Origin of the sequence: Kluyvera intermedia (assembly GCF_021440345.1) — a bacterium.
Lineage (GTDB): Bacteria > Pseudomonadota > Gammaproteobacteria > Enterobacterales > Enterobacteriaceae > Kluyvera > Kluyvera intermedia_A.
This window is the reverse complement of the sequence record NZ_JAKCNS010000011.1, coordinates 57,672-282,882: the sequence shown is the minus strand read 5'-3', so window position 1 is coordinate 282,882 and position 225,211 is coordinate 57,672. Positions and strand designations below refer to the sequence as shown.

214 protein-coding genes, 7 tRNA genes and 5 pseudogenes (1 of these 226 running past the window's edge) are annotated in these 225,211 nt (G+C 53.6%); 146 read left to right on the top strand and 80 right to left on the bottom strand.

The window, feature by feature from the left end; translation table 11 throughout:
* Positions 1–247: 247 nt before the first annotated feature.
* Positions 248–1,477 carry a tyrosine-type recombinase/integrase gene (locus tag LZ634_RS04185; RefSeq protein WP_234502528.1) on the top strand — a complete coding sequence of 410 codons (1,230 nt, stop codon included), beginning with the start codon at positions 248–250 and terminating at the stop codon, positions 1,475–1,477.
* Here LZ634_RS04185 and xis read toward each other — a convergent pair.
* From xis to LZ634_RS04150, 7 genes are all read right to left on the bottom strand, one after another.
* The gene (gene xis, locus LZ634_RS04180; protein WP_234502526.1) at positions 1,455–1,739 is read right to left on the bottom strand and encodes an excisionase Xis; all 285 of its coding nucleotides are present in this window, start codon (positions 1,737–1,739) and stop codon (positions 1,455–1,457) included. The two genes, LZ634_RS04185 and xis, sit on opposite strands and share 23 nt — an antisense overlap.
* A 48-nt stretch (positions 1,740–1,787) precedes the next feature.
* Positions 1,788–2,030: a DUF4060 family protein gene (locus LZ634_RS04175; protein WP_202209224.1), complete on the bottom strand. Its 243-nt coding sequence runs from the start codon at positions 2,028–2,030 to the stop codon at positions 1,788–1,790.
* A gap of 294 nt (positions 2,031–2,324) precedes the next feature.
* Complete coding sequence (locus LZ634_RS04170) at positions 2,325–3,407, bottom strand: RecT family recombinase (RefSeq protein WP_234502524.1); 1,083 nt, start codon at positions 3,405–3,407, stop codon at positions 2,325–2,327.
* An 11-nt stretch (positions 3,408–3,418) separates the two neighbouring features.
* Positions 3,419–6,517 carry a RecE family exodeoxyribonuclease gene (locus LZ634_RS04165; RefSeq protein ID WP_234502522.1) on the bottom strand — a complete coding sequence of 1,033 codons (3,099 nt, stop codon included), beginning with the start codon at positions 6,515–6,517 and terminating at the stop codon, positions 3,419–3,421.
* 141 nt (positions 6,518–6,658) lie between these two features.
* On the bottom strand, positions 6,659–6,826 hold the full coding sequence (locus LZ634_RS04160; RefSeq protein WP_234502520.1) for a YdaE family protein: 168 nt from the start codon (positions 6,824–6,826) through the stop codon (positions 6,659–6,661).
* Positions 6,827–6,834: 8 nt separating this feature from the next.
* Positions 6,835–7,026 (bottom strand): DUF1482 family protein, encoded by a 192-nt coding sequence (locus LZ634_RS04155; protein WP_065554610.1) that lies wholly within the window; start codon positions 7,024–7,026, stop codon positions 6,835–6,837.
* Entirely contained in the window at positions 7,026–7,226 is a 201-nt protein-coding gene (locus LZ634_RS04150; protein ID WP_065554611.1) for a hypothetical protein, read from the bottom strand. The genes LZ634_RS04155 and LZ634_RS04150 overlap by 1 nt, the downstream gene beginning before the upstream one ends.
* Positions 7,227–7,347: 121 nt before the next feature.
* Here LZ634_RS04150 and LZ634_RS22735 point away from each other — a divergent pair, with 121 nt between their 5' ends.
* On the top strand, positions 7,348–7,578 hold the full coding sequence (locus LZ634_RS22735) for an ECs_2282 family putative zinc-binding protein (protein ID WP_414467728.1): 231 nt from the start codon (positions 7,348–7,350) through the stop codon (positions 7,576–7,578).
* 300 nt (positions 7,579–7,878) lie between these two features.
* Positions 7,879–8,088, top strand: a complete 210-nt coding sequence (locus LZ634_RS04140; RefSeq protein WP_181545729.1) for a hypothetical protein — start codon at positions 7,879–7,881, stop codon at positions 8,086–8,088.
* Positions 8,089–8,130: 42 nt separating this feature from the next.
* Here the strand turns inward: LZ634_RS04140 and LZ634_RS04135 are convergent, their stop codons facing one another.
* The 3 genes from LZ634_RS04135 to LZ634_RS04125 form a co-directional block, all read right to left on the bottom strand.
* On the bottom strand, positions 8,131–8,958 hold the full coding sequence (locus LZ634_RS04135; protein ID WP_181545727.1) for a DUF3037 domain-containing protein: 828 nt from the start codon (positions 8,956–8,958) through the stop codon (positions 8,131–8,133).
* Positions 8,955–9,704: a HipA family kinase gene (locus LZ634_RS04130; protein WP_181545726.1), complete on the bottom strand. Its 750-nt coding sequence runs from the start codon at positions 9,702–9,704 to the stop codon at positions 8,955–8,957. The genes LZ634_RS04135 and LZ634_RS04130 overlap by 4 nt, the downstream gene beginning before the upstream one ends.
* Positions 9,705–9,955: 251 nt before the next feature.
* Entirely contained in the window at positions 9,956–10,654 is a 699-nt protein-coding gene (locus tag LZ634_RS04125) for an XRE family transcriptional regulator (protein WP_182320583.1), read from the bottom strand.
* Positions 10,655–10,763: 109 nt separating this feature from the next.
* Here LZ634_RS04125 and LZ634_RS04120 point away from each other — a divergent pair, with 109 nt between their 5' ends.
* The 17 genes and pseudogenes from LZ634_RS04120 to LZ634_RS04040 all read left to right on the top strand — a co-directional run bounded on the left by LZ634_RS04120 (position 10,764) and on the right by LZ634_RS04040 (position 19,352).
* Positions 10,764–10,985, top strand: coding sequence for a helix-turn-helix domain-containing protein (locus LZ634_RS04120; RefSeq protein WP_181545725.1), 222 nt, complete (start codon positions 10,764–10,766; stop codon positions 10,983–10,985).
* A gap of 25 nt (positions 10,986–11,010) precedes the next feature.
* The gene (locus LZ634_RS04115; RefSeq protein WP_181545724.1) at positions 11,011–11,550 is read left to right on the top strand and encodes a toxin YdaT domain-containing protein; all 540 of its coding nucleotides are present in this window, start codon (positions 11,011–11,013) and stop codon (positions 11,548–11,550) included.
* A gap of 167 nt (positions 11,551–11,717) precedes the next feature.
* Positions 11,718–12,665 (top strand): DnaT-like ssDNA-binding domain-containing protein, encoded by a 948-nt coding sequence (locus tag LZ634_RS04110; protein ID WP_234502517.1) that lies wholly within the window; start codon positions 11,718–11,720, stop codon positions 12,663–12,665.
* Between the two features lie 2 nt (positions 12,666–12,667).
* The gene (locus LZ634_RS04105) at positions 12,668–13,417 is read left to right on the top strand and encodes an ATP-binding protein (protein ID WP_234502515.1); all 750 of its coding nucleotides are present in this window, start codon (positions 12,668–12,670) and stop codon (positions 13,415–13,417) included.
* Complete coding sequence (locus LZ634_RS04100) at positions 13,414–13,962, top strand: hypothetical protein (protein ID WP_234502513.1); 549 nt, start codon at positions 13,414–13,416, stop codon at positions 13,960–13,962. Before LZ634_RS04105 ends, LZ634_RS04100 begins: the two co-directional genes overlap by 4 nt.
* Entirely contained in the window at positions 13,955–14,179 is a 225-nt protein-coding gene (locus LZ634_RS04095) for a hypothetical protein (RefSeq protein WP_234502511.1), read from the top strand. Before LZ634_RS04100 ends, LZ634_RS04095 begins: the two co-directional genes overlap by 8 nt.
* Positions 14,176–14,670, top strand: coding sequence for an ead/Ea22-like family protein (locus LZ634_RS04090; protein ID WP_112205439.1), 495 nt, complete (start codon positions 14,176–14,178; stop codon positions 14,668–14,670). Before LZ634_RS04095 ends, LZ634_RS04090 begins: the two co-directional genes overlap by 4 nt.
* A gap of 127 nt (positions 14,671–14,797) precedes the next feature.
* On the top strand, positions 14,798–15,073 hold the full coding sequence (locus tag LZ634_RS04085) for a hypothetical protein (protein WP_112205441.1): 276 nt from the start codon (positions 14,798–14,800) through the stop codon (positions 15,071–15,073).
* Between the two features lie 245 nt (positions 15,074–15,318).
* Positions 15,319–15,681: pseudogene (locus LZ634_RS04080) on the top strand (hypothetical protein); the annotation flags it as partial.
* A gap of 127 nt (positions 15,682–15,808) precedes the next feature.
* Positions 15,809–15,976: a hypothetical protein gene (locus LZ634_RS04075; protein WP_071524449.1), complete on the top strand. Its 168-nt coding sequence runs from the start codon at positions 15,809–15,811 to the stop codon at positions 15,974–15,976.
* A gap of 139 nt (positions 15,977–16,115) precedes the next feature.
* A complete protein-coding gene (locus LZ634_RS04070) occupies positions 16,116–16,715 on the top strand; it encodes a DUF1367 family protein (RefSeq protein ID WP_064545070.1) in 600 nt (199 codons plus the stop codon).
* On the top strand, positions 16,715–16,921 hold the full coding sequence (locus LZ634_RS04065; protein WP_234502510.1) for a hypothetical protein: 207 nt from the start codon (positions 16,715–16,717) through the stop codon (positions 16,919–16,921). Before LZ634_RS04070 ends, LZ634_RS04065 begins: the two co-directional genes overlap by 1 nt.
* A gap of 2 nt (positions 16,922–16,923) precedes the next feature.
* Positions 16,924–17,571, top strand: a complete 648-nt coding sequence (locus LZ634_RS04060; RefSeq protein WP_234502509.1) for a recombination protein NinG — start codon at positions 16,924–16,926, stop codon at positions 17,569–17,571.
* Positions 17,568–18,212 (top strand): HNH endonuclease signature motif containing protein, encoded by a 645-nt coding sequence (locus tag LZ634_RS04055; protein ID WP_234502507.1) that lies wholly within the window; start codon positions 17,568–17,570, stop codon positions 18,210–18,212. The genes LZ634_RS04060 and LZ634_RS04055 overlap by 4 nt, the downstream gene beginning before the upstream one ends.
* Positions 18,209–18,346 (top strand): YlcG family protein, encoded by a 138-nt coding sequence (locus LZ634_RS04050; RefSeq protein ID WP_234502504.1) that lies wholly within the window; start codon positions 18,209–18,211, stop codon positions 18,344–18,346. Before LZ634_RS04055 ends, LZ634_RS04050 begins: the two co-directional genes overlap by 4 nt.
* A complete protein-coding gene (locus LZ634_RS04045; protein WP_234502502.1) occupies positions 18,343–19,032 on the top strand; it encodes a bacteriophage antitermination protein Q in 690 nt (229 codons plus the stop codon). The genes LZ634_RS04050 and LZ634_RS04045 overlap by 4 nt, the downstream gene beginning before the upstream one ends.
* Before the next feature lie 125 nt (positions 19,033–19,157).
* Entirely contained in the window at positions 19,158–19,352 is a 195-nt protein-coding gene (locus LZ634_RS04040) for a hypothetical protein (protein ID WP_234502500.1), read from the top strand.
* Here LZ634_RS04040 and LZ634_RS04035 read toward each other — a convergent pair.
* Positions 19,349–19,633, bottom strand: a complete 285-nt coding sequence (locus LZ634_RS04035; protein ID WP_234502498.1) for a DUF2622 domain-containing protein — start codon at positions 19,631–19,633, stop codon at positions 19,349–19,351. The genes LZ634_RS04040 and LZ634_RS04035 overlap by 4 nt on opposite strands.
* Positions 19,634–19,893: 260 nt before the next feature.
* Between LZ634_RS04035 and LZ634_RS04030 the strand changes: the two genes are divergently transcribed.
* From LZ634_RS04030 to LZ634_RS22730, 29 genes are all read left to right on the top strand, one after another.
* A complete protein-coding gene (locus LZ634_RS04030; RefSeq protein ID WP_112203254.1) occupies positions 19,894–20,163 on the top strand; it encodes a phage holin in 270 nt (89 codons plus the stop codon).
* Positions 20,135–20,707, top strand: coding sequence for a lysozyme (locus LZ634_RS04025; protein ID WP_320673444.1), 573 nt, complete (start codon positions 20,135–20,137; stop codon positions 20,705–20,707). Before LZ634_RS04030 ends, LZ634_RS04025 begins: the two co-directional genes overlap by 29 nt.
* On the top strand, positions 20,707–21,243 hold the full coding sequence (locus LZ634_RS04020; protein WP_234502496.1) for a hypothetical protein: 537 nt from the start codon (positions 20,707–20,709) through the stop codon (positions 21,241–21,243). The genes LZ634_RS04025 and LZ634_RS04020 overlap by 1 nt, the downstream gene beginning before the upstream one ends.
* A 107-nt stretch (positions 21,244–21,350) precedes the next feature.
* The gene (locus LZ634_RS04015; protein WP_234502492.1) at positions 21,351–21,755 is read left to right on the top strand and encodes a DUF2513 domain-containing protein; all 405 of its coding nucleotides are present in this window, start codon (positions 21,351–21,353) and stop codon (positions 21,753–21,755) included.
* Positions 21,756–21,837: 82 nt separating this feature from the next.
* The gene (locus tag LZ634_RS04010; RefSeq protein ID WP_234502490.1) at positions 21,838–22,440 is read left to right on the top strand and encodes a hypothetical protein; all 603 of its coding nucleotides are present in this window, start codon (positions 21,838–21,840) and stop codon (positions 22,438–22,440) included.
* Complete coding sequence (locus LZ634_RS04005; protein WP_234502488.1) at positions 22,440–23,912, top strand: terminase; 1,473 nt, start codon at positions 22,440–22,442, stop codon at positions 23,910–23,912. The genes LZ634_RS04010 and LZ634_RS04005 overlap by 1 nt, the downstream gene beginning before the upstream one ends.
* Positions 23,913–23,924: 12 nt before the next feature.
* Positions 23,925–25,388 (top strand): DUF1073 domain-containing protein, encoded by a 1,464-nt coding sequence (locus LZ634_RS04000; RefSeq protein ID WP_234502486.1) that lies wholly within the window; start codon positions 23,925–23,927, stop codon positions 25,386–25,388.
* Complete coding sequence (locus tag LZ634_RS03995; protein ID WP_234502484.1) at positions 25,321–26,325, top strand: phage minor head protein; 1,005 nt, start codon at positions 25,321–25,323, stop codon at positions 26,323–26,325. Before LZ634_RS04000 ends, LZ634_RS03995 begins: the two co-directional genes overlap by 68 nt.
* A 39-nt stretch (positions 26,326–26,364) precedes the next feature.
* A complete protein-coding gene (locus LZ634_RS03990; protein ID WP_234502482.1) occupies positions 26,365–26,880 on the top strand; it encodes a hypothetical protein in 516 nt (171 codons plus the stop codon).
* A gap of 65 nt (positions 26,881–26,945) precedes the next feature.
* Complete coding sequence (locus LZ634_RS03985) at positions 26,946–28,130, top strand: DUF2213 domain-containing protein (protein WP_234502480.1); 1,185 nt, start codon at positions 26,946–26,948, stop codon at positions 28,128–28,130.
* Between the two features lie 3 nt (positions 28,131–28,133).
* Positions 28,134–28,565: a hypothetical protein gene (locus LZ634_RS03980; protein WP_234502477.1), complete on the top strand. Its 432-nt coding sequence runs from the start codon at positions 28,134–28,136 to the stop codon at positions 28,563–28,565.
* An 11-nt stretch (positions 28,566–28,576) separates the two neighbouring features.
* Complete coding sequence (locus tag LZ634_RS03975) at positions 28,577–29,659, top strand: major capsid protein (protein WP_234502475.1); 1,083 nt, start codon at positions 28,577–28,579, stop codon at positions 29,657–29,659.
* Positions 29,660–29,669: 10 nt separating this feature from the next.
* The gene (locus LZ634_RS03970) at positions 29,670–29,960 is read left to right on the top strand and encodes a hypothetical protein (protein ID WP_234502473.1); all 291 of its coding nucleotides are present in this window, start codon (positions 29,670–29,672) and stop codon (positions 29,958–29,960) included.
* Between the two features lie 2 nt (positions 29,961–29,962).
* Positions 29,963–30,340, top strand: coding sequence for a hypothetical protein (locus LZ634_RS03965; protein ID WP_234502471.1), 378 nt, complete (start codon positions 29,963–29,965; stop codon positions 30,338–30,340).
* Between the two features lie 176 nt (positions 30,341–30,516).
* The gene (locus tag LZ634_RS03960) at positions 30,517–30,885 is read left to right on the top strand and encodes a hypothetical protein (RefSeq protein ID WP_234502469.1); all 369 of its coding nucleotides are present in this window, start codon (positions 30,517–30,519) and stop codon (positions 30,883–30,885) included.
* Positions 30,875–31,243 (top strand): HK97 gp10 family phage protein, encoded by a 369-nt coding sequence (locus LZ634_RS03955; RefSeq protein WP_234502466.1) that lies wholly within the window; start codon positions 30,875–30,877, stop codon positions 31,241–31,243. The genes LZ634_RS03960 and LZ634_RS03955 overlap by 11 nt, the downstream gene beginning before the upstream one ends.
* Positions 31,240–31,623, top strand: a complete 384-nt coding sequence (locus LZ634_RS03950) for a hypothetical protein (RefSeq protein ID WP_234502464.1) — start codon at positions 31,240–31,242, stop codon at positions 31,621–31,623. Before LZ634_RS03955 ends, LZ634_RS03950 begins: the two co-directional genes overlap by 4 nt.
* Positions 31,624–31,710: 87 nt before the next feature.
* Complete coding sequence (locus tag LZ634_RS03945) at positions 31,711–32,274, top strand: HNH endonuclease (RefSeq protein WP_234502462.1); 564 nt, start codon at positions 31,711–31,713, stop codon at positions 32,272–32,274.
* 65 nt (positions 32,275–32,339) lie between these two features.
* The gene (locus tag LZ634_RS03940) at positions 32,340–33,116 is read left to right on the top strand and encodes a hypothetical protein (RefSeq protein ID WP_234502461.1); all 777 of its coding nucleotides are present in this window, start codon (positions 32,340–32,342) and stop codon (positions 33,114–33,116) included.
* 60 nt (positions 33,117–33,176) lie between these two features.
* Entirely contained in the window at positions 33,177–33,851 is a 675-nt protein-coding gene (locus LZ634_RS03935; RefSeq protein ID WP_234502458.1) for a DUF6246 family protein, read from the top strand.
* Positions 33,852–34,285: 434 nt separating this feature from the next.
* A complete protein-coding gene (locus LZ634_RS03930) occupies positions 34,286–34,465 on the top strand; it encodes a hypothetical protein (protein ID WP_234502456.1) in 180 nt (59 codons plus the stop codon).
* Between the two features lie 10 nt (positions 34,466–34,475).
* Entirely contained in the window at positions 34,476–34,970 is a 495-nt protein-coding gene (locus LZ634_RS03925) for a type II toxin-antitoxin system death-on-curing family toxin (RefSeq protein WP_234502455.1), read from the top strand.
* 122 nt (positions 34,971–35,092) lie between these two features.
* Complete coding sequence (locus LZ634_RS03920; protein WP_234502452.1) at positions 35,093–35,614, top strand: hypothetical protein; 522 nt, start codon at positions 35,093–35,095, stop codon at positions 35,612–35,614.
* Between the two features lie 48 nt (positions 35,615–35,662).
* Positions 35,663–39,061 (top strand): tape measure protein, encoded by a 3,399-nt coding sequence (locus LZ634_RS03915; protein WP_234502451.1) that lies wholly within the window; start codon positions 35,663–35,665, stop codon positions 39,059–39,061.
* The gene (locus tag LZ634_RS03910; protein ID WP_234502449.1) at positions 39,061–39,531 is read left to right on the top strand and encodes a hypothetical protein; all 471 of its coding nucleotides are present in this window, start codon (positions 39,061–39,063) and stop codon (positions 39,529–39,531) included. Before LZ634_RS03915 ends, LZ634_RS03910 begins: the two co-directional genes overlap by 1 nt.
* Positions 39,528–40,010, top strand: a complete 483-nt coding sequence (locus LZ634_RS03905; RefSeq protein WP_234502446.1) for a DUF1833 family protein — start codon at positions 39,528–39,530, stop codon at positions 40,008–40,010. The genes LZ634_RS03910 and LZ634_RS03905 overlap by 4 nt, the downstream gene beginning before the upstream one ends.
* Before the next feature lie 9 nt (positions 40,011–40,019).
* Complete coding sequence (locus LZ634_RS03900; protein ID WP_234502444.1) at positions 40,020–40,400, top strand: nitrite transporter; 381 nt, start codon at positions 40,020–40,022, stop codon at positions 40,398–40,400.
* A complete protein-coding gene (locus tag LZ634_RS03895; protein WP_234502442.1) occupies positions 40,397–43,474 on the top strand; it encodes a host specificity factor TipJ family phage tail protein in 3,078 nt (1,025 codons plus the stop codon). The genes LZ634_RS03900 and LZ634_RS03895 overlap by 4 nt, the downstream gene beginning before the upstream one ends.
* Before the next feature lie 56 nt (positions 43,475–43,530).
* Positions 43,531–46,269, top strand: a complete 2,739-nt coding sequence (locus tag LZ634_RS22730) for a phage tail protein (RefSeq protein ID WP_414467727.1) — start codon at positions 43,531–43,533, stop codon at positions 46,267–46,269.
* 164 nt (positions 46,270–46,433) lie between these two features.
* Here the strand turns inward: LZ634_RS22730 and LZ634_RS03880 are convergent.
* A pseudogene (locus tag LZ634_RS03880) lies at positions 46,434–46,586 on the bottom strand (DinI-like family protein); the annotation flags it as partial.
* A 233-nt stretch (positions 46,587–46,819) separates the two neighbouring features.
* Here LZ634_RS03880 and lepA point away from each other — a divergent pair.
* From lepA to acpS, 7 genes are all read left to right on the top strand, one after another.
* The gene (gene lepA / locus LZ634_RS03875; RefSeq protein WP_234502440.1) at positions 46,820–48,619 is read left to right on the top strand and encodes a translation elongation factor 4; all 1,800 of its coding nucleotides are present in this window, start codon (positions 46,820–46,822) and stop codon (positions 48,617–48,619) included.
* Between the two features lie 15 nt (positions 48,620–48,634).
* A complete protein-coding gene (gene lepB / locus LZ634_RS03870) occupies positions 48,635–49,609 on the top strand; it encodes a signal peptidase I (RefSeq protein WP_234502438.1) in 975 nt (324 codons plus the stop codon).
* A 220-nt stretch (positions 49,610–49,829) separates the two neighbouring features.
* Entirely contained in the window at positions 49,830–50,510 is a 681-nt protein-coding gene (gene rnc, locus LZ634_RS03865; RefSeq protein ID WP_052282246.1) for a ribonuclease III, read from the top strand.
* On the top strand, positions 50,507–51,412 hold the full coding sequence (gene era, locus LZ634_RS03860; protein ID WP_234502437.1) for a GTPase Era: 906 nt from the start codon (positions 50,507–50,509) through the stop codon (positions 51,410–51,412). The genes rnc and era overlap by 4 nt, the downstream gene beginning before the upstream one ends.
* Positions 51,413–51,543: 131 nt before the next feature.
* Positions 51,544–52,251 carry a DNA repair protein RecO gene (gene recO, locus LZ634_RS03855; protein ID WP_234502537.1) on the top strand — a complete coding sequence of 236 codons (708 nt, stop codon included), beginning with the start codon at positions 51,544–51,546 and terminating at the stop codon, positions 52,249–52,251.
* A 96-nt stretch (positions 52,252–52,347) separates the two neighbouring features.
* Complete coding sequence (gene pdxJ / locus LZ634_RS03850) at positions 52,348–53,079, top strand: pyridoxine 5'-phosphate synthase (protein WP_234502436.1); 732 nt, start codon at positions 52,348–52,350, stop codon at positions 53,077–53,079.
* A complete protein-coding gene (gene acpS / locus LZ634_RS03845) occupies positions 53,079–53,459 on the top strand; it encodes a holo-ACP synthase (RefSeq protein ID WP_234502435.1) in 381 nt (126 codons plus the stop codon). Before pdxJ ends, acpS begins: the two co-directional genes overlap by 1 nt.
* Here the strand turns inward: acpS and LZ634_RS03840 are convergent.
* A complete protein-coding gene (locus tag LZ634_RS03840) occupies positions 53,456–53,716 on the bottom strand; it encodes a YfhL family 4Fe-4S dicluster ferredoxin (protein ID WP_234502434.1) in 261 nt (86 codons plus the stop codon). The genes acpS and LZ634_RS03840 overlap by 4 nt on opposite strands.
* A 93-nt stretch (positions 53,717–53,809) precedes the next feature.
* Positions 53,810–54,658: a MurR/RpiR family transcriptional regulator gene (locus LZ634_RS03835; RefSeq protein ID WP_234502433.1), complete on the bottom strand. Its 849-nt coding sequence runs from the start codon at positions 54,656–54,658 to the stop codon at positions 53,810–53,812.
* A gap of 225 nt (positions 54,659–54,883) precedes the next feature.
* On the opposite strand from LZ634_RS03835, the gene yfhb reads away from it, so the two are divergent.
* Both yfhb and tadA read left to right on the top strand, forming a co-directional pair.
* Positions 54,884–55,519 (top strand): phosphatidylglycerophosphatase C, encoded by a 636-nt coding sequence (yfhb, locus tag LZ634_RS03830; RefSeq protein ID WP_234502432.1) that lies wholly within the window; start codon positions 54,884–54,886, stop codon positions 55,517–55,519.
* Positions 55,520–55,585: 66 nt separating this feature from the next.
* Complete coding sequence (gene tadA / locus LZ634_RS03825) at positions 55,586–56,101, top strand: tRNA adenosine(34) deaminase TadA (protein WP_234502431.1); 516 nt, start codon at positions 55,586–55,588, stop codon at positions 56,099–56,101.
* Position 56,102: 1 nt separating this feature from the next.
* Here tadA and mltF read toward each other — a convergent pair whose 3' ends face one another.
* Entirely contained in the window at positions 56,103–57,632 is a 1,530-nt protein-coding gene (gene mltF, locus LZ634_RS03820) for a membrane-bound lytic murein transglycosylase MltF (RefSeq protein ID WP_320673443.1), read from the bottom strand.
* 245 nt (positions 57,633–57,877) lie between these two features.
* On the opposite strand from mltF, the gene purL reads away from it, so the two are divergent.
* The 5 genes from purL to glnB all read left to right on the top strand — a co-directional run bounded on the left by purL (position 57,878) and on the right by glnB (position 66,228).
* A complete protein-coding gene (purL, locus tag LZ634_RS03815) occupies positions 57,878–61,765 on the top strand; it encodes a phosphoribosylformylglycinamidine synthase (RefSeq protein WP_234502430.1) in 3,888 nt (1,295 codons plus the stop codon).
* A gap of 579 nt (positions 61,766–62,344) precedes the next feature.
* Positions 62,345–63,781 carry a sensor histidine kinase gene (locus LZ634_RS03810; RefSeq protein ID WP_234502428.1) on the top strand — a complete coding sequence of 479 codons (1,437 nt, stop codon included), beginning with the start codon at positions 62,345–62,347 and terminating at the stop codon, positions 63,779–63,781.
* Between the two features lie 17 nt (positions 63,782–63,798).
* Positions 63,799–64,491 (top strand): two-component system QseEF-associated lipoprotein QseG, encoded by a 693-nt coding sequence (qseG, locus tag LZ634_RS03805; RefSeq protein WP_234502426.1) that lies wholly within the window; start codon positions 63,799–63,801, stop codon positions 64,489–64,491.
* A complete protein-coding gene (glrR, locus tag LZ634_RS03800) occupies positions 64,484–65,821 on the top strand; it encodes a two-component system response regulator GlrR (RefSeq protein ID WP_234502424.1) in 1,338 nt (445 codons plus the stop codon). Before qseG ends, glrR begins: the two co-directional genes overlap by 8 nt.
* A 68-nt stretch (positions 65,822–65,889) precedes the next feature.
* Complete coding sequence (gene glnB / locus LZ634_RS03795; RefSeq protein ID WP_002438074.1) at positions 65,890–66,228, top strand: nitrogen regulatory protein P-II; 339 nt, start codon at positions 65,890–65,892, stop codon at positions 66,226–66,228.
* A 44-nt stretch (positions 66,229–66,272) separates the two neighbouring features.
* On the opposite strand, the gene dtpD is transcribed toward glnB, so the two are convergent.
* The 5 genes and pseudogenes from dtpD to hmpA all read right to left on the bottom strand — a co-directional run bounded on the left by dtpD (position 66,273) and on the right by hmpA (position 74,574).
* Positions 66,273–67,730: a dipeptide permease DtpD gene (gene dtpD / locus LZ634_RS03790; protein WP_234502422.1), complete on the bottom strand. Its 1,458-nt coding sequence runs from the start codon at positions 67,728–67,730 to the stop codon at positions 66,273–66,275.
* Positions 67,731–67,802: 72 nt separating this feature from the next.
* Positions 67,803–69,947 (bottom strand): lysine decarboxylase CadA, encoded by a 2,145-nt coding sequence (cadA, locus tag LZ634_RS03785; RefSeq protein WP_234502420.1) that lies wholly within the window; start codon positions 69,945–69,947, stop codon positions 67,803–67,805.
* Between the two features lie 82 nt (positions 69,948–70,029).
* Positions 70,030–71,361 (bottom strand): cadaverine/lysine antiporter, encoded by a 1,332-nt coding sequence (gene cadB / locus LZ634_RS03780; protein ID WP_234502419.1) that lies wholly within the window; start codon positions 71,359–71,361, stop codon positions 70,030–70,032.
* A 348-nt stretch (positions 71,362–71,709) separates the two neighbouring features.
* A pseudogene (gene cadC / locus LZ634_RS03775) lies at positions 71,710–73,241 on the bottom strand (lysine decarboxylation/transport transcriptional activator CadC).
* A 142-nt stretch (positions 73,242–73,383) separates the two neighbouring features.
* Positions 73,384–74,574 carry an NO-inducible flavohemoprotein gene (gene hmpA, locus LZ634_RS03770; protein ID WP_234502416.1) on the bottom strand — a complete coding sequence of 397 codons (1,191 nt, stop codon included), beginning with the start codon at positions 74,572–74,574 and terminating at the stop codon, positions 73,384–73,386.
* Positions 74,575–74,901: 327 nt separating this feature from the next.
* Here hmpA and glyA point away from each other — a divergent pair, with 327 nt between their 5' ends.
* Positions 74,902–76,155, top strand: a complete 1,254-nt coding sequence (gene glyA / locus LZ634_RS03765; protein WP_234502414.1) for a serine hydroxymethyltransferase — start codon at positions 74,902–74,904, stop codon at positions 76,153–76,155.
* A 114-nt stretch (positions 76,156–76,269) separates the two neighbouring features.
* On the opposite strand, the gene LZ634_RS03760 is transcribed toward glyA, so the two are convergent.
* On the bottom strand, positions 76,270–76,692 hold the full coding sequence (locus tag LZ634_RS03760) for a DoxX family protein (RefSeq protein WP_234502413.1): 423 nt from the start codon (positions 76,690–76,692) through the stop codon (positions 76,270–76,272).
* A 467-nt stretch (positions 76,693–77,159) separates the two neighbouring features.
* Here LZ634_RS03760 and LZ634_RS03755 point away from each other — a divergent pair, with 467 nt between their 5' ends.
* A complete protein-coding gene (locus tag LZ634_RS03755) occupies positions 77,160–78,296 on the top strand; it encodes a 3-phenylpropionate MFS transporter (RefSeq protein ID WP_234502411.1) in 1,137 nt (378 codons plus the stop codon).
* Here the strand turns inward: LZ634_RS03755 and csiE are convergent.
* On the bottom strand, positions 78,293–79,570 hold the full coding sequence (gene csiE / locus LZ634_RS03750; protein ID WP_234502409.1) for a stationary phase inducible protein CsiE: 1,278 nt from the start codon (positions 79,568–79,570) through the stop codon (positions 78,293–78,295). The genes LZ634_RS03755 and csiE overlap by 4 nt on opposite strands.
* A gap of 116 nt (positions 79,571–79,686) precedes the next feature.
* On the opposite strand from csiE, the gene LZ634_RS03745 reads away from it, so the two are divergent.
* Complete coding sequence (locus LZ634_RS03745) at positions 79,687–80,325, top strand: DUF1007 family protein (protein ID WP_234502407.1); 639 nt, start codon at positions 79,687–79,689, stop codon at positions 80,323–80,325.
* A complete protein-coding gene (locus tag LZ634_RS03740) occupies positions 80,316–81,296 on the top strand; it encodes a nickel/cobalt transporter (protein ID WP_234502405.1) in 981 nt (326 codons plus the stop codon). Before LZ634_RS03745 ends, LZ634_RS03740 begins: the two co-directional genes overlap by 10 nt.
* Positions 81,297–81,379: 83 nt before the next feature.
* On the opposite strand, the gene suhB is transcribed toward LZ634_RS03740, so the two are convergent.
* Positions 81,380–82,183: an inositol-1-monophosphatase gene (gene suhB / locus LZ634_RS03735; RefSeq protein WP_061282899.1), complete on the bottom strand. Its 804-nt coding sequence runs from the start codon at positions 82,181–82,183 to the stop codon at positions 81,380–81,382.
* A 118-nt stretch (positions 82,184–82,301) separates the two neighbouring features.
* Between suhB and trmJ the strand changes: the two genes are divergently transcribed.
* The 11 genes from trmJ to sseB all read left to right on the top strand — a co-directional run bounded on the left by trmJ (position 82,302) and on the right by sseB (position 91,288).
* On the top strand, positions 82,302–83,036 hold the full coding sequence (trmJ, locus tag LZ634_RS03730) for a tRNA (cytosine(32)/uridine(32)-2'-O)-methyltransferase TrmJ (protein ID WP_234502404.1): 735 nt from the start codon (positions 82,302–82,304) through the stop codon (positions 83,034–83,036).
* A 241-nt stretch (positions 83,037–83,277) separates the two neighbouring features.
* Positions 83,278–83,769, top strand: a complete 492-nt coding sequence (gene iscR / locus LZ634_RS03725) for a Fe-S cluster assembly transcriptional regulator IscR (RefSeq protein WP_234502403.1) — start codon at positions 83,278–83,280, stop codon at positions 83,767–83,769.
* A 162-nt stretch (positions 83,770–83,931) separates the two neighbouring features.
* Positions 83,932–85,146, top strand: a complete 1,215-nt coding sequence (gene iscS / locus LZ634_RS03720; RefSeq protein ID WP_052282276.1) for a cysteine desulfurase — start codon at positions 83,932–83,934, stop codon at positions 85,144–85,146.
* Positions 85,147–85,169: 23 nt separating this feature from the next.
* Positions 85,170–85,556, top strand: coding sequence for a Fe-S cluster assembly scaffold IscU (gene iscU / locus LZ634_RS03715; RefSeq protein WP_004866383.1), 387 nt, complete (start codon positions 85,170–85,172; stop codon positions 85,554–85,556).
* A gap of 18 nt (positions 85,557–85,574) precedes the next feature.
* Entirely contained in the window at positions 85,575–85,898 is a 324-nt protein-coding gene (gene iscA, locus LZ634_RS03710; protein WP_234502402.1) for an iron-sulfur cluster assembly protein IscA, read from the top strand.
* 79 nt (positions 85,899–85,977) lie between these two features.
* On the top strand, positions 85,978–86,493 hold the full coding sequence (hscB, locus tag LZ634_RS03705) for a co-chaperone HscB (RefSeq protein ID WP_234502401.1): 516 nt from the start codon (positions 85,978–85,980) through the stop codon (positions 86,491–86,493).
* 15 nt (positions 86,494–86,508) lie between these two features.
* Positions 86,509–88,359 (top strand): Fe-S protein assembly chaperone HscA, encoded by a 1,851-nt coding sequence (gene hscA, locus LZ634_RS03700; RefSeq protein ID WP_234502400.1) that lies wholly within the window; start codon positions 86,509–86,511, stop codon positions 88,357–88,359.
* Position 88,360: 1 nt separating this feature from the next.
* Positions 88,361–88,696, top strand: coding sequence for an ISC system 2Fe-2S type ferredoxin (gene fdx, locus LZ634_RS03695; protein WP_052282280.1), 336 nt, complete (start codon positions 88,361–88,363; stop codon positions 88,694–88,696).
* An 11-nt stretch (positions 88,697–88,707) separates the two neighbouring features.
* Positions 88,708–88,908 (top strand): Fe-S cluster assembly protein IscX, encoded by a 201-nt coding sequence (gene iscX / locus LZ634_RS03690; RefSeq protein ID WP_052282281.1) that lies wholly within the window; start codon positions 88,708–88,710, stop codon positions 88,906–88,908.
* 123 nt (positions 88,909–89,031) lie between these two features.
* Positions 89,032–90,318: an aminopeptidase PepB gene (gene pepB, locus LZ634_RS03685; RefSeq protein WP_234502399.1), complete on the top strand. Its 1,287-nt coding sequence runs from the start codon at positions 89,032–89,034 to the stop codon at positions 90,316–90,318.
* A gap of 193 nt (positions 90,319–90,511) precedes the next feature.
* A complete protein-coding gene (gene sseB / locus LZ634_RS03680) occupies positions 90,512–91,288 on the top strand; it encodes an enhanced serine sensitivity protein SseB (RefSeq protein WP_234502398.1) in 777 nt (258 codons plus the stop codon).
* A gap of 51 nt (positions 91,289–91,339) precedes the next feature.
* On the opposite strand, the gene LZ634_RS03675 is transcribed toward sseB, so the two are convergent.
* The 4 genes from LZ634_RS03675 to LZ634_RS03660 form a co-directional block, all read right to left on the bottom strand.
* Positions 91,340–92,113 (bottom strand): MurR/RpiR family transcriptional regulator, encoded by a 774-nt coding sequence (locus LZ634_RS03675; protein WP_234502397.1) that lies wholly within the window; start codon positions 92,111–92,113, stop codon positions 91,340–91,342.
* Complete coding sequence (sseA, locus tag LZ634_RS03670; RefSeq protein WP_234502396.1) at positions 92,114–92,959, bottom strand: 3-mercaptopyruvate sulfurtransferase; 846 nt, start codon at positions 92,957–92,959, stop codon at positions 92,114–92,116.
* A 73-nt stretch (positions 92,960–93,032) separates the two neighbouring features.
* Positions 93,033–94,397, bottom strand: a complete 1,365-nt coding sequence (locus LZ634_RS03665; RefSeq protein WP_234502395.1) for a 6-phospho-alpha-glucosidase — start codon at positions 94,395–94,397, stop codon at positions 93,033–93,035.
* 13 nt (positions 94,398–94,410) lie between these two features.
* Entirely contained in the window at positions 94,411–95,955 is a 1,545-nt protein-coding gene (locus LZ634_RS03660) for a PTS transporter subunit EIIC (protein WP_234502394.1), read from the bottom strand.
* Between the two features lie 274 nt (positions 95,956–96,229).
* On the opposite strand from LZ634_RS03660, the gene LZ634_RS03655 reads away from it, so the two are divergent.
* The 16 genes from LZ634_RS03655 (at position 96,230) to LZ634_RS03580 (ending at position 117,338) form a co-directional block, all read left to right on the top strand.
* The gene (locus LZ634_RS03655; RefSeq protein WP_234502393.1) at positions 96,230–101,191 is read left to right on the top strand and encodes an alpha-2-macroglobulin family protein; all 4,962 of its coding nucleotides are present in this window, start codon (positions 96,230–96,232) and stop codon (positions 101,189–101,191) included.
* 1 nt (position 101,192) lies between these two features.
* Positions 101,193–103,511, top strand: coding sequence for a peptidoglycan glycosyltransferase PbpC (pbpC, locus tag LZ634_RS03650; RefSeq protein ID WP_234502392.1), 2,319 nt, complete (start codon positions 101,193–101,195; stop codon positions 103,509–103,511).
* Between the two features lie 247 nt (positions 103,512–103,758).
* Positions 103,759–104,190 carry a nucleoside-diphosphate kinase gene (gene ndk / locus LZ634_RS03645; RefSeq protein ID WP_052282290.1) on the top strand — a complete coding sequence of 144 codons (432 nt, stop codon included), beginning with the start codon at positions 103,759–103,761 and terminating at the stop codon, positions 104,188–104,190.
* A gap of 170 nt (positions 104,191–104,360) precedes the next feature.
* Positions 104,361–105,527 carry a bifunctional tRNA (adenosine(37)-C2)-methyltransferase TrmG/ribosomal RNA large subunit methyltransferase RlmN gene (locus tag LZ634_RS03640; protein ID WP_052282291.1) on the top strand — a complete coding sequence of 389 codons (1,167 nt, stop codon included), beginning with the start codon at positions 104,361–104,363 and terminating at the stop codon, positions 105,525–105,527.
* A 277-nt stretch (positions 105,528–105,804) separates the two neighbouring features.
* Entirely contained in the window at positions 105,805–106,824 is a 1,020-nt protein-coding gene (rodZ, locus tag LZ634_RS03635) for a cytoskeleton protein RodZ (RefSeq protein ID WP_234502391.1), read from the top strand.
* Positions 106,825–106,850: 26 nt separating this feature from the next.
* Positions 106,851–107,969: a flavodoxin-dependent (E)-4-hydroxy-3-methylbut-2-enyl-diphosphate synthase gene (gene ispG / locus LZ634_RS03630; RefSeq protein ID WP_061282912.1), complete on the top strand. Its 1,119-nt coding sequence runs from the start codon at positions 106,851–106,853 to the stop codon at positions 107,967–107,969.
* 91 nt (positions 107,970–108,060) lie between these two features.
* Positions 108,061–109,335 (top strand): histidine--tRNA ligase, encoded by a 1,275-nt coding sequence (hisS, locus tag LZ634_RS03625; protein ID WP_234502390.1) that lies wholly within the window; start codon positions 108,061–108,063, stop codon positions 109,333–109,335.
* Between the two features lie 33 nt (positions 109,336–109,368).
* Positions 109,369–109,989, top strand: coding sequence for a YfgM family protein (locus tag LZ634_RS03620; protein WP_234502389.1), 621 nt, complete (start codon positions 109,369–109,371; stop codon positions 109,987–109,989).
* A gap of 10 nt (positions 109,990–109,999) precedes the next feature.
* Positions 110,000–111,178, top strand: coding sequence for an outer membrane protein assembly factor BamB (bamB, locus tag LZ634_RS03615; RefSeq protein ID WP_234502388.1), 1,179 nt, complete (start codon positions 110,000–110,002; stop codon positions 111,176–111,178).
* A 188-nt stretch (positions 111,179–111,366) separates the two neighbouring features.
* Positions 111,367–112,845: a ribosome biogenesis GTPase Der gene (gene der, locus LZ634_RS03610; protein WP_052282297.1), complete on the top strand. Its 1,479-nt coding sequence runs from the start codon at positions 111,367–111,369 to the stop codon at positions 112,843–112,845.
* 146 nt (positions 112,846–112,991) lie between these two features.
* On the top strand, positions 112,992–113,396 hold the full coding sequence (locus LZ634_RS03605) for a VOC family protein (protein ID WP_234502387.1): 405 nt from the start codon (positions 112,992–112,994) through the stop codon (positions 113,394–113,396).
* 184 nt (positions 113,397–113,580) lie between these two features.
* Complete coding sequence (locus LZ634_RS03600; RefSeq protein WP_234502386.1) at positions 113,581–114,063, top strand: cold-shock protein; 483 nt, start codon at positions 113,581–113,583, stop codon at positions 114,061–114,063.
* A gap of 100 nt (positions 114,064–114,163) precedes the next feature.
* Positions 114,164–114,409, top strand: a complete 246-nt coding sequence (locus LZ634_RS03595; RefSeq protein WP_234502385.1) for a DUF2543 family protein — start codon at positions 114,164–114,166, stop codon at positions 114,407–114,409.
* Positions 114,410–114,701: 292 nt separating this feature from the next.
* A complete protein-coding gene (metC, locus tag LZ634_RS03590; RefSeq protein ID WP_234502384.1) occupies positions 114,702–115,883 on the top strand; it encodes a cystathionine beta-lyase in 1,182 nt (393 codons plus the stop codon).
* 89 nt (positions 115,884–115,972) lie between these two features.
* On the top strand, positions 115,973–117,064 hold the full coding sequence (locus LZ634_RS03585; protein ID WP_234502383.1) for a Gfo/Idh/MocA family oxidoreductase: 1,092 nt from the start codon (positions 115,973–115,975) through the stop codon (positions 117,062–117,064).
* A gap of 52 nt (positions 117,065–117,116) precedes the next feature.
* Positions 117,117–117,338, top strand: a complete 222-nt coding sequence (locus LZ634_RS03580; protein ID WP_234502382.1) for a zinc ribbon domain-containing protein — start codon at positions 117,117–117,119, stop codon at positions 117,336–117,338.
* Between the two features lie 44 nt (positions 117,339–117,382).
* Here the strand turns inward: LZ634_RS03580 and xseA are convergent, their stop codons facing one another.
* Positions 117,383–118,759, bottom strand: coding sequence for an exodeoxyribonuclease VII large subunit (xseA, locus tag LZ634_RS03575; RefSeq protein WP_234502381.1), 1,377 nt, complete (start codon positions 118,757–118,759; stop codon positions 117,383–117,385).
* A 160-nt stretch (positions 118,760–118,919) separates the two neighbouring features.
* Between xseA and guaB the strand changes: the two genes are divergently transcribed.
* Both guaB and guaA read left to right on the top strand, forming a co-directional pair.
* Positions 118,920–120,386 carry an IMP dehydrogenase gene (gene guaB / locus LZ634_RS03570; protein WP_234502380.1) on the top strand — a complete coding sequence of 489 codons (1,467 nt, stop codon included), beginning with the start codon at positions 118,920–118,922 and terminating at the stop codon, positions 120,384–120,386.
* A gap of 68 nt (positions 120,387–120,454) precedes the next feature.
* On the top strand, positions 120,455–122,032 hold the full coding sequence (guaA, locus tag LZ634_RS03565; protein ID WP_234502379.1) for a glutamine-hydrolyzing GMP synthase: 1,578 nt from the start codon (positions 120,455–120,457) through the stop codon (positions 122,030–122,032).
* Between the two features lie 75 nt (positions 122,033–122,107).
* Here the strand turns inward: guaA and mscS are convergent, their stop codons facing one another.
* Both mscS and LZ634_RS03555 read right to left on the bottom strand, forming a co-directional pair.
* On the bottom strand, positions 122,108–122,986 hold the full coding sequence (mscS, locus tag LZ634_RS03560) for a small-conductance mechanosensitive channel MscS (protein ID WP_234502378.1): 879 nt from the start codon (positions 122,984–122,986) through the stop codon (positions 122,108–122,110).
* A gap of 362 nt (positions 122,987–123,348) precedes the next feature.
* On the bottom strand, positions 123,349–123,552 hold the full coding sequence (locus LZ634_RS03555; protein ID WP_234502377.1) for a YfgG family protein: 204 nt from the start codon (positions 123,550–123,552) through the stop codon (positions 123,349–123,351).
* A 350-nt stretch (positions 123,553–123,902) separates the two neighbouring features.
* Here LZ634_RS03555 and LZ634_RS03550 point away from each other — a divergent pair, with 350 nt between their 5' ends.
* Positions 123,903–126,185 carry an EAL domain-containing protein gene (locus tag LZ634_RS03550; protein WP_234502376.1) on the top strand — a complete coding sequence of 761 codons (2,283 nt, stop codon included), beginning with the start codon at positions 123,903–123,905 and terminating at the stop codon, positions 126,183–126,185.
* Here LZ634_RS03550 and ppx read toward each other — a convergent pair.
* From ppx to purM, 4 genes are all read right to left on the bottom strand, one after another.
* Entirely contained in the window at positions 126,138–127,685 is a 1,548-nt protein-coding gene (gene ppx / locus LZ634_RS03545) for an exopolyphosphatase (protein ID WP_234502375.1), read from the bottom strand. The genes LZ634_RS03550 and ppx overlap by 48 nt on opposite strands.
* A 3-nt stretch (positions 127,686–127,688) precedes the next feature.
* The gene (ppk1, locus tag LZ634_RS03540; RefSeq protein ID WP_234502374.1) at positions 127,689–129,749 is read right to left on the bottom strand and encodes a polyphosphate kinase 1; all 2,061 of its coding nucleotides are present in this window, start codon (positions 129,747–129,749) and stop codon (positions 127,689–127,691) included.
* Between the two features lie 252 nt (positions 129,750–130,001).
* Complete coding sequence (purN, locus tag LZ634_RS03535; RefSeq protein ID WP_234502373.1) at positions 130,002–130,643, bottom strand: phosphoribosylglycinamide formyltransferase; 642 nt, start codon at positions 130,641–130,643, stop codon at positions 130,002–130,004.
* The gene (gene purM / locus LZ634_RS03530; protein ID WP_234502372.1) at positions 130,644–131,681 is read right to left on the bottom strand and encodes a phosphoribosylformylglycinamidine cyclo-ligase; all 1,038 of its coding nucleotides are present in this window, start codon (positions 131,679–131,681) and stop codon (positions 130,644–130,646) included.
* Positions 131,682–131,969: 288 nt separating this feature from the next.
* On the opposite strand from purM, the gene bglK reads away from it, so the two are divergent.
* The 5 genes from bglK (at position 131,970) to LZ634_RS03505 (ending at position 137,291) form a co-directional block, all read left to right on the top strand.
* On the top strand, positions 131,970–132,848 hold the full coding sequence (gene bglK, locus LZ634_RS03525) for a beta-glucoside kinase BglK (RefSeq protein ID WP_234502371.1): 879 nt from the start codon (positions 131,970–131,972) through the stop codon (positions 132,846–132,848).
* A 24-nt stretch (positions 132,849–132,872) separates the two neighbouring features.
* The gene (locus LZ634_RS03520; RefSeq protein WP_234502370.1) at positions 132,873–134,303 is read left to right on the top strand and encodes a 6-phospho-beta-glucosidase; all 1,431 of its coding nucleotides are present in this window, start codon (positions 132,873–132,875) and stop codon (positions 134,301–134,303) included.
* Between the two features lie 186 nt (positions 134,304–134,489).
* The gene (upp, locus tag LZ634_RS03515; protein WP_035891452.1) at positions 134,490–135,116 is read left to right on the top strand and encodes a uracil phosphoribosyltransferase; all 627 of its coding nucleotides are present in this window, start codon (positions 134,490–134,492) and stop codon (positions 135,114–135,116) included.
* 88 nt (positions 135,117–135,204) lie between these two features.
* On the top strand, positions 135,205–136,494 hold the full coding sequence (uraA, locus tag LZ634_RS03510) for a uracil permease (RefSeq protein WP_234502369.1): 1,290 nt from the start codon (positions 135,205–135,207) through the stop codon (positions 136,492–136,494).
* Between the two features lie 95 nt (positions 136,495–136,589).
* A complete protein-coding gene (locus LZ634_RS03505; protein ID WP_072129040.1) occupies positions 136,590–137,291 on the top strand; it encodes a DnaA inactivator Hda in 702 nt (233 codons plus the stop codon).
* A gap of 58 nt (positions 137,292–137,349) precedes the next feature.
* Here the strand turns inward: LZ634_RS03505 and LZ634_RS03500 are convergent, their stop codons facing one another.
* Genes LZ634_RS03500 through celB form a run of 3 tightly spaced genes read right to left on the bottom strand, consistent with a single transcriptional unit; the run spans position 137,350 to position 141,084 of the window.
* Positions 137,350–138,807: a leucyl aminopeptidase family protein gene (locus LZ634_RS03500; protein ID WP_234502535.1), complete on the bottom strand. Its 1,458-nt coding sequence runs from the start codon at positions 138,805–138,807 to the stop codon at positions 137,350–137,352.
* 3 nt (positions 138,808–138,810) lie between these two features.
* A complete protein-coding gene (locus LZ634_RS03495; protein WP_234502368.1) occupies positions 138,811–139,764 on the bottom strand; it encodes a N(4)-(beta-N-acetylglucosaminyl)-L-asparaginase in 954 nt (317 codons plus the stop codon).
* A 3-nt stretch (positions 139,765–139,767) separates the two neighbouring features.
* Positions 139,768–141,084 (bottom strand): PTS cellobiose transporter subunit IIC, encoded by a 1,317-nt coding sequence (gene celB, locus LZ634_RS03490; RefSeq protein ID WP_234502367.1) that lies wholly within the window; start codon positions 141,082–141,084, stop codon positions 139,768–139,770.
* A gap of 166 nt (positions 141,085–141,250) precedes the next feature.
* On the opposite strand from celB, the gene LZ634_RS03485 reads away from it, so the two are divergent.
* Positions 141,251–142,108 carry a helix-turn-helix domain-containing protein gene (locus LZ634_RS03485; RefSeq protein WP_234502366.1) on the top strand — a complete coding sequence of 286 codons (858 nt, stop codon included), beginning with the start codon at positions 141,251–141,253 and terminating at the stop codon, positions 142,106–142,108.
* Positions 142,109–142,114: 6 nt separating this feature from the next.
* On the opposite strand, the gene arsC is transcribed toward LZ634_RS03485, so the two are convergent.
* Together arsC and bepA are read right to left on the bottom strand one after the other, a co-directional pair.
* Positions 142,115–142,474, bottom strand: coding sequence for an arsenate reductase (glutaredoxin) (gene arsC / locus LZ634_RS03480; protein WP_234502365.1), 360 nt, complete (start codon positions 142,472–142,474; stop codon positions 142,115–142,117).
* 11 nt (positions 142,475–142,485) lie between these two features.
* Complete coding sequence (bepA, locus tag LZ634_RS03475) at positions 142,486–143,949, bottom strand: beta-barrel assembly-enhancing protease (protein ID WP_234502364.1); 1,464 nt, start codon at positions 143,947–143,949, stop codon at positions 142,486–142,488.
* A gap of 214 nt (positions 143,950–144,163) precedes the next feature.
* Between bepA and LZ634_RS03470 the strand changes: the two genes are divergently transcribed.
* Positions 144,164–145,228, top strand: a complete 1,065-nt coding sequence (locus LZ634_RS03470) for an AI-2E family transporter (protein ID WP_234502363.1) — start codon at positions 144,164–144,166, stop codon at positions 145,226–145,228.
* Positions 145,229–145,274: 46 nt separating this feature from the next.
* Here LZ634_RS03470 and bcp read toward each other — a convergent pair whose 3' ends face one another.
* Complete coding sequence (gene bcp, locus LZ634_RS03465; protein WP_234502362.1) at positions 145,275–145,745, bottom strand: thioredoxin-dependent thiol peroxidase; 471 nt, start codon at positions 145,743–145,745, stop codon at positions 145,275–145,277.
* Entirely contained in the window at positions 145,745–146,317 is a 573-nt protein-coding gene (locus tag LZ634_RS03460; RefSeq protein ID WP_234502361.1) for a glycine cleavage system transcriptional repressor, read from the bottom strand. The genes bcp and LZ634_RS03460 overlap by 1 nt, the downstream gene beginning before the upstream one ends.
* A gap of 154 nt (positions 146,318–146,471) precedes the next feature.
* Here LZ634_RS03460 and dapA point away from each other — a divergent pair, with 154 nt between their 5' ends.
* The 6 genes from dapA (at position 146,472) to ypfH (ending at position 153,096) form a co-directional block, all read left to right on the top strand.
* Entirely contained in the window at positions 146,472–147,350 is an 879-nt protein-coding gene (gene dapA / locus LZ634_RS03455) for a 4-hydroxy-tetrahydrodipicolinate synthase (protein ID WP_234502360.1), read from the top strand.
* A gap of 16 nt (positions 147,351–147,366) precedes the next feature.
* On the top strand, positions 147,367–148,401 hold the full coding sequence (bamC, locus tag LZ634_RS03450) for an outer membrane protein assembly factor BamC (protein WP_234502359.1): 1,035 nt from the start codon (positions 147,367–147,369) through the stop codon (positions 148,399–148,401).
* Between the two features lie 177 nt (positions 148,402–148,578).
* Positions 148,579–149,292: a phosphoribosylaminoimidazolesuccinocarboxamide synthase gene (gene purC / locus LZ634_RS03445; RefSeq protein WP_052282331.1), complete on the top strand. Its 714-nt coding sequence runs from the start codon at positions 148,579–148,581 to the stop codon at positions 149,290–149,292.
* A gap of 142 nt (positions 149,293–149,434) precedes the next feature.
* Positions 149,435–150,304 (top strand): neutral zinc metallopeptidase, encoded by an 870-nt coding sequence (locus LZ634_RS03440; RefSeq protein WP_234502358.1) that lies wholly within the window; start codon positions 149,435–149,437, stop codon positions 150,302–150,304.
* 16 nt (positions 150,305–150,320) lie between these two features.
* Positions 150,321–152,321 (top strand): tRNA(Met) cytidine acetyltransferase TmcA, encoded by a 2,001-nt coding sequence (locus LZ634_RS03435; protein ID WP_320673442.1) that lies wholly within the window; start codon positions 150,321–150,323, stop codon positions 152,319–152,321.
* 76 nt (positions 152,322–152,397) lie between these two features.
* Positions 152,398–153,096 (top strand): esterase, encoded by a 699-nt coding sequence (gene ypfH / locus LZ634_RS03430; protein ID WP_234502356.1) that lies wholly within the window; start codon positions 152,398–152,400, stop codon positions 153,094–153,096.
* An 81-nt stretch (positions 153,097–153,177) separates the two neighbouring features.
* Here the strand turns inward: ypfH and LZ634_RS03425 are convergent, their stop codons facing one another.
* Genes LZ634_RS03425 through LZ634_RS03415 form a run of 3 tightly spaced genes read right to left on the bottom strand, consistent with a single transcriptional unit; the run spans position 153,178 to position 154,952 of the window.
* Positions 153,178–153,378, bottom strand: coding sequence for a YpfN family protein (locus tag LZ634_RS03425; protein ID WP_234502355.1), 201 nt, complete (start codon positions 153,376–153,378; stop codon positions 153,178–153,180).
* 30 nt (positions 153,379–153,408) lie between these two features.
* Complete coding sequence (gene dapE, locus LZ634_RS03420; protein WP_234502354.1) at positions 153,409–154,536, bottom strand: succinyl-diaminopimelate desuccinylase; 1,128 nt, start codon at positions 154,534–154,536, stop codon at positions 153,409–153,411.
* A 56-nt stretch (positions 154,537–154,592) separates the two neighbouring features.
* The gene (locus LZ634_RS03415) at positions 154,593–154,952 is read right to left on the bottom strand and encodes an ArsC family reductase (RefSeq protein WP_234502353.1); all 360 of its coding nucleotides are present in this window, start codon (positions 154,950–154,952) and stop codon (positions 154,593–154,595) included.
* 377 nt (positions 154,953–155,329) lie between these two features.
* Here LZ634_RS03415 and ypfM point away from each other — a divergent pair.
* A pseudogene (ypfM, locus tag LZ634_RS22725) lies at positions 155,330–155,377 on the top strand (protein YpfM); the annotation flags it as partial.
* 123 nt (positions 155,378–155,500) lie between these two features.
* Here ypfM and acrD read toward each other — a convergent pair.
* Positions 155,501–158,614, bottom strand: a complete 3,114-nt coding sequence (acrD, locus tag LZ634_RS03410) for a multidrug efflux RND transporter permease AcrD (protein ID WP_234502352.1) — start codon at positions 158,612–158,614, stop codon at positions 155,501–155,503.
* A gap of 326 nt (positions 158,615–158,940) precedes the next feature.
* Between acrD and aegA the strand changes: the two genes are divergently transcribed.
* From aegA to LZ634_RS03395, 3 genes are all read left to right on the top strand, one after another.
* A complete protein-coding gene (aegA, locus tag LZ634_RS03405; protein ID WP_234502351.1) occupies positions 158,941–160,923 on the top strand; it encodes a formate-dependent uric acid utilization protein AegA in 1,983 nt (660 codons plus the stop codon).
* Positions 160,924–160,981: 58 nt separating this feature from the next.
* A complete protein-coding gene (nudK, locus tag LZ634_RS03400) occupies positions 160,982–161,557 on the top strand; it encodes a GDP-mannose pyrophosphatase NudK (RefSeq protein ID WP_234502350.1) in 576 nt (191 codons plus the stop codon).
* Positions 161,558–161,662: 105 nt separating this feature from the next.
* On the top strand, positions 161,663–162,712 hold the full coding sequence (locus LZ634_RS03395; protein WP_234502349.1) for a DUF1176 domain-containing protein: 1,050 nt from the start codon (positions 161,663–161,665) through the stop codon (positions 162,710–162,712).
* On the opposite strand, the gene LZ634_RS03390 is transcribed toward LZ634_RS03395, so the two are convergent.
* On the bottom strand, positions 162,709–163,035 hold the full coding sequence (locus LZ634_RS03390) for an EthD family reductase (protein WP_234502348.1): 327 nt from the start codon (positions 163,033–163,035) through the stop codon (positions 162,709–162,711). The genes LZ634_RS03395 and LZ634_RS03390 overlap by 4 nt on opposite strands.
* 227 nt (positions 163,036–163,262) lie before the next feature.
* On the opposite strand from LZ634_RS03390, the gene LZ634_RS03385 reads away from it, so the two are divergent.
* Together LZ634_RS03385 and maeB are read left to right on the top strand one after the other, a co-directional pair.
* On the top strand, positions 163,263–164,174 hold the full coding sequence (locus LZ634_RS03385) for a LysR family transcriptional regulator (RefSeq protein WP_234502347.1): 912 nt from the start codon (positions 163,263–163,265) through the stop codon (positions 164,172–164,174).
* A gap of 245 nt (positions 164,175–164,419) precedes the next feature.
* A complete protein-coding gene (gene maeB, locus LZ634_RS03380) occupies positions 164,420–166,699 on the top strand; it encodes an NADP-dependent oxaloacetate-decarboxylating malate dehydrogenase (protein WP_234502346.1) in 2,280 nt (759 codons plus the stop codon).
* 58 nt (positions 166,700–166,757) lie between these two features.
* On the opposite strand, the gene hemF is transcribed toward maeB, so the two are convergent.
* A complete protein-coding gene (gene hemF / locus LZ634_RS03375) occupies positions 166,758–167,657 on the bottom strand; it encodes an oxygen-dependent coproporphyrinogen oxidase (RefSeq protein ID WP_234502345.1) in 900 nt (299 codons plus the stop codon).
* Positions 167,657–168,526 carry an N-acetylmuramoyl-L-alanine amidase AmiA gene (amiA, locus tag LZ634_RS03370; protein ID WP_234502344.1) on the bottom strand — a complete coding sequence of 290 codons (870 nt, stop codon included), beginning with the start codon at positions 168,524–168,526 and terminating at the stop codon, positions 167,657–167,659. The genes hemF and amiA overlap by 1 nt, the downstream gene beginning before the upstream one ends.
* 213 nt (positions 168,527–168,739) lie before the next feature.
* On the opposite strand from amiA, the gene LZ634_RS03365 reads away from it, so the two are divergent.
* The 4 genes from LZ634_RS03365 (at position 168,740) to LZ634_RS03350 (ending at position 171,233) form a co-directional block, all read left to right on the top strand.
* The gene (locus LZ634_RS03365; RefSeq protein WP_234502343.1) at positions 168,740–169,165 is read left to right on the top strand and encodes a GNAT family acetyltransferase; all 426 of its coding nucleotides are present in this window, start codon (positions 168,740–168,742) and stop codon (positions 169,163–169,165) included.
* Complete coding sequence (locus LZ634_RS03360) at positions 169,152–169,601, top strand: DUF2919 domain-containing protein (RefSeq protein ID WP_234502342.1); 450 nt, start codon at positions 169,152–169,154, stop codon at positions 169,599–169,601. The genes LZ634_RS03365 and LZ634_RS03360 overlap by 14 nt, the downstream gene beginning before the upstream one ends.
* 61 nt (positions 169,602–169,662) lie before the next feature.
* Positions 169,663–170,238 carry an RpoE-regulated lipoprotein gene (locus tag LZ634_RS03355; RefSeq protein ID WP_234502341.1) on the top strand — a complete coding sequence of 192 codons (576 nt, stop codon included), beginning with the start codon at positions 169,663–169,665 and terminating at the stop codon, positions 170,236–170,238.
* Between the two features lie 95 nt (positions 170,239–170,333).
* Positions 170,334–171,233: a Dyp-type peroxidase gene (locus LZ634_RS03350; RefSeq protein ID WP_234502340.1), complete on the top strand. Its 900-nt coding sequence runs from the start codon at positions 170,334–170,336 to the stop codon at positions 171,231–171,233.
* 182 nt (positions 171,234–171,415) lie between these two features.
* Here the strand turns inward: LZ634_RS03350 and LZ634_RS03345 are convergent, their stop codons facing one another.
* Positions 171,416–171,778: an endonuclease domain-containing protein gene (locus LZ634_RS03345; RefSeq protein WP_234502339.1), complete on the bottom strand. Its 363-nt coding sequence runs from the start codon at positions 171,776–171,778 to the stop codon at positions 171,416–171,418.
* A gap of 197 nt (positions 171,779–171,975) precedes the next feature.
* Here LZ634_RS03345 and LZ634_RS03340 point away from each other — a divergent pair, with 197 nt between their 5' ends.
* From LZ634_RS03340 to cysM, 5 genes are all read left to right on the top strand, one after another.
* On the top strand, positions 171,976–172,992 hold the full coding sequence (locus LZ634_RS03340; RefSeq protein ID WP_234502338.1) for a sulfate ABC transporter substrate-binding protein: 1,017 nt from the start codon (positions 171,976–171,978) through the stop codon (positions 172,990–172,992).
* On the top strand, positions 172,992–173,825 hold the full coding sequence (gene cysT, locus LZ634_RS03335) for a sulfate/thiosulfate ABC transporter permease CysT (protein ID WP_234502337.1): 834 nt from the start codon (positions 172,992–172,994) through the stop codon (positions 173,823–173,825). Before LZ634_RS03340 ends, cysT begins: the two co-directional genes overlap by 1 nt.
* Complete coding sequence (cysW, locus tag LZ634_RS03330) at positions 173,825–174,700, top strand: sulfate/thiosulfate ABC transporter permease CysW (protein WP_234502336.1); 876 nt, start codon at positions 173,825–173,827, stop codon at positions 174,698–174,700. Before cysT ends, cysW begins: the two co-directional genes overlap by 1 nt.
* Entirely contained in the window at positions 174,690–175,784 is a 1,095-nt protein-coding gene (gene cysA / locus LZ634_RS03325; RefSeq protein ID WP_234502335.1) for a sulfate/thiosulfate ABC transporter ATP-binding protein CysA, read from the top strand. Before cysW ends, cysA begins: the two co-directional genes overlap by 11 nt.
* 67 nt (positions 175,785–175,851) lie before the next feature.
* Positions 175,852–176,763 (top strand): cysteine synthase CysM, encoded by a 912-nt coding sequence (gene cysM / locus LZ634_RS03320; RefSeq protein ID WP_234502334.1) that lies wholly within the window; start codon positions 175,852–175,854, stop codon positions 176,761–176,763.
* Here the strand turns inward: cysM and LZ634_RS03315 are convergent.
* The 3 genes from LZ634_RS03315 to ptsJ are packed head-to-tail and all read right to left on the bottom strand — an operon-like array spanning position 176,760 to position 179,202.
* Positions 176,760–177,161 carry a YybH family protein gene (locus LZ634_RS03315; protein WP_265178865.1) on the bottom strand — a complete coding sequence of 134 codons (402 nt, stop codon included), beginning with the start codon at positions 177,159–177,161 and terminating at the stop codon, positions 176,760–176,762. The genes cysM and LZ634_RS03315 overlap by 4 nt on opposite strands.
* 21 nt (positions 177,162–177,182) lie before the next feature.
* Positions 177,183–177,893 carry a type 1 glutamine amidotransferase gene (locus LZ634_RS03310; protein WP_234502332.1) on the bottom strand — a complete coding sequence of 237 codons (711 nt, stop codon included), beginning with the start codon at positions 177,891–177,893 and terminating at the stop codon, positions 177,183–177,185.
* Positions 177,894–177,906: 13 nt separating this feature from the next.
* Entirely contained in the window at positions 177,907–179,202 is a 1,296-nt protein-coding gene (gene ptsJ, locus LZ634_RS03305; protein ID WP_234502331.1) for a transcriptional regulator PtsJ, read from the bottom strand.
* 84 nt (positions 179,203–179,286) lie between these two features.
* Here ptsJ and pdxK point away from each other — a divergent pair, with 84 nt between their 5' ends.
* On the top strand, positions 179,287–180,153 hold the full coding sequence (pdxK, locus tag LZ634_RS03300) for a pyridoxine/pyridoxal/pyridoxamine kinase (protein ID WP_234502330.1): 867 nt from the start codon (positions 179,287–179,289) through the stop codon (positions 180,151–180,153).
* A complete protein-coding gene (locus tag LZ634_RS03295) occupies positions 180,150–180,389 on the top strand; it encodes a cytoplasmic protein (protein ID WP_234502329.1) in 240 nt (79 codons plus the stop codon). The genes pdxK and LZ634_RS03295 overlap by 4 nt, the downstream gene beginning before the upstream one ends.
* A 52-nt stretch (positions 180,390–180,441) precedes the next feature.
* Here the strand turns inward: LZ634_RS03295 and crr are convergent, their stop codons facing one another.
* The 5 genes from crr to cysZ form a co-directional block, all read right to left on the bottom strand.
* Positions 180,442–180,951 (bottom strand): PTS glucose transporter subunit IIA, encoded by a 510-nt coding sequence (gene crr, locus LZ634_RS03290; protein WP_052282364.1) that lies wholly within the window; start codon positions 180,949–180,951, stop codon positions 180,442–180,444.
* A 40-nt stretch (positions 180,952–180,991) separates the two neighbouring features.
* The gene (ptsI, locus tag LZ634_RS03285) at positions 180,992–182,719 is read right to left on the bottom strand and encodes a phosphoenolpyruvate-protein phosphotransferase PtsI (protein WP_234502328.1); all 1,728 of its coding nucleotides are present in this window, start codon (positions 182,717–182,719) and stop codon (positions 180,992–180,994) included.
* A 45-nt stretch (positions 182,720–182,764) separates the two neighbouring features.
* Positions 182,765–183,022 (bottom strand): phosphocarrier protein Hpr, encoded by a 258-nt coding sequence (gene ptsH / locus LZ634_RS03280; RefSeq protein ID WP_002913505.1) that lies wholly within the window; start codon positions 183,020–183,022, stop codon positions 182,765–182,767.
* 382 nt (positions 183,023–183,404) lie between these two features.
* On the bottom strand, positions 183,405–184,376 hold the full coding sequence (gene cysK / locus LZ634_RS03275) for a cysteine synthase A (RefSeq protein ID WP_234502327.1): 972 nt from the start codon (positions 184,374–184,376) through the stop codon (positions 183,405–183,407).
* 198 nt (positions 184,377–184,574) lie between these two features.
* Positions 184,575–185,336, bottom strand: a complete 762-nt coding sequence (gene cysZ, locus LZ634_RS03270; RefSeq protein ID WP_234502326.1) for a sulfate transporter CysZ — start codon at positions 185,334–185,336, stop codon at positions 184,575–184,577.
* Between the two features lie 229 nt (positions 185,337–185,565).
* Here cysZ and zipA point away from each other — a divergent pair, with 229 nt between their 5' ends.
* The 3 genes from zipA (at position 185,566) to LZ634_RS03255 (ending at position 188,855) form a co-directional block, all read left to right on the top strand.
* Complete coding sequence (gene zipA, locus LZ634_RS03265; RefSeq protein ID WP_234502325.1) at positions 185,566–186,555, top strand: cell division protein ZipA; 990 nt, start codon at positions 185,566–185,568, stop codon at positions 186,553–186,555.
* A gap of 70 nt (positions 186,556–186,625) precedes the next feature.
* Complete coding sequence (ligA, locus tag LZ634_RS03260) at positions 186,626–188,641, top strand: NAD-dependent DNA ligase LigA (RefSeq protein WP_234502324.1); 2,016 nt, start codon at positions 186,626–186,628, stop codon at positions 188,639–188,641.
* Position 188,642: 1 nt separating this feature from the next.
* Entirely contained in the window at positions 188,643–188,855 is a 213-nt protein-coding gene (locus LZ634_RS03255) for a DUF3820 family protein (protein ID WP_052282371.1), read from the top strand.
* Here LZ634_RS03255 and LZ634_RS03250 read toward each other — a convergent pair.
* Positions 188,852–189,847: a bile acid:sodium symporter family protein gene (locus LZ634_RS03250; protein WP_234502323.1), complete on the bottom strand. Its 996-nt coding sequence runs from the start codon at positions 189,845–189,847 to the stop codon at positions 188,852–188,854. The genes LZ634_RS03255 and LZ634_RS03250 overlap by 4 nt on opposite strands.
* A gap of 89 nt (positions 189,848–189,936) precedes the next feature.
* Between LZ634_RS03250 and LZ634_RS03245 the strand changes: the two genes are divergently transcribed.
* Positions 189,937–190,863 carry a LysR family transcriptional regulator gene (locus LZ634_RS03245; protein WP_234502322.1) on the top strand — a complete coding sequence of 309 codons (927 nt, stop codon included), beginning with the start codon at positions 189,937–189,939 and terminating at the stop codon, positions 190,861–190,863.
* Here the strand turns inward: LZ634_RS03245 and LZ634_RS03240 are convergent.
* From LZ634_RS03240 to LZ634_RS03220, 5 genes are all read right to left on the bottom strand, one after another.
* Complete coding sequence (locus LZ634_RS03240) at positions 190,854–191,195, bottom strand: FlxA-like family protein (RefSeq protein WP_234502321.1); 342 nt, start codon at positions 191,193–191,195, stop codon at positions 190,854–190,856. The two genes, LZ634_RS03245 and LZ634_RS03240, sit on opposite strands and share 10 nt — an antisense overlap.
* 120 nt (positions 191,196–191,315) lie before the next feature.
* Positions 191,316–191,391 (bottom strand) — tRNA-Lys (locus tag LZ634_RS03235).
* A 4-nt stretch (positions 191,392–191,395) separates the two neighbouring features.
* Positions 191,396–191,471: transfer RNA gene (locus tag LZ634_RS03230), tRNA-Val, on the bottom strand.
* 46 nt (positions 191,472–191,517) lie between these two features.
* Positions 191,518–191,593: transfer RNA gene (locus LZ634_RS03225), tRNA-Val, on the bottom strand.
* Between the two features lie 44 nt (positions 191,594–191,637).
* Positions 191,638–191,713: transfer RNA gene (locus tag LZ634_RS03220), tRNA-Val, on the bottom strand.
* 247 nt (positions 191,714–191,960) lie between these two features.
* On the opposite strand from LZ634_RS03220, the gene gltX reads away from it, so the two are divergent.
* On the top strand, positions 191,961–193,376 hold the full coding sequence (gene gltX / locus LZ634_RS03215) for a glutamate--tRNA ligase (protein ID WP_234502320.1): 1,416 nt from the start codon (positions 191,961–191,963) through the stop codon (positions 193,374–193,376).
* Positions 193,377–193,421: 45 nt separating this feature from the next.
* Here gltX and LZ634_RS03210 read toward each other — a convergent pair whose 3' ends face one another.
* Positions 193,422–193,820, bottom strand: a complete 399-nt coding sequence (locus LZ634_RS03210) for a YfeC-like transcriptional regulator (RefSeq protein ID WP_234502319.1) — start codon at positions 193,818–193,820, stop codon at positions 193,422–193,424.
* Between the two features lie 9 nt (positions 193,821–193,829).
* Entirely contained in the window at positions 193,830–194,186 is a 357-nt protein-coding gene (locus LZ634_RS03205) for a YfeC-like transcriptional regulator (protein WP_234502318.1), read from the bottom strand.
* Between the two features lie 216 nt (positions 194,187–194,402).
* Here LZ634_RS03205 and LZ634_RS03200 point away from each other — a divergent pair.
* From LZ634_RS03200 to LZ634_RS03190, 3 genes and pseudogenes are all read left to right on the top strand, one after another.
* Positions 194,403–194,478 (top strand) — tRNA-Ala (locus LZ634_RS03200).
* A gap of 39 nt (positions 194,479–194,517) precedes the next feature.
* A tRNA-Ala gene (locus tag LZ634_RS03195) sits at positions 194,518–194,593 on the top strand.
* A 186-nt stretch (positions 194,594–194,779) separates the two neighbouring features.
* A pseudogene (locus tag LZ634_RS03190) lies at positions 194,780–196,972 on the top strand (EAL domain-containing protein).
* 50 nt (positions 196,973–197,022) lie between these two features.
* Here the strand turns inward: LZ634_RS03190 and nupC are convergent.
* Entirely contained in the window at positions 197,023–198,225 is a 1,203-nt protein-coding gene (gene nupC, locus LZ634_RS03185) for a nucleoside permease NupC (protein WP_052285731.1), read from the bottom strand.
* A gap of 335 nt (positions 198,226–198,560) precedes the next feature.
* Here nupC and LZ634_RS03180 point away from each other — a divergent pair, with 335 nt between their 5' ends.
* Both LZ634_RS03180 and LZ634_RS03175 read left to right on the top strand, forming a co-directional pair.
* Positions 198,561–199,799, top strand: a complete 1,239-nt coding sequence (locus LZ634_RS03180) for an Nramp family divalent metal transporter (protein ID WP_234502317.1) — start codon at positions 198,561–198,563, stop codon at positions 199,797–199,799.
* Between the two features lie 87 nt (positions 199,800–199,886).
* Positions 199,887–201,434, top strand: a complete 1,548-nt coding sequence (locus LZ634_RS03175; protein WP_234502316.1) for a hypothetical protein — start codon at positions 199,887–199,889, stop codon at positions 201,432–201,434.
* Here the strand turns inward: LZ634_RS03175 and LZ634_RS03170 are convergent.
* From LZ634_RS03170 to mgrA, 5 genes are all read right to left on the bottom strand, one after another.
* Positions 201,427–202,638: an N-acetylglucosamine-6-phosphate deacetylase gene (locus LZ634_RS03170; protein WP_234502315.1), complete on the bottom strand. Its 1,212-nt coding sequence runs from the start codon at positions 202,636–202,638 to the stop codon at positions 201,427–201,429. The genes LZ634_RS03175 and LZ634_RS03170 overlap by 8 nt on opposite strands.
* Positions 202,631–203,983, bottom strand: coding sequence for an adenylosuccinate lyase family protein (locus tag LZ634_RS03165; RefSeq protein WP_234502314.1), 1,353 nt, complete (start codon positions 203,981–203,983; stop codon positions 202,631–202,633). Before LZ634_RS03165 ends, LZ634_RS03170 begins: the two co-directional genes overlap by 8 nt.
* Before the next feature lie 16 nt (positions 203,984–203,999).
* On the bottom strand, positions 204,000–205,559 hold the full coding sequence (locus LZ634_RS03160; RefSeq protein ID WP_234502313.1) for a PTS transporter subunit EIIC: 1,560 nt from the start codon (positions 205,557–205,559) through the stop codon (positions 204,000–204,002).
* 126 nt (positions 205,560–205,685) lie between these two features.
* A complete protein-coding gene (locus tag LZ634_RS03155) occupies positions 205,686–206,015 on the bottom strand; it encodes a DUF2502 domain-containing protein (RefSeq protein WP_234502312.1) in 330 nt (109 codons plus the stop codon).
* Positions 206,016–206,140: 125 nt separating this feature from the next.
* The gene (mgrA, locus tag LZ634_RS03150) at positions 206,141–207,139 is read right to left on the bottom strand and encodes an L-glyceraldehyde 3-phosphate reductase (protein WP_234502311.1); all 999 of its coding nucleotides are present in this window, start codon (positions 207,137–207,139) and stop codon (positions 206,141–206,143) included.
* A gap of 172 nt (positions 207,140–207,311) precedes the next feature.
* Between mgrA and LZ634_RS03145 the strand changes: the two genes are divergently transcribed.
* Complete coding sequence (locus tag LZ634_RS03145; RefSeq protein ID WP_234502532.1) at positions 207,312–208,973, top strand: alpha-keto acid decarboxylase family protein; 1,662 nt, start codon at positions 207,312–207,314, stop codon at positions 208,971–208,973.
* On the opposite strand, the gene LZ634_RS03140 is transcribed toward LZ634_RS03145, so the two are convergent.
* Positions 208,970–210,208, bottom strand: a complete 1,239-nt coding sequence (locus tag LZ634_RS03140) for an ion channel protein (RefSeq protein ID WP_234502310.1) — start codon at positions 210,206–210,208, stop codon at positions 208,970–208,972. The genes LZ634_RS03145 and LZ634_RS03140 overlap by 4 nt on opposite strands.
* A 245-nt stretch (positions 210,209–210,453) precedes the next feature.
* Here LZ634_RS03140 and glk point away from each other — a divergent pair, with 245 nt between their 5' ends.
* Positions 210,454–211,419 carry a glucokinase gene (gene glk, locus LZ634_RS03135; protein WP_234502309.1) on the top strand — a complete coding sequence of 322 codons (966 nt, stop codon included), beginning with the start codon at positions 210,454–210,456 and terminating at the stop codon, positions 211,417–211,419.
* Between the two features lie 40 nt (positions 211,420–211,459).
* Here glk and LZ634_RS03130 read toward each other — a convergent pair whose 3' ends face one another.
* Positions 211,460–212,197, bottom strand: a complete 738-nt coding sequence (locus tag LZ634_RS03130; protein WP_234502308.1) for a LytR/AlgR family response regulator transcription factor — start codon at positions 212,195–212,197, stop codon at positions 211,460–211,462.
* A gap of 12 nt (positions 212,198–212,209) precedes the next feature.
* Complete coding sequence (locus tag LZ634_RS03125; RefSeq protein WP_234502307.1) at positions 212,210–213,910, bottom strand: sensor histidine kinase; 1,701 nt, start codon at positions 213,908–213,910, stop codon at positions 212,210–212,212.
* 390 nt (positions 213,911–214,300) lie between these two features.
* Between LZ634_RS03125 and alaC the strand changes: the two genes are divergently transcribed.
* Complete coding sequence (gene alaC, locus LZ634_RS03120) at positions 214,301–215,527, top strand: alanine transaminase (RefSeq protein WP_234502306.1); 1,227 nt, start codon at positions 214,301–214,303, stop codon at positions 215,525–215,527.
* 64 nt (positions 215,528–215,591) lie between these two features.
* On the opposite strand, the gene ypdK is transcribed toward alaC, so the two are convergent.
* Positions 215,592–215,663: a membrane protein YpdK gene (ypdK, locus tag LZ634_RS03115; RefSeq protein WP_112204148.1), complete on the bottom strand. Its 72-nt coding sequence runs from the start codon at positions 215,661–215,663 to the stop codon at positions 215,592–215,594.
* Positions 215,664–216,040: 377 nt separating this feature from the next.
* Here ypdK and LZ634_RS03110 point away from each other — a divergent pair, with 377 nt between their 5' ends.
* Positions 216,041–216,916: an extended-spectrum class A beta-lactamase CTX-M-246 gene (locus tag LZ634_RS03110; RefSeq protein ID WP_213994582.1), complete on the top strand. Its 876-nt coding sequence runs from the start codon at positions 216,041–216,043 to the stop codon at positions 216,914–216,916.
* Positions 216,917–216,961: 45 nt separating this feature from the next.
* Here LZ634_RS03110 and LZ634_RS03105 read toward each other — a convergent pair whose 3' ends face one another.
* Entirely contained in the window at positions 216,962–217,438 is a 477-nt protein-coding gene (locus LZ634_RS03105) for a WbuC family cupin fold metalloprotein (protein WP_234502305.1), read from the bottom strand.
* Between the two features lie 286 nt (positions 217,439–217,724).
* Here LZ634_RS03105 and LZ634_RS03100 point away from each other — a divergent pair, with 286 nt between their 5' ends.
* Positions 217,725–218,357 carry a DNA-binding protein gene (locus LZ634_RS03100; RefSeq protein WP_234502304.1) on the top strand — a complete coding sequence of 211 codons (633 nt, stop codon included), beginning with the start codon at positions 217,725–217,727 and terminating at the stop codon, positions 218,355–218,357.
* A 77-nt stretch (positions 218,358–218,434) separates the two neighbouring features.
* Here the strand turns inward: LZ634_RS03100 and LZ634_RS03095 are convergent, their stop codons facing one another.
* From LZ634_RS03095 to LZ634_RS03085, 3 genes are all read right to left on the bottom strand, one after another.
* Positions 218,435–218,974 (bottom strand): DUF2058 domain-containing protein, encoded by a 540-nt coding sequence (locus tag LZ634_RS03095; RefSeq protein WP_234502303.1) that lies wholly within the window; start codon positions 218,972–218,974, stop codon positions 218,435–218,437.
* Positions 218,975–219,146: 172 nt separating this feature from the next.
* Positions 219,147–219,218 (bottom strand) — tRNA-Arg (locus LZ634_RS03090).
* A 75-nt stretch (positions 219,219–219,293) separates the two neighbouring features.
* Entirely contained in the window at positions 219,294–220,235 is a 942-nt protein-coding gene (locus tag LZ634_RS03085; protein ID WP_234502302.1) for a formate/nitrite transporter family protein, read from the bottom strand.
* 288 nt (positions 220,236–220,523) lie between these two features.
* On the opposite strand from LZ634_RS03085, the gene mlaA reads away from it, so the two are divergent.
* Positions 220,524–221,279, top strand: coding sequence for a phospholipid-binding lipoprotein MlaA (mlaA, locus tag LZ634_RS03080; protein ID WP_234502301.1), 756 nt, complete (start codon positions 220,524–220,526; stop codon positions 221,277–221,279).
* Positions 221,280–221,342: 63 nt separating this feature from the next.
* On the opposite strand, the gene fadL is transcribed toward mlaA, so the two are convergent.
* Positions 221,343–222,641, bottom strand: a complete 1,299-nt coding sequence (gene fadL, locus LZ634_RS03075) for a long-chain fatty acid transporter FadL (RefSeq protein ID WP_234502300.1) — start codon at positions 222,639–222,641, stop codon at positions 221,343–221,345.
* A 372-nt stretch (positions 222,642–223,013) separates the two neighbouring features.
* On the opposite strand from fadL, the gene LZ634_RS03070 reads away from it, so the two are divergent.
* The 3 genes from LZ634_RS03070 to fadJ all read left to right on the top strand — a co-directional run.
* Complete coding sequence (locus LZ634_RS03070) at positions 223,014–223,298, top strand: YfcZ/YiiS family protein (RefSeq protein ID WP_234502299.1); 285 nt, start codon at positions 223,014–223,016, stop codon at positions 223,296–223,298.
* Between the two features lie 184 nt (positions 223,299–223,482).
* Positions 223,483–224,793 (top strand): acetyl-CoA C-acyltransferase FadI, encoded by a 1,311-nt coding sequence (gene fadI / locus LZ634_RS03065; protein WP_234502298.1) that lies wholly within the window; start codon positions 223,483–223,485, stop codon positions 224,791–224,793.
* Positions 224,793–225,211 carry the start of a fatty acid oxidation complex subunit alpha FadJ gene (gene fadJ, locus LZ634_RS03060; RefSeq protein WP_234502297.1) on the top strand. The gene runs 1,732 nt beyond the window's last position, so the window shows 419 of its 2,151 coding nt (coding positions 1–419); the start codon lies at positions 224,793–224,795; the stop codon falls past the right edge of the window. Before fadI ends, fadJ begins: the two co-directional genes overlap by 1 nt.

Below are 225,211 nucleotides of genomic sequence, written 5' to 3'. Positions count from 1 at the left end.
TATGAAGAATATACGTAACTTCTCCATCATTGCACATATCGATAACTGACACTCCGACAGCCTCCGCAAACCTCCGACAAATTCCCCGTAAGATCCCCACCAAATCAGCTCTCACAAAAACAATACTGTTTGCATGTACAGTCAACCTACGACATCATAAGTCACGGTTTTTGTGTCCACCAGTGCGTCCATATCCTATGATGGACACAGAACCTCCCGTTCTGATGGACACACGCAGAGACAAACCATGGCTATTTCAGATAGTTATCTAAAGTCGTGCCTCGGGCGCGAACGCGAAAAAGTAGAAGAGAAGGCAGACCGTGATGGTCTGTGGGTTCGTATATCCAAGAAAGGGGCGGTTACCTTCTTCTATCGTTTCCGCTTCCTGGGTAAGCAGGACAAAATGACGATCGGCAGTTACCCGGAGTTCGGGCTGAAAGCTGCGCGCGACGAAGTTGCGAAGTGGTCGGCTATTCTTGCCCGCGGCGAAAACCCACGCATCCGGCAAAGTCTCGACAAAGCCAAAATTAACAGCCAGTACACGTTTGAGGAACTCTTCCGCGAATGGTACTCCATGGTGTGCATCCAGAAAGAAACGGCTGAACAGATCAAGCGCACATTTGAGCTTCACGTATTTCCTAAGCTCGGTAGATACCAGGCGCATCAGCTTACGTTGCACAACTGGCTAACCGTTCTCGACCGGTTAGCGGAAGGGTATTCCGAGATCACCCGGCGGGTAATAAGCAATGGTCGGCAATGCTATTCGTGGGCTGTGAAACGCCAGCTGCTGGAGGTTAACCCACTGGCAGAATTATCCGGGCGGGATTTTGGCATTCAGAAGAAAATGGGTGAACGAACGCTGGACCGTAAGGAGATGGCACTTGTCTGGAGAGCTATCGAAGATTCCCGACTGATTGAGCGGAACAAAATTCTCTTTAAATTATGCCTCGTGTGGGCATGCAGGGTTGGAGAACTCCGTAAGGCCGAAGTTTCGCACTTTGATTTTGAGGAAGGGGTCTGGACCGTACCGTGGGAAAACCACAAAACAGGCCGGAAAACTAAAAAGCCGATTGTTCGCCCGATCATTCCTGAAATGCTCCCGATGTTAAAACGGGTTATTGAGCTGGCTCCCGGTCGTTTTATCTTCTCGAGCCATGAAGATAAGCCGATGAGTGAATGCTTCCACATGAGCATCAGCAGTAACCTGGTGAAATTCATGCTCAAGGCATATGACGAACAGATCCCGCACTTCACTGTTCATGACCTACGCCGAACGGCGAGAACGAATTTTTCCGAACTGACAGAGCCGCATATCGCCGAGATAATGCTCGGCCATAAACTGCCTGGTGTGTGGTCGGTGTACGATAAGCACACCTACATCGAAGAAATGAGAGAAGCGTATGGCAGGTGGTGGGCCCGATTGATGAGCATCATCGAGCCCGATGTTCTGGAATTCACGCCGCGTCAGACCGGATAAGTCGCCCTTTAACGTCACGGGGTAGGTTCAGGTGTGTCATTGGGCGGCGAACAGGACGGGCCATTTCCCGGCACTGCCATTCTTCAACTTTGGTTTTTAGCCACTTGTTGGATCCGCCCATGTAGGAGCAGTCCGGCTCCGGGAATGGGTTTCCATTACCTGGGCGCTTCCGGTAGCGATCCAGTGTTCTCGACGAAATGCATAGCTGCTCGCAAATTTCTCGGGTGCTCATCAATTTGAAGTCTTCAGTATTTCTGCTCATCGTTTTCCCCAGTGGCCATACTCGGGCCATTTTTTTTCAAATTAGCTATCAAGATACCTGGCCTGGCAGCGCACGTAGCCGGCGCATACCCGTCATCGCCGTAGCGACATAGCTGCGACTGCGATTGACCACTTCCACCCAAACCTTCACGCCCGATACCCGGACTGTGTACGTCTCTTTCATCTTGCTGCGCCCATAGTCGCCGTAACGCTGGTGGTGTGTTGCCAGCGCGATCTCGCATGCCTGACGCGCAATAGGTGATTGCTTGTTGCCGCGGTTAATTAGCTTCATGCTGAACCCCTTGCTTGTTTGGGTGCCGGCTCGTTTGAGGATTTTTCCGCATACCATTGGCTCATTGCTAATCTGTTTGCACCGCCATCGATCCCCCTCTTTACGCGAGTTAGCATTCCTTGAGAGATCATTTCTCTAACGATGTAACGAGCGGCCCTGTCTGTTACACATAGCGCCTCGCTAATGTCTACGAGTCGGCACTGCTGGTGTTTGAGCAGATAATTAGCGACGGCTGTTTGTCTTTCTGCTTTATTGGTCATATTGGTATCCGGCCCCATACGGGGCCGACCTCCGTTAGCCAACGTATTCCGGTTTCATGTCGTCGAGGGTTACGCGGAACTGCTCAAACAGTTCGTCGCCCAGGTGACGGCGCGCAGCGTTGAGTGTTGCTTCTGCCTTCGTGAACAATTCGGCCGCATCCGGTTCGCCGGCGTTCGGCAGGGAGTTAATGGTCGCTTCTACTTTGTTGCGAGCGTTAACCCGGTGATAACGCTGCGTTGCCTTGTTCTTGAGTTCGGTGTACAGCGCTGAGCCCAGAGTCGCTTTAGCCTGGTTAATGTCTTCACCGACTGCTTTTGCCGCATCCACATCTTCGGCTGCATCAATCCGGGCGCGGAATTCATCAGCAATAGAGCCAGCACCCGAATCTGATTCCTGTGTGCTGCTGGTTTGGGTGCTGGCCTCGTGGGTAATTTCCTGCACACTCATTCGTTGTACTGGTTCAGGGTTAATAACGCGCTCTGAGCGATCATCCAGTTCATCCGGGGTATACACACCGAGAATCACGTCCGGACAAAATAGGCGAGCCCAACGCTTAACAGCGAGGTACGCCAGCTGCTGGCGTGGATCATCGGCCCAAAGTGTAGAGTTACGAACTCGAGCCTGAGCCAGAAGCAGGTCAAGTTCGCGCGGCGTTTCTTCACCTTTGAGGCGGGCCCGGATAATAATTCCGACGCCAATTTCATCAGCCATACCCCAACCCGGAACACGGTATTCGCCTTTGTCGCTTTTACGGATGTTGAATTTGCCGATGACGTTTTCCCATGGCCCGTACCATTCGTATTCAAAACGTGTTGCCAGAACGCCACTGCGCGAAATTACGGCGTTTACAAGTTGCGCCTCATAGCCCAGAACCCCATTAATCAGGTGCGTTTTCTGCGCTACTGCAAACGGGTTCATCTGCCACTGTGATGCTTGCATGGCGACGGCCATACAGTCAGCCTGGTTCCCCTGCAAATGACGCGGAACGGTTGCCGCTCCCTGTGCCATGATGCTGGCGAATGCGCTGATGGCGTTCAGATATTGGGAATCGAAAAGCGCGATATTTGAGTTAACGACAGTGTTTTGATCCGCTACGGTTACGTTGTTATTTTCCATCATCATTCCCCTTATGCCAGGCGCAGTGCTTCAAGGCGGCGCATGTCAAAATCGTTCAGTTCGTCGGTGTAGTCGGCGGTGATTGGCGCTGGCCACTCGCCAGTATCAAAGCCGGTTGCAATGGCGCGCATCGCCTTGCGGTACTCCAGCATGCCCAGTTCCAGCAGCTCGACAGATGCCTCGATAATGGCGATCCAGTGGTAGTTCTCGTCTTTGTTGACGAAAATCCAGAAGAACTGGTCAAGTGCTGCCGTCTCGCAGTACATCGCTGCGCTGAGGTGATAATCGCGGTCGATGATCTCCCGGTGTAACTTGGCGCGCAGGCCTTCCTGCTTGATGTTCCACATGCTGATGGTTTTCAGGTCGGCACCGATGCGCACACCATCCAGGTCGATTTCCAGATCCGGACGCACACGGACTTCCAGCCCAGTTTCGTCGTCGAACCCGAAATAACTCACCTCAACAGCGCGGCTCGGGTGCGTCAGTAGCTTGCCGGCAGTCGGGTGCTGGAGCAGGGCTTTCTGAATATTCAGTGCGGTGCTCAGCTGCTGGCGGGTTACCAGAACTTTGCCTTCCGGGTTTTCGCGCCAGGCATCCAGCAGTTCGTCGGCAAATACAGCGTCAGGATTGACAGCCTTCACGGCCTGAATCAGATCGGCTTTCGTGCCGGAGACTTTCAACGGCTGAGGCTTCTGCGCTTCCTGTGCAACCAGGTCAGGGTTAATCACCGCCAGCTGCTCGAGCAGAGCGTCACGACTGCCGCTGGTTTTCACCTGCTGCGGTAGGGTGGCGTTGTACTCTTTGATACAGGCTTTCATTTTGGCCGCGGTGGCTTTTTGCCCCTCTTCAACACGTTGGAACTCAGCAGGCAGCGCCATGTAGCTTTGCCCGGTTTCTTCCAGCGCTGCCCCCAGCGGTACCTGCGGCGGCAGGGTGGCGTTGTACTCTTCCAGCAGTGCTTTGATATCGTCGGCTGACAGCAGCGCTGGCAGACTGGCGTTATGCTCATCGATAAACGCGCGGATTGTTGCCGTTGTAGTGAATGCACCTTCTGGAATAACCGGTTCAACGCTGAATTCGGCATCCAGTTGTTCAGGTTGCAGCGCCAGCGCATGCACAAGATTGCCCATATCCAGAACCGGAGAGCGTTCTTTCGTGATGGTCTTCTCGACGTGGCGAGCGTTGAAGTACATCAGGGACACGCGGGCATCTTTAACCTGTGTTGAGCTGATACCGTTCGCCGCGTGGTAAACCTCGTTTGGCAGACCTTCATAACGACCTGGCTCGAAGAAAGCAGGGTATTCGGCAACCGGCTCTGGCTGATTACCTTCTGGTTCGTCCTGATTCACTTCTGGGCTGTTTTGATGCGCATTTTGGTCTTCCTGATGCACAGAACCGTCATTTTGATTCACGTTTTCCGGTTTTTGGTTAACATCTGCCGCTTCATGGTTCGCTAGGCTCGGTGCCGCGGCGGCCAGAATTTCCGCGTTGCTGCCTTCAGGTTCACGCGCATCAGCTTCTTCTTTCAAATCCGCTTCCATTGCTGCGTAGGTAGCATCGCCAACAACGGGCCCGCATTCCGAACAGTGGCCGCCACCGACAGCGCCGCAACCAGTACACACGATTTCCGCTACGGTATCTGTCTGCTGATCATCTTCCACAGCACCTTCGCCTGCTGATACCGCATGGTTAGTTTCGCCTTCGGCGCGCTCAGTCTCTTCCATCTGCTCATCGCTGGTGGTTTCCTCGGGTTGTTTTGCTGGGGCGTTCATCAGGCCATCGATGGAGAACATGCCGTTCCCCATGCTGGCGATTTGTGGCTGTTTGGTTTGTGTCAGGTCTTCGTGAACCCATTGGGGATCTGTTGGGTCGCTGATACCCGGCACAAACTCACCGCGACCGGCTGCTAGACGTTTGCTGACTTCATCGAAAGAAATCGCTTCATCATTAGCTACGGGGGCAATTTGCGCAGTAGCTACGGTTTCTGCTGTTGGCGCATCATGTTTAGACTCAGTCAAATTGGCATTGATGTAAGTCTGCAGGCTGACCGGGAAGTGGTGAACGTTCTCTGCGGCGCCGCGGATAAGTGCGAAGATAGCGGCGCGCGAATAGTCCAGGATGCCAGCACATTTGCGTAGGGCGGCGGACCACTCTTTGAATGGGCTTTCTTTCTTGCTGACGATCTCTTTAGCCCGGCGATGAATTGAACCCGGAATATTGTAGATGTCGAAATCCATTGGCAAAGTGGCCAGTGCGATCTCTTCGTCCAGCGTATTCAGGGTATGTTCGTAATCGGGGTTGCGGTCTGTCTTATTGCCGCCGCCAGCATTGGTTCCGGTATCGGTGCGCTGGATTTTCGCCACACGGTTTCCCTTTTGCCACTCTTTGACCAGCAGGCCGCGATCGATGTATTCGGTACTAACCCACGCTTTAACGAACTGAATAAAGTGGTTCAGTTCATGGCGCTGTATCTGCGGGAATACTTTTTTCACCGCGTCGGTCAGCTTCCAGAGTGTTGGCATATCGTAGGCTTTAACTTCCGGCGCGTTTTCTACAGCCATCAGCAGGTTCTGAACATAGGTGTTATCCATATCCATTTCTAACGCTGAAAGTTCTTTACGGCGTGGGATGCTGATGTGGTAAACATGGCCTGTTTCGGCGCACAGCTGCGCCAGCAACTGAATACGGAAAGGCATGGTGACCAGCTGGAATTCGGCGTTCTCGTCGTTGGAGAATTCAACCTTGCGGTCACCGTTCTCTTCGCCCATCAGCTCAGTGGTTAAATCGTTGTCTGCAACGTCTTCCTGGTGGAAAGTGTCCTGCGGCGCCGCGCCGGGTTTCAGCTGCCAGGTGCGCAGGTCTTCGGCCAGTTCGTAGCGTTCGCACCAGGTATAATCAACCACACCTTCTTCCGGCAGGTCGTTAAACACAGGGAAGTCAGTACGGATTGGCTTCTGGTAATCCTTGCCGCGACCGGTCTCAATTCCGGCATCTTCCAGATCAACATCGAGCTGAAGATTAGCGCGAGCTTCTGATTTCGCACTGCGCCAAATCACTGCATCTTTCTTGCCGGATTTCTGAGTGGCCTTAACCACATTAAAGAATTCCATGTGAGATCCTCTTTTTTGGGTGTTAGAATCCCCGGGCCATTGGTGGCGCCCATTGGGTGTTCATTGGTTTTTTGTAAAATTTCCGGTGTAACTTTGGTCGGTGGCACCGGACGTACTGGCCCGCTTCGGCGGGTTTTTACGTTATGACTCGTGGGCCATCTGGTCGTATGAAGAACACTGCACACAGCAGTAATCGCGTTCTTCGTGCTTCAGTTGCGCGCCGTGGATCAACGTCAGTGTGTTCTTTACTTCTTTTCCCTGCTCAATTGGCTTTCCGCAGTGGCGGTAAGCGCATTTCTTCTTTTGCATATCTCCCCCTAAAAAGACCTTGATGCTGGAATTTCATCAGCCGGGATAACCGCGTCTACCGGATAACATTCACCAGAAACATGTTGTTCAACTGCTGCGATTTCACATTGTTGCTGGTTGTCGTACACCCCGATAACCACATCCTGAAAGCTGCCATTCGTCATGCCGACGGTCAGCACTAAAGCAAACAGAGTCCCCATCAGTGCGTCCCCGCCGGTACAAGGGAAGGGTCAATGGTGCGTGAAGAATAAGTGCGGCGGATATTGCGCAGGTTTCCCTGCGGTTCGTGCCAGTACAGACCTTCGCGGTAATCAAAAGAAACCAGCCATGCTGCGCCGGTGCGCTGGCTGCGCATTGCCACTGCGCGACCGCTGTTTGGTATTACTGGATTAGCTTTCATCTCAACCCCCTTAAGTAGTGCCTGGTTTGATAACCCACTCAGGCTGCGTGGGTTCCTGCTATTCCCCAATAGAAAGGAATCGGTTAATGTTTAATCCCCCAATAGTGAAGAGGAATTAAACATGTGTGACTCAATCCAGATGAAACTCGCCTGCCCGGATTGCGGCTGCGAACTCATCAAGCGACCCGATGATTTTGATTTTGAGAACAACTTCGTCGGGGCATCCTGCGCCGATTGCGGCAGGGAAATCACAAAGGACGATGCAATTCAGCAGGGCAAGGATGTTGTTACAAAACAGCTCAATGCCATGCTGGGTAACGCATTCAAAGGAACGGGTTTCAAATTTAAATAGGTCAATAAGTTCACCCAATTGCCTTACTGCTTCGCTGGCGTCAATTCTGATGGGCGCCACTTTTACGTTGCTCATCTCACTCCCTCTCGTTTGCCCTTGTCGCCAGGCTGGCGGAACGTTGTTGAACCTTATGCGCTTAGTGTTTCGCGATGAGGTGATAATAGCAATGGCTATCAGTCATATCAATACGTATTGCTATTTAATGAATGCAATTGCTATTAAAATGTTGATAGCGAAAGGAATTTATTTTTAATGCGGTCGCATGTTATGCTCAAAAAAACATCAAGACGGGGTGGCTGAATGGAATTAAATGAAGAAAGAGTGAACATGATGGCTCATGCCGCAGGGCGGGCGGTAATGGAGTTAGCGCTGGCGGATTTACCTGTTACTCAGCAGACCATCATTGACAAGCTAGAGCAATATCGCAAAGAAACTGGGAATGTTATCGGAAAGGGCGTGAACAGGGATGCGGCAGAGATAGTGAGAAATGGCAGTAAGGCTGTTAAATAGGCAGTAAAAACCCGGCGTGATGGCCGGGTTAAAAGATAAGAGTTAAGACTCTAATAATATTTTCTTGGCAAACTCTATTGTATCTTTATGATTTGATGCAGGAATATGGTTTATCTTCTTAGCGTCCATTGTTTTCTTTATAGTATCTATAACCTTTTTTTGACCTGTAGTGGGAGATTCTGGTACTTCAATGGTAAAAAGAATATCTTCAATCTTCAGTAGATTTTCTTCGGCAGCTCTAGTGATCCTCATGACCCAAGTGTCGCTATGTTCCATCATTTTCCCAGGTTCAGTCTGAGTGAATGCTATAGGCTTAATCGCGCATTGAATCTCATTTTGCCTTTTTGCTACTAAAGGCATTGAGAATTTTGCATAAAACCCATCAATAGACTCCTGCTTAAAAATATTTCTTAAACCATCAATTCTATCAATACTTCGTTTGAGCTCTCTTGCAAGCACATCCTCACGACGTTCTTTGGTGTAATCGGAGTGATTAACATATTTATTGTAAATACGTGTCAAATCTTCCTTTGGATTTTCACTGAGAACAACCCTTGTCGTGCTGAACTGAAAAATAGATTCTTTTTTCGAAGTAAAATATCTAAAGAATTGAGCAAGTTGCTGATGTCCAGAAATCTGTGAAGCTTGGGCTTTTGCGAATTGCAACTCTCGTTGAATGGTGTCTTTTGCTACAGGGAAAATACAATCATCGTGGAAAAAGCTTTTTACACGAGAATCATTTCTCTTAGTTATCTGAAAATCAAAGTAATTTTCTTTTGGCGCGCAGATGACTACGCCTATGTTCGCAAACTCTTCAGTTTCCGCATAGGGCGCATACCTAACAATGCTGTAAAGGCATGGGGTTGTCATGCTATCTCGCTCCAAAATTCATCACGGTCGCCTTTATCTAAGGTGTCGCAAACAAAAGGTAAAAACTCATCATCAACGATCCACTCATCTGGAATTTCTTCAAGAATAGCAGGAAGCTTAACTAAGCTATCGACGACCTTCTGACGATACTCAAGGCGATCTACTAAGTCATACTCCCACTTGCGATTACCAGGGCCGTAGACATGAACTAAAAAATCATCAGGATCAGCATTTTCATCAAAGGATAGATTATGGTCAATTAGATAATACTTATCGTTGCCAACATCATAAAGAATATTGACGTTCCCACCTTTACTGGTAAGCGTTCTATCGGCATTGATTACCCATCTATCAAAGACATAGATTAACTTCTGTTGCTCTATAGGTACGATGGACTCATTCCTTGACTGAGAGAACGTCAGTGCTACCGCACCTTCGATGTAAAGTGACGCAAAGGCGTGGCCGGTACAAATGTCACGTTGAAGGTCAGGTGAGTACTCAACAAGATCTTCCGGCACGAATACGATTTTAAAGTCAGGCAAAGCAAGGCCTAAATCGTTAGCCAGGCAACCAGAAATGAACTCAGCCAAGAGATTTTTAGGTGGCATCGATGGCTTCGATTTCAAAACATACAATTGGCCATCATCACATTTGCAAAGATATGGTTGTGTAGAGCCTTCATTAATGCGACGAATTATTTCAACGACATTAGGGATTGCATCATTGTTGCCTGCTTCGCGCTCCATCACTAATCCTTGCCTATTCGTGGTTGCTTAACTGATGCATTTCAAATGCCGGGCCCGCTAGGACAGCGCCTGAAGCAAAGTCATGCCAAATCTCAACATCGATTTTTGTTAGATACCTCAATCGTTCCCGCTGCATCATCTCAATCCTCAGATGAACGAATTCGGCCCTTCATGTACTTCTCGTACATAGCATCCAGCTCTTTCAGGCGGATGGAGAAAAAACCATTTCCTGCGGTGATTCAGGCAACTTCTTACCCATGCTTCCTGTACGTCTGCGGCATGCTACCAATCACCTTCCCGAAGACGAAAATCTTGTTCATCTCTTCCTTCTCAATTGGCTCCCACGGGCGATAGGTCTGGTTGTCTGAGATTACCAGTAGTTTGTCTTTCATCTTCTGAAGTCGCTTAACATGAGCTGTTTCGTCGTACAGGAATGCGTAAATGCCATCTCCATCGAAATGCTGAATGCTAATGTCGACGAAAAGAAGATCACCTGGTTCAATTGTTCCGGACATGCTGTCACCGCGAACGTTGATAATACGGATCTGCTCTTGTTTACGCCCGTTGAACATCTGGCGCGCATCTTCAACTGAGTATTCCACGGAGCGTAACACCTCCACGAACTCACTATTAATGACTCCGGGGCCAGCGCTGACTGTAAGGTCGAGGACGTCAACACGGAAAATGTTTGGATCGGCTTTTATAGGAGCAATGGAAGCTGGTTGTTGACCGTCAGATCTCATTGGCCCAATACCTGTAGACAACCACTCAGTTCTCACACCGAGCGCATTCGCAATTTCTACAATCTTAGTCGAACCGCGAGCGTTACCGCTCGTTAGTCTCCAGATGGTTGGCTGAGCAACTCCTGACGCCTTCGCAAGAGCGCCCTGAGACATCCCGGACTGTTCCATTGCCTGATTCAGGCGTTCAGCAAGAGTTTCTTTTTTCATGGTTTTTAATTTATACGCTTGCGTATTGATGGTCAAAACACGTTTTGCTATTGCCTTGATTAATACGCATTGCTATCATTGTCTCGTTCAATACTTTTAGGAATTGAAAATGACCAACAAAATAATCCAACGCGCCATTGATATTGCCGGCAGTCAAAAAAAGCTTGCAGACCTCTGCGGTGTAGCTCAGCCAACTGTTTGGCGATGGCTCCATGGAGGCGGCATTGATGCGCGATACGTTATGAAAATCGTGTCAGCAACAAACGGGAAGGTTAAGCCAGCTGATATTCGTCCAGATCTCGCATTGTTGCTTGGTTCAAACAACCGCTAATTCTAACCACGAAAGGGAAAGCACTATGCAATCACTTACGTACCAACAAAATACCGGATTCCATTCGTCCGCGATGATAAATCGTGCTCAACAAGAGCATGGCGATAAACATGATGCCATTCGTGACGCGGTCCGCTCCTGGGCGGGCGCAGATGGTCAGGACGTAGTTACGGCTCTGATCATCGAAGAGTACCAGGCGCAGGGTGGTGATGACATCACTTTCCCTGATGATCTCTGCCGGAAACGCCAGAAGCTCTTTCGCTTCCTGGACAACCAATTCAACAGCGAGCGGTATCGCGAGAACGTCCGCCAGCTAACCCCGGCAATCCTCGCGGTTCTGCCGATTGAGTTTCGCAATCGCCTGCTGCCAGAGGACAACATCATGGCTCGCCTGGCGCGTATGGAGAAAGAAACCAGTGAAGCAAAGATTGCCGTCGCGCTGGATGCGCCACGGCATCAGAAGCTGAAAGAGTTGAGCGAGGGGATCGTGGAGATGTATCGCGTTGACCCTGGGTTAACTGGTCCGCTGATGGAGATGGTGCAGATGATGCTGGGGGCTATATGACCGGTTCAAAAATGGCGAAAGCCGCGGTGCGCGAACACCAACGGCTTTCTGGTGCAATTCATTGCGAAATCATTGCGGGGTAAGTATGCCTAACAACAAATTGTTTTGCCAGCGTGTCGGACCGCGACTGGATAAATCTTCCCTTAATTATTCTTCAGGAGGACTTAATGGCCGGAGACTGGATAAAGATGCGTACATCACTGGTCACCAGCCCGAAGGTGAACGGAATTGCGCGAATACTGGAGCGTTCACCGGAGGTGGGAAAAATGTTCACACTTTCGCATAACACCACGTTATCAGACGTTGTAACGCGTAACGTAACCCGTAACGTTACGGTGTCGTTACTAGTAACGTTTTGGTCTGCGGCAAATGAACACTCGCGTAACGGTGTATTTGAAAATGCAGACCTGTCTGATATCGATGATATTGTCGGAGTACCCGGTTTTGGGGCTGCATTATCAACCGTAGGCTGGGCCATTTATGATGCGGAGAATAACTGCGTCATTCTTCCAAACTTCAATGAATACAATACGTCAGGTGATATGCGCTCAGCTACGGCCAAGACAAATGCGCAGCGCCAGAAGGAGTTTCGTGAACGGAAAAAACTCCAGGAAAGTAACGTAACGAGTAACGTTACTAATAACGTAACGCGTAACCACAGAGAAGAGAAGAGAAGAGAAGATCTAAACCCAGAGAGAGAACGCGCGGGCGGAAGTCATTCTGGGGATGATATTTCTGGAAATCACCCACCTCTGCCAGTTATCCCTCCCAAACCTCAGAACGAGGATTTTGGGCCCGGTCTGGATTTTGGCCCATTGGGTAAATTTCCGATCACTGACTCATGGACCCCGTCTCCAGACTTCGTGCGTCAGGCTGCGCTCTGGGGTAAGAACGTCGGCACTGAGCCGGGTTACACCGCTGAAGAACTTCATCAATTCCGTGATTACTGGATACCTGACGGCAAGGTTAAACACCAGTTGGCTTGGGAGCAGACCTTTGCCAACAGTCTGTTGCAATCGCGTGGTCACGGCCAAAGGACCGTCCATGTTGGACAGCGAGATCCCAATCGCATTTCTGAGCCAGATAAAACCATCCCAACCGGATTCAGGGGGTAACGGTGAAAAACATTGTTAATTCCGGCAGTGCTCTTGAGCGCCTGAAAAAACTCATACCGCCAGGCGTTCAGCCTAAGTTCACCAGCGCAGCAGAGCTTCTGGCGTGGCAACGGGAAGAAGGCCTGAAACATTGCGAAGAGCTGGGCAAGCGGAATCAGAAAGCGCGCACAGAGAAAATCTTCGGTCGATCTGGTATCCAGAGCCTGCATCGCAGCTGCACGTTCGCCAACTACGAAGTATCCAGCGAGCAACAGCGCAAGGCCTACACCATGGCGAAAAGCTACGCGCAGAACTTCGGGACCGGCTTTGCAAGTTTCGTGTTCAGCGGCGGTCCGGGCACTGGCAAAAACCATCTTGCTGCGGCTATCGGAAACCATCTCCTGGCTGCTGGCCATTCAGTTCTGGTTGTCACCATTCCGGATCTGATGCTCCGGGTTCGCGAGTGCTACGACGGCGGCCAGTCGGAAGCCTCTCTGTTGGATGACCTCTGCAAAGTTGAGTTGCTGGTGCTGGATGAGGTCGGTATTCAACGCGGCAGCAGTGGCGAAAAGGTCATTCTGAATCAGGTTATCGATCGCCGGTTGTCGTCGATGAAGCCTGTTGGCGTACTGACGAACCTGAATCATGCAGGGCTTCATGATGCACTGGGGCTTCGAATTATCGACCGCTTAACCATGGATAACGGCATCTGGGTGAACTTTGACTGGGCCAGTTACCGCAAGAACGTATCGCATCTGAGGGCAGTGAAATGAGCATGACTAGCAGAGAACAATTTGAAGCGTGGCTGCAACCTTACTGGAGCCGTTCGACTTTTACCGATGATGATGGTGAAGAGCAGTATCGGGATGAATTGGTTCAGGGCGCATGGATGGGATGGAAAGCAGCATCCAAAGCATCAGAGCAGCAACCATCTGAATCCCGTCGCGAGTTCACAGCAGCAAACGCGACTATTCACAATCTGGAGCTGAAGGTGGTGCAGGCGGTCGCGGAGAATGCGGGGCTGAAAGAACTCATCGAACAGCATGCTGGCTCTATCGCTGTATGCCCCAACTGCTCTCACGAAGAGCCAAGCGAAACTGACGATATCGTTGCGCTATATCGCTCACTGGAAACCCCGGCAACAGACGCGTACCTGGCTGACGCAGAAGCGCGTGGCGTAGATAAATTTGCAACTGAACTCGGTCATGTTTATCAGCAACTTCGACCGGGTAGCAATCACACTCACGCAATTAAATCAGCTGTATTTCGTGCTGTTGAGTTCGCCGCCCAGTTACGCCAAGGAGCCGAGCATGACTAACCAGCCAATGACAAATCGCGAACTAGTCGATGCGGCCATTGAGCTTGCCGGTGAATTTTACGCGATGCAGGGCTACTCGCACCGCCCAGGATTTAAGTACTGGGAATCACCGCACCCGCAAGAGCAGCTCGTTTTTAAAATGGCCTGCCACGCATTTGAAATTATTCGCGGCTCTGACGTTATGGACGCTATTGCTGACTTGGAGGACGAGGAATGAACGATATCACCGCACTGGCGCTGCTCGTCAGCAAAGCAAAAGCGTCCGCATTCACAATGGAATATATCTCTCAATTTGAGGCCAGCGATATTGATTCTGATGATGTCGATTTGCGATTCGAAGTCGATGGAGTAGAAACCGGCACAAACGTTTCTATCGTTGATGAGTGTGGACAGGCCGCGCGGATGATTCGGACTCTGGTAGAGGCGCTGGAAGCTGAGCAGCATAAAAGCGCTAAGCAAGGCCGCCATGCCTGCGAACTTTTCGACGAGGTGAAACAGCTGCAGGAACAACTGAGAACTGTCGAGTTATCGAATAGCGTGCTGGAGTCCCGCACAGTCACCGTGAAGCTTCCTGAGTTACACGTGGGGGTTGTTCAAAGTGGGCATGCGGTAATGGTGCCATACCCAGCAGGACACTGGTTTAACAAAACGGCGATTTTTGAAATGCTCGACGCCGCTGGCATCCAGGTTATCGAAGGAGAAGGATGATGATTGCAACAATCGGAACAATTCTGGTCTGGGCGTTAATCGGCATTGCGGGAATAGGCGTTGCTGTGTGCACCGTTGTCGGCTTCATGTTTCTCACTGGATATAAGCGCTAAGGAGCGTAAACAGAATGACTAAATCATCAGATGTGCATGACCTGTTAACTGCCTACCAGAAACAGGCGCGGAAAGTACCTGCAAAGGGTGTTTACGCCTCAAAACAGCGACGTGATGAAGTACAGGCGGCGCACACACGAAAGGTGTTGCGTCAGCGCAAGCGGTCGGTTGGGAAGTCCAATAAATTAGGGTGTCGTCGTCGGGCTGAAGTGCTGACGGCGATGATTTGCGAAATGAACTTTTGGGCGCTTGTGTGCCGCTCTAACCGTAAGCAGAAGCGTGCAGCATGAATATCAACTTAACAGACCCAGCTAACCATCCTGCAAACAAACCGCTTACCGCTGAGCGGCTTATCCGCCTCATCGCAGAGCTGAAACGCTCCCTCCAGTACCAGAACGGCGGCGACATGGCATACGTCATCGCTGATGCGATTAAAGGGCTGGAAGAGCTGCTGGTGAGTCGCAAAGGTGACGAGCCAACTGATGACGAACGAATTATGGAGATTGAGGGCATTACACCTCCAGCGCCCTGCACGATACCAACACAGTCATCTAATGATGTTAACGATGCCGCATGGAAGTTACACGACATGCTGACAGAGCATGGTCCACTTAATGGATACCAGTTCAATAATTTGAAGGTGTGCTTCTACGAGGCATTGAAGGTGGCCATGCGCAACTCTCCGGTAACTCCGGATGGTTGGCAGTTGGTTCCAAAAGAGCCAACGGAGGCTATGAATAAAGCAGGATGGGCAGCAATGAACGAACATGATGCCATTAACCCGACATACAGGGCTATGCTCGCAGCAGCACCGCAGCAGGACGTGAGGTTAGCATTGGAAATCGGCATGTCCCGTTACGCAGGTGCTATGCAAAAGCTCGTAGACTCTGGTGATTGATATAACCTGCCATACAAGCGATATGTGAATTCCCATATCGACAATATAACCCGCTACGGCGGGTTTTCTTTTTCGCTTCATCGATCCCTGCTACGATTCACTTACTTTTACTGATGGGAATAGGGATATGAAGAAAGTTCTTGTTGTTTTATTGGTGTCACTTTTTTCACTGACAGCAACGGCAGCAAACAAGCCATGCTCAGGTAAGAAAGGCGGAATATCGCATTGTTCGGGTGAAAAATTTGTTTGTAATGATGGCTCTATCAGCAAGTCCAAGAAGGTTTGCCAGAAATAGTTATCAATAAATAGCACTCACCATCAAGATTAAACCCGCTACGGCGGGTTTTTTCTTGCATTGATTTTCCATTATCACCTGTACATAATGTCAGTGTCAGCCTGAACAACTGACAGCCTTATGCGCCACGGAGAGTACCATGGCGCACGAACTACAACTCATTAAGCAATCATCAGGAATCCTGATCCCCGCTACGCCGGAGACCAGCGATATTCTGCAATCAAAAATCAAACTCGGCGCCGTGCTGGTAGCCGAATTTCGTCAGGTGAGGAATCCCGCATTCCATCGCCGTTTCTTTGCGCTCCTGAATCTCGGGTTTGAATACTGGGAACCTACTGGCGGGGCGATCTCCTCCAACGAACGCAAGCTGGTAACCGGGTACGCTAAATTCCTTGCCTCATTCGCGGGAAGCGAAGCAGCACTCCTGGATGCTGCCGAGCAATATCTGGACCGCATCGCCGATAAGCGCGCCGGTAGCATCAGCATCTGCAAATCCTATGATGCTTATCGCGCCTGGGTGATCGTCGAGTCTGGTCACTATGACGCTATTCAGCTTCCTGACGGAACACTTCGCAAACATCCCCGCAGTATTGCCTTCGCTAACATGGACGAAACCGAGTTCCAGCAACTGTACAAAGCCGCGCTCGATGTTCTGTGGCGCTGGGTATTGTCCCGGGCATTCAAGACTCAGCGAGAAGCGGAAAACGCCGCATCGCAGCTCATGAGCTTTGCGGGGTGATGGCGATGAAATATTCCTGGTTCCACCATCACGAATGCACCACCGAACAGGCCGACGAACTGGTGGACAACTACCGACGCCGTGGCGTGAAGGTCGAGCGTAGCCTGAACTGTGACAACATCACCTGGACTATCAGCGCGCAGTTGCCGGAAGGCGATAAAGCGCCGCGCCCGAGCCGTGTGTGGCAAAGCAAGGCGTGGGGGTGAGCATGGCAAAGCTACCGCGCCGCAAGTGCGCCAACAAAGAATGCCGCCAGTGGTTCCACCCGACGCGGGACACACAGACCGTATGCGGTTACGAGTGCGCCAGAGCCGTCGGCAAAGAACAAACCAGAAAATCCCGGGAGGATGCGCAGCGCAAGGAGATTACCCGCCAGCGCGCTGCTGAGAAAAAAGAGCGCCAACGTCGGCAGAGGGCGCGCGAGTCATTAAAGACTAAATCCCAGTGGGATAAAGAGGCCCAGTCCGCTTTCAATCGGTACATCAGGATTCGTGATGAGGGGAAAGACTGTGTCAGCTGCGGCAATCCGCTCATTGGCAAAAGCAACTATCTGACTGGTAGCGCCATCGACGCCAGTCATTACCGTTCCCGCGGTGCTGCATCACATCTCAAATTCAACGTGTTTAACGTTCATTCAGCCTGCACACGGTGCAACCGCCAATTAAGCGGAAATGCCGTCGAGTACCGCATTCGCCTGATTGAACGCATAGGACTGGAACGTGTCGAGCGCCTTGAATCCGACAACGAGCCTCGCCGGTTCGACATCCACTACCTGAAGAGAATGAAGTCAATTTTTTCCCGCAGAGCGAATGCTCTGAGTAAGCGTCGTCAAAAAGTCCAGGAGAGTGCTGCATGAAATGCAAAGTTGAAGGTTGTGATCGTGAATGCAAGCACTACCCGGGAAAGGGGATCTGCCAAATGCATTACTTCAGGATGATGCGCTACGGAACCTACGAACTTACAAAAGTTGGAAAGGGAAAGACCAGGCAGAGGAATGGTAAGGGTTACCAGATGCTCAAGATGCCAGATCATCCGTTGGTAATGGCAAATGGGTTCGTTTATGAGCATCGGAAGGTTATCTATGACCGACATGGCGAGGCGCTACCTCCGTGTGAGAAATGCGGAAAGACTGTCACATGGAAGACGGTGCATATCGATCACATCGATGAGGTTGTGGACAACAATGACGAGTCAAATCTGAGAGTTCTTTGTCGTGCATGCAATGTCATGCGTTCTCGAGTGCATATTCCTGAGCACACGAAACAAGGACGGTCATCCATCACCTTTGAGGGGATTACTAAGACGGCCTATGAATGGTCCCGCGACCCTCGAGTTATGGTTTCTGCACCAACAATCATTCGGCGCATAAAAAACGGCATGAGCGTGGAGGAAGCACTTTTTTCTCCGAAGATAACCCATAGACATACTCGAGCAAAAACCGTAATTCCCGCCTATGGGGAATACCAAGGGCCAAGGAAGAGCAGGGAGGCCGCATGACATTCGAATCCTATTTTGCCGATCACCTCCGCGTTCGCTGGCAGCGGATGCGTTTATACCGTTTCGCAGGTTCAATCCTGACGGACTACCGGATACTGAAAAATTACGTGAAAACCATAGGCGGTGCAGTATGAACACTCAATACCTCGAATACGTGCGCCAGCAGCTGATGGTGGCCACGGCAGATTTCAGTGGTGCAACGAAGGGGCAGTTAATGGCCTGGCTGGGGAATGCACAGTTCGACACTGGCACGTTTAAACGGAAAAAGCCGCGAGTGTGGGACGAGGAGAATGAAAAATGGGAGACACTGGATAACCCGCCTATTCCCGGTAAGCAGTCGCATGCCAAGGGATCGCATATCCCTCTGGTTCAGCCGGTAGAGTTCGCAACCGCTTCATGGCGCCGCGCGCTGCTGTCTCTCGAAGAACACCAGAAGGCCTGGTTGCTATGGAGCTACAGCGAAAACACCGATTGGGATCACCAGGTGGCAATAACGCAATGGGCCTGGGATGATTTCCGTGAGCATCTCGGCACGAAGAAAGTGGCGGGAAAGACTATGGAGCGGCTGAAGAGGTTGATATGGCTGGCGGCGCAGGACGTCAAAGCGGAGCTGGCGGGCAAGGATGTATATCAGCAGCAGGACCTAGCGGCTCTGTGTGGCGTTAAGCCTGATAACTGGTGCCATAACTACGCCGACTATTGGCGGGCTATGTGCGCCATCTTTAAACGGCTAGATGGTGATTCTCTTCTCAGCGCGGTGAGAACACGATCGCAACAAAAATCGGCTTTTTCACAGCAAGGTATTGCAAAAGTCAATTAAATAGGCCATATTTGAGTCTGCTTTGATATGCTGCCTTAACTTTAAATGGCGGCAAAACGATAAGAAACAAACATTCAAACCCTGCGGTTAATCCCGTGGGGTTTTTGCGTTTCTGGAGAATACCCATGAAATTTTCTGAATTACCTGAAAGTGCAAAATGTATCGCTCGTGAGGCGCTATCAAAGATTGCCGCTTCTATGAGTAGCGATAGGGGCATTTTGGAATATGAAAAAGTAGGCGAGGCAATTGCTGCTGCGTTTGTCAAAATGGAACGCCATGATAGCGCTCCAGACAAATGTGAAGATGGTACGGGCTGTTAAACTACCTTCAAGCCACGTATTGATCGGCCTGCGGATTTTGTAACGAGAACTCGAGAACTTTTTCTGACAGAGTCTGCAATCGCTTTAACTTCATCAGCGACCGCTGATTCATCTTTTGTAGAACTGGTATGAGTATATTCTGCGTCTGGAAGTTGGTAAGTTGTACCTGAGGTGGCCTCGATTTCCCGATAGTATTTTTTGGCTGCCATCTTTTTATGAAGGTTCTCATAATCATCCCAGTCGGCATTTTGCATTTCAACTCGTACTGTAAAACTGGCCATAGAATATTCCTTGTTCAAGATATGGTTACTTTTGGCGATTTAACAATATCAGATGGCTGAATGCGCTTGTACATGAGTAGTTCAGGTATATGACAAAGAGCACGCATAACGACATCACCTTCATATTGCCAGCCTTCGTGCTGGTTTTTTTCTTTTTCAGGCTCCGGGAACCTTCACTTCGTGTTGCCGTTATATAGAACTGAGAGCCTGACCCTTTTCCAACACACACAGCACCATCCGAAATATCCGGAGGTGAGGCTATGACTCGAATGAGCACAATTTACAGCAGACTTTCATATGGTTCAGGGACCGGGCTGGTCGGCTTTGGTGTCTCTGCAAAGGCGTATGCCGAAACAGCTAAAGAGGTATCGTGGATGCTGGCCGACAAAGTGGCAGGACTCGGTTTAAGTGACTGGGCAATTATTGTCGGTATCGCATGCACCGTTATTACCTGTGGAGTGAACTGGTATTACCGACGCAAAGAGCGGGAGGATAGGCTTAATGGCTATGTCACTAAAGCTGAGGAATAGCGTTATCGCGGCGGTGCCGCTTGGCGCTATCGCTATCGCTTCTGCGTTAATCACTGGGCCGACAGGGAATGACGGCCTAGAAGGTGTAAGACACGATCCCTATCAGGATGTTGTAGGCGTCTGGACTGTCTGTTATGGGCATACAGGACGCGACATCATGCTCGGGAAAACTTACACCGAGGCAGAGTGTCGTGCGTTACTCAATAAAGACCTTGCCACCGTAGCGCGGCAGATTAACCCTTACATTAAGGTTCCCATCCCTGAAACAACGCGTGGTGCGCTTTACTCGTTCGCATACAACGTCGGTGCTGGTAACTTCAAAACCTCCACGCTGCTGAGAACAATCAACCAGGGTGATATTAAAGGCGCATGCGAGCAGTTGCGGCGCTGGACCTATGCTGGTGGCAAAAAGTGGAAGGGATTAATAACCCGGCGTGAGATTGAGCGCGAAGTTTGCCTGTGGGGTGAGAAACCGCAAAAGCTTGATGATGGATTTGGACCGCTTAACCCTGGCATTCCTGCAACTGTACCCGGGGTGTTCTGATGAAACCCAGCAAAATTACGATTGTTGCGGTTCTGCTGGTGGTCGTCATAACCATCATTGCGGTGCTTTGCGTGCTACTGGAGCACAGCAAAACGGCGCTGGCCACATCTGAGAGTGACAACCGGATACTGCGCAGCGACAACGCATTACAGGCTACGGTAATAACCACGCAGGCATTTAACTTCAACCGGTTTAACCAGGTGGCGGAGAACGCCAGCCGGTTGAACTCGCTGATAGATGCCGGTGCCGAGAAAACAGTCATCGAATACCGGGAGATTCTCCGACGTGAAAAGACCTGTGATCTGCCTGTTCCTGCTGATGTCGCTGGTGGGCTGCTCAGCTACGCGAACCGTTTACGTGCCAGCGCAATGCACACCGATACCGGGAACGCTGACGCAGCCGGTGATAGCACCGCTGCCGCCAGCTCAATAACGTATTGCCAGGCTGTTCTCTGGATTAACCCGCTGCTGTCAGCCATTGAGAAGGCAAACAACCAGTTGGCAGGGATACGGGAAATCGAACACGACCGGAAATAGCATTACAGAAGCTCTTCGCTGAGGGGCTTCAATAATGGCGTTACAAATTTCATTAATATTTTTCCCACTGTTATTCTCTTATTTCAACTTCAAGTAAGGGGGTAAGCGTGAAGATAGACCAAGAGTACCTAAAGGGATTGCTTGAGGCTTTTGAGGCATCAAACACACCTGATACGAATATCATTGAGCTAAATAAGCTTGGTTATAATTGTGAAACTGATGAGTTTGTATTCCACATGAGGTTGCTTGAAGATCGGCAATTGATGACCAGAAGCGACGGGCATGGAGGTTTTGGCGCGGTGGAATCTCTTGATGGGACCATTCATTGGGCTGTGATGCCTCTTCGACTTACGGCTATCGGACATGACTTTTTGGACGCGCTGAGGAACCAAGAAGTTTGGTCGACATTAAAGACGGGATTCAAAGATGCCAGCATGGGCACATTGATGACGGTCTCTAAGGAGTTGTTCAATAGAGCGCTAGCAAAACAGTTGGATAAAATCTTCGACTAATCGACCATTGTGGGTTTTATTGTCATCGCAAAGGCCACCTCAGGGTGGCTTTTTTAATGGCTATAACCATAGGAATATGACCATGGCAAAACCGGACTGGGAGGCTATCGAGACGGCTTACCGGGCCGGAGTGATGTCTCTACGTGAAATTGCATCGCAACACGGAATAAGCGAGGGCGCCATCCGTAAGCGCGCCAAGCGTGATGACTGGTCGCGTGACCTTAATGCGAAGGTGAAAGAACGCGCAGATGATCTGGTACGCAAAGCAGAGGTACGCAAGCAGGTACGCAGCGAAACGGTACTCTCCGAGCGCGTACTGATAGAGGCAACAGCTGAGGCCATAGCCACGGTACGCATGGAGCACCGCGGCGATATCCGCCGGGCGCGAACGCTAGCAAATGCGTTGTTTGATGAGTTGGAAGCCGAGTGCGCAGATGTAGACGCTCTGCGTAAGTTGGGCGCGTTAATGCTGGATCCTGATGAGAATGGGCGTGACCGTCTAAACGAGCTTTATCAGTCAATCATTAGCTTGCCTGAGCGAGTAAAATCGATGAAGGCGCTCAGCGAAACACTGAAGAATCTGATTGGCTTGGAACGACAGGCTTACAGCATGGATGAAGGCGAAAAAGACAAGGTTGTAGACGCACTGTCTGACCTGATGGATTCGCTCTCTCAGGGGGCGTAATGAAACCTGAGCACCTCAAACTGCTGGCTGATAAAGACTGGCGGTTGAACAATCTGTATTGGATCACCGACAAAGAGGGTAAGCCCACGCGCTTCAGGATGACGCCTGAACAGCGGGAATACTTCGAGGGGATCCACACCCGCAACATCATCCTGAAAGCTCGCCAGCTCGGTTTCACCACTGAGGTGTGCATCATCCAGCTCGACGCGGCCCTGTTTGAGTCGGCTAAGTGCGCGCTGATTGCTCACACGCTGAATGACGCAAAGCGCCTGTTCCGTGAAAAGGTGAAGTACGCATACGACAAGCTGCCAGCAGAGATAAAGGCGGCCAACCCGGCGAGCAATGACTCGTCTGGTGAGCTGGTCTTTAAGAAGGGCGGCTCGCTATACGTCAGTACGTCGTTTCGTGGTGGTACGCTGCGCTACCTTCACGTTTCCGAGTTTGGAAAGATATGCGCCAAGTATCCGGACAAAGCCCGTGAGATCGTCACTGGTGCGTTTGAGGCGGTATCGACGGGATGCTTCGCTACTATCGAGAGCACGGCAGAGGGACGGGCGGGTTACTTCTTTGATTACTGCCAGACGGCAGAGAAAGCGTTGCTACAGGGCAAACCCTTATCCGCGCTGGACTGGAAGTTTTTCTTCTTCTCCTGGTGGAAGAACCCACAGTACGCAATCGACCCGGTCGAACCTCTGCCGGTGCGCCTGCTGGAATACTTCGCAGAGATGGAAGCGAAGCACGGCGTAGTCGTCAATGAGCGCCAGAAAGCCTGGTACTACGCCAAAGAGAAAACTCTCGGCGATGACATGAAGCGCGAATACCCGACCATTCCGGCCGAGGCGTTCCAGCAGTCGGTCGAGGGCGCGTACTACGCCAAACAATTCCGCTGGCTCTATACCAACAAGCGGATCGGGCAAATCCCGGACAACTCGCACCTCCCGGTTCATACGTTCTGGGATATAGGTGTGGGCGACTCCACGGCCATCTGGTTCGTTCGTGAGGTCGGTGAAGAGTTCCATGTCATCGACTATTACGAAAACTCAGGTGAGGGCCTGCGGCACTACATGAAGGTGCTGAAAGACCGTGGCTACACCTACGGCGAACACTGGGGCCCGCACGATATCGAGAACCGCGAGTTTGCTGCTGATGCGAAGTCCCGCAAAGAGCTGGCGCGAGAGGGTTACGAAATCGACGGCCAGGTGTATTCGCTAAATTTCAAAGTCGTGCCAAAGACCGGCATTGATACCGGCATTGAGTCTGCGCGTGAAATCCTCCTGTGTTGCGTATTTGACGGCGAAAAATGCTCGGAAGGTATCTCTCACCTTGAGGGTTATCGCAAAGAGTGGGACGACAAGCGCGGCTGCTGGAAAGATAAACCTCTTCATGACGCCACATCGCACGGTGCTGACGGCTTCCGTTACTTCGCTGTGACGAAAAACAACCGCAAGCAGGTCGGCGCAGTATTCTTCTAAGGAGCATCGCCAGTGAGCGAACAAGATAACGGCCTTCAACTGGCTGTAAATAACCTCGCCACTGAGATGAGGCGAGCGAATTACCTGAATGCCATCGGGATTGGTGGCGGGAACACGAAGCGACCAACGCTTTACCAGGAGTTTGGCTACCCGCGCACGATTACCTTCTATGACTTCCACAACATGTACCGCCGCAACGCCGCAGGCTTCGCTGTAGTGCATCGCCTGCTGGATGGTTGCTGGCAGGATTACCCAATTATCGTTGATGGCGATGAGACGCAGGAGTCAGAACAGACCAACGACTGGGAAAAGAAAATCACCAAATTCATGAAGAAGTGGTGGGCTAAGGTGAAGGATGCAGACCGTCGCAACATGGTCGGGCGCTACTCCGCGCTGCTGCTGCAGGTGAAGGATAATCTGGCCTGGAGCGAGCCGGTCGACGTCAAACTGGTGAAATCGCTCGGCGAGTCTGCTCTGGTGAAGTTGATCCCAGTATGGGAGCCACAGTTAACCGTGGCTGAGTGGGATAACGACCGTCAGTCTGAAACGTTCGGCCAACCGAAGATGTTCAACTTCAACGAGCAACCCGTTGGTGATGAGCAATTCGTTGGCCCGATGCGCGGCGAACCGGTACACCCGAGCCGTGTAATTCTATTCTGTGAAGGTTCGGAGGACGATAACGTCTTATCCGGCATCCCGCTGCTTGAGGCTGGCTATAACAAAGGGCTGGATCTTGAAAAAGTCTCCGGTGGCGGCGCAGAAGGATTCCTGAAGAACGCCAGTCGCCAGATTGCGGTTGAGTTCAGCAAAGAAACAGACATGGCTACGCTTGCCGACCAGGCAAAGAAAGCGGGTTATGCAGACCTCGGCGAAGCGATGGGCGATAAGGTCAACAAGCTTAACCGTGGAACTGACGCGGCCGCGGTCATGCAGGCAGGGCAAATGCACGTTCTCAGTGTAACGCCTGGCGACCCCGGGCCGACATGGGAGGTCACTGCAAACGAACTAGCCGCCTCCGTGCAAATTCCGTTCACTATCCTGTTTGGTCAGCAGACCGGGCGACTGGCGAGTAATGAGGATAAGACGGACTGGGCTATTCGCCGTAACACTCGGCGTAATGGATTCCTGACAGACCGCATTACTGCGTTGCTTGAGCGCTTTTGGACCTTGGGCATCATCGACCCACCGACAAAGGGTGAAGTCACCATTTCATGGACAGACCTTCTGGCACCGGGTGAAAAAGAGAAAATCGAGAACGCTTCGAAACTGGCCGATATTGTGCAGAAAACGTCAGGCTACTATGGTGGCGAGCCGCCATTTACTGCCAATGAGTTGCGCGAGGTTGTGGGGCTTGACCCTCTGCCTGAGCCAAAAGAACCGCCTAACCCAGACGATAAGGTGACAACCGATGATCCACTGGCTGATGACACCCGAACAGGTGGCAAAGGTGGGCCTGCCGATAATTCCACGCAGTAAGGTTGACCCGACTCGCTCGGCGAAGCAGGTTTCCGCGATGTTTCGGGATATCGAAGACCGGTATCTCAGTATCAAGCGCGCGCTGAAAGCTCTGTTCGACCAGCTCCTGACTGGACGGGAGCGTGAGGTAAACAGCCACGACGGGCATTTCCTCTGCCACGTTAATGGTGATGAGCCCACGCTCTACCAGGTGAACGCCGGCAAGTACATTTACGATATGTCGTCGCAGGAACTGGCGCAGTTGCTTGAGGCAGTGCAAAACATCCTCGATGAGTACTTACTTGAAGGCGGCGAGCAGAGCCAGTGGGCAATGGATTACGTCATTGACGAGTTCCAGCGCGGTACTCTTGAGGCGTTTAACAACCTCTCACAGCAGTCGCAGGTGTACGCCAGCCAAACTACGCTACAGCAGCTCTTAAACAGCCCCGGTCATCTTAATCAGATTGCAGCGGCACGGCTGACTACGTTCAGCGACTGGAAAGCTATTAGCGATGCTGCACGCGGTGACCTGACCAACATCATCACCGATGCAGTGGCGCGCGGAGTTAACCCTGGCGAAACGGCCAGCGTAATCAGCAAACGTCTCGATGTGTCGATGTCAAAGGCAAAGACCATCGCTCAAACCGAGCAGGTCGGTGCGCTGCGGCAGGCACAATGGAACGAAACCGACTGGGCCGCTGACCGGTTAGGCCTTAATACCGGCCTGTTGTGGCTGTCAGCGCTCAAGCCAACGACTCGCTGGTGGCATGGAGGTCGTCACGGCAAGGTATACACCACCGAAGAAGTACGTGACTTTTACGCTGAGAACGGTAACCGATATAACTGCTATTGCAGCCAGATTCCCGTGCTGCTCAACGACGACGGCAGCATCTTTAACGATGGGCTGGCGGATAAGTTGGCAAAAGAGCGTAAGGCTTGGAATAAAGTAGAAAAATAATGATATAAATACCTATCAAAATAAGATGATAGGTAAATTATGAGCTCTATTACACCAACGGAAGTTGGTTCTTTCATTATTTCTCTTGTAGGCCCCATTTTCATTGGAGTGGCAGCGGCTGGCTTCACGGCTTATTTTGCATTACGCCGATTTTATAGGGAAAAATGGTGGGAAAAGAAGCATACAGCCTATGGGCAGTTAATTGATATCCTTATAGAAATGAAACTGATTTACGCTTCAGCTGTCATTCATTTTGAACGCATATATCAGGCTGAGAGAAGGTTGGAGGATGTTCCTGATTACTACTTTGAGTGGGGTAGGTTTAACGAACTTAAAAAGGAATTAAGAAGATCTTTCATCCTGGCTCCAATTTCCTTAAGTGCTAATACAAAAGAGCTTTTAGATGACTTTTTCTCCTTAGATGCTAGTGCAAATGAATCTATCTATGAGGAAGGTTATCCGGAGCAAGCGGCATACGGAGACATGGTGAAAGATGTTGAGGACATAATCAGTCTGATAGTTGAAGATGCAAAAAAAGAATTGAACTTTAATTAAAAGAAACTAATAGACCCGCTCCGGCGGGTTTTTTATTGCCTGAAATCCACCAACGAGGACCCAGCATGAAGCGCAACCGCGTTAACGTGCTGACCGTCGTCAACTCCGCTTCAAACATCACCACTGAAACCATCGACGGCAAGCCACATATCGTGGTTCGCGGCATCACGCCTGTCGTGGACGATATCGTGATGAACCGGAAGTTGTACCCGGCAGCAGAAATCGAAAAGGCCTACAACACGCTCGAGCGTAACCCGATGCCGCTGGGCCACCCGAAAGTGGACGGCAAGCATGTGTCGGCGCGTGACGTCCGGGCGGTAAACGAGTACCACGTCGGGGCATGGCTGCAGAACGTCAGCCACAAAGACGGGAAGGTGACGGGCGATATGTACGTTAATCGCCAGTACGCCGAATCCAGCGAGAAGGGCAAGCGCCTGATTAACCGCCTGGATGAAATGCTCGCTGGCACCAACGCCGACCCGATCCACATCTCAACCGGCCTGCTGTATTCCGGCATCGCTGCTAACGGCGAGTCGAAGGGCAAGAAGTACAACGAAATTGCTACCAACATGATGTTTGACCATGTGGCGGTGCTGCTCGATGAACCCGGTGCAGGGACGCCAGAGGAAGGCGTGGGCATCTTCGTTAATGCCGAAGGCGATGAAGTCGAAATCGAGGTCGTTAACCTCGCTGACTTTGACATGCCTGACCCGCAAGACCCTTCGTTCAAATCATTCTTCAACCAGCTAAAGGCGTTTTTCTGCGCCAACAGCGATTCAACTCAAAAGGAAACAGATCCGATGAAAGAACTCATCGTTAATGCGCTGAAGGCCAAAGGCAAACAGGTGGACGGTAAGACCGATGACGAGCTGATGGATGCATACAACCAGATGCTGGCGGAAAACGCCGAAAGTAAGGAAGAAACGCCTGAAGAGAAGGCGGATCGCGAAAAAACTGAGAAAGCAGAGCGTGAGCGCGCCAACAACCAGGCAGAAGCCCCGGCATGGTTTAAGCCATTTGCTGACGATCTCGCCGCGGTTAAATCTGGTCTGACCGTTAATGCCGATAAAGAGAAGTCAGAGCAACGCGCCGCTGTGAAAGCTAAGTTCGGCATGACCGATGTCGCGGTGAACGCGCTGGACGGCGAACCGCTGAAAGAGCTGTTTGCTCAGTGCCAGACCTCAACCGGCCTGAATGGTGCATTCCGCCAGGCTACCAATAATCAATCAGTCAGCGAAATGCCGGAGTAAAAAATGGCTAAAGATGGAAAACACGTAATTCACGCCGGCGGCGTATTCCCCGATCCGCTGTTAAACCGCGAAGGTGCGGCAGCGGCAGCAACCAAACCTGGCATCATTGGCTTCTTCTCTGCCGGGAAATTCACGGCATCTGTAGCTGGTGACGAAGAGGCGATCCTTTATGTCGCCGACTTCGATTATCTGCGCTGTCAGACGGTTGATGACGCAATCCCGGCTAATGAACTGGTGGTGGGCATTCATCCGATGCAGGGCATGTTCCTGAATGTACGCGCCGCTGCCGGTACGTACAAGAAAGGCCAGCCGTTATCTATCGACAATGGCCAGGTTAAAGCTTACGCCAGTGGCGAATCCATCCGCGCATTTGTCGAAGAAGACACGGCGTACACCGTTGCCGCAGGCGATCTGCTGCGCGTTGTTATCAAGTAAGGAGCAACTGAATGCTTGTATTTTCCCGTTCTATCGGTGAACGCACCGGTAACCTCGAAGTCAACCAGGCGCAGTTCCGCGAACTGGAGATGGCGCGCAATATGAGCGCGCAGGCCGTCGCTGATTTCATTGCGCGTGCTCGCTTTGGCGAAAATGGTCAACTGGATGCAGTGAACGCGGTGGACGACATCCGCCGCATGTACCGTACGTATGACCAGACCGTTCTGGCCCAGTTTGAGCCGAACACAGAGTTCACGCTGTTCAACGACCTGATGCCTCTGTCTCGCTCAGTACGACTGGAAGAGTCGGTGTACGAATACGCACGTACCGGCGGTCGCGGCTGGGCTCACACTTCAATGTCAGGCCAGATTGGCGCGGCTCTGGATGCTCGCGCGTACAGCTTCGATGGCACAATGGTGCCGGTGCATGACTCCGGCTTTAAGTTCCACTGGCGCGATCCGATCTTCAACAAAGGTTCTGCTCTGGCATCGCTGTCCGATGCTCAGCGCGGCTCGGTTGACGACGTTCGTCGCAAAATTGTGGACTACATGTTCAACGGCTTCCGTGACTCTGAGGGTAACTTCGTTACCTTCGACGGCAAGACGTGGAAAGGTCTGAAGAACGATGATCGCGTTGGACTGGTTGATCTCGGTGTTTCTGGTCTGAACATCAACTTCGCAACCAGTACCGACCCGGATGCTATCCGCAAAGGTGCTATCGCACTGCGTGATGCCCTGAAGCTTCAGAACCATCAGTACGGCCAGCAAACCTGGTACGTATCCAGTGAAATCATGTCGAACTGGGAGCAGTACTTCGATACCCAGAACAAGACCCGGACCGTGCTGGATGAAAACCTGAAACTGTCTGGTATTGCCGCCGTGAAAGAGGACGCTGAGCTGACTGGCAACCAGGTACTGATTGTGCCGCTGGCGGCCGGCGTTATTGCCCCTGTTGTTGGCCAGGCGGTTGGCACAGTTGCAGATCCCCGCCAGTTCTACAACAGCGACTATATCTGGCGCACATGGGGTGCTGCTGGCTTGATGGTTAAACAGGATATCAATCTGAAACATGGTGTGCTCTTCGCGAGCAGCTAAGGAGGTTTGAATGGCACTGGTAAAGGTAATTGGCAATAACCTGTTCACTGGCACCAACCTCCGCAAGTTGGAGGTTGGTTCAAAAGTGGAGGTTGACCGTAGCACCGCTCACCGCTGGGCGAAGGCCGGGTTGGTGGAAATCATCACTGATGAAGAGCGGGTGCTTGAAGTTGCCACGCCGGGCGATGATGCTGCGGAGCAGCCGGAGCAGCCGGAGCAGCCGGAGCAGCCGGAGCAGCCGGAGCAGCCGGAGCAGCCGGAGCCGGTAGAGGACAACTCCAGCAAGAAAAAGGGTAAATAACCATGGCCGACCCAATCACGGCGGTTGACGTGCAGGCGTTCCTCGGTGAGCTGGGTTATTCCATCCCCGTTGCACTGCTGGAGCCGATTCTCTGCATGGTGAACAAAATCATTCCGTGCCTCAATGGGGCCGGGTATGACGACTGCACCGCTAAGCTGATTCTGATGTATGCCGCTGCGCTGATGGCTACGTCATCTGGTGCTCGCCGTATCAAATCGCAGGGCGCGCCGTCTGGTGCGTCCCGCTCGTTTGAGTATGGCGACGATAGCATCACCTGGCTGCGCGACTCACTGGCGAAACTCGATACTAGCGGCTGTACTGGTGAGCTGCCCATCAGTGCCGGTAACAGCGTTGGCCTGTTCATGGTTGTTGGAGGCTGAGGATGGTGTGGAAATCGGTTAAGCATGGCCTGCCACGCTCATTCACCCGTGTTTGGGTGTTAACGGACACCGGGCGGGAGACGACCGGCTATGTTAAATCGGACGGCGAGTGGTTCATCAACTGCCCGCGAATCCGGGCGACAGGCGCGATTGTACTGCGATGGAGGGAATAGGACATGTCTTCGGTTGCTAACTGGTCTTATACCGCCACAGCGACAATCTGGCGCAAGCTGGTTGGTGCTAAAGACGAATACGGCGATCCGATTAATGGCTACGCCGCGCCGGAAGTCATCATGTGTGACTACGAAGGTGGGCTGTCAAAGCGCATCGGCAGCTTGGGCGCTGAAATCGTTGTGAAGAACACCGTCTGGACCGAGTTTGCGCTGGCAACGGCAGGTGATTACCTGCTGATTGGCGAGTCCACTGAGTCTGATCCGATTGTGGCCGGCGCTGATGAGGTTAGGCAGGTTATACAGTATGCCGATACGTTCGAGCGCCTGGCTGATGATTTCGCAATTTTGACGGGATTAGGATATGGGCGCTAAAGTTCGCGGTATCCGCGAGGCTAAGGCCAATCTGAACCGAATTATTCAGGATGTTCGAGGCCGTAAGGTGGTTAGGGCTCTGCAGTCGGCATTGATTATTGGCAGCTCCCAAGCTGCGCGATACACCCCCATAGATACGTCTATGCTGCTCAATAGTCAGTATCGTGAAATCAACGCCAGCGGTACGCGAGTAACCGGACGAGTTGGATATTCGGCAAACTACGCTGTTTATGTTCATGACCCTATCATTCCTCAGACATTCCGACGTTCGACAGCGCAGAAAGAATTCCTGACGAAAGGCTTTGAGGACACCCGAAGCCAGATTGATGCAGTGGTACGTAAGGAGCTTTCGCTATGACACCCATGATGCATGAACGGGTGCGTAAAATGTTCGGTGACGCTGGGCTAACGGTCGGTTTCACAGTGCAGCAACTGATGTACGACGACCCTGACGACCTGACGAAAGCAGTAATGGTGTTCAGGCCGAACGGCGGATCCAATATCCGATTCGACCTTGGCTCTGAGTATTACGTGCTCGTCGACGTCGTGGGCGCGAAGGATAAGCGCAAGGATGCGCTCAGTGCCGTGCAGCGCATTGTCGACTATGTCCAGGCCAACCCCATGACTGACGAGTGCGTCGGTTACATCCAGAACATGGGCGCAATCCCCGCGCCGGTGCTCACCGAAGAAGGGCGAATAGTCTTCCGACTTCAGTTCGCCTGCACATATGGAGAGTGATATAATTCCAATGCGCGGCTAGACCGGCCAGTCGAAAGCGGAGAACACAGACTCTGTTGCCGCGCACCTTCATCTGTGGAGCCTACTGTGAGGTTTATTGTGGAAATAGCTAAAGACAAAGAGTTACCTGTCGAGTATTTAAGGGAATGCTTTCAATACGATCCTGAAACTGGCGAACTAACCTGGAAAAAGAGGCCGTTAAGTCACTTCGAGCACTCAACCAAAGCTGATGGCGGGTTTAATAAAAGGTTCGCTGGCAAGATCGCTGGGTCTGTCATGGCGCGAGGTTATGTTTGGGTGACGTTAAATAAGCGTCCTCATTTTGCGCATCGTATAGCATGGGCCATTCACTATGGCGAATATCCAAATGATGTCATTGACCATGTAAATGGCATACGCACTGACAATAAAATTTCCAATCTTGTGCTATCGACGCCGAGCGCCAATTCCAGAAATCAAAAGAAGAGAGTCACGAATACATCTGGGCATATGGGAGTTTGTCGCCGAAGCGATAACGGAAAATACAGAAGCTTTATCCAGGAAGGTGGGAAGAGAGTCTGGCTTGGTTGTTTCGATACTATAGAAGAAGCAATTGCAGTTAGAAAGAAAGCTGAAAAACGCTTCGGATATCATGAAAATCATGGTCGATAAGACCAAATATCGTTAACCAAGGTCGCCATCTGGCGGCCTTTTTTTATGGCTAAAAGAGGTCAAAGATGGCTAATTGCAGTAACTCAAATGAACGGCTATTTGGCGCGGCCGTAGTGCTCGAAGTGGCTGATGGCTGCCCGGACGTCAAACCACTCGAAGCTGAGTGGATGGCACTGGCTGCTGGCACATCAAAGGGGTTTGATTTTAACCCGAACTCCGTAACTTCAGATGCTGATGATGGCGCTGGGTACGTTGAAACAATCATCACAAATAGTGACTTTACGATCAGCTTCGAAGGTGAGGTTCGCAAGAAAGACAAACTCGACCAGTATGGTATCGGTAAGTTCATTACCTACTTCGCTGCAGAATTAAAAGCGAAACGTCAGCCCGGGATGTGGGTAAGGATGGATTATGGCCCAGTTGAATTTGTTGGCTATATGAATATCACCGCACTCAGTTCGGATGGCGGTAGTAATGATATCGTGACGTTCTCTACCGAGTTCAAAGTCGGTGATGCCACCACTATCGAAGTGAATGAAACCGATGCGCCAGTTGTTACGCCGCTCGCGTTCTCCAGAGATCTGCCTGCAACTAAAACCGCTGGTGAAGATAACGATGCTGTTTGGGATGTGGAAGTTACTGGCGGGCGCTTGCCATATTCCTATAAGTGGTATTACGGCAGTGTGCTGATTGATCCGGCGGTGAACCCAACAGCGGCCACGGCGACGCTGGTTAATCGCGCGGTGACCTCAGCTTCCGCTGGTAGCTACCACTGCGAGGTTACTGATAAGACCGGCGCGAAAATTACGTCCGTTACATCGGTGCTTACTGTTTCAGTTTAGCGGCTATTCCAAAGGGTAGTCACGGCTGCCCTTGATAATATCCATTGCATGGAAGACCACATGACCCCACTGAAAGAAATTGGCGAATGCTTGATTGTTGATCGCGAAGCCGATTATTTCTTCCGACCATCTTTTGAAGCCATGGCTCGTATTGGTACGCCGCAGGAGATAGTTAACGCGTTTTACCATCTGCACAACGATAGTGTAACTCCCATGGTTAAAAGAGCTATCGAGGCATATGGATACATTCCATCCTGGTTAAGTGATCACATGTCCGGCATTCAATTCGCAAAATCAGCATTCGTAGCTGCTCATACAGTTCTCACAGCATGTTGTGATGAGGATGTCTCTCCACTCATTGGCTGGCTGGAACTCGGTAAATCCGGGCGGTGGGGATTTGTCTGGCATAAAGGCTCAATGCCGGCTTCGATCATGTTACTTGTTGCGCAGAGTTTAATTACTCACGGCGTTGTCGGCAAGGCCAAAGTCCGACAGCTACAGCGACATGAAACCGGAGGACGGACGACAGAATTTAAGGCCTTCGACTACATCAGCGCGGCACGTAGCCATTTCGGCCTCAACCGGTCCGAGGCGTCGCAGCTGACGATGACTGAGTTTCAGATGCTGTTGGCGGCGAAGTACCCAGACCAGAAAGGGTTCACGAGAGATGAATACGATGCAGTGGCTGACGATTACCTGAAGAAACAGGCTGCGCGTAGGGCTAGGGCGCGGTAAACGTTCTGGTGGAAAGAGGCGCAACAATCTGATTAAAAAGTAAGCGTATAATCGAAGGGGGCGCATCATACAGCAATCGACTCAAAAGTGCATAACCTAACACCGGTATTTTTTTGCAAAAAGTGCTATTTAAACGCATTGGAATGCATCGGAACAGAATGGAACAGATTGCATCTTTGTTCGTAAAGTTGCCAACTTTGCAATCACCTCAGGGGTAATTTCGGTGAAGTTGACGACATCGTCAAATGAGTGCTCTTGGATCGTCGTCGAACGTGTGCCTATCTTGCCCCTTAGACCCATTGCTCAAATATGAACAATGGTATTAAATTGCCCTTAATGGTCTTGAGTTGCTTTCAGTGACCATTGATTCTTTGGATGTTGATTACATCCTGTAATTTGAGAAAGCACTGCCAACTGTGCATGAGGGTGAAGTTATGGGTCACGCATTAAAAAAGGCAGATCGTTTGTACATTCCGCCTCGTGACAAGTCCACGGTGGCGAAACCTCGTGCAGCGATCAGCGAATCATGTTCTCACAACGATCAGGTCAAAAATGCCTTTGAGTTTGGGTTCTCACGCTACGAAAAAGCTATGGAAGAACTCTCTAAGGTTTGAGTGAGCACTGATGACAGAGCACGTTGAAGGGGTTAACTATCTTTCCCTTGAAGATATCGTTTTCATCAACAAAGCATTGATAGAAACGCAGACCCCAAACGAACCTGTTGCTGTCTTGAATCAAAACAATCTCAGCTCATCGCAGTCTCGACCAAGCACTATAAGATATTATGAGCAGACAGACGATATGTTTCGCCTGTCTGCTGTTCTAATCGAGAGCCTCATCCAAAACCACCCTTTTGCGAATGCAAACAAACGAACCGCTATGATGGCTGGTTACGTGTTCCTATTGCTAAATGGATACGAACTCACGGCGCCAAGTGATGAGGTTGTTACCATTGCTGAGGGGCTTGCTCGCAAAGTGTATTCGGTTGAGGACTTAGAAGACTGGCTTTACCATTGGTCACGTGAATATGACTCGCGCTCTCTGTGTATGTCGAGGGCAGAGCCGGTCCTGACGATGATGGCGGCCTCTCAACTTATTCGTATCATACCAAGTGACTAACCCGCCATTCGGTGGTTTTTTGCTATCTACAGCACAGCCATCTATCCCTATCTTAACCACAGGTTTTGTCGTTTCTCGATCCCTGCTACTCTTTTGGCACATTTATCAAAGGGGATAGGGATATGAAGAGGTTTGCTGCGTGCCTTTTTGCTGCATTACTAATTTCTGGATGTGAGCAAGATACAGCTACGAAGAAAGTTGAAAGCTTTATAAAAAACAAAGATATTTCCTTACTTTCAAAAAGCAAGACATCGCAATGTTCAGCTGATTTTGTTAAGAACTTCCATTATTTTGATGAAAATACACTGCCAACAACAAATAAATACTATGAGCTTAGTAAATATCTATACGGCAAAGTTAAATTTGAGCCGGTTAGTGAGGTAAAAAGTGGTGATGCCACAGAAGTAATGGTGAAGGTTCTCATGCCAAAGGCTATTGAAGATGCCAACTCTTTTATCTTTGCCAATGGATATGGTGGAACTACGAAAGATACTGAGGCGCTGGATAACCTGCTTGCGTTATATAACAGCGGAAAACTAAAGGATATGGAATACACCACTTTTGACATGAAATGGCGAGTGCTACCAGATGGGATAGACCCAAATTATTCAACTGAACAGATAAAAGCCTGTTCAAAAAAATAACATCCAGACCCTGCTCCGGCGGGGTTTTTTATTGCCCGGAGAAAGAGAATGCCAGCAAATGCAGGTGGGATTTACTACGACATCGAAATGGATGTGCAGGGCTTGATTACAGCGCAAGAGCGAGTAAATCAACGCCTCGATACGCTTGAGCGCGGCTTTGATGGCACGACCAAAGCTGTTGGTAACACCGAGCGCTCAATGCTTCGCCTTTCCGGTGTCGCAACTTCCCTCGCGGCGGCATTATCGGTGCAACAGGTATCGGAGTACGCTGATGCATGGGCGACCGTTAACAACAAACTCGCAAACTCCCTGCGCCCTAGCGAGCAATTAGTTGATGTCACGCAGCGTGTATTCGACATTACTCAACAGACTCGCGGCAGCCTGGATGCAACTGCATCGCTTTATGCTCGCCTTGAACGGGCTACCAGAGAATACGGCACAAGCGCACAGGATCTGACGAAACTTACGACGATAATCAACCAGGGTTTTGTTGTTTCTGGCGCCACAGCTCAGGAAGCAGAAAATGCCATTATTCAGCTCTCCCAAGGTCTGGCATCTGGAGCTCTTCGTGGTGAGGAATTCAACTCAGTAAACGAGCAGGGTAACCGTCTAATTGTCGCGTTAGCCGACTCTATGGGCGTAAGCATCGGGCAAATGCGCAGCATGGCTGCCGCAGGGAAGTTGACGACAGATGTCGTTGTTAATGGGCTCCTTTCTCAAGGCGCTACAATTGGCGCTGAGTTTGCTAATACTACGACCACAATCAGCCAGGCTTTGCAGGTTGCAGGCAATAACATAACCAAATTCTTTGGTGAAAACTCTACGGTAAAAACTGGCGTTGCAATTTTCAATGATGCCATTGTTAGTGTCAGTGAAAACATTGACGTGCTTAGTGGGATATTGACAGTCGCAGCTGCGGTAATGGGGAGCCGTTATGTTGGTGCATTAACAATGGCGACGGCAGAGAAAATTAAAACTGCCATTGCTGCAAAGAACCAAGCATCTGCAGAAATGCAGGCTGCGCAGGCGACCGCTAATAAAGCCACTGCCGATCTTCGTGCTGCCGCTGTTGCGAAAGAACGCGCGCTTGACGAGATTCGTCTCGCGGAAATGATGAAAGTAACTTCGGTTAGTGCAACAAATGCCATGGCGGCAGAGCAGCGTTTATCTGCCGCACGTGTAGCCGCCGCCGCCGCTGTTGCTAATTATAATAGAGCGTTAGTAGCAAACAACGCCGCTCAAATGGCAGCCTCATCAGGTGCTGGATTGGCAAGTCGAGCCCTAAAACTAATCGGCGGTGCTGGTGGCGCAGCCATGCTTGCAGCCAGCGCTATCATTTATTTCTCTCAGCGGGCCAAGGAAGCTAGAGACGATGCCAATAACCTAGCAGACAGCGTCAATGAACTGAGCGCTAAGTTCCAGACGATGTCTAACACGGAATTATCAGCGTCAATCGCTAAAATGAGCCAAACCCTTCCTGAATTAAGTGACGCCGTCGCAGACGCTAAAAAAGAATTTAATGACGCAACTTATGCTGTCCAGTTTCAGCAAAAAGAAATTAATAATTGGGGTACAAATACTACGCGCGGAAAGCAAGCTGCCGAGGCTTTGGGTGGAGCGCAAGATAAACTTGCTATTGCTGCATTGAATCTGGAAAGAGCCCAGAACCGGCTTAGCCAGACCCAAAACGCTATTAACATTGGCCGGGCAACGCTAAATGGAACAATGAAGCAAGGAATTGATTTGCTTCGCAGGGATGGTGATCAGGCTGGGGTTGCGGCAGGGATGATGAGCCAACTTGGAGACATGATTAATTTTGCTGCCAAAGCAAAAGATAATTTTAATTCCCGCAGCCTTGTGGTCGATCGCCCGAAAGATATTCAGGATTATTTAGATAAGCAGCAGGAACAGATAACCCTTCAAAGCGAGTTTAATGAGAGAAAAAGAGCCCAGTTAAAAGCCGAGCAGGACATCAGGAAATTAGCGGCAAAAGCTAATGCCTCGACAGAGGATACCGAAAACTATGTGCGGATGGCTCGCGAGCGAGCTGGTGCGGATTTTGATCTTGAAAAGGCTGAGGAGGCACGAAGAAAGGCGGAGGCGGAAGCTGAATCTCAGGGTAAAAAATCAGCAACCCAAGCCGAATCTATCGCTCAGAAACTGGCGAACTTGAAACAGCAATCAGAGCTGGCTGCCGGTTCGACGCAGGAACTTAGCCGCGAGCAGCAGATACTGGCAGCCGAACAGTCATTAGGTGCCCATGCGACTGATGAACAGAAGCAAAAGGCCAGAGAGTATAAAGCCGCAGCAATTGACGCTGCCGCCGCTGCTAAAGGGGTGGCTGAAGCACTTAAGGCAATGCCGGAGCAAGCGGAGAATAAATCTTACGCCGACTCCATGCAGAACCTGAAGGCGGCATTAACCGCGGGGAAAATTGACCTTAAAGAATACAACGCCTCCACTGAAAAGCTGACGCAGCAACACCAGATCAATCTCGCAAAAATCCGCGCGCAGCAGGTTGTTACTCCTCAGCAGGCGGCCCAAGGTGAGGTGGACCCAGTTCAGAAACTGGCAAACCAACATGCGCAGGAACTCGCTTTAATCCAGCAGTTTGAAAGCCAGAAGGGGCAGTTAACTCAGCGTGGAATTGAGTTGGCAAACGCCGCCAATACCCAATATGAGCAAGCCCGCATCGCCGCGCAGTGGGAGATTTACCGCAACCAGAGTACAGGCAATGAGCTTTTGGCGACCTCACTTGAAGGCTTGCAGAGCGGCGCGACTAACGCCCTCACTGGGCTAATCAATGGCACCCAGAGCCTGCAGGAGGCAATGGCTAACGTCGGCTCCACCATCATCAACAGTGTGATCGGCAGTCTCGTCGAGATGGGGATGCAGTGGGTTAAAAATCAGGTGATGGGGCAGGCAGCGGCAGCGGCCTCATTGGCGTCTACCATGGCACAGGCAACTGCTGCGGCATCCGCATGGGCTCCGGCCGCAATCAGTGCGTCGATCGCTACCTACGGCACTGCTGCAGCTGTTGGGCAATCTGCGTATGCAGGCTCACTCCTGTCCGCAAAGGGTATGGCTATTGCTGGCGCTCGCTATAACGGCGGCCCGGTATCTGCCAACTCCATGTATCAGGTTGGGGAGAATGGTAAGCCTGAAATCTTCAAAGCCTCTAACGGCAGCCAGTACATGATACCGGGTGACAACGGGCGGGTGATTAGCAACCAGGACATGCAGGGTGGTGGCGCTGCTTATCACTACAGCCCGACGATACAGATCAACGGCAATCCAGATGACAAAACCATCGCGCTGGTGGAAGCCGCTGTGGCTCGCGGCGGCAAGCAGGTATACCAGCAAATCAGTGGTGACCTGGCATCAGGTAAAGGAAACGTCTCTAAAGGCCTGCAAAACGGCTGGACCGCCAAAAGGAGAGCCGGTTAATGGGTATTCAAACCAATATCAACTATCCGCATCAGTACCTGCCAATGCCTCAGCGTTCAGGGTACGGATTTACGCCAGTTAGTCCACTTCAGCGCTCTACTATGACATCAGGCAGGACTCGCCAGCGCCGAAAGTACACGTCGGTTCCGACTGAGGCGGGCGTCTCGTGGGTGTTTAGTGATGCCCAGTCACAGCTATTTGAAGCCTGGTTTAGGGATGCAATTACTGATGGCTCTGCGTGGTTTAACATGCGCATGCGAACTCCGCTTGGAGTAGGTGATTATGTCTGTCGGTTTAAAGATATTTACGACGGGCCGATGCTGTATGCGCTGGGGTTCTGGAAATTCACGGCAACGCTAGAACTGTGGGAGCGACCGCTATTGCCGCCGGGATGGGGTAATTTCCCGGAGTTTATTGCCGGGCAAAGCATCATCGATTATGCGCTGAATAAGGAGTGGCCAGAAGCATGACTATACTGGACAGGCTTTATTCCAGTGGTGGAGATGAAGTTATTATCGACACGCTGCAGATTACCGTTGGTAGTCAGAATTACTGGCTGACGCGGGGCTGGGATGATATCCAGGTGATTCTGGAAACGGGGGATGCCGCAACGTTTAAAGGCTCTGCTATCGACGTGGCACTCCCGGCGCGTAATGCCGACGGAACGCAGGACCTGAAATTTGCGATCAGCAACATCGATGGTGAAGTCTCGACTGCTATTCGTAATGCTCTGGATAACCTCAGCGATGCATCTATAACTTTTCGCCGGTATGTTTCTTCTGACTTGTCAGCTCCGGCTACACCGCCATTCACTCTGTCTGTCAAAGAGGGGTACTGGACGGCGACGGAGGTACAAATTACCGCCGGGTATATGAATATTCTCGACACAGCCTGGCCTCGCTTCCGTTATACGCTCCCACTGTTTCCTGGGCTTCGCTACCTCCAGTAGGAAATCATCATGTTTAATCCTGATAAATACCGTTCAGTCACCTGGCTGAAGGGCGGCCGGTTGTACCCGCAACTTGACTGTTTTGGCATCGTTAACGAGGTACGTCGTGATCTCGGATTAGCGCCCTGGCCGGAGTTCGCCGGCGTGACAAAAGATGATGGCGGGCTCGAACGTGAGGCGCGGGGATTAATGGCAGGGCTCACCCGTTGTGAGCCGACGGCCGGCGCAGGTATCGCCTGTTATTCGGGTTCAATGGTGACACACGTCGCCATCGTAGTCTGTATTGGCGGGGTGCTGCATGCCGCTGAGTGCAATCCGCGCGCTAACGTCTCCTTTTTGCCGCTGTCGCGGTTCGAACGTCGATTTGTGAGAGTGGAGTATTATCAGTGACCATCCGTATTTTCCCCTCCAGATTACCCGGTGAACCGCTGGAAAGGCACGAGCACGGCATGCTGACGCTGCACGACTGGCTGCTGCAAAACGTGAAGAACTATCAACACGATCAGCAGCAACCCATTGCGGTCGAAATTGATGGACTTCCGGTATTACCAGAAGAATGGCCAAACGCCTCTATTCAGCCGGACAGTGACGTTCGCATTTTTCCCGTTCCGTACGGTACAGGGGCAGAAATAGCATTATGGGCAGCAGTAGCTGTTGCGGTGGCCAGCGCGGCGTACTCTATCTACATGATGAGTACCATGCAGACGGGCAGCAGCCAGCAGCCTTCCAATGGTGATCAACTGGAGCTTAATCCGGCGAAAGCCAACATGGCTAAACTGGGCGATCCCATCCGGGAAATTTTCGGTAAATATCGGGTGTGGCCGGATTATGCAGTGCAGCCTATCAGTCGCTTTGATTCCGCCGATCCAAAAAAGTACATCACCAGTATGTTTCTCTGTGTCGGCGTCGGGGATATGACTATTCCTGCGTCTTCTGTCCGTATTGGCTCTACACCAGTGTCTGCATTTGGTGATGATGTCAGTTATACGCTTTATCCACCAGGGGCGATGGTGTCATCAGACAGCCGTACGGAGAACTGGCACAATAGTGGGGAGGTTGGGAATACATCTTCTGGTACCGCCGGGCTTGACCTAACATCAACAGGCCCACAATCAGTCAGCGTAACTGCAGAATCAGTATTGTTCAGCGGGAATACGATCACACCACTGGAGGTTAGTTCTGGTAGTGAGGATGTAGAGATCCCACCGTCCTGGGTAACGGGAACCATCATCACGGTAGAAGCGCCTATGTCGTATCGCGTGGTAAATACCGGCGGATACAGCGTGATTTATGGTGATGTTGATGAACTTGCCCCTGTTGTTGGCATGCCGGTGCTGCTGGGGTTCAACGAATCCGATTACGCGCTGTTTATTTCTGGCTATACGCCGGGAGTACCGGCCGTTCCTGGCGTGGGTGGCTCCGCTGCCAGCGTCACAGGCAATGCAGCGCCAACGACCTATGATTTCAGTTCATCGCCGGTCACGTTCAGTATTGGCTGGCAGAGCGACACGTACGCCGTATCTCTGCTGACAAACTACGTCACAATGAGTGGCCTGGTTGATGCTATCAGCACCCAGTTAACCGGCTCCGGGCTGGTTGCTCGCGACGTGGCGGGAAAATTGCAGATTGTTGAGGCATCCAGTCCGTTTGCTGGCGGCAGTATCAGCCACAGCACACTGCCGATCTCTGCGTTCGGTAATGCCCCTGTTGATGTTGCTGGGACAGAATCCAGTGGCGGCACCGCTGCTGTTGAAGCACATATTACGCTGGCCTATGACAGCGCCAGCGGGCGGCGGTTTACCGGTATACCCGACGGCGTACAGCGAATCAGCCTGGGATATGCAGACGGGCAATTCCGCATTACGGATATTGATGATCAGACTATTACGGTTGAGCGTATTCGAGAATCAGGCGATGCCGTTATTGCCGACCCGTCATGGCCGGGGTTTACCGCACGCACTCTGCTGGACTCAAGAGTAACAGGCGTAAATGACGACTATTCGTGGCTGGGTCCATTTATGGCCTGTCCGGATGGTGAAGCGACGACCGTCATTGAGAACAATTTTATCTTCCCGAACGGACACATCCAGTACAAGAAAAATGGCGATGCCCAGTCACACAGCGTTCAGGTGCTTGTGCAGTACCGGAATGCGGCAACCGGCGGCACATGGCGTCAGGTGGCATACAGTTTCTCCGGTAAAACGGTTGACGGACACGGGTTCACACGACGAATCAGCGGACTTGCGGCGGCACAGTACGAGGTCAGGGTTCGCCGAACGACAAAAATTGGCGGCTCGCGTACGGTAAATAACGTGTACTGGCAGGCAATGCGGTCACGACTCAGTAAGCGGCCTGCACGTTATGCGGGAGTCACCACTATAGCTCTGTCTGTCAGAACGGGTAATCGCCTGGCAGCACAGTCCGACAGGCGAGTCAATGTCACGCCTACCCGGCTGTACGGTAATGGCCGGATATCGCGGAGCATCAGCGGGGCGCTGTATCACGTACTGGAGTCATTGGGCTTCACTGACCCTCAAATCGACCATGCAGCAATTGACGCGCTGGAGTCTGGCACCTGGTCTCCGCGCGGTGAAACCTTCGACTGGACTACTGGAGACAGCTCGTCGGCGCTGGAGGTACTGCAAAAAATCACTGCCGCCGGAATGGGATACTTCCTGCTCACTGACGGGCTGGTGTCGGCAGGCAGGGAAGGAATCAAATCGTGGACCGGGATGATCACACCGCAGGAAATGACAGAGGAGTTGCAAACGTCATTCAAAGCACCGAGTCAGGACGACTACGGTGGCGTGGACGTAACGTATCTCAATGGTACCACCTGGGCAGAAGAAACGGTGCAGTGCCGTCTGCCGGGCAATCCGACACCTGCAAAAGTAGAAAGTTATTCTCTCGACGGCGTGACCGATCAGGATCGTGCCTGGCGCATCGGCATGCGCCGGTTACTCGGCTACCGCCTGCAGCGCCTGCAACACACCACATCAACGGAAATGGATGCGCTCTGTTATCAGTTCATGGACAGGATTGTGCTGTCTGACGATATCCCAGGAAGCCAGACACTGAGCTGCCTGATAACGGATATGTCGTATACCGGCAGCACCATAACCCTGACACTCAGCGAACCACCAGATTGGTCGTTCGACAATCCGCGCGTGATTATCCGTCACCAGGACGGCAGCGCATCACCGATGCTGACGCCGACGCGTGTCGATGATTTTACGCTGACAGTGTCGAACACGGGCTCGCTTGAGCCAGAAAACTGGGACATGGGCAGCCCGTACATCGAGCCACCACGATTGCTGTTTTGTTCATCGACACGCGTTCCCTACGATGCGCTGATTGGCGAAATCACGCCCGGTAGCGACGGCACAAGTCAGGTCACGGCAGTGCAGTATCACCCCGGTAAATACCAGTACGACGATGCCAGTTACCCCGGCGACGTTGCATGACATAACGATTATCTCCACCCGGCCACCGCGCCGGGTTTTTAATGCCCGGAGCAAGCATGACTAAATACGCCACCAAAAATCCACTGGGTTCTACAAGCCCGTACGACCTGTTTGATAACGCCCAGAACTTTGATATCGCGGTTAACAGCATTACTGCGGCAATCTGGAATGATCGCTTTGGAAAGCGCCGGATGAGTTGGTATGGTATCGAATCTCTTGCAACGCAATCGATGCTTAATTATGGCTATATCACGGCGAAGTCTTTTGAACTTGGCGCTACCCTCAACACTCCTAACACTGTTCTCCAGTGGGAAAGCAACGGCGAATACTACCGATGGGATGGGGGCTGGTCTTCTCCCAAAGTAGTTCCACCTGGCTCCACTCCTGAATCAAGTGGTGGGATAGGGCCAGGTAAATGGGTGAGTGTCGGTGATGCTGCATTACGAAAATATGTGAAAAGAGGTTTGTTTCTTAACGACATTATTCCAGGTTCATTTGCTGATAATCTCGATGACGTAGCGGTTGGCACTTTGCTACCTGTCTCATCGTATATTCGCGTCAATGGCGCTGTGTATCGCTGCTCGCCAGCAGCAGGCGGCGTCGTGACTGAAGTGACCGCGCGGTATATTGTTGCCGACGGTGTTAAAAGTTACCTATCGCATATTTCCCGTCACGTAAGTGGCACTCACAAACCGCTGAACTGGAAACTCGAGTTCAGCGTTAACGACGATAATATTACTGCTGATCTCAAAGCTGAATTTGGCTACACCGTTATGGGGTTTCAGGGGTTGCACATCGATCGTTACGATAATCTGGTTTACATCGGCTGGCAGACACTGAACCCTGGATCAGTATGGGTAACCGTCCATGACTGGATTACCGGGGAACTGGTTACCCGGTTGCATTTTCCGAACAACGTTGGTGCGCCAGAAGGCATCCATGTATACCGCGTGTCAGGGCAACGCTACATTCTTCTGCCATACAGCCCCAACCGTACTATCCGTACTTATGCGATTGCCGATCCCCGCACACTCACTGATAAGACCCAGGTTACTGAGTTTAAAGAATCACCCGATTTGGGTGTTCGATACCAGCTAAGCGGCTGGGCCAATACTCTGCTCTATGAGAATGCCGATCTTGGCTGGCCGAAAATATTCAATGTAGAGACGGGTGTTTCCAATATATTTAACTCCGTTTCAATCACCGCGCTTATTAACGGTGCGTACTCACCCAGGGGGACAATAACCGTTGGTTCAGGGGTTGTGGGGCGTGGGGCCGGAAAACCGAAACGTCAGGGGATCGCCCTCGGTTCTCAGCGTATTTTTGCGGGTGCTGGCGCGTCTACGACCGCAGCGACAGGATGGTCATTTGCTGGCTTACAAGGCTACGCTGAATACGGCCTTGATGGTACGGAAGTAGGTCAATATCTGATCACCCCGGCTGACTTTAAATCTTACTGGGATCGCTACACAGGGCTGAATACTTACTCGACGGAAAATGAGGGGATTCAATCGTGTGATATTGCGGGTGCTGAAGAGCAGTACCTGCTGCAGTCGGTGCGTTATATTTCAGCCGATAACACCAACTATCGCACGCTGAACATTATTCGTGTGAACTGCCCTGTAAATGAACCTGGAACCATTGACCTAAGTCAGCGAGCCAGTTCTGCTGCTCAGATCTATAATCCGCGGGGGAGAAACTTGAATGCCGGTCGCTATCATGTCAACCCGGCTGATGGTGTCGCATTATTTTCAAGCGTCCAGGTAATCGCAGAGTATCTGCGAGCAACTGACGTTGGCGAATATACCTGTTATCTGGAAAGCGATCTCCCCTTCTTTGAAGGCGGTGCGTCGGCGCCGGGGCAGGTGACGGTGCCCGCCTACAATCACATACGAATTGAGTATGTCAACGGTGATACATGGAACGTTACCGTCACCGGCACAAACAGGGAGCAGAATTACACCGCCAGAATCACGAAAAATGGCGGCTATAACACCGTTGCTAAAATTGGTGGCCGCAGTATTTCGATCCGTGGTTCTGCGGGCCTTGTTGATGTATCTGTGAGATCGCCAACCGCGTTAACCCTGCCCACCTTCGTCGGCGACTGGTCTACGGGAATTAGCACGGGAGCAATGGGGGGAACGTCAGTCTGGCAACCAACGGGAACTGGGAACGGAGCTCTGTGGGAATCTGGGTATTCAACGACGCGCGCATTGCAGGTTTTCATGAGTTCAACATCGCGGCTTTTTTTCCGATATGCCGGTGATGCCATTCGGGATGGGAATACTGGTTGGGCAGAAGCCTGGTCAACACTAAACACGACGGTTGATAGCTCAGGATTTATCAAGAAAGCCTCTCCTGTTGTGAAAATCTTCACCGACGGAAGAAGCGAAACTAACCGTGAATCAGAAGGTGTTACTGTCACGCGTGAGGATGTTGGCATTTATCTGATTACGGGGTGCGTCGGGCTTAATGCCGATCCTGCGTGGGGCGGTATTGATGGCGGTTTCGAAATACCTTGTGACCGAAATAAACAGCCGCTGGTGTGGCTGGATTACGAAGTTAACGGTGATGGTTCGGTTCGGGTGAAGACTTATCACCGCACTCATCCGGGGGCGCCAGTTTTTGCACAGAACAACATTGAAGGTATTGAAAATGGTGATCCGGTAGATATTCCAGCCGATCAATTTGTCTCTGTACGTGTTGAGATGCCTGACGATTCGATGTGGAGCCAAACACTGAAAGACCTGGAAACGCAACTTGTTGATGATGACAGTAGCGAGACGTTGCAATAGCGGCTTAGATATTTCCTGAGCTGCGCAGGTAGTTATATTTATGAAGTAAACACAACGCCCGCATTAGCGGGCATATTTTTCCTTTGGGGGCGGTGGGGATGGTGTGAGCTGGCTTTCCAGACTCGGATCGTGGTTACTAAGTTCTGAAATGATTGTGTTGCCCATTATTCAGCTACCAGCCAGAACTCGGCCTCTTCAAACATCTCCTGAACAGCTCGACTGATTTGCCCTTTCTCATGCTTGCTGGCGTTAGTATTGATAGTCGGTAATGTCATCATCGGTTTAACTCTCACATCAGCATCAGGGAAGATGTGATGAAACACCGTCAGCAGCAATTCAGGCGGCAAGTATGTCGCCTGAAGCCTCTGTTAATGTAAACGAAGGTAAGAGGTGTAACGGCATCTGTTAATCATCGGATCGCATGCTGACGATTGACGCGCTACAGTGTAAGATGCACGCCAATGCACGGACGGGTAGGTTTTCCAATGTGTCCACCACTGTGTCCATTAAATAAAAAACGAGACGCAACAGGGTTAAAAAATCCTTATTTATGAAGAATATACGTAACTTTTCTATCATTGCACATATCGACCACGGTAAATCAACGCTGTCTGACCGTATTATTCAGATTTGCGGTGGCCTTTCCGATCGTGAAATGGAAGCGCAGGTTCTGGATTCAATGGATCTGGAACGCGAACGTGGCATTACTATTAAAGCGCAGAGCGTGACGCTGGATTTCAAAGCGTCCGATGGGGAAACCTATCAGCTTAACTTTATCGACACCCCAGGCCACGTTGACTTCTCTTATGAAGTTTCACGTTCTCTGGCTGCCTGCGAAGGCGCACTGCTGGTGGTTGACGCTGGGCAGGGCGTAGAAGCGCAGACGCTGGCGAACTGCTATACCGCACTGGAAATGGATCTGGAAGTGGTGCCGGTTCTAAACAAAATCGACCTGCCGGCCGCCGATCCTGAGCGCGTAGCGGAAGAGATTGAAGACATTGTCGGTATCGATGCCACCGATGCAGTACGCTGCTCGGCGAAAACCGGCATTGGTGTGACCGACGTCCTGGAACGTCTGGTGCGCGATATTCCGCCGCCGGAAGGCGATCCAGAAGGTCCACTGCAGGCGCTGATCATCGACTCCTGGTTCGATAACTACCTGGGCGTGGTCTCGCTGGTGCGTATTAAAAACGGCACCATGCGTAAAGGCGACAAAATCAAAGTGATGAGCACCGGCCAGGTCTACAACGCAGACCGTCTGGGCATCTTTACGCCAAAACAGGTTGACCGTACCCAGTTGAACTGCGGCGAGGTAGGTTGGCTGGTTTGTGCGATTAAAGACATCCTGGGCGCACCGGTCGGCGATACGCTGACGCAGGCGCGTAACCCGGCTGATAAAGCGCTACCTGGCTTTAAAAAGGTGAAACCGCAGGTTTATGCCGGTCTGTTCCCGGTAAGCTCCGACGATTACGAAAACTTCCGTGATGCGTTAGGCAAGCTGAGCCTGAACGATGCTTCTCTGTTCTATGAGCCAGAAAGCTCCACCGCGCTGGGCTTCGGCTTCCGCTGCGGCTTCCTGGGTCTGCTGCACATGGAGATCATTCAGGAACGTCTGGAACGTGAATACGATCTGGATCTGATAACCACCGCGCCTACCGTAGTGTATGAAGTGGAAACCACCAGCAAAGAGACTATCTATGTAGATAGCCCGTCTAAGCTGCCGCCGCTGAATAATATCTACGAACTGCGTGAGCCGATTGCCGAGTGTCATATGCTGCTGCCGCAGGCGTACCTGGGCAACGTCATCACCCTGTGCATCGAGAAACGTGGCGTACAGACCAACATGGTTTACCACGGTAATCAGGTTGCGCTGACCTATGAAATTCCGATGGCGGAAGTGGTGCTCGACTTCTTCGACCGTCTGAAATCTACTTCTCGCGGCTATGCGTCTCTGGACTACAACTTCAAACGTTTTCAGGCGTCTGACATGGTGCGTGTTGATGTCCTCATCAACAACGACCGCGTTGATGCGCTGGCGCTGATCACTCACCGTGATAACTCTCAGAGCCGTGGTCGTGATCTGGTTGAGAAGATGAAAGAACTCATCCCTCGCCAGCAGTTCGATATCGCAATTCAGGCGGCCATTGGTACGCACATCATTGCGCGTTCAACGGTTAAGCAGCTGCGTAAAAACGTTCTGGCGAAATGCTACGGTGGTGATATCAGCCGTAAGAAAAAGCTGCTGCAAAAACAGAAAGATGGTAAGAAGCGTATGAAGCAGATCGGTAACGTCGAACTGCCGCAGGAAGCTTTCCTCGCCATTCTGCATGTCGGTAAAGACAGCAAATAATCTTAAGGAGTTGGCATGGCGAACATGTTTGCCCTGATTCTGGTGATTGCCACACTGGTCACGGGCGTGTTGTGGTGCATTGATAAATTTATCTTTGCACCTAAACGACGGGAACGTCAGGCTGCTGCGCAGGCGGCAACTGATGATTCGCTGGATAAAAAGACGCTGAAAAAAGTGGGCCCGAAGCCGGGCTGGCTTGAAACGGGGGCATCGGTTTTCCCGGTGCTGGCGATTGTGTTGATTGTGCGCTCATTTATCTATGAGCCGTTCCAGATTCCGTCTGGTTCGATGATGCCAACCCTGCTGATCGGTGACTTTATCCTGGTGGAGAAATTCGCCTACGGGATTAAAGATCCTATCTATCAGAAAACGATTATTGAAACCGGCCATCCAAAGCGCGGCGACATCGTGGTATTCAAGTATCCGGAAGATCCGCGTCTTGATTACATCAAGCGTACAGTGGGCTTGCCGGGTGACAAAGTGACCTACGATCCAGTCGCGAAGCAGGTCACGATTCAACCAGGATGCAGTTCTGGCCAGGCGTGTGGTAATGCGCTGCCAGTGACCTATTCCAACGTTGAGCCGAGCGATTTCGTGCAGACGTTCTCCCGCAGCAACGGCGGCGAGGCGACCAGCGGCTTCTTTGAAGTCCCGCAGGGCGAGAGCAAAGAGAACGGCGTGCGTCTGGCGCAGCGTCAGGAAACTCTGGGTGAGGTTAATCACCGGATCCTGACCGTGCCAATTGCCCAGGACCAGGCCGGGATGTATTACCACCAGTCCGGTCTGCCGCTGGCTACCTGGATCGTTCCACCGGGGCATTACTTCATGATGGGCGACAACCGCGACAACAGCGCGGATAGCCGTTACTGGGGCTTTGTGCCGGAAGCGAACCTGGTGGGTAAAGCAACCGCCATCTGGATGAGCTTTGAAAAACAAGAGGGTCAATGGCCAACCGGCGTGCGTTTAAGCCGCATCGGTGGGATCCATTAATTAACTCTCCGACTTCACGCGGCAGCCAAATAACTGCCGCGTGAATTATTTAATGTTTTAATCCATTCAAAGTAACGACATCCATTGTCGTTGCGTATAGAATATCCCCCCGAAGTTTGGATGTCTCTGACCGGGAGACACGGCACACGAAACCGCATTGGTTTTCCTCAGGTCTGTTTCGTGTGCTGCATTGTTGACGCATTCATTTATTTGGTATCGCATGAACCCCATCGTAATTAATCGGCTTCAACGGAAGCTGGGCTACACTTTTATTCATCAGGAGCTGTTGCAACAGGCGTTAACGCACCGTAGCGCTAGCAGCAAACACAACGAACGCTTAGAGTTTCTGGGTGATTCGATTCTAAGCTACGTGATCGCCAACGCGCTCTATCACCGCTTCCCTCGCGTGGACGAAGGCGACATGAGTCGGATGCGCGCGACGCTGGTTCGTGGAAATACGCTGGCGGAAATCGCCCGTGAATTTGAACTGGGCGAATGCTTGCGCTTAGGGCCGGGTGAATTGAAAAGCGGCGGTTTCCGTCGGGAATCCATTCTGGCGGATACGGTTGAAGCATTGATTGGCGGGGTATTCCTCGACAGCGATATTCAAAACGTTGAACGACTGATCCTCTCCTGGTATCAGACCCGTCTGGACGAAATTAGTCCGGGCGATAAGCAAAAAGATCCTAAAACGCGCTTGCAGGAATATCTGCAAGGCCGCCATTTGCCGCTGCCATCTTATCTGGTGGTACAGGTACGTGGGGAAGCACACGATCAAGAATTTACTATCCACTGCCAGGTTAGCGGCCTGAGTGAACCGGTGGTTGGCACAGGTTCTAGCCGTCGCAAGGCGGAACAGGCTGCCGCCGAAGAGGCGCTGAAAAAGCTGGAGCTGGAATGAGCGAAGAAAAAAACTACTGCGGATTTATTGCCATCGTCGGTCGTCCGAACGTTGGCAAATCAACCTTACTGAATAAGCTGCTCGGGCAGAAGATTTCCATCACTTCCCGAAAAGCGCAGACCACGCGCCACCGTATTGTCGGTATCCATACCGAAGGGGCCTATCAGGCGATTTACGTCGATACCCCGGGCCTGCATATGGAAGAAAAGCGCGCGATTAACCGTCTGATGAACAAAGCGGCGAGCAGCTCTATCGGTGACGTTGAGCTGATCATTTTCGTGGTCGAAGGCACCCGCTGGACGCCGGACGACGAAATGGTGCTCAATAAACTGCGCGGCGGTAAAGCGCCGGTCATCCTGGCGGTGAACAAAGTCGATAACGTACAGGAAAAAGCGGATCTCTTACCGCACCTGCAGTTCCTCGGCAGCCAGATGGACTTCCTCGATATCGTCCCTATCTCGGCTGAGAGCGGGCTGAATGTGGACACCGTTGCTGGTATCGTGCGTAAGCACCTGCCGGAAGCGATCCACCACTTCCCGGAAGATTACATCACCGACCGTTCACAGCGCTTTATGGCGTCTGAAATCATCCGTGAAAAACTGATGCGTTTCCTGGGCGCAGAACTGCCGTATTCAGTGACCGTAGAAATCGAACGCTTCGTCTCTAACGAGCGCGGCGGTTACGACGTCAACGGCCTGATTCTGGTTGAGCGTGAAGGGCAGAAGAAGATGGTTATTGGTAACAAAGGTTCCAAGATCAAAACCATTGGTATCGAAGCCCGTAAGGACATGCAGGATATGTTCGAAGCGCCTGTTCACCTGGAGCTGTGGGTGAAAGTGAAATCAGGCTGGGCCGATGACGAACGCGCACTGCGCAGTCTCGGTTACACCGACGATCTCTGAGTAAACTACTCTATGGCTTTCTGGTTGCAGGAAGGCGGCAAGACTGAGAATCCCCCGGAGCTTACTTCAGTAAGTGACCGGGGTGAACAGGTGCAGCCAACGCACCAGCAGCCTGAAAGACGACGAGTATGATGGAGGGCTGGCAGCGCGCTTTTGTCCTGCATAGTCGTCCCTGGAGCGAAACCAGCCTGATGCTGGACGTCTTCACGGAAGAATCGGGTCGCGTGCGCCTTGTTGCTAAAGGCGCACGTTCCAAACGTTCCAACCTGAAAGGTGCTCTTCAGCCCTTTACCCCCCTGTTAGTTCGCTTTGGCGGACGCGGCGAAGTCAAAACGCTGCGTAGCGCAGAAGCTGTCTCCCTGGCGCTACCGTTAAGCGGCATCACGCTCTATAGCGGTCTGTACGTCAACGAACTGGTGTCCCGCGTGCTTGAGCATGAAACCCGGTTCTCTGAACTCTTCTTCGACTATTTGCACTGCATCCAGGCGCTGGCAGGCGCGACCGGCTCACCTGAACCGGCGTTGCGTCGTTTTGAGTTGGCGCTGCTGGGCCATCTGGGTTACGGAGTTGATTTCCTGCACTGTGCCGGGAGCGGCGATGAGGTCGATGACACCATGACCTACCGCTATCGTGAAGAAAAGGGCTTTATCGCCAGTATTGTGATTGATAACAACACCTTTACCGGACGGCATCTAAAGGCGCTGGCGAACCGGGAATTTCCTGATGTCGATGTACTGCGTGCCGCGAAACGCTTTACCCGTATGGCGCTAAAGCCGTATCTTGGTGGGAAACCGTTAAAGAGCCGCGAATTGTTCCGCCAGTTTGTCCCGAAGCGGTAGCCGATATTGTGCTCATCCCGCTTTCTCTCTCGCCATTTTGGGCAGAGGGCGGGGTGAGGGAAAAAGAACGTTAAAAATAAAAACACGAGGATTGTCATGGCTGAATTACTGTTAGGCGTCAATATTGACCACATTGCCACCCTGCGTAACGCGCGCGGCACCGCCTATCCGGACCCGGTACAGGCGGCATTCATTGCCGAGCAGGCCGGTGCCGACGGCATCACCGTGCATTTACGCGAAGACCGTCGCCATATTACCGATCGCGACGTGCGCATTCTGCGTCAGACGCTGGATACCCGCATGAACCTGGAAATGGCGGTGACGGAAGAGATGCTGGCGATCGCCTGCGAAACCAAGCCGCATTTCTGCTGCCTGGTGCCAGAAAAACGCCAGGAAGTGACCACCGAAGGCGGTCTGGACGTTGCCGGTCAGTTCGATAAAATGCGCGACGCCTGCAAACGCCTGGCGGATGCCGGTATCCTGGTTTCACTGTTTATCGATGCTGACAACGCACAGATTAAAGCCGCCGCTGATGTCGGCGCGCCGTATATCGAAATCCATACCGGCTGCTATGCCGACGCGACGACCGACGCTGAACAGGCTAAAGAGCTGGAACGCATCGCCAAAGCGGCTACCTACGCGGCAAGCCTCGGTCTGAAGGTCAACGCCGGACACGGTCTGACCTATCACAACGTGAAAGCCGTTGCCGCGCTGCCGGAAATGCACGAGCTGAACATTGGTCACGCGATTATTGGTCGCGCGGTGATGACCGGCCTGAAAGAGGCGGTAGCCGAGATGAAACGTCTGATGCTGGAAGCACGCGGCTAATGGCCATTTTAGGGTTAGGTACCGACATCGTCGAAATCGCCCGTATTGAAGGAGTGATCGCCCGTAGCGGCGATCGCCTCGCTCGCCGTGTATTGAGCGATAATGAATGGGCTATCTGGGAGACGCATCAGCAGCCGGTGCGTTTTCTGGCGAAACGCTTTGCGGTCAAAGAGGCGGCGTCAAAAGCGATGGGCACCGGTATTCGTAATGGGCTGGCGTTCAATCAGTTTGAAGTTTACAACGATGAGCTGGGCAAACCGAAGCTGCGGTTATGGGGTGAAGCAAAACTATTGGCGGAGCGGATGGGGGTTGCGAATATGCACGTGACGCTCGCCGATGAACGCCACTATGCTTGTGCCACGGTGATTGTTGAAAGCTAAATTTTGTCCGCGTGGTGCATCTGGACAAACTTGTCCCACAGACGTTCTTCGCTTTCCAGATGTGCCGGATCCTTTAAAATGGTATTCGGGATCGGGCACACTTTCTGGCAGGTTGGCGTGTCGTAATGGCCGATGCATTCGGTGCAGCGATCGCTGTTGATCTCATAGATACTCTCACCCATCGAAATGGCCTCATTCGGACATTCCGGTTCGCACATATCGCAGTTGATACATTTTTTGGTGATTAACAGCGCCATCAGGACATTCTCAGAAACATAATAAACAGGGCGCGCATTATACGCTCATTTTCCACTCAGGCCATACCTTTTCTGTGGTAATAGCACGGCCGATCAAACCAGTTTTTTCACCAGTGCTTCACTGTGGCGAATACGTTCCGGTGCGTTTTCCAGATCTTGTTGCACCAGACCCATAAACAACAGGTCGGTTAACATCATCTGGGCGCTGGTGGAGGAGATTGCCGCACTGCGCGTGGCCTGTTCTTCGGCGATGGTATACAGGCAGTGAGTTGCCCGCTGCTGGAGGGCATTCGGCGAAAAACCGGTAATCGCCAGCACTTTCCCTCCGACTCGCAGCGTCTCGTCAGCGGCCAAGTTAATTTCCCGGCGGGCGCCGGAATAGGAGATAGCCAGCAGTAAATCGTCCTTAGTCATTGCCTGGACGGTGGCCAACAGGGCATGCATATCCAGCTCGGAAACGGCGTTGACACCGATTTTCATCAGCTTCCAGCTAAAGTTACGCGCCACCAGCCCCGATGCGCCAATCCCGGTGAGAATAATGCGTCGCGCACTGCGCAGCAGCGTTACCGTTTCCACCAGTTTATCTTCGCTATTCACGTCGAGTGATGCATGCATCGCCGCGACATTATCCTTAATCAGCTTCTCGCCAACCAGACGCAGCGGATCGTCGCCGCAAATCTGGTTATGCACCGGCACCGAATGCGGGTTGACGCTGCTGGCCATCGCCTCACTGAGCGCGAGCTTTAGCGCGGGGAAGCCTTTAAATCCGAGCTTTTGGGCAAACTTGACCACGCTGGACTGGCTGACGCCGGCCTGGCTTGCCAGCTGCTGTGAGCTTAAATGACGCGCCTGATCCGGCTGCGCCAAAATAAAATCCGCCAGCTTTCTATCGCTTTGCGCCAGCTGAAGATAGCGCTGGCGAATACTGATTAAACAATTCATGAGAACCTCACGGGCACAATGACCACTGTGTACCGAAGCACCACTCTGCTCGTTTGAAAGAATTATGTATTCTATTATAACCAGATACAGCGAATTAAATATTCCGTGTGCCGGCAAAACTCAACTCTTTTCACTCGAATCCTTGTTGAAGGCCCGTTTGGCGAAAGCGGGTGGGGGATCTGTTAATCTATTGCCTGGACTGATACCGAATAACAGGAGTCTCATTTGACCAGCCATTCCCGCCGCGTGGTGTTCTTTGACCTTGATGGCACGCTGCACCAGCAGGATCTGTTTGGCGCATTCATTCGCTATCTGCTGCGCCGTCTGCCGCTCAATGCGCTGCTGGTTGTGCCACTGCTGCCTATTATCGGTGCTGCAATGCTGATAAGAGGGCGCGCGGCGCGCTGGCCGATGAGCGTGCTGCTTTGGGGCTGTACGTTTGCCCGCCGGGAAGCGACGTTAAACGCGCTGGAGGCCAGCTTTATCATCTGGTTCCGGGCGACGGTGACGCCATTTCCCGTGGTGCAGCAGCGCTTAGACAGCTACCTGAGCCGTGAGGACGCCGACGTCTGGCTGATTACCGGCTCGCCGCAGACGCTGGTCGAACGCGCCTACGTCGATGTACCGTGGATGGCCCGGGTGAACCTGATTGGCAGCCAGATGCAGCGTGGGTTCGGTGGCCGCGTGTTATCAGTCCGCTGCCTGGGACATGAGAAAGTGGTACAACTGGAGCAACGTCTTGGTGCACCGCTACGTTTATACAGCGGCTATAGCGACAGCAAGCAGGATAACCCGCTACTCTTTTTCTGTGAGCATCGCTGGCGGGTGACGCCGCGCGGTGAGCTCGAGCAGCTGGAATAAGCGGGCGCTGCGCTTTGGTGGATTTTGTGTATAATGCGCGGCGTTTTATCATCTGGAGTCTTCACGTTGTCCGACATTGAACTGAACCATGAATACTGGATGCGCCATGCGCTCATGCTGGCCAAACGCGCCTGGGAAGAGGGTGAAGTACCGGTGGGTGCGGTATTGGTGCATAACAACCAGGTGATTGGTGAGGGCTGGAATCGTCCGATTGGCCGCCATGACCCGACCGCGCATGCGGAAATCATGGCACTGCGTCAGGGCGGTCTGGTGCTGCAGAACTATCGTCTGATTGATACCACGCTGTATGTGACGCTGGAACCCTGTGTGATGTGCGCCGGGGCAATGGTCCACAGCCGCATTGGCCATCTGGTATTTGGCGCGCGTGATGCCAAAACCGGTGCGGCGGGCTCGCTAATCGATGTGCTGCATCATCCCGGTATGAACCATCGGATAGAATTTACCGAAGGGGTGCTGGCTGACGAGTGCTCCGGCATGCTGAGTGATTTCTTCCGCTATCGTCGCCAGCAGCAAAAAACGTTGAAGCAGGCCGCGAAAGAAAATCCTCCCGCGGCCCAATAGCTTATTTTTTATGCCGTGACATTAAAAACGACACCGCGTCGTTTTGATTTGGTGACGGCATAAATGAGAACAGGCTGTAGTGGTTCTGATTGAGTTCGTCTGATGATACCGCCGGATAAGCCTGCGCTATCGCCATCTCATCCGTTGCCTTCTTCTCTTTTTCCTGCAAATAACCGACCAGGCTTATCTGGTACTTACGAATATTTTCGACGTAGGTGTAGGCCTCATGCCCGCGTGCATAGCCGTAGGTTAGCTTGCTGTACCATGGCTTCTGGCTCAGCAGCGGCAGGCGCTGTTTAACGTCAGCCCAGCTGTCCGGATTACCTTTTTGCTTTGCGGTAAGCGCCCGGGCGTCAAGCATATGGGCATAGCCCATGTTATAAGCCGCCAGCGCAAACCAGATCCGCTCTTCCTGCGGGACGCTCTCCGGCACTTTGGTCATCATATCCTGGATATAGCGCATGCCGCCGCTAATGCTCTGCTCGGCATCGGTACGGTCGCTTAATCCCAGGCTCTGGGCGGTATTTCGGGTCAGCATCATCAACCCGCGTACCCCGGTGGGTGAGGTGGCTAGCGGGTCCCAATGAGACTCCTGATAAGAGATGGCGGCCAGCAGCTTCCAGTCTATTTCGCTGGCGTACTTTTCAAATAACGGCCGCAGATCGGGCAGCACGTTATCCACTGCGCGCAGGAACGTACGGGTATCGACATAGTCAAAATCGTCGCCATGCCCGAGATACTTCTCCTCCAGGCGGGCAAGGGTACCGTCCTCATTCATATTATTGAAGAAGTCGAGCATCGCCGCAGAAAGCGTATTGTCGTCGTCTTGCAAGCTAAACCAGGTCACCGGCTGCTCGTCGGTGATATCCAGCGCCACCGCGAGTTCCGGGTGTACGCGCTGGAACAGACCGATGGCGACCGAGTCGGCAATGGTGTAGTCCAGTTTGCCGTCGATCACCGCCTGCATCAGGCCTACCGAACCGCGTTTTTCATCAACGGTCCATGAGAGGTCAGGGTACTTCGTTTCTTTTAAGCTTTGCAGATCGCTAATCACCACCTGACCCGGCGCTACGGTGAGCTTATCGGCGGTGACGTTGCTCAGGTTACGCGGGCGCGTGTTTCCGACACGGTAGACCATCTGCTGCGAAACGGAGTAATAGGTGGGGCCGGGCTGATAGTTCTTGCTCCGCTCGCTGTTATAGACCAGCCCTGCGGCCAGCATATCGGCGTTGCCGTGGTCGAGGTCATCGAAAAGCTGGCTGATGTTCTGGCGTACGGTAATTTTCAGCGTCACGCCAAGGTAGTCAGCAAACTGCTGAGCCAGCTCGTAGTCGAGGCCGATATCTTTATCATTAAAGGTGCTATAGGTCAGCGGCGAGAGCACGGTACTGACGCGCAGCTCCCCCCGCTCTTTGATCGCGGCGATTCGGTTTTCTGGTTTGCCAAACCAGGGAATGGATGGCCACAGGGCCGCTGCCAGCAACAGCGTCACAACGCCGATGAGCAGGTAATTAATCTTTAGTTTTTTCAAATAGTTAATTCGCTGAGATGTTAAAAGTTATCCCTGACGACACTAAGGTTTGCTACAGATTGAGCGGCATTTTGCTTAACATTACGCCAGTTGGCAACTGATTCGAGAAGTGAGTCACATCTATTGGTAAAGCGCGGCAATGATTTTATTTCGACGCAAACGGTTTCGTCAGGGCGCAGGATTCTCTATAATAGCGCCCGTTCTCCCCCATTGCGCACACTGAAAGCTGAGAAGACGAGAGACTTATGATGGAAATTCTGCGTGGTTCGCCTGCACTGTCTGCATTTCGCATTAACAAACTGCTGACGCGTTTTCAGGCAGCCAACCTCCCGGTAAGCAATATTTACGCCGAGTATGTCCATTTTGCTGACCTGGAAGCGCCGCTGACCGAAGAAGAGCTGGCCCGACTTGAGCGACTGTTGAAGTATGGCCCAAATCTCAACAGCCATACGCCTACCGGCAAACTGCTGCTCGTCACTCCCCGCCCTGGCACTATCTCCCCCTGGTCTTCGAAAGCTACCGACATCGCTCACAACTGCGGCCTGCCGCAGGTTCTGCGTCTGGAACGCGGCGTGGCGTACTATATTGATGCCGCGAGTCTGACCGATGAACAAGTGAATGCCGTCGCCGCAGAACTGCACGACCGTATGATGGAGTGCGTATTTACCTCCCTGCAGGACGCGGAAAAACTGTTTGCTCATCACCAGCCGGCACCGGTTGCCAGCGTTGATTTGCTGGGGCAGGGCCGTCAGGCGCTGATTGATGCCAACATCCGTCTTGGCCTGGCGCTGGCCGATGATGAAATCGACTACCTGCAGGACGCGTTTAGCAAACTGGGGCGCAACCCGAACGACATCGAACTGTATATGTTCGCCCAGGCGAACTCCGAGCACTGCCGCCACAAAATCTTCAACGCCGACTGGATTATCGATGGTAAAAAGCAGCCGAAGTCGCTGTTTAAAATGATTAAAAATACCTTCGAAACTACATCGGAACACGTGCTGTCGGCCTATAAAGATAACGCCGCAGTCATGGAAGGTTCTGAGGTTGGCCGCTACTTTGCCGACTATGCAACTGGCCGCTACGATTTCCATCAGGAGCCGGCGCATATCCTGATGAAGGTTGAAACCCACAACCACCCGACGGCAATTTCTCCATGGCCGGGTGCGGCAACCGGCTCCGGCGGTGAAATCCGCGATGAGGGCGCAACCGGACGCGGTGCGAAGCCAAAAGCGGGGCTGGTGGGCTTCTCCGTTTCTAACCTGCGCATTCCGGGCTTTGAACAGCCGTGGGAAGAAGATTTTGGTAAACCGGATCGTATCGTTACCGCACTGGATATCATGACCGATGGCCCGCTGGGCGGCGCTGCGTTCAACAACGAATTTGGTCGTCCGGCGCTGACCGGCTACTTCCGTACCTACGAAGAGAAGGTTAACAGCCACAACGGCGAAGAGCTGCGTGGCTACCACAAACCGGTCATGCTGGCGGGTGGGATCGGCAACATCCGTGCCGATCACGTGCAGAAAGGCGAGATCGTCGTTGGGGCGAAACTGATCGTCCTCGGCGGCCCGGCAATGAATATCGGCCTGGGCGGCGGCGCGGCTTCTTCAATGGCCTCCGGCCAGTCTGATGCTGATCTCGATTTTGCTTCCGTACAGCGTGACAACCCGGAAATGGAACGTCGCTGCCAGGAAGTTATCGACCGCTGCTGGCAGCTGGGCGATGCTAACCCAATTCTGTTTATCCACGACGTGGGTGCAGGCGGTCTGTCTAACGCCATGCCGGAGCTGGTGAGCGACGGCGGGCGCGGCGGTAAATTTGAACTGCGCGATATTCTCAGCGATGAGCCGGGTATGAGTCCGCTGGAAATCTGGTGTAACGAATCCCAGGAGCGCTATGTTCTGGCGGTTGCCGCTGACCAGTTGCCGCTGTTTGAAGAGCTGTGTAAACGTGAGCGCGCGCCTTACGCGGTTATCGGTGAAGCCACCGAAGAGCAGCATCTGACCATGAATGACCGTCATTTCGACAATCAGCCAATCGATCTGCCGCTTGACGTGCTGCTTGGCAAAACGCCGAAAATGACCCGCGACGTCCAGACGCTGAAGGCGAAAGGTGAAGCGCTGGCGCGGGAAAATATCTCCCTGGCCGATGCGGTAAACCGCGTGCTGCACCTGCCGACGGTGGCGGAGAAAACCTTCCTCGTGACCATCGGTGACCGTACTGTTACCGGTATGGTTGCACGCGATCAGATGGTTGGCCCATGGCAGATCCCGGTTGCGAACTGCGCGGTGACCACCGCTAGCCTCGATAGCTACTACGGTGAAGCGATGGCGCTTGGCGAACGTGCGCCGGTGGCGCTGCTGGACTTCGCCGCCTCCGCTCGCCTGGCGGTGGGTGAAGCGCTGACCAACATTGCCGCCACGCAGATTGGCGATATCAAACAGATCAAACTCTCCGCTAACTGGATGTCTGCTGCCGGCCATCCGGGTGAAGACGCCGGTCTTTATGAAGCGGTGAAAGCCATTGGTGAAGAGCTGTGTCCTGAACTGGGCCTGACTATTCCGGTGGGTAAAGACTCCATGTCGATGAAAACCCGCTGGCAGGAAGGCAATGAGCAGCGCGAGATGACTTCGCCGCTGTCGCTGGTGATTACTGCCTTTGCTCGCGTGGAAGATGTGCGTCATACCATCACCCCGCAGCTGGTAACGGAAGATAACGCCCTGCTGCTTATCGATCTCGGCAAAGGCCACAATACGCTGGGCGCGACTGCGCTGGCGCAGGTTTATCGTCAACTGGGCGACAAGCCAGCCGACGTCCGCGACGTGGCGCAGCTGAAAGGCTTCTACGACGCCATTCAGGCGTTGGTTGCCGCGCGTAAACTGCTGGCCTATCACGACCGTTCCGATGGCGGCCTGCTGGTGACTCTGGCAGAGATGGCGTTTACCGGTCACTGCGGCGTGGAAGCCGATATTGCGACGCTGGGCGACGATCGTCTGGCGGCGCTGTTTACCGAAGAACTGGGCGCGGTGATTCAGGTTCGTGCTGCTGACCGTGAAGCGGTAGAAGCGATTCTGGCGGCTAATGGTCTGGCTGACTGCGTGCATTACCTCGGTCAGGCGGTTGCGTGCGACCGTTTCACCCTGACGGCCAATGGCCAGCCGGTGTTCAGTGAAAGCCGTTCCCAGCTGCGCATGTGGTGGGCTGAAACCACCTGGCAGATGCAGCGTCTGCGCGACAACCCGGAATGTGCTGACCAGGAACATAACGCGAAAGCGAACGATAACGATCCGGGCCTCAACGTGAAGCTGACTTTCGATATCGATGCCGATATAGCAGCGCCGTACATTGCTACCGGTGCGCGTCCGAAAGTGGCCGTACTGCGTGAGCAGGGCGTGAACTCCCATGTGGAGATGGCGGCGGCCTTCCACCGTGCGGGCTTTGACGCCATTGACGTCCACATGAGCGATCTGCTGGCTGGTCGTCTCGGTCTTGACGCTTTCGATGCGCTGGTTGCGTGCGGCGGCTTCTCTTACGGTGACGTGTTAGGGGCGGGCGAAGGCTGGGCGAAATCCATTCTGTTCAACAATCGCGTTCGTGACGAATTCGCTACCTTCTTCCACCGTCCGCAGACGCTGGCGCTGGGCGTATGTAATGGCTGTCAGATGATGTCGAACCTGCGCGAACTGATCCCGGGCAGCGACCTGTGGCCTCGCTTCGTGCGTAACCACTCCGACCGCTTTGAAGCGCGTTTTAGCCTGGTTGAAGTTGCCAGCAGCCCATCTCTGCTGCTGCAGGGGATGGAAGGTTCGCGTATGCCAATTGCTGTTTCTCACGGTGAAGGCCACGTGGAAGTCCGCGATGGCGCGCATCTGGCGGCGCTTGAAAGTAAAGGTCTGGTGGCGCTGCGCTTCGTCGATAACTTTGGCAAAGTGACGGAGACCTATCCGGCTAACCCAAATGGCTCGCCAAACGGCATTACCGCAGTCACGAACGAAAGCGGCCGCGTCACCATTATGATGCCGCACCCTGAGCGTGTATTCCGTTCAGTGGCGAACTCCTGGCACCCGGAAAACTGGGGCGAGGACAGCCCGTGGATGCGTATTTTCCGCAACGCGCGTAAACAGCTCGGCTAAGGTTGTCGTATCATAAGATCAGGCCCCTCCTTGTGAGGGGCTTTTTTATTGGTTTCTGAAAATTGCCGGGCTTATCCTCCTGGTCTCTCCAGTGTGTCGGGAAACCCCGACATTGAGGGTATGGCACTGTCGTTAAATGGAGACATTTAATTTATTGATTTTAAATGGTTTTATTTATCGGCCCCGTGAGTGTTGCTAATTAGCGACAGCATGCTCAAAAAACAGCCAGAACAACAGGGTGCCTTTTTAGGTATATTTCTTATATTTATCATTGTGTTAATTTATTGTTTTGTATTGTGGCACGCATCGTGCATAATATTAACCAGTGGCTCATTCACCTCCTTATGTCAGCCCCTTCGGGACGTGCTACATAAACTTCGAATGACGCACAACAAGGTGCCTGCCGTCCAGCAACTGATAACAGCTCTGCTTTATCAATCATCGGGCGAAACGTTGAGTTAGGCACCGCCTTATTCCAGAACAAAGCCGGGCTTATGCCCGGCTTTGTTGTTTCTGGCCTTTCCCTCTCCGATAACCTCAGTTAGCATTCCAGTATGTTGCTTTATTGAGACACCGCTTTTGAAACGCCTCTCTCTTTCTCCACGATCGCTGCGCCAACTGGTGACGCTGTCCTTTCTGTTGATCCTGCTGCCGCTGTTAGTGCTGGCCTGGCAGGCATGGCAGAGCCTGAATATGCTCAGTGCGCAGGCTGAACAGACCAACCGCACCACGCTTATCGATGCACGACGCAGCGAAGCGATGGCTAATATTGCGCTGGATATGGAGCGCAGCTACCGCCAGTACTGCGTGCTAGACGATCCAACGCTGGCGAAGGTATACCAGAATCAACGCAAGCGTTATGGCGATATGCTGGAGGCGCATGCGGGCGTGCTGCCTGATGTTGCCCTTTATCAACAATTGCGTCAGAACCTTAATGATCTGGCGCTGCTGCAATGCACCAATAGCGGACCGCAAAAGCCGGCGGCAGAACGGCTGGCGGCTTTCTCCAGTGCCAATAGCGAACTGGTTCAGGCAACGCGTACCGTCGTGTTCTCTCGCGGACAGCAATTACAGCAGGCGATTGCCGAACGTGGCCAGTTCTTTGGCTGGCAGGCGCTGGTGCTGTTTCTGGTCAGTCTGGCGATGGTGCTGTTATTCACACGCATGATTATCGGCCCGGTGAAGGGAATTGAGAGTATGATCAATCGTCTGGGGGAAGGGCAGTCGCTTGACGGTGAGGTCATGTTCCGCGGGCCGCGTGAACTGCGCTCCGTCGGGCAGCGCATCGTCTGGTTAAGTGAACGCCTGTCGTGGCTGGAGTCTCAGCGCCACCAGTTTTTGCGTCATCTGTCTCATGAATTGAAAACGCCGCTCGCCAGCATGCGCGAGGGCACCGAGCTGCTGGCCGATCAGATTGTTGGGCCGCTTAATGCGGAGCAAAAAGAGGTCGTGGCCATTCTCGACAGCAGTAGTCGCAACTTACAAACGCTGATTGAGCAACTGCTGGACTATAACCGTAAGCTGAGCGAAACAGCCATACGCATGGAGCCTGTAACCCTTGCGCCGTTGGTCGAAATGGTGGTTTCCGCGCACAGCCTGCCAGCGAGGGCTAAAATGATGCGCACGCAGGTTGACCTCCAGGCTCCCAGCTGCCTGGCAGAACCGACGCTTCTGATGAATGCGCTGGATAATCTCTATTCGAATGCGGTGCACTATGGCACTGAATCCGGTAACATTTATCTGCATAGCCGCCGGGAAGGAACTAAGGTAATCATTGATATAATCAATACTGGAACCCCGATCCCGGATGCTGAAAAATTAATGATCTTCGAGCCTTTTTATCAGGGTAGCCATCAGCGCAAAGGCGCGGTGAAGGGGAGTGGTCTTGGCTTAAGCCTGGCGCGCGATTCGGTGCGTAAAATGCACGGCGAGCTATATCTTAGCGACGCACAGGACGGCAACGTCTGTTTTCGTATTGAACTCCCAACCCCAGGGCTTGAAAAAACAACCACATGAAACGATATCGAGTCACTATGCCCCAATTTTTAACGCGTACGGGTCGGCGACCGCTGCCGTGGCGTGGCAGGTTATTCGGCCTCGCCTGCCTGCTGCTGTCCGGGTGTAATACCTCGCTGACGCCGCATAATGCCGGTTCCAGCGCCGATGGCAATGAACCCCGTCAACAGGTTGCCGATTACCTGTCGACCGATTGCGATGATATCTGGGCGCTCAGCGGCGAGACGGCCGAAAACAACCCTCTTTATTGGCTGCGCGGCATGGACTGCGCCGATCGCCTTCCTGCGGCGCGTGCGCGTGCCGATGCGAACGTGCTGCCGGTAGGAAACTGGCAGGGAGCCTTCAAGCGCGGCATCCTGCTGGCGAATGCAAAAATTACCCCAACCGAACGTCGACAGGTGGTTGCAGATATTGACGCGCTTAGTTCAGCTATTCCGTCGCGCATTCGCCCGCTGTATCAGGTCTGGCGCGATGGTCAGGTGCTACAGCTGTCACTTGCCGAAGAACGGCAGCGCTACAGTAAACTGCAGGAAACCAGCGACGCCCAATTGGACGCGCTGCGTGTGCAGCAACAGCAATTGCAGGCGGAACTGGATTTAACCACCCGTAAACTGCAAAACCTGACGGATATTGAACGCCAGCTCTCCAGCCGCAAGCCGGGGGCCGATATGACTCACGGCGGCGCATCTGACGAGGATAAACATGACTAACCGTAAACCCGCGCACCTGCTGCTGGTGGATGACGATCCCGGCCTGTTAAAACTGCTGGGCATGCGCTTGACCAGCGAAGGCTATCGGGTGCAGACCGCCGAAAGCGGCCAGCAGGGGTTACGGGTGCTGGCGAAAGAGCGTATCGATCTGGTCATCAGCGATTTGCGGATGGATGAGATGGACGGTCTGCAGCTGTTTAGTGAAATTCAGAAAGTGCAGCCCGGTATGCCGGTGATAATCCTCACCGCTCACGGGTCCATTCCCGACGCGGTGGCCGCCACTCAGCAAGGGGTGTTCAGCTTCTTAACCAAACCGGTTGATAAAGACGCGCTGTACAAGGCGATTGACGAAGCGCTGGAGCGCTCGTCTCCGGCGATGGATGAACAGTGGCGCGAAGCCATTGTCACCCGTAGCCCGCTGATGCTGCGACTGCTGGAGCAGGCGCAGATGGTGGCGCAGTCTGATGTCAGCGTGCTGATTAACGGCCAGAGCGGTACCGGCAAAGAGATTCTGGCGCAGGCGATTCATAACGCCAGTCCGCGTCACGCCAGGCCTTTTGTGGCGATTAACTGCGGCGCGCTGCCGGAACAGCTGCTGGAGTCTGAGCTGTTTGGTCACGCGCGCGGGGCGTTTACCGGCGCGGTCAGCAACCGGGAAGGACTCTTCCAGGCGGCGGAAGGCGGTACCCTGTTTCTTGATGAAATAGGTGATATGCCGGCCCCGTTGCAGGTGAAGCTGCTGCGCGTATTGCAGGAGCGTAAGGTGCGCCCGCTGGGTAGCAACCGCGATCTGGACATCAACGTCCGCATCCTCTCAGCCACCCACCGGGATCTGCCTAAAGCAATGGCCCGCGGCGAGTTCCGCGAGGATCTCTTCTACCGCCTCAACGTGGTGAATCTCAAGATCCCGACGCTTGCCGAGCGTACCGAAGATATTCCGCTGCTTGCAAACTACCTGCTGCGTCAGGCCGCCGATCGCCATAAACCCTTTGTGCGTGCCTTCTCGACGGATGCGATGAAGCGATTGATGGCCGCAAACTGGCCGGGTAACGTACGCCAACTGGTCAACGTTATCGAGCAGTGCGTGGCGCTAACCTCCTCGCCGGTGATAAGCGATGCGCTGGTGGAGCAGGCGCTGGAAGGGGAGAATACCGCGCTGCCGACCTTCGTCGAGGCGCGCAATCAGTTTGAGCTCAACTACCTGCGTAAGCTGCTGCAAATCACCAAAGGCAACGTCACCCATGCTGCCAGAATGGCCGGGCGCAACCGTACTGAATTCTATAAATTGCTCTCCCGCCATGAACTGGATGCGAACGATTTTAAAGAGTAGCACCGGACAAACGACTGATTTATGATACGGTGAGCAACCGGTTACGCGATAAAAACGACAGGAACACCATGAAAAAGATTGATGCGATTATTAAACCCTTCAAACTCGATGACGTACGTGAAGCGCTGGCGGAAGTGGGCATCACCGGGATGACGGTAACGGAAGTGAAAGGCTTTGGTCGTCAGAAGGGCCACACCGAGCTGTATCGTGGCGCGGAGTACATGGTGGACTTCCTGCCGAAGGTCAAAATTGAAATCGTAGTAACCGACGATATCGTCGATACCTGTGTGGATACCATCATTCGTACCGCGCAGACCGGTAAAATCGGCGATGGTAAAATTTTCGTTTTTGACGTTGCGCGCGTGGTTCGTATCCGTACCGGCGAAGAAGACGACGCGGCAATTTAATGTTCAAAGCTGCCCGCACATCGTGTGCAGGCAGCGTCATTTATTTACTCTTCTACTAGCGGTGCAACCGGCGTCCAGAGCAGACGTTTTACGACCACCAACAGGACAATCAAGGCCACGCAGCCCAGCGTCCATTCCCCCATTTGTGAGAAAAAGCGCCCATAGGCGTCGATGGCCGTTTCGCTAATCTGTGATTCGGTAGTTTTCTGCGCGACTACGCCTGCCAGCCAGTTGGCGACTGAACCGGTTGCCAGCATATAGACGCCGGTCAGCACACCGGTGACGCCAGGCAGGTTCAGGCGAGTTATTTGCGCCATCGCGACCGGGTCAATAAAGAGCTCGGCAAAGCCCATTAACGCAAGCCCGGCAACCATCATTCCCATCGACGCCTGACCGTGCAACTGTGCGCCACGTGCATTCAGCGCGAGCAGCATAAAGCCCGCGCCCATCAGCGCCAAACCGAAAGCAAACTTCAGCCAGACGCGCAGCGCCGAACGAATATTTCCCGATGGCCGAACCAGCCATGCCAGCACTACGCCTGCCGCCATGACCGCCACCGCATTGACCGACTGGAACAGGGCGGTTGGCACTTCAGTGTTCAGCCAATGGCGGTTCACAAAGCGATCGATAAACAAACTAATCGAGCTACCGCCCTGCTGAGCGAGGACCCAGAACAGCGTTCCGGTCAGCATCAGTAATACAATCTGCGACAACGCCCGTCTGGCGTGTGGAAATCGGATCATGATGCGCGCCATGATAACGGCGGCGATGACGCAAACAATGGCCAGCAGATAACCCGCCCAGTCATTTTCCAGCAGCACAGTAAAGAACACCGGCGCGATGCAGAGCATCAGAACCAGCCATCCCCAGGTCGGCAGGGCAAACGTCACTGCGCGTAGCGCGGGCGTATTCACCCCCTGGGTATGACGGAAGTGGCGATGACCGCTTAAAAAAACCATCAGGCCGATAAAAATGCCAATTCCTGCCAGTGCAAAACCGACGTGCCAGCCGTACCACTGCGCGGCCAGCCCGCAGGCAATTGGGGCTGCAATAGAGCCGATATTTCCCGCCGCATACAGCAGCGAAAAACCACCGTCCCGGCGCGGGTCTTCTGGTTCGTACAGTTCGCCGAGCAAGCAGCTAATATTCGATTTAAATAGACCGTAGCCGCAGATAATAATCGCCAGCGCGAGGTACAGGCTCCAGATAGAATCGGACTCGATGCCCAAAACAACATGGCCGAGCGTCATCAACACTGCGCCAGTCATCACCGCAGTACGGTTGCCGAGCAGGCGGTCGGCAAGCCAGCCGCCCAGAATAGGGGTGACATAGACCAAAGAGGCGTAGGCGCTAAACAGGCTTATCGCGTGGCTGTCGTTAAAATTGAGCTGGTGGGTGAGATAAAGGATAAGTAAGGCACGCATGCCGTAAAAGCTGAAGTATTCCCAGATTTGAATCGCCACGATGTAGTAGATCGCGCGCGGTTGTGAGGGTGTTTTCATGTCGACTCCTTACTGTGTGAAAAGCGGCGTGAAAAAAGGGAAGCGACAAGCCGCTTCCCTGGGTGTTTCATCTTATTTTTTATTTTCTTTCAGCACTTTAACGGTATAGCGACCGTCAGCCTGGCGGTAGGCACCGTGGATATCGGTTTCAAAGCCTGGGTAATGCGCGCCGATTTCGCACAGCATTTGCAGGAATTCCAATACCGGACGGCTTTGCTCAGTGATCATTTCACCCGGCATAACCAGTGGCACACCTGGAGGATACGGAAGGATCATGTTGGCATTCACGCGGCCCACCATTTCTTCCATATAAACCTCTTCGGTTTCGCCGTGCAGCTCTTTCTGGAACGCGGCATAAGGCGTCATCTGCATTTCTGGCAGCACTTCAAATGCGCGGAACATCAGATCCGGCAGGTTGTGATGCTCAACCAGTTTATGAATATTCTGCGCCAGATCCTGGATACGCATATTTTCATAAAATTCAGGTGATTCGCTGTACAGCGTTGGCAGAATGTTTTTCACTCGCAGGTTCAGATCGAATGCGCGTTTAAATTCGGTCAGCGCGCGCAGCAGGCTCAGCGCTTTGGTTTTATCGATACCGATACTGAACAGGAACAGCAGGTTGTATGGGCCCGTTTTCTCCACGATGATGCCGCGCTCGTCGAGATATTTCGCCACCAGACTGGCCGGGATACCGAACTCATCCATGGTGCCGTCTTTCTTCATCCCCGGGGTCAGAATTGTGACCTTAATCGGGTCGAGATACATGTGCTCGTTATCGATATTTTTGAAACCGTGCCATGGGCTGTCGGAACGCAGCGGCCAGCATTCAGGCCCCTCGATGTGATCCGGCTGCCAGACGTCGAAGAACCAGCCATCAGACTCGCCTTTCAGACGTTTTATCTCTTTACGGAACTTGATTGCGCACTCAATCGAACCATTGATCAGACGCTTACCGGCGTTACCTTTCATCATCGCGGCGGCGGTTTCGGTGGAAGCCACGATACCGTAGTGCGGAGAGGTGGTGGTATGCATCATAAAGGATTCATTGAACGTCTCTTCGTTAACGTCACCTTTAATGTGAATCATGGAGGCCTGAGAGAACGCGGCCAGCAGTTTGTGCGTGGACTGCGTCTCGTAGATAACTTTGCCTTCTACACGCCCGCCGCTCATACCGCACTTGCCCGCATAGATTGGGGAGAAGTTGGTGTAAGGCACCCAGGCTGAGTCGAAGTGAATGGATTTCACATCCAGCGTTTTCTTGATGTAGTCGGTGTTGTAGAGCAGGCCGTCGTAGGTGGAGTTGGTGATGACGGCGTGTACCGGCCAGGTGGCATTCGGCGTCTCTTTGACGCGTTTTTCAATGGTCGCACGCTGGAATTCGCTCTGCGGAATGCCGCCCAGAATACCGTAGGCGTTACGGGTTGGACGGAAATAGATAGGCGTAATGTCGCTCATCATCATCAGATGGGTCAGCGATTTGTGACAGTTACGGTCAATCAGTACCGTGCTGCCCGCAGGAGAAGAGTACATGCCGACAATTTTGTTGGCGGTTGAGGTGCCATTAGTCACCATATAGCTGCGCTCGGCGTTAAACACGCGGGCAATATACTCTTCAGCTTCTTTATGTGGACCGCTGTGATCCAGCAGAGAACCCAGTTCAGAGACGGAAATTGATACGTCAGACTTCATCGCATTCGGGCCGAAGAAGTCATAAAAAATGCTGCCGACAGGGCTTTTCTGGAAAGCCGTACCGCCCATATGACCTGGGGTACAGAAGGTGTATTTGCCTTCGCGAACGTATTTGAACAGCGCTTTAGTCAGCGGCGGCAGAATGTTGTCGATGTACTCATCGGTGGTCTGACGAATTTTAGCCGCAATATCAGTTGCCGCACCCAGTGCGTATTCGAAGAAACGGACCTGCATACGCAGGTCGTTCAGGCTAACGTCCAGCGTCGAGTAGCTGTTGGCAAACGCATACAGCGGCATGTACTCGTTCATGGCGCTGATCTCTTCGCACAGCTCCAGATTGTATTTATCCCAATCGAAAATAACGCCGCACAGACGGGCATTATTTTCAATCAGCTTCAGCAGATCTTCACGGTCATTCGGGTAAACAATACGAAAGTCGAGGCTTTCCAGCGCACGGTGAAGTTCACGAATAGGCTCTTCTTTAAAGTAGACGCCCATGTGGTTCATGATAGCAATAACGTTCATAGTCATTTTTCCAGGTAAAAGAGGCCCTTCCCGCAGCGATGTGGCAGGTGAGGAGAGGGCCTTGTGAAAAAGGGGTTAGCGGTTAAAGCGCCTGGGCCGGTTTGTTGTCTTTGTCATCACTCTGGCGCTGGTGCATTTTGCGACCATAGAACATCAGGATGACCAGGCTAATGATGAAGGTGCCGGACAGTTCGAAAGAGTTGGCGCCCATCAGCGCGATAAAGCAGAAGGCGCAGCCGAGAACCGAGCACACCAGGCTTACCAGGTTACGGATGTTGAAGCCTTCGAAGCGAATCAGGTCAACGCAGGAGTAGAAGTACGGCAGCATAGTCAACAGGACCGCGATACCGGTCAGCTCGCCGAACAGGTCAGAAGCTTTACCACCGCTGGAGTTCATGATGGTGATGATAATCATCAGCGCGGTCATTTTGACGGCGGCCAGCAGCAGGCCTTTTTTCGGGATGCCGTTTTTATCAAGTTCGCCGTACACTTTCGGGAAGTTGCCGTCGCTTGCGGCACGAACACCTGCCTGACCAACCAGCATCATCCAGGAACCCAGTGAAGTCAGACACGCAAAGGCGGTGAAAGCGGAAACCAGCGGTGCTGCCCAGCCGCCCAGAATGGTCGAGGCACTGACTGCAAACGGTGCCCCAGAGGCTGCCATGACGGAAGCCGGATACATACCAGAGATAACCTGAGTGGCAGCGATATAGATAATACCGGCCATGGCGGTACCCAGCATGGTTGCCAGCGGAACGGTACGTTTTGGATTTTTTACCATACCGGTACTGACCGCGGCGGATTCAACGCCCACGAAAGCCCACAGGCATAGCAGAATACTTTTGATTACCGCGTGTGGATCGGTGGTGGTAGAGGTATTCCAGTTGGCGTGATAGGTCGCAGCGTCAAACCAGTGCCAGCCGACAATGGCGGTGAGTACAACCGGAATCAGTACCAGGAACAAACCGATGGTGGTCAGACGGCTTACCCAGGTTCCGCCCAGCATATTGATAAAGGTGAACAGCCAAACGACAGCAATACACGCGATACCGGCAGGAATTGGGTCATTTAAAATGGGGAAAAAGGTAGATAAATAAGAGACTGCGGTAATCCCGATAGCCAGATTACCAATCCAGTTTGCATGGTAATACAGTACGCCGGTCTGGAAACCGAAAGCCGGAGATAATTCACCAGCGTATGCAATAGGACCACCCTGCTGTGGATTCTTGGTCGCTAATCGGGCGTAAACATAAGCCAGTGACATGGCGCCAATAATAGAAATAATCCAACCCCAGATGGCAATGCCACCGATGCTGGCGAGGCTCGCGGGTAATAAAGCAATCCCGCTCCCCATCATATTTCCGGCAACCACGCCAGTACAGGCAAATAGCCCGATCTTTTTGGTAGAACTCATGTTCGTTTCTCCTGAACAGTATTTTTAGGACCGGATCGCGAGATGAGTAATGACGAGTGACCCGACCAACTGATGGCAATGTTACTGAGCAGGCTAAGAGAAGTCCTAAAGTTAAAGTGAAATAAAAACAAACATGAAAAAAATGAGGTCTTTAGCTTTTCACATTAACATATCAGGATAAAATATTTATATCATGGAAAGGTAAATAACGAGTAATTACAAAGTGGTATGTTTGATTTTTCAAGGGGTATGATGTTGTTGTAAGGCAACAATTAAAACCTTACGACAACATCATGATTACATTATGGCAGGAGTTATTTAACCTGAATAAATAATCCGCAAGAACGTTTAAGATTCTTTGGGTTGAAATGTCTGCAAATAAGGAACGATTTTTTCTATTGAGGTTTGAAATACACCGTTTTCAATCCAGTACAGCGTGTTATCACCGGGGCGTAAATTAAATGCGGTAATATAAGCATCGGCAGCCAGACGGCTCTCACCTTTCATTTCATATACCTTGCCCAGCAGCACGTAATTCAACCATGACATTTCCAATTCAATGCTTTTATTAATAGCGGCGGATGCATTGTCCACGTTGCCTTTAGTCAAAGAATCGATAGCCTGAATGCGATAGAGAACGGCACTATTTTGCATCGCGGGTATTTGCGCGACGCGGGTTAATTCCTCATTAAGTAAAATGAGCTGCTGGCTATCAAACGGCTGCTGTGAATGACGTAAAACATCCACCATTACCTTTTCGGCATACGCGTAGGTGAAGTCCGGGGAGGATTTAATGGTGTTGCCCAGTAGGTCACTGGCTTTATTTAAAGACTGAGCGTCACCAACGGTAATGAGCTGCAGTGCCTGGTAGAACTGCGCCAGAGAGAGCGTTTGTGCGAGCTTTAAATGGTCCAGTTCCTTTTGCAGATTCTCAGGCCATGGCTGCACCAGCGCAGCAGAAAGGCTGTCGAAGAGATCGCTTTGAATCGATACCAGGTTGCCGTCGGTGACGAAGTAGCGCTTATCCAGCATCGTAGAACCGTCGGCGTTGTCGATTAACAGCACGGACATAAAGCACTGCTGTGCGCGGTAGTGACGCTGGTTCACGAAGCTGATGGTTAACGTTTTCCCGGAGCTGCTGGGTTCATTGACGTTATAGTCGGTTTTATCGTGAACCATAAAGGTGGAGTAGGTATTCAGCGAGGTGGTGATCAGCGTCCCCAGCCCAATAACATAGGACTGCTGTGAAGCCCAGTTATTGCACGAAGCACCGGGTTCAAAGCGTACATCAATATCGCGCGGGTTGAGCAGCAGATGGGCGCGAGTCACTTGCGGGTGAGGGCGGGCCACGGACAGCAACACCATGGCAATGAGCACGCCGAGCGAGAGTGACAAGGCGCCCAGAGTCCATAAATTGGCGAACCAGCGACGAGGTTTGGATATCGGGCGTGGTGTTGATACTGATGCTGGTACGGGCGTTGATACTGGCGCTGATAGCGGGTCAGACGGTGATTCTGCCGCGGGTTCTTCGTCGAGCGGTTCGTCGCTGGTATTTTCGAGCCACACCACCGGTGCGGTTAGCTGGTAGCCCCGTTTGGGCACGGTGATAATGTAATCAGCGTTGCTGTCGGCGCTATCGCGTAGAGATTTACGCAGCTCAGAAATGCTCTGGGTGACCACATGGCTGGTCACAATATGGCGCATCCAGATGTTATCAATGAGCTCATCGCGGCTCAGTACTTCGCCGGGATGACGGGCAAAGAACATCAACAGATCGATGAGTCGAGGTTCCAGGGTGAGTTGGCGTCTCCAGGACGGCTGATTTGATTAACAGAAGGCGTGACTAGCCATTCACCGACGCGTACAACCGGTTGTTGCATATAAATGAGTCGCCAAAGAAAAGAACGGGATAAGTTAGCGATGATAACATAATTCCCTTCTCAATTTTGGGCTGTAGCCTGCGTTGGCGCTTGTTGGACGGGGGAAAAGGCGAGCAAAAAATGCTCGCCAGGAAAGATAACCTTACAGTACTTTATGCGGCCCGAAACATTCATAATGAATATGGTCGGCGTTCACGCCCAGCTCGACCAGCTGTTTGGCTGCGTACTGCATAAAGACCACCGGACCGCAGAGATAGAATTGCATCTGTGCGGCCTGCAGACTATCGGCCAGTGGAGACAGCGCCATCAGACCTTCGCTGTCAAAGGCTTTTGCCTGACGGTCAGCGTCGGTTGGGGTGCGATACCACAGGTGAGAGGTAAAGTTTGGCAGCTGTGCGCCCAGCGCGTTGACTTCGTCGGCAAAGGCATGAACTTCGCCGTTTTCCGCCGCATGGAACCAGTTAACCTGCGCCGAATGGCGGTTTTTCGCCAGCGTATCCAGCATCGACAGCATTGGCGTCTGGCCTACGCCGCCCGAGATCAACGTTACAGGAGTCTGTGGCGTAACCTGCAAGAAGAAATCCCCGGCCGGTGCTGCCAGATAAACCACATCACCTTCTTTAGCTGCGTTATGCAGCCAGCTTGAAACCTGGCCGCCATCTTCGCGTTTTACCGCGATACGATAGCTTTTACCGTCCGGTTTACGCGTCAGAGAGTACTGGCGAATTTCCTGGAACTCGAACTCTTCCGGCTTCAACCATACCGCCAGATACTGCCCCGGCTGATAGTCAGCCACCGGCTGGCCGTCGACGGGTTCCATTTCGAAGCTGGTAATCAGCGCACTGCGTGGAGTTTTGTTGACGATGCGGAAAGCTCGGGTGCCTTCCCAGCCGCCGGTTTTACTGGCGCTGTCACGGTAGATCTCAGCTTCGCGATTAATAAACACGCCAGCCAGCACGCCGTAGGCTTTCCCCCAGGCGTCCAGCACTTCCTGGCCCGGGCTGAACATTTCATCAAGTGTTGCCAGCAGGTGGCCGCCGACGATGTCGTACTGCTCCGGTTTAATCTGGAAGCTGGTGTGCTTCTGCGCAATTTTCTCAACGGCAGGCAGCAGGGCCGCCAGGTTTTCAATATTGCTGGCGTAGGCGGCAATCGCGTTGAACAGCGCTTCACGCTGGTCGCCGTTGCGCTGGTTGCTCATATTGAAAATCTCTTTCAGTTCCGGGTTATGGGCGAACATCCGGTCATAAAAGTGGGCGGTGAGTTTTGGGCCGGTTTCAACCAGCAGTGGAATCGTGGCTTTTACGGTAGCGATGGTTTGAGCATCAAGCATGGCAGGTTTTCCTTTGATTATCACTTAATGTTGCATATTAAATGCATCTTATAAAAATAACCCTGCTTTGTAAATGGTTCTTTGTGATAATGCACCAACTCGGTTACAAGATGAATTATTCGCATCACAATCCTGAAAAGAAATCCACTTCACGACGTAAGGCCTTTATTCCTCAATCCCTTGTGTAGCTTGAAGGTAAACGTTTGCGTAATTTCGTTTGTCAAGACCTGTTATCACAGAACGATTCGGTTATACTGTTGGCCGTTGTCCAACGGGACTGCCTTTTTCAGGTCAAAATTTTATTGTTAGCTGAGTCAGGAGATGCGGATGTTAAAGCGTGAAATGAACATTGCCGATTATGATGCCGAGTTGTGGCAGGCTATGGAGCAAGAAAAAGTACGTCAGGAAGAGCACATTGAACTGATCGCCTCCGAAAACTACACCAGCCCGCGCGTCATGCAGGCTCAGGGTTCTCAGCTGACCAACAAATATGCTGAAGGTTATCCGGGCAAGCGTTACTACGGTGGCTGCGAATACGTTGATATCGTTGAGCAACTGGCGATTGACCGCGCGAAAGAGCTGTTTGGTGCAGACTATGCTAACGTCCAGCCGCACTCCGGTTCTCAGGCTAACTTCGCGGTTTACACCGCGCTGCTGCAGCCGGGCGATACCGTTCTGGGTATGAACCTGGCACAGGGTGGTCACCTGACTCACGGTTCCCCGGTTAACTTCTCCGGCAAACTGTACAACATCATCCCTTACGGTATTGATGAGTCCGGTAAAATTGACTACGAAGACATGGCGAAGCAGGCTCAGGAACACAAACCGAAAATGATCATCGGTGGTTTCTCCGCTTACTCTGGCATCGTTGACTGGGCAAAAATGCGTGAAATCGCCGACAGCATCGGCGCGTATCTGTTTGTCGATATGGCCCACGTTGCTGGCCTGATCGCCGCTGGCGTTTACCCGAACCCGGTTCCACATGCTCACGTCGTCACCACTACCACCCACAAAACCCTGGCTGGCCCACGCGGTGGCCTGATTCTGGCGAAAGACGGTAGCGAAGAGCTGTACAAAAAACTGAACTCCGCTGTCTTCCCTAGCGCTCAGGGCGGCCCACTGATGCACGTTATCGCGGGTAAAGCGGTGGCGCTGAAAGAAGCAATGGAGCCAGAGTTCAAAATCTACCAGCAGCAGGTTGCGAAAAACGCCAAAGCGATGGTAGAAGTGTTCCTGAACCGTGGCTACAAAGTGGTTTCTGGCGGTACTGAGAACCACCTGTTCCTGCTGGATCTGGTCGACAAAAACCTGACCGGTAAAGAAGCGGATGCTGCGCTGGGCCGTGCTAACATCACCGTCAACAAAAACAGCGTACCAAACGATCCGAAGAGCCCGTTTGTGACTTCTGGTATTCGTATCGGTTCCCCAGCGGTGACTCGCCGTGGCTTTAAAGAAGCTGAAGTGAAAGAGCTGGCTGGCTGGATGTGCGATGTGCTGGACAACATCAATGATGAAGCCACCATCGAACGCATCAAAGCGAAAGTGCTGGATATCTGCGCACGCTTCCCGGTTTACGCATAAGCGTTAATCGTCAGATGTGAAAAAGGCCGCGAATGCGGCCTTTTTTGTGTCAGATGTCGGCTGCGCCTTATCCTACCTGCAGCGCCCCCGCCAAAACCGCCATCGGGCAACGGCTTAACGTCTGTCCAGCGAAATTTTCCCCGGCCCGACAATCGCCAGCAGCAGGAACCCGCCAGCGATACTGATGTTCTTATAGAAGTTAATCATATTTGGCATCACCGCATCGCCGGTCATATTCCAGAAGTGGTGGCCAATCACCGCTGTCCCCAGCGTATAGAAGACGAAAATAACCGCCAACGGGCGCGTGAAGAAGCCCAGGATCACCAGAATAACGGCCGGCACCTCCATCAAAATCGCAATGATGGCGGCCAGTGACGGCATCGGCGCGCCGGATGAGGTCATGTATTGTACCGTACCGTCAAAGTTAAGCATTTTGGGATAGCCGGAGAGAATAAACAGCAGCACGATGGCGATACGGGCTATCAGCAGCAGCAGATCGCGTGAAGCGCCAAAGTCGAGATAACGAAGACAGTTCATGGCAGTTCCTTTGTGTAAGTGCGTATGATTTAAACGTAATACACAATTTTGTGACCTGCCACACAGGAGCATGAAATCAGTATTTTGGCTGACCATAAACCTCGCCAGGCAGGGGGGAGGGGAGACTTTGATACCCGGTTATATGTATTTTTTAAATACTAAATAAGGTGGTTTTTCGGGCGGATAGCGCGGTCGCGGTGAAGGCTTTGGAAAAAGGGCAAGCTTAACCTGTCCTTGAGGACTTTATCTCACCGGCTGAATGAGAGCTTGTGCGTACCAACACGCTATGCACGCGGTTTTTAAAAATGGAGTGTACTTTGCGCAGCTGACCTAACCGTCACTGGTTGTATCCAGAAACAAACAAGTGAAAGTGATGTTCATCACATTTATTCGGTAAGCGAGGTGAGTAATGCTCTTCAGAATGAGTGCTAAGTCAGTAGACTAAGGCCTCCAAAACGGGAGGAACCATGGTTTTGCACTCCACGCGCTGGCTGGCGCTCAGTTACTTCACCTATTTCTTTAGCTACGGTATTTTTCTACCTTTCTGGAGCGTCTGGCTCAAAGGTGCGGGGCTGTCGCCCGAAACCATCGGTATTTTGCTTGGCGCGGGTCTGGTGGCTCGTTTCCTGGGGAGCCTGCTGATTGCTCCGCGCGTCAGTGACCCGTCGCGTCTAATCAACGTTCTGCGTATTCTGGCCCTGATGACGCTGCTGTTTGCGTTGATGTTCTGGGCGGGTACCAACGTCGCCTGGCTGATGGTGGTGATGATCGGCTTTAACCTGTTCTTCTCGCCGCTGGTGCCGTTAACCGACGCGCTGGCCAATACCTGGCAAAAACAGATAACCATGGACTACGGGCGGGTGCGCCTGTGGGGCTCTATTGCCTTTGTCATTGGCTCTGCGCTGACCGGCAAGCTGGTCAGCCTGTACGGTTATCAGGTTATTTTATTGATGCTGAGCCTGGGCGTGGCGTCCATGCTGTTGGGGATGTTGCTCAAGCCATCGGTGATGCCGCTTGGCGAATCTCGTCATCAGGAGTCGGTTGGCTGGTCTGCCTGGCGTTTGCTGGTGGTCCAGAACTGGCGATTCCTGGCTTGCGTCAGCCTGCTGCAGGGCGCGCACGCGGCCTATTACGGCTTTAGCGCCATTTACTGGGAAGGGGCGGGCTATTCGGCGTCGGCCATTGGTTATTTATGGTCGTTAGGCGTGGTCGCGGAAGTGGTGACCTTTGCGTTGAGTAAAAAGGTCTTCCGTCGCTTTAGCGCCCGCGATCTGCTGTTGCTGTCGGCCATTTGCGGCGTGATTCGCTGGGGGCTGATGGGCTGGACGACAAGCCTGCCGTGGCTGATTTTGATTCAGATCCTCCACTGCGGCACCTTCACCGTCTGCCACCTGGCGGCGATGCGCTACATTGCGGCGCGTCAGGGCGGTGAGGTTATTCGCCTACAGGCCATTTACTCTGCGGTGGCGATGGGCGGCAGTATTGCGGTGATGACCATGTTTGCCGGTTTTCTCTACCAGCACCTGCATCAGGGGCTGTTCTGGGTAATGGCACTGGTGGCGCTACCGGCCTTGCTGTTACGGCCTAAAACCGTCGCGCGCTAAGTCTCGAGTATTTTACAGATGTGCTGCTGCTGATGCTCGCTGAGCGACTGCTCGGCGTGAATCAGCGGCGGTGAGAACAACGGCAGGACGATGGCGTAAGGCGAAATCACCAGGGTGCTGTCCTTCGGCGCACCTTCTTTCTGGAAAATCGGTACCGCCAGATACTTCACATTGAGCGGCAGCAGGGTCAACTCGCGCAGCTGTTGCTCAATTTCCTGTTCCAGCAACGGATTATCGCCGGTTAATAACACCACCTGTTTTTCGTGCAATTCGCTCTCCTGCATTAATCCTGCGCCAAAAATCACCGCAATCAACGCCGCTTCATCATCGCTAAAACGCAGGGAATAGCGCGTTTCAAATTCCAACAGTGCCACGCGAGTGGTGCGGATCAGCCGAGGATAAAGGCGGTGGATCTCTTCGGATAAGTGGTTGTCGATACCGATCCCAAAGACGCAGCGGTTGAGCGCCTGCGCCAGATGAATATAAAGGTGATTGCCGACACCGCTTTCGTCGGTAAAGCGGCAGCCGGCGACCTGCTGAAAATGGTCAACTAATCGGGTCACGGCGTGTTGTAACTGCTTGTCCTGTTCACGAACATCATCGTGCGGGTCAGGGACTTTGAGCAGCATAAACAGCAGTGCCAGAAAATGCTGTTCGTGATGGTTAGGGATTTGGCGAACGCGTCTTTGCCAGTGGCGCACGATCTCCGCTGCCGTTTGAAATTCGACGCTCGCGCTGGCCCATGCGCTTTGCTGCGTATTGAAATGCGGGCTTTCCCCTTGATGATGTTGTAATAAACAGTATTGCAAATAGAGGCGTAAAAACTGCCCATCGCGGGATTCAAACTGCCGCTGTAAACTGCGCCCACAGCGATTGACCAGCGCCTGAAGATTGGTTTCATCATAGAGGTTGCGGGCGATTTTCAACTGTTTAAGCTGCGTTTTAATCGCCGGCGTAAAATGATGATTGACGAAATGCGGGCACAGGCGCAAAGCGCGGCGAAGCCAGTGCAGCAAGCACAGGCGTAGGTCGAGATTGGTGCCTTCAATCCGATAGCGGCCATCCGCCAAAGTGGCGATCGCCAGACGATGGTAACGCTCGATCTCCTGGCCGGCCCCAACGATATCTTGCCGGGCCGTAGAAACATCGACATTATTCACTTTGCCAATATATTCCGGCGTAATGACGTGTTCTGGGAGATACAGCATCAGCAGCGCCTGGCAGCGGCGCTGCGGACTGGAAAGCACAGATGGCGGTTCGTGTACGGTCATCATCTGTTGGCATCCAGCAGCAGGTATTAGGAATAAGCGTAGACAAAAGATAACGGCAGCTAATGGGCTTTCGCTTAGGAATGCTGGCGGCGGTCACAGAATTTTTCACTGAGGAACGGATGAAGAGAGTGAAACAATGCGCGGTTCTGGTGTTTCTTGCGGTTTTATCGTTAAGCGCCCGCGCGCACCCGCACAGTTTTATTACCATCACCAATCAACTGGTGGTCAGTGACGGCCAGCTCACTGGCATGAACATGCGCTGGACGATGGACGAACTGACGTCTGCCGATCTGCTCTACGACGCCGGAAATGCCAAGCCGGGGGATGAAGTGTGGAAAAAACTGGCGGCGGAGGTGATGGCCAACGTGCTGGGGCAGCACTATTTTTCTGAATTCTGGCATAACGGCCAAAAGGTGAAATTTGACAATTTGCCCACGGCCTACGGCCTGGCACGCCAGGGGCATCAGTCGGTGCTGACCTTCACGCTACCGCTGGCAAAGCCGCAGCCTCTGGCCGGGCAGACCTATACCTTCTCCACTTTCGACCCGACCTATTACGTCGACATGAGCTACGAAAAAGATAGCGATGTTGCCTTTGCACCTGACTATCAAGGTACGTGCAAAGTGAGTGTGCATACGCCAAAACCCAATGACGATATGCTCCTGTACGCCCAGTCACTTGATAAAGAGGATGCGCCGGCAGAGGACATGGAGCTCGGTAAACAGTTTGCCCAGAAGGTGACCATCCAATGTCCGTGATCTCCGTTAACCGTCGTCCCGCGCGCCGCTGGCTACAGCTATGGCCGTTGTTGATTTTCGCCGTCGCGGCTATCGCCGGGTTGCTCTGGCTGTGGCAGGTCTGGCCGCAGGTGATGTTAAAAAGCGTTATCTGGCAGCGTGAAGTTAACCAGCAGATGAGCAGCCTGCTTAAAGCGGTGGCCGCTAATCCGGGGCAGGCGGGGATGACGCTGCTGCTGTTTAGTTTCACCTATGGCGTGCTGCATGCGTTAGGGCCGGGGCACGGCAAAGTGGTGATCACCACCTGGCTTGCCACGCACCCATCTAAACTGAAGTCGAGTATTGGCCTGACGCTGGCCTCTTCTTTATTACAGGGGCTGGTGGCGATTGTTCTGGTGGTGGTAGTGCTTAGCATCCTGCAATTGCCTGCGCGCCAGCTGCATCTCAGCAGTTTTTGGTTGGAGAAAGCCAGCTATGGGCTGGTGGGCGTACTGGGGCTAATGTTGTGCTGGCGGGCGCTGAAAAAGCTACGCGTGCTGCTGCGAAAACCGAAATTCACCGCTTTCACCCCACACCATGTCCATCACGATGGCTGCGGCTGTGGGCATCAGCATATGCCGAATCCCGACCAGCTTGCCCGTGACGATGACTGGCGCGCCAGGCTGATGATTATTCTCTCAATGGGAATGCGCCCGTGTTCGGGGGCAATTATGGTACTGCTGTTCAGTAAAGTGATTGGTGTATTCGCCTGGGGAATGGCATCGGCGCTGGCGATGGCGGCGGGCACATCATTGACGATTACCTCGTTGGCGCTGCTGGTACATGCGTTTCGCTCGCTGGCGGTCAAACTGAGCGGCAATAAAACGCCGGCGCTGTGGCGGCAGGTGGGCTGGAGCACGCTGGCATTAGCCGGCGGCGTCATTCTGGTCGTTGCGGCGGTGGTGATGTGGGGAAGTGCGGTTCCGGCGGGACGCGGGCTGCGTCCATTTTAAAAAAAAAGGCCGGATAGCGGCTAACGCCATATCCGACCTTCAATTTTGTTGTCCCGGTAAGCATCACGCTACCGGGCAATCACTTAGCGCTTCAGCGCTTCGCTCAGTTCGTCACGCATGTTAGCCAGCATCGCTTTCACAACACGTGGGTTACCCGCAACGATGTTGCCGGTCATCATGTAGTTGTGGCCGCCGGTGAAGTCACACACCAGTGCGCCAGCTTCACGAGCGATCAGTTCGCCAGCGGCGAAGTCCCATGGCTTCAGGCCGATTTCGAAGTAGCCGTCAACGCGGGCTGCGGCAACGTAGGCCAGATCCAGCGCAGCAGAACCGGTGCGACGGAAGTCCGCGCATTCGGTAAACATGTTGCCGAGGATTTTCATATAAGCCGGAGCGTGCTGCTTGGCTTTGAACGGGAAGCCGGTAGCAATGATAGTACCGTCCAGATCGCGAGCGATGCTGCCACGCAGACGGTAGCCGTTGAGCTGTGCGCCCTGGCCACGGGTAGCGGTGAACAGTTCGTTACGCATTGGATCGTAAACAACGGCGACTTCAGTACGGCCTTTGATGCGTACTGCGATGGATACCGCGAAGTGCGGCAGACGTTTGATAAAGTTGGTGGTGCCATCCAGTGGATCGATAACCCATTGAACATCCAGATCTTCGCCAACATGTTCACCGCTTTCTTCGGTGATAATGGTGTGTTGCGGGTAAGATTTGCGGATCGTTTCGATAATAATCGCTTCGGCGGCTTTATCGACGTTAGTCACGAAATCGTTACTGCCTTTCTGGCTCGTTTCAACTGAGTCAGGCGTTTCATAGTGTTTGGCAATTACATTACCCGCCTTGCGCGCTGCGCGCACGGCGATGGTCAGCATCGGATGCATCGGTCTCTCTCACTGGATGTTAAAGAACGGGAAAACGGCGCAGAGTATAGCAGCGAGAACAGAACATGTCTTCGTTTTATGATAATATGGCCGAATAATCTTTAGACGAAGAATGACAATGCTGCAAAATATCCGAATCGTGCTGGTCGAAACCTCTCACACCGGCAACATGGGCTCCGTGGCCCGCGCTATGAAAACCATGGGTTTAACTAATCTGTGGCTGGTTAACCCGCTGGTCAAACCGGACTCGCAGGCCATCGCCCTCGCGGCAGGCGCCAGCGACGTTATTGGTAACGCGCAGATTGTCGATACTCTCGACGAAGCGCTGGCCGGGTGTAGCCTGGTGGTGGGCACCAGCGCGCGTTCCCGCACGCTGCCGTGGCCGATGCTCGATCCGCGTGAATGCGGTCTGAAAAGCGTTGCGGAAGGCGCGCACGCGCCGGTGGCGCTGGTGTTTGGCCGCGAACGCGTTGGCCTGACCAACGACGAATTGCAGAAATGCCACTATCACGTAGCGATTGCCGCCAACCCTGAATACAGCTCGCTGAACCTGGCGATGGCGGTGCAGGTTATTGCGTATGAAGTGCGCATGGCCTGGCTGGCGGCGCAGGAAAACGATGCTCCGGTCGTTGAGCAGGATGAAACCCCTTATCCGTTGGTCGATGACCTGGAACGTTTTTACGGCCATCTGGAGCAGACGCTGCTGTCTACCGGCTTTATTCGTGAAAACCATCCAGGGCAGGTGATGAATAAGCTGCGCCGCATGTTCACCCGCGCGCGTCCGGAAAGCCAGGAGTTGAACATCCTGCGCGGTATTCTGGCGTCAATTGAGCAGCAGAATAAAGGCAAGTAACTGCGTTGAGGCCGGATAGCGCCTGCTTATCCGGCTCACTGGCCGTGCGATGTGTCGCCCTGATAAGCGAAGCGCTATCTGGCAGATGAATACCGCACGGAACGCCAAATACCTGACTAATTTACTCAAGTAAATAGTTGACTGTTTTAGTCGGGAATGTCAGACTTGGCCCTGCTATGCAATACCCCCATTATATTATTAAAAACCCCGGGCAGGGGCGAGTTTTGAGGTTAAGTAAGACATGAGACTGACATCTAAAGGGCGTTATGCCGTGACAGCGATGCTGGACGTTGCACTCAACTCCGAATCGGGCCCGGTACCGTTGGCCGATATTTCTGAACGTCAGGGAATCTCACTCTCCTATCTGGAGCAGCTGTTTTCCCGTCTGCGTAAAAATGGATTAGTATCCAGCGTTCGCGGACCAGGCGGTGGTTATCTGCTGGGGAAAGAAGCTATCCACATCGCAGTGGGTGAAGTGATTAGCGCAGTGGATGAATCCGTTGACGCGACCCGCTGCCAGGGTAAAGGCGGCTGCCAGGGCGGCGATAAATGTTTGACCCACGCACTGTGGCGCGATCTGAGCGACCGTCTGACCGGTTTCCTGAACAACATCACCCTGGGTGAACTGGTGAATAACCAGGAAGTTCTGGATGTGTCTGGCCGCCAGCATACGCATGACACCACCCGCAATAATCGCGTACAAGACGCAATCGACGTTAAGTTACGTGCATAATCAACCGCTCCTGCCGTGTGCCACCAGGGCACATCCGGCAGGCCTGGTTAAATAAAAAAGAGATTTCAGAGTCAGGCCGGGACTTTGGTTCCGTCAACACGGTCGTACATCCAGCCGGTTGCCTGATTCCTTGCATTGAGTGATGTACGGAGTTAAAGAGCAATGAAATTACCGATCTATCTCGACTACTCCGCAACCACGCCGGTGGACCCGCGTGTTGCCGAGAAAATGATGCAGTGTCTGACCCTGGACGGAAACTTTGGTAACCCCGCTTCCCGTTCACACCGTTTCGGCTGGCATGCTGAAGAGGCGGTAGATATCGCCCGTAACCAGATTGCCGAGCTCGTTGGTGCAGACCCGCGCGAAATCGTATTTACTTCCGGTGCGACTGAATCCGATAACCTGGCGATTAAAGGTGCAGCCAACTTTTATCAGAAAAAAGGCAAGCACATCATCACCAGCAAAACCGAACATAAAGCCGTGCTCGACACCTGTCGTCAGCTCGAGCGTGAAGGTTTTGAAATTACCTATCTGGCGCCACAGCGCAACGGGATTATCGACCTGAAAGAGCTCGAAGCGGCGATGCGTGATGACACCATCCTCGTTTCTATCATGCACGTGAACAACGAAATCGGCGTGGTGCAGGATATCGCGACTATCGGCGAAATGTGCCGTGCGCGCGGTATCATCTATCACGTGGATGCGACTCAGAGCGTGGGCAAACTGCCAATCGATCTGAGCCAGCTGAAAGTTGACCTGATGTCCTTCTCCGGTCACAAAATTTACGGTCCAAAAGGTATCGGCGCGCTGTATGTTCGTCGTAAGCCACGTATCCGTATCGAAGCGCAAATGCACGGCGGCGGTCACGAGCGCGGCATGCGTTCCGGTACTCTGCCTGTCCACCAGATCGTCGGTATGGGTGAAGCTTACCGTATCGCGAAAGAAGAGATGGAAACCGAGATGGCGCGCCTGCGCGGTCTGCGTAACCGTCTGTGGAATGGCGTGAAAGATATGGAAGAGGTTTACCTTAACGGTGACCTCGAGCAGGGCGCACCGAACATCCTCAACGTCAGCTTCAACTTTGTTGAAGGCGAGTCGCTGATCATGGCGCTGAAAGATCTGGCCGTCTCTTCCGGTTCTGCCTGTACTTCCGCAAGCCTTGAGCCATCCTACGTGCTGCGCGCGCTGGGTATGACTGATGAGCTGGCGCATAGCTCCATTCGTTTCTCTTTAGGTCGTTTCACTACCGAAGAAGAGATTGACTACGCCATCAATCTGGTTCGCAACTCCATTGGCCGTCTGCGCGACCTTTCTCCACTGTGGGAAATGTTCAAGCAGGGCGTGGATCTGAACAGCATTGAATGGTCACATCATTAATCGGTAGATAAGGAGAATTCATCATGGCTTACAGCGAAAAAGTAATCGATCACTACGAGAACCCACGTAACGTCGGTTCTTTCGACAACAGCGACGATAGCGTCGGCAGCGGCATGGTCGGCGCACCGGCCTGCGGCGACGTGATGAAGTTGCAGATTAAAGTCAACAATGAAGGTATCATTGAAGACGCGCGTTTCAAGACTTACGGCTGCGGTTCCGCCATTGCCTCCAGCTCCCTGGTGACCGAATGGGTCAAAGGGAAATCTCTGGACGAAGCACAGGCGATTAAAAACACCGATATCGCAGACGAACTTGAACTGCCACCAGTGAAAATTCACTGTTCTATTCTGGCAGAAGACGCGATTAAAGCCGCCATTGCGGACTACAAAAGCAAACGTGAAGCAAAATAATTAAGAGTTGAGGTTATTATGTCGATTTCCTTAAGCGACAGTGCAGCAGAGCGAGTCAATACCTTCCTGTCAAACCGCGGTAAAGGGTTTGGCCTGCGTCTGGGCGTCAGAACGTCCGGCTGTTCAGGTATGGCCTATGTACTGGAATTTGTTGACGAGCCGGCGGCAGAAGATACCGTATTCGAAGACAAAGGCGTGAAGGTTGTCATCGACGGTAAAAGCCTGCAATTTCTTGACGGTACGCAGCTGGACTTCGTGAAAGAAGGTCTGAACGAAGGGTTTAAATTCACCAACCCTAACGTGAAAGACGAGTGCGGTTGCGGCGAAAGCTTCCACGTCTAATGTTGAGTCCTGCCAACCCCACTCATGGTTTCATCGCTGTGCGTGGGGTTTGTTTTAAATAGTTAACCCTGAGATCGTCATGGATTACTTTACTCTCTTTGGATTGCCAGTCGGTTATCACGTAGACACTCAGGCCCTTGCGGCACGTTTCCAGGACCTGCAGCGTCAGAATCATCCCGATCGTTTTGCCAGCGCCAGCGACGCCGAACAGCTTGTTGCGGTTCAGCGCTCCGCCAACATTAATCAGGCATGGCAAACTCTGCGTCACCCGCTGACGCGCGCGGAATATCTGCTCTCCCTGCACGGTTTTGACCTCTCATCCGAACAGCACACCGTCCGCGACACCGCGTTCCTGATGGAACAGCTGGAGCTGCGCGAAGAGCTTGATGAGATTGAGCAGGCGAAAGACACCGACCGCCTTGAAAACCTGCAAAAGCGCATTAAAACAATGTATACCCAACGCCAGCAGCAGATGGTGGCGGAATTAGACGCTAAGACGTGGGACGCGGCGGCGGATACCGTGCGTAAACTGCGTTTTCTCGATAAACTCCAAAGCAGCGCTGAATTACTCGAAGAAAAGCTGCTCGATTTCTGATTTTGGAAGCATAACATGGCCTTATTACAAATTAGTGAGCCGGGGCTGAGTGCCGCACCGCACCAGCGTCGTCTGGCGGTGGGCATCGACTTAGGCACCACCAATTCTCTGGTTGCGACCGTGCGTAGCGGCCAGGCTGAGACGCTGGCTGACAGCCAGGGACGTCACCTGCTGCCATCCGTCGTTCATTACCAGGCGCAGGGCCACGTGGTCGGCTATGACGCGCGTACCAACGCCGCGCAGGATCCGGCCAACACCATCAGTTCCGTGAAGCGCATGATGGGCCGCTCGCTGGCGGACATCCAGACGCGTTACCCACATCTGCCGTACCAGTTCCAGGCCAGTGAAAACGGCCTGCCGATGCTGGTGACCGACGCCGGCGTACTGAACCCGATTCGCGTTTCCGCAGACATTCTGAAAGCGCTGGCCGCCCGTGCCACCGAATCCCTTGCTGGTGAACTGGACGGGGTGGTCATCACCGTTCCGGCCTATTTTGATGATGCTCAGCGTCAGGGCACCAAGGACGCTGCGCGTCTGGCGGGCCTGCACGTCCTGCGTCTGCTCAATGAACCAACAGCCGCAGCGATTGCCTACGGCCTGGATTCCGGTCAGGAAGGCGTGATTGCTGTGTATGACCTCGGCGGCGGGACTTTTGACATCTCGATTCTGCGTCTGAGCCGCGGCGTGTTTGAAGTGCTGGCGACCGGCGGTGATTCCGCGCTGGGCGGCGATGACTTCGACCACCTGCTGGCTGACCATATCCGCGAACAGGCGGGTATTGCCGATCGCAGCGACAACCGCGTACAGCGTGAGCTGCTCGATGCCGCTATCGCGGCCAAAATTGCGCTGAGCGATGCCGACCGCGTGGCCGTTGACGTTGCCGGCTGGAAAGGTGAAGTCACCCGCGAGCAGTTTAACGAACTCATTTCTGTGCTGGTGAAGCGCACTCTGCTGGCCTGCCGCCGCGCGCTGAAAGATGCGGGCGTGGAAGCTGATGAAGTGCTGGAAGTGGTGATGGTCGGTGGTTCTACCCGCGTACCGCTGGTGCGTGAGCGCGTGGGTGAATTCTTTGGCCGTACGCCGCTGACCTCCATCGACCCGGACAAAGTGGTGGCTATTGGCGCCGCCGTTCAGGCCGATATTCTGGTGGGCAACAAGCCGGACAGCGAAATGCTGCTGCTTGACGTTATCCCGCTGTCGCTGGGCCTCGAAACCATGGGCGGCCTGGTGGAGAAAGTGATCCCGCGTAACACCACCATTCCGGTGGCGCGTGCGCAGGAGTTCACCACCTTTAAAGATGGCCAGACCGCAATGTCTATCCACGTCATGCAGGGTGAACGCGAACTGGTGCAGGACTGCCGCTCGTTGGCTCGTTTCGCACTGCGCGGTATTCCGGCATTACCGGCGGGCGGTGCGCATATTCGCGTCACCTTCCAGGTCGATGCCGACGGTCTCTTGAGCGTCACGGCGATGGAGAAATCCACCGGCGTTGAGTCCTCGATCCAGGTGAAACCGTCCTACGGTCTGACCGATGGCGAAATCGCCACCATGATTAAAGATTCCATGAGCTACGCCGAGCAGGACGTGAAAGCACGCATGCTGGCGGAGCAGAAAGTGGAAGCGGCGCGTGTGCTGGAAAGCCTGCACGGTGCGCTCGCTGCTGATGCCGCGCTGTTAAGCGCCGCAGAGCGTCAGGAGATTGACCGCGTCGCTGCCGAACTGAGTGCGGCAGCCGAGGGCGATGATACTGACGCCATAGAACAATCCATTAAAAACGTTGACAAACAAACCCAGGAATTCGCCGCTCGTCGTATGGACCAATCCGTCCGTATGGCGCTGAAAGGCCAATCCGTGGACGAGGTTTAATATGCCAAAGATTGTGATTTTGCCTCATCAGGACCTGTGTCCGGATGGCGCGGTTCTGGAAGCTGAAAGCGGTGAAACTATTCTCAACGTTGCCCTGCGTAACGGTATTGAGATTGAACATGCCTGTGAGAAATCCTGTGCGTGCACCACCTGCCACTGCATCGTTCGCGAAGGTTTTGACTCGCTGGCGGAAAGCACTGAAGACGAAGACGACATGCTGGATAAAGCATGGGGTCTGGAGCCGGATAGCCGTTTAAGCTGCCAGGCGCGCGTTGCCGACGAAGATCTGGTGGTCGAAATTCCGCGTTACACAATTAACCACGCGCGCGAGCACTAACAGGGGATAGTATGGGACTGAAGTGGACTGACAGCCGCGAAATCGGCGAAGCGCTGTACGATGCCTTCCCGGACACCGATCCGAAGACCGTACGTTTCACCGACCTGCACCAATGGATTTGCGACCTCGAAGATTTTGATGATGACCCTCAGGCATCAAATGAAAAAATTCTTGAGGCAATTCTGTTAGTCTGGTTGGATGAAGCAGACTAATTTCGCCTCATGATTCACGCTGCCCTCCGCGGATTTTCCGCCTGCCTGCGGTGTGAATCATAGAGTGAATAAATCTTAACGGGCTGCCATTCGGCGGCCCGTTTGCTAATAAGGATAAATATAATGACAGAAGCGATGAAAATTACCCTGTCTACCCAGCCGGCCGACGCGCGCTGGGGTGACAAAGCGGCTTATAGCATTAATGATGACGGCATCTCCCTGCACCTCACCGGCCGCGATGACACCGGCCTGATTCAGCGCGCGGCGCGCAAAATTGACGGCATGGGCATCAAGCACGTTGCGCTGACCGGCGAAGGCTGGGATGTTGAGCGCACCTGGGCGTTCTGGGCAGGTTACAAAGGGCCTAAAGGCAGCCGCCAGGTCGAGTGGCCTGAACTGGCTGATGCGCAGAAAGCTGAACTGGATAACCGTCTGACCTATATCGATTGGGTACGCGATACCATCAATGCTCCTGCGGAAGAGCTGGGCCCTGAGCAGCTGGCGCAGCGCGCGGTGGATCTGCTGTGCGGCGTGGCGTGCGACCACGTTTCCTACCGCATTACCAAAGGCGAAGACCTGCGCGACCAGAACTATATGGGCCTGCACACCGTGGGCCGTGGCTCGGATCGCCCGCCGGTTCTGCTGACCCTGGACTACAACCCAACCGGTGATAAAGAAGCGCCGGTCTATGCCTGCCTGGTGGGTAAAGGCATCACTTTCGACTCCGGCGGTTACAGCATCAAGCAGAGCGCCTTTATGGATTCGATGAAGTCCGATATGGGCGGCGCGGCGACCGTAACCGGCGCGCTGGCGCTGGCGATTACTCGTGGTCTTAACAAGCGCGTGAAGCTGTTCTTGCTCTGTGCGGACAACCTGATCAGCGGCAATGCCTTTAAGCTTGGCGACATCATTCGCTACCGTAACGGTAAAAATGTCGAAGTGATGAATACCGACGCTGAAGGCCGTCTGGTGCTGGCCGATGGCCTGATTGACGCCAGCGCGCAGAAACCTGAGTTGATTATCGATGCGGCGACTCTGACCGGGGCGGCAAAAACCGCGCTGGGTAACGATTACCACGCGCTGTTTAGCTTCGATGACCAGTTGGCGAATCGTCTGCTGGCAAGCGCGCAGGCAGAAAACGAAGCCTTCTGGCGTCTGCCGCTGGCCGAGTTCCACCGCAATCAGCTGCCGTCTAACTTTGCCGAACTGAACAACACCGGCAGCGCGGCTTATCCGGCGGGTGCGAGTACGGCGGCGGGCTTCCTGTCCCACTTCGTGGAAAACTACCACAAGGGCTGGCTGCATATTGACTGCTCCGCAACCTACCGCAAATCTGCCGTTGAGCAGTGGTCGGCGGGTGCGACCGGGCTGGGCGTGCGCACGATTGCCAATCTGTTGACCGCTGAATAATCTTTGCCCCGCACCCTAACCCTCTCCCCATAGGGGAGAGGGAATCGTTCGGCTCTCTCCCTTAATGCATGAGCTGAGGTCAGGCGCCGGTTTTCTGCCTCGACTTGAGGGTTGAAGAGAAGTGCCGGTTTTCTCCCTCGCCCCTTTGGGGAGAGGGCCGGGGTGAGGGGAAATCATGCCATCTGGAACCACTATGTCCGAAACCAAAAACGAATTAGAAACCCTGCTGGAGCAGGCTGCCACCGAACCCGCGCACCGTCCGGCTTTCTTCCGTACGCTGCTGGAATCTACCGTCTGGGTACCGGGCACCGCCGCTGATGACCAACAGGTTGTCGACGACAGCGCGCTTGAGCTGCAGCACTGGGAAAAAGATGACGGGACCTCGGTTATCCCTTTCTTTACCTCGCTTGAGGCCTTGCAACTGGCGGTCACTACCGAACAGGCGTTTGTCGCCATGCCGGTGCGCACGCTATTTGAAATGACCCTCGGTGAGACGCTGTTCCTGAACGCGAAGCTGCCGACCGGAAAAGAATTTACCCCGCGCGAAATCAGCCATCTGATTGGCGAAGAAGGTAATCCGCTCAGCACCCAGGAAGTGCTGGAAGGCGGCAGCGCGCTGCTGCTTTCTGAAGTGGCAGAACCACCGGCGCAAATGGTGGAATCGCTGACCACGCTGTTTAAAACCCTGAAAACGGTGAAGCGCGCGTTCCTGTGCTCGATTAAAGAGCACGCAGATGAACAGCCAAACCTGCTTATCGGGATCGAAGCGGAAGGGGATATCGAAGAGATTATTCACGCCGCCGGAAGCGTGGCGACCGATACGTTGCCGGGCGATGAGCCGATTGATATCTGCCAGGTGGTCGAAGGCGAAAAGGGCATCAGCCACTTTATGCTGGCCCACATCACCCCGTTCTATGAAAAACGCTGGGGCAGCTTCCTGCGCGATTTCAAACAAAACCGCATCATCTAAACGGCGGTTCGCGCCGCTTATTGGTCAGTTGTCAGGTCGATAAGCGGCAGATTACCCCGTCGCCTCCAGCAGCAGTAAATCCATCAATAAAACCAGATTCGATTCGAACGAGGTGACGCCTGCGGCCTCGGCGGCGAAATGCACCGCTTCGTCGTAGAGCGCGAAATGAAGATCGGCCAGACCGGCAAGAGAGTTCGCCGAGGCGCGGGTAAACGCGACCACCGTCATTCCAACATTCCGGGCAATACGCGCTTTGTCGAGCACCTGTTCGGTTTCCCCGCTGCGTGACACGGCGATAAACACCTGGTAGCGCGCGGCGTTGCTGAGGAAAATATTACGGCTATCGCCCGGCCCGGAAATAAACGCCGTTTTGCCGAGCACCTGCAGTTTTTTGGTTAGATACTCCGCGAATAGATAGGAAAACCCGGCGCCGTAGAGAAAAAAACGCTCCTGCTGGCGTAGCAGGCAGGTGAACTGCTGACGTTTTTCCGCCGTCGCCCACTGGAAAGTGAGCTGGTAATTGGCCAAAAAGTGGTTGAACAGCGCCGAGCTTTCACCGGCGTTGTCCGGCTGCTGCACGGCAATGTGCGGCGTCTCCGCCAGCAGATTTTTGCAGTGCCAGATAAATTCGCTGTAGCCGCTAAAACCCAGCTTCTGGCATAGCCGCATAATGGTTGCCGTGGAGACAAAGGTCGCCTGAGCCAGCTGACGGACGGTGATATTGCCCACCAGTAACGGGTGTTCCGTCAGATGAGCCAATACCCGGTATTCGGCGCGTGTTAATGAATCCCCGCGCGTCAACAGCGTTGTTAGGCGATTATCCATTTACTGGGCAGGCTCGATTGGCAGGTCGGCCCGCGCGCCCCATTCACTCCATGAACCGTCGTACAGCGTCACGTCCGGGGCCTCAAGGGTGGCCAGCGCCAGCGCGACAACTGCCGCCGTGACGCCGGAACCGCAACTGACGATGATCGGTTTATGTAAATCAACGCCCTGGCGAGCAAAAATGGCTTCCAGCTCATCGGTGGTTTTCAGTTCGCCATCGATAACCAAATCGCCCCACGGTACATTGCGTGCGCCGGGAATATGCCCGCGGCGCAGGCCCGGACGCGGTTCATCAACCTGCGCGTTAAAACGCGGTGCCGGGCGGGCATCCACGATTTGCGCGGTGCCTTCGTGGCTGGCCAGCAGCACGTCGGTGAGTCGTTTGACGGCTTCTGGGCTAAATTCTGCTTCAAACTCGCCTTCGGCTGCTTTGGCGTCACCGTGTTCCAGCAGCAGATCGTCGCGCTGCCAGCCGGCCAAACCACCCGCCAGAATAGACACTCGCTGTGCGCCAAAGGTGCGCAGCATCCACCACGCGCGCGGGGCGGAGAACAGGTTGCCCTCATCGACAATCACCAGATGTTTATCGCGGCTGACGCCCAGCTCGCGCATGGCGACGGCAAACGCTTCCGGGCGCGGCATCATATGCGGCAGGGGAGAGGTGTGATCGGAGAGGGCTTCAATATCAAAAAAAACGGCGCCCGGCAGGTGCCCGGCGCGAAATTCTGCGTTGAGATCGCGGTGTTCCTGGCCCGGTGGCGCCATACGGGCGTCAATAATCTGCACTTCCGGGTCATCAACGTGCTCTGCCAGCCAGTCGGCGGCAACGAAAAACGAAGTGGTCATATTACCCTCCATTGATGAATTACAAAGGGATTGTCGGTGTTTTTCGTCACACCGACAAGTGACCAGCGGTTTATTAGCGCGTTGCTTCACCATTTTTCCAGGCGTGCTGCAAATGCGGCCAGTAATCCTGGTTGGCGGTAATCATCTCATCGAGAATGGCTTTGGCGTGAGCCATCGTTGGTACCGTCCGATTGAGGGTGAAAGCCTGTAACGCTTTTTCGTAGCTGCCTTCCAGCGTGGCTTCAACCAGCAGCTGCTCTGAGGCCAGCTGTTGCATCAGCAGCGTTTGGTGGAACAACGGCACGTTACCCATTCGTACCGGTTCCGGGCCATTGGCGGTGATATAGGCCGGAACTTCAACCATCGCATCGTCCGGCAGATTGGCGATAGCCCCCTGGTTTTCCACAATCACCAGATGACGCTGGCGCAGGTCGAACGCCAGAGAACAGGCAACATCGACAATAAACGCGCCGTGCACGCCAACGTGGAACGCGTCGGGCAGAATGCCGGTATTTTTATATTCTACCGCCGCCGCACACAGTTTTTTCTCACGCCCGTCCATCACTTCGTTGGCGCGGGTATAGTCCGGGTTTTGATGCTCAACAATCTGGTTAGGCATCAGGTAGTACTGCAAATATGGGTTCGGCAGATACTCCGGGAAGCACTCCATTATTGGCTGAATGTTGCGCCAGGTTTTCACCCATGACGGATCGGCGTGCTGCGGATCGGTTTGCGCCGCATCTTCCGTCAGCAGGCCAAACTTCGCCACGTGGCGGCGCAGCTCCGGCATTTTGTCCTCACCGTCAACGCGGACCTGGGTGAACCAGCCGAAGTGGTTGAGGCCGAAATAATCGACGTCGAGTTTATGGCGATCAACGCCGAGGATGGCGCCCATATTACGCATCGCCGCCACCGGCATATCGCAAATATTTAATACGCGCGCTTTCGGACGCAGACGGCGGATCCCTTCCGCCACGATTGCCGCCGGGTTGGAGTAGTTGACGATCCACGCTTTTGGATCGGCGTAGCGCTCTACCAGATCGATAAGCTCAGCCATCGGCAGGATCGTGCGTAAACCGTAGGCCAACCCGCCGGGGCCGCAGGTCTCCTGGCCGACGACACCGTGGCGCAGCGGAATTTTTTCATCCTGCTCGCGCATTTTGTATTGCCCAACGCGCATCTGTGCAAAGACGAAATGAGCGCCGCTGAATGCCGTTTCCGGGCAGGTGGTGACGGTAAATTTGATGCTTTGGCTGTGGTCGCGAATCACTTTCTCCACGACCGGCGCAATGGTGTTCTGGCGGGCTTCGTCAATATCGTAGAGACGGATTTCGGCCAGTGGAAAGTCTTCAAGCCGCACCATCAGGCTTTTTACGATACCCGGCGTGTAGGTGCTGCCGCCGCCGGCGATCGCGAGGATAAATGGGGATTTCAACATGGTATAGCCTCCTTCAGAGAACCGCTTCAACGGCTTCTCGCATTTTTTTGACATGCAGCCCGTAGACCACCTGAACGTTATTACCCTGCTTGATGATGCCTTTGGCACCAGTCGCTTTAAGCTGTGGTTCGTTAATCTGCGCCACATCTTTCACCGTGACGCGCAGGCGGGTGTAGCAGTTGTCCACCACCTCAATGTTGTCGCGGCCGCCCAACCCTTCGATGATGCTGGCTCCCAGCCCGTCGTTATTGCCCTTTGCCTGATACTCCTGCTTGCTGTAGAGCTTCGTCTGCTGGTCGTCCTCTTCGCGGCCCGGCGTGTTCATGTCAAAGCGCAGGATCAGGAAACGGAAGATGACGAAGTAGAGCGCGAACATGATGAGCCCGACCACGATGTACATCGGCCAGTTGGATTTGGCGGTACCCAGCGGCAGGTTGTAGAGAATGAAATCGATAATGCCGTTGGCGCCGATGGCGTGGACGCCGAACAGCGAGAACAACATCATGCCGATGCCGGTCAGCACCGCGTGCACCACAAACAGCAGTGGGGCGACGAACAGGAAGGAGAACTCGATAGGTTCGGTGACGCCGACCAGCATTGAAGTCAGCGCCGCCGGGATAAGAATCGCTTTTGCCGCCGCTTTGCGTTCCGGTTTGGCGGTGACGTACATCGCCAGCGCGGCCGCAGGCAGGCCGAACATTTTACTGATACCGCGCGCGTCCCATACCACCGTGCTACTTAACTGCGTCACGCTGGGACAGGCCATCTCGGCGAAATAGATATTACGCGCGCCCTGATACATCGTGCCGCACACCTCTTGGGTACCGCCCAGCTCGGTATACAGGAACGGGGTATAAACCAAATGGTGGAGCCCGGTGGGCACCAGAATACGTTCCAGGAAACCGTAAATGGCGACGCCGAAGGGGCCAGAGCCTTTAATCGCCAGCGCCAGTGCGCTGATACCATGCTGGGCCCACGGCCACAGTTCGCTCATCACCACGCCGAGCACAATCGCCACCGGCAGGATAATAATGGTGACAAAGCAGTGGCCGGAGTAAATCGCCATCGCGCCGGAGAACTGCACGCCGGAGTAGCGGTTATAGAGGTAGCCGGTGAGCGCGCCGGTCAGGATCCCGGCAAAGACGCCCATCTCCAGCACCTGCACGCCCAGCACCATGCTTTGTCCTGCGGTACGCATCTGGTCAGCCGGAGCCAGTTCGCCTTGCAACTGTAGCGTGACGTTCATGGCGTTGATAAACACGATAAACGTCACCAGCCCCAGCAGGGCGGCATAGCCTTTGTCGCGGGCGGCAAGGCCGATAGGGATACCGACGGCGAAGATCATCGCCAGGTTGACCAGCAGCGACACCGCCGATTTGGCAATCAGCTGCCCGAGGTTTTGCACCGCCGGATAGCCCAGCACGTGGATATATTCGGCCAGGCTGCCGTTACCCAGGACATTACCAAAAGCGATAAACAGGCCGACGATAGGCAGGATCAGCACCGGTCCGTAAAGCGACTTGCCAAAATTTTGTAGGGCATTAACGGCTCTTTTCATTCTGTTCTCCAAATTTTGAACCGCATCGATAAGAGGATAAGACCCGCTGACGGTAGCAGCACTCCGCTAACTTAATCTAGCTATCTTATTGTTTTAAAAACAAAGTACGCTTAACGTCACATGTTACGTTACGACCTGTGATCGCAGTAACATCGCAGGCAGATGGAGAGTAGGAAGGGATTTTTGGGAGTTTAACGACTACTGGCGGGCTACGGCCTCAGGCATAATACTGTGTTGACCACACAATCAGACATCACCAGTCAGAGGTTACAGGATGAAACCCTTTCGTTTGGCCACGCTAGCCCTCGCGCTGGCAATGACATTCACGCTGGCGGGTTGCGACAATAACAACGACGACAAGCCCGCCGTTTCCGCTACACCGAGCAATACTGACGGCGCGAAAAACAATAACGCCGCACCGAAAGCAGATGCCGCCACGCTGGAAAAACTGGCTCAGCAGAGCCAGGGGAAATCCCTTTCGCTCCTTGACGCATCTGAAGTTCAGCTGGATGGCGCTGCGACGCTGGTGCTCACCTTCTCAATTGCGCTTAATCCCGACCAGGACTTCAGCAAAACGGTCCACGTGGTGGATAAAAAGAGCGGCAAGGTCGACGGTGCCTGGGAATTGTCACCCAATCTTAAAGAGCTGCGCTTACGCCATCTTGAACCGAAACGTGACCTGATTGTGACGGTTGACCCGCAGCTGGCGGCGTTGAATAAAGCCACCTTTGGCACCAGCGTTGAGAAAACGCTGACCACCCGCGATATTGCGCCGAGCGTCGGCTTTGCGAGCCGCGGTTCGCTGCTGCCGGGCAAAGTGATTGAAGGGCTGCCGGTGATGGTGCTTAACGTCCCGCACGTTGACGTTAACTTCTTCCGCGTCAAGCCTGAAGCGTTGGCGGGGTTTGTCAGCCAGTGGGAATACCGTAGTTCGCTGAGCAACTGGGAATCGGATGAGCTGCTGAAAATGGCCGATCTGGTCTATACCGGCCGCTTTGACCTCAACCCGGCGCGTAATACCCGGGAAAAACTGCTGCTGCCGCTGAAGGACATTGCGCCTTTGCAACAGTCCGGCGTCTATATTGCGGTGATGAATCCGGCCGGGCAGTACAGCTATAGCAATGCCGCCACGCTGTTTACCCTTAGCGATGTCGGCGTGTCTCTGCATCGCTACCACGACCTGCTGGATGTCTTTACCCAGAGCCTGGAAAATGGTGCCGCGCAGTCAGCCGTGGAATTAACGCTGCTAAACGACAAAGGGCAAACGCTGGCGCAGGCGACCAGTGACGATAAAGGCCACGCCGCGCTGAAAACAGACAAAGAAGCGGCTCTGCTGCTGGCGCGTAAAGAGGGGCAAACCACTCTTCTCGATCTCAAACAACCCGCGCTGGATTTGGCCGAGTTCGATATTGCCGGGGCACCGGGCTACCGGAAGCAGTTCTTTATGTTTGGCCCGCGCGATCTCTATCGCCCAGGGGAAACGGTGATTTTAAACGGCCTGCTGCGCGACAGCGACGGCAAACCGCTACCCGACCAGCCGGTGAAACTCGATGTGGTGAAACCCGACGGCACGATAGTCCGTAGCGTGGTGAGCCAGCCGACCAATGGCCTGTACCAGCTTAACTGGGCGCTGGACAGCGGGGCGGCGACCGGGATGTGGCACATTCGCGCCAATACCGGCGACAACCAGCTGCAGGAGTGGGATTTCCACGTTGAAGATTTTATGCCGGAGCGCATGGCGCTGAATATCACGCCACAGGCCACACCGCTGGCGCCGGATGACGATGTGAAATTCAGCGTCGCAGGTTACTACCTGTACGGTGCACCGGCCAACGGCAACAGCCTTCAGGGCAAACTGTTCTTACGCCCGCTGCGCGATGCCGTGGCGGCGCTACCGGGCTTCCAGTTTGGTGATATCGCTCAGGAGAATATCAGCCGTAGCCTCGATGAAATGAATCTGACGCTGGATGATAAAGGGCACGGCGAAGTGACCACCGCCAGCCAGTGGCAGGAAACCCACTCGCCGTTGCAGGTGATTTTACAGGCCAGCCTGCTGGAATCGGGAGGCCGTCCGGTGACGCGTCGGGCGACTCAGGCAATCTGGCCTGCCGCCGAACTGCCGGGGATCCGTCCTCAGTTTGCCAGCAAAGCGGTGTATGACTACCGTACCGACACCACCGTTAACCAGCCGATCGTGGATGAAAACGGGCAGGCGGCGTTCGATATCGTCTACAGCAATGCGCAGGGCGATAAAAAAGCGGTGTCCGGCCTGCAGGTGCGCCTGATCCGCGAGCGTCGTGATTATTACTGGAACTGGTCGGAAGGCGATGGCTGGCAGTCTCGCTTTGATCAAAAAGATCTGGTGGAAGGTGAAGAAACGCTGGATCTGAAAACCGATGAAACCGGAAAGGTCAGCTTCCCGGTGGAGTGGGGCGCCTATCGTCTGGAGGTGAAAGCGCCGAACGATGCGGTCAGCAGCGTGCGCTTCTGGGCGGGCTACAGCTGGCAGGATAACAGCGACGGCAGCGGCGCCGCGCGTCCCGACAGCGTGACGCTGAAACTGGATAAACCGAACTACCAGCCGGGCGATACCATCAAGCTGCACGTTGCCGCCCCGGCGGCAGGGAAAGGTTATGCCATGGTGGAGTCCAGCGACGGGCCGCTGTGGTGGCAGGAAATTGACGTCCCGGAAAAAGGGCTGGATCTGACCATTCCGGTGGATAAAAGCTGGAACCGTCACGACCTCTATCTGAGCACGCTGGTGGTGCGTCCGGGGGATAAATCCCGTTCCGCGACGCCGAAGCGGGCCGTGGGGGTACTGCATCTGCCGCTGGGCGATGAACAGCGTCGGCTGAATGTCGCTCTTGATGCGCCACAGAAAATGCGTCCGAACCAGCCGCTGACCGTCAAAGTGAAGGTCAATCGCAAAGACGGCGCGGCACCGAAACGAGTGAACGTTCTGCTATCGGCGGTTGACAGCGGAGTGCTCAATATTACCGATTACACCACCCCGGATCCGTGGCAGGCCTTCTTTGGCCAGAAACGTTACGGCGCAGATATCTATGACATTTATGGCCAGGTGATTGAAGGCGAGGGGCGTCTTGCCAGCCTGCGCTTCGGCGGTGATGGCGATGAGCTTAACCGCGGTGGCAAACCGCCGGTCAACCACGTCACTATTATCGCCCAGCAGGCGCAGCCGGTAACGCTGGACGACAACGGGGAAGGCACGATTACGATGCCGATTGGTGATTTTAACGGCGAGCTGCGGGTGATGGCACAGGCGTGGACGACGGAAGATTTCGGCAGCAGCGAAGACAAAGTTGTGGTAGCAGCGCCGGTCGTCGCCGAGCTGAATACGCCTCGCTTTATGGCCAGCGGTGACAGCGCACGCCTGACGCTCGATGTCACCAACCTGACCGACCAGCCGCAGACCCTGACGGTGCAAGTTGCCGCCAGCGGCCTGATGCAGTTAAACGGCGCTCAGCCGTCGCCACTGAAACTGGAGCCAGGCGTACGCAGTACCCTGTTTGTTCCGGTTAGCGCGGGTGAGGGTTATGGCGAGGGGGATGTCAGCGTGACCGTTTCGGGTGTTAATCTGCCGGGCGAAACGCTAGCGGATTTGCATAAACAGTGGAAAATTGGCGTCCGGCCTGCCTTCCCAGCTCAGACGGTGAGCCTTGGCGCGGTGCTGCAGCCGGGGCAGAGCTGGAACCTCCCGGCTAACCAGAATGCGGCATTTTCACCGGCCACGTTACAGGGGCAGCTTCTATTAAGCGGCAAACCGCCGCTCAACCTGGCGCGCTATATCCGTGAATTGAAAGCCTATCCTTACGGTTGTCTTGAACAGACCGCCAGCGGACTCTTCCCGCAGCTTTATACCAATGCCGAACAGCTGAAAACCTTGGGCATCGTCGGTGACAGCGACGATAAGCGCCGCGCAGCGGTAGATATCGGCATTTCGCGCCTGCTGCAAATGCAGAAGGATAACGGCGGTTTTGGTCTGTGGGATAAAGACGGCCCGGAAGAGTATTGGCTGACTGCCTACGCCATGGACTTCCTGGTGCGCGCGGGTGAGCAGGGTTACAGCGTGCCGGCCGAAGCGATTAACAAAGGCAACAATCGTATGCTGCGTTACCTTCAGGAGCCGGGGCTGATGAGCATTCGCTATACCGACGACACCGCGGCCAGCCGTTTCGCCATTCAGGCATACGCGGGACTGGTGCTGGCCCGGCAGCAAAAAGCGCCGCTTGGCGCACTGCGTGAGCTGTGGGAACGCCGCGAGCAGGTGCGTTCCGGCCTGCCGCTGATGCAGCTCGGTATCGCCCTCAAAGCCATGGGCGATGCTCCACGCAGCCAGCAGGCCGTGCAGCTGGCGTTGACCACCAAACGTTCCGAACAGCCGCGCTGGCTGGCGGACTACGGCAGCCAACTGCGTGACAATGCGCTGATGCTCTCCCTGCTGGAAGAGAATAAACTGCTGCCGGACGCACAAAACACGCTGCTGCAAACCCTCTCTGAAGAGGCGTTTGGCGAACGCTGGCTGTCGACGCAGGAAAACAATGCGCTGTTCCTGGCCGCCAAAGGGCTGCTAAGTCTGCCGGGTAACTGGCAGGCGCAGACGTCGCTGGAAACGCAGCCTCTGCAGGGCGACAAATCCCTGACGCGTAATCTGGATGCGGATCAACTTTCGGTGCTGCAAGTGACCAACAAAGGTGAACAGCCATTGTGGCTGCGCCTCGACAGCAGCGGTTATCCGAACAGCGCCCCTGCGGCGGCGAGCAACGTTTTGCATATTGAGCGTCAGTTCTTCGGCACCGATGGGCAGAGCAAATCGCTCTCCTCGCTGCGCAGCGGTGATTTGGTGCTAGTGAAGCTGGAGGTGAAAGCCGGCCAGAACGTGCCGGATGCGCTGGTCGTCGACATGCTGCCGGCGGGCCTCGAGCTGGAAAACCAAAACCTGGCCAACAGCAGCGCCAATTTGCAGGACAATGGCACGGCGGTACAGGAGTGGCTCAATCAGATGCAGCAGGCGGATATCCAGCATATGGAGTTCCGCGATGATCGCTTCGTGGCGGCGGTGGCGGTTAACGCCAATCAGCCGGTCACGCTGGTGTATCTGGCGCGCGCGGTGATGCCGGGCACTTACCACGTCCCACCGTCGCTGGTTGAATCGATGTATGTTCCTGGCTGGCGCGCAACGGGTGCGGCTGACGATATGCTGATCGTCGTTCCGTAAGATGCGTCTTGGCTGCTTTAAACACCGCGGCTGGCGCTGGCTGGCCGCTGCGGTGGTGATTTTGGTCGCCAGCATTGTGCTGGCGGACAGGCTGTGGCCGCTGCCGCTGCACGAAGTGACACCCGCACGCGTGGTGGTCGCCGAGGACGGTAGTCCGCTGTGGCGCTTTGCGGACAGCGAGGGAATCTGGCGTTATCCGGTTACCATTGAGGAGGTCTCTCCCCGCTACCTGGAGGCGCTGATCCAGTACGAGGATCGCTGGTTCTGGGATCATCCCGGCGTGAATCCGTTCTCAATTGTCCGCGCGGGCTGGCAGGATCTGACCGCTGGCCGGGTAGTCTCCGGCGGCAGTACGATTACTATGCAGGTAGCGCGTCTGCTCGATCCGCATTCCCGTACCTTCGGTGGCAAAGTGCGCCAGCTATGGCGCGCCTTCCAGCTTGAATGGCATCTTTCCAAGCGCGATATTCTCACTCTCTATCTCAACCGTGCACCGTTTGGCGGCACGCTGCAGGGAATTGGTGCTGCCAGTTGGGCTTATCTTGGCAAACCACCGGCCCAGCTTAGCTACGCTGATGCCGCGCTGTTGGCGGTATTGCCGCAGGCGCCCAGCCGTTTACGCCCGGACCGTTGGCCGCAGCGCGCGCAGAAGGCGCGCAATAAAGTGCTCGACCGCATGCTCACCCAGCAGGTGTGGCCGGCAAAGGTAGTGAACGAGGCTAAAGAAGAGGCCGTCTGGTTATTCCCCCGGCAAATGCCGCAGCTGGCACCGCTGTTCTCGCGACAGATGTTGGCGCGCAGCCGGGACGAGAAAGTGGTGACCACCCTGGATGCCGGGCTTCAGCGTCAGCTGGAAGAGCTGGCGATGAGCTGGAAATCACGCCTGCCGCCGCGCAGCTCGCTGGCAATGGTGGTGGTGGATAACCGTGATATGAAAGTGCGTGGCTGGGTTGGGTCGGCGGATATTGCGGACGACAGCCGGTTTGGTCACGTGGATATGGTTACCGCAATCCGTTCGCCGGGATCGGTGTTGAAGCCGTTTTTATACGGCATGGCGCTTGATAATGCGCTGATCCATCCGGCATCGCTGCTGCAGGACGTGCCGAGAAAGGTCGGCGACTATCGGCCCGGTAACTTTGATAGCGGCTTTCACGGCCCGGTGAGCATGAGCGAAGCACTGGTGCGTTCGCTCAACCTGCCCGCGGTACAGGTTCTTGATGCCTACGGCCCGAAACAGTTTGCTGCGCGTTTGCGTAATGCCGGTTTGCCGCTGATATTACCCGCGGGGGCTGAACCTAATTTATCGTTGATCCTCGGCGGTGCCGGTGCACGACTGGCGGATATTACCGCCGCCTATAGTGCGCTCGCCCGCCATGGGAAGGTCGGCAAATTGCGGATGCTGGCACGCGATCCGCTGGTGGAACGCCCGCTGCTTTCACCGGGTTCCGCGTGGATAATCCGCCGGATACTGGCCGGGGAAGCGCAGCCGCTGCCGGACGACTCGCTACCGCAGGTGGTGCCGCTGGCGTGGAAAACCGGCACCAGCTACGGCTACCGCGATGCGTGGGCGATTGGCGTCAATGCCCGCTACAGTATCGGTATCTGGACCGGCAGGCCTGACGGCACGCCGGTGGCCGGGCAGTTTGGTTTTGCCAGCGCGATACCTCTGCTAAACCAGGTGAGTAATCTGCTGCTTTCGGGCGCTACACGCCGGACTGAAGAACGCGACCCGCGCCCCGCATCGGTGAGTGCGGCGGAGATTTGCTGGCCCGGTGGCCAACCGCTGCCAGCGGGCGATAGCAACTGCCGTCGTCGTTTGTCGACCTGGGTGCTGGACAACGGCCTGCCGCCGACGCTGCTGCTGCCGGGGCAAGAGGGCGTGCAGGGCATTCATTTCCCGCTGTGGCTGGATAAGTCAGGCCTGCGGGTGGCGGCAGACTGCCCGGATGCGCGGGAAGTCAGTATGGATGTCTGGCCGCTGCCGCTGGAACCCTGGGTACCCGTCGGAGAGCGTCGGGCTATGCGCCTGCCTGCCGCTTCGGCAGTGTGCCCGCCCCGGCAGCTGCAGAATGCCGCACCGCTGATGCTTACCGGGATCCGCGAAGACGCGGTGATCCGCCGTTTGCCGGGCGAAGCCAGCGCAACCGTGCTGCTGCAGGCAAGCGGAGGGGAAGGGCGACGCTGGTGGTTTATGAACGGTGAGCCGCAGAATAGCGCGGGGAATAATCTGGCGCTGTCACTGAATAACGCGGGTCGCTATCAACTGGTCGTGATGGATGATGTTGGGCAGATGGCGGTGGTGAATTTCACTTTGCAGTAAGCCACATTGACGGGTAGCGTCAGAGATAGCGACGGGGTACGGGGCAAACATCATGCCAACGGACATTGTGATACGTACGAGGATGAACGGGAATTTGTTACACAATGTGTTGCTTAAAAGTGTTTTATTTTAAAAAAATGTTACCTTCATCCATAGGCAAGGGGGCAACGGGTCATTATAATCCGCGCCAGGTCATACAGCCGCTGTATGCACGACAACAGAACAAATTTTATTATTAGAGGTAATCATGGCAATTGAACGTACTTTTTCCATCATCAAGCCAAACGCGGTGGCAAAAAACGTTATTGGTAGCATCTTTGCTCGCTTTGAAGCAGCAGGGTTCAAAATCGTCGGCACCAAAATGCTGCACCTGACCGTTGAACAGGCTCGCGGTTTCTACGCTGAGCACGACGGTCGTCCATTCTTCGACGGTCTGGTTGAGTTCATGACTTCCGGCCCAATCGTGGTTTCCGTACTGGAAGGCGAAAACGCCGTTCAGCGCCACCGCGATCTGCTGGGTGCGACCAACCCAGACAACGCGCTGGCAGGCACCCTGCGTGCTGACTACGCGGACAGCTTCACCGAGAACGGCACCCACGGCTCTGACTCCGTTGAATCCGCCGCTCGCGAAATCGCGTTCTTCTTCGCAGAAGGTGAAGTGTGCCCACGTACCCGCTAAGGGCACGTTTACACTTTATTTAGCGATTGCCGCGTGCAGACGTGGCATCCATGCGCCAGAATTTGTACAATGCAGCGCCCCCGGACGAGCAGACCGCTTTCCTGGGGCGCTTCTTTTTATCATTCACCCTCCAGGGGCCATAACGTGTAACAACGAGGCCGGAATAGAAAATGTCTGAACAAATTGTCACGCCTGAGAGCGCCATCCCGGCGGTTCCCAATAAAGATGGAAAAATTAACCTGCTGGATCTTAACCGTCAGCAGATGCGCGAGTTTTTTAAAGACTTAGGCGAAAAACCCTTCCGTGCCGATCAGGTGATGAAGTGGATGTATCACTATTGCAGCGATGACTTTGATGATATGACCGATATCAACAAGGTTCTGCGTAACAAGCTGAAGCAAGTTGCAGAGATTCGCGCACCTGAAGTGGTGGAAGAACAGCGTTCCTCCGATGGCACCATCAAATGGGCGATTGCCGTAGGCGATCAGCGCGTTGAAACCGTGTATATCCCGGAAGACGATCGCGCGACCCTGTGCGTATCTTCACAGGTTGGTTGTGCATTAGAGTGTAAATTCTGCTCTACGGCGCAGCAGGGCTTTAACCGTAACCTGCGCGTTTCCGAAATCATCGGCCAGGTGTGGCGCGCGGCGAAAATCGTTGGCGCGGTCAAAGCCACCGGTGTACGTCCTATCACCAACGTGGTCATGATGGGCATGGGGGAGCCGCTGCTGAACATGACGAACGTGGTTCCCGCGATGGAAATCATGCTGGATGACTTCGGTTTCGGTCTCTCCAAACGCCGCGTAACCCTGTCGACTTCAGGCGTTGTGCCAGCGCTGGATAAACTGGGCGATATGATTGACGTTGCGCTGGCTATTTCTCTGCACGCGCCGAACGATGCGATTCGTGATGAAATCGTGCCGATCAACAAGAAATACAATATCGCGACCTTCCTGGAATCCGTACGTGGCTACATTTCGAAGTCCAATGCCAACCAGGGCCGCGTGACCATCGAATACGTTATGCTGGATCACGTCAACGACGGTACCGAGCATGCGCATGAGTTGGCTGAGTTGCTGAAAGATACGCCGTGCAAGATTAACCTGATTCCATGGAACCCGTTCCCGGGTGCACCTTACGGGCGTAGCTCTAACAGCCGCATCGATCGCTTCAGTAAAGTATTGATGGGCTACGGCTTTACCACCATCGTGCGTAAAACCCGTGGTGATGATATCGATGCTGCCTGCGGTCAGTTAGCCGGGGATGTTATTGACCGTACCAAGCGTACAATGCGTAAGCGTATGCAGGGTGAATCTATCTCGGTCAAAGAGCTGTAATGCTGTGTCGTGTGCGTCAGAAATGGCGCACACAGAGTTAAGTGCTTAAGGATTAGGCGAAACGTACTGATCTGGTTAATAATTACGGTGCGTTTCCTCACGTATTGAGGCAGTATGTAGCGTTGTCATCACAGCGCCAATAGGGCTTTTGACGCTGCTTTGCCATCGGATAAACGTGGACAGCCTGTCTGCCTTATCTGTACACGAACGGATATTTCGCGGTGTGAACGCGGTTTGCACCAGAATCTTAAATTTCACGAATCAGCAGCTGTAGCGAATGAATACTGAAACCAACCACGACCAACCAGAAGCACAAACTACGGGTGTCCGTTTGCGTAATGCCCGTGAACAACTCGGACTCAGTCAGCAAGCCGTTGCAGAACGCTTGTGCCTGAAGGTTTCCACCGTTCGTGATATTGAAGAAGATAAGGCGCCGGCTGAACTTGCTTCAACATTCTTGCGTGGTTATATCCGTTCCTATGCTCGCCTCGTGCATATTCCTGAAGAAGAACTGCTGCCGATGATGGAAAAGCAGGCACCGATAAGAGCGGCAAAAGTCGCGCCGATGCAGACTTTCTCTTTGGGCAAACGTCGTAAAAAACGTGATGGCTGGCTGATGAGCTTTACCTGGCTCGTGCTGTTCGTGGTTATCGGTTTAACCGTAGCCTGGTGGTGGCAGAACCATAAAGCGCAGCAGGAAGAGATCACCACCATGGCCGATCAATCCTCCGTTGAGCTGAAGGCTAGCGGCAGCGAATCACAGAATATTCCGCTGAATACGGGCACAGACGCTACTTCTACCCCGGCAGCAACCGATACGACGGCTGCCGCTGACAACAGCGCAGCGACGCCGGTTGAAACCGCCCCGGCGGCTACCACTGCGCCAGCGGATACTGTCCAGAATAACGCCGTTGTGGCACCGTCGCAGGCGAACGTTGACGCAACAGCTGCACAAACCACCGCTCCAGCCGCGCAAACCGCCGCTCCGGGCGCGCTGCCAACTGACCCCGCGCAGACCGCTGCCCCGGTTGCTGACGCTAATGCGTTGGTGATGAACTTCTCCGCCGATTGCTGGCTGGAAGTGACCGATGCAACGGGCAAAAAACTGTTCAGCGGTCTGCAGCGCAAAGGTGGTAACCTGAATCTTGCAGGCCAGGCGCCATACAAACTGAAAATTGGTGCACCGGCTGCAGTACAGATCGAATTCCAGGGTAAACCTGTCGACCTGAGTCGTTTTATCAGAACTAACCAGGTTGCGCGCCTGACGGTGAATGCTGAACAATCACCGGCACAATAATAGACGCGTAATGCGGGAGATTTTTCATGCACAATCAGGCTCCTATTCAACGTAGAAAATCCACACGCATTTACGTTGGGAACGTGCCGATCGGCGATGGGGCTCCTATCGCCGTCCAGTCGATGACCAATACGCGTACGACGGATGTCGAAGCGACGGTCAATCAGATCAAAGCGTTAGAACGCGTTGGTGCGGATATCGTTCGCGTATCCGTTCCCACCATGGACGCTGCTGAAGCTTTCAAACTCATCAAACAGCAGGTTAATGTCCCGCTGGTCGCCGATATCCATTTTGACTACCGTATTGCGCTGAAAGTGGCGGAGTATGGCGTTGATTGCCTGCGCATCAACCCGGGCAACATCGGCAGCGAAGAGCGTATTCGCATGGTCGTTGACTGTGCGCGCGACAAAAATATTCCTATCCGCATCGGCGTTAACGCCGGGTCGCTGGAAAAAGATCTGCAGGAAAAATACGGTGAGCCCACGCCGCAGGCGCTGCTGGAATCGGCCATGCGTCATGTCGATCACCTCGATCGTCTGAACTTCGATCAGTTCAAAGTCAGCGTGAAGGCGTCTGATGTTTTCCTGGCGGTTGAATCCTATCGCCTGCTGGCATCGCGCATCGATCAGCCTCTGCATTTAGGGATCACCGAAGCGGGCGGCGCTCGTAGCGGCTCGGTTAAATCGGCGATCGGTCTTGGTTTGCTGTTATCCGAAGGGATCGGCGATACGCTGCGCGTTTCGCTGGCGGCGGATCCGGTTGAAGAGATCAAAGTTGGTTTTGATATTCTGAAATCGCTGCGTATTCGTGCGCGCGGGATCAACTTCATCGCTTGCCCAACCTGTTCACGTCAGGAATTTGACGTTATCGGTACGGTCAACGCGTTAGAACAGCGGCTGGAAGATATTATTACCCCAATGGATGTTTCCATTATCGGTTGCGTGGTGAACGGCCCTGGCGAAGCGCTGGTGTCGACCTTGGGCGTTACCGGCGGTAATAAGAAAAGCGGCCTGTACGAAGACGGCGTACGTAAAGATCGCCTCGACAACAACGATATGATTAGCCAGCTTGAAGCACGCATCCGCGCGAAAGCGACAATTCTGGATGAAGCCAATCGTATCGATGTTCAGCAGGTTGAAAAATAACGAGATGGGAAGCGTCTTGCTTCCCGTGTATGATTGAACCCGCTGGCACCCTGGTGCTGAGGGTTCATTTTTATATATAAAGAGAATTAACGTGGCAAAAAACATTCAAGCCATTCGCGGCATGAACGATTATCTGCCTGGCGAGACCGCCATCTGGCAGCGCATTGAAGGCACACTTAAGCAGGTGCTCGGCAGCTACGGTTATAGCGAAATTCGTTTGCCGATTGTAGAGCAGACCCCGTTGTTCAAACGCGCTATCGGTGAAGTCACCGACGTGGTTGAAAAAGAGATGTATACCTTTGAAGACCGCAATGGCGATAGCCTGACGCTGCGTCCCGAAGGTACTGCGGGCTGCGTACGCGCCGGCATCGAGCATGGTCTTCTGTACAATCAGGAGCAGCGTTTGTGGTATATCGGGCCGATGTTCCGCCACGAACGTCCGCAGAAAGGGCGCTACCGCCAGTTCCATCAGTTGGGTTGCGAAGTGTTTGGCCTGCAGGGGCCGGATATTGACGCCGAGCTGATTATGCTGACCGCGCGCTGGTGGCGTGCGCTGGGCATTTCTGAACACGTGAATCTGGAGCTGAACTCCATCGGTTCTCTGGAAGCGCGCGCAAACTACCGCGATGCGCTGGTGGCCTTCCTCGAGCAGCACGTTGAAGTGCTGGATGAAGACTGCAAGCGCCGCATGTACAGCAACCCGCTGCGCGTGCTGGATTCCAAAAACCCAGATGTTCAGGCGCTGCTGAACGACGCACCGGCGCTGGGCGACTATCTGGATGACGATTCCCGTGAGCACTTTGCTGGCCTGTGCGCACAGCTGGACGCTGCGGGTATTGCTTATACCGTTAACCAGCGCCTGGTTCGCGGCCTGGATTACTATAACCGTACCGTTTTCGAATGGGTCACCAACAGCCTCGGCTCGCAGGGTACCGTTTGTGCGGGCGGCCGTTACGATGGTTTGGTCGAACAGTTGGGCGGTCGTGCGACCCCGGCCGTTGGCTTTGCCATGGGCCTTGAACGACTTGTTTTGTTGGTTCAGGCAGTTAATCCGGAATTTAAAGCCGATCCTGTTGTCGATATATACCTGGTCGCTTCAGGCACTGATACTCAGTCAGCAGCAATGCGTCTGGCCGAGCAGGTTCGTGATGCGTTACCGGGCGTGAAGCTGATGACCAACCACGGCGGCGGCAACTTTAAGAAGCAATTTGCACGTGCTGATAAATGGGGCGCTCGCATTGCCCTGGTGTTGGGTGAATCTGAGGTTGAACAAGCCACCGTTGTCGTGAAGGATTTGCGCTCTGGTGAGCAGTCAACCGTAACGCAGGAAGGCGTTGCCGCGCATTTGCGCACTATTCTGGGTTGATCTCCAGAACATTATTATCAGGAGAAGGGCTGCGTGGAAATTTACAATAACGAAAATGACCAGGTTGATGCGATCAAACGCTTCTTTGCTGAAAATGGCAAAGCGCTGGCCGTTGGGGTGATTTTGGGGATCGGTGCGCTGGTTGGCTGGCGTTACTGGAATTCTCATCAGGTAGACTCGGCCCGGGAATCTTCCGTGGCTTATGAAAATGCCGTTTCTTCTCTGTCCTCAGGGAAACCGGAAGCGCTGGCCTCCGCCCAGAAGTTTGCGGCGGAGACCAAAAACACCTACGGGGCGTTTGCTTCTCTGGAACTGGCGCAGGCCTTTGTTGATAAAAACGATCTGGCACAGGCGGAAAAACAGCTGCAGCAAGGCTTAGCCGCTGCGTCTGATGAGAATCTGAAGTCCGTTATTAATCTGCGCCTGGCGCGCGTTCAGCTGCAGATGAAGCAGGCTGATGCGGCGCTGAAAACGCTGGAAGGCGTGAAAGGTGAAGGTTGGACGGCAATTGTTGCTGATTTACGTGGGGAGATCCTGCTCAGTAAAGGTGACAAACAAGGTGCTCGTGCAGCGTGGGAAACTGGCGCTAAGAGCGATGCATCACCGGCGCTGAGTGAAATGATGCGCATGAAAATTAATAATTTGTCCGTCTGAGAGGGACCCGATGCAATTGCGTAAAGTACTTTTGCCAGGACTGCTTTCTGTCACTCTGTTGAGTGGTTGTTCGTTATTTAGCGGCGAAGAAGATGTTGTTAAAATGTCTCCTCTGCCAACCGTAGAAAACCAGTTTACGCCATCTACCGCATGGGATGTTTCCGTCGGTAGCGGTATTGGTGACTTCTACTCGAACCTGCATCCGGCTTATGCCGACAGCGTAGTCTATGCGGCCGATCGTAAAGGCACCGTGAAAGCGGTTAACGCTGACGATGGTAAAGAAGTCTGGTCCGTGAATCTGGCGGAAAAAGACGGCTGGTTTAGCCGTAAACCGGCTCTGCTGTCCGGTGGCTTGACCATTGCCGGTGGCCACGTGTACGTCGGCAGCGAAAAAGCGCAGGTTTACGCGCTGGATGCCGGCACCGGTGCTATCGTCTGGCAGACCACCGCAGCGGGTGAAGTTTTGTCTCGTCCAACTGCGAGCGATGGCCTGGTTCTGGTTCACACCAGCAACGGTCAGCTGCAGGCGCTGGATGAGAACAGCGGCGTGGTGAAATGGACGGTGAACCTGGATATGCCTGCGCTTTCTCTGCGCGGTGAATCTGCACCGGCCGTCGCATTCGGCGCAGCCATTGTGGGCGGCGACAACGGTCGCGTGAGTGCGGTACTGATGCAGCAGGGCCAGCTTATCTGGCAGCAGCGTATCTCTCAGGCCACCGGTTCTACCGAAATCGATCGTCTGAGCGATGTGGATACCACGCCGGTTATCGTGAATGGCGTTGTTTATGCATTAGCCTACAATGGTAATCTGACGGCGCTGGATCTGCGCAGCGGCCAGATCCTGTGGAAACGTGAGCTGGGTTCGGTGAATGATTTCATCGTTGACGGCAACCGTATCTACATTGCCGACCAGAATGACCGCGTTCTGGCGCTAACCACCGACGGTGGCGTAACGCTGTGGACGCAAAGCGATCTGCTGCACCGACTGCTGACCGCTCCGGCGCTGTATAATGGCAGCCTGGTGGTGGGTGATAGCGAAGGTTATCTGCACTGGATTAATCCAGAAGATGGCCGTTTCATGGCCCAGCAGAAGCTCGACAGCTCCGGCTTCCTGACGGAACCGGTTGTTGCTGACGGTAAATTGCTGATTCAGGCGAAAGACGGTACGGTTTACGCGATTACGCGTTAACGTCTGTAGTTTTTCAGCGATGGACGGCTCCTGTTTAGTCAGGGGCCGTTTGCTATTTGTAATGTTACTGATTTTTATGCCCGATGGCGCTTCACTTATCGAGCCTGCCGCACAAGCGCAGACCGGATAAGCGAAATGCCGCCCGGCAAAGCAAATTGTCACAAATTTTGAGTATATGAGGCTTTATCATGGTTCCTGTGGTCGCGCTTGTCGGGCGCCCTAATGTCGGAAAATCCACGCTCTTTAACCGCTTGACGCGCACTCGTGATGCGCTGGTCGCGGATTTCCCGGGTCTGACTCGTGACCGTAAGTACGGTCGTGCTGAAGTTGAAGGGCGTGAGTTTATCTGTATCGATACCGGCGGTATCGATGGTACGGAAGAAGGCGTGGAAACGCGCATGGCTGAACAGTCGCTGCTGGCGATTGAAGAAGCTGACGTGGTGCTGTTTATGGTTGATGCACGTGCGGGGCTGATGCCTGCGGACGAAGGCATTGCTAAGCATCTGCGTTCCCGTGAAAAGCCAACCTTCCTGGTGGCGAACAAAACGGACGGGATTGACCCGGACCAGGCAGTAGCTGACTTCTGGTCGCTAGGCCTTGGTGAGATTCACGCGATTGCCGCCTCTCATGGCCGCGGCGTGACTACGCTGCTGGAAACCGTTCTGCTGCCGTTCGTTGATGATGTCAACCCGCCGGAAGAAGTGGACGAAGACGCGGAGTACTGGGCTAAGTTTGAAGCCGAGCAGAACGGCGGTGAAGTTGAAGAGCCAGAAGATGACTTCAACCCGCAGGATCTGCCGATTAAAATCGCTATCGTGGGTCGCCCTAACGTCGGTAAGTCAACGCTGACTAACCGTATCCTCGGCGAAGACCGCGTGGTGGTTTACGATATGCCGGGTACCACCCGTGACAGTATCTACATCCCGATGGAACGCGATGAACGTGAATACGTGCTCATCGACACCGCCGGTGTACGTAAGCGCGGCAAAGTGACCGATACGGTAGAAAAATTCTCCGTTATCAAAACTCTGCAGGCGATCGAAGATGCCAACGTCTGTCTGCTGGTTATCGATGCTCGTGAAGGTATCTCTGACCAGGACCTGTCACTGCTGGGCTTTATCCTCAATAGTGGGCGCTCACTTGTTATTGTCGTCAACAAGTGGGACGGCCTGAGCATGGAAGTTAAAGAGCAGGTGAAAGAGACCCTGGACTATCGTCTGGGCTTTATCGACTTTGCTCGCGTGCACTTTATCTCCGCGCTGCACGGCAGCGGCGTAGGTAATCTGTTCGAATCCATCCGTGAAGCGTATGACAGCTCTACCCGTCGTGTCGGCACGGCGATGCTGACCCGCATCATGAGCATGGCAACAGAAGATCACCAGCCGCCGTTGGTTCGTGGTCGTCGCGTGAAGCTGAAATATGCCCACGCCGGTGGTTACAACCCGCCAATTGTTGTTATTCACGGTAATCAGGTAAAAGACCTGCCAGATTCCTACAAACGCTATCTGATGAACTACTTCCGTAAGTCACTGGACGTCATGGGGACACCAATCCGCATCCAGTTCAAGGAAGGGGAAAACCCGTATGCGAACAAACGCAACACGCTGACCCCAACTCAGATGCGTAAACGCCAGCGTTTGATGAAGCACATCAAAAAGAGCAAGTAATAGACCGCAGGGTTTATCACCGCTGAGTAAAATGAGGAGCCCGCATGATGCGGGCTTTTCTTTTTGTGATACAGGATAGGCCAAAACACTTTTGTGGTAAAAGGTGTGCCTGAGCGGTGATAGTGAAAGCGCAACGGAGCAAAAAAATGAGAACGCAAAAACGGTGCCTCGGGCATGTAGCAGTCGTCGTCGACGACTATGACCGTGCGATTGAGTACTACACCGATAAACTGGGCTTTATCCTTGTTGAAGATACACCGCAGCCAGGAAAACGATGGGTCGTGGTGTCGCCGGGACCGGAAAGCGACTGCCATATTTTACTGGCTCGCGCATCGAACGACCAACAAAAGGATTTTATTGGTAATCAGTGCGGCGGCAGGGTGTTTTTGTTCCTGCAGACCGATGATTTCTGGCGCGACTACCACGCGATGAAGGCCAAAGGTGTCCATTTTTGCGAAGAGCCGCGTGACGAAGAGTACGGAACGGTCGTTGTATTTGAAGATCTGTATGGCAACCGTTGGGACCTCTATCAGAACGCGCAAACGCGATGAAAACCCACGTTGCGTTTGGTATTGCATTGTCATTGGTGAGCGATTCAGGACCCTTACGGGTGGAGCCCCTCGCATAGCTGAAATTAATCAGCCAGACTTACACCAAAGACGTAGTCTGCGCGGGGATTGTGTTTTACACTGCGCGCTGCAAAAATTGAGCAGATAAACGATTAAGTAGGCGGTAATGGCGATGAACGGAACAATCACAACCTGGTTTGAAGATAAAGGTTTTGGATTTATCAAAGATGGAAACGGGGATAACCGTTATTTTCATGTGATTAAGGTTGCCAACCCTGAACTGATTAAGAAAGATGCGGCGGTGACATTTGAACCGACGACCAACAACAAAGGGTTGTCGGCTTTTGCGGTGAAAGTCATCCCGGAAAGCAAATACATCTATATCGCGGGTGAGCGCCTTAAACTCACGGCAATCAAATCTTATCTGGTTTACAGCGAAGAAGTACCAGCGGACACCCGCATCGATAAAGAGAACGCGGTGCTGTCTGTCGGGGCTTTGATGAACAGTATCAAGCCAAAGTCGGCGACTAAGCCGGGTGAAATGCGCTCGCTGAAAAAACTGGCGATCACGACCTTCCAGGGAACAACGTTAATTTTCACGGAAGATGAAATCGATATCGAAGCAACGGTAAAAATGCTGAAGGTCTGAACCATTCAGACTCACCCTGCGCCATATTTTTCATGACCCTAAGCCGGGTACTGGCGCAGCGGGCGACAATTGACATAGACGTTAATCCGGGGAGTAATTTATGAGCCATGAAGTAGATATCAAGTATTATGACATCGCCGACGAGTACGCGACGGAATGCGCGAAACCGGTGAGCGACTCTGAACGTGATGCATTAGCACACTATTTCCAACTGCTGCTGACCCGTCTGATGAACAATGAAGAAATCAGTGAAGAAGCGCAGCAAGAGATGGCGCGTGAAGCCGGTATTGAAGAGCAGCGCATTGATGAAATTGCCAATTTCCTCAATGAATGGGGCAACGAATAGCACCCACTCTCACAACCCACTGCGAATAAGATAAAAGCGGCGTGTTAATCATGCCGCTGCTCTCCCCGCGGTTTTCCATCACTTTTCCGCTCGTGCTGATGTCGTCGCCTGACAACACATCAAAATCTCGCTTCCGTACTACCTCTTCACGCTATCCAAACGATAATCCTCTCAATGTGAAACGCGCGTTGACTTCGCTGCGCCTAACGCAGGATAGTTATCGTTTTGCCGCTATTCATCCCAGATGATGGATATGACTAATGAAATCTCGCTGAAATTTATGGGGTAATTTATGGGTCACCGTTCCACCTCCGATTTTAACATCAGCACGCAAATCACCCAGCTAGGCCGGGATGTTTCGAAGCAATCAGGCTTTGTGAACGCTCCGGTGTACCGGGGTTCGACGGTCATTTTCCCCACGGTTGACGATCTCGAGCATAACCGCGCCGAGTTCAATTACGGCACCATGGGCACGCCAACGATTGCCAGCCTGGAAAATGCCTGGAGCTCGCTGGCGGGTGCCGCCGGAACGGTTTTATCCCCCTCAGGGCTTGGGGCGATCGCGCTCTCTCTGCTGACGACGCTCAAGTCTGGCGATCATCTGTTGATGCCGGATAGCGTATATCGACCAACGCGTAACTTTTGCGCTGGGATGCTCGCAAAAATGGGTATTGAAACCACCTATTACGATCCCTGCATTGGCGCGGCGATTGAGACCCTGTTCCGCCCCAACACGACTACGCTATTCCTGGAATCACCGGGCTCACAAAGTTTTGAGATTCAGGATGTCCCGGCAATGACCCGGGCGGCGAAAGCGCATGGCGTGACCACCATAATTGATAATACCTGGGCGACACCGATTTTCTTTCGCGCCCATGAACATGGTTGCGATCTGTCGCTGGAAGCCGGTACGAAATACCTCGGCGGTCACTCCGATCTGCTTATGGGGCTGGTGTCTGCGAACGAAGCGTGGTGGCCTAAGCTTCGTAAGACCTACGATTTAATGGCGATGCTGCCGGGGGCCGAAGACTGCTTCCTGGCACTGCGTGGCCTGCGCACCATGCATATTCGGCTCAAAGAGGCGGAAAAACGCGGCCTCGAAATGGCGCACTGGCTCAAATCGCGTCCAGAGGTTTTAAAGGTCCTCCATCCTGCGCTGCCGGAGTGCCCGGGGCACGAGATTTGGAAAAGAGATTTCACCGGTTCCTCCGGGCTGTTTTCCCTGGTGCTGAAGCCGGAGTTCTCCAAAGCGGGAGTGGCGAAGATGCTCGATAATATGAGCATTTTTGGAATGGGTTACTCGTGGGGTGGTTTTGAAAGTTTGATTATCCCGTTTAACTGCGCTGACTACCGTACTGCAACGGACTGGCAGCCGGGCGGTTTAACGCTGCGACTACAAATTGGTCTCGAAGATATGGATGACCTGAAAACCGATCTGGCGGAAGGGTTTGACCGATTACGTTCGACGTTGTGAGGCAATGGGCCATCGTGCGCAATATTTCGCGGTGGCCGTTCACGCATAATAATTCGTGATATCACTTTCCTGTTTATGAGTCAGAGATTATGAATATTGGTTTTGTCGGCCTGGGGGCCGTTGTTGAAACGGCCTGGCTTCCTGCGCTACAGCGGCTGTCTCTACCGGTTTCAACCCTATGGGGGTACGACGTTAACGCACAGCGTACGCTACCCGGCGTGACCCGATGTGATTCCCTCGCCGCACTACTGGCAAAACCTATCGATACGCTGTGCATCACCACCGCGTCGCTACAGCATTTATCGGTATTAGAAGCGGCGCTATCCACGCCAATACCGCGAATTGTGGTAGAGAAGCCGGTTGTCGCCACGCTTGGCCAAATTAGCCGCCTGCGTTCACTGCTATCGATGCCGGAAAACGCACCGCGCGTGCTTGCACTGGATCACTGGATGGCGCGGGACGGGGCGTTACGTGTCGCTCAGGGCAAAATGGATAAACCCTGGTTGGCGGAAGGCGTGGCCGCGTTATCTGAACCGCCGGTGTTCTCGCTTGATGATATTGTCGGTATCGACGGTTTTCTGCTTGAGCCAAGTGGTTTTAACGCGGCCGGCGAACCTATCGCGCTCAATTTTGCTACCGGCGAACCGGATACCCGGCAGTTCCGTCATCCAGACGGGGTCATTGTGGATGTGGGCACTCACGTGCTAGCGATGATGCGTGAAACGGTACGCTACCTGGGCGGTAGCGATGAGCTACAGCTGAAAGTCCTCCAGGCAAAAGACCGACTGGGAAGGCCTATCTCCATCGGCGATACGGAAACGGCGGAGGGTGAGGCGCACTTACAGGGGATGCTTTCCGGGCTGCCGGTCAACCTGTGGCTCAATAAATATGCTGGACCGGGCGTTGAGCGTAAGGGGATTCGCATTACTCTTCGCGATGGAAGGATCATTAGCCAGAACCGTAGCCCAGGCGGTGAACGAGCCGAGCTGATAGCGGGTGACAGCGTGATGAGCTGGACGCGGGAAGGGGCGGTTTACGCCCATTGTTTGGGCGAACACATTTTTGGTGCTAATAGCCTTTTTGCGCGCGCGCCACAAGAGGTGGCCAGATTGACCCAGCGGCGCATCGCCGAAGTAGAGGCGTTACTACAGCTTCAGCAGGAGCTGCGCGGCGCACACTAAAGCGCGAGGCGTGGTAAAATAGCGGCACAAAAACAGAAGTTAAGGAGTCGCAATGGAATTCATCTGCCCAATCTGTCAGGCGTCGCTGGAAGTGCAGGGGAATCACGCGCATTGCCAGAGCTGCGAAAAAGAGTACACCCTCGAGGCGCGTTGCCCTGAATGTCATAAACCGCTGGAAGTGTTAAAAGCCTGTGGGGCGGTAGATTTTCTCTGCCAGAACGGACACGGGCTGGTTTCGAAAAAACGGGTCGAATGGGTACTCGTCGGCGAATAAGCACGATACCTGACCGGGCGTTGAAGCCCGGTTTTACCCGAAAATTAGACCGCTTTTTTACGTGCGCGGGTTTTCTTTTCTGCCGTCACCGTTTTGATTTCACTCTCAACCCAGCCATCCGCCAGTCTGGTGGTCAACAGCTCGCCTGCTTTCGCCTGTTTCGTCTGTTTCAGCACTTTGCCATCGCTGGCGGTGGTGACGCTGTAGCCACGTGCCAGCGTCGCCAGCGGGCTGACGGCTTCCAGATGCGTTACCGCGTTGCCAAAACGCTCACGCTGCTCGCTGAGGCGAGCGCGAATATTCTCCGCCAGACGATATTCCAACTGCTGGATGTGTGACTGTGCACGGTGAATGCGCGGCTGGGGATTTTGCTGATTCAGTCGTTGCAGCACGCGCTGCTGGCGCTGATTGGCCTGCTTGATTTGGTTTTCCAGCGCAAAGCTCATGCGCTGGCGCAGCCGCTCCAGTGCCGTTTGCTGGCGCGCCAGGCGTAGCTGAGGATGCTGCTGCTGTAGACGGTGAAACGTCTGCGTAAAGCGGCGGCTGCGGTTGGCGAGGTAGTAATCCATCGCCATGCCCAGACGCTGCTGAACGGATTGGATCTGGCGTAATAATTCCTGCTGATTGCGGCTGACAATTTCTGCCGCGGCAGATGGCGTTGGCGCACGCAGGTCGCCGACAAAATCGGAAATGGTCACGTCGGTTTCATGGCCGACGGCGCTCACTACCGGAATGCGGCTGGCAAAAATAGCCCGCGCCACGCGCTCGTCGTTAAAGCTCCATAAATCTTCCAGCGAACCGCCGCCGCGCCCGACGATTAAGACATCACACTCGTTACGGGCGTTAGCCAGCTCAATGGCGCGGACGATTTGCATCGGCGCATCGTCACCCTGAACAGCCGTTGGGTAAATCACCACCGGCAAAGAGGGATCGCGGCGTTTGAGGACGTGGAGAATATCGTGCAGCGCAGCCCCGGTTTTAGACGTAATCACGCCAATGCAGTGGGCTGGGGCAGGAAGCGGCTGCTTGAACTGCTGGTCGAACAATCCTTCAGCCTGCAGTTTGGCTTTCAGCTGCTCATATTTTTGCTGCAACAGGCCTTCACCCGCCGGCTGCATGCTTTCGACAATAATCTGGTAGTCGCCGCGCGGCTCATACAGCGTGATATTGGCGCGCACCAGCACCTGTTGCCCATGCTGCGGGCGGAACGTCACGCGGCGGTTGCTGTTGCGGAACATCGCGCAGCGCACTTGGGCGTTATCGTCTTTTAAGGTGAAGTACCAGTGACCGGAAGAGGGCTGGGAGAAATTTGAAATCTCGCCGCTAATCCACACTTGCCCCATTTCTTGCTCGAGCAGCAGACGAACCGACTGATTCAGGCGGCTAACGGTAAAAATTGAGGGGGATTGAGAAGGTAACATGTGAGCGAGATCAAATTCTAAATCAGCAGGTTATTCAGTCGATAGTAACCTGCCCATCGACGATCGCAAGTATTTTTTTCAGAAAAGTGTAGATGCAATCGCTTACGCTCTGTATAATGCCGCGGCAATATTTATTAACCTCCCAGGTGAGATATTGCCCATGCTACGTATCGCAAAAGAAGCCCTGACGTTTGACGACGTCCTCCTCGTTCCCGCTCATTCTACCGTTCTGCCGAACACGGCTGATCTTGGCACCCAGCTGACTAAAACTATTCGTCTGAACATTCCTATGCTCTCTGCGGCAATGGATACCGTGACTGAAGCGCGCCTTGCAATTGCACTGGCACAGGAAGGCGGCATCGGTTTTATCCACAAAAACATGTCCATTGAGCGCCAGGCAGAAGAAGTTCGCCGCGTGAAGAAACACGAATCCGGCGTCGTAACCGACCCGCAGACCGTTCTGCCAACCACCACCCTGCACGAAGTTAAAGCGCTGACCGAGCGTAACGGCTTCGCAGGCTATCCGGTTGTGACCGAAGAAAACGAACTGGTCGGTATCATTACCGGTCGTGACGTTCGCTTCGTGACCGATCTGAACCAGCCGGTGAGCGTATACATGACGCCGAAAGATCGCCTGGTGACCGTTCGCGAAGGTGAAGCACGTGACGTGGTGTTTGCAAAAATGCACGAACGCCGCGTAGAAAAAGCGCTGGTTGTTGATTCCAGCTTCCACCTGCTGGGCATGATCACCGTTAAAGACTTCAAAAAAGCCGAGCGTAAACCTAACGCATGTAAAGATGAGCAGGGCCGTCTGCGCGTTGGCGCGGCAGTAGGTGCTGGCGCTGGCAACGAAGAGCGCGTTGATGCGCTGGTTGCCGCAGGCGTTGACGTGCTGCTGATTGACTCTTCTCACGGCCACTCTGAAGGCGTTCTGCAGCGTATCCGTGAAACTCGTGCTAAATACCCTGATCTGCAAATCATCGGCGGTAACGTGGCAACTGGCGCTGGTGCTCGTGCTCTGGCTGAAGCTGGCTGCAGCGCGGTGAAAGTGGGTATCGGTCCTGGCTCCATCTGTACGACCCGTATCGTTACCGGCGTGGGTGTTCCACAGATCACTGCCGTTTCCGACGCGGTTGAAGCGCTGGAAGGTACCGGCATTCCAGTTATCGCCGATGGCGGTATTCGTTTCTCTGGTGATATCGCGAAAGCCATCGCTGCTGGCGCTGCTGTCGTGATGGTTGGTTCTATGCTGGCCGGTACCGAAGAATCCCCGGGTGAAATCGAACTTTACCAGGGCCGTTCTTACAAATCTTACCGTGGGATGGGTTCTCTGGGCGCGATGTCTAAAGGTTCTTCCGACCGTTACTTCCAGAGCGATAACGCCGCAGACAAACTGGTACCAGAAGGTATCGAAGGTCGCGTTGCGTACAAAGGTCGCCTGAAAGAGATCATTCACCAGCAGATGGGCGGCCTGCGCTCCTGTATGGGTCTGACCGGCTGTGGTACCATTGACGAGCTGCGTACGAAAGCTGAATTCGTTCGCATCAGCGGTGCGGGTATCCAGGAAAGCCACGTTCACGATGTGACCATCACCAAAGAGTCCCCGAACTACCGCATGGGCTCCTGATAAGTTTCCGCGCCCGGTTTTAACCGGGCGTTTTGTTATTGTTTCACTTGCCTCGGAATTAACGTCAAATGACTGATAATATTCATAAACATCGCATTCTTATCCTTGATTTCGGATCGCAGTACACGCAGCTAGTGGCACGTCGCGTACGTGAACTGGGCGTCTACTGTGAACTGTGGGCATGGGATGTTACTGAAGCACAAATCCGTGAGTTCAATCCGAGCGGTATCATTCTCTCCGGCGGCCCGGAAAGCACCACCGAAGACAATAGCCCGCGCGCACCAGAATACGTCTTCGAAGCCGGTGTACCGGTCTTCGGCGTATGCTACGGCATGCAGACCATGGCAATGCAGCTGGGCGGCCACGTAGAAAGTTCTAACGAACGCGAGTTTGGCTACGCCCAGGTTGAAGTGAAAACCGACAGCGCGCTGGTTCGTGGTATCGAAGATGCACTGACCGCAGACGGCAAACCGCTGCTGGACGTATGGATGAGCCACGGCGATAAAGTCACCGCTATTCCTGCTGACTTCGTCACCGTTGCCAGCACAGAGAGCTGCCCGTTCGCCATTATGGCTAACGAAGAAAAACGCTTCTACGGCGTGCAGTTCCACCCGGAAGTGACCCACACTCGCCAGGGCCTGCGCATGCTTGAGCGTTTTGTTCGCGATATCTGCCAGTGCGAAGCGCTGTGGACCGCGGACAAAATTATCGAAGATGCGATTGTGCGCATCCGCGAGCAGGTGGGTGATGACAAAGTGATCCTCGGCCTGTCCGGTGGCGTTGACTCCTCCGTGACCGCGATGCTGCTGCACCGCGCCATCGGCAAAAACCTGACCTGCGTCTTCGTTGATAACGGTCTGCTGCGTCTGAATGAAGCTCAGCAGGTTATGGACATGTTCGGCGACCACTTCGGCCTCAACATCGTTCACGTGGAAGGCGAAAAACGTTTCCTCGACGCGCTGGCGGGTGAAAACGATCCGGAAGCTAAACGTAAAATCATCGGTCGCGTATTCGTTGAAGTATTCGACGAAGAAGCACTGAAGCTGCAAGACGTGAAATGGCTGGCGCAGGGCACTATCTATCCTGACGTTATCGAGTCTGCCGCTTCCGCCACCGGTAAAGCACACGTCATCAAATCTCACCACAACGTGGGCGGCCTGCCGAAAGAGATGAAGATGGGCCTGGTTGAACCGCTGCGTGAGCTGTTCAAAGATGAAGTGCGTAAAATTGGTCTGGAACTGGGCCTGCCGTACGACATGCTGTACCGTCACCCGTTCCCGGGTCCAGGTCTGGGCGTACGCGTGCTGGGCGAAGTGAAGAAAGAGTACTGCGACCTGCTGCGTCGTGCGGACGCTATCTTCATCGAAGAACTGCACAAAGCCGACCTGTACAACAAAGTGAGCCAGGCGTTCACCGTATTCCTGCCGGTTCGTTCCGTGGGTGTGATGGGCGATGGCCGTAAGTATGACTGGGTTGTTTCCCTGCGTGCTGTCGAAACCATCGACTTTATGACCGCACACTGGGCGCACCTGCCGTACGACTTCCTGGGACGCGTATCCAACCGCATCATCAATGAAGTGAACGGTATCTCGCGTGTCGTTTATGACATCAGCGGTAAGCCACCGGCTACCATTGAGTGGGAATAATTTCCCCTTTATGTTAGCGCTAAAAACCCTCTGCTGAGCAGAGGGTTTTTTTATGGCAATCTTTTGTCCCGATGGCTAATCGACTAACTGAAGTTGGGTGGGTACTTTGGCGGTAATGTTTTCGACGCGAACGTCCATTTGCGGATACGGTAAGGAGATATGGTTGGCGTCCAGCGCCTCTTTGATTTTTTCCAGCATGTCGTAGTAGGTGTTCCAGTATTCAGCATTGGGTACCCACACGCGAACATAGAAGTTCAGCGATGAAGGGGCAAGCTCCCCCAAACGAACAACAAAACCGCGCTTTTGGTCGATACGACTGTCCTGCTCAATAATACTGGTAATCACTCTTTTTACATCGGCAATCCGACTGTGGTAGCCGACGCCGATGACCAGATCGATACGGCGCATTGGGTGGCGAGAGTAGTTGATGATATTGTCGGCGATAATCTTACCGTTAGGGATCACCACCGATTTACTGTCGCCAGTGAGTAAGGTGGTTGAAAAGATATGCACTTTTTCAACCGTCCCTATTATGAGCCCAATTTGTATGATTTCACCTGCGCGGAATGGGCGCAAGGAAACCAGCATGACACCTGCGGCAAAGTTAGACAACGAGCTTTGCAATGCCAGGCCAATAGCCAGGCCTGCGGCACCAATCACGGCAATAATTGATGATGTTTCAATGCCGATGCGGCCCAACGCGGCGACGGTAAAAAATGCGAGCGTGATATAGCGGACCAGCGCGGTAAAAAATTGCACGATGGTGATATCGACGCTTCGCCTTAAAAGCAGTTTCTCCAGTGTATGTGCGAGCAGGCGAGAAACAAATTTACCGGCGAACAACAAAATGATAGCGGCCACGATACTCCAGCCAAACTGGACGACTGTGTCACCGTGCTCAAAAAGCCACTCAATACTGCTTCTTATTTTAGGGAATAATGCAAAGCCGCTCATGGTATTACCTTGCTGGATTTAAAAATACTATATAAACATTCAAGTAAAAATTAATCGCCATATGCAAAATAATAATACACATGCCGTTTATATTTTTAATTGTGATGGGTTAACGGCTTTTATAGCCATATTTTTCATGCGTAATGAAAGCCGCATAAAAAATTCGCCAAATGGTGCGGCGAAGTGAAAATGAAAGATTGTGTAATTGTGCGGGCGGCGGGGTAATTGAGCGATATGTCCGAATGCGTATTGGAAAAGTGAACAAGGAAACTTAAATCCCTTACCGGATGGTTAAATGTCGGTCGATTAGCCATCCGGTAAGGAATCTTGAAACAGAAGATATTGCAGGAGCGTAAAGACGATTAGCGATCGTTGGTCTGTACTGCGGGAGTCTGCTGCGAAAGGCTGCTTTGCTGGGATTCTTTTTTGTCCTGGTGGTGATGCCACGCACCGATGGAGGAGTAGACGAAACGTCCGAAGAAGAAGATCAAACTGATAAGCAGTACGATTCGGATCATGCGACTGTTAAATCGGTGTCGTTTTCGTAGGCTGGTAACCTGGCTCACAAAGGGGTCCTTTAGCAATACCCATACACGGGCGATTGCTACATTAAGGCACAGAGTGGCGTGAGGGTCAATTGCATTGAATGTAAAAAACCGTCAGAGTAAACATTAATTAATGTTATATAAGATATTATACGTATTCACAAACCTGAAAATATACTTGAATTTGTCCATTGAAAAGTAATTTATTAATTAGATGTGCATGCTTTTTTGATGTATATCAAGTTTCATTCGGAACTGCTCACTAAAATACTGCGCCTGACCCGCGGATTACTCATTTCGCGGAATTTTAAGCCAGGTTGGATGCCTGTCTAAAAATACCCAGCAGGATTTGGGGTATCCGTTGAGCATCTATGATCTTCTGTAAATGGTATAAGCAATATCGCGATTGTTGGTGGGGACTGCCCCTGATACTGCCGCTTCTGGTATTGCCAATAATTAAATTTGCTAATACTTACACCTATGTTGGTGACGGTAAGGCTTACCTTTATTATCTACCATTGCCTTTCTTGCTGAGCATCATGTTATTTTTTGGCTGGAAAGCGCTGCCGGGGATCATTGCGGGTATTGCCTGCTATCTGACGCGCGACCTGCTTGCTGCTGAAGAAGTCGGCCTCACGCTACAGTTTCTTATTCCAACGCTGGTGGCATGGGGCGGGTATCAGTATTTCACCGGCGGACGAAAAATGGTGTCGTACGGTGACACCCGCCTGATGGCGCACCGACTGTTCTGGCAGATGTTTGTCCCCGCCTCGTTGTTTATGTTCCTGATACAGATAACGCTGTATATCGGCATCTATCCCAGCCTCAGTGAGGCTCAACTAGCCTCACCGTTGACGCAGCGTAATTTGATTAACTACCAGGCGCTGCTGATGGGGTATCTCACCGGCGTACCGCTGTGCTATTTGTTGATCCGCACTATCCGCAATCCCTATTATATTCGCAGCTTTATCTCCCAGATTCGTCGCGATTTCGACCCTAAGGTCAAATGGCCGGAGATGGTGGTGTGGGGAGCCGTAGTGCTGGGGATATTCTCCATGCTGATGATGCCGCTGGATAAAGCCAGCACCATTTTCAATACCAACTACACCATTTCCTTGCTGTTGCCGGTGATGCTGTGGGGCTCAATGCGCTTTGGCTATCGGTTTATTTCCGTCATCTGGACGCTGATGCTGATTGTGGCCATTCATTACCATTTTCGCTACGTGCCACATACGGCAGGGTATAGCGTTCAGCTGGCAATTACCTCATCTAGCTTCCTGGTGTTCTCGTTTATCATTGCCTATCTGGCGATGCTCTCCAGCCGTCAGCGCGCTATCCACGAGCGGGTACGACGTATGGCCTTTATCGACCCGGTGGTGAATTTGCCGAATATGCGTGCTTTGAACCGGGCGATTAGCAAAGCGCCGTGGTCGGTACTGTGTTTCCTGCGCATGCCGGATCTTGAGATCCTGGCACGCCATTACGGCATTATGCTGCGCATCAACTATAAGCAAAATCTGGCGGAATACCTGCGGGAGGTTTTGCGCCCGGGGGAGGATGTGTATCAGTTGACCGGTAGTGATTTAGCCGTACAGCTGTATACAGAGTCCTACAAGGAGCGCATTGATGAACTTTATACGCGTCTGAAGATGTTCCGCTACAGCTGGAATGGAATGCCGCTCCAGCCGCAAATCGGCTTAAGCTATTGCTACATCCAATCACCTATCGCGCACCTTCCGTTGTTGTTGGGAGAACTGAATACGGTGGCCGAACTGTCGTTAGTGACCGATCGCCCGGAAAACATGCAGCGGCGCGGCGCACAGCACCTGCAGCAGGAGTTGAAGGGTAAGATTGCGATGATGGTTCGCGTCCAACAGGCGCTGGAAAACGATCGCTTCTGTCTGATGGCGCAGCCAATCGTCGGTATTCGCGGCGATGACTACCATGAAGTCCTGCTGAGAATGCTCGATGATGAGGGTGAACTGATCTCACCGGCGCTATTTTTACCGGTCGCCCACGAATTTGGCATGGCATCACGTATCGACCTTTGGGTGCTTGAACATACATTGCGCTTTATGGCCAGCCGGCGAGAAAGCCACCCTGGAATGCGTCTGGCAGTGAATTTATCACCGTCGACTGCCAGCGGGCTCGGTTTTGCGCGCAAGGTCGAATCGCTGCTCAGTGAACACGGTATTGAGGCGTGGCAACTGGTGTTTGAGATTACAGAAAGCCATTCGTTGGTTAACGTGGAGCAGGCGCGACAAACGCTGCGTGAACTGCAGGAGCTCGGGTGTCGGGTGGCGATTGATGATTTTGGCACCGGCTATGCCAGCTATGCGCGCTTAAAGCACATCAGCGCGGACATCCTCAAAATTGATGGCAGCTTTATCCGTAATATTGCGACCAGCAGTCTCGACTACCAGATTGTCTCATCTATCTGTCATCTGGCGCGGATGAAGAAAATGCGTGTGGTGGCGGAATACGTTGAAAATGAAGAAATTCGCACGGCGGCGATTGCGCTAGGTATTGATTATCTGCAGGGATATGCGATTGGTAAGCCAGCCCCACTTGAGGAGCTGGCAGTACCTAAAACTAAGGCTAAAGCATCAGGCGGCGGCGACCTCGTCGGGCGCACTCTCCTCGGTGATTTTTAGTAACCAGCCGGTGACGCTCTCCCAATACTGCTGCTCTTTCTCCAGATCGAGCAACGCCAGCGCGTTCTGGGAAAACCAGTCGTATGGGAAACAGAGCGTCCAGTGGTTGGCCTCAGTCGTCAGCTTCAGCGTTGGCGGCGTTGTGGTTGCCTGACGCTGGTTATTCAATAGTACGCCAAGACGCAGCAACTGAATCATCGGCAGGAACTGCTTCTTCTTAAACAGCGTGAAGCGCGGTAGTTCATCCAGCTTAATGGCTTTACGGTGGAAGCGTACCAAGGTTGCCATCAGATACTGCTGTTCCTGGTTAAAGCCCGGCAGGTCGCTGTTTTGCAGGATGTAGGCCGAATGGCGATGCATTCCGCTGTGGTTAATGTTCAGCCCCACTTCATGCAGCATAGACGCCCACTTCAATAGCGCGGTCAGCTGTGGATTTCCAAGCTTCGGATTCTGCTCCAGCCACTGGTCGTACATTTGCATTGTCGTTTCCAGGACGCGCTGCGCCTGTTCGCGATCGATGTTGTACTGGTTTGCCAGACTTTGCGCGGTGCGGCTACGGACGTCCTGATGGCGGAAACGGCCTTCCATTTCATACAGTACGCCTTCGCGCAGCGCACCGTCGGAAAGGCGAAGCTCTTTGATCCCCAGCGCGTCAAACACGCCGCAGAGAATTGCCAGCCCCGGAACGAACACGTATTTACGCTCTTCAGAAAGCCCAGGCAGGCTCAACGAGTTGAAGTTTTTGCTCTTCAGGACCTCTTCAACCAGCATTTCGAGGCGCTCAGGAGTGATAAAACCGTCTTTCTCGCCCATTTCCAGCAGCACTTCATGCGCAGCTTTAATTGTACCAGACGCCCCCATTGCCACGTTCCAGCCCTGAATACGGTACTGCCACGCCAGCGTTTCCAGCTTCTGCACGGCCGCAAGGCGGGCGCGCTGGAAGTTTTCCCGGTTGATAGTGCCCGCAAGGAAGAACTGCTGGCCGAAGCTCACGCAGCCCATGCGGCGACTTTCGACCAGCATCGGTTCAAAATCTTCACCAATCACCAGCTCGGTGGAACCGCCGCCGATATCAATCACCAGCTTGCGGCCTTTCTCCGGCTGCGTGTGCTCTACGCCCATAAAAATCAGACGCGCTTCTTCGTTGCCGGAGATAATTTCAATCGGGTAGGGGATAACCTTTTCCGCACGCTTCAAAAAATCGGTGGCGTTCACCGCCTGACGTAACGAGTGCGTACCGACGATACAGACGCTGGAAGGGGAAAAGCCCTGCAGTCGCTCTGCGAACAGCGACAGGCAGCTTAGCCCGCGTTCCATGGCATCTTCGCTTAGCATGTTGTTTTCATCCAGGCCGTCGGCCAGATGCACACGCTGCTTCAGACGGCCAATAATCTGCATTGCGCCATCAACAACGCGCGCGATGACCATATGAAAACTGTTTGAACCAAGATCAACCGCCGCAAACTCCTGCGGCCGGGGTGCTTTGCTTTTTATTGGCATAGGTTAGTCAGGCTGTTCAAGTGATTTGAGATAATCGTAGATCGCCTGCTGCGCGCGGACTTTGCGTCGGTTTCCGCGTGGAACATAGCGATTACTCAGTTCTTTATCGACATAACGGGCTTTCACCGTGTCGCTAAACAGGATATCGATAATATCGAGGATCCGCTGTTTGAGACGCGGGTCGAGCAGTGGCGTCGCGACTTCAATACGGTAATCGATATTACGGGTCATCCAGTCCGCTGAGGAAAGGTAGACGCGTTTATCGCCGCCGTTATCAAAAATATAGATCCTATCGTGCTCAAGGAAACGGTCGACGATGCTGATCACTCGAATATTATCGCTGATTCCTTCTAATTCTGGAATCAGGGAGCACATTCCGCGGATCAGGAGATTCACCTGCACGCCGGAGCTGGATGCCGCATACAAACGATCGACCAGCCCTTTATCCACCAGATTGTTGAGTTTAAGCGTAATGCCAGACGGTAATCCGTTCTGGGCGTTGGCAATTTCCTGGTCGATCATCTTGTACAGCAGACGACGGGAGTTTTGCGGCGACACCAGCAGGTAGTCGAAGCTCACCGGGCGGTAAGGGTTTTCGATAAAGTTAAATACCCGACGTACTTCATTGGTGATACGTGCGTCGGCGGTAATCAGCGAATAGTCGGTGTAAATACGCGCGGTTTTTTCGTTGAAGTTACCGGTACCGATGTGGGCATAGCGCACCACTTCCTCACCTTCTTTACGCGAAATCAGGAACAGTTTGGCGTGAATTTTCAGGCCAGGGGCCGAGAAGATAACGTGCACGCCCGCCTCGGTGAGGCGCTTTGCCCAATGGATGTTTGCCGCTTCGTCAAAACGCGCCTGCAGTTCGACCACCACGGTGACTTTCTTACCGTTATGGGCGGCGTGAATCATGGCATCAATAATTCTCGAGTCTTTGGCGACGCGGTAAATATTGATTTTGATGGCCAACACGTTGGGATCGAACGAGGCCTGGCGCAGCAGCTCCAGCACGTGTTCAAAGGTGTGATACGGATAGTAGAGCAGCACATCGCGTTCGCGAATTGCATCAAACCCGTTGCGGAATTTATCGAACCAAACGTGGCGCAATCTCGGCATCGGTTTGTTGACCAGATTGGCTTTGCCGACGTTCGGGAAGCCAATAAAGTCTTTAAAGTTGTGATAGCGGCCGCCCGGAACGATGGAGTCATAGCGTGAGATAGTCAGCTTCTTACGCAGCATTTCGACCATGGCATCAGGCATATCGCGCTGATAGACGAAGCGCACCGGTTCGGCGGTCAGGCGCTGCTTGAGGCTGGAGGACATCAGCTCCATCAGGCTTGATTCCATTTCGTGCACCAGATCGTACTCGGCGTCACGGGTCATTTTCATCGAATAGGCGTTCAGCGCGTCATAGTCGAAGAAGCCTTTGAAGATATCGTCCAGGCAGTAACGCAGAATGTTATCCAGTAAGATCATCGGTTTACGACGACGCGGTGTTTCTGGCGGCAGATTGACGAAACGCGGTACTTTATCGGATGGAATTTCCAGCAGTGCATAGTTAATTTCATCGCCGCGAATGATTTCCACCGCTAAATAGGTGTAATCATCCTTCAGGAACTGCACCAGATCGGTTTCCCGGTTCAGCAGAATCGGGGTGATATGCTGGCGCAAATGCTGTTTGAAATAGTGGCGCAGCCAGCCTTGCTGGTTGGCGGAAAGCTGGCGTTCGTTAATCAGGAAGATTTGGTTGCGTGCCATCTCCAGCAGCAGCTCATTGTACAGACCATCAAACTCCTGATCGGCTTTCAGCACTCGCGCCTGAATCCGGGTCAGAAGATGGCGAGAATGCGTGGTCACGCCCTGTTCTTCGCTGATGATAATCCGTCGCTTCAGTTCGGCGAAGCGGACTTTATAGAACTCGTCGAGGTTGTTGGAGTAAATCCCCAGAAAACGCATACGCTCAATCAGCGGATTGCTTTTGTCTGCCGCTTCCTGGAGGACACGCTCGTTGAATGACAACCAGCTTAGTTCTTTTTCGATGTACAGTTTTTCCTGACCCATTACTACTCACACTCCGGTTTGTCCACGGGACGCGGCAAAGTCGTCTCACTGTTTATATTGCTAGCTTTGCCAGACGATGTCCAACTGTGTCAGCTAAGTATGACAGTAATCCTATTTCCCATAAGAAAATATTCATTATTCTTTTTGATATCTAAGTCTTTTTTACCGTTTGCGCTGACCCTAACCAGGTAGATTACAGGCATAAAAAAGAGGGCCGCAGTGGCCCTCTTTAAATTGTGCGCTGATGCGATATTACTCGTCCGCCGCGTAGCCTGCCGGAGGCAGCCTGACGCCATCAATCCAGGCATGATTGTCCTGCATTTTCAAACGTCCATCGAGGAACCAGCCCACCACTAGCGGGTAGATAGCATGTTCCTGAACCTGCACTCGTGAGGTAATTTCGTCTTCGTCGTCGCCGTCGAAAACCGGCACCTTGGCCTGTAAAATTACCGGCCCGCCATCCAGCTCTTCGGTCACGAAATGAACGGAAGTCCCGTGCTCGGCGTCGCCATTTTCCAGCGCCTGACGATGGGTGTTCAGACCCGGATATTTTGGCAGCAGGGACGGGTGAATATTGAGCAATTTCCCCTGATAGTGCTGAACGAAATCGGCGCTGAGAATACGCATATAACCCGCCAGCACCACAACATCGGGGGCATAGGCGTCGATTTCATGCATCAGCTCATGGTCAAACGCTTCCCGGCTGGCAAACTGGCTGGCGGCCAGCGCGTGCTGCGGGATACCCGCATCGCGCGCGCGCTCAAGGCCGAACGCATCGGCCTTATTGCTGAAAACCGCCCGAATGGTGCCATTAATCCTTTTTTGCTCGCAGGCGTCGATAATTGCCTGCAAGTTGCTGCCGTTGCCGGAAATCAGCACCACGATGTTTTTCATTTATTCGATGACCACACGCTGTTCGGAATCAGTGGCTTTGATATAGCCGATTTTCCACGCGTTTTCACCTTTTTCGTTCATCAGCGCAATTGCTTTGTCCGCCTGATCGGCAGCCAGTGCAATCACCATACCGACGCCGCAGTTAAAGGTGCGGTACATTTCATGACGGCTGACGTTACCGGCATCCTGCAGCCAGCTGAATACGGCTGGCCACTGCCAGGAGGATTCGTCGATGACAGCCTGGGTGTTATCCGGCAGAACGCGCGGAATGTTTTCCCAGAAGCCGCCGCCGGTCAGGTGGGCGATAGCATGGACGTCAACGCTCGCGATCAGTTCGAGAATAGACTTCACGTAGATGCGGGTTGGTGCCAGCAGATGGTCGGCCAGCGTTTTGCCTTCCAGCTGAGTCGTGTCCGGGTTGCAACCGCTCACTTCCAGAATTTTGCGAACCAGAGAGTAGCCGTTGGAATGCGGGCCGCTGGAGCCGAGGGCAATCAGCACGTCGCCGTCGGCAACTTTGCTGCCGTCGATGATTTCTGATTTTTCAACGACGCCAACGCAGAAGCCCGCGACGTCGTAATCTTCACCGTGGTACATCCCCGGCATTTCAGCCGTTTCACCGCCGACCAACGCGCAGCCGGACTGCAGGCAGCCTTCGGCGATACCGCTGATAACGCTAGCTGCGGTGTCAACGTCCAGTTTGCCAGTGGCATAGTAGTCGAGGAAGAACAGCGGCTCGGCGCCCTGAACCACCAGGTCGTTAACGCACATGGCGACCAGATCGATACCGATAGTATCGTGACGCTTTAAATCCATCGCTAAGCGTAATTTTGTGCCAACGCCGTCAGTGCCTGAAACCAGCACCGGTTCGCGATATTTTTGCGGCAGTGCGCACAATGCACCGAATCCACCTAATCCACCCATCACTTCCGGACGGCGAGTTTTCTTCACCACCCCTTTGATACGGTCAACCAGAGCGTTTCCTGCGTCAATATCAACACCGGCATCTTTATAGCTGAGAGAGGTTTTGTCGGTCACTGCTAAGTCTCCACGCGTTTGCGTTAGCAAGAAAAATCGGCGCAATTCTATCAGTCCAGGCAAACGTTTGCGAGCCTATTCTGCACCCATTTTTTAACACCTGATTTTTCCACCTATTCAGCAATTAAATTGGTTGAATATGATACTGCTCACGAAAATGAAACCGGGTACATCCTTGTCCTTGCATCCATTGTGCATAATCCACATCATATGACTGAAACCGGTTTCTGTTTTTTGTTACAGATAACCGAACAAGAGATTTAAACGCAGCCAGAAGGGATGAATGGAATGAAAATCGCTGCTTTTGATATTGGTGGTACGGCATTAAAAATGGGCGTGGTGGATAGCAACGGTGAACTGCTGGAAAAAGGAAAACAGCCCATCAGCAATAGCGACGGTGAGCAAATTCTTTCAGCCATTGAAGCCTGGATTGCTGCACATCCTCAGTGTACCGGTATAGCGATAAGCGCACCGGGCTACGTTAACCCGCACACCGGCTATATCGAGATGGGCGGTGCTATTCGTCGGTTCGACAACTTCGCGATTAAGGACTGGCTTGAGGAGCGCTGTGGTTTACCCGTCGCCATCGAGAATGATGCGAACTGCGTACTGCTGGCCGAGCGTTGGCAGGGGAAAGCGACAGAGATGGCGAATTTCCTGGTGCTGACTATCGGTACCGGCATCGGCGGCGCGATTTTCTGTAATAACCAACTGGTGCACGGTGCGCGTTTTCGCGCCGGTGAATTTGGCTATATGCAAACTTCACGCCCCGGCGGTCGCGATGTGCGCCGCTACACCATGAATGAAAACTGCACGCTGCGCGTTCTGCGCTATCGCTACGCGCAGCACCTGGGCAAACCGCTGGATGCGGTCACCGGTGAAGAGATCTTCGATGGCTTTGACGCAGGAGATGCCGTTTGCCAGCGGCTGGTTGCAGAGTTCTTCAACGGACTTGGCACCGGGCTCTATAACCTGGTCAATCTGTTCGACCCACAAACCATTCTCATCGGCGGCGGCATCGTTGAACGCCCCGGTTTTCTGGCGCTGATGCGTGAGCATCTGGCCTGGTTCGGCATCGCCGACTACATCGATACGGTCAGCCACGGTAATGACGCCGGGCTGATTGGCGCGGTTTACCATTTCAATCAGCAATACTCGCAGCGATAATTTACTGATTAACGAGGGAAAGATATGTCTGGATTTAAAGCTGGGTTTCTCTGGGGCGGCGCGGTAGCTGCACATCAACTGGAAGGTGGCTGGAAAGAGGGCGGTAAGGGCGCAAGCGTCGCGGATGTGATGACCGCCGGTGCGCACGGCGTACCACGTGAAATTACCGACGGTGTACTGCCGGGGAAAAACTACCCAAACCACGAAGCCATTGATTTCTATCATCGCTATAAAGACGATCTGCAACTGTTCGCTGAGATGGGTTATAAATGCTTCCGTACTTCTATTGCCTGGACGCGTATTTTCCCTAACGGCGACGAGCTGACGCCGAACGAAGCGGGCCTGCAGTTCTATGATAATTTGTTTGATGAGTGCCTGAAGTTAGGCATTGAGCCGGTCATTACCCTGTCGCACTTTGAGATGCCGTATCATTTGGTGACCGAATACGGCGGCTGGCGTAACCGTAAGCTGATTGAGTTCTTCGTCCGCTTTGCGAAAGTGGTGTTTACTCGCTACCAGCACAAAGTGAAGTACTGGATGACGTTCAACGAAATCAACAACCAGGCTAACTTCCACGAGGACTTTGCCCCGTTCACCAACTCTGGCCTGAAGTATCTGCCGGGTGAAGACCGCGAGCCGGTGATGTATCAAGCGGCACACTACGAGCTGGTGGCGAGCGCCCTGGCGGTGAAAGCGGCACGTGAGATTAACCCTGCGCTGCAGGTGGGCTGTATGATTGCGATGTGCCCAATCTATCCGCTGTCCTGTGCGCCAAACGATATGATGATGGCGATGAACGCCATGCATCGCCGTTACTGGTTCACTGACGTACACGTGCGTGGCAAATACCCGCAGCATCTGCTGAACTACTTTGAGCGTCGCGGCTTTGAACTGGATATCACCGACGAAGACCGTCAGGCGCTGACCCAGGGTTGCGTCGACTATATTGGCTTTAGCTATTACATGTCGTTTGCGACCAAAGCCACGCCGGATAACCCGCAGCTGGACTACGATGAAACCACCAGCCTTGTTTCCAACCCGTATGTGCAGAAGTCTGACTGGGGCTGGCAGATTGACCCAGTCGGCCTGCGCTATTCATTGAACTGGTTCTATGACCACTATCAGCTGCCGCTGTTTATCGTCGAAAACGGCTTTGGTGCCATCGACGTGCAGGAAAAAGACGGCACGGTGAATGACCAATATCGTATCGATTACCTTGCGGCACACATTGCCGAAATGAAGAAAGCGGTTGTCGAAGATGGCGTGGATCTGATGGGCTATACCCCGTGGGGCTGTATTGACCTGGTTTCCGCCGGTACCGGTGAGATGAAAAAACGTTACGGCTTTATCTATGTGGATAAAGATAACGAAGGTAACGGCACGCTGGCCCGCAGTCGTAAAAAATCTTTTGCCTGGTATCAACAGGTGATTGCGACCAACGGCAGCGAGCTTTAACTAGCTGAATATAAAAAATAAAACCCCGCTTGTCGGGGTTTATTTTTATCCTGACTTATACTGTCAGCAGTTCCATTCACCGCTTTGCTTGATCCTGGTCAATCAACATGGGTATGGCGCAATCAAAAAAAAGCGGTATAATCCGGCGATTTTTTTTGTGGCTGACCCATTCAAAGGAGAAAGAGAATGAAGATTGTGGAAGTTAAACACCCACTCGTCAAACACAAGCTGGGCCTGATGCGCGAGAACGACATCAGCACCAAACGCTTCCGTGAACTCGCCTCCGAAGTCGGCAGCCTGCTGACTTATGAAGCCACCGCCGGTCTGGAAACGGAAAAAGTAACTATCGAAGGCTGGAACGGCCCGGTAGAAATTGACCAGATTAAAGGCAAGAAAATTACCGTTGTGCCAATCCTGCGTGCAGGCCTGGGCATGATGGACGGCGTGCTGGAAAACGTACCGAGCGCGCGTATTAGCGTTGTCGGCATGTATCGTGACGAAGAGACGCTGGAGCCAGTACCTTACTTCCAGAAGCTGGTTTCCAACATTGATGAGCGCATGGCGCTGATCGTCGACCCAATGCTGGCTACCGGCGGTTCCGTTATCGCCACCATCGACCTGCTGAAAAAAGCGGGCTGCTCCAGCATTAAAGTGCTGGTCCTGGTTGCTGCACCGGAAGGTATTGCGGCGCTGGAAAAAGCGCACCCGGACATCGAGCTGTACACTGCGTCAATTGACCAGGGCCTCAACGAGCACGGATACATTATTCCGGGACTCGGCGATGCCGGCGATAAGATTTTTGGTACCAAGTAAACGAAAAATAAAAAAGAGCCGACTTTGAAAGTCGGCTTTTTTTTGAATAAAAACAACTGGGCTAACAACACAACAGAGGAAAAACACCATGACGCGCCGTGCCATTGGGGTAAGTGAAAGACCGCCGCTTTTACAAACTATCCCGCTTAGCTTGCAGCATTTATTTGCCATGTTTGGCGCAACCGTGCTGGTGCCGGTTCTGTTCCACATTAACCCGGCCACCGTGCTGCTGTTCAACGGCCTCGGGACGCTGCTGTATCTCTTCATCTGCAAAGGTAAAATTCCGGCTTATCTGGGCTCCAGCTTTGCCTTTATTTCTCCGGTGCTGCTGCTGTTACCGCTGGGCTACGAAGTGGCGCTGGGCGGTTTTATCATGTGCGGCGTGCTGTTTTGCATCGTCTCCTTTATTGTCAAGAAAGCCGGTACCAGCTGGCTTGACGTAATGTTCCCTCCGGCGGCAATGGGCGCAATCGTTGCCGTTATCGGTCTGGAACTGGCGGGCGTCGCGGCAAATATGGCAGGCCTGCTGCCACCGGACGGTCAATCTGCGGACTCCAAAACCATCATCATTTCACTGGTGACGTTGGGCGTTACCGTGTTTGGCTCCGTCTTGTTCCGTGGCTTCCTGGCGATTATCCCGATTCTTATCGGGGTTCTGGTTGGTTATGCGCTCTCATTTGTGATGGGTGTTGTTGATACCACGCCGATTGCCGAAGCACACTGGTTCGCGCTGCCAACCTTCTACACTCCGCGCTTTGAATGGTTTGCTATCTTCACCATTCTGCCTGCGGCGCTGGTGGTGATTGCCGAACACGTCGGCCACCTGGTGGTGACGGCGAATATCGTGAAGAAAGATCTGATTCGTGACCCGGGCCTGCATCGCTCGATGTTTGCGAACGGCCTGTCGACCGTGATTTCCGGCTTCTTCGGCTCTACGCCGAACACCACCTACGGTGAGAACATCGGCGTGATGGCGATTACCCGCGTGTACAGTACCTGGGTTATCGGTGGTGCGGCGATTATCGCGATTCTGCTCTCCTGCGTTGGCAAGCTGGCGGCAGCCATTCAGATAATCCCTCTGCCGGTGATGGGCGGTGTTTCTCTGCTGCTGTACGGGGTAATCGGTGCATCCGGTATTCGCGTACTGATCGAGTCCAAAGTGGATTACAGCAAAGCGCAGAACCTGATCCTGACCTCCGTTATCCTGATTATCGGCGTGAGCGGCGCGAAGGTACACATTGGTGCCGCTGAACTCAAAGGGATGGCGCTGGCAACTATTGTCGGGATCTGCCTGAGCCTGGTGTTCAAACTGATTAGCGTACTGCGCCCGGAAGAGGTGGTGCTGGACGCTGAAGATAGCGATCAAACTACCCATTGATCCTAAAGCCGGGCGGGATCGCCGCCCGGTTCTCTCCCCGCTTATTTCTGTGGTAAACTCAGCGGGTTTTTTCGTAAGCCCATGTTGAGGTCTCTCTGAACGCACCGGCACAGCTCTCTTTGCCACTTTATCTTCCCGATGATGAAACTTTCGCAAGTTTCTGGCCGGGCGATAACCCCTCTTTACTTGCTGCCGTGCAAAACGTGCTGCGGCAGGAACATAGCGGATACATCTATATCTGGTCGCGCGAAGGTGCTGGCCGCAGCCATTTGCTGCATGCCGCCTGCGCCGAACTGTCTCAGCGCGGTGATGCGGTAGGCTACGTGCCGCTGGATAAGCGCACCTGGTTTGTACCGGAAGTTCTCGATGGGATGGAACAGCTTTCACTGGTTTGTATCGACAACATCGAATGTGTTGCCGGGGATGAACTGTGGGAGATGGCGATCTTCAATCTGTATAACCGAATTCTCGAGTCGGGCAATACGCGGTTATTGATAACCGGCGATCGCCCACCTCGGCAGCTTAATCTGGGCCTGCCGGATCTGGCTTCACGTCTGGACTGGGGGCAGATCTACAAACTTCAGCCGCTCTCAGATGAAGATAAACTACAGGCGTTGCAGCTCCGCGCGCGTCTGCGGGGTTTTGAGATGCCGGAAGACGTTTGCCGCTTCCTGCTTAAACGCCTCGATCGTGAAATGCGTACGCTGTTCTTAACGCTCGATCAGCTCGATCACGCCTCGATAACCGCTCAGCGCAAGCTAACGATCCCGTTTGTGAAAGAGATCCTTAAGCTCTAACCAACAAAAAGGCCTGATAGACGTAGTGTCATCAGGCCTTTTGTCGTAACGCGAAACGTTATTCTTCAATCGCCAAATCATTCAGCAGATGTTGCATTAACAGCGGAATCGGCCTGCCTGACGCCACGCTTTTCCCACCTTCGCGCCACAGCGCCGTGCCGCTGACATCAAGATGCGCCCACGGAATATGGGCCGGGCAGAAGTGATGCAGTAACCAAGCCGCAGAAGCGCTGATAGCGGCGTTGTTGGTCGGCGTGTTGCACAAATCAGCAATCGCGCTTTCGGTTTGCTTTTTCATGCGCGCATCCAGCGGCAGGGACCAGACTTCATCTCCGCTCTGCTCACCGGCGACGGTCAGAGCGCTACGCAGCGCGTTGTCCTGAGTCATCAACCCACTCAACTCGTAGCCCAGCGCCTTGACGACGGCACCGGTCAGGGTAGCCAAATCGATAATATAGCGTGTGTGCTCATGGCGCTGACTGGCCCAGGCGATGGCATCTGACAGAACCAGCCGGCCTTCGGCATCGGTGTTGTTGATCTCTACCGTCATACCGTTACAAGCGCGGGCCACGCTGCCCGGCTGCATGGCGTCAGGCCCGATGGCATTTTCCGCCAGTGCCAGCACGCCCATGACGCGCACCGACAGCTTCAGCTCGGCGATGCTCAGCATCAGCCCAAGCACGTTGGCCGCGCCGCACATGTCGTATTTCATGGTGTACATGCCAGCACCTTCTTTCAGCCACAGCCCGCCGGTATCGAAGGTAATACCTTTACCGACATAGCTGCGTACCGGGCCGCTGCTGGCGCCGTCATAGTGAATCGCCAGCAGGCGAGGAGGGCGGCTGGCACCTTTACCCACCGCATGCAGCAGGCCAAGACCCTGCTCAACGATGGCCCGTTCATCCAGCACTTCGCAGCGCAGATTTGGGAAGGCGGCGCACAGGCGCTGGGCTTCTTCTACCACAAACTGCGGCGTGCACTGTTCCGATGGGATATCCGCCAGCCGACGCGCGGCAACCATCCCGTTGGCGATGGCCTGCTGCTGAGCGAACAATACCTCCAGCCGCGAAGCATCGCTGCCCGCGCAGTAAGCGTTGACGCAACGCAGAATTACACCGCGGTCACTCACGGTTTTCAGCCCCAAATCAGTTAATTTGTGCGCCTGATTGAAGAGAAAACGCAGGTTTTTTGCCAGCACAGTGTCATCAATATCGCTACAGTCCAGCAGCACCTCATTGCAGACCGGGGCAGAAAACAGGGGACGCAGATACGTCAGCAGTGAGTCGGTCAGACTGTCCTGCCAGGCGCTGAGCGGAATGAGGGTGATGCGAGCGAATGGCCCGCAGCCGAAGCGGGTATCTGCGAGTTTGCCGTGTTCGGCTAGCGTAGTCATTTCCGCAATGAGCGGATTATCCTGCAACAGGTTTTCCTTTAGCAGAGGGCTGCCGGGAAAAGTAATGAGGTGGCCCTGCGCCAGTTCGCTGGAAAGCGTCGTGAATAGACGGTAGTTAATCATCATTTACTCCTCGATGGGCGCGCGGATGCGGTCGGCATAGGCCTGCATCCAGGCATCGTCCACCGGCTGGTAGTGGGTTTTCTCTTTGATGCGTTCGGCGCGGAACACCGTCAGCGGCTGGGTCGCGGTCGCCACCACAAAAGAGAAGGTTTTGATATTGGTGGCTGCGCCAAACTCGCCTTTGCGGTTCATACAGACGACGGACAGGTCGCCTGCGCGACCAAAGCGCGACATCAGCTTATCTTCCAGCTCGTACACCACCGAATCGGCCGCCTGCTGCGGGGTCATTCCCTGCTCCATACGGCGGACGATTTCATAGCTGGTGCAGCCTTTCATCAGGTCTTCACCGACGCCGGTCGCCGTTGCCGCGCCAATTTCGCTGTCGCAGTAGAAGCCGGAACCGATGATGGGTGAGTCGCCAATGCGCCCGCGCTTTTTCATAAACAGGCCGCTGGTGGAGGTTGCCACGCTCATCGAACCTTGCTTATCCAGCGCGATGACGCCAACGGTGTCATGACCGTCGTACGGACTGAGCCCTTTATCCAGCGTTTCGCGGCAGCGTTTGCGGTAGTGCTGCATCGCGCGCTCGGTGAGCATTTTTTTATCGCTAAACCCCTGGCTTAGCGCCCATTCGCGTGCGCCCTGGCCGACCAGCAGCGAGTTGTAGCGCTGGCGGCCCAGCGCGTGGGCCACTTTTACCGGGTTGGCGATATCCACCAGATTGCCCACCGCGCCGAAGGCCAGCGTATCGCCGTCCATCCAGGCGGCATCCAGTTCGACTTCGCCGTTCTCGGTGGGCAGGCCGCCGTAGCCCACCGATTTGTAGAATGGAAAATCTTCTACGGCGACTACGGCATCCACTACCGAGGTCGTCGCTTTATTCCCGCTAGCCAGCGCCGTGGCTGATTCGCTAACCCCTTCCAGCGCCATACGCCAGGTTGCAATTATTCCCCACATCACTTACTCCTGTTTTGCTAGCGTATTAGATCCCTGAGTTTCACTTATTTCTGCACTGCGGTACTGCTTGTCGAGGATGCGCATAAACGGCAGATAGAGCATCGCGCCAATCAGCAGGTTCAGTATTTGCATCACGCTCCCGGAAATATGCCCGGTGACGATGAAGCCGCTGATGACCGGCGGCAGCGTCCATGGAATAAACACCCCGGTAGTCACCGCGACCATGCCAATTTTCATTGCCACATACTGAATCGTCACCAGGACCAGCGGCACCAGGTTGAACGGGATCAGCATAATAGGGTTCATAATAACCGGCAGGCCGAAAAGCACCGGTTCGTTGATGTTAAAGACCGATGCCCCAGCCCCAAGCCGCGCCACTTCACGCATACTTTTACTACGGGCAAAAATCAGCATCGCGATAACCAGCGACAGCGTTGCACCGGCACCGCCCATCCAGATCATGTCGAAGAACTGCTCGGTAATGATATGTGGCGGGGTAACACCGGCCTGAATGGCAGCGATGTTGTCGGTCTGGTTTTCCATCCACAGTGGGCGAATGATGCCGTTGACCATTGAGCCGGAGTTAATGCCCACCGACCACAGAATGGTGATGCTGAAGACCGTCATCAGCGCGCCGAAATAGGAGGTGCCGAAGTGGCGAACCGGCGTTGCAACCACGTCATAAATAAACTGGTGGATGGTCTGATAGTGAGTGTTTTCAAAACCGATGCGGATAGCCAGCACCAGAATCATTACCACTAACGCCGGGAGCAGCGCGGCGAAAGACTCCTGCACCGCAGGCGGCACGCCTTCTGGCATCTTGATAACCAGCTTTTTGCGCTTCAGCCAGCAGAACAGCTCGGTCCACAGCAGCGAACCAATCATGGCAACAAATAGACCTTTGGTGCCAATCCATTCGACCGGCATCACGGTGATGCCGCCGTTTTCGGCGACTTTGATAAACGGCGTCAGTATTAAGAAGCTGACCAGTGCCAGGATGCCGCATGAGAGGCGATCGCTCTCGTAGTGTTCGGCCAGGCGGTAGGCAACGAGGAAGCTGATAAACAGTGACATGGTGGAGAACACCGCGTTAAACGGGATCTCGATGATGGCACTCCAGTTGGCACCAAAGTAGTGAGACATAAACTGCTGATAGGTCTGATTCGGGAACGACGAAATGACCAGCAGAATGGAACCCACGATAATGAAAGGCATGAAGGAGACATATGCGCCGCGAATGGCACCGAGATGACGCTGCTGTGCGGTTTTCGCGGCAATCGGCATCAATTTCTCTTCTAAAAATCCCAGAACATTGTTCATTGTGAACTCCGTATAAGATTAACGGACATTGTGTGTGTTATGTAATAGAAAACGACGAAGGGATTATTGAAGAAAACCGAAAGCGGAAAGGTGAAACGGGTCACATCGTATCGACTTAATATATGTAAATCTCATATGATTAGTCACGAAAAACGAAAGGATATCTATGGAAATTAAGCTGCACGCCAACGCCACGACGACGCCTAGAGTCAGGAAATATCTGCAGGAGTCGGATAAGAGCGACCGTGAACTGGCGCGTGAGCTGGGAATTTCGGTAACGACGGTACGCCGCTGGCGAAATCGGGAGCAGACGGCGGATCGGAGTACCACTCCCGTTGTTGTACACAAAGCGATGAGACAAGAGCAGGTTGTATTGATTAACGCTTTACGGGAAATACTCCGGGCTCCGCTGGACGATCTGCTGTTTATGGTGGTGGAGGGGCTTGAGATCCCGCTGTCCCGCGCAACGTTAAATCGCTATCTGAAGCCTTCGTATCAGCGGGGTGCCGGTGAGGTGCTGTGCGGCAAAAAAGCGCTAAAGGCGGGAGCCAAAGCGCAGTCGTTGACGCTGCACTACCGTTTTTTATCGCTGCACATGGATGACGATGGCGACCACCATTTACTGTGGGCGCAGGAGCCGATTAGCGGTTGGTGCTATGCGCGCGTCTATTCCGGTATGTCTTCTTCCCTGGTGGTGAATTGGCTGGATGAGATATTGGCGCAGTTCCCGGGTGATATCCAATCTGTTGAGATACAAACAGACGAGTGGTTGAACGAGGGGCTGGTGAATGCGCTCAGTCATCGGTTGCGCGAGAGGGGGATTTCCGGGCGCACGACGCAGGCGGTAAATAAGCGATTAGCGGTTCAGGTGATGCTGCCGCTGGCAGAGATTATTCCCGCCGCTCGGATTTGCACGCCGGATGAGCTGGTCACCAGGCTGTGTTCAATTTTTAATCGCGGAAAGGAACAGAAAAAACTGGGGAATATGACGCCGCAGGCTTTTTTGGAAGCGCTGCGGCCTTAATGGAAACTAGCGAACAATTTCCAGTACTTGTTCCGGTGGACGACCAATTCGCGCCTGACCGTTGCTCACGACAATCGGGCGCTCAATCAGCTTTGGATTGTCTATCATCGCCTGGATTAATGCCTCTTCAGTAAGCTGGCTGTCACTAAGATTAAGCGCTTTATAAAGATCTTCTTTCTGGCGCATCAGTTCGCGAGCGCTGGTCATGCCCAGCATTTTTAGCAGCTTGCGCAGCGCGGCGGCATCCGGCGGTGTCTCCAGATAGAGCACCACGCTTGGCTCGATGCCGTTGTCCTTCAACAGGCTTAAGGTCTCACGGCTTTTTGAGCAGCGCGGGTTATGGTAGATGGTGACCGAATCCGTCATAGTCTCTCCTGTTACATTTTCTGATAAGGGCGGAAGCGCTCTTGCAACTGGCGCAACTGGTCAATGCGGGCATCGTAGCGCGCCTGCTCCAGGCTGCGTAGCTTAACCTGCGCGCTGGCAGCGCTGAGTAGCGAAATGGCCTGATCGAGCCTTCCTACCAGCGCCATATTTTCGGCGCGAGCGGCTAACTCCTGGTCGCGATTACCCAGCTTGTTTTCCACCTGGGCTAGCAGGTCCCAGCCGTTAGTATCTTCTTTATAGTTAAAGGTGTAGCGGTTCAGTATGGTCGCAGCTTCCCCTGGCTGACCGGCTTCGAGCAGGGCATTGGCGAGGTTCAATTGCAATACCGGGTTGGTACGTAGCTCGCGGGCATTCTTCAAGCGATTGACGGCTTCCGTCGCTTTGTTCTGGCCGAGGTCGATATCGGTGGCGAGATCCAGATACCAGGCGTTTTGCGGCTCGGCGCTGAGCAGCGGCTGTAGCTGTTTGCTGGCGTCCGCGTAGTTTTTGGCTTCCATCGCCAGCAGTGCCCGTCCGTACTGGGTGGCATGCTGCTCGCGGATATTACCTTTCGACCAGCTGTCGAGAAGGTCGGTGCCGAGCTGATTTTTGCCGGAATTATACATGCCGAGCGTACGCGCTTTGGCGAAGTAGAAATCGGCAGAGGACTGCACCACCACCGGACGCATCTGGTTGGCGCGGTTACGCGCATCCGACAGACGACTCTCCGGCAGGGGGTGGGTTAACAGCATTTCCGGCGGGCGCGAAGAGTAGCGAGACTGATCGAGCAGTTTTTCCATAAAGGCCGGCATGGCCTGCGGATCAAAGCCCGAACGCTGCAATACCTGAATACCAATGCGGTCGGCTTCTTCTTCGTTCTGACGGGTAAAACTGATGATGCCCTGTTGGGTACCTGCAAGCGTACCGCTCAGCGCCGCCATACCGGCCTGCGGGCTGGCCATTGCTAATAGAATAGAGCCTAGCGCGCCGACCCACGTAAGCGGGGCGTTACGTTTCTGGTCTTCCATCGCGCGTGCCAGATGACGCTGGGTCACGTGCGAGATTTCGTGCGCCATTACCGACGCCAGCTGGCTTTCCGTATCCGAGTAGCGGAATAGGGCGGAGTGAAGCACCACGTTACCGCCAAAGAAGGCGAAGGCGTTAATGTCGTCGTTATTGATCAGATAGAAATGAAATGGCGTACGGACTGAAAAGGCGTGCGATACCAGCCGCATGCCTAGCGAATTAATGTATTGAACCAGCAGCGGGTCGTTAATTAGCGGCGCGCTTCCGCGCAGTTGTCGAACATAGTAATCCCCCATTTGCATCTCCTGACCGATGGAGAGCGTACTTCCTGCGGACGTGCCCATATCCGGCAGATTGTCCGCAGAGTCCGCAAATGCAGGGGCTATCTGACCGAGTGCAAGCGTCGCAATAAGGGATGCCAACAGCGTTTTTTTCAACTGCCTGAACATAACCTCTGTCCTGTAATGTGGGATGTGCCTGTTTTGACCAATAGCGTACCGTTACGTTCCGTAAAAAGCCGCTCTGCGAGTGTATCTATCTGCTTCATCATTGAAAATGATAATTGCGCGATTGTGGGATAATTATAAAAAGCGGAGTCTTTTTTGTGACACTTAGATACAATTCACGTTCTGTATGAAAGCACAGGCCTCAGGGAATAGATTTATGCTCGAGATGTTGATGCAGTGGTACCGTCGCCGATTTAGCGACCCCGAAGCGATAGCGCTGCTGGTGATTCTGCTGGCCGGTTTTTGCATTCTGTTTTTCTTCAGCGGCCTGCTGGCGCCGCTGCTGGTGGCGTTGGTTCTGGCGTATTTGCTGGAGTGGCCGACCGTGCGTCTGGAGCGTCTGGGCTGGTCGAGACGCTGGGCGACCAGCGTCGTGCTGGTGCTATTCGTCGGCATCCTGCTGCTGATGTCATTCGTGGTGATGCCAATTGCGTGGCAGCAAGGGATTAATCTCATCCATGATATGCCGGGCATGCTCAATAAATTGTCTGACTTTGCCGCCACGCTGCCGCGCCGCTATCCGGCGCTAATGGATGCGGGCATTATCGACGCGATGGCCGAAAATATGCGTAGCCGCATGCTGACCATGGGCGACTCGGTGGTGAAGTATTCGGTCGCATCGCTGGTCGGGCTGTTGACGCTGGCGGTCTATCTGGTGCTGGTGCCGCTGATGGTCTTTTTCCTGGTTAAGGACAAAGAGCAAATGCTTAATGCCGTTCGCCGGGTGCTGCCGCGTAACCGTGGGCTGGCAGGGCAGGTATGGAAAGAGATGAACCAGCAAATCACCAACTATATTCGTGGCAAAGTGCTGGAAATGGTGGTGGTGGGTATTGCCACCTGGCTTGGTTTCCTGATGTTTGGCCTCAACTACTCGCTGCTGCTGGCGGTGCTGGTGGGGCTATCGGTACTGATTCCTTACATCGGGGCGTTTGTGGTGACTATTCCGGTGGTCTGCGTAGCGCTGTTCCAGTTCGGTCTTGGCACCGAATTCTGGAGCCTGTTCGCAGTGTATCTGATTATTCAGGGGCTGGACGGCAACCTGCTGGTGCCGGTGCTGTTCTCTGAAGCGGTAAACCTGCATCCGCTGGTGATTATTCTGTCGGTGGTAATTTTCGGTGGGCTGTGGGGGTTCTGGGGCGTCTTCTTTGCGATTCCGCTCGCGACGCTGATTAAGGCGGTGGTCCATGCCTGGCCGGACGGGCTGGCGGTAGAAGAGTCCTGATAATAAAAAGCCGACATCACGTCGGCTTTTTTAATTCATTGGGATATCACGCGTTCGCTTGCAGCCAGCCCAGCACGATATCGTGGTGGTTGCTGGTTTTGAAGTCATCAAACACATGTTCAACTTTGCCGTCAGCGTCCACCAGGAAGCTGATGCGGTGAATACCATCATAGGTTTTACCCATGAAGGATTTTTCGCCCCAGATACCAAACTGTTCGCAGACCTGATGATCTTCATCGGAGAGCAGCGTGAAGTTAAGCAGCTCTTTTTCGGCGAAACGGGACAGTTTTTCTGGTTTATCGGTGCTGATACCCAGAACCTCTACGCCCGCTTTTTTCAGTTCGTCCATATTGTCGCGAAGGCCGCAAGCCTGCACGGTGCAGCCAGGGGTCATCGCTTTCGGGTAGAAATAGACCAGAACACGTTGTCCCTGGAAGTCGGTCAAATTTACCTGCTCGCCGTCTTGATCGGGCAAACTAAATTTCGGTGCGATATCACCGGCTTTCAGTGGGTTCATTACTCATCTCCATCCTGTTCATCATGCTGTGAATAATTGATCACGTTTATACTGCCTTGCGCTTTCAATTCTGTACATAGGGCTTTGAACGCTTGCTCAATATTTGATGCATTTTGCGTAGCCGGACTATGGGCAGTAATCTGGATGAATAGCTGGGCGGCGGCTGCGTCGGCTCCCGGTTGGGTGCGTGAAACCAGCTCGGCGATGTTCATCTCCCAGCTATCGAAGAGAGCGGTAAAACGCTCAATGATGTGCGGGGAGTCGGGAACTTCCACCTGAACCCACACGGTGGCGGGCATCGCCGGACGAGGGCGAGCAGTGGTGCGCTTCATCACAATCAGCAGGTCCAGTTCTGCCCCTTTTAGCGGCAGGGTCGATTCAATGAGGGTAATGGCGTTCCAGGTGCCGGAAAGCAGCATAATAAAAGTGAACTCATCTCCCAGCATAGCCAAACGACTGTCTTCGATGTTGCAGCCACAACTACTGACGTGACGAGTGATCGTATTGACGATGCCAGGGCGATCCGCGCCCAGGGCTGTGATGACCAGATAGTGTTGTAATGAGGCTGTCAAACCTGTTCTTCCTTTAAAAAGGTGCGGTATACCCTAGGAAAGCATAAAAAAAACCGGCATACAACATTCTGAAGGGCTTCAGTCTCTTGCTTTTATTACAAGACCAAACGTACCATTGAGACTCATGTCCGCACGTCAGCACAGAGGATGGCCCATGTTCACGGGAAGTATTGTAGCGCTTGTCACGCCGATGGATGAAAAAGGTAATGTCGACCGTTCAAGCCTGAAAAAACTGATTGATTACCATGTCGCCAACGGAACCTCGGCGATCGTGTCGGTAGGGACTACCGGCGAGTCCGCAACGCTCAGCCACGAAGAGCATGGCGACGTGGTGATGACCACGCTGGAACTGGCCGATGGCCGCATTCCAGTTATCGCAGGAACGGGGGCAAATGCAACCGCAGAGGCGATTAGCCTGACCCAGCGTTTTAACAATACCGGCGTTGTCGGCTGCCTGACGGTGACCCCGTACTACAACCGTCCGACCCAGGAAGGTCTGTTCCAGCACTTCAAAGCGATTGCCGAGCATACTGACCTGCCGCAAATCCTGTATAATGTGCCGTCGCGTACCGGCTGCGATATGCTGCCGGAAACCGTAGGTCGCCTTGCGAAAATTAAAAATATTATCGCGATTAAGGAAGCCACGGGGAACTTAAGTCGTGTTCACCAGATCAAAGAGCTGGTTTCAGACGATTTCATCCTGCTCAGCGGTGATGATGCTTCCGGGTTGGATTTCATGCAGTTGGGCGGTCACGGCGTCATTTCGGTGACGGCGAACGTTGCAGCACGTGATATGGCAGAAATGTGCAAGCTGGCGGCAGAAGGCCAGTTTGAGCAGGCGCGTATCATCAACCAACGTTTGATGCCGCTTCACAATAAATTATTTGTCGAACCCAATCCTATCCCAGTGAAATGGGCATGTAAGGAATTGGGACTTGTGGCGACCGATATCATGCGCTTGCCGATGACACCTATCACCGACCACGGTCGTGATGTTGTGGCATCCGCATTGAAGCATGCCGGTTTGCTGTAAAGTTTAGGGAGATTTGATGGCTTACTCAGTACAGAAGTCGCGCCTGGCGAAGGTTGCGGGTGTTTCGTTGGTTCTACTGCTTGCAGCTTGTAGTTCCGACTCGCGCTATAAGCGCCAGGTGAGCGGTGATGAATCCTACCTGGATGCAGCACCGTTAAGTGAACTTCACGCCCCTGCGGGGATGATCCTGCCGATTGAAAATGGCGACTACAACATCCCGGTCGCTAACGGCAGCGGTGCCGTAGGTAAGGCGCTGGATATCCGTCCACCGGCTCAGGCGCTGGCGCTGGTATCCGGTGCGCGTACCCAGTTTACCGGCGACACAGCTACGCTACTGGTTGAAAATAGCCGTAGCGGTTCTCTGTGGCCACAGGTTGTCAGCATCGTTCAGGCGAAAAACTACACCATTACCAAACGTGATGATGCAAGCCAAACGCTGACCACGGACTGGGTTGACTGGAACCGTCTTGATGAAGACCAGCAGTACCGCGGTCGTTATCAAATCTCCGTGCAGCCGCAGGGCTATCAGCAGGCGGTGATGGTAAAACTGGTTAACCTCGAACAAGCAGGTAAAGCCGTTGCCGATCGTGCTTCGCTGCAGCGCTATAGCGCTGAAATGCTGAACGTGATTTCCGCTGGCCTTGATAAGAACGCCACCGATGCGGCGAACGCTTCCAAAGGTACCGCAGGTGCAACCTTCGACGTCCAGAGCGCAGCCGACGATACCGGCCTGCCAATGCTGGTCGTTCGTGCGCCGTTCAACCAGGTATGGCAGCGTTTGCCAGCTACGCTGGAAAAAGTGGGCATGAAAGTGACCGACAGCACCCGCTCTCAGGGCAGCGTGGCAGTAACCTACAAGCCGCTGTCTGAAAGCCGTTGGCGCGATCTTGGCGCGAGCGACCCGGGTATGGCTTCCGGCGACTACAAACTTCAGGTCGGCGACCTGGACAACCGTAGTAGTCTGCAGTTCATCGATCCGAAAGGTCATCCGCTGACGCAGTCTCAAAATGACGCCCTGGTAGCCGCATTCCAGGCCGCATTTACGAAGTAATTAATCAGGGCTGGAGCAATCCAGCCCTTTTTTCTGTATAGTGACGCAAACGTGTGCGTCAGTAGAAAAAGCACAAATATTTAGACTCTTTGGATTTTAAGTTGCAGGAACGTACGCAACGTACCTGACGCTTGAAAGACGACGAGCGTATCGTTAAACATCACTGGAGTGACAAAGATGCAAAAGCTAGCTGAGTTGTATCGTGGTAAAGCGAAAACCGTATACAGCACCGAAAACCCGGATCTGTTGGTACTCGAATTCCGTAACGATACGTCAGCAGGAGATGGTGCCCGTATTGAACAGTTCGACCGTAAAGGCATGGTGAACAACAAGTTCAACCATTTCATTATGAGCAAACTGGCGCAAGCCGGCATCCCGACTCAAATGGAAGCACTGTTGTCCGATACCGAATGTCTGGTTAAAAAACTGGATATGGTGCCGGTAGAGTGCGTGGTGCGTAACCGCGCAGCCGGGTCGCTGGTGAAACGTTTAGGGATTGAAGAAGGTATTGAACTGAATCCGCCGCTGTTCGATCTGTTCTTGAAAAACGATGCGATGCACGACCCGATGGTTAACGAATCCTACTGCGAAACCTTTGGCTGGGTGAGCAAAGAGAATCTGGCGCGTATGCAGGAGCTGACCTTTAAGGCTAACGACGTGCTGAAAAAGCTGTTTGATGACGCAGGGCTTATCCTGGTCGACTTCAAGCTGGAATTCGGCCTGTTCAAAGGCGAAGTGGTGCTGGGCGACGAGTTTTCCCCAGACGGCAGCCGTCTGTGGGACAAAAAGACCATGGATAAAATGGACAAAGACCGTTTCCGCCAGAGCCTGGGCGGCCTGATTGAAGCCTACGAAGAAGTGGCGCATCGTTTAGGCGTTAAGCTGGACTAAGTTTTACTCCCTCTCTCCGGCATCGTGCGGCCTCCACAGGCGATGCGATGCCGGCATGACGCATCCTACATTTCCAGTGGTAATCCCGTCCGTAACCGCCTACGATCTACCAGTATATTGATAAGATAAGATCGAGGTAGTTATGCGTTGGCAAGGTCGTCGCGAAAGCGACAATGTGGAAGACCGGCGGAACAGTTCCGACTCTCAGGGAATGGGGCGCGGCCCCGGTTTTCGTATTCCTAGCGGCAAAGGCGGCATTATTCTGCTGATTGTCGTGGTGGTTGCGGGCTATTACGGTGTGGATTTAACCGGTTTGATGACCGGCGAGCCAATCGGTCAGCAGCAGTCCTCCCAGCGCGTGAGTCAGCCAAAAGATGACGAAGCCGCCAAATTTACCTCGGTGATCCTCGCAACGACCGAAGATACCTGGGCGCAGCAATTCAAAGAGATGGGCAAAACCTATCAGCCGCCGCGCTTAGTGATGTACCGTGGCGCTACGCGTACCGGATGCGGTACCGGGCAATCCGTTATGGGGCCGTTCTACTGCCCAGCCGACACCACGGTCTATATCGACCTCTCCTTCTACGACGACATGAAAAGCAAACTCGGCGCGGGCGGTGATTTTGCGCAGGGCTACGTGATTGCCCATGAAGTGGGCCACCACGTGCAGAAGCTGTTGGGCATTGAGCCGAAAGTGCGCCAGATGCAGCAGAACGCTTCCGAAGCAGAAGTGAATCGTCTATCGGTGCGTATGGAACTGCAGGCCGACTGCTTTGCTGGCGTCTGGGGCCACAATATGCAAAAACAGGGCATCCTTGAAGCAGGAGACCTGGAAGAGGCGCTGAACGCTGCCGAAGCGATTGGCGATGACCGCCTTCAACAGCAAAGCCAGGGACGCGTGGCACCGGACAGCTTTACTCACGGTACCTCTCAGCAGCGTTACACCTGGCTGAAACGCGGCTTCGACAGCGGCGATCCGGGCCAGTGCAATACCTTCAGTAAATCACTCTAGCCAGATGTCGAGCATCATGGATGAGCTGTTCGCGCAGGCCGCGCGAATGGCACAGGCGGGGATTCGACGCCTGCTGGTGGTGAGCGGTGAGGCCACGTGGAGCGAACAGCAGGCGGTCGCGTTCCGCCATGCCGCCAGCGCGGATGTACTGTGGGTTGGCCCAACACCGACGGATGCACCTTTTTGCCTTCCTTCTAAACTCACGACCCTGCTGGGGCGTGAGTTTCAGCATGCTATTTTTGATGCCCGCAACGGTTTTGACGTTTCGGCTTTTGCCGCGCTGGCCGGTACGCTGCGCGCCGGAAGCTGGATGCTGCTGCTGGTGCCGGAGTGGCAGAACTGGCGTCAACAAACCGATGCCGACTCGCTGCGCTGGAGCGATGCGCCGGAACCGATTACTACCCCTAACTTTGTTGACCATTTTTGCCGGACGGTTGCCGCGAGCCCGCAGACGCTTGTCTGGCTGCAGGGGCAGCCTGTACCAAAACAACCCGAGATAACGAGGCCAGACTGGCAGCGGGCTAGCGGCCAGCCGGAGCGTGAGCAGCAGGCTATTTTACAGGCGCTATCGAATACCTCAGCCAAAGTGTGCGTGGTGACGGCCGAGCGAGGGCGAGGAAAATCGGCGTTGGCGGGTATGCATATTCAGCGTTTAGCGGGTGACGCTGTCGTCACCGCACCTTCGCGTGCTTCCGCTGACGTGATTGCCGAATTTGCCGGTGAGCGCTTTCATTTTATGGCCCCCGACGCGCTGCTGGCCTCCGATGCCGTCGCTGACTGGCTGGTGGTCGATGAAGCCGCAGCCATTCCAGCCCCGATGCTGAAAAAGCTCATTGCCCGCTTTCCCCATACGCTGCTGACTACCACGGTGCAGGGCTATGAGGGTACCGGTCGAGGTTTCTTACTGAAGTTCTGCGCCGAGTTCCCGCAGCGCGAAGCCTTTACCCTGGCGCAGCCTATTCGCTGGGCCGCAGGGTGTCCGCTCGAGGCGGTGGTTAATGATGCGCTTATTTTTCACGATGATTCCTTCGCTGAGCGGCCTGATGGCGAAGTGACGCTGCTCCCCGTAGAACAATCGGCCTGGCAGAGTCAGCCTGAACGACCTTCCGCACTCTATCAGTTGCTCTCCGGAGCGCACTACCGCACTTCACCGCTCGATCTCCGCCGCATGATGGATGCGCCTGGACAACATTTCCTGGCCGCCCTCAGCGCCAGCGGCCCTGCGGGCGCACTGTGGATGGTGGATGAGGGCGGCTTAACGCCTGCGTTGAGCCAGGCCGTCTGGGCCGGTTTTCGTCGCCCCAGAGGCAATCTGGTGGCGCAGTCACTGGCAGCACACGGGGGAAGCAGGCTTGCGGCCACGCTTATCGGGCGACGTATCAGCCGTATCGCCGTGCACCCGCTTCGCCAGCGCGAAGGTATCGGCCAGCGGCTGGTGGCGCAGGCGTGGGAAAGCGCCGTCGATTGCGACTATCTGTCGGTTAGCTTTGGCTATACCGATGAACTCTGGCGCTTCTGGCAGCGCTGTGGCTTCACGCTGGTGCGGATAGGGACCCAGCGCGAAGCGAGTAGCGGCTGCTATGCTGCCATGGCGTTACGGCCACTGACGGCGTCGGGAGAAGCGCTGATGCAGCGTGAACACGCCCGCCTGTGCCGCGAATGGCAATGGCTTCAGCGCTGGGTTGATGAAAAAGTCCCGCTGCCCGATCCCCCGGCCGCTACTCTTACTGATGATGACTGGTGGGATCTGGCAGGTTTTGCCTTCGCCCATCGCCCGCTGCTGGCGGTGCTGGCGAACCTGAATCTGCTTGTCGGGCAGCTAGAGCTACCGCTTCCTGCACTGCGGGGGCGCTTGAACGGTGAGGGCGAAACAGCGCTCTGCTCGCGCCTGGGCATTAACGGGCGTAAATCGCTGCTGATTCGGCTTCGCGACGAAGCGGGACAAGCGATGCGTGCAGTGGACAGCGAACGTACAAATATGCTCATGGAACAGATTCAGCAACTGCAATTTTTTTAACTGACTCATTCAGTTAAATGGCATGGTCATTATTCTGGTGCGGCGTAAACTGACCGACAAAACCAAGGAGACAGCCATGACACACGATCATTTTGTTGTTCAAAGCCCCGCGAAGCCCGCTCAACAGCTGCTGCTGTTGTTTCATGGCGTGGGTGATAATCCGGTGGCAATGGGACAAATCGGTAGCTGGTTTGCACCGCTGTTCCCGGATGCGTTAATCGTCAGCGTAGGCGGCGTCGAACCGTGCGGACCGGCTCCGGGACGTCAGTGGTTCTCTGTGCAGGGCGTGACGGAAGAAAACCGTCAGGCGCGCATTGATGCGATTATGCCGACCTTTATTGAGACGGTGCGCTACTGGCAGAAACAGAGTGGCGTTGGCCCGCAGGCTACCGCGCTTATCGGTTTCTCGCAGGGGGCGATTATGTCGCTCGAAGGGGTCAAGGCCGAGCCGAACCTGGCATCGCGGGTGATTGCCTTTAACGGCCGCTACGCGACGTTGCCGGAAACCGCCAGCACGGCAACCACCGTGCACCTTATTCACGGCGGTGAAGACCGGGTGATTGATTTGGCGTGGGCGGTGAAAGGGCAGGAGGCCATTCTCGCTGCTGGCGGCGATGTGACGCTGGATATCGTCGAAGATTTAGGTCACGCCATTGACGACCGCAGCATGCAGTTTGCGCTCGATCACCTGCGTTATACCGTGCCTAAGCACTATTTCGATGAAGCATTGAGCGGCGGAACGCCGAAAGATGATGACGTGATTGAAATGATGTAAGGATTAAAACGTGACCGCGTTTGAACAGGCTACCGTTGCGGTAGCCCGTTCAAATAACGGGGAGTAGGTAGTGACCGTAAACTATTTCTTCGGCTGATCCTTCTTCGGCCAGTCGTCGTCATCATCCCACTTGTCGTTGCAGTCACGATGCGGCGGCAGGTCGGGTTTGTTGGCGAGAAATTTTTTATGATCAACGCGGCTCAGATCTTTGATGACGTTGATGATGACCCCAACCAGAAACACCAGTACCAAAATCCACCAGTATTTTGTCAGCCAGTCCATGCGTGTTACCTCTTACTTACCGTTGCGCCCTCAGGCGACCAGTTGTTCCATTATCCGTTGATACATCCGTGCCAGCATCTGCAAGTCGGCGGCGTTAACGCACTCATTTATTTTATGAATGGTGGCGTTCACCGGCCCTAATTCCACGACCTGCGCACCCATCTGGGCAATAAAGCGCCCGTCCGAGGTCCCGCCGGTAGTCAGCAGCTGCGGTTCAATTTCATTATAGTGCGCGATGGCGTTAACGACTGCATCCACCAGCTTACCGCGCGCGGTCAGGAATGGTTGTCCGGAGATCCACCAGTCGAGGGTGTAGCGCAGTTGATATTTTTCCAGTAGCGCGATAACGCGCGCTTTGATCATCTCATCCGTCAGCTCGGTGCTGAAACGGAAGTTGAACTGTACAAACAGATCGCCTGGGATCACGTTATTGCTGCCGGTGCCGGCCTTAATGTTGGCAATCTGCATACTGGTTGGCGGGAAGAATTCGTTACCTTTATCCCACTCGATTGATACCAGTTCATTCATCCACGGCGCAGCGCGGTGAACCGGGTTGTCGGCCAGATGCGGATAGGCCACATGCCCTTGCACGCCATGAATGGTCAGGTTGCAGGTCATTGAGCCGCGACGGCCATTTTTAACCACGTCGCCCACCACTTCGGTACTGGAAGGTTCGCCCACCAGGCAGTAGTCCAGACGCTCATTGCGGGCCATCAGCGCTTCAACCACTTTGACCGTACCGTGCGTTGCGCTGGCCTCTTCATCGGAGGTTATCAGGAATGCCAGGCGGCCTTTGTGGTTTGGATGCTGGGCAACAAAACGCTCGGCGGCGATAACCATGGCTGCCAGCGAGCCTTTCATATCGGCCGCGCCGCGGCCAAACAGCATGCCGTCACGAATAGTCGGTTCAAACGGTGGATTTATCCAGCGGTCGGCATCACCTGCGGGCACCACATCGGTGTGGCCTGCAAACGCCAGCGTTTCCCCTTTGCCACGCCATGCCCAGAAATTCTGGGTATCACCAAAATCCATGGGTTCAACGGTGAACCCCGCCGCACGCAGGCGCTCGATCATTAGCGCCTGACAGCCCGCGTCATCGGGGCTAAGAGAAGGGCGGCGAATAAGCTGCTGAGCCAGCTCAATGACTGGGCAAGACATAAACTAGACCTCGTTATTTTTCGTTATCGACAAAAAAGTAAAACAGGGCGACGGCGTTAGCGCGCCTGTGCGAGCCACTGGGTGTAACTGGCGTCGCTAAAACCAAGCAGCATAGGCTGTGCCGGCGCGCAGAGCAATGGGCGTTTGATGATAGCCGGCATTTCCAGCATCAGCGCGGCGGCGGCTTCGGCATTGTTTACCGTCGCACGTACGCTTTCATCGAGTTTACGCCAGGTGGTGCCGCGGGTATTCAGCAGCGCTTCCCAGCCAAGCTCAGCAATAAAGGTCGCCAGCAGTTCAGATGGCAACCCATCGACGCGATAGTCATGAAAGCGATATTCAACCTGATGGTCATCCAGCCAACGACGGGCTTTTTTAATTGTGTCGCAGTTCTTTATTCCATAGAGGACGGTCATGTTCCACCTTTATATCAGCAGGTTTTAGGGGATTCGAATATACACGTTATTTGGCGCATCGCCCGTTTTAATTTCGGCTGCATAAAACGGTTGAAAAGCGTCCGGTTTATCATGCTGACTACAACTTAAGTCGTAGTGATTTAGCGTGGGCTTACCCAAAATTATTATCATGTTATTCACATAATTATAACTATTTCGGAATGTTGCTGCTCGTCACATTAAATGTCAACGTTCCGGCTCATAGTGGCGGCACGCAGTAAACATATGTTGGCAGTGACACTTAAAGCAATCGGGTAAACCGTATTCACAGGTCACACATTAGTACGTAAAATACACACAATAATAAGAGAGGTTGTTATGATTGAACGTGAACTGGGGAACTGGGGAACTGGAAAGACTTTATCGAAGTAATGCTTCGTAAATAGTTTTCAGCAATGTGAATTAAGCGCTGTGTTCTTTCAATAACCATGATGGTGTTGTGGTACAGAGTAGTTGGGTCACATTCCAATACAAAAAGGCGACATTTATAAATGTCGCCTTTTTGTTTCTTACTCTGGCTTCTCTTTGAGCGGGAAGCGTCTGCGTACCAGCACGAAGAACAACGGTACGAAGAAAATCGCCAGGATAGTGGCCGAGAGCATCCCGCCAACCACGCCGGTGCCCACCGCGTGTTGCCCGCCGGAGCCCGCGCCGGTGGTGAGTGCCATCGGCAGCACGCCGAAAATAAACGCCAGTGAGGTCATCAGAATCGGACGCAGACGTTGGCGGCAGGCTTCCAGCGTGGCCGACATTAAATCCTCGCCTTGCTCGTTTCTCTCGTTGGCAAATTCGACAATCAGAATGGCGTTTTTCGCCGATAGCCCGATTACCGTGAGCAGCCCGACCTGGAAGTAAACATCGTTCTCCAGCCCGCGCATCCAGGTTGCCAGTAGCGCACCGATAACCCCGAGCGGTACCACCAACATCACGGAGAATGGCACCGACCAGCTTTCATACAGCGCAGCCAGACACAGGAAGACGACCAGCAGCGAAATCGCATACAGCGCCGGAGCCTGCGCCCCAGAGAGTCGTTCCTGATAGGACATTGCCGTCCATTCCAGGCCGAAACCGGTAGGAAGCTGTTTCACCAGATTTTGCATGACGTCCATCGCGGTACCGGTACTCACGCCCGGCGCGGCTTCCCCGATAATCTCTACCGCAGAGTAGCCGTTATAGCGTTCCAGGCGCGGCGATCCGGTTTCCCAGCGTGAGGTGGCAAAGGCTGAGAATGGCACCATCTGACCGGTGTTATTCCGCACATACCACAAATTAATATCATCTGGCAGCATGCGGTATTTGGCGGCGGACTGGACGTATACTTTCTTCACGCGGCCGCGATCCATAAAGTCGTTAACGTAGCTTGAACCCCACGCGGTTTGTAGCGTGTCGTTAATATCGTCGATGGAAACCCCCAGCGCCTGGGCTTTTCGCTGGTCGATATCCACCTGCAGCTGTGGGCTATCGTCGAGACCGTTGTGACGCACGCGGGTCAGCTGCGGGTCTTTACCTGCTAGCTCTAACAGCTGGTCACGTGCCGCCATTAGCGCATCGTGCCCGGCTCCTGCGTGATCCTGCAATTCCATATCAAACCCGGCAGAGCTCCCCAAACCGCTAATGGACGGCGGGCTGCTGGCAAAGACGCGGGCTTCTTTAATCTTGTTCAGCGCTTTGGTAGCACGTTCAATAATGGCGAATGACGTTCCGGTGGTACTGTCGCGCTCGTCCCAGTCCTTCAGGCGCACAAACATCCGCGCTACGTTCTGACCATTACCGCCGGGGCCGGAGCCGATAGTGGCGAAGATTGAGGTGATATTGTCTTTCTCATTTTTAAAGAAATAGTCCTCAACTTTCTCCACCACCTTCAGCGTCTGTTGCTGAGTTGAACCGCTTGGCAACTGAACGGAAGTGGTGAACATGCCGCGGTCTTCCAGCGGCAGGAAAGAAGAGGGCAGGCGCAGGAACAGGAATACCATGCCACCAAGCAGCAGCACATAAATCAGCATCCAGCGGACGCTGCGCTGGAGAATCTTCGCCACGCCGGACTCATAGCGGCGGGAGCTGGCATCAAACTTGCGGTTAAACCAACCGAAGAAGCCCTTTGTCCCGTGGGTTTCGCCTTTGTGGATAGGCTTCAGGAGAGTGGCGCATAGCGCGGGTGTGAGGATCATCGCCACCAGCACCGAGAGCACCATTGCCGATACGATGGTTATCGAGAACTGGCGGTAAATCGCCCCGGTAGTGCCGCCAAAGAAGGCCATCGGGATAAACACCGCCGACAGCACCATGGCGATACCCACCAGCGCACCTTGAATTTGCCCCATCGATTTTCGCGTGGCCTGCCTCGGCGTGAGCCCTTCGCTACTCATTATTCGCTCGACGTTTTCAACCACCACGATGGCGTCATCCACCAGCAGCCCGATGGCGAGCACCATGGCGAACATCGTCAGGGTGTTAATGCTGTATCCAAAGGCGTAGAGGACTGAGAATGTCCCCATCAGCACCACCGGAACGGCGATGGTTGGAATCAGCGTAGCGCGGAAGTTTTGCAAGAACAGGTACATTACCAGGAATACCAGCAATACCGCTTCAAGCAGCGTTTTTACGACATCCTTAATGGATGCTTTGACGAACGAGGTGGTCTCGTAGGCCACTTTATATTCCAGCCCGTGTGGGAAGTACTGCTTGAGTTCATCCAGCCGTTGGATGACGCGCTCGGCGGTGGCCATTTCATTGGCGCCGGAAGCGAGCTTGATACCCAAACCGGAGGCCGGATTGCGGTTATAGCGGCTGAGGTAGTCGTATTTTTCCGCGCCCATTTCGATGGTGGCGACGTCACCTAACGTGACCTGCGAACCGTCCTGATTGACGCGCAGGGTAATATCGCGAAATTGCTCCGGTGTTTGCAGTAAAGACTGGGCGTTGATGGTAGCGTTCAGCGCCTGGTTATCGACCGATGGCGTTCCCCCTAGCTGACCGACCGCAATCTGCGCGTTCTGGGATTTAATGGCGCTGGTGACATCGCCAGCGGTGAGCTGGAAGCTATTGAGTTTGGCCGGGTCGAGCCAGATACGCATGGAGTATTGCGAGCCGTAGGCATCGATGTCGCCCACGCCGTCCACACGGCTGAGTGGGTCCTGAATGTTACTGGCTACATAGTCGGAGATATCTTGCTTATCCATGCTGCCATCGGTGGAGACGAAGGCGATAGTCAGAATGTTAGTATCGCCGGTTTTACGCACCGTGACGCCCTGGGTTTGCACTGCCTGCGGCAGCTTGTTCATGGCGGTTTGTAGCTGATTTTGCACCTGCTGTACGGCTTCGTCCGGGTCGGTGCCCGCCACAAAGCTCAGGGTAATACTGGCCTGGCCGGTGGCGCTACTTTGCGATGACATATACATCAGGTTATCGATGCCGGTCATGTTCTGTTCGATAACCTGAGTGACGGTATTTTCCAGCGTCTGCGCTGATGCTCCAGGGTAGTTGGCGGAGATGCGTACGTTTGGCGGCGCGAGGTCAGGGTATTGCTCAACGGGGAGTGAAAATATTGCTAGCGTACCGGTCAGGCACAACAGGATTGCCAGCACCCAGGCAAAAATGGGGCGATCGATAAAGAAATTCGCCATCAGGATCCGGACCTCATATTATTCATTTTTATACGTACTGAATTGCGTCAAACACTGTAGCCGTAAGGCTGCCAGCAATCGTGGAGAAAATAAGAAGATAATGTAAATTATCGTGCTGCTTTGCTGAAACGGTTTGCACATCCTTACGCCACCGTCAGTAGATGCATGAAACGTAATTTCATTTAAGCTGAAATTTATTGATCTGCCACATCATACTGACAGATAGTCACCATTTCTGGGCAAATGGACATTGCCTGCACAGGGATTCCTCAGCTAATAAATAGAACTTATAAATATAAGGTTTTATAACCATAGGCTGAGAATGTATGAACCGTTTTATTCGGGTAGATAGCCAAAAATGCATTGGATGCAAGGCATGTGAAGTTGCCTGTGTAATGTCGCATAACGAAGAGCAGCACGTCCTTAACGTATCCCAGTTTGTTCCGCGAATTACGGTTGTGAAAATGAACAACCAGCGCGGAGCGGCAACCTGTCATCATTGTGAAGACGCCCCTTGTGCGCGTAGCTGCCCAAATGGCGCAATACGTCATGACAATGACGCTATTTTAGTTAACCAGGCAAAGTGTATAGGCTGCAAATCCTGCGTGGTTGCGTGTCCGTTTGGCACCATGCAAATTGTCCTGACGCCAGCCAACGATGGGCGGATTAAAGCCAGTGCCCATAAGTGCGATCTCTGTCATGAGCGCCCGGCGGGACCTGCGTGTGTGGAAAACTGCCCGGCTGATGCGCTGCAACTGATGACCAATCAGCGGCTCAGCGAAATCGCCAGCGCGCGTCGGCTGCAAACGGCCTGCCGGGAAGCGCAGCCGTGGCACAGCGATATCCGTGCGGCAGCCCCACAGGCGGTACGCAGTAAAGTCCAGCAGATGGCTGCCACGCCGCCGCGTGGGGAGGCTGATAAGCTGAATCTGGCGGCGCGTAAAACCGGCTTTGCTGAAATTTATCTGCCGCTCCACGAAGCACAGGCGCAGCAGGCGTCATCACGCTGTCTGACCTGCGGTGAACACAGCATTTGCGAGTGGACCTGCCCGCTGCATAACCATATTCCTCAGTGGATTGAACGGGTTAACGCCGGGGATATCGACGGAGCGGTGGAACTGTCGCATCAAACCAACCCGCTGCCGGAAATTACCGGTCGGGTATGCCCACAGGACCGGCTTTGTGAAGGCGCCTGTACCATTCGCGACGAACACGGCGCGGTGACGATTGGCAACATTGAACGCTATATCTCCGACCGCGCGCTGGCCAAAGGCTGGCGCCCGACCATTGGCAATGTGGTCAGCAGCGGCAAGCGAGTGGCGATTATCGGTGCCGGGCCTGCGGGACTGGCCTGCGCTGATATCCTGGTGCGTCAGGGCGTTGAACCGGTGGTGTTTGACCGTCATCCGGAAATAGGCGGCCTGCTGACCTTCGGCATCCCAGCCTTCAAGCTAGATAAATCGCTGATGGCCCGCCGCCGCGAAATTTTTAGCGACATGGGTATTCGCTTTGAGCTCAACTGCGAGATTGGCAAAGACATCATGCTCAGCGCGCTGCTGGAAGAGTTCGACGCCGTTTTCGTCGGTGTCGGCACCTATCGTTCGATGAAGGCGGATCTGCCTAACGAAGATGCGCCAGGGGTTTATGATGCGCTGCCGTTCCTGATTGCCAACACCAAAAATGTGATGGGACTGAACGAGCTGACTGATGAGCCGTATATCAATACCAAAGGGCTCAATGTCGTGGTGCTTGGCGGTGGCGATACGGCGATGGATTGCGTGCGCACCGCGTTGCGCCACGGCGCACAGAAAGTGACTTGTGCCTATCGTCGCGATGAAGCCAATATGCCGGGCTCGAAAAAAGAGGTCAAAAACGCGAAGGAAGAAGGCGCTGAATTTGAATTTAACGTCCAGCCGGTAACGCTTGAGCTGAATAACGAGGGAGGCGTTAGCGGTGTTCGTTTTCTGCGTACCCAGCTTGGCGAGCCGGACAGTAACGGGCGGCGTCGACCCACGCCGATCCCTGGCAGTGAGTTTGTGATGCCGGCCGATGCGGTGATCATGGCCTTCGGTTTCCATCCGCACGGAATGCCGTGGCTCAATGCCCAGGGCGTTGAGGTCGACGACTGGGGACGCATTCGCGCCAACGTGAATTCCCGCTACCGCTATCAGACCAGTAATCCGAAAATCTTCGCCGGCGGTGATGCGGTGCGCGGCGCGGATTTAGTGGTGACGGCGATGGCGGAAGGCCGCCATGCGGCACAGGGGATCCTCGATTGGCTGGACGTTAAAGTTACCCGCGCGCATTGACGCAACCCCGGCTCCACGGCGTAATATGGTCCATCCGTGTTACCGCTGTGGAGCCCGAATGTCCCTTAACATCAACGTTATCAAAAATAAAATCCTCTCCGAAAACTACTTTGTCCTGCGCAATATCACCTACGATTTAACCCAACGAGACGGGCAAGTCGTGCAGCACAAACGTGAAGTCTACGACCGCGGGAATGGCGCTACTGTCCTGCTCTACAACAGCCAAAAACAGAACGTAGTGCTGGTGCGCCAGTTCCGCATTGCGACCTGGGTGAACGGGAATACGGACGGGATGCTGATTGAAACCTGCGCCGGGCTATTGGACGACGATGAGCCGGAAGATTGCATCCGCAAAGAGGCGATTGAAGAGACCGGCTACCAGGTGAAAAACGTACGCAAAGTCTTTCAGCTGTACATGTCGCCGGGCGGGGTGACGGAAATCGTGCACTTCTTTATCGCCGAATATGACGATAGCCTGCGTGAAAATGCCGGGGGCGGGGTCGAAGATGAGGCGATTGACGTGCTGGAACTGCCGTTTAGCCAGGCGCTGGAGATGATTCTTCGCGGTGAAATTTGCGACGGTAAAACGGTGATTTTACTTCAGTATCTTCAGCATTCGGGCCTTATGGCGTAACCCGGTACAACGCTCAATCCGACAAATCCGATTGAGCATTGTCGCCTCGGTGGTGAAGATACCCTCAGTAAGTTGATGCTTTTTTCTTCTGGGGTAGTACCGTCCATGCGTTACCGCATTTTCCTTTTATTCTTCTGCATCGGGTTGCTCCCGACGTCGTTGACGTGGGCGGCCCCGGCGCAGCAGCTCTTTTCCGACTGGTTAGTCACCTGCAATAACCAGAATTTCTGCGTGGCTCGAAACGTAGGCCTTCATCACGGTTTGGTAATGACGCTCAGCCGCAGCGCGGGGGCGCACACTGACGCCCAGCTACGCATTGAATTGGGCGGCTTGGTCAACCCGGTGGCGGCGGTGCCAGCCATTGAGCCGCGCCTGCTACTGGACGACAAACCGCTGAAGCTGGATGGTGAACACTGGAAAATTCAGCCGAAGCTGTTGACCACCGGCGATAGCGCTACCATTGATGCCTTTTTGCAGCAAATTCAGGATGCCAGTGCCATCACGCTGGTGAAAGGCGTGCAGGTGATGTCGCTTCAAGGGTTGAAGGCGGCGCTGTTGTTTATCGATGCCCAGCAAAAGCGCGTTGGCAATGAAACCGCGTGGATCCGTAAAGGCAGTCAACCGCCGCTGAGCGTGCCGCCCGCCCCGGCGTTAAAGTCAGTGATAAAGGTTAATCCCGAACCCACGCCGCTGGGCCATGATGAGTACAACGATCTGCTCGATTTTGGGACCTGGCGGATGAACAATAACCAATGTTCGCTGGATCCCGTGCGTCGTGAGGTGTGGATAACGGCGCTGACCGATGACAAAGCCCTGATGATGACCAGCTGCGAGGCCGGAGCCTACAACACCATTTATCGCGCCTGGTTGGTATCGCGTAAAAAACCGTTTGTCACCACGCCGATACGGCTACGGTTACCCTTTTTACCGACCGGCAGTGAAGGACGCGATATTGAACTGGTGAACCTGACTTTCAACGAAAAAAGTCGCGAGCTCGTGACGCTGGAAAAAGGGCGCGGGCTGGGCGATTGTGGCGTCCAGACGCGCTGGCGATATGATGGACAGCGTTTTCGTCTGGTGCGCTATGCCGCGCAGCCGCAGTGCGATAACTGGCAGGGAGCGGATGCCTGGGCGACCCAGTGGGTCTCCGGTTAACGTTTCCTGATTTCCGTAATGTAGGTTACGGCGACGTGAGCGGCAAAATTCGGCACATCGGCGAATGCTTGCTGACCAACCGGAGATTCAAAGGCCGCTATGGCGTCGTCAAGCGAATCGAACCACAGCTCTGAGAAACCGTCGATCGGCGAATCAGCATAGACCCGGCGGTCGATAGGGTTCAATACATACCCCCGCAGCCCAGGTAGCTCAAGGGCGATTTTGCTATGCACCTGTTGCCAATGAGCAACAAACTCCTCGAAACTCTGCCCCTCTTTTTTAGTCAGTAGGCCGACATGTTTGAAACCGTTTGCCGTCGTCATTATTCACTCCAGTATTGATAATGATGTATTAACACCATGATTATTTTAACGATCTAAGATGATGGCTTAACGGGCCCGCTTTGCCACATGATGACGATGAGTCATCACGCGACATACTATGATTGATTTAATTAAGACGATAAATAGGGTTTGGTTCGCTTCTTTGTAGACATAAATTCTCCAATGCGGTACAGCATAGTGATTCCTTATTCAGCGGGTCTTTACGGATGCGTACAACAGATAATCTTGGCGGGATCACTGCCTTTGCCACGACGGCCCAGTTGGGCAGTTTTACCGCCGCGGCCGAGCGACTGGGGCTGACCAAATCCGCAGTAGGTAAAAGCGTCGGTCGCCTTGAGGCGCGACTGGGGATCAAGCTATTCCACCGTTCAACGCGACGGTTAAGCCTTACTCCCGACGGTGAGATGTTTTTGGCTCGCTGCCAGCAGGCTATCGATATCCTTGAACAGGCCGAAGCGGAGCTGACTTCACACGTCGTACAACCGGCGGGGCGTCTGCGTGTCGATCTGCCGTCGGCATTTGGCCGACAGCGTGTTCTGCCCATTCTATTGGCCATTGCTCGCCAGTACCCAGCGCTGTCGCTCACGGTAACGTTTAGCGAACGTTTTGTTGATCTCATTGAAGAGGGCATTGACCTGGTGGTGCGTATTGGGGAACTGGCGGATAGCAGCGGCTTAGTTGCCCGTCGTTTGACGACGCAAAAGCTGGTGCTCTGTGCGATTCCTGCCTATCTGCAACGACACGGAGAGCCTCAAAAACCGGATGAACTGTCAGACCATCATTGCGTTGTGGGTTTTCGTCGAAACCAGCCCATTTCATGGCTGTTCAAAGAGCAAAATGGGCAGACCGTCCGGGTGACTCCGCCTGCAACCCATGAGTTTGCCGACGGTGACGCCATGCTTGCCGCGACGCTGGCCGGATGCGGCCTATCGCAGCTGCCGCGCTGGTTGGTGGCAGAACATTTGCAGCGCGGCGAGTTAGTCGAAGTGCTTGCTGAATATGCCGGTGGCGAAATGCCAATCAGCGCCATATGGCCGAAGAACCGCCAGCCGCTGCCGAAAATACGCTATGCCGTGGATGAACTGGTTCGCGCGGCACGGGAAGGTCTGCTGGACTAACGGGATGTTAGTTTGGTTATGGCGGGCATAACGAAAAAGCATATTTGGAAATCATGATCTTGCTACTGATAATTGATAACATACAGATAATAAATCAATAACAAAGCATGGCGTGTTCGCAAGAGTATGGCGGCCTTCAAAGTTTACCGGGCGGTCAAAGGCGATACTAGGCGCTTCCTTCGGGAGTGCATCAGGAACGTAATTGCGCTTCACCCTTTTAGTTCGATACGTGAAAGGAACCCTAAATGGACGACCAATTAAAACAAAGTGCCCTCGATTTTCATGAATTCCCAATCCCAGGAAAAATTCAGGTTGTACCAACCAAGCCATTAGCGACTCAGCGCGATCTGGCGCTGGCCTACTCGCCGGGCGTTGCTGCACCGTGTCTGGAAATCGAAAAAGATCCGCTGGCGGCGTATAAATATACGGCGCGTGGCAACCTGGTTGCGGTGGTGTCTAACGGTACTGCCGTGCTCGGTTTAGGTAATATCGGCGCGCTGGCCGGTAAACCGGTTATGGAAGGCAAGGGCGTGTTGTTCAAGAAATTCGCGGGTATCGACGTTTTTGATATCGAAGTGGACGAACTGGACCCCGACAAATTTATTGATGTCGTTGCGGCGCTAGAACCAACGTTTGGCGGCATTAACCTCGAAGATATTAAAGCCCCGGAATGCTTCTACATTGAGCAGAAGCTGCGTGCACGCATGAACATTCCGGTGTTCCACGACGATCAGCACGGTACGGCGATTATCAGCACCGCGGCTATCATAAACGGCCTGCGCGTGGTGGAAAAAAATATCTCCGATATTCGTATGGTCGTTTCTGGCGCTGGCGCGGCAGCCATTGCCTGTATGAATCTGCTGGTGGCGCTGGGCATGCAGAAACACAACATTGTGGTCTGCGACTCTAAAGGCGTTATCTACGAAGGCCGTGAGCCAAATATGGCCGAAACCAAAGCCGCTTACGCGGTGAAGGATGACGGAAAACGGACGCTGGACGATGTGATTGCTAACGCCGACATTTTCCTTGGCTGCTCCGGTCCGAAAGTACTGACCCAGGAGATGGTTAAGAAAATGGCGCGTGCGCCGATGATCCTCGCACTGGCTAACCCTGAGCCGGAAATTCTGCCGCCGCTGGCGAAAGAAGTGCGTCCGGACGCCATCATCTGTACCGGTCGTTCAGACTATCCAAACCAGGTGAACAACGTTCTGTGCTTCCCGTTCATTTTCCGCGGTGCGCTAGACGTTGGTGCAACGGCTATCAACGAAGAGATGAAGCTGGCGGCGGTACACGCAATCGCCGAGCTGGCACACGCCGAACAAAGCGAAGTGGTGGCGTCGGCCTATGGCGACCAGGATCTGAGCTTTGGCGCGGAATACATCATTCCGAAACCGTTCGATCCGCGCCTGATCGTCAAGATCGCACCGGCTGTGGCGAAAGCGGCGATGGACTCCGGCGTGGCGACTCGTCCGATTGCCGATTTTGATGCCTATATCGAAAAATTGAGCGAATTTGTCTACAAAACCAACCTGTTCATGAAGCCGATTTTCTCGCAGGCACGTAAAGAGCCGAAGCGCATCGTGCTGGCAGAAGGTGAAGATAACCGCGTGCTGCACGCAACGCAGGAGCTGGTTACGCTGGGGCTGGCAAAACCGATTCTGATTGGTCGTCCAAGCGTTATTGAGATGCGTATCCAGAAGCTGGGCCTGCAGATTAAACCGGGCGTCGACTTCGAAATCGTCAACAATGAGTCTGACCCGCGCTTTAAAGAGTACTGGCAGGAATACTACAGTCTGATGAAACGCCGCGGTATTACGCCAGAGCAGGCGCAGCGTGAGATGATCAGCAACACCACCGCTATCGGCGCCATCATGGTTCAGCGTGGCGAAGCGGACGGGATGATTTGCGGCACCATCGGCGACTACCACGAACACTTTAGCGTGATTAAGCCGCTGTTTGGCTACCGCGACGGTGTCCACACCGCTGGGGCGATGAATGCGCTGCTGCTGCCAAGCGGCAACACCTTTATCGCTGATACCTACGTCAATAACGACCCAACGCCAGAAGAGATTGCTGAAATCGCACTGATGGCGGCGGAAACCGTTCGTCGGTTCGGTATTGAGCCGCGCGTCGCGCTGCTGTCGCACTCTAACTTCGGTTCTTCTGATTGCCCGTCAGCTAGCAAAATGCGTGAAGCGTTAGAGCTGGTAAAAGTACGTGCGCCTGAGCTGATGATTGACGGCGAAATGCACGGTGATGCCGCGCTGGTGGAAAGCATCCGTAACGACCGTATGCCGGATAGCCCGCTGAAAGGTTCCGCCAATATCCTGGTGATGCCGAATATGGAAGCGGCGCGTATCAGCTACAACCTGCTGCGTGTCTCCAGTTCTGAAGGTGTTACCGTCGGGCCGGTGCTGATGGGCGTAGCGAAACCGGTACACGTGTTGACGCCAATTGCCTCCGTCCGCCGTATCGTCAATATGGTGGCGCTGGCGGTGGTTGAAGCGCAGACCCAACCGCTGTAAAAACAAAAAGCCCCGGAAATCCGGGGCTTTCTTCTTAGGTCGCGGTGAGCGGCTCCGCTTAGATCCACTCTTTGACTTTTATAAACTCATCCAGCGCCGCTTCCGGACTACCGTCTTCCGGCTGGTAGTTATATTCCCAGCGCACTAGCGGCGGCATCGACATTAATATCGACTCCGTGCGCCCGCCGGTCTGTAGGCCGAACAGCGTCCCGCGATCCCACACCAGATTGAACTCGACGTAGCGCCCGCGGCGATAGAGCTGGAACTCGCGCTCGCGCTCGCCGTACGCCATCGCTTTGCGACGGTTGACGATAGGCAGATAGGCGTCGGTAAAACCTTGCCCAACGGCCTGCATAAAGCCAAAACAGTGGGTGAAGTCCGGCGTATTGAGATCGTCGAAGAACAGACCGCCAATTCCGCGCTGCTCGTTGCGATGCTTGAGATGGAAATAGTCATCGCACCACTTTTTGTAGCGTGGGTAAACGTCATTCCCGAAGGGCTGACACAGGTCGCGCGCGGTCGTGTGCCAGTGAACGGCATCTTCGTCAAAACCGTAGTAGGGGGTTAAGTCGAAGCCGCCGCCAAACCACCACACCGGCTCAGAACCCGGTTTTTCGGCGATGAAAAAGCGCACGTTGGCGTGGCTGGTCGGGACGTACGGGTTGCGCGGATGCACGACCAACGAGACGCCCATCGCTTCAAAGCTGCGCCCGGCAAGCTCTGGACGATGCGCGGTAGCTGAGGCTGGCATGGCATCGCCATGCACGTGGGAGAAGTTGACTCCCGCTTGTTCAAACACCGCACCGTCGCGCAGTACGCGGCTGCGCCCGCCGCCGCCCGCTTCACGCTGCCAGTTGTCTTCAATGAAGACGCCGCCGTCGACTTCGGCAAGTTGCTGGCAGATATCGTCCTGCAGCTTAAGCAGAAACGCTTTGATTTGTTGAACATCGATGGACATTAACGTTTCCTGGCGTGGGCTTTCTGGTTATCAAACCAGTGGAAATAGCTGATGATGCCGGAAGCGATCGCGTTGGCAATTTTCTGCCGAAACGCAGCGGTGCCCAGCAGGCGCTCTTCGGCCGGGTTGGTAATAAACGAGGTTTCTACCAGAACAGACGGAATAGACGGTGATTTCAGGACCACAAACGCCGCCTGTTCCGTGCCTTTACTGTGCAGTTTATGCACCGGCTTAATATTTTTCAGTACGTGTGAACCCAGCGTCAGGCTGTTTTTGATGGTGTCAGTTTGTACCAGATCGAACAGCACCTGCTGCAACAGGTGATCTTTATCTTTGGCCTTTTTACCTGCCAGTTCATCCACGGCGTTTTCTTTATCCGACAGGTACTTTGCCATGGCGCTACTGGCCCCACGGTTGGAGAGCGCAAAAACGGAGGCGCCCGCCGCGGAAGGGTTGGTAAAGCCGTCGGCGTGAATCGACATGAACAGGTCCGCGCCATGCTTATGGGCGATTTCAACCCGGTCGTACAGCGGAATAAAGGTGTCGCCGGTACGCGTCAGTTTGGCGTCAATGCCGTTTTTTTGCAAAATCGCACGAACGTTTTTGGCAATCGCCAGCACCACGTGTTTCTCTTTTGAACCACTGTGCCCGATAGCGCCAGTATCAATGCCGCCATGGCCGGGATCGAGCATCACCAGACGTCGGCTGGAAGATTTCTTCGCCGGTTTACTGTGACTGCTGCTGGTTTTTAATGGCTCGTTCTTCGCTGCTGCCTGAGTGGCAATACCGGACAAGGTTAACGCAGCCAGTCCGGCTTTTAGCACCTGCCGGCGCGAAGTCAGTGTTTTTAATGGTTTAAAAGTGCTCATTCCGGCCTGAGTTGTAAAAACAAGAATCCATGTGTTATATCGTATCGCGTTTTCCGTTACGACTGTTCGTGATGGGAATTGTTTTACTTTTCATTTCAATACGTGTCTGTACGTTATTATGCCATTTTTTTCACCATGCTGCGTCAGATATTGGCTTAATTGACCGTTCACGCCATAATCACTGTTTTTAAACCTGAAAAGGTGGTCAATACCATGGAGATACGCGTTTTTCGCCAGACAGATTTTGAAGAGGTCATCACTCTGTGGGAGCGATGCGATCTACTGCGCCCATGGAACGATCCGGAAATGGATATTGAACGTAAGGTCAATCACGACGTGAGCCTGTTTTTGGTGGCTGAAGTCAACGGCGAAGTGGTTGGCACGATTATGGGTGGCTACGATGGTCACCGCGGGTCGGCCTATTACCTTGGCGTCCACCCGGAATATCGCGGACGCGGTATTGCCAATGCGCTGCTTAATCGCCTGGAGAAAAAACTCATCGCCCGTGGCTGCCCGAAAATCCAAATAATGGTGCGGGAAGAGAACGACGTTGTGCTGGGGATGTATGAGCGCCTGGGCTATGAACATGCCGATGCACAAAGTTTGGGTAAGCGTCTGATTGAAGATGAAGAGTACTGATTTCTCCGCCGCTGATTTCGACTCACAAGGTCGTCTGCGTCTCCCTTTTCTGTTCTGGTGCCTGTTACTGTTACAGGCTCGGACGTGGGTACTGTTTTTAATGGCTGGCGCGTCACGCGATCAGGGTGACGTGCTGCTGAACCTGTTTTATCCCGACCATAGCCTTTTCTGGATAGGGCTGTTGCCCGGCGTTCCGGCGGTTTTAGCGTTCTTACTCAGCGGGCGGCGTCACGTTTATCCCCGCGTCTGGCGCTGGCTGCGGCCGATGCTTGTCGTCGCACAGGTCATTTTGCTGTGCTGGCAGCCCTGGCTTTGGCTCAGCGGAGAACCGCTTTCTGGTATCGGTTTAAGTCTGTTTTTACTGGATATTTTTGCGCTGTGGTGGCTGCTGACTAATTCACGACTCCGCGCTTGTTTCAGTGAAGTCGCAGATTAAACGGCACTAATTGGGTTTCCTGGACTCCAATAGGCCTGACTTAAATAAATAGGAAGTATCAATGAAATCGCTGCGTTTACTGTTGTGCGCCCTCCCGCTGGCCCTGACCGGCTGTTCTACACTTTCTGCGGTGAACTGGTCTGCGGCCTATCCATGGAACTGGTTTGGCTCTTCTGCGGCCGTGAGCGAGCAGGGCGTGGGCGGTCTGACGGGCTCAACGGCGCTGAATGAACAGGCTATTGGAGATGCGTTGGGCAGCGACTATCGTCTGCGCAGCGGCATGAAGGCGCAGAGCGGTGGCGTGGTTCACTATTTTGAAGCACTGCGCGGCGACAAGCTGGCCATGGTCATCAATGGTGAAGGCGGCACGGTGAGCCGTATTGACGTGCTGGATGATGATGTGGCTGCGGCCGGTGGCGTAAAAGTGGGCACGAAATTTAGCGATGTCTACGAAAAAGCGTTTGGTAACTGCCAGGCGGCCACCGCCGACGAAAGTAACGTCGTGGAGTGTAAGGCCAAAGACAGCACCCACATTAGCTACCAGTTCTCCGGTAACTGGCAGGGGCCGCAGGGGCTGATGCCGCCGGACGACACCCTGAAAAACTGGACGCTGTCGAAAATCATCTGGCGACGCTAAATTTGACCGTAGTCGCCACGGCTCGCTGAAAAGCGGGTACAATATGTGAGGTTTTTTTATGCCACGATGTCGTGGCATTTTATTTAGGAGGAGCGATGTCTCAGGTTCAGAGCGGCATTTTGCCGGAACATTGCCGCGCGGCGATTTGGATTGAAGCCAATGTCAAAGGGGACGTCAACGCCCTGCGTGCCGGCAGCAAAATTTTTGCCGAAAAGCTGGCGGCGTTTCAGGATAAATTCCCGGATGCCCATTTAGGTGCGGTTGTTGCGTTTGGCCACAATACCTGGCGTGAGCTGAGCGGCGGCGTTGGCGCGCAAGAGCTGAAAGATTTTCCTCCGTATGGCAAAGGACTGGCGCCATCCACGCAGTTTGATGTGCTGATCCACATTCTCTCTTTGCGTCATGACGTTAACTTCTCCGTGGCTCAGGCCGCGCTGGCCGCCTTTGGCGATGCGCTGGATGTGAAGGAAGAAGTCCACGGTTTCCGTTGGGTTGAAGAACGCGATTTGAGCGGCTTCGTTGACGGTACCGAGAACCCGGCGGGTGAAGAAACGCGTCGTGAAGTGGCTGTTATCAAAGACGGTGTGGATGCGGGCGGCAGCTATGTTTTCGTCCAGCGCTGGGAGCACAATCTTAAGCAACTGAACCGCATGAGCGTGCCGGATCAGGAGATGATGATTGGCCGTACCAAAGAAGCCAACGAAGAGATTGACGGCGACGATCGTCCGGAAACCTCGCACCTGACCCGCGTTGACCTGAAAGAAGACGGCAAAGGGCTGAAGATTGTTCGCCAGAGCCTGCCGTACGGTACCGCAAGCGGCACCCATGGCCTGTACTTCTGCGCCTACTGCGCGCGTCTGCACAATATTGAACAGCAGCTGCTGAGCATGTTTGGTGATACCGATGGTAAACGCGACGCGATGCTGCGCTTCACTAAACCAGTGACCGGCGGTTATTACTTCGCGCCTTCGCTGGATAAGCTGGTCGCGCTGTAAGGCTGAGTTTTCCCCCTCACCCTAACCCTCTCCCCGCAGGGGAGAGGGGATCGTTCGGTGCGCTTTGCAGTATTGAAAGCGAAGATGAGATTAACCATTCGTCGCTCACTCTCTCGGGATTGGGTGGCGATGGTCTGGCATGGCTGAACTAATGGTGAGGCCGGCTACTCCCCCTCTCCCTTTCAGGGAGAGGGCCGGGGTGAGGGTGCAGACGACACAAGTGCCTCAAGAATCCTCACCAATACCGCCTCCTCATTCTCCATTAACTCATTATTCCAGAATCTCAGCACTCGCCACCCCTGTAACCTCAGCCACGCCGTTCTTCGGGCATCATATCCAGCCCTTGCATCATGCTGCCCACCGTCAAGCTCAACTGCCAGATGAACGCGACAACAGGCAAAATCAAGAATATAGGGCCCTACCGGATGCTGGCGACGAAACTTAAAGCGCGCAAATCGCCGGTCACGAAGCAGGTACCATAACCGGCGCTCCTGTGGCGTGAGCTGGCGTCTTAGCTGCCGGGCGAAATCATATTGGTTTTCCATTGCGGCACTTTGACATCGATAATGCCGGTTGTCTGAAGCGCGTTATCGTCCTGGAATCAGGCGTCAGAAAACCGCATTAATCTCCTTATTCTCTTTTCAACTTCCAAATCACCAAACGGTATATAAAACCGTTACTCCTTTAGTACCCGTTATAAATACACTGAGGCTTAGAAAGTCCTCACACTATAGGGTGCGCAATGGCGATGAACTTACTGAAAAAAGGATATCTGACGCTCGCGGCTTCCATGCTGCTGGTTGCACAGGCGCAGGCGACGGAGCTGCTCAATAGCTCTTATGACGTTTCCCGCGAGCTCTTTGCCGCCCTGAATCCGTCGTTTGAGCAGCAATGGGCGAAAGACAACGGCGGCGATAAGCTGACGATTAAACAGTCTCATGCCGGTTCATCCAAACAGGCGCTGGCGATTCTGCAGGGCTTAAAAGCAGACGTTGTAACTTATAACCAGGTGACTGACGTGCAGATCCTGCACGACAAAGGCAACCTGATTCCTGCTGACTGGCAGTCACGTCTGCCCAATAACAGCTCGCCGTTTTATTCCACTATGGGATTCCTGGTGCGTAAGGGCAACCCGCAAAATATCCACGACTGGAGCGATCTGGTGCGTCCGGACGTGAAGCTGATTTTCCCAAACCCGAAAACCTCGGGTAACGCGCGTTATACCTATCTGGCGGCGTGGGGCGCGGCGGATAAAGCCGACGGCGGCGATAAGGCGAAAACTCAGCAGTTTATGACCCAGTTCCTGAAAAACGTTGAAGTCTTCGACACCGGCGGTCGCGGTGCGACAACCACTTTTGCCGAACGCGGTCTGGGTGATGTGCTGATTAGCTTTGAATCGGAAGTGAATAACATCCGCAAGCAGTATGAAGCTCAGGGTTTTGAAGTAGTTATCCCAAAAACCAACATCCTGGCGGAATTCCCGGTGGCGTGGGTCGATAAAAATGTTAAAGCCAACGGCACCGAGAAAGCGGCGAAAGCCTATCTGAACTATCTCTACAGCCCGCAGGCGCAGACCATCATTACCGATTACTACTACCGCGTGAACAACCCGCAGGTGATGGACAAGCTGAAGGATAAATTCCCGCAGACCGATTTGTTCCGCGTGGAGGATAAATTCGGTTCCTGGCCTGAAGTGATGAAAACCCATTTCGCCAGCGGTGGCGAGTTAGACAAGCTGTTAGCGGCGGGGCGTAAGTAATGTTTGCAGTTTCTTCCAGACGTGTGCTGCCGGGCTTTACCCTGAGCCTCGGCACCAGTCTGCTGTTTGTTTGCTTGATTCTGCTACTGCCGCTTAGCGCATTGGTGATGCAGTTATCTGAAATGAGCTGGTCGCAGTACTGGGAAGTCGTTACTAACCCGCAGGTGGTTGCCGCTTATAAGGTGACGCTGCTGTCGGCGTTTGTGGCTTCTATTTTTAATGGCGTTTTCGGTCTGTTGATGGCGTGGATTTTAACCCGCTATCGGTTCCCGGGCCGTACGCTGCTGGATGCGCTGATGGACTTACCGTTTGCGCTGCCGACCGCGGTTGCTGGCCTGACGCTGGCGTCGCTGTTCTCGGTGAACGGTTTTTACGGCGAGTGGCTGGCGAAGTTTGATATCAAAGTGACCTACACCTGGCTTGGCATTGCCGTTGCAATGGCATTCACCAGTATTCCGTTCGTGGTGCGTACCGTACAGCCGGTGCTGGAAGAGTTAGGCCCAGAATATGAAGAAGCGGCGGAAACGCTGGGCGCGACCCGCTTGCAGAGCTTCCGTAAAGTGGTGCTGCCTGAGCTTTCTCCGGCGCTGTTGGCCGGAGTGGCGCTGTCGTTTACCCGCAGCCTCGGTGAATTTGGCGCGGTTATCTTCATCGCCGGCAACATTGCGTGGAAAACGGAAGTGACCTCGCTGATGATTTTTGTCCGCTTGCAGGAGTTTGACTATCCGGCGGCGAGTGCAATTGCTTCGGTGATCCTCGCGGCATCTCTGCTGCTGCTGTTCTCTATCAATACCTTGCAAAGTCGCTTTGGTCGGCGTGTGGTAGGTCATTAATGGCGGAAGTGACTCAATTGAAGCGTTATGACGCACCCCGTTTTAACTGGGGAAAATGGTTCCTGATTGGTACCGGGATGCTGGTTTCGGCCTTTATCCTGCTGGTGCCGATGATTTATATCTTCGTCCAGGCGTTCAGCAAAGGGCTGATGCCGGTACTGCAAAATCTGGCCGACCCGGACATGCTGCACGCCATCTGGCTGACGGTGATGATTGCGCTGATTACCGTTCCGGTGAACCTGGTGTTCGGCGTGCTGCTGGCCTGGCTGGTGACGCGCTTTAACTTCCCGGGTCGCCAACTGCTATTAACGCTGCTGGATATCCCGTTTGCCGTTTCTCCGGTGGTCGCGGGTCTGGTTTATCTGCTGTTTTACGGCTCTAACGGCCCGCTGGGCGGCTGGCTGGAAGCCAATAACCTGCAAATTATGTTTGCCTGGCCGGGTATGGTGCTGGTCACCATCTTCGTCACCTGTCCGTTTGTGGTCCGCGAACTGGTGCCGGTGATGCTAAGCCAGGGCAGTCAGGAAGATGAAGCGGCGATTTTGCTCGGCGCATCCGGCTGGCAGATGTTTAAACGCGTGACCTTGCCGAATATTCGCTGGGCGCTGCTGTACGGCGTGGTACTGACCAACGCCCGCGCGATTGGTGAGTTTGGTGCGGTTTCGGTGGTTTCCGGCTCAATTCGCGGCGAGACCTTATCGTTACCATTACAGATTGAACTGCTGGAACAGGATTACAACACCGTCGGCTCCTTTACCGCGGCGGCGTTGCTGACGTTGATGGCGATTCTGACCTTATTTTTAAAGAGTGCGTTGCAGTGGCGTTTGCATAATCAGGAAAAACGCGCGCAACAGGAGGGAAATCATGAGCATTGAGATTGCCAATATTAAGAAGTCTTTTGGTCGCACCCAGGTGCTGAATGATATCTCTCTGGATATCCCTTCCGGTCAGATGGTGGCGCTGCTCGGGCCGTCCGGCTCAGGCAAAACTACGCTGCTGCGAATTATCGCCGGGCTGGAGCATCAGACCAGCGGAAGCATTCGTTTCCAGGGCACCGACGTCAGTCGTCTGCACGCGCGTGACCGTAAAGTCGGTTTCGTGTTCCAGCACTATGCGCTGTTCCGTCATATGACGGTATTCGACAACATCGCCTTTGGTCTGACCGTGCTACCGCGTCGCGAGCGCCCGAACGCGGCGACCATTAAAGCTAAAGTCACCAAACTGCTGGAGATGGTGCAGCTGGCCCATCTGGCCGAACGCTATCCGGCGCAGCTTTCTGGTGGACAGAAACAGCGCGTGGCGTTGGCCCGTGCGTTGGCGGTAGAACCACAGATTCTGCTGCTCGATGAACCCTTCGGCGCGCTGGATGCACAGGTGCGTAAAGAGCTCAGACGTTGGCTGCGCCAGCTGCATGAAGAACTGAAGTTTACCAGCGTCTTCGTGACCCACGATCAGGAAGAGGCGATGGAAGTGGCCAACCGCGTGGTGGTGATGAGCCAGGGGCATATTGAACAGGCCGATGAGCCAGAGCAGGTGTGGCGTGAACCCGCAACGCGCTTTGTGCTGGAGTTTATGGGCGAAGTAAACCGCCTGCAGGGCACCATTCGCGGTGGGCAGTTCCACGTGGGTGCGCATCGCTGGCCGCTGGGCTATACCCCATCCTACCAGGGGCCGGTGGATCTTTTCCTGCGTCCGTGGGAAGTTGATGTCAGCCGCCGTACCAGCCTCGATTCACCGCTACCGGTACAGGTTTTAGAAGCGAGTCCGAAGGGCCACTACACCCAATTAGTTGTGCAGCCCCTGGGGTGGTACAAAGACCCATTAACGGTGGTGATGCGCGGCGACGATACGCCGCTGCGCGGCGATCGCCTGTTTGTTGGCTTGCAAAACGCGCGTCTGTACCACGGCAATGAGCGTATTGAATCCCATGAGACGCTTGCTCTGGCCGAAACAGCCTGATAGCTTAATTCTTATGTTTATCGCCGGGTAAGCATTGCTCTACCCGGCTTTTTTTTGAGCAAAAAACGTGAACACATTAGAACAAACCATCGGCAATACGCCGCTGGTCAAATTACAACGTCTGGAGCCGGATAACGGCAGCGAAATCTGGGTGAAGCTCGAGGGCAACAACCCGGCGGGGTCGGTGAAAGACCGCGCCGCGCTGTCGATGATTGTCGAAGCTGAAAAGCGCGGTGAGATTAAGCCGGGCGATGTGCTTATTGAGGCAACCAGTGGCAACACCGGTATCGCACTGGCAATGATTGCCGCGCTTAAAGGTTATCGGATGAAATTGCTGATGCCGGATAATATGAGCCAGGAGCGTCGCGCCGCGATGCGTGCTTACGGTGCCGACTTGATTCTGGTGAGCAAAGAACAGGGTATGGAAGGCGCGCGTGATTTAGCGCTGGAGATGGCTCAGCGCGGCGAAGGTACGCTGCTGGATCAGTTCAACAATCCGGACAATCCGTACGCGCACTACACCACCACTGGCCCGGAAATCTGGCAGCAGACGGGCGGTCGTATCACTCATTTTGTTTCCAGCATGGGGACCACCGGCACGATCACTGGCGTATCGCGTTTTCTGCGTGAGCAGGAAAAAGCAGTCACTATCGTCGGTCTACAGCCGGAAGAGGGCAGCAGCATTCCTGGTATTCGCCGCTGGCCGGCGGAATATATGCCGGGGATTTTTAATGCGCAACTGGTTGATCAGGTTCTGGATATTCACCAGAACGATGCGGAAAATACCATGCGTGCGCTGGCCGTGCGGGAAGGTATCTTTTGCGGCGTGAGTTCCGGCGGAGCCGTGGCCGGGGCACGACGGATTGCCGAGCAAAATCCCGGGGCGGTAGTGGTAGCGATCATTTGCGATCGCGGCGATCGCTACCTCTCCACCGGTGTGTTTGGTGAAGAACACTTTAGCCAGGGCGCAGGGATTTAAACGTCCGGGCTATCCAGCAGGTCGGTGCCGTAGGAGTTATCGACGGTACATAACCAACGGCCCGCTTGCTGGCGAAAGACGTAGGTTGCGCGACGCGTAACCTGCGTGGTTTCCCCTTCGGCCAGCGGAATATCGAGGCGGGTTTCCATAATCACCAGCGCGTTATCGCCGCCTTCAATAATCTCCATTCGCCCCTGAGTCACCACTAACCGATGCTGAAAGAAGTCGGCGATGGCGATAAAGGCTTTGCGGATATTCTCTTTCCCGCTGACTACCATCCCCGGTTTTACCACCAGGGTGGCGTCTTCGGCGTAGTACTCCATTAGCGTGACGTAATCTTCCTGCGAGATGGCGCGGTCGCAGGCTTCGATAACGGCTTTTAACGATGATTCTGGCATCTGCACTCCTGAGGCTGTGGTTTAGCGGGATTCGGTCAGCTTATCGAGAAACGACCACAGTTTTTGGTTCATTTCGCGGTAGTCGTGGCCGCGCATTTCTTCGACAGAACGAATAAACGGTTTGCCTTTCGCCTCCGCCAGCTCTTGTTCAGAGTGTTGGATAAGCCCTTCAACCGCTTCGGCGGTGAATTCCATATGGCACTGAAAACCGAATACTTTATCGCTGAATTGCACAATCTGGCGCGGGCAACCTGCGCTTTTTGCAAGGATTACCGTTCCGGCGGTCAGTCCCGGCATGTCGTTATGCCAGTGGCCGACGGTTAGCGGTGAACCAAAATCGCTGAGCAGCGGATGCTGTGCGCCAGCTTCCGTCAGCGTTATCGGGTAGTGGCCGATCTCCTTGTTCGGGCTTTGACATACCTCCGCGCCCAGCGCTTCACCAATCAACTGCGAACCGAGACAAATGCCGACCACAATACGCCCTGCGTCAATCGCCTGATTAATCAGCCGCTGCTCCGCTTTTGAGTCGAAATAGGGGCACTCGGCAAGGGTAGTGTGCGGCGATTGTGGGCCGCCAAAGACCACCAGCATATCAAAGCCGTCGGCGTTAGCGGGAACGGGCTCGCTATCATAGACGCGGCTCCAGGTGACCTGGTGGCCACGTGCTTGCGCCCACGGCTGATAAGCTCCCGCTGACTCGAATGATTCATGAATAACAAAATGGACTCGCACGCAGGTTCTCCTGTTATGGCTTAAGCGCTCGCTGAATATCAGCGGCTAGCCGGGTAATGTCGCTATCGTCGAGCGTTGCAAGCGTGATACGTAAACCATGCGCCGCCGCGTTAACGCCGAATGCTTCGCCTTCGCGCACCAGCCAGCCGGATTTAGCGAGGGCGAATGCGGTGGCCTGACTGGCTGTTGCCAGCGGAAGCCAAAGGTTCAGGCCATCGCCGGGGATGACGTTGTCGATGCCTTGTGCGCGCAATGCCTCGGTGAGGCTGTGTTGCTGGCTGGCGTAGAACTGCCGGGTTTGCGCAAGAGTGTGCTGATAATCGTCGTCGGTTAAGCAGGCATAGGCCAAATCCTGAAGTAAATGGCTCACCCACTGGCTGCCTGAGTTAAGGCGCAGGCGCAGTTTTGCTGACGTCGCTGTATCGCTGGCGACAAACGCCAGACGCAGGTCGGGGCCCAACGTTTTGGACATTGAACGCACTACCGCCCAATGTAGCGTCTGGGCTGATATCACCGGATACCAGGTGGCGGATGAAAGCAGGGCAAAGTGGTCATCGACGATCACCAGAACCTGCGGGTAGCGACTGAGGATTTTCTGTAGTGCGGCGGCGCGCGCCTGGCTCAGACTGTACCCAGTCGGATTATGGGCGCGTGGCGTCAGGATAACCGCGCGCGCACCTTTGCTGAGCGCTAGCTCCAGCATCTCCGGTAACATTCCCTCGCTATCCATACCGACCGGGCTGGCGTTAAATCCACTGTAGCGCAGCATGCTGATACTGCTTAAGAAACAGGGGTCTTCCACCGCCACGCTGTCGCCTGGCAATAGGTGAGCACATAGAAGACGCTCAATGGCGTCGATGGCGCCGCTGCTCAAGTCGATTTCACCAGGCGCTGGCATTGCTTCTTGCATCCACGCATTAGCCCAACGCTGAAGCTGAGGAGTGACCGGCGCATCGCCGTACAGACGTGGCGTGCGGCTAATATGCGACAAATAGCGGTTGAGATCAGGCAGTCTGTCAGCGGCTGGGTTGCCGCTGGAGAGATCGGTCAGCGGCGTGTGCGGATCGCCGCCTTCCAGCGCTACCGGCTGCAGCGTCTCTTTGACCACCGTACCGTTACGCCCAAGGCTCAGTGCCAGCCCGGAAGTGACCAGTCGTTTGTAGGCCGAAGCCACGGTATTACGGTTGACGTCAAGTTGCGCCGCCAGTTCGCGGACTGGCGGCAGCGTTTCACCCCTGGCCAATTTACCGCTGGTGATATGCTGACGAATACTGTCAAAGATTTCGTTGGCGCTTTTTCCGTCGATCATTATTGACCTATGACAAAATGAATTTTAGCATATGACGATAATAGTGAGGCGCGAGCCCGCTGTCCAGAGTCAGAGGAGAAGGTGATGGGGCAGGAGAGTGAAATACAGTCGGTGCTCTTTAACGATAAGCACCGGGCGCAGCAAACGGATATCGTTGCCGTTCAGTCGCTGGTGGTTTACGGCAGCGTCGGCAACAGTATTGCCGTCCCGGCGATTAAGGCGCACGGCCTGCGGGTGACTGCGGTGCCAACGGTGTTGTTTAGCAATACGCCGCACTATGAGACCTATTATGGCGGCATTATTCCTGGCGAGTGGTTTGGCGGTTATCTTCGGGCGCTCAATGAACGCGACGCGCTGCGCGAGCTGAAAGCGGTCACCACGGGCTATATGGGTAGCGCGGAGCAGATTGCGCTACTCGCCGAATGGCTTAAAACGGTCCAGCAGTCGCACCCGCAGATCCCAATTCTGGTCGATCCGGTGATTGGTGATGTGGACAGCGGTATTTACGTACAGGCGGAAATTCCGCAGGCCTATCGTACCCATCTGCTGCCGCTCGCGCAGGGATTGACGCCTAACGTCTTTGAGCTGGAGATGCTTAGCAGTAAGCCGTGTCGGACCCTGGATGAATCGATTACGGCGGCACAATCGCTACTCACTGAGACGCTGAAATGGGTGATTATTACCAGCGCACCGGCCCGTAATGCAGACAATATTACGGTGGCTGTCGTGACTTCTGATTCGGTAGATGTGATTGAGCATCCGCGTCTGGAAACCGATCTTAAAGGCACTGGCGATCTGTTTTGCGCCGAGTTAATCAGCGGCATTGTGCAGAAAAAAACGCTGGCAGACGCCGCGCGTGATGCGGCAGAACGCGTCCTTGAAGTCATGAGCTGGACGCAGAAGTGCGGCTGCGATGAGTTAATACTGCCACCGGCAGGGGAGGTGCGATGAAGAGTTATCGTCTGGTTGTCCGTCACAACGGGCGTCTGGTTGGCCATTTTGACACCAGCGGTCAGGATGCGCTGGAAGATGCCTGCGTGGCGCGGGCCATTTTTGGTGTCACCGGCGGCTATCAGTGTGAGCTGCAGGTATCTGATAGCGAAAGGAGAATGCTGGAAAGCGGCCCGGAAGGGATGAAAATCCTGATGCGTGAGCCGTGTTTTCGTCCAGTCACTTCGGCGCTATAAGTCAGCCAAAAAAAATGGCGCCAATCGGCGCCATCTTTCTATGCAGCAAGAATTACTTCTTGATGCGGATAACCGGAGTTTCACCCACGGTTACGCTACCGGAAAGCTTGGTCAGCTCTTTGATCTCATCCATGTTGGAGATAACAACCGGAGTCAGGGTAGACTTGGCTTTCTCTTCCAGCAGGGCCAGATCGAACTCGATCACGGTATCGCCAACTTTAACGCGCTGGCCTTCTTCCGCGATACGTTTAAAACCTTCGCCTTTCAGTTCTACGGTATCGATACCGAAGTGAACGAACAGCTCGATGCCGCTATCGGATTCGATAGAGAAAGCGTGGTTGGTTTCAAAAATTTTACCGATAGTGCCGTCAACCGGCGCAACCATTTTGTTGCCAGTCGGTTTGATAGCAATGCCATCACCAACGATTTTCTCAGCAAACACTACATCCGGCACGTCTTCGATGTTGACGATCTCGCCAGAGAGCGGTGCAATAATCTCAATTGTTCCTGTGTCTTTTTTGTCATCAGAAACCAGAGATTTCAGTTTATCGAACAAACCCATGATCTTCTCCTAAGCAGTAATTTGGGCCGCATCTCGTGGATTAGCAGATTGTTTTTTCTTCAATGAACTTGTTAACCAGCGCCATTAACTCGTCCGTTGTCGGTTGAGCAAGAGCTTGCTCTGCTAATACCTTCGCATCTTCGAAGTTCGTGTTACGGATAATCTTCTTAATGCGCGGGATAGAAATGGAACTCATAGAGAATTCGTCCAGACCCATCCCCAGCAACAGAAGTGTAGCACGTTCGTCGCCTGCAAGCTCACCACACATGCCAGTCCATTTGCCTTCAGCATGAGAAGCATCAATAACTTGCTTAATCAGCGTCAGAACGGATGGTGACATTGGTTGGTAAAGATGCGAGATCATATCATTACCACGGTCAACTGCCAGAGTATACTGCGTTAAATCATTGGTACCGATACTAAAGAAATCAACTTCTTTGGCCAGGTGACGTGCAATAGTTGCCGCCGCTGGTGTTTCCACCATCACGCCAATCTCAATGGTTTCGTCAAAGGCTTTACCTTCGTCACGCAGTTCTTGTTTGTAGATCTCAATCTCTTTCTTCAGTGCACGCACTTCTTCAACGGAGATGATCATCGGGAACATGATGCGCAGTTTACCGAAAGCGGATGCACGCAGAATAGCGCGAACCTGATCACGCAGGATCTCTTTACGATCCATTGCGATACGCACGGCGCGCCAGCCCAGGAACGGGTTGTCTTCTTTCGGGAAGTTCATGTACGGCAGCTCTTTATCGCCACCGATGTCCATGGTACGGACGATAACCGCTTGCGAGCCACAGGCTTCAGCAACGGCTTTATACGCAGCAAACTGTTCTTCTTCAGTTGGCAGCGCATCACGGTCCATGAACAGGAATTCAGTACGGTACAGGCCAACGCCTTCCGCACCGTTACGCTCAGCACCGTCGATATCACGTACGGTACCGATGTTCGCGCAAACTTCAACCTGGTGACCATCAAGGGTGATAGCCGGCAGATCTTTCAGTTTCGCCAGTTCGGCTTTCTCGGAAGCAACCTGCTCTTGTACAGCACGCAGCTCTTCGATTTGTTCGTTAGTTGGATTGACGTAAACTAGATTGTTTACTGCATCCAGAATCAGATAGTCGCCATTTTTCACCTGAGAGGTGACGCTACCGGTGCCCACGATCGCTGGCAGCTCAAGGGAGCGCGCCATAATAGAGGTGTGGGAGGTACGGCCACCAACGTCAGTGATAAAGCCCAGCACCTTCTTCAGGTTCAGCTGTGCAGTCTCAGACGGCGTCAGGTCAGCGGCAACCAGGATAACTTCATCCTGAATCGCGCTAAGGTCGATGATTGCCAGACCCAGGATGTTGCGCAGCAGGCGCTTACCGATATCACGCACGTCGGCCGCACGTTCTTTCAGGTATTCATCATCCAGTTCTTCTAGGGCAGTCGCCTGACCTTCGATAATTTCATGCGCAGCTGCGTCAGCCGTCATGTGCTTATCTTTAATCAGGGCTATGATTTCCTGCTCCAGCTCCTCATCTTCCAGCAGCATGATATGCCCTTCGAAGATGGCTTCTTTTTCTTCACCGAAAGTTTCGCCAGCTTTGGTCTTGATAGCTTCCAGCTGTGCGGACGCTTTAGAACGGCCGCTAAGAAAACGCTCAACTTCCTGCTCAACGTTATCGGCAGAAATTTTCTTCCGGTCGATGACAATCTCATCTTCTTTCAGCAGCAATGCGTTGCCAAAAGCGATACCCGGGGATGCTAAAATGCCTGAAATCATAACCCTACCTTACTTGTGACTGATATTTAAAAGAACTCGTTGAACTTACTCGAGTTCAGCCATCAGTTTAACCAGATGTTCAACTGCTTTCTGCTCGTCTTCACCTTCAGCGGACAGGGTGACAACGGTACCCTGAGTCAGGCCCAGAGTTTGCAGTTTGAACAGGCTTTTCGCGCTAGCGCTTTTGCCGTTGGAAGTCACAGTGATCTCTGAAGTGAAGCCTTTAGCTTCTTTAACAAACTGAGCAGCAGGGCGGGTATGCAGACCGTTCGGAGCGGTAATGGTAACTTCTTGCTGGAACATTATATTTCCCCAACTTATAGGTTTAGTGTTGTGGAACTAAAGTCTAGCCTGGTGGCCACACTTTAGCCTGTATTACTCAATCAAGCGACGCCCACTAATCAGCACTACCATCGGAGACAAACTTCCGACGCAGACGCTTCTGGCCTTTGACGTTTCGCTTATCATTAAACATTATGCCGTGAAAGCAGGATTTGAACCAAATCATAAAATCGATTCAGCAAATGAAAACCTGTGTCGAATAATTTCGCGGCTCAAAATAAATATGATGGTTAAATACCAGACCTGCGGGGGTGAATCAATGCCAGGGGGGGTAAAAGTTTGATGTGCGCCACAAAAAAGCACCCGAAAGGGTGCTTTTTTACACGATTTTAACGTGCTGGCATTACTGTTGCAGTTCTTTCTCTGTGAAGAGATCTGCGAACAATGCCGTGCTCAAATAGCGCTCACCCGAGGACGGTAGGATAACCACAATATTCTTATTGGTAAAGGTTTCATCTTCCTGCAGTTTCAGCGCTGCAGCAACCGCCGCACCGGAAGAGATACCGGCCAGGATACCTTCTTCTTCCATCAGGCGACGTGCCGTGGAGATGGCTTCTTCGTTGGTAATGGCAACAACTTTATCAATCAGCTTCAGATCGAGGTTGCCAGGAATGAAACCAGCACCGATCCCCTGGATCTTATGCGGGCCTGGTTTGATTTCTTCACCTGCCAGCGCCTGAGCGATAACCGGTGAGTCGGTTGGCTCAACGGCGACGGAAATCAGATCCGTTTTGCCTTTTGTACCTTTAATATAGCGGGTGACGCCGGTCAATGTACCGCCGGTGCCCACGCCGGCAATGAATACGTCAACCTGACCGTCGGTATCTTCCCAGATTTCTGGGCCGGTGGTTTTTTCGTGGATTTCCGGGTTAGCCGGGTTGCTGAATTGCTGCAGCAACAGGAATTTTTCTGGATTGCTGGCGACAATCTCTTCCGCTTTCTGAATGGCACCTTTCATGCCTTTCGCGCCTTCGGTCAGAACCAGGTTTGCGCCCAGCGCTTTCAGCAGCTTGCGGCGTTCGATGCTCATGGTTTCCGGCATGGTCAGCGTCAGTTTGTAACCGCGAGCGGCGGCAACGTAGGCCAGGGCGATACCGGTGTTACCGCTGGTTGGCTCAACCAGTTCAACGCCTGCTTTCAGTACGCCACGTTTTTCGGCATCCCAAATCATATTGGCACCGATACGGCATTTGACGCTGAAGCTTGGGTTACGTGATTCAACCTTCGCCAGGATGCGCCCGTTACCGATGCGGTTCAGTCGTACCAGCGGCGTATGACCGATAGTCAGGGAGTTATCTTCAAAAATCTTACTCATGGCCTGTCCTTAACTGTATGAAATTTGGGGTACTGGACCAGCATACCTGCTTAAAGATTCTGCGGAAGTAAGGATTTCGCATATCTATATACTGAAGGGAAATAATGGTAAGCGGGATGGAATAAGGCAAGGCATAAGCCCCATCCATTCAGAATGGGGCATGTATGCTGGTGTCGCGCTGGTTATCTCGTAGCCAGATTACTTCCACATCGCGTGTTTATCGCGATAGCAGTCAACCCACATGGCGGTCGCGCCGCAGATAGCGACGGGAATAATCACCAGGTTGAGCACCGGGATCAGCGTGAACAGGCTAGCGAGTGCGCCAAACTGCATATTGGTGACTTTACGAGTGCGCAGCGCTTCGCGCATGGTTTTGAACGACACCTTATGGTTATCGAACGGGTAGTCACAGTACTGAATGGCCAGCATCCAGGCGCTGAACAGGAACCACAGCACCGGCGCAACCGTCTGACCAATACCGGGAATAAAGTACAGCAGCAGCAAAACGACGGCGCGCGGCAGATACCAGGCGAGTTTTTGCCATTCGCGCTTCATGATGCGCGGCAGATCTTTCATGATGCCAACAACGCCGGTATCGGGTGGTGTCGCGCCGGTTAAACGCGCTTCAAGCTGTTCGGCCAGCAGTCCGTTAAACGGCGCGGCAATCCAGTTGGCAATGGTAGAAAAGAAATAACCGAAGACCAGTAAAATGGAGAGCACGATAACCGGCCACAGCAGGTAGCTCAGCCACTGCAACCAGTCGGGGATACGGCTCATCAATGAGGGGATCCAGCTTCCGAGCTTACTGAACAGCCACCAGAATGCGCCGCCCATCAGGATAATATTGACTAACAGCGGTAAAATGACGAAACGGCGGATGCCCGGCAAGCCGATCAGTTTCCAGCCCTGAGAAAAATAGTAAACGCCGCTGCGTGCAGCAGGGGTGGACGATGAAACCATGGTCAGGTGGAGCTCCTTTGTCTGACTACATTAAAAGACAGCTATATTTTATCGACTTGTTGGACAATGACCAGTTAGGAAATGTTCGAAAAACCAGCAAAAAGCACGATTTAGTCCATCTTTATGCAGTGAATGTCTCAAGTACACTTGCACTTGACGTGATGGGCAAATACTCTTAGTGAGTAAATGTTTGCCGTGGTGGCAAGGTGTTAGAACAACAGAGAATATAATGATGCAGGATTTGCGTCTGATATTAATCATTGTTGGCGCGATCGCCATACTCGCTTTACTGGTTCATGGTTTCTGGACGAGCCGTAAAGAACGTTCTTCGATGTTTCGCGATCGTCCAATAAAACGTATGAAGTCTCGTGATGCCGACGATGAGCCGGAAGAAGACTTTGATGACAATGTTGAAGGCGTGGGTGAAGTTCGTATCCACAAGGTCAATCACGCCCCTGGGGTTGCTGGGGAGCAAGATGCGCCTCGTCCGCCTCAACACCAGTACCAGCCGCCTTACGAGCGTCAGGCGCCTCAGCCTGCACGTCCGCAGGAGCCGGTACAGCAGCCGCCTGTGCAACAGCCGTATCAGCCGGTACAGCATGCGCCAGTTCCGCCTCCGCAGCCGGTACGTCCGCCGGTGGTTGAACCGCAGCAGCCCGTGCAGCACGCGCCAGTGGCTCCGCAGCCCGCAGCTCCGCAGCCTGCTCAGCCGGTAGAAGCGCCGGTGGTACAGACTGCGCCGCAACCTGCGCCGGTTGAACCGCCAGCCCCAGAACCTGCTCCGCCGGTGAAAGAGCGTAAAGAGACGGTTATCGTCATGAACGTCTCCGCGCATCAGGGTTCGTCTATTAATGGCGAAGTGCTGCTGAACAGCATTCAACAGGCCGGGTTCAAATTTGGCGACATGAATATTTTCCATCGCCATCTCAGTCCTGACGGTAGTGGTCCAGCGCTGTTTAGCCTTGCCAACATGTTGAAGCCGGGAACATTCGACCCGGAAAACATGAGCGAGATGCAAACGCCAGGCGTGACCATCTTCATGCAGGTGCCTGCCTACGGCGATGAGCTGCAAAACTTCAAATTGATGCTCCAGTCGGCACAGTTTATTGCTGACGAAGTGGGTGGTGTGGTGCTGGACGATCAGCGTCGCATGATGACCCCGCAAAAAATGCGTGAGTATCAGGATCGTATCCGCGACGTTATCGACGCCAACGCCTGATAGGCCCGCGCTTTTCCAATCTTTCCTGAACCCCCGCCTGTCGGGGGTTTTTTATCATTGATGGTGTGATATGCAACCGATAGAACAACAACTGACTGAACTGCGAGCGACGCTTCGCCATCATGAATACCTTTATCATGTTTTAGATACGCCAGAATTGCCGGATGCGGAGTATGACCGCCTGATGCGCGAACTGCGCGAGCTGGAAGCCCAGCATCCGGAACTCATCACTTCTGACTCACCGACTCAACGCGTGGGTGCCCAGCCGCTGGCTGCGTTTAGCCAGATTCGCCACGAAGTCCCGATGCTGTCTCTGGACAACGTGTTTGATGAAGAAAGCTTTCTCGCTTTTAACAAACGCGTTCAGGATCGCCTGAAAAGCACGGACAAACTAACCTGGTGCTGCGAGCTGAAGCTTGATGGCCTGGCGGTTAGTATTCTGTATGAAAACGGCGTGCTGGTGAGTGCGGCAACGCGCGGCGACGGCACCACCGGTGAGGATATTACCTCCAACGTGCGTACTATCCGCGCCATTCCGCTCAAGCTGCGCGGCGACAATATTCCTGCGCGTCTGGAAGTACGCGGTGAAGTGTTTATGCCGCAGCCAGGCTTTGAAAAAATTAACGAAGAAGCGCGCCGCACGGGCAACAAAGTGTTTGCTAACCCGCGTAATGCCGCTGCCGGCTCACTGCGCCAGCTTGACCCACGTATAACCGCGAAGCGACCGCTTACTTTCTTCTGCTATGGCTGGGGCGTACTGGAAGGCGGTGAACTGCCGGATACTCACCTTGGGCGTTTGCAGCAGTTTAAGGAATGGGGTCTGCCGGTCAGCGATCGCGTGAAGCTGTGTGATTCGCCGGAGGAAGTGCTTGCTTACTACCACAAGGTTGAAGAAGACCGGCCGACGCTGGGCTTTGATATCGATGGTGTGGTGATTAAGGTCAACTCGCTGGAATTACAAGAACAGCTCGGCTTTGTGGCGCGTGCGCCGCGCTGGGCAGTAGCGTTCAAGTTCCCGGCTCAAGAGCAGATGACCTTTGTCCGCGACGTCGAGTTTCAGGTTGGCCGTACCGGCGCGATTACGCCGGTGGCGCGTCTTGAACCGGTTCAGGTTGCGGGCGTACTGGTCAGTAACGCCACGCTGCACAACGCCGATGAAATTGAACGTCTGGGGCTGCGTATTGGCGATAAAGTGGTGATCCGTCGTGCCGGTGACGTTATCCCGCAGGTGGTGAACGTCGTGCTCTCAGAACGCCCGGATGACACCCAGGAAGTGGTCTTCCCGACGCATTGTCCGGTGTGTAACTCTGACGTCGAGCGCGTTGAAGGTGAAGCCGTCGCGCGCTGTACCGGCGGGTTAATCTGTGGTGCGCAGCGTAAAGAAGCGCTTAAGCACTTTGTCTCCCGCCGCGCGCTCGATGTTGACGGCATGGGCGATAAAATTATCGACCAGCTGGTGGAGAAAGAGTACGTCCATACGCCAGCCGATCTGTTCACCCTGACAGCAGGCAAACTCACCGGGCTGGATCGCATGGGGCCTAAATCGGCGCAGAATGTGGTCAGCGCGCTGGAAAAAGCCAAGCAAACAACCTTCGCCCGTTTCCTCTATGCTTTGGGTATTCGTGAAGTCGGGGAGGCGACGGCCGCTGGGCTGGCCGCCTTCTTTGGCACGCTGGAGGCGCTGGAAGCCGCGTCGGTGGACGAGTTGCAAAAAGTGCCCGACGTCGGCGTGGTAGTGGCCAATCACGTGTTTAACTTCTTTGCCGAAGAGAGCAACCGCGAGGTTATCCAGCAGTTGCTTAAAGAGGGCGTGAACTGGCCAGCGCCGGTGGTTATCAATGCTGACGAAATTGACAGTCCGTTTGCGGGAAAAACCGTGGTTCTTACCGGTAGCCTGAGCCAGATGTCCCGCGATGATGCCAAAGCGCGTTTGGTTGAGCTGGGGGCAAAGGTTGCTGGAAGCGTGTCGAAGAAAACCGACCTGGTCATTGCCGGCGAAGCGGCAGGCTCGAAGCTTGCGAAAGCGCAGGAGCTGGGGATTGAGGTGATTGACGAGGCTGAAATGCTACGCCTGTTAGGAGTCTAAAGTGGATAAAGAACAGCTCATTGAAATAGCCAACACCGAAATGCCGTTTGGCAAATATAAGGGGCGGCGTTTGATTGATGTGCCTGAAGAGTATCTGCTGTGGTTTGCCCGCAAGGATGAGTTTCCTGCCGGGCACCTTGGCGAGCTGATGCAACTAACGCTACTGATTAAAACTGAGGGGCTGAGCCAGCTGGTACAGCCCCTGAAGCGTTAGCTTCCGACGCGGGCCTGTTCTTTGGCCTGCAGTTTCTCGGTCTGGGCTTTGTAGCGGCGCGCCAGCACCGCACAGGCCATTAGCTGGATCTGGTGGAAGATCATCAGCGGCAGCACCATCATCCCCAATACCGATGTTGGGAAGAGAATATTGGCCATCGGGATACCGTTGGCCAGACTCTTTTTCGACCCGCAGAAGACTATCGTAATCTCATCCGCTTTATTGAAGCCCAGTCGGCGAGCCACCACGGTGTTGATTATGATAACCAGCGCCAGCAGTACGATGCTGACCACCACGATAAACAGCAGTGAACCGACGCCGACTTTATGCCAGATACCGTTCACTACCGCCTCACTAAAGGCTGAGTAAACCACCAGCAGAATTGACGTCTGGTCGGTTTTAGCAATCCATTTCTTATGTTTGGTCACGAACGCCGCCGTCCACGGACGGGAGAGATGACCAAGCACAAACGGCAGCAGCAGCTGCAGCATGATTTTGCCAACCTGCTCAAGGCTACCGCCTGCGCCGTGGATGTCCATCACCAGACCAACCAGCAGCGGAGAGAGGAAAATCCCCAGCAGGCTGGAGGCGGATGCCGAACACACTGCGGCGGCAACGTTGCCACCGGCTAGTGAAGTAAAGGCAATTGCCGACTGTACGGTGGCTGGCAGAATACACAGGTACAGGAAACCCGCGTAAAGCTGCGGATCGACGTTAATCGGTGCCCACCAGGCAAACAGTACGCCCAGCACCGGGAATACCACGAAGGTGCTGCACATCACCCACAGATGCAGCCGCCAGTGGCTGCCGCCGGCGATGATTGACTCACGCGACAGCTTGGCGCCGTGCATAAAGAACAGCAGCGCGATGGCGGCGGTGGTCAGGTTTTCGAAGAAGGGGACAAAGTCGCCGCGCGCCGGGAAGAAGGTGGCGAGCAGGACGACGGCGATAAGGGTCAGCGTAAAGGGATCCAGAATGCGGAAAAGTTTCATAAAAACTCCTGAAGATCGATGCAGACATTTTGCTTTTTTATTTTTGAGAAATAAAATTGATTTATTGCATCCATTCATGAAAAAAACAGATGAATTACTCGCTACGGCAGTTAAAGGTGTTTGTGACGGTGGCTCAGGCGAAAAGCTTTAGTCGGGCGGGGGAGATGATTGGCCTGAGCCAGTCGGCGGTGAGCCACAGCGTGAAGGAGCTGGAGAACCAGACTGGTGTTCGCCTGCTGGATCGTACCACCCGCGAAGTGGTGCTGACGGAAGCCGGACAGCAGCTGGCGCAGCGGCTTGAGCGCCAGCTTGATGAATTACACAGTACGTTGCGCGAGGCTGGGCGCACTGGGCAGCAGTTAAGCGGTACGGTGCGCGTGGCGGCAAGCCAGACTATCTCGGCGCATCTGATTCCCCAATGCATTGCCCAGAGCAACCAACGCTATCCGGACATTCGCTTTGTACTGCATGACCGTCCTCAGCAGTGGGTACTGGAAAGTATTCGTCAGGGTGACGTCGACTTTGGCATCGTTATCGATCCCGGTGCCGTGAGCGATTTGCAGTGTGAAACCGTATTGTCAGAGCCGTTCTTTTTACTCTGTCGCAATGACCATCCTTTTGCGAATTTACCGAGCGTGAGCTGGCAAGCGCTTCAGGGAGCAAAGCTGGTGTTACAGGATTATGCCTCCGGTAGCCGTATGCTGATTGATGCGGCGCTGCGTTTGCATGATATTGAGGCCGATATTGTGCAGGAGATTGGCCACCCGGCGACGCTGTTTCCGATGGTGACTGCGGGAATTGGCATTAGCATTATTCCGGCATTGGCGTTGCCATTGCCGGAGGGGAGTCCACTGGTAGTGAAAAGACTGGCTCCGGGCGTCGAACGCCAACTGATGCTGGCGCGGCGTAAAAAACGCTCGCTTTCAACGGCGGCACAGGCGTTGTGGGATGTGGCCCGTGAGCAGGGCCAGTGTCTGATGGATGCGCGTTTGCAGGATCCGTTGTATCAGATATAGATGTCAATCTTATGCGCGTCGCTGGGGTTATTAACTCCGGTGATGGCGGCTGCGGATTGCTCCTGCTTTTCCTGTGCTTTTTCTGCTTGCTGGTTCTGAAGTTGTGCCAGCTGCGCTTCCAGCATGGCAATTTGCTCCTGAATCATTTCCGCTTGTTTCTGTTTCTCTTCCGCGCTGCCGCTGCCGTCGGCAATTTCTTTTAACTGTTGGGTCAGCTTAACGATCTGTTGAGTAATCCGCGCCATCTGGGATGCCGCATCGTTATTGCTTGATATGCTGGAGCTGCCGGAATTTTGTAACGTCGCAACGGCAGTTGCGCTGATAGTGCTCATGATGTTCGCCTTCTAAAGGGAAATATAAGCAATATCGGCAGAATGAGGCAGGACTTGAGGAGGAACTAAAAGGGTGAATCGCGCATAGCAAAAAGGCGCCTTTAGGGCGCCTTTTTACACTGGTGGGGCGTGCAGGATTCGAACCTGCGACCAATTGATTAAAAGTCAACTGCTCTACCAACTGAGCTAACGCCCCGAAGTGGTGGGTGATGACGGGATCGAACCGCCGACCCCCTCCTTGTAAGGGAGGTGCTCTCCCAGCTGAGCTAATCACCCACTTCGGTACTTCACATTTTTGCAAGAAATCCAGCTGGCGAGAAAGTGGTGGGTGATGACGGGATCGAACCGCCGACCCCCTCCTTGTAAGGGAGGTGCTCTCCCAGCTGAGCTAATCACCCACTTCTCAATTTCTTGCTACACGGCGGAGACTACATAAAGTAGTTGGTGGGTGATGACGGGATCGAACCGCCGACCCCCTCCTTGTAAGGGAGGTGCTCTCCCAGCTGAGCTAATCACCCCCGCTGTGTGGAGTCGCATTATAGGGAGAGTTGAAAATGAGTCAACGCATTTTCTAAAGAAATTGTTCGTTCGTCGTAAAATTAATCAAAGCGATCGCAAAACGCTCTATTATGTATGAATTCTAAGCAAAAACAGTAAAGCATGCGCTGGCGGTGGGAACAACCGAGTGGGAGTGATAGAATATTGCCCACTTTTATTTCCAGTATTTGCCGGCTGTCGGCATCTTTATAAACGTAAGGCCATTTCATGAAAATCAAAACTCGCTTCGCGCCTAGCCCGACCGGCTATCTGCACGTCGGCGGTGCTCGTACTGCTCTTTATTCCTGGCTTTTTGCACGTAACCACGACGGTGAGTTTGTGCTGCGTATTGAAGACACCGATCTCGAGCGCTCAACGCCGGAAGCCATCGAAGCCATCATGGATGGGATGAACTGGCTGAATCTGGAGTGGGATGAAGGCCCGTACTATCAGACCAAGCGTTTCGACCGCTACAACGCGGTGATTGATGAAATGCTGGAAGCCGGTACCGCCTACAAATGCTATTGCTCCAAAGAGCGTCTGGAAGCACTGCGTGAAGAGCAGATGGCGAACGGTGAAAAACCACGTTATGACGGCCGCTGCCGCCATGGCCACGAGCATCATGCTGATAATGAACCGTGCGTTGTGCGTTTTGCTAACCCGCAGGAAGGATCCGTTATCTTTGATGACCAGATCCGTGGGCCAATCGAATTCAGCAACCAGGAGCTGGACGATCTGATCATCCGCCGTACCGATGGTTCCCCGACCTATAACTTCTGCGTTGTTGTTGACGACTGGGATATGGAAATCACCCACGTTATTCGTGGTGAAGACCATATCAACAACACTCCGCGCCAGATCAACATCCTGAAAGCGCTGAATGCGCCGGTGCCGGTTTACGCGCACGTGTCGATGATCAACGGTGATGACGGTAAAAAACTGTCTAAACGCCACGGTGCGGTCAGCGTAATGCAGTATCGCGATGACGGTTATCTGCCGGAAGCGCTGCTGAACTACCTGGTGCGTTTGGGCTGGTCCCATGGCGATCAGGAAATCTTCACCCGTGAAGAGATGATCAAATACTTCGCGCTGAATGCCGTAAGTAAATCCGCCAGTGCGTTCAATACCGAAAAACTGCAGTGGTTGAACCATCACTACATTAATACTCTGCCAGCAGAGTATGTGGCGACGCATTTGCAGTGGCACATTGAGCAGGAAAATATTGATACTCGCGTTGGGCCGCAGCTGTCTGAGCTTATCAAACTGCTGGGCGAGCGCTGCAAAACGCTCAAAGAGATGGCACAGAGCTGCCGCTACTTCTACGAAGACTTCGCTGAGTTCGATGCAGACGCTGCGAAGAAACACCTGCGTCCGGTTGCGCGTCAGCCGCTGGAAGTGGTGCGTGACAAAATTGCAGCTATCACCGAATGGACCGCTGAAAACGTTCATCACGCCATTCAGTCTACCGCTGATGAGCTGGAAGTGGGCATGGGGAAAGTTGGTATGCCGCTGCGCGTAGCGGTTACTGGGGCAGGGCAGTCGCCAGCGCTGGACGTTACCGTACATGCTATCGGAAAATCCCGCAGCATCGAGCGCATTAACAAAGCTCTGGGCTTTATCGCTGAGCGCGAAAGCCAGCAGTAAACACCTGAAGCAGTAATAATAAAAAAGCGGGGAAACCCGCTTTTTTTACGCCTCGTCGTCGCGGTTTAGTCCGAGCCGCGTTAAGAACCCACTAATTCCTTCCCGGGAAAGCAAAAGCTGAAGTCGTTGTTGTTCGACGGGCGTCATATTTTGCAGCACATCGGTTATTTGTCGCCAGAGCACATCAGACTCTTTAGCGCTGTAGCTGCGCACGGGCTCTTGCATCTGATTATCTGCGGAAACATCGCGCAGGGCAGGCATGTTGGCCAGATAATCCAGAACTTGCTGGGTAATAAAAATGAGTCGCGCTCGGCCACCTTTTATCCCCGGCATGGGTTCGGTACGCCACCCTTGCTCACGGATCCAGCGATTGATTGTCTGTCGAGTCATTCCCAGACGATCGGCTAGCTCTTCAGTGGACATTTTTGCAGGCAATTTTTTCATGACGAATGCTTAACCGCGGATCCCTAAACGTTGTAATAAACCGCTGATTCCTTCACGCAGCAGCAATGTGGTGAGCTGCTTCTGTTCAGATTCGGTCATTTCACCACCCAGCGTGAGCAGCAGCGTATGGAAAGGAGTATCGTTGCCGTTCGCCGCGTAGGGGGCGGTTGCCTCACAAACGCGCTGGGCGCTATTAATGAACGCCATGACCTGCTCGTTAACGTGTACCAGGCGGGCTTTACCGCCCTGAACGCCGGGACGTGGCGATGTTGTCCAGCCTTCTTTACGCACCCACTTGTTGATGGTTTGTCGGCTATATCCCGTAAGGTGGGCAATCTCCTCCGGCGTCATTCGTTCCTTGAGCATGCTATTTCCTGAATCGCAGTGTGGGAATTACAGGTTCATGTTATATCATCGTTTTACTGGAAAACGTGACGCGGATAACTCCTGTTTGCGACCTGGCGCGTAATGTTGCGCATTTGTCTGCTTTTTCAGCGATTAACTTCCTTTGATGTATTTTGCCGTTGACACTGCGCAAGGGAATTCATATTATGCCGCCCGTCAACACGACAGCTTTACGTTGGGGCTATAGCTCAGCTGGGAGAGCGCTTGCATGGCATGCAAGAGGTCAGCGGTTCGATCCCGCTTAGCTCCACCAAATCCTGCTCCCATCAGGTTTGGAACGTAAACGCACTGTGGGGCTATAGCTCAGCTGGGAGAGCGCTTGCATGGCATGCAAGAGGTCAGCGGTTCGATCCCGCTTAGCTCCACCAAATTATGAAACCCTCGCCGAAAGGCGGGGGTTTTTTGCATTTATTGCATGCGTAAAAAAGTAGCAGATATAATATAAAATGCGGGTATGGCTCAGTATTTTATCACCCACACTTGCTTAGAATAATTAGTAACAATAATATTCAGACAGTCACTCTATGTACGATAAAGGATATCGGCTGCTACGCATGACTGTTAAATGGAGTACCTCATTAAGAAAATTTTTCCTGGCTTTGATAATGAGCCTGGTGGCTATTCCTTTATCTCGCTATATATCACCAACTGCCATTTACGAGGGCCACTCTGTATATCTGGCGTGGTTGCCGCTTGGCGTCATGATAGCAATGGTGAGGCTGTTTGGTCGTCATGCGGTACTGCCGTTGATTGTTGGGTTTACCGCTACAAGCTACTGGCAAATCAACCTTTCCCCCTTTGACTCATTAATATTACTATTCTGTCAGTTGACCGCAGTATGTATCTCTAGTTTTATTTTGCGATCTATATTAGGACGCCGCTGGCGGCATGGTTTAGTGATTTATAACCTAGGGTTACATATTTTTTGGTTTGGCTTTGCTACGCCTTTGATGGCAAAGATTATGATGTATTTGGTGGGCGAATTTATAGAAACTCCACAATCACTGTTTAATTATTTTAATATAACAACGACGATTTATACGATTGTTAATATTCAGGGTTTAGTCTGCGCATCGTTAATTTTTGCAAAACTGTTCTATTACCCGATGAGGATGTGTCTGAATCCCAATTATGCGAGGGCCTTCTGGCGTCGGAATTTTGCCATTTATCGTCATTTTTCATGTCGGCTAAACGTCTGCAGTTGGTTCCTGGGTCTGTCCATTCTGCTGTTTTTCTTATGTGCTCCGTTTGGTAACGATTACTTTGCAGGTTATCTCGTCCCGATGATATGCGTGTTTTTTGCATTTGGAATCAGTCGGTTAACCTATCAGGTTGTCATCATGGCCTGGACGTTATCAGCTTTCATACTGGTGATAAACAATACTAACTTTCTACACGGTATTCAGACGCAACACTCACTCTCTTTTGTTTTATCTTCGCTGATCTCTTTCACCGTTTGCCTGCTGTACATGCTGCAGATTTACCACCGGAGTAAGCGAGTGAAGCAAAAGTGGCAGGAACAGGCGATGATCGATCCGTTAACCGGGCTACCCAACCTGCGTGCGCTGGAGGGGTATCTGGAGAAGCCAGGCTCAGCGAGCATTTGTTGTCTGCATATCGAAAATCTCGATTTTCTCAGCCGCCACTACGGCATGATGATGCGTATTCAGTGCAAGCGCAGCATTACGCAAGTGCTGCAACCGATACTGGCTGCCGATGAGAAGCTGTTCCAGCTGCCGGGCAACGAGCTGCTGCTTGTGCTCTACGGACCGGATACCGCAGCGCGTTTGCGCCATCTGGCCGCGTTTCTGCGCAGCCAGGATATTCGCTGGAATAATTCGTTGCTGAACCTGGAATATGGCATCTCCTGGGGGCGCGTACGCGCCAAAGGCGGTAACCTTTACCATACGCTGGGACAGCTGAGTTGGCTTGCTGAACAGGCGGGTGAAACGGGGTAAATCCTCAAGCTCGATAACGGTCAGGTGGAAGCGTTTGATCAAACCAGCGAACGGGTCATTTTGCTTAACCGCATTAAAAATGCCCTCGATGGGGAGGGTTTTGTGCTCTATGCCCAGCCAATCAGAAAACCGTCGGGAGAAGGGTACTATGAAATTCTTAGCCGTCTGGTGGACGCCAATGGGCTGGTGACACCGGATAAATTTATCCCTATATTGACCCAGTTTAACCTCAGTAAGCGCTTTGACATGCTGGTGCTGGAAAAGCTGTTTTGCTCGCTGGAGGCTTTCCCCGTCCAGCGTTTCTCCGTCAATTTAATGCCTTATACGTTGATGCAAGCAGAGAGCGCGACGGAGATTATTGCGCTATTTCGCCGATACCAGGTCAACGTCAAGCGCATTATTGTGGAGATCACCGAGGAACAGGCGTTCTCAAACTCCGATGTCAGTATTAAAAATCTCAACCAACTGCGTGAATTCGGCTGTCAGATTGCGATTGATGACTTCGGTACTGGCTATGCCAACTATGAGCGTTTAAAGCGCCTTGAGGCCGATATCATTAAGATTGACGGCAGCTTTGTGCGGGATGTGTTGACCAACCCAATGGATGCCATGATTATTCGCTCAATCTGCGAATTGGCTAAGGTACAGAATCTGGAAGTGGTGGCTGAGTTTGTAGAAACCGAAGAACAGCAGGCGCTGTTGGTCAAACTGGGCGTTCATTACATGCAGGGATATCTGATTGATAAACCCCGGCCACTTTATGAGATTGGATACCCGACCGAAACCTAAAGAAAAAGGGCCTGTAACCAACGTTACAGGCCCTTTTTAAAGTTCAGGGATTACAGAACCAGCGCGGCGATAGAAGCAGACAGCACGCTCACCAGCGTAGAACCGTAAACCAGTTTCAGACCGAAGCGGGAAACCACGTTACCTTGTTCTTCGTTCAGGCCTTTAATCGCACCGGCAATAATACCGATGGAAGAGAAGTTAGCGAAGGAAACCAGGAACACGGAGATGATGCCTACTGCGCGTGGAGAGAGCTCAGCGGCAACTTTCTGCAGATCCATCATTGCAACGAATTCGTTAGAAACCAGTTTGGTTGCCATGATGCTACCAACCTGCAGAGCTTCGTTAGCGGGAACACCCATAATCCAGGCAACCGGGTAGAAGATGTAGCCCAGAATGCCCTGGAAGGAGATGCTGTAGCCAAACCAACCGGTGACGGTAGCGAACAGGGCGTTCAGCGCGGCGATCAGGGCGATAAAGCCGATCAGCATAGCTGCAACGATAATCGCTACTTTGAAGCCTGCCAGAATGTATTCACCCAGCATTTCGAAGAAGCTCTGTCCTTCGTGCAGGTTAGACATCTGGATATTCTCTTCGCTCTCATCAACGCGGTAAGGGTTGATCAGCGACAGAACGATAAAGGTGCTGAACATGTTCAGAACCAGCGCCGCAACGACGTATTTTGGTTCCAGCATGGTCATGTACGCGCCCACGATAGACATCGAAACGGTAGACATCGCCGTTGCCGCCATGGTGTACATGCGGTTGCGGGACATTTTACCGAGGATATCTTTATAGGCGATGAAGTTTTCAGACTGGCCGAGGATCAGCGAGCTGACGGCGTTGAAAGACTCCAGTTTACCCATGCCGTTGATTTTAGACAGCACGGTACCAATCGCACGAATGATAATCGGCAGGATACGGATATGCTGGAGGATACCAATCAGCGCGGAGATGAAGACGATTGGGCACAGGACTTTCAGGAAGAAGAATGCCAGGCCTTTATCGTTCATACTGCCGAAGACGAAGTTGGTCCCTTCGTTGGCAAAACCGAGCAGTTTTTCGAACATCTCGGAAAAGCCTCTTACGAAACCCAGACCGACATCGGAGTTCAGGAAGAACCATGCCAGCAATACTTCGATGACAAGTAGCTGAATAACATAACGAATGCGAATCTGTTTACGGTTGGAACTGACCAGTAAGGCCAGGATCGCAACCACAACGAGCGCGAGAATAAAATGGAAGACGCGGTCCATATTTGCTCCAAACATGAGGCGGGTTAAGTTTTCGTGCACATTCTATGTAACATGGTCAAATAAAACGAGATCTGTCTCTCACTATATTTAGAACCTGTGAGCAAACTCTAAAATAGTGATCTTCGATACATTTTTGTGATGTTAAGTAAATGTATGAAAAGTTTCCACGTTGTACTACTCTGTCATTAAGCGTATACCAATCCATCCTAACCTCCAGTCTGGCTATCGGTTCCGGCTATCAGAGCAATCATTATCATCCCTCACAAATGAACTTGATAATCATTCTCATTTTGTTAGCATGAAACATAGCAAAGGCTATGTTTTTGAGGCAGAGAATGACCAACAGTCGCGTTGAGAATAACACCAGTCGGGCAGCGCGCCGTATGCGGTTAGCGTTGATGGGGCCAGCATTCATTGCTGCAATCGGCTATATCGACCCCGGTAACTTTGCGACCAACATTCAGGCAGGGGCCAGTTTTGGCTACCAGCTCCTCTGGGTGGTGGTCTGGGCGAATCTGATGGCGATGCTGATTCAGGTGCTGTCGGCCAAGCTCGGCATTGCGACCGGGAAAAACCTGGCGGAACAGATTCGCGATCACTATCCGCGCCCGCTGGTTTGGTTTTACTGGGTGCAGGCGGAAATTATCGCCATGGCCACTGACCTTGCCGAATTTATCGGGGCGGCTATCGGCTTTAAACTTATTCTCGGTATTTCGTTGCTTCAGGGGGCAGTGCTGACGGGGATTGCCACCTTCTTAATCCTGATGCTGCAGCGCCGTGGGCAAAAACCGCTGGAGAAAGTCATTGGCGGCCTGCTGCTATTTGTGGCTGCCGCCTACATTGTCGAGCTGATTTTTTCCCAGCCTGCATTGGCACCGCTGGCAAAAGGCATGATTTTACCGTCGCTGCCCAACTCTGAAGCCGTGTTCCTCGCAGCAGGCGTGTTAGGGGCAACCATCATGCCACACGTAATCTATCTGCACTCGTCATTGACCCAACACTTGCACGGCGGCACGGCGAAAGAGCGCTATAACGCCACGCGCTGGGATGTGGCAATCGCCATGACCATTGCTGGTTTCGTCAACCTGGCGATGATGGCTACCGCAGCTGCGGCATTCCACGCTCATGGGCACACCGGGATTGCCGACCTGGATCAGGCTTATCTCACGCTGGAGCCGCTGCTCAGCCATGCGGCAGCAACCATCTTCGGACTTAGCCTGATTGCCGCTGGGTTATCTTCAACGGTCGTGGGGACACTTGCCGGCCAGGTGGTGATGCAGGGCTTTATCCGCTTCCATATTCCACTGTGGTTCCGTCGTGTGGTGACGATGCTGCCATCGTTTATCGTGATTCTGATGGGCCTGGATCCTACGCGAATTCTGGTGATGAGCCAGGTTCTGCTGAGCTTCGGGATTGCGCTGGCGCTGGTGCCGCTGCTGATGTTTACCAGCGACAGTAAACTGATGGGCGAACTGGTTAACACTCGGTGGGTTAAACGTATTGGCTGGGTCATTGTGGCTATCGTGGTGACGTTAAACGGTTGGCTGCTGGTGGGAACGCTGCTGAATTTATAATCGGTGCACCGTGACTCGTGACAGGTCACGGTTTTCCTTCGCCTTTTCCGCTATCCTTTGCTGGGTTTTACCTCTCAGCGAACGGCTATGAACCATTTTGATCTCTCCTTCTTAAAATATCTTCAGGATAACAGCCCTCTCGGGATTGAACATGCCGTACAGCGGTTTGGTAAAACGCTTTCAACGCTGAAACGCACGATGAAAGAGTTGAACGAGCTGTTGCCGACCCACGTTCAGCTACATCAGGATAATCAATGTATTACCACGAATATTGGCTACAGCGACTATATTCAGTTTCTGCAGCGGGTGCAGTTTAATCGCTATCTCACCACCGCCGAAGAACGCGTCCAGGATCTGTTCGTTGCGTTGTGCCTGTACGATGTGGTGAATAAGAACGAGTACTACAAAAAGTTTTTTGTTAGCGCCGGGACGGTCAAAAACGATACCCCGCTCATGCTGAGCCGGGTTCAGGAGAGCGGGCTCACGCTGTTAAGCATTCCGCGTAAAGGATCACAGCTGGTGGGGGATGAGTTCCGTCTTCGCCTTGCCGCGTGCATGTCTATTCTGAAAACCGTTGAGATAGGTGCGGATAACCGTTTGATTGCCCACCAGGCCAACGAACCGATTAACCGTTCTATCGCCGAACAGTTTCTGCGCGAGTGCGCGCCGGAAATCGCGCAGGCAGCGGATTATTACGTCAATGTGATTAGCCCCGCCACCCGCCTTGGTTATAACGGCCGCAAATATCTGCTGGTTTATCTAAGCCTGGCGCTACACCGTATCAAACGTGGTCACGGCATTACCGACAGCGAGATGAGCCACTTTCTGACCACTTATTCCTATGAGGTTCTGGACGATAACGATGAAAACGCCTGCCTCGACATGCTGATCGCCTCGCTCACGTTTATCCATCGCCCCTTTACGCTCTATGATCCCGCGCTGGCGGCGCATGTTTTGCGGGTCAGCGAAGCGCTTTCTGGCTGCCTGAATGCCACCATTCATAGTTATCACAGCTGGTATGCCGATATTTATAACTTCATTTATGCGGCAATTATTCAGAATAAATTCCACCTGTGGTTTGATGACAAAAAGCTCCACGATGTTGAGCGCCGTTACCCGCAGCTTTGGCACCACGTTCAGCAGGCGCTTAGCGAGATTGAACTTCACTGGCAGATGTCTTTTTCGGCAATTCATTTGGCCACGCTGGTGCTTATCATCAAGAAACATGAGCTCAAAAATCGCGTGGTCGGGGATGCGAAAAAGCGGGTCATTATTGTCACCAACTCATCGGAAAGCAAAGTCGGCTATTTCAAAGAGGTGCTGCGCTCTCGTTTTCACATTGAGGTTTTAGCCTGCGTTAACATCAATGAAATCGATCGCCTTTTACAGCAGGATTTCGATCTACTGATTACCTTCACCAATAAAATCTCCAGCCACCTCCGCCATGCGAAGCTGGACTACGTAAAGGTTAATTTCTACCTCACTCAGGATGATTTTCAGCTGCTGCGCGAGCATGGCCTTAGCCCGACGCGCAAAAAAATACCTGTTGATACTTTCGTTCAACAGGTACAGGGGATGAGCCCGAAGGCGTTAAAAGCCTATCTGGAACAACACTACGACGATGTCTTTATTTAGCGAGCGCCTGTTGGACGCCGCGGCACCATACGGCGTGTAGGTTCTCTTCGGCGTCCAGCACCAGAATATCGGCATCTTTTCCAGGTTCCAGGCTGCCTTTGCTTTGTGCCACGCCGGCCAGAATCGCCGGGTTAAGGCAGGCGATTTGAGCAGCAGAAACCCAGCCTTTTTCCAGCCTGGTCACGACATTTTTCACCGAATCAAGAAAACTCATCTCCAGATTGCGTACGGCCGGCCAGTCATCAGGAGAGACTGTGCGGGTACAGCCGTGGCAGTCGGTAATCTCCAGCGAATGGTGCTGAATACGGAACGTTTCCTGACGCAGATAGTGTTTAAACTCGAATCCTTCAGGAAAATCGACGTAGCCCAAACAGTCGCTCATCATCACCATCCGGCGGTCTTTTTTTAAGCGGTAGAGGATATCAAAGACCTCTGGTCGCAAGGTGATGCCGCTCTGTTTAGCGACTTCGGCGAAGGTCTCCTGATAGTACATCAGCGCGCCGACCACGCCGGGTTCGCGGTGGTGCAGCCCGCGCATTGCGCTGAAGGCATGGGTGAAGTGGTTGAGTCCGGCATCGATAGCGAGTCCAATCTCATCGAAAGTGGCGTCGGTATGCCCGGCTGAAATAGTCACGCCGGATTGATGAAGATGACGAATCAGCGCTAGCGCGCCGGGTAGCTCTGGCGCCAGCGTCATTAAGCGGACATGGCCACGTGCCGCACGCTGATAACGTTCGAACCCGGCTATACTGGGCTGCTGGACGCAGTCCAGGCGCTGCATGCCGATAAATTTTGGATTTATGTAGGGGCCTTCCATATGGATGCCCACCGCTTGCGCACCATCTTCAGGCCTGGCGTCGGCAATCCACTGCGCTGCGGCCGCCAGGCTTTCCAGTAAAAAGTCTTCCGACTGGGTGGCGGAGGTTGCCAGCCATGAGGTGACGCCGGCATTGACCAAATCCTGGCTCATCGCCCGGAGCGAATTCCGCTCACCTTTCCAGGCAAAAGAGCCACGCCCCCAGCCGTGGACGTGAATATCAACAAAGCCCGGCATCAGCATGGCGTGACGGTAATCGATAACGCGTCCGCGCGGCTTATCGTCCAGCGCCACAATTTTGTCGCCATTCAGGTGCAGATATCCGGACCGGATGCCGTCCGGGGTAATTATTCGCTCGCAGGCCAAAGAGAGAAGGGCATCAGCCACGATCTTTCTCCTTAACCCGGTCAGACGTTTCCTGGGCAATCACCGCGCATAGCCCGGTGTAATGCGCGGGGTCAATCAGCGCATCAATTTCGCTATCGCTGAAATTCTGGCGAATAACCGGATCGTGGCGCAGGACGTCCGCGTAAGGAATACTTTCATGAGTGCTGCGCATGGCCAGATGGTAAACGCGCTCGTGTGCGGCATCTTTGCCCAGTTTCTCGACCAGATGCATCATTATCTTTTCGCTGTTAATCAGCCCATGGGTGAGCTGGACGTTGTGCTGCATCCGCTCGCTATTAATGACCAGCGTACGCGTCAGCTCTTCAGCACGCATCACGATTTCAGCCATGCACTCCATACTCTCCTGAATATTGGCGTCGAAGATAAAGTAGGCTGAACTGTCCGCTTCAAACGGGCGTGGGCTGACGTACAGGCAGGATGTCAGCACGGAGTAAAGCTTTTGCGCATTGCCGATAATACCTTTGGCCAGCTTGGGGTTCACTTTCTGCGGCATAGTGCTGCTGCCCACGGTGCCTTTGGTAAAGGCTTCTGAGACCTCGCCAAACTCTTCCCCCGAGGTTTGATACACCTCCTCGGCAATTTTATGTAGGGTGGTGGCCAGCAGGCATAAATTACTGATGTACTCCATCCGGTACACGCGCGAGTTGCGGGATGGAATGGCCATGGAGTGCATTCCGAGCTGCTGCGCGACGCTATCCTGTACCTGGCGGCCGGTTTCTCCCGTCGCGTGGAAGGCTCCAACGGCTCCCCCCATCATCACCGTAAAGACACGTTTTTCCGCTTCCTGCATTCGTTCCTGTGCACTTAATAATTCATCAATCCAGACGGCTACTTTATAGCCCCAAGTAATGGGCAGCGCATGTTTGCCGTGGGTGCGTCCAGCCATCAGGGTAGACTGATGCTCGCTCGCCATGGTTGCCAGATTGCGAAGCGTATCGTTGACGAACTCTTGCATCAGCGCATTAAACCGTTTTGCCAGATACAACTGGGCGGTTTGCTGAATATTCTGGGTGGTCACGCCGTAGTGCACGTATTTGCCGCTTTCACTGTCGCAAGCTTTGACCAGCACTTTGATAACCGGCACAAAACCGTGACCTATTTCGCGCAGCAGGCGTTCCATTTCGTCCAGATCGATCTTTTCAACCTGGCAGTTGGCGGCGATGTTCTTCGCCGCACTTTCTGGGATCATGCCGTGCTCGGCCTGAGCCAGCGCCAGAGCGGCTTCAACATCCAGCCATGACTGAACTCTCGCCTGCTGACCAAGCAGCGCTTTCATGCCGCGATCGTTAATGGTTTTACTTTTTGAATCATACAATGCGCGCATTGCCCTCTCCTTTAGCTTATTTAGCGCCGACAAGACGGTCATCAACCGCATTACGGACAAATTCTACGTGCGGGCCGAAGACCACGTGGATATGGTTATTCGAGGGGATAAAGGTCCCCAGTGACCCGGATTCTTTGAGTAGATCCATATTGATTTTTTTCTGATCCTGCAGGTCGATACGCAGGCGGGAGACGCAGTTCTCGACGCGTTTAATATTGTCTTTACCGCCAAGTCCCTCGATAACCATCTCGGCAACTTTGTCGTATTCTTTGTTATTGAGTAAGGTGCTGTCGGCCATTTCGCTTTCGCGTCCCGGTGTTTTGATATCAAACTTGCTGATGGCGAAGCGGAATACGAAATAAAAGACTACAAAGTTAACAATACCAAGCAGAATTAAATTAACCCAGTGCGTATTTTCATACATCAGGCCGAATATACCAAAGTCAAAGATAGTGCCGCGAATATAGCCAATGGACACTTCCAGAATTTGCAGTGGAATAGTTAGTAAACCGCAAAGCACCGCGTAGATAACAAAGAGTTTTGGCGCGATAAACAGGAAGGAGAATTCCAGCGGTTCGGTGATATTGCCTAACATCGCGGTGAGTACCACGGTCAGAATCATCCCTTTGGCAAATTTCTTGTTTTTGAAATAGGCCATGTGATACATCGCAAGACCAATAGCAGGCACGCGAAATAAGGTGGTCAGCATTTGTGATGAGGCAAGATAGCTGGTCAACGTTGGCATGTACTCTTTCCACGCTGGATGCGTCGGGCCAAGTTCAAAAAGGATTTTGTTCATCGCCGGTAATATCCCAACGTAGGTTTGCCCGTCTATCAGGTAGGTCCCCCCAGCGGCGGTGAAGCGTACCGTTGAACTCAGCACATGGTGCAGGCCGAAGGGGATCAACAGGCGGTTGAGCGTCATGTATATCCCCGCGCCAATATCCGGTGCCATCATGATGGTTGAGATTGCACGCATTCCGGCGGTAAAGAGATCCCAGATAAAGGGGATAATCAGCCCAACGGGAATGGCAAAGGCGATGGCGAGAATAGCCACTGATTTTTTGCCGCTAAAGAAGGCAAAGGCTAAAGGCAGCTGTAACCGGTAGAAGCGGTCAGTGACTTTCGCGGCAAGAAGGCCGGCGATAATCCCACCGAGTGCCTCAATTTTTAGCGTTTGTACGCCAAGCACCATGCCTTGACCCACTAATGAAAGATCGCCTTTGGCGAGCGTTCCTGCGAGCTTGAGGTGGACATGCATCGAAATTAATAGGGTCAGGTAAGCGGCTACAGAGGAAAATACGGCGATGCCTTTTTCTTTTTTCGACATCCCGTAGGCTACGCCCATCGCAAATAATAAAGGAATATTATTAAAAACAACGCTGCTGATTAATCCCAAAGAAGATAAAACGGCCTTAAAAATATCATTACCTAAAAAAGGCAGTTTATCGATCATATAACTCTGGCCTAACGCCGAGCTAATTCCCATTACCATCCCGACGGGAGCTAAAACTGCAATAGGTAATAATAGCGAACGACCGAATATCTGAATTTCATTTTTAAAATTGGTATTCATGATGTAAATCCTGACGTGGAATATCTTAACGATAAGATACTCGCAGGATTTTTTTGCTCAAGGGCAAATGGTGGTGAATAAGAAGCGCAGGATTTGACCATTAAAAAAGAGCCCGGAGGCTCTTTGTTAATGGTGGCCGTGGCCGTGTCCATGACCGCGCCCATGATGGCCGCGTCCGCGACCACGATGATCGTCCCGATCGCCCCAGCCGTCCCGATAGCCACGTTCATAGGCCTTATTTTTATCCCAGCCGCGATGCCAGCCGTTATCACGGTGATACCAGTTTTTATGCCAGTAGTCCCGATCGCGCCAGCGACCACCGTCCCAGTAATTGCCGTAATTGTCGCGATCGCCAATTTGTAGTTTTACGGATGGCAGCAGGGTGATTTCACCAGCATTCGCGAACATTGGGGCCGATGCCATCAATACCGCCGCCAGAATCAGTGACCTGAACATACTTCTCTCCTATACGATCGTGGTCAGTAAGACCTGTTAACGCAATATTACAATTCGGTAAAACCCCGGATTATTGGGTTAACTCTTAAACCGCCAGGAGAGAGCATTTTTTGTTAAAGTCGCTGTTATTTCATACCGCTCAAAATGCCATCAATTTCAGCGCATTCCTGCGGGCTGAAATGCCGGTTCGCCAGCATCCCGACCGCATCATCAAGCTGCGCCACTTTACTGGCACCAATCAGGACTGAAGTGACCGCCTGCTGACGCAGCACCCACGCCAGCGCCATTTGTGACAGCTTCTGCCCACGATTTTCCGCCAGCGTGTTGAGCTGGCGAACGGCATTGATTTTACCGTCGGTAAGCTGCTCAGGTTTCAGGAAGATACTGTTGCTGGCAGCGCGTGAGTCTGCCGGAATACCGTGCAGATAACGGTCGGTCAACTGTCCCCCGGCCAGCGGCGAGAAGGCAATACAGCCGACGCCTTCTTGCTGTAAGACATCCAGCAGACCGTTTTCCGCTCCGCGTTCCAGCATGGAGTACTTCGGCTGGTGGATAAGACAAGGCGTACCGAGGTCGTTAAGCATGTCGATGGCCTGCTGTGCAAGTTCAGCCGGATAGTTGGAAAGCCCAACGTACAGCGCTTTACCCTGGCGTACGATATGGTCCAGTGCGCGCATGGTTTCCAACAGCGGGGTTTCCGGGTCTGGACGGTGATGATAAAAGATATCGACATACTCCAATCCCATCCGTTTCAGGCTTTGGTCGAGGCTGGAAATTAGATATTTACGTGACCCCCAATCACCGTAAGGCCCGTCCCACATGGTGTAACCGGCTTTGCTGGAGATAATCAGTTCATCGCGGTAGGGGAGAAAATCTTCCCGCAGAATACGGCCAAAGTTGCTTTCAGCCGATCCCGGAGGCGGGCCGTAGTTATTCGCCAGATCAAAATGGGTAATGCCGAGATCGAACGCATGGCGCAGCAGTTGACGGCTATTTTCGACGTGCGTTTCGTCGCCAAAATTGTGCCATAACCCTAACGAAACGGCAGGGAGCTTGAGGCCGCTGTTGCCGCAGCGTTGAAACGTCATGTTCTCATAACGCGTTGGGCTTGCCTGGTAAACCATGGTGTCCTCCAGAGTATTCGGTTGTGTATACGTTTACACTAACCAATGTCCACCACCTCGTACACTCCTGAAATCTGTAAATATTGCTTTCCAGCAGACTTTTTTGCCAATTCTGGACAGCCTTAACACTTCTTCAATACTCAAAGAAACAAACCGCTGGGGGAAGTGCATGATGAACGCGCCTTATACCGTTGCAGATTATCTACTTGACCGCCTTGCTGACTGTGGCGCTGACCACCTGTTCGGCGTACCGGGCGACTACAACCTCCAGTTTCTCGACCACGTGATTGCCCATCGGACTGTCCGCTGGGTGGGATGCGCCAATGAACTCAACGCGGCCTACGCGGCGGACGGCTATGCGCGGACGCAGGGCTTCGGCGCGCTGCTCACTACCTACGGAGTCGGCGAACTTAGCGCGCTCAACGGTGTGGCCGGTAGCTTTGCTGAGCATGTGCCGGTCCTGCATATTGTCGGAGCACCCTGTACAGCCGCTCAGCAGCGACGCGAGTGCTTACACCACACCTTGGGCGACGGCAATTTCGATCATTTTCGCCAGATGAGCGCGCCTATTTCGGTGGCTCAGGGAGTGCTGAATGCCCGTAATACCTGCGAAGAAATTGACCGGGTGCTGAGCGAAATCGTGCGGCGCAAACGTCCGGGCTATCTGCTGCTACCCGCTGATGTCGCATCGCTGCCCGTTGCGCGTCCTGGGAGTGCTCTCAGCGTGCAATCAGCTGCAAAAGATAACGCGCAGTTGGACAGTTTTATCCTGCAGGCGCGAAAGTTACTGCAACCCTGTCATCGGGTGTCTTTGCTGGCGGATGTGCTGGCGCTGCGGTTTGGGCAGCAATCTGTGCTCAATCAGTGGATGAAAGAGGTGTCGATTCCCCATGCCACATTGTTGATGGGCAAAGGACTATTTAACGAACAGCAGCCGGGATTTGCCGGGACCTACAGCGGAGGGGCTAGCCTGCCGCAAACGCGCGAGGCGATTGAGGACGCCGAGGTGATTATCTGTATTGGTACCTGTTTTACCGACACGATCACTGCCGGCTTCACCCACCGCATTGCGCTACAACGCTCAATTGAAATTCAGCCGTTTGCCGCTCGCGTAGGCGAACGCTGGTTCAGCGGGATTGCAATGCAGGAGGCGGTAAACGCGCTGATTGCGCTCAGCAAAGACTTTTCTGCCCAGTGGCAAACCTATCGCCGGAGGATTAGCGCACCGTCAGCGGTGGATAGCGGGCATCTGACTCAGCGCCATTTCTGGCACACGCTGGAAAAATATCTCCGGCCGCATGACATTGTTCTGGGCGATCAGGGCACAGCTGCATTTGGTATTGCCGCGTTAACGTTGCCGACCGACAGTAGCCTGATTGTCCAGCCGCTATGGGGATCGATTGGTTTCACGTTGCCCGCCGCCTTCGGTGCGCAGACCTCGCAGCCGGACAGGCGCGTGGTGCTGGTGATTGGCGATGGCGCCGCGCAGCTCACTATTCAGGAGTTAAGCTCCATGCTGCGCGATGGCCAGCGGCCGCTAATTTTGCTGCTTAATAATGAAGGGTATACGGTTGAGCGTGCGATCCACGGGCCGGAGCAACGCTACAACGACATCAGTCTATGGAACTGGACGCAGGTGCCGCAGGCGTTGAATCTGGACTGCCAGGCTGAATGCTGGAAAGTGACCAACGCATCGCAGTTAAACGATGCGCTGGCGCGGGCGGAGCGGGGGGATAAACTGACTTTACTGGAAGTCATGCTGCCGAAAATGGATATCCCTCCGCTGCTGAAAGCGGTGACTCAAGCGCTGGAGGCGCGCAACAACGGGCGCTAATCCTGGCGTTTACGTGGCACCATCATCGTGGGTTTCCCCGCCAGCAGCAGCCAGGCGGGGAGCATCACGATGCACAGTAACGGCAGCAATGTCGTATCCGGGACCACCACGGCGGCCATAAACAGGCTAAGCCAGGCATCACGAGTCACCACGAGTACCAGTCCCAGAATGGCGCAGGAGACGGTGATCGCCGCCGGAACCGCCTCGACGTGGGCATGCAGCATTAGCCCGAGCGCTACGGCGACAAATACCGCCGGGAAGATACGCCCACCGCGGAAACCACAGGCTGCGGCCACGACCAGCGCGGCCAGCTTACTGAGCGCAAACAGCATATACTCGCCGGCGCTGAAACCTTGCCCGGTCGTGAGTTGGTGCATCTCATCCAGCCCTTTAAATAGGGTGATTGGCCCACCGAAGGTGCCAATAATTCCCAGCGCAAAACCGCCGATTCCCAGAATAATGACCGGACTTTTCAGGCGGTGCATCAGCGCGTGCAGGTGCGGCAGGCACCAGACTGCCACCATGCCTACGGCGATGGCGAAGAGAGTCACAATCGCCCCGCTGAAGATATCGACAACGCGCATTTCCTGATAATGCTCAATCGGCAATGAGAACTGCGGATGGAAAAACAGGCCGGTGGTTAAAGCACCGGCAGCTGCGGCCAGCAATGGGGCGAAGAGACGATCCCATAATGGGGTCTCGTTATTGCCGCTGAGCGTCTGGGAAAAAATGAGAGCTGCGGCAACGGGCGTACCAAACAGCGCGCCAATGGTGCCCGCGGCCGCCAGAATCGTCCAGTCGAGCGAGCTGACTCGCGGGAAAAATCGCGCGCCCAGCGCCACGGCCAGCGCGATATTGACCGACATAATCGGATGTTCTGGACCAAGGCTCACGCCGCCCGCCAGGCCGAGAATGAGCGCAATCACCAAACCGGGCAGATGCGAAGGGGGTACGGCGACCCCGATTAAGGGCTCGCTTGCCGGATCGGGTCCCGCGTGACCAGGGCTGTAGCGAATCACCAGACCGACGGCAATACCGGTCAGAGTCAGCATCAGGATTATCCAAAACGGAGAGGTAAAGTCCACGCCGAAAGCCGCAGGAAGGTTACGCCACAGCAAATGTTGCAGCACGGCGGCGATTTTCACGACCACCATTAACAGTACGCTGGATGCGACACCGATCAGCACGGCAGGGATAGACAGCAACAACATGGTTCTGGCTCGCGGGTGGAGCATGGTTTTATCCTTTTTGCTGAATGCCTGGGCTACTTTGCATTTTCCCGATTTTTTGTTCAGCGCAAATGGTGCTGAAACGATACGACCTTAGCGTTTATCTCTCTTCGCATGAGCTAAAAAATGCGCAAAAAATGTGACGAAGATCGATAATCCTGGGGTGCTCATGCAAACGTCATTGTTGTTAAAGCGCCTTGAATTTACAGTGTGGCAAAGATTTATTCTGACTTTAGCGGAGCCGTAACGGAATGACAAAGTTTGCTTTAGTAGGGGATGTGGGGGGCACCAATGCGCGTCTGGCATTGTGCGATATTGCCAGCGGGGAGATCTCCCAGGCGAAAACCTATTCTGGACTGGATTACCCAAGCCTGGAAGCGGTTGTTCGCGTCTATCTCGACGAGCATAACGTATCGGTCGAAGATGGCTGTATTGCCATTGCTTGTCCGATTACCGGCGATTGGGTGGCGATGACCAACCATACCTGGGCGTTCTCGATTGCGGAAATGAAAAAGAACCTTGGTTTCTCCCATCTGGAAATCATTAACGACTTCACCGCGGTATCCATGGCGATCCCGATGCTGAAAAAAGAGCATCTGATCCAGTTTGGCGGCACCGAGCCGATAGAAGGTAAACCGATCGCCGTTTATGGTGCAGGCACTGGCCTTGGCGTGGCGCATCTGGTTCACGTTGATAAACGTTGGGTTAGCTTGCCGGGTGAGGGTGGGCACGTCGACTTTGCGCCAAACAGTGAAGAAGAGGGGATTATCCTCGAAGTACTGCGCGAAGAGATTGGTCACGTATCGGCGGAGCGCGTGTTGTCGGGGCCGGGGCTGGTGAATTTGTACCGGGCTATCGTTAAAGCCGATAATCGTCTGCCGGAAAACTACAAGCCAAAAGACATTACCGAGCGTGCGCTTGCTGATACCTGCACTGACTGCCGTCGCGCGCTGTCGCTGTTCTGCGTCATCATGGGGCGTTTCGGCGGCGATCTGGCATTAACGCTGGGGACATTTGGCGGCGTCTACATTGCCGGTGGTATCGTACCGCGCTTCCTTGAATTCTTTAAGGCATCCGGCTTCCGCGGCGGTTTTGAAGATAAAGGCCGCTTTAAAGACTACGTACACCCAATCCCGGTGTATCTGATCGTTCATGACAATCCAGGCCTGCTGGGCTCCGGCGCGCATCTGCGCCAGACGCTGGGACAGGTTCTGTAAGCGCTGTCTTCGCTGGCGACGCCTGTCGCCAGCATCCCTTCTACAGATGCATTATCTGCCGAAACTCTTTCACCTTACTGCGGCTCACCGGCACCTGAAATTCCAGGTCGCGCAGGCGCAGAATATAGGTGTTATTAAACCACGGCTCAATCTCACGGATTTTATTCAGGTTCACGCAATACGAGCGGTGGCAGCGGAAAAAATGGCTGGTGGGCAGCTTGTTGCAAAATTCAGTGATGTTCATCGGCATGACGTAGGACTCTCGTCGCGTATAAACAAACGTCATTTTTTCATGCGCCTCGGCGTAGTAAATGTCATTTATTGGCGTGACGATGATGCGCTCATCTTTAATCAGATTGATGGTGTCATTTTCGCGGGTCACGCCCGCCGGGCTGTTGAGGTTACCTGACTGCTGCTGTTGCCAACTGGACTCCAGCTTTTGCAGCATGGAGACGATACGCATCTCCTGGTAGGGTTTTAGAATGTAGTCGAACGCTTCCAGTTCAAAGGCTTCCACCGCATGCTCTTTCCACGCGGTAATAAACACGATAAACGGCTTATGGGCGAACTGGCTGATATTCTGCGCCAGCAGCACCCCGTCTAAAGAGGGAATGTTGATGTCGAGGAAGATGGCATCCACTTTGTTGTGCTGCAAAAACTTCAGCACGTCCAGACCGTCGTCAAAGGTACCGACAATCTCCATCTGGCTGTGCTGTTGAATCAGCCAGGTTAGCTCCTGTTGTGCCAGGAATTCATCTTCAACGATGATGACTTTCATGCGTACTCCAGGTTAAGGCAGTAAAGTGGCGGCGGTAGTCGTGACCGGCGTGCGCTGATTGGGAATGTAGAAGGCTATCTCCGTTCCTGGCTCCAGTCGACGAATGTGCAGCCCTTCGCCATACAGCAGCTTAACCCGATGATGTACGTTGAGCAGGCCGATTTTATTCCCCGGCATTTCGTTAGCTTCAACTCGCGCCACCACCTCCGGGTCGATGCCCGGCCCGGTATCGCGCACGCTGATACGCACGCGGTTGCCGGATTCGGTAATACTGATGGTAACCACGCCTTTGCCTTTACTACGTTGAATACCGTGGACGATAGCGTTTTCGACCAGCGGCTGGATAAGCAGGCTCGGGATAAAACAGCTCACCTCTTCGTCAATATCGTAGATAACCGTCAGCTTATCGCCAAAACGTGCCTGCTCAATGGCGATGTAGTCCTTTATCTGGTACAGCTCTTTGCGGATATCAATTTGCTCATCGTCTTTTAATTCAATGTTATAGCGCAGATAGCGGGACAGATTAAAAATCAACTGTCGCGCAGTGTCCGGATTCATGCGAATCGACGACGAAATGGCGTTCAGGGCGTTAAACAAGAAATGGGGATTGATCTTACTTTGCAGCGCGCGCAGCTCTGCCTTATTTGCCATTTCACGCAGCTGCTCAGCGCGAGAAACCTCGAGCTGCGTCGAGATAATCTGCGACAAACCGATAGCCATCTCCTGCAAAGAAGAGGTGATTTGGTGGGCGTGGCAATAGTAGATTTTCAGCGTGCCGGTCACGACTCCCGTTTCCGACAACGGGATCACCAGCATCGAGTGGATTTCCGGCGTACGGTAGGCTTCATCATTGTTTTTGATAATGATATCGCCGTTAATGATCGCCTGTTTGGTGGTCGGGCTGATGGCATCGTCATTGTTGTGGTAGTTATCTTCCCCCACGCCAACGTAGGCCAGCACGCGCTCGGTATTGGTAATTGCTACCGCGTCGGCATGAATATCCTGGCGGATGATGTCGCAAATCTGTCGTAGGGTATCGCTGTTAATCTGGCGAAAGAGCGGCAGCGTTTTGTTGGCAATATCCAGCGCCAGCTTGGCTTGACGCGCGGCGCTGGCTTCTTTTTCGCCCTCTACGCTTTGTACCAGCAACACAATAAAACCGATGCAGACGCTACCGGCAATCATTGGAATGCCGATTTTCGAGACAATATCCACCCCCAGCGGGATATTGGGTGCCCAGACGACAACCAGAATCATGGTCAGCGTTTCGCACAGCATTCCGCCGAGGATACCTATTTTCCAGTGCAACTCTTTTGGAATTTTTCGGTTAATCAGGCCAGCTAAGATCCCGGCGATAATACTGGTAATAAAGCACGGAACGGCCGTGACGCCACCCGCATCAATCAGGTAGCGGTGGGTCCCGGCGATGAGCCCGACGATGCCGCCGACCCACGGGCCGAATAAAATCCCACCGGACATCACCGCGATAATGCGCACGTTCACCAGCGAGCCTTCCACCGGCACACCGGACCAGGTGCTGAAGATAGCGAACATCGAGAAAATAACGGTGACGGCGAGCAGTTCTTTCGCGGTATGGGCCGACTTGTGCAGTAATTCGCGGAAAAGGCGAATACGGATCAGGAAAAAGAGGCAAATCAGCATTAATGCGGCTCTGTCATAAACTGCGAGCAGCATATTGAATATTTCGTGCATGGCGGCGCCGGGTGTCTTCAGTAAAGTCTTATGATAAGTAACCCGGCGTCAGATGACCAGCGGCTTACTGAATAGGGAAAAACCTTAATTTAAAAAGGGGATTGATAAGGAAAGGTATTTAACAGAGCACAATGACCAACTTACGACGGGATAAGCAAGGTGTAATGAAACCATATCGATAACGTATTGTTGCCAATATGTTTTATATTCGCCTATATGTTGGCGTTAAGAAATGATTTTTATTGGTACTACTTCCTCTTTTTAGTGATGTCACCATTTTTTTCATTGCCCCTCGACAGACACATTTTATTCAGGTTATTTTCTATTCATGCCACATCGGTGGCAGCGTCGCTCGAACGGTTCGGGCGCTCACGTTATCCTGAGGAATTTATGGCTGACTCCAGTCCAGAACGTCGCTTTACGCGTATCGATCGCTTACCCCCGTATGTTTTTAACATTACCGCTGAATTAAAGATGGCTGCGCGTCGGCGCGGCGAGGATATCATTGATTTCAGTATGGGGAACCCCGACGGTGCCACGCCGCCGCATATTGTCGAAAAACTGTGTACCGTGGCGCAACGGCCTGATACCCACGGTTATTCCACTTCACGCGGGATCCCTCGCTTACGTCGTGCAATTTCGCGTTGGTATCACGATCGCTACGATGTCGAAATTGACCCAGAAAGCGAAGCGATTGTCACGATTGGCTCGAAAGAGGGGCTGGCACATCTGATGCTCGCCACGCTCGACCACGGTGATACGGTGCTGGTGCCCAACCCAAGCTACCCGATTCACATCTACGGCGCGGTGATAGCCGGTGCGCAGGTTCGTTCGGTGCCGCTGGTGCAAGGGGTCGATTTCTTTAACGAACTCGAACGCGCGATCCGCGAAAGCTATCCAAAACCGAAGATGATGATCTTAGGTTTTCCATCCAACCCAACCGCCCAGTGCGTTGAGCTGGAGTTTTTCGAAAAAGTGGTGGCGTTGGCCAAGCGCTACGATGTGCTGGTGGTTCACGATCTGGCTTACGCTGACATTGTCTATGATGGCTGGAAAGCGCCGTCGATTATGCAGGTGCCGGGCGCGCGTGATGTAGCGGTGGAATTTTTCACTCTGTCGAAAAGCTATAATATGGCCGGCTGGCGTATTGGTTTTATGGTCGGCAATAAAACACTGGTTAATGCGCTGGCGCGGATTAAGAGCTATCACGATTACGGTACCTTTACACCACTGCAGGTGGCGGCAATTGCCGCACTGGAAGGCGACCAACAGTGCGTACGCGATATCGCTGAGCAGTATAAGCGCCGCCGTGATGTATTGGTTAAAGGTCTGCACGAAGCGGGCTGGATGGTTGAGATGCCGAAGGCATCAATGTACGTGTGGGCCAAAATTCCCGACAAGTACGCAGCCATGGGATCGCTAGAGTTTGCCAAAAAATTGCTGCAGGATGCGAAGGTCTGCGTTTCGCCGGGTATTGGTTTTGGCGATTATGGCGATACCCACGTGCGTTTTGCGCTCATTGAGAACCGCGACCGTATCCGCCAGGCTATTCGCGGGATTAAAGCGATGTTCCGTGCCGATGGGTTACTGCCGTCTGAGCATAAATCTGCGGAATGATTTTCGCATCCCAGAAATGCAAACAGGAGCCAAATGGCTCCTGTTTTTTTATGCATTTTATTCACTAGATCATCAGGGCAAATGTACCGGCAAAAACGATGACCATAAAGGAAAAGCCCATAAAGAAATATTTCACGACTCATCTCTCCGCGTATCTTTTTTCTACGCACTCATGAACGTTGGTACTGCGAACTGATATCAACCGATGGAAATTCAAACTGTGTATTTTCGCGGTTGGCATCACTTCAGAATTCTGTGCTTTTGTGCTCCAGATGGCGCTAATGTACGCCTAAAGATGGGGTGAAACAAGAGGGATTTTTTTATTAATTTTTAGTTACTTACGAGTGTCGTGATTCGGCGACACATTAATTTCATTCGGTAATAAATTTCATTCTGGCGACGTCAGAGTTTGCCTTTCAGAAGCATAAAAGCGGACGCTTTGTGGCTCGCTTCAGGTAAAATATTGACTATTCATGTTGTTGTTATTTCGTCTCTTCCAGAATAAGGAATCCCATGGTTAAAAAATCACTGCGCCAGTTCACGCTGATGGCGACGGCAACCGTCACGCTGTTGTTAGGAAGTGTGCCGCTGTATGCGCAAACGGTGGACGTACAGCAAAAACTTGCCGAATTAGAGCAGCAGTCGGGAGGAAGGCTGGGTGTGGCATTGATTAACACGGCGGATAATTCGCAAATACTTTATCGTGCTGATGAGCGCTTTGCGATGTGCAGCACCAGTAAAGTGATGGCCGCGGCCGCGGTGCTGAAGAAAAGTGAAAGCGAACCGAATCTGTTAAATCAGCGAGTCGAGATCAAAAAATCTGACCTGGTTAACTATAATCCGATTGCGGAAAAACACGTCAATGGGACGATGTCACTGACTGAGCTCAGCGCGGCCGCGCTACAGTACAGCGATAACGTGGCGATGAATAAGCTGATTGCTCACGTTGGCGGCCCGGCTAGCGTCACCGCGTTCGCCCGACAGCTGGGAGACGACACGTTCCGTCTCGACCGCACCGAGCCGACGTTAAACACCGCCATTCCGGGCGATCCGCGTGATACCACTTCACCTCGGGCAATGGCGCAAACACTGCGTAATCTGACGCTGGGTAAAGCATTGGGTGACAGCCAACGGGCGCAGCTGGTGGCGTGGATGAAAGGCAATACTACCGGTGCCGCGAGTATTCAGGCTGGACTGCCTGCTTCCTGGGTTGTGGGGGATAAAACCGGCAGCGGTGACTATGGTACCACCAACGATATCGCGGTGATTTGGCCAAAAGATCGTGCGCCGCTGATTCTGGTCACTTACTTCACCCAGCCCCAACCTAAGGCAGAAAGCCGTCGCGATGTATTAGCGTCGGCGGCTAAAATCGTCACCGACGGTTTGTAGCAACGGAAACGGAATGGGGGAACTCATTCCGTTTTGTTTATCACCTCAGACGGCAAAACCACCATCGCCCACCTGCGCTTGCGCATACCAGGCCATAAGCTCCGTGGTTCCTGATTCTCCTTCCGCTGGAGCCCAGTGCGCATAGTCATCGGCAGCCACGGGTTGATAGCCACCGTGTTTTACTTCAAAAATGACGCCACCGGTATCCAGCGACAGCACGGCATGCCAGACTCCAGCGGCCATCTCCAGCACCGTACAGGTTTCCCCCAATATCGCCCGATGGGTGACGGTACCCCGATCGTCAAAATTCAGCACCACGAAACGACCACTTAATGGCAACAGTAGCTCGAAGGTGTGAGGGTGTCGGTGCGGGCGCACGTAGGTCCCAGGTTCCATGGCAATGGCCAGACGTTGGACCGAATCGCTTAATTCTGGATGGAAATTACGATGCGCACGGAGCCGAGGCGACTGCATGGCCGCTGCGCTCTGTTGCTGCATATCGCTCATGGTAATTTGTTTCATCAGGATGACCTTGTCGATTAATGAATTGGGGGATTACCGTATGGCGTCAGGGTGACAGAACCCTTAGAACAAGTGAAGAACTGGGTTTGTCCATTTTCCCCATCCTGATTTACTGAACTGGCATTGACGGTAGTGCAGATATCCGGGCCACTTTTTTAGTCGATAAAATCTGTAATTCTTTTTACCGTCCGGGAAAATGTTTATGGTGGTAATCATCCCCCAATTATTTCAGTGTGCTGGTAAAATAAACAACGTTCACTAAACAATGACGAAAAGGACGCTCAGCGTGGCGGGAAAAATTGACTATCAGATTGAAAAGTACAGTTTTACAGAAGCCAGCGAGCCAGAGCGTCTTGCTAATCAGTGGCGCGAAGTGATCGACGAATGTCGACAATCTCATGCTGGTGCGCAAGAGCGCTTGCGAATTGCCTTGCTGAATGTGGACTATGTCACCAGCTTTGAGCTGCCTTTTCGGCTGATGTTAACCCGCGCGCCGCAGCTTATTGCTGGCATCCGTGACGGGCTTCGGCTTAACCAGAAAAATGTCATTTTTAACGGTAAACGGTTTGGCTGCGTCTACAGTCTGAAGGCTGATTTGAGTGCGGTCCCGGATGCGTTTCAGTACAGCCTGGCAACCCGTATTCAGCGCGTTGATCCTACAGGAACCACGGCCACGCCCTTCCAGAAAATCGCCAAAGAGGTTAAAGCGCCGCGTCAGCGTCTTAAACAAGCGCTGGAAAGCGGCCTACACGTCACGGCGCTGGACGGATTATTCTGGTTCGGAATTCAGCGGATCGCCACGGATGTGCAGCGGCTGAGGAAATCAGGCATGGTAATCGCAACGGCAGAAACGATGGTCTTCGATAGCCTCACCGATACTACGCGGCTTGTTCCGGTCTATCGAGCTGAGGCCCGCTAAACTCACATTGCCATACTTACGCGATGTTATGAGTCGAACTGCTCGGGCCAATTGGGCGAGAAATCAGATTGTTGCGATTACCACATCAAATCATCAGGAACGACAAAAGCGGCGTACGGATCTTCTTCGTCCAGCGTTTCTTTGCTGATCTCATTGCTTAAAACAATATAGCTGGCATCGCGCTGGGCGATTTTATCGGCGACGCCTGCGGGGATTAGCGCATACTCGCTTTCGGCGCTGGCTTCGGCGGTCAGACGCGCAATCGTCAGGCGGCCGCTGATAAGCTGTGCCTGAGCGGTTTTATCCACGTAGATTTTTTTGATGACATTATTATCGGTGAAGTTAAACCCAATATCGCCTCTTGAAATAACAACTTTATTCATTTCAATGAGTTGTTTTATCTGTGCTTTGTACTCTTTCGACAACGTCGCTTTTTTTTGCTGCTCGCTTAACAGCTTATCGCGCTCGATCTGTGCCTTCTTGTTTTCTTCAACCGCCTCTCTGGCCTCACGAGCCTGAACGCGCGATTTTTTCGCTGTTTTTTGTACTTTCGCCATTTTTTTACTGGAGACGAGCCCAGCCTTAAGCATCTGCTCTTGTAATGTTAATTTTGTCATGTTCGTGTCTAAACCCAATAAAAGAATGTTGGGGATTATAACCTTATCCGTATAGGCTGTGCCAGATTGCGGGTTCGTGACGAAAAGGCTTAATGCTGCAGGTCGGAAGGGGGGTACGGTTTTCGGCTGATTACGCAGAGGGGAAACGTCGAATAGAGACGTGGCGGTAAAGTGTCCCCTGCAGGAATCGAACCTGCAACTAGCCCTTAGGAGGGGCTCGTTATATCCATTTAACTAAGGGGACGAAGCGGCAGGAGTATACCGTTTTTTGTCCGCTGGAGTAAGTACATAGCCGCTTGACTGCTCAAACCGTCGCCATTCAGGATGGATTATCTCGGCCGCTATCCTTTTTAACCCGTTCTGTATCCTGTCGACGAAGCTTTTCTTTACGCGCGTTGCTCATATCATTACGGATCTGCGCGTGGCTCATTAGTGCGAAAATAAACGTACCACCGCAGATGTTTCCGGCGAGAGTCGGGAGCGCGAAAGGCCAAATAAAATCGCTCCAATGAAGCGTGCCGTTGAACACCAAATAGAGAATTTCCACCGAACCGACCACAATGTGCGTGGTGTCGCCCAGCGCAATAAGCCAGGTCATCAAAATAATCACCACGATTTTTGCCGCACCCGCAGCGGGAAACATCCAGACCATCGTGGCAATGAGCCAGCCGGAGATAATGGCATTTGCAAACATCTCGGTTGGGCTGTTTTTCATCACATCCATGCCGATTTTCACGAAAGCATCACGCGTGTGCTCATCGAAAATTGGCATATACTCAAAAGCCCATGCGGCAATTCCGGTACCGATAATATTCCCGAGCAGCACGACGCCCCATAGCCTCATTAGCAAAGCAAAATTACCGAGGGTTGGGTTTTGCATCACCGGGAGGACGGCAGTCACGGTATTCTCGGTAAACAGCTGCTGCCGGGCCATGATGACAATAATAAAACCGAAGGTATAGCCGAGATTCTCCAATAAAAAACCTCCGGGAACACCTTCAAGCTCGACGTGAAAGATGCCCTTTGCCAGCAATGATGCCCCCATTGATAATCCCGCGGCGATAGCTGACCAAAGTAGCGCCATGGCATCGCGCTCCATTTCTTTTTCGCCTTCCTGACGTATGTGCTCATGAATTGCCATTGCGCGGGAGGGGAGCCTATCCTCATCAACCTCTATCTTTGTCCCCGTTTGCTTCTCTTCGCTCTCCACCGCTAATTCGTCGCTGTGTTTATCTATCTTTTCATTTTCGATGTCATTCATCTCAGTATTCCTGAAATAAGCACGTATAGCCTAAGCGTAGCGGCTTATGTTTGACACGCGGTTGGATGTATTCTGAAATTACGAGAACCCTGGCCTTAGCTTTATCGACCTGGAGAAACAGATGTACCGCTGCGGCGGCGTTACCAGGCTATGATCAAATCAGCGAGGCCGGTTATATAGACATCGTTCGATGGGCTGTTACAATCGCTCACATCTAAACGGGCGGATACGCGAGCGTTCCGTCATGGATGGCAATCAGTGATAGCCATTATCAACAGGGAGACATTTATGAAGCTTCGCCTGTCGGCGCTGGCGCTGGGAACCACACTACTGATGGGCTGTGCGAGTTCCGCTACAGAACAGCAGGGGCGTTCAGACCCGCTTGAAGGATTTAACCGGACCATGTACAGCTTCAACTTCAACGTGTTGGATCCGTATGTCCTACGTCCGGTAGCGGTAGCATGGCGTGATTATGTTCCGCAGCCTGCGCGCAATGGCCTTGGCAACTTTACCAGCAACCTGGAAGAGCCGGCCATTATGGTGAACTCCTTCCTGCAGGGGGACCCGTACCAGGGGATGGTCCACTTTACGCGTTTCTTCCTGAATACCGTTATTGGGATGGGCGGCTTTATTGATGTTGCAGGTATGGCTAACCCGAAACTGCAGCGCGTTCAGCCACACCGTTTTGGCAGCACGCTGGGGCATTATGGCGTGGGCTATGGGCCATATATGCAACTGCCGTTTTACGGCAGCTTCACCCTGCGTGAAGATGTTGGCGACATGGCCGATACCACCTATCCGGTGCTCTCCTGGCTGACCTGGCCAATGTCGATTGGTAAATGGGTGGTTGAAGGTGTTGAAACCCGTGCCCAGTTGCTCGACTCCGATGGCCTGCTACGTCAGTCTGCCGATCCGTATATTATGGTGCGTGAAGCCTACTTCCAGCAGCATGACTTTATTGCTAATGGCGGTAAGCTCAAACCTGAAGTGAACCCGAACGCGCAGGCGATTGAGGGCGATCTGAAGGATATCGATTCGGAATAACCGATTGGCGGTAATAAAAAAGGGTGAACATGATGTTCACCCTTTTTTTATGTCTTCAGGCTATCAGAAGCGATAGTTGAAGTTAGAACCGAACAGCCAGGCTTTACCTTCAGATTTGAAGGTGTAGTCGCCTTCCTGAACGGTAACGGTCTGACCATGCATGTAAGAGGCGCCAAAGTCGATAGAGGCATCTTCGTTAAACGCATAGGTGGTACCGGCGCTCAGCCAGAAACGGTCCTGATCTGGGATAGAAATAGAGCGATGGTTTGCTGGAACCGGGCTATCATCGAACGCAATACCGGTACGGAAGGTCCAGTTTTTGTCGTAGTAATAGGTGGTACCCAACGCGATACGGTAAGCGTCTTTAAAGCTCTCGTCTTTATAGAACAGCTGCTGGCCGTTTGAGCCGGTCGCTTTCAGCTCCTGGAACTGACTCCAGCTGGTATAGGCGATGCTATAGTGGATAGCCCACTGTGGATCGACCTTGTTATAACCGGAGATTTCCCACATTTCAGGCAGGTTCAGGGTCAGAGAACCGCCGATGGTGCGGCCATCTGTACCGTACGGCACCTCTGCGGGAAGTCTTCCGTTATAGCGGCTTGAGATGTTGCTTTTATAATCGCCATCGAAGTCAATTTTTACTTCTGAGCGATAGGTCAGACCCCAACGGTTATTTTTATCCAGCTCATACAAAATACCCGCATTCCAGCCGTAACCCCATTCATCACCTTTCAAATGAGCGATTTGAGTGTCCGGCCCGGTGACTCCAGAGCCAGGCAGTCGGCTCAGAGAGAGGCTCGTATCACCGGCATAACGCTCAATTTTTGCCTTAGCGTACACGGCATCAAACCCGAGGCCGAAGCTCCAGTTGCTGCTCAGACGGTAGGCTCCGCTCAGGTTGAGGTTAGCGGTTTGCAGGTCGGTCTTGCCGCCGTACATGCCGGCAGCGTAGCTATTATTAAACTCAGTGGCCAGGCCGTAGTTGGAGGTGATGGAAGCCCCCCAACCAAACTGTTCGTTAATTGGCATCACGAAGTGGACGTTGGGTACCCAGGCGGTTGGCGCGATATTGTCGGCATCGGTGCTTTTGCCGGTAGCCGGGGATTTGCCTGTAATATTTACATCAGGGTCAATGAACACCGCACCGATAGAAAATTCCGGGCGGTCGAACATTGTAATCAGCGCCGGGTTACGGCTGGCATTACCCGCATCATCGGCGATTGCACCTTCGCCTGAATAGGCGCGGCCCAGACCGGAAGATGAGAATTCATTTAGCTGGAAACCTGCTGACCAGGCTTGGGTGGAAACAAGTGCCACTGCAACAGCAAGAGCAGACTTCGTGAAACGGGTTTTTTGGCTCATGACCATAACCTCATTGAGTTATTTTTATACAAACAATGTTACATGTAGTAACAGAAGCGCGAAGTGTAGGGGCTGGACTACAACTTAGAAATCAGACCAGTGACGAGAGTATAGGTCTGACCAGATGGGATGTTGCAATATTGTTTATTAATATTTTCAAAGATGTTGTTTAAAACGGGATCTGGTTGGCAAAATTGCGGGTCTGGTCATGGGTAACCAAACGCTGAATTTGTTTTAGATCATTTTTAATTGTGATTTCGGTCACTTATCCCATTTCATCTCATTAACGACTGGAGGGGGACCGCGGGCGGGCGTAAAATAGGCACATAGTTTATCTGGCACCTTGAGTGCACAAAACAGAGGAAATCTGCAATGAGTAAATGTAGTGCTGATGAAACCCCAGTTTGCTGCTGCATGGATGTTGGTACCATTATGGACAACACCGACTGCACCGCATCCTATAGCCGCGTATTCGCTAACCGTGCACAAGCAGAAGAAACTCTGGCTGCGTTGACTGAAAAAGCGCGTGGCGTCGAGTCCGAACCGTGCCAAATCACCTCTACTTTTAAAGAGGTGGAAGGCGGCGTACAGCTGGACATCGACTTCGTTTTCGCATGTGAAGCTGAAACCCTGATCTTCCAGCTGGGTCTGCGTTAATCGCATTCTGACTCACTGCTCTTAATAACGCCCCTGCTGCTGATGCCGCAGGGGCGTTTTCTTTTGTGCTCAATGTGTTTTAGCTCCCAATTTTTCCTCTCTTCGATTGGCTAAGTGTAAAAAATTAGTTAAGAATGTTATCAGGTCAGACCACTTGGTCGATTTCCGATAACAGGGGAGAGTTATGAGTCAGGCGCTACCGCTAATCACCCGTCAGGGCGATCGCATTGCTATTGTGAGTGGGTTACGCACCCCGTTTGCCCGTCAGGCGACCGCTTTCCATGGCGTTCCCGCCGTGGATCTCGGGAAGATGGTGGTGGGTGAAATGCTGGCGCGTAGTGAAATTTCCCCGGACGTGATTGAGCAACTGGTCTTTGGTCAGGTGGTACAAATGCCGGCTGCGCCAAATATTGCCCGTGAAATTGTGCTGGGTACCGGCATGAACGTGCATACCGATGCCTATAGCGTGAGCCGCGCCTGCGCAACCAGTTTCCAGGCGGTAGCGAACGTCGCGGAAAGTTTAATGGCCGGGACAATCCGTGCGGGCATTGCCGGTGGTGCCGATTCGTCTTCCGTTCTGCCGATTGGCGTCAGCAAAAAGCTGGCGCGCACGCTGGTGGATGCTAATAAAGCCCGTACGCTTGGGCAGAAGCTCAAACTCTTTTCTCGCTTACGTCTGCGCGACCTGATGCCGGTGCCGCCAGCGGTTGCCGAATATTCGACCGGCCTGCGGATGGGCGATACCGCCGAGCAGATGGCGAAAACCTATGGCATTACCCGTGAACAACAAGACGCGTTGGCTAACCGCTCGCATCAGCTGGCGGCACAGGCCTGGGCGGCGGGTAAACTTAATGATGAAGTGATGACGGCCTACTCTCCGCCGTACCGTAATCCGCTGGAGCAGGACAATAACATTCGCGGCAATTCGACGCTTGCCGACTATGCCAAGCTGCGCCCGGCATTTGATCGCCAGCATGGCACGGTGACGGCGGCGAACAGCACCCCCTTAACTGATGGCGCCGCGGCGGTGATCCTGATGACCGAATCCCGCGCCAAAGAACTTGGGCTCACGCCGCTCGGCTATCTGCGCAGCTATGCATTTACTGCCATTGATGTCTGGCAGGACATGCTTTTGGGCCCGGCCTGGTCGACGCCGCTGGCGCTGGAACGTGCAGGTCTGAGCTTTGCTGACCTGACGCTTATTGATATGCATGAAGCCTTCGCGGCCCAGACGCTCGCGAATATTCAGTGTCTGGCGAGCGAGAAATTCGCCCGCGAGGTGCTGGGACGAAGCCATGCCACCGGCGAGGTGGATGAAAGTAAATTTAACGTGCTGGGTGGCTCTATTGCCTACGGTCACCCATTTGCAGCAACCGGTGCGCGTATGATCACTCAGACGCTTAACGAGCTGCGTCGTCGCGGCGGCGGGTTTGGTCTGGTGACCGCCTGTGCGGCGGGTGGACTTGGTGCGGCGATGGTTCTGGAGGCTGAATAATGGACATGAAATCTGCATTCACACTCACCGTTCGCCCGGATAATGTCGCCGTAGTCGCGATTGATGTCCCCGATGAAAAGATGAATACCCTGAAGGCCGAATTTGGCGCTCAGGTACGGGCGATTCTCAAACAAATCCGTGAGAATAAAACCTTACAGGGCGTGGTGATTATCTCTGCTAAACCCGACAATTTTATTGCCGGGGCCGATATCAACATGATTGGCCGATGCAAAAGCGCCCAGGAGGCCGAAGCGCTTGCACGTCAGGGGCAGCAGGTGATGGCTGAAATCGCCAGCTTATCAATCCCTGTAGTGGCGGCAATTCACGGCGCTTGCCTTGGCGGAGGACTGGAGTTGGCGTTGGCCTGCCACGCCCGTATTTGTTCCGACGATGGGCGTACAGTTCTGGGGCTACCGGA

Bases quoted from the DNA above. Each gene is read 5' to 3' on its own strand.
- LZ634_RS03595 (WP_234502385.1), top strand. From the start codon at position 114,164: ATGAGCCATGAAGTAGATATCAAGTATTATGACATCGCCGACGAGTAC.
- LZ634_RS03085 (WP_234502302.1), bottom strand. From the start codon at position 220,235: ATGAATGACATCGAAAATGAAAAGATAGATAAACACAGCGACGAATTA.
- mlaA (WP_234502301.1), top strand. From the start codon at position 220,524: ATGAAGCTTCGCCTGTCGGCGCTGGCGCTGGGAACCACACTACTGATG.
- LZ634_RS03350 (WP_234502340.1), top strand. From the start codon at position 170,334: ATGTCTCAGGTTCAGAGCGGCATTTTGCCGGAACATTGCCGCGCGGCG.
- cysK (WP_234502327.1), bottom strand. From the start codon at position 184,376: ATGAGTAAGATTTTTGAAGATAACTCCCTGACTATCGGTCATACGCCG.
- purL (WP_234502430.1), top strand. From the start codon at position 57,878: ATGATGGAAATTCTGCGTGGTTCGCCTGCACTGTCTGCATTTCGCATT.
- arsC (WP_234502365.1), bottom strand. From the start codon at position 142,474: ATGACGGATTCGGTCACCATCTACCATAACCCGCGCTGCTCAAAAAGC.
- hmpA (WP_234502416.1), bottom strand. From the start codon at position 74,574: ATGCTTGATGCTCAAACCATCGCTACCGTAAAAGCCACGATTCCACTG.
- aegA (WP_234502351.1), top strand. From the start codon at position 158,941: ATGAACCGTTTTATTCGGGTAGATAGCCAAAAATGCATTGGATGCAAG.
- iscA (WP_234502402.1), top strand. From the start codon at position 85,575: ATGTCGATTTCCTTAAGCGACAGTGCAGCAGAGCGAGTCAATACCTTC.
- LZ634_RS04030 (WP_112203254.1), top strand. From the start codon at position 19,894: ATGACTCGAATGAGCACAATTTACAGCAGACTTTCATATGGTTCAGGG.
- ypfH (WP_234502356.1), top strand. From the start codon at position 152,398: ATGACACACGATCATTTTGTTGTTCAAAGCCCCGCGAAGCCCGCTCAA.
- LZ634_RS04035 (WP_234502498.1), bottom strand. From the start codon at position 19,633: ATGGCCAGTTTTACAGTACGAGTTGAAATGCAAAATGCCGACTGGGAT.
- cadB (WP_234502419.1), bottom strand. From the start codon at position 71,361: ATGAGTTCTACCAAAAAGATCGGGCTATTTGCCTGTACTGGCGTGGTT.
- LZ634_RS03140 (WP_234502310.1), bottom strand. From the start codon at position 210,208: ATGCTCCACCCGCGAGCCAGAACCATGTTGTTGCTGTCTATCCCTGCC.
- LZ634_RS03295 (WP_234502329.1), top strand. From the start codon at position 180,150: ATGAAGAGTTATCGTCTGGTTGTCCGTCACAACGGGCGTCTGGTTGGC.
- LZ634_RS03965 (WP_234502471.1), top strand. From the start codon at position 29,963: ATGGCCGACCCAATCACGGCGGTTGACGTGCAGGCGTTCCTCGGTGAG.
- LZ634_RS04050 (WP_234502504.1), top strand. From the start codon at position 18,209: ATGACATTCGAATCCTATTTTGCCGATCACCTCCGCGTTCGCTGGCAG.
- rodZ (WP_234502391.1), top strand. From the start codon at position 105,805: ATGAATACTGAAACCAACCACGACCAACCAGAAGCACAAACTACGGGT.
- fdx (WP_052282280.1), top strand. From the start codon at position 88,361: ATGCCAAAGATTGTGATTTTGCCTCATCAGGACCTGTGTCCGGATGGC.
- LZ634_RS04170 (WP_234502524.1), bottom strand. From the start codon at position 3,407: ATGGAAAATAACAACGTAACCGTAGCGGATCAAAACACTGTCGTTAAC.
- LZ634_RS04055 (WP_234502507.1), top strand. From the start codon at position 17,568: ATGAAATGCAAAGTTGAAGGTTGTGATCGTGAATGCAAGCACTACCCG.
- LZ634_RS04090 (WP_112205439.1), top strand. From the start codon at position 14,176: ATGAACGATATCACCGCACTGGCGCTGCTCGTCAGCAAAGCAAAAGCG.
- LZ634_RS04075 (WP_071524449.1), top strand. From the start codon at position 15,809: ATGAAGAAAGTTCTTGTTGTTTTATTGGTGTCACTTTTTTCACTGACA.
- LZ634_RS03900 (WP_234502444.1), top strand. From the start codon at position 40,020: ATGTTTAATCCTGATAAATACCGTTCAGTCACCTGGCTGAAGGGCGGC.
- LZ634_RS04135 (WP_181545727.1), bottom strand. From the start codon at position 8,958: ATGACAACCCCATGCCTTTACAGCATTGTTAGGTATGCGCCCTATGCG.
- LZ634_RS04020 (WP_234502496.1), top strand. From the start codon at position 20,707: ATGAAACCCAGCAAAATTACGATTGTTGCGGTTCTGCTGGTGGTCGTC.
- era (WP_234502437.1), top strand. From the start codon at position 50,507: ATGAGCGAAGAAAAAAACTACTGCGGATTTATTGCCATCGTCGGTCGT.
- bepA (WP_234502364.1), bottom strand. From the start codon at position 143,949: ATGTTCAGGCAGTTGAAAAAAACGCTGTTGGCATCCCTTATTGCGACG.
- LZ634_RS03495 (WP_234502368.1), bottom strand. From the start codon at position 139,764: ATGTGGGGAATAATTGCAACCTGGCGTATGGCGCTGGAAGGGGTTAGC.
- LZ634_RS03960 (WP_234502469.1), top strand. From the start codon at position 30,517: ATGTCTTCGGTTGCTAACTGGTCTTATACCGCCACAGCGACAATCTGG.
- hscB (WP_234502401.1), top strand. From the start codon at position 85,978: ATGGATTACTTTACTCTCTTTGGATTGCCAGTCGGTTATCACGTAGAC.
- LZ634_RS04110 (WP_234502517.1), top strand. From the start codon at position 11,718: ATGGCCGGAGACTGGATAAAGATGCGTACATCACTGGTCACCAGCCCG.
- cysT (WP_234502337.1), top strand. From the start codon at position 172,992: ATGTTTGCAGTTTCTTCCAGACGTGTGCTGCCGGGCTTTACCCTGAGC.
- uraA (WP_234502369.1), top strand. From the start codon at position 135,205: ATGACGCGCCGTGCCATTGGGGTAAGTGAAAGACCGCCGCTTTTACAA.
- ptsH (WP_002913505.1), bottom strand. From the start codon at position 183,022: ATGTTCCAGCAAGAAGTTACCATTACCGCTCCGAACGGTCTGCATACC.
- LZ634_RS03935 (WP_234502458.1), top strand. From the start codon at position 33,177: ATGACCCCACTGAAAGAAATTGGCGAATGCTTGATTGTTGATCGCGAA.
- LZ634_RS03520 (WP_234502370.1), top strand. From the start codon at position 132,873: ATGTCTGGATTTAAAGCTGGGTTTCTCTGGGGCGGCGCGGTAGCTGCA.
- LZ634_RS03550 (WP_234502376.1), top strand. From the start codon at position 123,903: ATGATCTTCTGTAAATGGTATAAGCAATATCGCGATTGTTGGTGGGGA.
- cadA (WP_234502420.1), bottom strand. From the start codon at position 69,947: ATGAACGTTATTGCTATCATGAACCACATGGGCGTCTACTTTAAAGAA.
- LZ634_RS03210 (WP_234502319.1), bottom strand. From the start codon at position 193,820: ATGAAAAAATTGCCTGCAAAAATGTCCACTGAAGAGCTAGCCGATCGT.
- LZ634_RS03245 (WP_234502322.1), top strand. From the start codon at position 189,937: ATGAATTACTCGCTACGGCAGTTAAAGGTGTTTGTGACGGTGGCTCAG.
- acrD (WP_234502352.1), bottom strand. From the start codon at position 158,614: ATGGCGAATTTCTTTATCGATCGCCCCATTTTTGCCTGGGTGCTGGCA.
- LZ634_RS03145 (WP_234502532.1), top strand. From the start codon at position 207,312: ATGAACGCGCCTTATACCGTTGCAGATTATCTACTTGACCGCCTTGCT.
- pdxJ (WP_234502436.1), top strand. From the start codon at position 52,348: ATGGCTGAATTACTGTTAGGCGTCAATATTGACCACATTGCCACCCTG.
- LZ634_RS04040 (WP_234502500.1), top strand. From the start codon at position 19,158: ATGAAATTTTCTGAATTACCTGAAAGTGCAAAATGTATCGCTCGTGAG.
- LZ634_RS04095 (WP_234502511.1), top strand. From the start codon at position 13,955: ATGACTAACCAGCCAATGACAAATCGCGAACTAGTCGATGCGGCCATT.
- sseA (WP_234502396.1), bottom strand. From the start codon at position 92,959: ATGACCACTTCGTTTTTCGTTGCCGCCGACTGGCTGGCAGAGCACGTT.
- crr (WP_052282364.1), bottom strand. From the start codon at position 180,951: ATGGGTTTGTTCGATAAACTGAAATCTCTGGTTTCTGATGACAAAAAA.
- LZ634_RS03435 (WP_320673442.1), top strand. From the start codon at position 150,321: ATGGATGAGCTGTTCGCGCAGGCCGCGCGAATGGCACAGGCGGGGATT.
- LZ634_RS03980 (WP_234502477.1), top strand. From the start codon at position 28,134: ATGGCTAAAGATGGAAAACACGTAATTCACGCCGGCGGCGTATTCCCC.
- LZ634_RS03660 (WP_234502394.1), bottom strand. From the start codon at position 95,955: ATGAAAAGAGCCGTTAATGCCCTACAAAATTTTGGCAAGTCGCTTTAC.
- lepB (WP_234502438.1), top strand. From the start codon at position 48,635: ATGGCGAACATGTTTGCCCTGATTCTGGTGATTGCCACACTGGTCACG.
- LZ634_RS03070 (WP_234502299.1), top strand. From the start codon at position 223,014: ATGAGTAAATGTAGTGCTGATGAAACCCCAGTTTGCTGCTGCATGGAT.
- LZ634_RS03160 (WP_234502313.1), bottom strand. From the start codon at position 205,559: ATGAATACCAATTTTAAAAATGAAATTCAGATATTCGGTCGTTCGCTA.
- LZ634_RS03315 (WP_265178865.1), bottom strand. From the start codon at position 177,161: ATGCCAGAATCATCGTTAAAAGCCGTTATCGAAGCCTGCGACCGCGCC.
- LZ634_RS22730 (WP_414467727.1), top strand. From the start codon at position 43,531: ATGACTAAATACGCCACCAAAAATCCACTGGGTTCTACAAGCCCGTAC.
- iscU (WP_004866383.1), top strand. From the start codon at position 85,170: ATGGCTTACAGCGAAAAAGTAATCGATCACTACGAGAACCCACGTAAC.
- guaA (WP_234502379.1), top strand. From the start codon at position 120,455: ATGACTGATAATATTCATAAACATCGCATTCTTATCCTTGATTTCGGA.
- LZ634_RS03930 (WP_234502456.1), top strand. From the start codon at position 34,286: ATGGGTCACGCATTAAAAAAGGCAGATCGTTTGTACATTCCGCCTCGT.
- LZ634_RS03665 (WP_234502395.1), bottom strand. From the start codon at position 94,397: ATGTTGAAATCCCCATTTATCCTCGCGATCGCCGGCGGCGGCAGCACC.
- LZ634_RS04165 (WP_234502522.1), bottom strand. From the start codon at position 6,517: ATGGAATTCTTTAATGTGGTTAAGGCCACTCAGAAATCCGGCAAGAAA.
- LZ634_RS04150 (WP_065554611.1), bottom strand. From the start codon at position 7,226: ATGAAAGCTAATCCAGTAATACCAAACAGCGGTCGCGCAGTGGCAATG.
- LZ634_RS03365 (WP_234502343.1), top strand. From the start codon at position 168,740: ATGGAGATACGCGTTTTTCGCCAGACAGATTTTGAAGAGGTCATCACT.
- LZ634_RS04115 (WP_181545724.1), top strand. From the start codon at position 11,011: ATGCAATCACTTACGTACCAACAAAATACCGGATTCCATTCGTCCGCG.
- LZ634_RS03485 (WP_234502366.1), top strand. From the start codon at position 141,251: ATGGAAATTAAGCTGCACGCCAACGCCACGACGACGCCTAGAGTCAGG.
- purN (WP_234502373.1), bottom strand. From the start codon at position 130,643: ATGAAAAACATCGTGGTGCTGATTTCCGGCAACGGCAGCAACTTGCAG.
- xis (WP_234502526.1), bottom strand. From the start codon at position 1,739: ATGAGCAGAAATACTGAAGACTTCAAATTGATGAGCACCCGAGAAATT.
- LZ634_RS04100 (WP_234502513.1), top strand. From the start codon at position 13,414: ATGAGCATGACTAGCAGAGAACAATTTGAAGCGTGGCTGCAACCTTAC.
- lepA (WP_234502440.1), top strand. From the start codon at position 46,820: ATGAAGAATATACGTAACTTTTCTATCATTGCACATATCGACCACGGT.
- LZ634_RS04155 (WP_065554610.1), bottom strand. From the start codon at position 7,026: ATGGGGACTCTGTTTGCTTTAGTGCTGACCGTCGGCATGACGAATGGC.
- maeB (WP_234502346.1), top strand. From the start codon at position 164,420: ATGGACGACCAATTAAAACAAAGTGCCCTCGATTTTCATGAATTCCCA.
- LZ634_RS22735 (WP_414467728.1), top strand. From the start codon at position 7,348: ATGTGTGACTCAATCCAGATGAAACTCGCCTGCCCGGATTGCGGCTGC.
- bcp (WP_234502362.1), bottom strand. From the start codon at position 145,745: ATGAACCCACTGAAAGCCGGTGATATCGCACCGAAATTTAGTTTGCCC.
- glnB (WP_002438074.1), top strand. From the start codon at position 65,890: ATGAAAAAGATTGATGCGATTATTAAACCCTTCAAACTCGATGACGTA.
- LZ634_RS03240 (WP_234502321.1), bottom strand. From the start codon at position 191,195: ATGAGCACTATCAGCGCAACTGCCGTTGCGACGTTACAAAATTCCGGC.
- LZ634_RS03950 (WP_234502464.1), top strand. From the start codon at position 31,240: ATGACACCCATGATGCATGAACGGGTGCGTAAAATGTTCGGTGACGCT.
- nupC (WP_052285731.1), bottom strand. From the start codon at position 198,225: ATGGACCGCGTCTTCCATTTTATTCTCGCGCTCGTTGTGGTTGCGATC.
- LZ634_RS03105 (WP_234502305.1), bottom strand. From the start codon at position 217,438: ATGAAACAAATTACCATGAGCGATATGCAGCAACAGAGCGCAGCGGCC.
- pbpC (WP_234502392.1), top strand. From the start codon at position 101,193: ATGCGTCTTGGCTGCTTTAAACACCGCGGCTGGCGCTGGCTGGCCGCT.
- LZ634_RS03755 (WP_234502411.1), top strand. From the start codon at position 77,160: ATGGTTTTGCACTCCACGCGCTGGCTGGCGCTCAGTTACTTCACCTAT.
- LZ634_RS03920 (WP_234502452.1), top strand. From the start codon at position 35,093: ATGAAGAGGTTTGCTGCGTGCCTTTTTGCTGCATTACTAATTTCTGGA.
- rnc (WP_052282246.1), top strand. From the start codon at position 49,830: ATGAACCCCATCGTAATTAATCGGCTTCAACGGAAGCTGGGCTACACT.
- acpS (WP_234502435.1), top strand. From the start codon at position 53,079: ATGGCCATTTTAGGGTTAGGTACCGACATCGTCGAAATCGCCCGTATT.
- LZ634_RS03675 (WP_234502397.1), bottom strand. From the start codon at position 92,113: ATGGATAATCGCCTAACAACGCTGTTGACGCGCGGGGATTCATTAACA.
- sseB (WP_234502398.1), top strand. From the start codon at position 90,512: ATGTCCGAAACCAAAAACGAATTAGAAACCCTGCTGGAGCAGGCTGCC.
- LZ634_RS03345 (WP_234502339.1), bottom strand. From the start codon at position 171,778: ATGGAAAACCAATATGATTTCGCCCGGCAGCTAAGACGCCAGCTCACG.
- nudK (WP_234502350.1), top strand. From the start codon at position 160,982: ATGTCCCTTAACATCAACGTTATCAAAAATAAAATCCTCTCCGAAAAC.
- LZ634_RS03640 (WP_052282291.1), top strand. From the start codon at position 104,361: ATGTCTGAACAAATTGTCACGCCTGAGAGCGCCATCCCGGCGGTTCCC.
- pdxK (WP_234502330.1), top strand. From the start codon at position 179,287: ATGGGGCAGGAGAGTGAAATACAGTCGGTGCTCTTTAACGATAAGCAC.
- iscR (WP_234502403.1), top strand. From the start codon at position 83,278: ATGAGACTGACATCTAAAGGGCGTTATGCCGTGACAGCGATGCTGGAC.
- fadI (WP_234502298.1), top strand. From the start codon at position 223,483: ATGAGTCAGGCGCTACCGCTAATCACCCGTCAGGGCGATCGCATTGCT.
- LZ634_RS03155 (WP_234502312.1), bottom strand. From the start codon at position 206,015: ATGTTCAGGTCACTGATTCTGGCGGCGGTATTGATGGCATCGGCCCCA.
- cysZ (WP_234502326.1), bottom strand. From the start codon at position 185,336: ATGGTTTCATCGTCCACCCCTGCTGCACGCAGCGGCGTTTACTATTTT.
- LZ634_RS03760 (WP_234502413.1), bottom strand. From the start codon at position 76,692: ATGAACTGTCTTCGTTATCTCGACTTTGGCGCTTCACGCGATCTGCTG.
- guaB (WP_234502380.1), top strand. From the start codon at position 118,920: ATGCTACGTATCGCAAAAGAAGCCCTGACGTTTGACGACGTCCTCCTC.
- purC (WP_052282331.1), top strand. From the start codon at position 148,579: ATGCAAAAGCTAGCTGAGTTGTATCGTGGTAAAGCGAAAACCGTATAC.
- LZ634_RS03340 (WP_234502338.1), top strand. From the start codon at position 171,976: ATGGCGATGAACTTACTGAAAAAAGGATATCTGACGCTCGCGGCTTCC.
- glrR (WP_234502424.1), top strand. From the start codon at position 64,484: ATGACTAACCGTAAACCCGCGCACCTGCTGCTGGTGGATGACGATCCC.
- LZ634_RS04130 (WP_181545726.1), bottom strand. From the start codon at position 9,704: ATGGAGCGCGAAGCAGGCAACAATGATGCAATCCCTAATGTCGTTGAA.
- LZ634_RS03990 (WP_234502482.1), top strand. From the start codon at position 26,365: ATGAGCTCTATTACACCAACGGAAGTTGGTTCTTTCATTATTTCTCTT.
- LZ634_RS03355 (WP_234502341.1), top strand. From the start codon at position 169,663: ATGAAATCGCTGCGTTTACTGTTGTGCGCCCTCCCGCTGGCCCTGACC.
- bamC (WP_234502359.1), top strand. From the start codon at position 147,367: ATGGCTTACTCAGTACAGAAGTCGCGCCTGGCGAAGGTTGCGGGTGTT.
- LZ634_RS03425 (WP_234502355.1), bottom strand. From the start codon at position 153,378: ATGGACTGGCTGACAAAATACTGGTGGATTTTGGTACTGGTGTTTCTG.
- LZ634_RS03985 (WP_234502480.1), top strand. From the start codon at position 26,946: ATGAAGCGCAACCGCGTTAACGTGCTGACCGTCGTCAACTCCGCTTCA.
- LZ634_RS03175 (WP_234502316.1), top strand. From the start codon at position 199,887: ATGAACCATTTTGATCTCTCCTTCTTAAAATATCTTCAGGATAACAGC.
- qseG (WP_234502426.1), top strand. From the start codon at position 63,799: ATGCCCCAATTTTTAACGCGTACGGGTCGGCGACCGCTGCCGTGGCGT.
- pepB (WP_234502399.1), top strand. From the start codon at position 89,032: ATGACAGAAGCGATGAAAATTACCCTGTCTACCCAGCCGGCCGACGCG.
- metC (WP_234502384.1), top strand. From the start codon at position 114,702: ATGGGTCACCGTTCCACCTCCGATTTTAACATCAGCACGCAAATCACC.
- LZ634_RS03390 (WP_234502348.1), bottom strand. From the start codon at position 163,035: ATGACGACGGCAAACGGTTTCAAACATGTCGGCCTACTGACTAAAAAA.
- LZ634_RS03995 (WP_234502484.1), top strand. From the start codon at position 25,321: ATGATCCACTGGCTGATGACACCCGAACAGGTGGCAAAGGTGGGCCTG.
- suhB (WP_061282899.1), bottom strand. From the start codon at position 82,183: ATGCATCCGATGCTGACCATCGCCGTGCGCGCAGCGCGCAAGGCGGGT.
- LZ634_RS03205 (WP_234502318.1), bottom strand. From the start codon at position 194,186: ATGCTCAAGGAACGAATGACGCCGGAGGAGATTGCCCACCTTACGGGA.
- csiE (WP_234502409.1), bottom strand. From the start codon at position 79,570: ATGATGACCGTACACGAACCGCCATCTGTGCTTTCCAGTCCGCAGCGC.
- alaC (WP_234502306.1), top strand. From the start codon at position 214,301: ATGGCTGACTCCAGTCCAGAACGTCGCTTTACGCGTATCGATCGCTTA.
- LZ634_RS03395 (WP_234502349.1), top strand. From the start codon at position 161,663: ATGCGTTACCGCATTTTCCTTTTATTCTTCTGCATCGGGTTGCTCCCG.
- LZ634_RS03925 (WP_234502455.1), top strand. From the start codon at position 34,476: ATGACAGAGCACGTTGAAGGGGTTAACTATCTTTCCCTTGAAGATATC.
- LZ634_RS03915 (WP_234502451.1), top strand. From the start codon at position 35,663: ATGCCAGCAAATGCAGGTGGGATTTACTACGACATCGAAATGGATGTG.
- recO (WP_234502537.1), top strand. From the start codon at position 51,544: ATGGAGGGCTGGCAGCGCGCTTTTGTCCTGCATAGTCGTCCCTGGAGC.
- LZ634_RS03415 (WP_234502353.1), bottom strand. From the start codon at position 154,952: ATGACCGTCCTCTATGGAATAAAGAACTGCGACACAATTAAAAAAGCC.
- mscS (WP_234502378.1), bottom strand. From the start codon at position 122,986: ATGAGCGGCTTTGCATTATTCCCTAAAATAAGAAGCAGTATTGAGTGG.
- LZ634_RS03095 (WP_234502303.1), bottom strand. From the start codon at position 218,974: ATGACAAAATTAACATTACAAGAGCAGATGCTTAAGGCTGGGCTCGTC.
- fadL (WP_234502300.1), bottom strand. From the start codon at position 222,641: ATGAGCCAAAAAACCCGTTTCACGAAGTCTGCTCTTGCTGTTGCAGTG.
- LZ634_RS03580 (WP_234502382.1), top strand. From the start codon at position 117,117: ATGGAATTCATCTGCCCAATCTGTCAGGCGTCGCTGGAAGTGCAGGGG.
- LZ634_RS03740 (WP_234502405.1), top strand. From the start codon at position 80,316: ATGTCCGTGATCTCCGTTAACCGTCGTCCCGCGCGCCGCTGGCTACAG.
- LZ634_RS04140 (WP_181545729.1), top strand. From the start codon at position 7,879: ATGGAATTAAATGAAGAAAGAGTGAACATGATGGCTCATGCCGCAGGG.
- LZ634_RS03125 (WP_234502307.1), bottom strand. From the start codon at position 213,910: ATGCACGAAATATTCAATATGCTGCTCGCAGTTTATGACAGAGCCGCA.
- LZ634_RS04175 (WP_202209224.1), bottom strand. From the start codon at position 2,030: ATGAAGCTAATTAACCGCGGCAACAAGCAATCACCTATTGCGCGTCAG.
- LZ634_RS03110 (WP_213994582.1), top strand. From the start codon at position 216,041: ATGGTTAAAAAATCACTGCGCCAGTTCACGCTGATGGCGACGGCAACC.
- LZ634_RS03470 (WP_234502363.1), top strand. From the start codon at position 144,164: ATGCTCGAGATGTTGATGCAGTGGTACCGTCGCCGATTTAGCGACCCC.
- LZ634_RS04010 (WP_234502490.1), top strand. From the start codon at position 21,838: ATGGCAAAACCGGACTGGGAGGCTATCGAGACGGCTTACCGGGCCGGA.
- LZ634_RS04085 (WP_112205441.1), top strand. From the start codon at position 14,798: ATGACTAAATCATCAGATGTGCATGACCTGTTAACTGCCTACCAGAAA.
- ispG (WP_061282912.1), top strand. From the start codon at position 106,851: ATGCACAATCAGGCTCCTATTCAACGTAGAAAATCCACACGCATTTAC.
- iscS (WP_052282276.1), top strand. From the start codon at position 83,932: ATGAAATTACCGATCTATCTCGACTACTCCGCAACCACGCCGGTGGAC.
- LZ634_RS03250 (WP_234502323.1), bottom strand. From the start codon at position 189,847: ATGAAACTTTTCCGCATTCTGGATCCCTTTACGCTGACCCTTATCGCC.
- LZ634_RS03130 (WP_234502308.1), bottom strand. From the start codon at position 212,197: ATGAAAGTCATCATCGTTGAAGATGAATTCCTGGCACAACAGGAGCTA.
- LZ634_RS04070 (WP_064545070.1), top strand. From the start codon at position 16,116: ATGGCGCACGAACTACAACTCATTAAGCAATCATCAGGAATCCTGATC.
- hscA (WP_234502400.1), top strand. From the start codon at position 86,509: ATGGCCTTATTACAAATTAGTGAGCCGGGGCTGAGTGCCGCACCGCAC.
- LZ634_RS03905 (WP_234502446.1), top strand. From the start codon at position 39,528: ATGACTATACTGGACAGGCTTTATTCCAGTGGTGGAGATGAAGTTATT.
- ptsI (WP_234502328.1), bottom strand. From the start codon at position 182,719: ATGATTTCAGGCATTTTAGCATCCCCGGGTATCGCTTTTGGCAACGCA.
- bglK (WP_234502371.1), top strand. From the start codon at position 131,970: ATGAAAATCGCTGCTTTTGATATTGGTGGTACGGCATTAAAAATGGGC.
- amiA (WP_234502344.1), bottom strand. From the start codon at position 168,526: ATGAGCACTTTTAAACCATTAAAAACACTGACTTCGCGCCGGCAGGTG.
- upp (WP_035891452.1), top strand. From the start codon at position 134,490: ATGAAGATTGTGGAAGTTAAACACCCACTCGTCAAACACAAGCTGGGC.
- ligA (WP_234502324.1), top strand. From the start codon at position 186,626: ATGCAACCGATAGAACAACAACTGACTGAACTGCGAGCGACGCTTCGC.
- LZ634_RS03165 (WP_234502314.1), bottom strand. From the start codon at position 203,983: ATGCGCGCATTGTATGATTCAAAAAGTAAAACCATTAACGATCGCGGC.
- LZ634_RS03910 (WP_234502449.1), top strand. From the start codon at position 39,061: ATGGGTATTCAAACCAATATCAACTATCCGCATCAGTACCTGCCAATG.
- LZ634_RS04185 (WP_234502528.1), top strand. From the start codon at position 248: ATGGCTATTTCAGATAGTTATCTAAAGTCGTGCCTCGGGCGCGAACGC.
- LZ634_RS04025 (WP_320673444.1), top strand. From the start codon at position 20,135: ATGGCTATGTCACTAAAGCTGAGGAATAGCGTTATCGCGGCGGTGCCG.
- LZ634_RS04045 (WP_234502502.1), top strand. From the start codon at position 18,343: ATGAACACTCAATACCTCGAATACGTGCGCCAGCAGCTGATGGTGGCC.
- LZ634_RS03360 (WP_234502342.1), top strand. From the start codon at position 169,152: ATGAAGAGTACTGATTTCTCCGCCGCTGATTTCGACTCACAAGGTCGT.
- LZ634_RS04060 (WP_234502509.1), top strand. From the start codon at position 16,924: ATGGCAAAGCTACCGCGCCGCAAGTGCGCCAACAAAGAATGCCGCCAG.
- hemF (WP_234502345.1), bottom strand. From the start codon at position 167,657: ATGTCCATCGATGTTCAACAAATCAAAGCGTTTCTGCTTAAGCTGCAG.
- LZ634_RS03385 (WP_234502347.1), top strand. From the start codon at position 163,263: ATGCGTACAACAGATAATCTTGGCGGGATCACTGCCTTTGCCACGACG.
- celB (WP_234502367.1), bottom strand. From the start codon at position 141,084: ATGAACAATGTTCTGGGATTTTTAGAAGAGAAATTGATGCCGATTGCC.
- ppx (WP_234502375.1), bottom strand. From the start codon at position 127,685: ATGCCAATAAAAAGCAAAGCACCCCGGCCGCAGGAGTTTGCGGCGGTT.
- ptsJ (WP_234502331.1), bottom strand. From the start codon at position 179,202: ATGATCGACGGAAAAAGCGCCAACGAAATCTTTGACAGTATTCGTCAG.
- iscX (WP_052282281.1), top strand. From the start codon at position 88,708: ATGGGACTGAAGTGGACTGACAGCCGCGAAATCGGCGAAGCGCTGTAC.
- cysA (WP_234502335.1), top strand. From the start codon at position 174,690: ATGAGCATTGAGATTGCCAATATTAAGAAGTCTTTTGGTCGCACCCAG.
- LZ634_RS03180 (WP_234502317.1), top strand. From the start codon at position 198,561: ATGACCAACAGTCGCGTTGAGAATAACACCAGTCGGGCAGCGCGCCGT.
- LZ634_RS03500 (WP_234502535.1), bottom strand. From the start codon at position 138,807: ATGATTAACTACCGTCTATTCACGACGCTTTCCAGCGAACTGGCGCAG.
- cysW (WP_234502336.1), top strand. From the start codon at position 173,825: ATGGCGGAAGTGACTCAATTGAAGCGTTATGACGCACCCCGTTTTAAC.
- bamB (WP_234502388.1), top strand. From the start codon at position 110,000: ATGCAATTGCGTAAAGTACTTTTGCCAGGACTGCTTTCTGTCACTCTG.
- LZ634_RS03600 (WP_234502386.1), top strand. From the start codon at position 113,581: ATGGCGATGAACGGAACAATCACAACCTGGTTTGAAGATAAAGGTTTT.
- LZ634_RS03835 (WP_234502433.1), bottom strand. From the start codon at position 54,658: ATGAATTGTTTAATCAGTATTCGCCAGCGCTATCTTCAGCTGGCGCAA.
- trmJ (WP_234502404.1), top strand. From the start codon at position 82,302: ATGCTGCAAAATATCCGAATCGTGCTGGTCGAAACCTCTCACACCGGC.
- glyA (WP_234502414.1), top strand. From the start codon at position 74,902: ATGTTAAAGCGTGAAATGAACATTGCCGATTATGATGCCGAGTTGTGG.
- dtpD (WP_234502422.1), bottom strand. From the start codon at position 67,730: ATGAAAACACCCTCACAACCGCGCGCGATCTACTACATCGTGGCGATT.
- LZ634_RS04125 (WP_182320583.1), bottom strand. From the start codon at position 10,654: ATGAAAAAAGAAACTCTTGCTGAACGCCTGAATCAGGCAATGGAACAG.
- gltX (WP_234502320.1), top strand. From the start codon at position 191,961: ATGAAAATCAAAACTCGCTTCGCGCCTAGCCCGACCGGCTATCTGCAC.
- LZ634_RS04005 (WP_234502488.1), top strand. From the start codon at position 22,440: ATGAAACCTGAGCACCTCAAACTGCTGGCTGATAAAGACTGGCGGTTG.
- LZ634_RS03970 (WP_234502473.1), top strand. From the start codon at position 29,670: ATGGCACTGGTAAAGGTAATTGGCAATAACCTGTTCACTGGCACCAAC.
- LZ634_RS03655 (WP_234502393.1), top strand. From the start codon at position 96,230: ATGAAACCCTTTCGTTTGGCCACGCTAGCCCTCGCGCTGGCAATGACA.
- xseA (WP_234502381.1), bottom strand. From the start codon at position 118,759: ATGTTACCTTCTCAATCCCCCTCAATTTTTACCGTTAGCCGCCTGAAT.
- LZ634_RS03840 (WP_234502434.1), bottom strand. From the start codon at position 53,716: ATGGCGCTGTTAATCACCAAAAAATGTATCAACTGCGATATGTGCGAA.
- ppk1 (WP_234502374.1), bottom strand. From the start codon at position 129,749: ATGGGTCAGGAAAAACTGTACATCGAAAAAGAACTAAGCTGGTTGTCA.
- LZ634_RS03605 (WP_234502387.1), top strand. From the start codon at position 112,992: ATGAGAACGCAAAAACGGTGCCTCGGGCATGTAGCAGTCGTCGTCGAC.
- dapE (WP_234502354.1), bottom strand. From the start codon at position 154,536: ATGTCTTGCCCAGTCATTGAGCTGGCTCAGCAGCTTATTCGCCGCCCT.
- dapA (WP_234502360.1), top strand. From the start codon at position 146,472: ATGTTCACGGGAAGTATTGTAGCGCTTGTCACGCCGATGGATGAAAAA.
- mgrA (WP_234502311.1), bottom strand. From the start codon at position 207,139: ATGGTTTACCAGGCAAGCCCAACGCGTTATGAGAACATGACGTTTCAA.
- ndk (WP_052282290.1), top strand. From the start codon at position 103,759: ATGGCAATTGAACGTACTTTTTCCATCATCAAGCCAAACGCGGTGGCA.
- LZ634_RS03975 (WP_234502475.1), top strand. From the start codon at position 28,577: ATGCTTGTATTTTCCCGTTCTATCGGTGAACGCACCGGTAACCTCGAA.
- der (WP_052282297.1), top strand. From the start codon at position 111,367: ATGGTTCCTGTGGTCGCGCTTGTCGGGCGCCCTAATGTCGGAAAATCC.
- LZ634_RS03940 (WP_234502461.1), top strand. From the start codon at position 32,340: ATGGCTAATTGCAGTAACTCAAATGAACGGCTATTTGGCGCGGCCGTA.
- zipA (WP_234502325.1), top strand. From the start codon at position 185,566: ATGATGCAGGATTTGCGTCTGATATTAATCATTGTTGGCGCGATCGCC.
- LZ634_RS04065 (WP_234502510.1), top strand. From the start codon at position 16,715: ATGGCGATGAAATATTCCTGGTTCCACCATCACGAATGCACCACCGAA.
- LZ634_RS04160 (WP_234502520.1), bottom strand. From the start codon at position 6,826: ATGCAAAAGAAGAAATGCGCTTACCGCCACTGCGGAAAGCCAATTGAG.
- LZ634_RS03585 (WP_234502383.1), top strand. From the start codon at position 115,973: ATGAATATTGGTTTTGTCGGCCTGGGGGCCGTTGTTGAAACGGCCTGG.
- LZ634_RS03745 (WP_234502407.1), top strand. From the start codon at position 79,687: ATGAAGAGAGTGAAACAATGCGCGGTTCTGGTGTTTCTTGCGGTTTTA.
- LZ634_RS03440 (WP_234502358.1), top strand. From the start codon at position 149,435: ATGCGTTGGCAAGGTCGTCGCGAAAGCGACAATGTGGAAGACCGGCGG.
- LZ634_RS03955 (WP_234502466.1), top strand. From the start codon at position 30,875: ATGGGCGCTAAAGTTCGCGGTATCCGCGAGGCTAAGGCCAATCTGAAC.
- glk (WP_234502309.1), top strand. From the start codon at position 210,454: ATGACAAAGTTTGCTTTAGTAGGGGATGTGGGGGGCACCAATGCGCGT.
- LZ634_RS04120 (WP_181545725.1), top strand. From the start codon at position 10,764: ATGACCAACAAAATAATCCAACGCGCCATTGATATTGCCGGCAGTCAA.